Source organism: Pseudovibrio japonicus, assembly GCF_014651595.1.
GTDB classification, from domain to species: Bacteria; Pseudomonadota; Alphaproteobacteria; order Rhizobiales; family Stappiaceae; genus Pseudovibrio; species Pseudovibrio japonicus.
This window is the reverse complement of the sequence record NZ_BMXE01000007.1, coordinates 1-230,686: the sequence shown is the minus strand read 5'-3', so window position 1 is coordinate 230,686 and position 230,686 is coordinate 1. Positions and strand designations below refer to the sequence as shown.

The following is a 230,686-nucleotide window of genomic DNA, read 5'->3' as shown; positions in this document are numbered from 1 at the left end:
CTGCTTTTGCAGGGCAGTTGTACCGGCTTCATGCGCACCGATATGGATCAGAACCTTCTTCATCAGCACAGACCTCAAGGCGTCTCCCCCCAAAACGCATTCGGTGCTTTTAGGGTTGGATGACGCGATAGATATTCAAACGAGCATCCGTGCAGACTAACCACATTGGCCTGTCCCGCCATTCCTCAATATTGGCCCCTGCAAAAAAGAGGCTTTAATGCTCCTTCTGTACCGGGGGGTATTACAAAGCACCCTTTCCTTGATTATTGGATCTGCGCGTCGCTGAGAAACTGATCAAGCTGCAGGCTGCGGATCGCAGTCTGGCTGGCCATGCACGCAGCCATGATTAGACCCGCGTCGGTGCCATCGAAAAGCAATGCATTAGCTGAACAGGTATCATCCCGAAACGCTATCCAGGCGCGTTGCGCACTCCTGAGGCTTGCTTTCACCTCCGTACTCGCGATCTTCATGATCTGCGTATAAGTCGTATTGAGGCGCTGGTCCCACACCATATACTCCTGAATTGAACAGTAGATCATATGGCTGTCTTGGTTTTGGGTGCCGATGCACTGGTCAATCACTTCACCAAAGCAAGCCATTGCAGGATAGACCAATCCCTGTTCCTCAACACAGCGCGCAACGATCGCGGCCTGTTCGTTGGTTGGTTCTTGAGCGGCCTGCAACGGGGTACCAAGCAAAAGGAAAACAGAAAGAGTGCACGAAAGTCTGGGCACGGAACCCATGTGAACCTCATAAGCAAGTTGTCAGCTTGGTTTATGATGCGCCATCTGCAATTAAATATCCCTAACTCGAACCTGTTGATTCACCTTAGGTAATCCATACGAGTATTTTCGTGAGCTTCAGCAAACCGGCCTTATCAACGCCTCACAGAATTGCCCAACTGCCATGCTTTGCAGACACCCCAAAGCCTCTCTCGTTTCTGACGGAGGCGCACCAAAAAAACCGGCTGATAGTCTGATTTGAAACACACACGGATGTTTTCCCAGAAGATGAGGAGCAACAGGCCATGTTTGATAAAGACTATGATGTAACCTTTTCCCTCAAACGGCTATGGATTCTTCTCAGCGTTGGCATGGTCCTCGCTTTTGGTGTTTTGCTCTTCTTCGGTGTCGAGATTTATCGGCTGAAACCACCAATCCCCGCCATCGTTATCACTGATAATGGTGATGTCATGTACACAAGAGAGGAAATTGAGGAAGGCCAGAATGTCTGGCAGTCCTTAGGTGGCATGCAGCAAGGCAGCATCTGGGGCCATGGTAGCTATGTTGCGCCGGACTGGTCCACCGACTGGCTACACAGAGAGGCACTTGCGCTGGAGGATATTTTCCATCGCGCACAAAACGGCATAGACGCTGCACCACCCAGCAACGAGCAGCGCGCGTTTCTTCAGGTTCTTGTTCAGGAAGAGATGCGCCAGAACCGGTACGATCCAGCTACCGACACCATCACGATTTCACCGGACCGCATGTCCGCCGTCGAGCTGGTCGAGGATCATTTCACCACACTGTTTGCCACCTATGAAGACATCGACGACCAGAATCTTAGAAATGAGTATGCCTTCCCCCCAAACATCCTGATTACTCCGGATCAAGCACGCGCGCTCTCGGCTTTCTTCTTCTGGACATCGTGGGGCTCCGTCACCAACAGGCCAGGTGATACAATCTCCTACACCAGCAACTGGCCCCATGAACCTTTGGTGGGCAACCACGCCACTGGCGCCGCTTTCATCTGGTCCATTATCAGCATTCTTCTACTGCTCGGCTGTGCGGGCGCACTGTGTTTTTACTATGTGCGTCAGTACGATTTATGGCGTGAGCGCATTATTCCGGAGGGTGGTGGTGCTGCCAGCAACCCGCTGGCAAATGTAAAGCTGACTCCGTCAATGCGGGCGACCGCGAAGTATTTCTGGGTGGTTGTGGGCCTGATGATCGCGCAGGTCGCTCTGGGAATTCTCACCGCTCACTATGCCATTGAGGGGCAAGACCTCTACGGCATTCCTTTGGCAGAAATCATCCCCTACTCCGTCTCACGTACATGGCACACCCAATTAGCCGTGTTCTGGATCGCAACTGCATGGCTGGCGACAGGCTTGTTCATGGCGCCCCTGCTTTCGGGAAAGGACCCTGCCTATCAGAAGTTCGGCGTCAACTTCCTCTGGGTCTGCCTCATCATCATCGTGGTGGGTTCCTTTGCCGGGGAGTGGCTCGGGATCAATCAGTTCTTCTCGCGCACCATGAACTTCTGGTTCGGGCATCAAGGCTATGAGTATGTTGATCTGGGCCGTTTCTGGCAGATCTTCCTGTTTATCGGTCTCCTGCTCTGGCTGGTACTGGTGCTGCGTGCACTCTTCCCGGCCCTGAGGGGCGGTCACAACCGCAGCCTTATCGCCTTGACGCTTCTGTCTGCCACCGCCATTGGCTTGCTCTACGGTGCCGGGCTATTTTGGGGTCAGAACACGCATATCAGCGTTATGGAATACTGGCGCTGGTGGGTGGTGCATTTGTGGGTTGAGGGCGTCTTCGAAGTCTTCGCTACTGCGATCATCGCCCTCATATTCGTAAACCTGCAACTGCTGCGCGCTTCGACTGCCGCTGTTGCAGTCATCTTCGCCACGATCATCTTCATGTCCGGCGGTGTGCTGGGCACGTTCCACCATCTGTACTGGAGCGGTACACCCATTGGTGTGCTGGCGCTTGGAGCCGTGTTCTCAGCGCTGGAGGTTGTTCCTCTGCTGGTCATCGGTTTTGAAGCCTATCAGACCCACAAGCTGGAACAGAACACCAAGTGGATTAACCACTACAAATGGCCGCTCACCTTTTTCGCTTCGGTTCTTTTCTGGAACCTTGTTGGCGCCGGACTGCTTGGCTTCTTTATCAACCCGCCACTGGCGCTCTATTACATGCAGGGGCTTAACTCTACGCCAGCCCATGGCCACGCCGCCATGTTCGGCGTTTATGGCCTGTTAGGTGTCGGGCTGATGCTGTTCTGCCTGCGCTCGCTCATTCCAGCTAATCGTTGGAGTGATACATGGTTGCAGCAAGCGTTCTGGGGTCTCAACATCGGACTTGCCATGATGCTCGGTCTCTCACTTATCCCGCAAGGCGTCTATCAGGCATACATCAGCTTCACCGAAAGCTACTGGCACGCCCGCGCACCTGAAACAATCCATGGTCCTGTTATGACATTTCTGGTGTGGGCCCGCGTGCCAGGGGATGTGGTTTTCAGTTGGGGCATTTTCTCGATCGTTATGTTCCTTTACCACGCTTACTTCGGCAAACCAGTGAACGAGCAAGAACAACCCGCAAAGGCATAAACCACCTCATCTGGATCTTGCTCAGCACCTTAGAACTAGGATGCCACGTGTATTCACGGGCATCAGGCGGATGAGGTTTTGTTACCCGCATTGCTCGATGAGCGCCTCCACGTAGTCCGCCAGATCTCTTGCATCCACTGTTGCTTCACGCACAAGCGTATCGAAATGGTCGGTGAGCGAACTGACCCTTTCCGCCTCGCGGAATGCGAGATAGAACTGCCCCACATACACAACCGCCAGATTGGGCCCGTAAATGGTGATAGGCGCACTGAAGACCTTGTGCGCATCAAACAGGAACAACCGCAGGCGCGGGAACATCTGCCGGCAGGTATCCGCGACGAATTGAAGTTGTTCTCTGCGGGTTTCTCTGTCCAGATGCGCATAGTAGCCAATGCCTTGCGCGCAGGCCTCGAATTCGTGGAGCGGAACAGCGATTTCATAGTCGGTTTTGAGGGAGCGCAGCCAATCCAGCTGCGCACGGTTGGACTGCACCACCTCATCGGCATCCAGTCCGCGAAACGAGGCATACTCCCACGCAAGCATGCGATCGGTCTTCAAGATGTCCGGCAGGGTTGCAGGCACATGACGCACCTTCAGGCCCGTCGCTTCCTTGTGCCAATTGAGAATTTGCTCATCAACTGCTGACCTTTCTGCCGGGCTCAGCGCCATCGCCCGCGCGATTATATCCCCCGGTCGCTCAGCCCTGTTCGTCAATCCCAGCAGCCAGTCTGTACTTACGTGAAGCGAGGCTGCCAGATCGGCTAGCAACTGACCATTTGGTAGCCGCGGATTCTCATTGTTGAGCAGTTGGCCAATGGTGGACCTGTCAACACCGGCACTCCGAGCCAGCTGGCTGCGGGTCATATCCGCCAGCGTCATTGCCCCCGACAGCCGCGTTCGAAACAAACTGGCCCTGTCACGCTTGTCCATCAAAGTCACCATTGTAGATTAAAATCAACAAAATGAACTTATTGCAGCTAATATTCTGAATGTCCAATCATCATTTTTTCCGGTAGCAACGAGGTTATAAGCAGTCATTTAACTGGGCATCTCAGATGGATTCAGCACAGCGTATTTTTACGAAATCAGTCACCTGGCAGATCATGGGGCTTCTCTCCATGACTTTGATTGGCTTCGTCTTCACAGGCTCAGTTTCTGTTGGCGGCGGTATCGCTATTGTCAGTTCCACCCTCGGCTTCATCTGCTACTTTTTACATGAGTTGGTCTGGTCCAACATCAAATGGGGCCGCAAGATCAGCGGGCCGGATGCACAACAGGATATTCAAAGCTGACCGCAAGAGTTGTCAGGACAGCGCACCATTTTCCTTCAAGGTATCAAACACATTCCGGTATTGCGGAAAGGCAAGGCCCGGAAGGTTGATTGCGTCGCGGTGGTCCACCCAACGCAGTTCAGTGTGCTCATCACCCAGATTCTCTGTCTCACCAACCCACTGATCTACAGTGAACAGATGGAATACGATTGGCTCCTTCCCTATATCAGCCTGTGTGCTGAATTGGGTGAGTTTGGCAAAGGCCATTGGCTCTACACCAACTTCCTCCCCAAGTTCGCGTTTAAGGGCCTCCTCAAGTGTCTCTCCAGTTTCAACATGCCCACCGGGGAAGCTCCACACACTTGGGAAAGTTCTACGTAATGGCGACCGCAACCCCATGAGGACACGTTGGTTTCGCAGTAGCAGGCCATTTACAATATCGGTCATCTAGCTGAACTCCCTCCCAACCTCTTCACAGAAGCGACCGCCACCGAATCTCAGAGATAAAGCGTCATCATAGCGAAGTGCTTTGTAGGAGAAACAAAGAACAACATGATTGTTCCCACCTGTTCTGCGCTTCTATTCCACCAGCTGAGGACATAGGAACGAAGCTGGCGCAACTGTTAGATCAAATTTGTGCTGACCATAAAACTTGAGGGTGTGACTGGACAACCACAGAGACGTAGATAGCCTGGGCAAACAAACGGGGGAGAGCACTATGCGAGTTTTGGTTGTTGGGGGCACGGGGTTTCTTGGCGGTGCGATAACGGATGCGCTTGCCGAAGCTGGACACGAGGTTTCGGTGCTGATGCGCGGGCACACCAATCGGGCGCTGCCACAGGGCGTGGAAGCCATTGCAGCAGACCGATACGGTGATCTCAATATTTTGCAGGACAGGGAGTTCGACTGGGCTTTTGATACCTGCGCATTTGCACCAGATGCCGTCCGCCACCTGCTTGAAGCGCTTGGAGACAAGCTACAGCGCTATGTGTTTATCTCCTCCATTTCTGCATACAGCACCTTTACAAAGCCAAGGCTCAATGAGCGGGATACTGTTCCAGACGCAACGCAGGAAGATCTTTCACTTGCGCGTGCTCTTGCCCCTAAGGAGCGCAGCATTGCCGACTCTTATAGCGCTTCTTATGGCCCGCTAAAACGCGCCTGCGAACAGACTGCAGAGCAGATGCTTGGCGACAAGGCCACCTCGCTGCGGGTTGGCCTGCTGATTGGAGCGGGTGATTACATGGACAGGCTAACATGGTGGGTTCGGCGGATTGATCAGGCAAAAACCGAGCACCCAACCGTGCCTGCGCCAGCTCCTGCTTCCCGTAAAGTGCAGATGATTGATGTGCGGGATGTAGCAGATTTCGCGCTGGCATGTGCTCAGGAAGCACGCGGCGGCATCTGGAATGTAACCAGTCAGCCGCTCTATCTGGGCGACCTGTTGCAGAAAATTATCGCAGTCACCAAATCACCCGCCCACCTCCGATGGATCGAAGAAGAGCAAATACTGGAGGCGGGCATTCAGCCATGGACGGACCTTCCCGTCATGTTGCCATCCATTGCAGCAGACTACGAGCACTTCATGAATATCGACACATCCCGTGCCGAGACTGCAGGATTAACCTGTCGGCCCTTGCCCGAAACTCTGGGCCCGCTGCTGGAGTGGGATCGCACACGACGAGCCGTACCGCTAAAATGCGGGCTGAGCGCAGGTCAGGAAACCGCTTTGCTTAAGGAAGCCACAGAAGCAGAGCTTTGATGCAGCCCCCTGTTACGCGAAACCAGAGAAAGTGTGTTTGTTTAATAGTGTGCCTCGGACCCCGTTGAGGTTTAGAGGCCCGCCAGAAAAGAAAATTTCGACCAATACTTTGACCAGTTGATCAAAAAATCAGGTCCTGAAGATTTATACGCGAGCAGCAAATATTTTTGCCCTTATATTCCAACTAAATTCTAGTAAAATTTCAGAAACACTACTTGCACAACACATATTTTCCAGCTAAATAGCCAACTTTAGCAGAACAATCTCATCAGGCTGTATTCAGCCTCGCAGTTCATGTAGTGGCGCTACCTGAAAACGGTAGAACTGTCACAACATCTTGCCGCGAGTGCTGTTTTTGCACGCGCATACATTCGACCTGCCAGGATTTACTGTCTCATATTATAGATATACATCAGGATCTAGAACATGGCGCAAACCCAAGTTATGGATGAGACTTCGCGCGGCCAATCCCGCCTTATGGAGCCCGCCATCCTTCCCGTCTGGCTCAATCAACGTGCCATCTCCAACCGGGGTTATATTGGACTTTGGATCTCTATGGCGGTGATCATCGCCACGTTCCAGCTGGGTGCTGGTGGTGTCGCAGGTCTGCCTCTGCCAATCGTGATCGCAACCATCTTTTTCGCCAATCTGCTGCTTGGCATCGTTATGGCGATGACCGCTGACATCGGCACCGAACACGGCATTTCCTTCGCAGTTTACCTGCGCGCGCCTTTCGGCACCGTGGGCACACATATTCCTTCCATCACCCGCGGTATCGTGGCTGCCGTCTGGTTTGGCATTCAGACCTATCTTGGTGCGCTGGCACTGAACGGCATCTTCGCCTACCTCACCGGTTTTGATAACTGGGTGGTGTGGTATGTTGGCTTTGCTGTGCTTCAGGTCGCCAACACCGCCATGGGCATCCGTGCTGTTGAGCGTCTTGCAAAGATCGCAGCTCCGGCCATCATCGCGATTTCTGTCTGGATGTATTTCACCCTCGACGGTCTTGCCACAGCAAGCGGAAAAGACATCTGGTCCTTTGCAGGAACTTCGGAAATCTCCATTATCGCTCTGTTTGTCGCCAACATGGCGTTCTGGTCTTCGCTTGCCGTGGACATTCCAAACATCACCCGCTTCCTGAAAGTCGAAGCTGGCACCAAAAGCTTTTTCAAGCGCAACAAAAACGTATTTCTGGCCCAGTTCATCGCTCTGCCCGTGGTCCAGAGCTGGATCGCACTGATCGGAGCAGTCTCCTTCATCGCAGCTGGTGACTGGAACCCGATCACGGTTATTCAAGGTCAGGGCACTGGCATCACGCTCGTGGTTTTGCTGATCATGGTGGTGCTGGCGCAGTGGTCCACCAACACCAGCGCAAACCTCATTCCGGCAGCGCTGACATTCGTGAACGCCGGTGCACCTTGGATCACCTACGCCATGGGGCTGGTGCTGGCGGCCATCGTCGGCACGCTGGCGATGCCATGGCTGATCCTTGATCACCTCTTCACTTATCTCGGCCTTTACGGCGCCATGCTCGCCTCACTGGGCGGTATCATGATTTGCGATTACTTCGTGATCCGCAAACGCCGCCTGAATGTGCCAGAGCTTTATGAGGAAGAAGGTCAGTTTAAGTACTTCGCAGGCTGCAATCCGGCGGGCCTGATTGCATGGGCTGTGGGCGGCGCACTGGCAATCTACGCCATCGACTTGTCCTACTTCGTCGGCTTTTTCTCCGCCTTTGCTCTCTACTTGGTGCTGATGAAAGCGTGGATCCTGCCGAAGTTCAGCCAGGATGAACTGGTCCATACAGACGATGAGAAATATCTGGCAACCAGCGTCAACCGCAACTGGGTGTTTCTGGAGGGGCAAGGCATGGTGAAAATGGATTGCGCAAGCATTCCAGCCCACGCGCTTACCCGCGAGGACCTTTAGATCATTCAAGACGTGAGACAAGAAAGCCCCTTGCACCTGCCTGTGTGAGGGGTTTTCTCTTTTCGCAATACCCGTTAAAGTTTAGTGACAATTTTAAAGAGTGCATGTTTTATGAATACGTCAAATCAGCTTGCCCTGCCGCCTATTGCCCTTCGTGAGATAAGTGAGGAGGATGCTTTCGACGTTCTCCAGTTTGAAAGCAGTAACAGCACGTTCTTTGAACAATGGGTGCCCGCGCGGAGCCCTGAATATTTTGAGGAAACGTCTCTGCGTCAGGTGATTAGAGACCTGATGGCAGATCCCGACCGTTTTTATCTGGTCCGCTCCCACAGCAACGAACTGGTCGGTCGCATAAACCTGCGCAATCTGGGCAAAGCACCCCACGACACAGCAGAACTCGGCTACAGGGTGGGCGAAAAGCATCAGGGCAAAGGCTACGCCAAAGCATCTGTTCTTGCCATTGTAGAGCAGACGCGGGCCGAGCGGACATTAACCTACTTAGAAGCGTTTGCTGCAGACAATAACCCCGCCTCCTCCAACGTGTTGCTGGCCTGCGGCTTTCAGTGGGACAAGGCTGGCACCAAGACAGTGCAGCACAATAGCAATCCATTAACGTTGCACCACTTTGTTCTGACGCTCTAATCAGCGTCTAATCTCCCGGCGCGCACATAGCATCGGGAGGACGATCAGTCATATTCCCTGACTCAAAGGTAAGGTGTGGTTTACCCTCTTTGCGCTCATTCATACCCTAATGCATCTGATGGTGTATGAAAGGATCATTGAGTTGAGGCGGAGCGCGCGCCCAAATGCGTGGGATTGCAATCCGCTGTCTGAATGGAGACCAAAGGGATTTGGCATGTAAACCGGAGCAAGCGGCTTAATAATCAGCCCCGTTATCATCGGAGGCGATGGGCGCTGAGCTTCCCAATACTACGCTACTCACTTTACCGCGTACCGGCAGAAAACCGCAGATGAAAAGGAGGTCCCAGCCCCTTCTGACATTCCATGACACCCATTCTCACCCCACTAAAGCAACCCCAATAAACGCCGGATTTTCAACGTATTGGACTGGGCCTATAACGTTGATGAAGCACTATTAAACAATATATAAATAGGGTTTGGAGAGCTGATGCCCGTTTACCTGACCGGCCTTGCAACAGCGGTGCCGCCATATGAAAAGCCCCAATCACTTGTTCTGGAAAATGCCCGGCATCTTCTCGGGCCCAAATTTCCTGCATTCGAGCGTATGGCGGGTTCCTTCATGTCATCAGGCGTGGAGAAGCGACATTCCTTGGCGCCACTTGAATGGTATCTGGAACCCCAGAACTGGAAGACCAGAAACGAAATGTACCTGCGTGCCGGAAAAGAATTGTTTATTGAAGCCTCCCGCAAAGCGCTACTTGAAGCAGATTTGCGTGCAGATGAAATTGACTGCGTGGTCACAGTTTCCTCCACCGGGATTGTAACGCCAACACTGGAGGCGCAAGCCTTTCTGGAGATGGGTTTCAGTCAAGATATTATGCGCGTGCCTGTCTTTGGACTAGGCTGCGCCGGTGGCGTTTCCGGCATGGCCATCGCGCAACGCCTGGCACAGGCGAAGCCGGGCAGCAACGTCTTACTGGTCGCGTTGGAAGGGTGTTCTTTATCCTTGCGTGTCGATCAGCTCACCAAAGCTGACATAATCGCCACCGTTCTATTCGGAGACGGTGCAGCAGCAGCCGTTCTTTCCGCCACCAAGCCAAAGGATACAAATTTCGTAATTGAACTGGCACCAGGCCATCAGGAGATGTGGCCGGACACGCTCAACATCATGGGCTGGAAGGTAGAAGAAGACGGGCTCGGCGTCGTGTTTGACCGCTCTATCCCCGATTTTGCGGCAGAACATTTCCGCGATGTGGTGGACCGCACGCTTGATGCGCTATCCATGAACATGGGTGATGTTGACCGCTTTGTTTGCCACCCGGGCGGCACCAAAGTGGCTCAGGCCATTGAGGATGCGCTGGACCTTCAACCCGGAGCACTGGATGCGGAGCGTGAGGTTTTGCGAGATTTTGGCAACATGTCTGCGCCTACTGTGCTGTTTGTGTTGGATCGTGTACTGAAGCGGGGGGCGCAGGGAAACATGATCATGTGTGCGCTGGGACCAGGCTTCACTGCGTCTTTTCAACCTATTGCCGTTGTGGCAAATGAAGCAAGCAATAAACGAAACGCGACGGACCTGCGAAAACGTGAGGGAACGGTCAATGCCTGACGTTTCACTTGCTGCCCTATTATTCCTGGCATTTATTGTTGTCCAACGGCTTTCCGAGTTGGTCATCGCCCGCCGCAACACGCAGCATCTTCTTGCAGAAGGTGCGTATGAGGTGGGCGCATCGCACTACCCGATCATCGTTAGCTTGCATGTGCTGTGGATCGCAGCACTCATCCTCCTGGGCTACAACCAGCCGGTCGCTCTCCCATGGCTGGCGGTCTTTATCGTGCTGCAAGTCTTCCGGCTCTGGATTTTGCTCAGCATGGGCGGTCGCTGGACCACACGCATTATCGTGGCGAAGACACCACTGGTGACCAAAGGGCCATTTTCATTTGTACGCCATCCCAATTACTTGCTGGTGGCGTTGGAAATCTTTACTGCGCCCATGGTGCTCGGTCTGCTTCCGGTGGCCCTCCTCTTCACTGTTCTCAATGGTGCTGTCCTGACGTTGCGAATTCGTGTGGAAGATGAAGCTCTTAAGAAGCTCCGCTAGAGAAAACCTTTGCACAATACGAAGTTATCCGCTTGAATATGACGGACTATAGTGATATATCACTGTTACATCATAATTGCGGGGCGCACATCAACGCCACTGCACCTGCCGGAAACCTTCATCTGCCGAGGAAATAATGCTAACAGGCCGCCATCTCATCGCCGGAGAGTGGGTTGATAATGCCCAGAAATTCGTGTCATCCCCGTTCACGGGCCATGCTAAAACCTATTCTTGTGGCACAGCCGACCTGATTGACCGCGCCGTGCAGGCGGCGGAAGACGCCTTCATGAGCTTCGGTTGGACCACTGAGGCTGAACGCGCCAAGTTGTTGCGTACCATTGCAGACGAGATCGACGCACGCGGTGCTGAAATCACTGAGATCGGCTGCGCGGAATCAGGCCTGCCGGAAATGCGCCTCAACGGCGAGCGCGGTCGCACCGTTGGCCAGCTGCGCCTGTTTGCCGACTACATAGAAAAAGGCGAGTATCTTGAACTCACTCACGACGCGGCCATGCCAGACCGGGCGCCCCTGCCCCGCCCCGACCTGCGTTTGAGCCAACGTCCGATTGGACCGGTTGCAGTGTTCGGCGCCTCCAACTTTCCACTTGCATTCTCAACTGCGGGCGGCGACACCGCCTCTGCGTTGGCCGCGGGTTGTCCGGTCGTGGTAAAAGGCCACGAAGCACATCCGGGCACAGCGGAGATCGTAGCTCAAGCCATTGATGCTGCAATCAAGTCCTGCGGCATGCATCAGGGCGTCTTCTCACTGGTGCAAGGTGGTAGCCATGAGGTTGGCACTGCACTTGTTCAACACCCGCTGATTAAAGCTGTTGGCTTCACCGGTTCCCTTGCGGGTGGTCGTGCGCTGTTTGAACTATGCACCTCGCGCCCAGAGCCAATTCCGTTCTTTGGTGAGCTTGGCTCGATCAATCCAAACTTCATCTTCCCGAACGCTCTGGCAAATCGCAGCGAAGCGATTGCGGCAGGTTGGGCAAGCTCGCTGTGCATGGGCGCAGGCCAATTCTGCACCAAACCCGGTATCGTTCTACTGGTTGAAGGGCCGGATGCGGACACCTTCATCGCCACCGCAAAAGATGCATTGGATAAGACCGACGAACAGCCCATGCTGACCGACGGTATCGCATCTGCCTACCGTTCTGGCACGGCGAAGATCGCCGGAGAGCCGGGCGTTGAAGAGCTTGTGGGCACCACGTCTACAACGCGCAGCGCCAAGCCTTACATGTTTGTGACTGATGGCGACAACTGGCTTGCTAACAAAGAGCTTCAGGAAGAAGTGTTCGGCCCGCTCGGCATCGTCGTCAAGCTGAAGAGCGTTGAGCAGATGCAGGAGGTCGCACGCCACATTGAAGGTCAGCTGACGTGCACCATTCACATTGATGCTGCAGACCACGCAGAAGCGCGCAAACTGATGCCATTCCTGGAGCGCAAGGCTGGCCGCGTGCTGGCAAACGGCTTCGCGACAGGCGTGGAGGTGTGCGGCGCTATGGTGCACGGCGGTCCGTACCCAGCCTCCACCAACTTCGGCGCAACGTCTGTCGGCACCATGGCAATCCGCCGTTTCCTGCGGCCGGTCTCCTATCAGGACATTCCGCTGGAGCTAACACCTGGCTTTAAGGCAGAAGAAATGGCGTAGGCCCGTCTCCCAAGACTGAAACAACAAAGCCCTGGGCGGAAACGCTCAGGGCTTTGTTTATGGCCGCTTCAAAACCGTGCAAGCTGCACCCCGCACAGGGTTCATGCGTTCACCAGCCACCATTGATCAAGTCTTACGGTTGGCGATACCACTTGCTGCGCATGGCAAGCATAGAGGGATAAGGTCCGCCTTAAGGATGACAACCACGACGACAAGCCGCTACTTGTCCTCGTTTTTACGCGCCCAACTCAGCCTGAAAGCGGACCTAAACGGCAAACAATATCCGTTTCGCCACAACCAACCGGGAAGCTCCGATCTCCAAAAAAGTCGAAGCCAATCCTAAATCAAGAGCCACGTCACCTGCGTTCAAGCAGGCGATGGAAGGCGCGCTCCCGTTCTACACGGTGCATGGTACCTTGAAGACAGCCTCATCGGCCAAGCTGCCCGGTTGCTGGCTATCACCCTACTGGCAATGAAGAATGAGCCAATCCGCGGATCATGGGTGCTGTTGTTTGAAGGGTAAGGATTGTTAGCAGGTAAATCACCAAAGGCTCATGGCCTCGCCATTTTCACCTCATAATTTTTAGGGGGTGTATTGCCTCCCCCAAATCGCGCTGATTGTGCACTTCGGGTTCTGTGGTCTGATTGGTTTACCCATTCTCGTTTTGGGTTTCAGCAGCTTCAGCGCCCTTTAAAACCCGCAGCTATTGCCTTGGAGTGGAACATGGAACAACCGACTGGTCAAAATGGTGAGAATGAGCACGATAGTCGCTACGGGACCATGCCAGGGTACATGGCCGGATTTGGAAATGACTTTGAGACAGAGGCCTTAAAAGGAGCGTTGCCACAGGGGCGTAATTCGCCGCAACGCGTCGAGTACGGTCTGTATGCCGAGCAACTTTCTGGCTCTCCTTTCACTGCTCCGCACAGAACGCTTGAACGTTCATGGCTCTACCGCATTCGCCCCTCAGTTAAGCATCTGGGCCACCTGCACAAAATCTCGCATCCCTATTGGAAAACAGCCCCCAACAAAATTCCGGATGTGATCTCCCTTGGACAGTACCGCTGGGACCCTACGCCCTTCCCAGAGAGCGAGAAGCTCACATTCATCGAAGGCATCCACACCATGACAACCGCCGGGGATGTTGGGCTGCAAATGGGCATGGCGTCACATGTTTATCTGGCCAACACGGACATGAATGACGAGTACTTTTATAACGCTGATGCAGAGCTACTTATCGTCCCCCAGAGCGGACGGCTAAAGATTGCCACCGAATTTGGGGTCATCGATCTTGAACCACTGGAGATCTGCATTTTACCCCGTGGGATGGTGTTTAAGGTCAGCCTGCCCGACGGCAAAGCCAGAGGTTTTATCTGCGAGAACTATGGAGCTAAATTCACGCTGCCCAATCGCGGCCCAATCGGCGCCAACTGCCTTGCAAACCCACGGGATTTCAAAACACCTGTTGCGCAGTTTGAAGACATTGAGCAACCTTGCCATGTGACTGTAAAATGGTGCGGTGAGTTTCACCGAACAACCATCGACCAGTCGCCGCTGGACGTTGTGGCGTGGCATGGCAACTATGCGCCCTACAAATATGACTTACGCCACTTCTCGCCAGTGGGCGCTATCAGTTTCGACCACCCTGATCCATCAATCTTCACCGTTCTGACCGCCCCCACTGCAGAAGAAGGCACAGCAAACATCGACTTTGTAATCTTCCCACCGCGCTGGCTCCCGCAGGAAGATACGTTCCGCCCGCCATGGTATCATAAGAACATCATGTCCGAGCTCATGGGCAATATCTATGGGCAGTATGATGCCAAGCCCCATGGCTTTGTGCCCGGTGGCATTAGCCTGCACAACTGTATGCTCCCTCATGGCCCGGATCAGGAAGCTTTTGAGAAAGCCTCCCATAACAGCTGGGACCCTGTAAAGCTGGAAGACACAATGAGCTTTATGTTCGAGACCCGTTTTCCGCAACAACTGACTGAATTTGCTGCGAAAGAGGCACCCCTGCAGGATGATTATGTGGACTGTTGGTCGGGTCTGGAGCGTAAGTTTGACGGCACGCCCGGCCTGAAATAACGCAATTTCACAAAGCTTATTAGCTTTTCAGAGATACTGCATAAAAATAACGGGTATTCACAATATCCCCGTGCTACGCTATGTTTCGTAACAGTTTATCATGGAGATAGCGCATGCATAAGCCTTTTTCACAAGCAGTAACTGTTTTTCATGAAAGCTGGCTTCCCGCCCCTGCAACTCCGGCGGGCTATTCTGCCCTGATTGATGCATACGACCTGCGCATACCTATTCCGCATACTTTATGTGCGATCGGGGACCGCCACAAGATCATAGAACAGAACGGGTGGCGCATCTTCACCCCTCGCCATGCACCTGAGCCTACACTGCTCGGCCACCTGACCTTTGCATTGAAAAATGAAGGATTAGATCTGGCGGTGCTGAAGCGGTTATTTCTGGCATGCGGGCCGGAACCTATTGAGGAGCTCGTGCGTTCGCGCCCGACCGGCCGTTATACAAGGCGTATCTGGTTCCTCTATGAATGGCTACTGGGGGAACAGCTGGGTCTGCCAGATGTTGAAACCGGCGCTTACGTGGATGCGCTTGATACCACAAAGCAGTTTGGGGGTAGCTCTGTCCCCTCACCGCGCCAGCGGGTGCGCAACAACCTTCCGGGAACACCCCACTTCTGCCCCCTCATTTTCCGCAGTGCAGCTTTGGAGGAGTTCCAGCAGGCCAAGCTGCAGGAAAAGGCCATGGCTTCGGCAGCGTCTGTTCCAAAAGATCTGCTTGCACGCACGGCAGCATTTCTGCTTTTGAAGGACAGTAAATCCAGTTTTGCGATTGAGGGAGAGCGTCCGGCGCATGACCGCATTCAGCGCTGGGGCCGCGCCATTGCAGAGGCAGGCAAAACGCCGCTGAGCATCGACGAGTTCCTCCGCCTCCAACGGGTCGTGATTGGCGACGACCGCTTTGTGCATCTTGGGCTACGTGAGGAAGGCGGCTTCGTGGGCATGCATGACCGCGAAACCCGTATGCCGGTGCCTGACCATATCAGCGCAAAGCCTGAGGATCTGAGAGATCTCATGAAGGGAATGATCGAGTTTGCGCAGGACTATGCCAAGCATCTAGACCCTGTTCTTGCTGCCGCTGTTCTGGCCTTTGGATTTGTTTATGTGCACCCGTTTGAAGATGGTAACGGTAGATTGCACCGCTACCTGTTCCACCATGTTCTTGCTCAGCGCGGATTCAATCCTCCCGGCGTGGTGTTCCCTGTCTCCTCGGTCATTCTGGAGCGCATCGACACTTACCGGCAAGTTCTAGAAGACTACTCCTCCCGCCTTCTTGGCAAGATCGACTGGCAACCCACATCTCACGGCAACCTGACAGTGACCAACGAAACCGCCGACTTTTACCGGTTCTTCGACGCAACTGCCCACGCAGAGTTCCTCTACGCCTGCGTAAAGCGGACCGTCGAACACGACCTTCCCGAGGAAGCCCGCTTTTTACAGAACCACGATCGCTTCCAGCGCGAGCTGAGCCAGATTGTCGATATGCCTGCCCGTCTGGCCGACCTGTTGTTCCGCTTCCTAAATCAGAACAACGGAAAACTCTCCCACCGAGCGAAAGCAAAGGAGTTTGCTGCACTGACGGAAGAAGAAACCGGCCGCATTGAAGAGATCTACGAACGGTGCTTTGAGTAGCGATGCATCCGATCCGACTATCGGCTCTACCGCGCCTGTTTCTGCTTAGGCTTCAGGTTCCATCACAGCTGCTTTTTCTGCATCGCGGATGCGTTGGCGGGAGAGCGAGAAGAGGCCTGCACCAACCACAACAATTGCACCAAGAATCGTGCTCCATACCGGCAGGTCGGAAAACACGATAAACCCGATTGGGATTGACCAGACGAGTTGCAGATAGTTGAACGGCTGAATATCGCTTGCTTGCGCGAGCGAAAGAGCTTTCATCAACAGGAAGTGTGCGGCTGTTCCTGTCATGCAGATAGCAAGTAGCAACACCCAATCCACATCACTGAGCGCCATCATGTGCTGAGAACCGAGGAACGTGGAAAGCACTGCACCCACAACGCCCACATAGAAAAACGAGGTCAAGGCACTATCATCCCGACTCGCAACGCGAGTGAACAGCTGGTAGAGCGCGAAGGTGACCGAGGCCGCCAATGCAACAACGCCTCCCCAGCCGGCGATATCGCCCTCAGGCTGCAACATGATAAGCAGTCCGGCCATCCCGCAGAACATTGCAAGGACACGGCGCCAGCCGACAGTTTCGCCAAGGAAGAGAGCCGCCAGACCAGTTACAATCAGCGGATGGGCTTGAAAGATAGCAGTGACCTCAGCCAATCCTAACATGCTGAGAGCAAACGTCATCAGGCAAATCTCGCCAAACAGCAGCAGGCCGCGAATGATCTGTAGGCTAGGGCGTTTGGTGCGCACAACGTTATAGAACCCTTGCTTGCTGAGCATGGCCCAGCCAATTGCAATCGCCAGCAACACCCAGAAACGCACCATCAGGATGAACCAGACCGGATGGTCTGTCACAAGCTGCTTGGTAATTGCATCCTGCATCGCGAAGATGAGCGTAGAAAGGATCGTTAGTGCGATACCCATGTTTCGCTTGCCGAGGAACTGAGCCATTGTGTGTCCTTGCTAGCAGCACAAATCCGCCTACCGAGATGAACCAGAAAGCAGATGGTTTAGGAGAAAATGCGCTGAAAAGAATTCCTGGATGCCAGTGGCATCAGCCATGCACGTATACGCGCGTGCATCACAAAGCAATTGCAAAAAGCATGGCGAACAACTTTTCGCATCACAGTTTACTCAAGCAGGTTAATTTTGCGAAAAGATCGCGTTTAACAACCCTCCGCTACTTCACGCAGCTCGATAGGTTCGTCGCGTACATTCACGACTTTTGCAAGCAGTGCTGTCACAAATGGAAAGACAAGCGAGCTGAACACAACAGCCAGTGAAAAAGCGACCGTAAACGACTTCAACCACAGCACCAAAAATTCCTCGGCAAACCCTAAGTTCAATACCAACATGGCAAAAGACATTAGTACGCTCATGAAGAACGAAATGGTGATACGCAGCAGATAGCCGTAGGTTAGTGGGGATACGCTCATAGCACTTATCTCATTTTTTAATTTGATTTCAAAATATATGAAACCAAGTCAAATTGTCAAGATGGCGCACCGCATGGCTGCTATGCGTAGGGCATAGTCCATTCACTCAACAAACCCATCTGGTGGATTTCCTGATCAATGATCGTAAAATGACCTCCGGTGTTAAAAACCAACACATGATCCTGAAAAACTTCCTGCCCTCTGGCCGTGGCCTGCGCATGTGCACAGGAGCAAGCTCGGTCATTCCGCATGGCACTCTTGTTTTGGCGTGCCTCACCAGCAGATTCGGCATTGACGTTCTGAACGCGGATGAGCTGGAGCCCGAAGGCGTTCTGTACTTAGAGCCGAAACGGCCCGTTCTGTGCAGAATCACACCAATCAAGCCTTAAAACCGCAGTCCTGCAACCTGCCACCGCTCATCCCAGTTCATAGATAGCATCAGCCTTGGTTCCGACACCATTTTCACGGAGCATGACGAAGCGACGTGTTGGCACATGGAAGGTCGCGGCTTGGGTGTATTTCTGATGCTCCCCCTGAGATCTGGCAATAAAGTTACAGCGGGTCCAATATCTTCAGTGTTCTGCTGCCCAAGGGCGCGCTAGTATCACACCAACACGAATCAGCAATTCCGCAGTCTTTCTCTTTGCGAGAAAGTCCTTTTCCATCTGGCAGTTTTGACTGGTTCTCAGTCAGAACAATCCACATCTATCGGTATATGCCAATGATCACGACCATTGTCTGGGGCGAAAACGTCCACGAGCAAAAGAACAAAGTTGTTGCAGATATCTATCCCGGTGGCATGCACAATCACATTGCGGCAGCATTAAATAATGATCCGGAAATCTCAGCCTCAGTTGCAGTTCTGCAAGACCCGGAACATGGTCTGAGCAAAGAGCGCCTTGCAGGCACCGATGTTCTGATCTGGTGGGGCCATGCAGCTCATGGTGAGGTTGCCGACGAAGTTGTAGAGCGCGTGTGTGAACGTGTCTGGGGCGGCATGGGCATAATCTTCCTGCACTCGGCGCATTTCTCAAAACCATTCAAGCGCTTGATGGGAGCGCCCTGTAACCTGACATGGCGTGAGGCTGGCGAACGGGAGCGGCTTTGGATCACTTCCCGCAACCATCCGATTACCGCAGGGGTTCCTGACAGTTTTGAGCTGGAAAATGAAGAAATGTACGGTGAACCCTTTGGCGTGCCGGAGCCTTTGGAAACCGTTTTCATCAGCTGGTTTCAGGGCGGTGAGGTTTTCCGCTCTGGCCTGACCTATAAGCGCGGTACAGGTAACATATTTTACTTTCGTCCGGGCCATGAGACCTATCCGACCTACCACAACGAAATCGTACAGCGCGTTATCGCCAACGGCGTGAAGTGGACCTACAATCCGCAGCCAAAGATCACTGATCCGACCGCAGCCCCCAATGTGCCGGTTGATAAAGCGCCAGAGAAGATCGAGGAACGCGGACCGCGTTTGCACCGGGATGGCGAGGAGGGATATCGCTGATGCGCCTTGCACATGTAGGAACTGCGGCATGGCCCACGCCCATGCCAGAAAATTCGGTGAGATTGACGGTACCGAGATTGTTGCCAGTGTTGAGCGCGACAAAGAGCGGTTGAACGCATTTTGCGATGAATACAACATCGCAAACCACTTCACATTGCTGGAAGACGCGCTTGCATGGGGCGCATTTGAAGCCGCGGAAAACGTAACGCCGGATGCCGTACACTACCCAACCACTATACCGCTTCTGGCAGCTGGCAAGCATGTGTTCTGCGAAAAACCGCTCGCCAGCAACTTCCCAGATGCTGATGAGATGGCCAGCGCTGAGGAAAAGGCCGGGCTGATCAATATCGTCAACCTCTCCTACCACGATGTGGCTGCCTTGCAGAAAGCCCATGAACTCATTGCTACGGGGGAGATTGGCGAGATTCGCCATTTCGAAGCGTCTTATCTGCAAAGCTGGCTCACGCAACCAACAGTGGGGACATTGGGATCAGGAAGAGAAGTGGCTCTGGCGCCTATCTAAGGCTCACGGTTCACTGGGTGTTCTCGGCGATGTTGGCATTCACATTCTCGACTTTGCCGGTTTTGCAATCGGAACGCCGTACAAATCAATCTCCTGTCACCTGAAAACATTTGACAAAACGCCGGGCACCAGATTGGTGAATACAAGCTGGACGCCAATGACAGCTTCTCCATGATGGCAGAAATAGAAGGTGGCGCCGTCGGGGTCATCCATGCCAGTCGCTTTGCATCCGGTCACATGAATGATCTGCATTTGCGTATGCATGGCACAAGAGCCGCCCTCAAGGTCACCAATACAGGGGCACTTAATACAGGGGCACTTGGAGAGCTGTTCGTGTGTTCCGGTCCCAATCTGGAAAAAGCAGCTTGGGAGCAAGTTAAACTCCCCCCAACACCAAATAACTATCGCAAGGTTACAGAGGCGCCACAGTCCGGCGTGAACGGCCATCCAGCCTTCCGTCCCGCTGCAAATCTTCAGCGGGTGCTCGATCTGGCCGTTGAAAGCAGCACGACTGGAGAACGCAGAGATGTCAAAGGATACACACAGTTGCAGGGCGTTTGATTAGGATGATGAAGAGCAATTGCTCTCCTATTTTCCTATACAATCTACCCTTGTATTTCCCAGATAATCCACTGATAACAATAGGAAAGCAGTCATTCACAGGAAGTTTTCTAGTAAATATCACTGACGGCATGAGAGGACACTTGAATCTGATGCAGAACAGCAATTCTATTTCAAGGTAGGCCTGTCGGTAAACTCTGCGCAGTACCGTCTTTTTAAGTTTATTACTAATATATCAAAAATTCTCATAAAATTTATGACAAGTAATACTTATATATACTTTCAAGTTTAAATTCAGTTATTCCTGCATTAAAAATTAAAGACAATTAAATATAAATCATTTCCTTGGGTATCTACAGTGAATCATTGCGATTATCTTTTAGTTTAATTATGAAAAGCATAAAAGCCTATTTTGAATCTATCCGAGGATCTTGTGCCTGTCCCACCTGAGCTTCTGTCAGTTGCAGTAGAGCAATGTGCCGAAACCATCATGGTTGCAGATCATGAAGGCACGATTGTCTACGTCAACTCGCAGTTTGAAAAGGTGACCGGATACTCCACCGACTACGCAATTGGTCGCAATCTGGACTTTCTCCAGTCTGGCAAAACCTCACCGGAAACCTTTGACGAGCTTTGGGCTACCCTGGCAAACGGTGAACCGTGGGAAGGTGAATTCATCAACCGGCGAAAAGATGGTTCTGAATACATTGAGCATTCCAGGATCTCGCCAGTTGAATGGGAAAGTGGCAGTGCCAACAAGCAGTATTATCTGGCGATCAAGAAAGACGTCACTGCGAAGAAAGCGTGCGAAGAAAAGCTCTCGAAACTTGCCTACACAGATGCTCTGACAGGCCTGCCAAACCGGGCACACTTTTTGCTGGAACTGGAAAAGGCCATTGAAACAAGCAAGCAGAGCGACCGTCAATTTGCAGTCATCTATATTGATCTGAACCGCTTTAAAGAGATCAATGACACTTTGGGGCATGATGCGGGTGACAAGTTTCTGGTTCAGGCTGCAATGCGCTTTGCAAGCGTTGTCGCGGACAATGCCTTACTTTCCCGTCTAGGCGGCGACGAGTTCGTTATCCTGCTCCGCGACACCTCCGTTGCAGAAGCGGAGATGACGGCACATCGTCTGAGAACGGCAATGGTGGCCCCAATTGATCTGGGCGAGCAGGCACCGATCCTTTCCGCCAGTATTGGGGTTGCATTCAGTCAGACTACAGGCACCTCCACCGGCACCATGTTGAAGCAGGCTGACATTGCCATGTACCATTCCAAGTACAACAATCTCGACTTCAGCTTCTACACCACCGAGATGGAAGATGTGGTTGTCCGCAAAGTTCAGATAGCCGATAAGCTCACCACGGCGATTGAGGAAGGCAGCCTGCGCCTTGAGTACCAGCCCATCGTCGATCTGCAGAGCAACGAGCTTGCCGGTGTGGAAGCGCTGATGCGCTGGGAGGATCAGCAGCTCGGCCCCATATCGCCTGCCGAATTTGTTCCGATCGCAGAGTTTCAAAATATCATCGTTGAAATCTCAAACTGGCTCCTCAAAGAAACAGCCTGTCAGTATCACCAGTGGGTGGCGGAAGGCTTTGCATTGTCCGGTCGTATCGCAATCAATTTATCTGAGCGCGAACTGGCCAAGCCAAACCGCGTTACCGAGATCCTCTCATTATTAGAGAGTCTGGAGGTCTCGCCGGAGATCTACGAGATTGAGCTGACTGAAACTGCCTTCATCAGCGAGGCTGGACACACCCAGGCCAATCTGGATGCGCTGGCTCAGGCGGGCATGGTGATCACCATTGATGATTTTGGTACAGGCCATTCTGCATTGTGGCAGCTGCGTACGCAAAAGCTCGACAAGCTCAAGATTGACCAAAGCTTCGTGCAGAAAATGGAAGCGGATCAGGCTACTCGCGACATTGTTGAGGCGATCACGGCGATGGCCAACCTGCTGGACCTGAAAGTGATTGCCGAGGGTGTCGAAAACCTTTGTCAGGTTGAACTTCTCAACGACATTAAATGCAGCTACGCACAAGGCTATCACTTCGCCAAGCCACTTACAGCAAAAACTTTTGCATCTGACTGGCTTGGAAAGGCCCAGGTCGCCGCCTAAGCCATCACTCCTGCAAGATCAAACTCACGGCCGTCTTCCCCCAGCGAGAATTCAGCGTGGCCTGTGATGGCATCTGCAACGGCCAGTCTGGACGCATCATCAATGTGGTACAACACCCAGCGACTGCCCGCTTTTTTCTGAAGGTCTTTCACATCCGCCCAGGAACCATGACCGTTTGCAGCTGTCATGTACTCACACTCGATAAAGGCCAGATCGGCCTGCGCAGCGAACCTCTCACCTTGCGGGGAAAGCAAACCGTCGCCTGAGTAAAACACCGTCGCATCCTGCCCGGTCAGTTGCAGGCTTCGGTTGGGGACGGAATGACTGCTCGGCGTTGTTTCCGCTCTCCACGGACCGATTTCTGTCAGGTTCTCGGAATCCTTCCAGTACAGCTCAAAGCCAAGTCCCTTTTCTGGCCACGAGGCGAACTCCATGAGACGGTACAATGCCTGATGTTGAGAGGCCTGACGAAATATAGACAGCGGTTTGCTGCGCTTAAACGACTTCATGTAATTGAGCAGGGTTGTCAGGCCCAGACAGTGATCGGGATGACAATGAGAGATGTAGATACAGCTGATATCCTCTGCTGTCATTGCGTTGGCAAACAAGGCTTGGGGCACGGTCGGACCGCAATCGATAAGAAGCTCGAAATCTCCCTCCCGGATCAGCAAAGATGAGTTCGTTCTTTTTGGATCATAGGCATCGCCGCAGCCCAGCATTTTTACATGCATGTTGTTCCCCTCACTGTGAAATCACAGTTTTAGAGCAGACAACTTTAACAAGTAAAGCCTTATCCCACGTCATCAACTCTCCGTCCATGATGGAACGCGCCTGAAAGGATGTGGCCGAGCACTTTCGGACTACTGTTGCAGTATTGGAAGGCCCTCAGCCAACTAAGTTGGCGGAGCCAAAACAGGTCAGGCAGCGTCTTCCCCCACGCCCCATGTTTCACCAGCGCGCAGGGCTGCTGAAAGGCGTGAGAGTTTTTCATCCATGCTCAGCGGTTTTTCTGGCAGGCCGATGCGGCTGGCTTTCCCAAACTCGGTGGCCTGCTCGCGGAACAATATGCCCAGCACAGTTGGCTCTCCCTCGTTCTCGCCCAGCTCTGCCAAGGCAACAGCAAGGGCATGATTGGTCTCATCATGCACCAACAGGTCAGCTTCTGTTAGGCTACTCTCTTCCAAGGAGACGATCTCCAGCCCGAACCCGCCGGGCTTCACGCGAAGGCCTTTGTTCCTGTTCACTCCAAACACCATTGGCTTGCTGTGTTCCACCAAAATGGTGTGGTCGGGTCCCTGCTTCTTGTCCTTCAAATGGTCGAAAACACCGTCATTGAAAATCACGCAGTTTTGCAGCACTTCCACGAAGGCCGTGCCGTCGAAGGCGCGGGCAGCTTCCAGAATAGGACCAAGCACCTTGGCCTGCGTGTCAATACTGCGGGCGATGAACTTGGACCCAGCGCCAATGGCAAAGCGAGCCGGGTTAAGAGGCATTTCCACTGTTCCGCCCGGAGAGCTTGGCGTGCGCATGCCCTTCTGTGAGGTTGGCGAGTACTGGCCCTTGGTCAGGCCGTAGATCTGGTTATTGAGCAGCACAATCTGCATGTCTAGATTTCGGCGCAGAGCATGCAGCAGATGGTTGCCGCCGATAGACAAGCCATCGCCATCGCCGGTAAACACCCAGACATCCAGCTCAGGGTTAGCTAGCTTTGCACCGGACGCTATAGCGGGCGCACGGCCATGAATCGTATGGAAGCCGTAGGTAGCCATATAGTACGGCAGACGCGACGAACAACCGATGCCGGAGACGCATAGTGTATCTTCCAGTCTGGCACCGGACTCTGCGAGAATCTTATGCAGGCTCTTCAAAACAGCATAGTCACCGCAACCGGGGCACCAGCGAACATCAAGGGAGCTGGCAAAATCTTTTGGTTTCAGATCAGTCATGATGTTGCTCCCAGCGCGTCTTCAATGATTTTTGCAATCTCGCGCACGAGGAATGGACGTCCCTTCACGCAGGAAATGCTTTCCACCTCAATACCCATCTGACTGCGAAGAACGGTTGCCAGCTGCCCGTTGTTCATCTCCGGAATGATCACCCGGTCAAAGCCGGAGAGCAGCTTTTGCAGATTGGGCGGTAACGGCCAAAGATGACGCAGGTGAATGTGGGAGACAGACTTACCTTCCAGTTCTGCCCGCCGCGCTGCCACGCGGATTGGGCCCCAACTGGAGCCCCAGCCCAGCACTGCCAGCTTGCCAGTGGTCTGCCCCGATTCCACCTGCTGCGGCGGAATGCTTTTAGCGATTGCCTCCAGCTTTTGCGCACGGATCTGGGTCATGAGTTGGTGGTTCTCACCATCGTAAGAGATGTTGCCACTGCCCGCCTGCTTCTCCAGCCCGCCAATACGGTGCATCAGCTCAGCTGTGCCCGGCACGGCCCAAGGACGCGCCATGGTGTCGGGATCGTGGTCATAGGGCAGGAAGTTGACTGGATCCTTGGCCTTCTTCACCGGAAAAGGCGCATAGGCAGGATCACCGAAGTCCGGCAGCTTCCATGGTGCGCTGGCATTGGCGATATATCCATCCGACAGCACCATAAGCGGGGTCATATGCTTTGTGGCCAGCTTGGCTGCTTCAATGCCGATGTCAAAACACTCCGCCGGATGAGCTGGCGCGATCACGGGTAGCGGTGCATCGCCGTTACGGCCCCATATGGCCTGAAACAGGTCCGACTGTTCGGTCTTGGTCGGCAGGCCGGTGGAAGGGCCACCGCGCTGAACGTTGACAATCACCAGTGGCAGCTCAGTCATGATGGCAAGGCCTATAGCCTCTGTCTTAAGCGCGATGCCGGGACCGGATGAGCCGGTAACACCAAGGTGCCCGGCATAGGAAGCCCCAATTGCGGCGCAGATGGCTGCAATCTCATCTTCTGCCTGAAACGAGATCGCACCCAGTTCTTTCAACTTGGCGATGGTGTGCAATAAAGGAGAGGCTGGGGTAATTGGATAAGAGCCATAAAACAGCTCAAGATCGGCGAGTGTCGCACCTGCATACAGACCATAGGCCATGCCCTCGTTGCCATTGATCGAGCGGTACTCTCCTTCCATCAATGGTGCGGGCTGTATGCGGTAGCGAGACACATCCGGCGGCAGGTCTGCAACCTCGCCATAAAGATGCCCCGCCTGAAGCGCCATGATATTGGCCTTGGCCAGATCCGGCTTCTTGTGAAACTTCTGATCGATCCAAAGCTCGACATCTGCAGTGGAGCGCTCGAACAGCCACAGCACCAGCCCAAGGGTCCACATGTTCTTACACCGACGGGCATCTTTGGAAGACAGGCCTGTTTCCTTCAGCGCCTTTTCCGTATTGCTGGTAATCTCCAGCGGCAGCATGCGGAAGCTGGAGAGTGACGCATCCTCCAGAGGATTGCTGGAAAAGCCTGCTTTGGTGATAGCACGCTCGGTGAAGGCATCCGTGTCAATGATCAGCAAGCCATTTTGCTTCACGCCTTCCAGATATTTACGCAAGGCCGCTGGATTGAGTGCGACCAAAGCATCGGTTTCATCCCCGAACGTGCTGACTTCCGTGTGTCCGATATTGAGGGAATAGGCGGAGACACCATAGATCGTACCGCTAGGCGCCCGGATATCCGCCGGGAAGTCAGGGAATGTTGCAATGTCATTGCCAAACCGGGCGGCACTTTCCGCAAGTCGGGTGCCAGTCATCTGAATGCCGTCGCCCGAGTCTCCGGCAAAGCGGACGCGCACGTAGTCGACTTCCGGCTGCTGGGAGACGGGAAGCTCACGTTTTGCTGTACTGTGTTCCAGTCTACTGTGCATCTTCAGCTCCAAAATACCAGCAGCAGCAGTGGCAGGAATCTTGTTTGTTCTTGTTGTCCTTCAGGACTGCCAATCAGCTGAGCCAGAATACCCACTTCTCTGTGGCTTTTTGTAGCCTGTAAAAACCGGAATGCAGTTGCGACCCGTTAACGCAGCCCACCCGTAAATGGGTGAACGCTTTTTGGTATTTTTCGCAAGCCTGAGCAACTTTTATGCACTCTCTGAACAGGACACATCTCCATTACAGCGCCCTATGGATCGCAAACAAGAGTATCCATGACATGTCATGCCTTTCAAGACCGATAGAGCTTAGATGACTGTTATCAATGCGCAAATTCGTAATCTGACTTGCAGAAAGACGGGTGAGCGCAGCAACATCATGCAAGCTTCCAATACTTCTGGAACGTGCCCACAAAGCACCGAGGGAAGAGTCGACGAGAGACCTTAAAGTGCGTATCCAACTCACAGATCAAACTGCGACATATACTCCAGGACCTCCATATGAGCTTGGTTATCAGTGCACGACTCATAATGGCATGCTACAGTTTTGACGCGAGACCAACGCAGCTACAGCCATCTATGGCAGGTGTGGAATGAAGCAGCGAACTGAGTACCAATCACCCCCTTATCTTTTGAGTATACATGCAGTCCTTGCAAGTCAGAAAGTTGATCCCGAGCATGGGTTACCCCATGAAGTCGTGAAGCAAAGGCAAGCGCAGTTTGGGGCGAACTCGCTCAAGCAAGACGACACCACATCTGTCCTTTCGCTTCTGTTGTCACAGACGAAGAACCCACTTCTCATTATCCTTCTCATCGGGTCAATTATCTCTGCATATACAGGGCATTGGGTGGATGCGATTGCAATCTTCCTAATTGTGGTCATCAACGCATCAATCACGTTCTTTCAGGAATGGCGAGCCGAACAGACCCTGGCTGCTTTAAGCAAAATGGCAGCTCCCAAAGCGGTGGTCCTGCGTGATGGCAAGGCCAGCAATATTCTGGCTGAAGACCTCGTTCCGGGTGATATCGTGAAGCTGAAAGCAGGTGACATCATTCCTGCGGACTTGCGTCTCATAGAGAACTCGCAACTGCAGGTGGATGAATCTGCGCTTACCGGAGAATCTGAAGCGGTCTTCAAAACGACTGATGAAATCCCTCACGAACCAGTTCTAGCCGAGCGCTTTAACATGGGATTTATGAGCACCCATGTTACCAACGGGACCGGTGTTGGAGTTGTTACAGCAACGGGAATGGAGACTGAAGTTGGACAAATTGCCCATCTGATTTCGCAGGCCAAACTCGCCAAAACACCACTCCAACTGAGAATGGAGAGCCTTTCACGTATCCTCATCAGCGTTGCCTTGCTGGTGGTTGCAGCTGTCATCGGTATTGGTCTGCTCAATGGAATGCAGACCTTTGATATTCTGACAATGGGCATCTCCTTGTCTGTTGCAGCTATTCCTGAAGGACTGCCGACGGTGATAACGATAGTTCTCACGCTCGGTTCCAGGAAGATGGCCGAAAACAACGCCCTGACCAAACGATTGGCGAGCGTTGAAACACTTGGCACCGTATCTGTAATTTGCTCAGACAAGACTGGGACACTGACGAAAAACAAGATGAAGGCCATGTCCCTTTGGGCCGCTGGCAACTACTGGAGCTTCGCGGATGCTGAGGGTGACGACGCAGGCGCAATAGTTGACAGCAGCAACACCCCAGCCCGTATCACGGAAGAACCAGACCTTCGCGACATGCTGGAAATGTCAGCTTATTGCAATGACGCGGTGCTGACCGATACGGCGTCGGGAAGCACTGTTATGGGTAGCCCGACGGAAGGGGCGCTATTGATTGCAGCTGCAACTGCCGGAATTTACAAGCAAGACCTCGAAGGGCATTCCTTTAAAACCATTTCTCATCACCCCTTCAACTCCACCCGCAAGTTGATGAGCATACATGCTGCGCTACCCGATGGCCGAGAGTGCCTTGTGGTCAAGGGTGCACCTGATGTCATTCTGGCACGGTCCAAGTTCCTGCGACAGGACGGTAAGGACATCCCTCTGGATGAGGATGCCTCCAAAGAAGTGGAGCAGGTGATTTCCGGTTATGGCGAACAAGCCCTTCGAACGCTTGCGGTTGCCTACCGGAAGCTGGACGCAAGCGGGTTTGATCCAGAGGATCCCGAGCAGGATCTCGTCCTGATTGGGATTCATGGAATTATGGACCCGCCGCGCAGAGAAGTGACCCAGGCACTGGCGGAAGCCCGTGGTGCCGGAATTCGTACGATTATGATCACCGGCGATCATGCTGCGACAGCGACGTCCATTGCGGAACGCATTGGCCTCAAGACATCTCCCACCCAAACCGTACATACCGGCGCAGAGCTGGATCGCCTGAGTGATCAGGAACTGCAACAGGTCGTCAAACACGCTGTCGTCTTTGCGCGTGTTACGCCAAAGCATAAGCTGCGTATTGTCTCCGCACTGCAGGAGAATGACGAAATCGCAGCGATGACGGGAGACGGTGTCAACGACGCGCCAGCTTTGCGTAAATCCGATATTGGTGTTGCCATGGGCATCTCCGGTACCGCGGTAGCAAAAGCAAGTGCCTCGCTGATTTTGCTGGATGACAATTATGCTACGATCGTGAAAGCCGTGCGCGAAGGGCGCCGCATCTACGACAATCAACGCAAATTTATTCGCCAGGAGCTCACAGCCAATGTGGCCGAAGTCTCTGCGATCTTGTTTGCATTTACCCTTATGGGTTCAGATGCAATGCTCCCGCTAACTCCTCTTATGATTTTGTGGGTCAATCTGGTCTCAGATGGTATGCCTGCTCTGTCACTGGGTCTTGAACCTGCAGATTCCAACCTGATGGAGCGGCCTCCAAGAGCTCGTAGCGAGAACATCTTCGGAGACGGCATGCAGCAACGGATTGTTCTTCGCGGTCTGGCGATCGGATTTGTCTCATTTGCTATGTTTGCAATCGCATTGAACAGGGGCTTATCCCTTCCCTATGCCCAGACCCTTGCCTTCTCAACTCTGATATTCGGGCAGCTCTGGCATATCTTTGATTCACGTGCGAACTGGACATTGTTCAGCAAATACCCCTTCAGCAATTCGGTTCTGCTGGTCGCGGTTGTGCTATCTGCAACCCTATCGCTTTTGGCAATTTACTCTCCACCGGGAAACTATGTTTTGGGCACGGTGCCTGTGGCCCTCAACCATCTCTTTGAGACTTTCTTTATCGCGGCCTTACCCACACTCGCACTTTCCGGCATCAAAGAAGTGTTTAAGTTCCGCTTCTTGTAGGGTTCAGCCTGTCTTAAACCCAAAGTGTCAGCGTCGCTCTGGCCGCAATTAGTTCCTTCCGGACCATCGCAGGCCAGATCTGGTCTCAGAGTAGGACAATCAACCTGTCAGCCTCTTATCTCGCTCATGGCCAGTGGGCCGTTACGCAGATTGGTGATGTATTGAGCTACCGCAGTGGACAGGGATGCGATCTGCTGGTTCATTTCCACTGTTGAACCGATGACGCTTTCCGCTGCTGTTTCCGTTTCATTTGCATAGGTCGAAACATCTGCCACATTGCTGGCGACGAGCTGCGTCCCGGTGTAGGCCTCCGCGATGTTCTGCGCGATCTCGGAGGTTGCTTCCGTTTGCTGACGTGCAGAAAGCGAGATCGCATCGGTTACGCTTTCGATTTTGGAAATAGACTCCGCAACTTGCCCGAAGGACGTCACCGTCTCAGCGGTTGCTGTTTGGATGGCTTCGATCTGGCCGGAAATCTGACCAATGGCATTGGAGGTCTGGCCCGCCAGATCCTTTACCTCGCCAGCAACAACTGCAAACCCTTTGCCCATCTCCCCTGCCCGCGCCGCTTCAATCGTGGCGTTGAGTGCCAGAAGATGGGTCTGCTCCGCAATCGTGCTGATGAGCTCGACAACATCGCCGATGGTTTCAGCAGCAGCACTTAAGCTGCTAATCTTCGTTTCCCCGGCGCGAACTTCCTGCACCGCTGCTTTTGTTACCTCAGCAGTGAAGCTGACCTGATTGCCGATCTCATTGGCGGACGCTGAAAGCTCTTCAACAGCAGCTGAGACGGTTTGCACATTGGCGGAGGTTTCTTCAGAGGCCACGGTCACAGCGGATGCGCGCTCAAGTGTCAGATCGGCAGACTGTCCCATCTGCTGCGCATTTCCGCTCATGTTCTCACCAGCACCGGACAGAGTTTGCGTTGCAGTTTTGGTCAGGCGCTCAAAGGCATCGGTTTGACCGGAGAATTCAGAGATACACTCCTGAACCTTCGCCGTCGCGCTGTTCACCTGACTTGCGTAAACCAGAAACGATCCCTGCAACCCGCGCGTTACAATGCGCCGATAGTACTTGTTGGTAGACAGAGCATGCGTAGACGCTACCATCTCACGCATGAAGGAATCCATTTTGTCGGTGGCGTAGTTGACATTTGCCAGAAGGTCCTTCAGCTCCCCCTTGTCCAATCCCACAAGAGTGCGTGCTTCCAGATTTCCCCTTGCCTGCGACACAGCGGTATCTGTCACGTGTTTGAGGACCGCCCTTACCTTGAATAGGAAGAACAGCGCGGACATTGCAAAAAGGACTGCTAATCCTGAGAGGATCTGAATAAGGCTGTTGTCGCCTGCAATACCCAGAACGGCAATGAAGAGGCAAGCTGCTGCAGACAGGCAGTTTAGCCAGATACTCTTAGAGAGTGAGGATAAATTCATCATAGGTCACCCGTTTATCGGCGAGATATGTAGAGAGGAACTCGGAGCTTTCGTGCTGCCCATCTTTGCGGTTCTTTGGCGATTGCTCAATTTCGACGAGCTGCTGGTAAAACGGAATAATCACGCCCTCTAGAATCTGACGATCAGGCACTCTGCGAGTTGAGTGATAACCGATGATGTTCCCAACGCCGTCAAAGGTTGGAGTGACGTGGGCAAACACCCAGTAGAACCCACCGTCTTTGCAAAGGTTTTTGACATACGCAAAGACCTCATTTCCATCTGCGATGCGCTTCCAGAGGAACTCAAAAACACAGCGAGGCATATCCGGGTGTCGGATAACGCTGTGTGGCTGACCGATTAACTCCTGATAGGAGTAGCCTGCGATTTCACAGAAGATCTCGTTGCAATAAGTTATTCTGCCCTTTAAGTCGGTCTTACTGACGATAATGTCCGCCTCGCTGAATGTTTTCTCAGCGCCCGACAGTTGTGTACCCGACGACATAGCTGCCTCAAAATTCTTGCAATGTTGCTTTGGCAATAAGTTTCATAAAAATTGAAATATGTAGTTCCAGAAATTGATGAGTTGCTAATATCTATACCGGATATCTTATTTTCATCAGATCTCTGAAGTATATCTCTCAACTAGAATCCGAAGTCTCCCAATATATCGCAATCACTACGTTTATCTTTGAGGTGCATCAAAGTTGTATACTCAGTCCCTTATCCGTATTGCTTATTTACTTTAGGTATAACCGCAATTTTATACAGATTTCGCAGAAATACCCAGCGCTTAACTGAGCGCAAAATAAAAGGCAGCTTGGATGCCCTAAGCTGCCTTTAAGATCCGGATTGTTCGGCGGTATTAGCCGACCTTTGCAACCGCTGTCAGGAAGTCATCAACCTCTCTGCCAAGTGCACGAGTGCTTTCCGTAACTTCAGTAGACGCCGTCAGAACACGTGTGGAGGCCGCGTTGGTTTCATTCACCGCGTCGGACACCTGTGTCATGTTCTCGTTCACACTGGATGTGCCCATCGCCGCTTCCTGAACATTGCGACTGATCTCGGTGGTTGCCGCACCCTGCTGCTCAACTGCTGTCGCAATTGCGGAGGTGAACGCTGTCACCTCATCCATTGTATGGGAGATTCCCTCAATGGAGGATACAGCATCTGAAGTTGAGTTCTGAATTGCAGAAATCTGGGAACTAATCTCTTCAGTCGCCTTGGAAGTCTGGTTCGCCAGTTCTTTCACTTCAGCTGCAACAACTGCAAAGCCTTTCCCTGCTTCTCCAGCGCGGGCAGCCTCAATGGTCGCATTCAGCGCCAGCAAGTTGGTCTGCTCAGCGATTGCCTGAATGAGGCCAACAACCTCACCAATCTTGACTGTCGCTTCAGCAAGTTGCTTGATGCGGTCGTTGGACATGTGCGCGCTATCGGTCGCCTTGGCGACAACAGAGGTTGTTGCGCTCACTTGGCGGGCAATCTCTTCAATGGAGCTGCTCAGCTCTTCAGCCGCCGCAGACACCATCTGCACGTTGTTTGCAGCATCGGTTGAGGACGCAGCAGCGCGCTCCGTCTGGTCAGAGGTGCCACGGGCAAGGTCCGCCATTGTGCTGGCGGTCTGACCCATCTCGCCCATGCTGTTGTTCACAGAGGAGAGCAGGTTGGTGGCGGTGTTTCTGAAGTCAGTGATCAGCTGCTCGATTTCGCGCTGTTTCTGCGCATCCTTCTCAGCAACCTGCTCCTGCTCTTTGCGCAGACGGGCTCGTTCCAAAGCGTTGTCGCGGAAGACCTGAACTGTCCGGCTCATGTCACCAATTTCATCACCACGCTCAAGGCCTGCGATTTCCACTTCAGTATCGCCTTTTGCCAGACGCTCCATGGTACCGGTCAAGCGCTTCGTCGGACGGGTAATCGCAATGGACAGACCGAGCGCGATCAAAATTCCGAGCACAAGACCCACAGCGACAGTTGTCATGATCAGGTTGGTTGCCAGCTTCCCGGCAGCGCTTGCATTTTCAGCTTCAATCGCCGCGATATTGATGATCTGACCCTGAACGGTTTCAGACTGGCCGGTCAGGAATGAGATAAGGTTTGCCAGTTCCTGCTTGCCGTTGGCCATTGACCCAAAGCCGGCACGAATAGCGCCAATCTGCTTCATCGCCTCTTTTGCAGCCTGCTCGCCGCCGACAATATCCTTCACCGCAGCTTTGAACTCGCGGCCCGCCGCACCGAGCTCATCAATCTCAGTGGAGACTGCATCTGACACCATGCCAGAGCCTGCACGCAGGAAGGCAAGGGAGGATGAACTTACGGCAAACGTACGTCGCATGACATTGGAGACAGATGCCAGCGCAGCATCAACTGTCTGCTTCCGCGCAACCGCTTCCTCCATCTGTCTGTTCGCATCATCAATGGAGCGATAGGTGAAGCCAATCACCAGCTTGGCAGTCTCACCAAGCACATCAATGCTTTGGGTAATATCCTGACGAAGAGAATACATCTCTGAGAAATCAGTGGAGTCGCGCAGGGCCTTCAGTTTATCAACCAGAATATTGGAGACATCTGCCAGAGTCGCAAGCACCTTCGGGTCAAGGTGCGTGAGCTCGATCTTCTGCAGTTTGGTGATTTCGCGACGTGCTTTTGCAGCACTTAGCAATGTTTTGCGCATGGCGCCTTCTTCGGAGCTGGTTGTTGCTTTCACAAAGAAGTAGCGCATGTCCAGGGCCTGCCCCTGAATCATAGCGACCAGGCGGCCTGCCCGGTCAGCATCTTTTAGCTGTGCTTTCGCCAGTTTGTCCTGCTCAGCTGCTGCCTGTGCCAGCTTGGAGATATCTGCCTGCACGCTGGTGCCAATTGACTGAAGATTGACCACGGCGGTCATCATCTTGGCAACCTGTGTCTCCTGAATGTCGGAGGACATGCGGACACGGCTGAACAGACGCTTCAGGGCTGCCACGTCTTCGACGGCTGTTTCAAATGCAGATCCGTCTTTGCCCTCGGCAACAAACTGCGCATGAAGCGCGTCCAGATCTCCGCTTAACAGGTCCAGCTGTTCAGCTGCTGCGCTCGCATCATCCTTACTCAAGCTGCGCAGATATGTTTCGCGCGCTGAGTTCGTATCCTGCAGCCCCTGCATCAAACGCATGGTTGCGTTTGTCATCTCGGTTTGCTGCGTGAGCTGAGAGATCGAATAAACCCCGATCCCGCCGGCTGCAGCCGAAAGCAAGAGAACAACAATGAAGCCACCACCGATCTTCGTCGACAGTTGCAAATTTTTAAACAGCTGGAGGACCCGCCCCATGACCTTATTACTCCCGAACAAAAGCCATTGCCCATGACTTGGCGGCATATTAGTGCTGAAAATCTCAACCAGTGGTTAATTAGTAGGCAAATCCAGCAATACCCAGGGGAATTTTGAGGATTTCAACCGATTATGTATTCAGCACGTACTTAAAGTAAGTTGGCTCAAATCCAGAGTTTTTCAGAGGTCAGCCTCGACAATTCTGGGTAGAAGCATCTCAAGTGCCCTGCGCAACTTAGGCGATAGTGCCTGAGGCCTCCGGCTATCGCGATTGACGTAGACATGGGTGAAGAACCCTTGCGCCGCGGCGACCTCACTGTCTTGTGCAAACAGCGCCAATTCATAGCGCACAGAGCTGTTGCCCAGATGGCCAATTCTCAGCCCAATATCAATCTTCTGCGGATAGGCGATCTCTGAAAAATATTGGCAGCCGGATTCAACAACCAGCCCGATTTCATCTCCCTCATGAATATTAAGGGCACCATGCGCGATGAGATAAGCGTTCACCGCGCTGTCAAAGTAGCTGTAGTACACCGCGTTGTTAATGTGCCCGTAAACATCATTGTCTTCCCATCGGGTTTGCACATCGCTGAAGAAACTATAGTCAGCACGCCGATGTGGGGTCGGCTTTTGGGGTTTGCTCATGGTTTAAACTCTTTGCTCCAGCATGTTCTCAAAGGGCTTGCTGATAAATCTGTATGGCGCTGGACTCATCCACCTCTCGCGGGTTGTTCACCAGCAAGCGTGTTTGCTTCATCGCTTCACTGGCAAGTTTGGCCACGTCCTGTTCTTCGATACCCACTTCGCGCAGGGTGGTTTCAATGCCAAGCACTTTGGCAAGCTCGGCCAAACGGTCTGCGAACATGCCGCCCCGCCGATCTTCTGGCACCTGTGAAAGTTCCGGAAAGACCAGAGGTGCCAGCTCGGCATAGGCGGTTGCACAGGCTGGCAGGTTGAACCGCATCACATGCGGCAGCACCAACGCATTGGAAACGCCGTGCGCCACATGAAAGATCCCGCCCACCGGATAGGCCAGCGCATGCACCGCCGCCACGGGCGAATTGGCAAACGCCTGCCCTGCGAGCATGGACCCGAGCAACATGTTTGAGCGCGCCTCCTTATCGTGCGGCGTATTCACCGCCTTCTCGATGTTCGCCCCAAGCAAGCGCAGGGCTTCCTTCGCCAACATCCGCGAGATGGGATTGTTGTTGGCCGATGTTGACGTGTACGCCTCAATCGCATGCACCATGGCATCAATGCCCGTTGCCGCCGTCACGTGTGGTGGCAGGCCGAGGGTCAGGTCGGCATCCAGCACTGCCACATCTGGCAGCAGCTGCGGCGCGACCACGCCTTTCTTTTCTGCCTCTCCGGTGGTGATGATGGAGATGGGCGTCACCTCAGAGCCTGTTCCGGCAGTGGTTGGGATCAGGATCAGCGGCAACCGCTTTCCTTTTGCCATGCCCACACCATAGATATCCGAGAGACGCTCCCCTCCCCCAACAAGCAAGGCAACGAGTTTGGCAACATCCAGTGAGGAACCGCCCCCCAGCCCGATGACGCCGTCCACCTTTGCAGCTCTTGCGCGCTTCACACCTTGCAGCACAACAGATTCCGGCGGATCAGCGACCACATCGTCAAACACAGTGACATGGACACCGACAGCTTCCAGCTGCTCTACGACAGGTGCTACCAGTCCGGCATTCACCAGCCCCTTATCGCTGACCAGAAACACACGCTCGCCAATAGTCTCGAGTGTAAGCTCATGGAGCCTTTGAACCGCGCCGGGCTCACACACAACACTGGCTGACGTGTTGAAGACAAAACCTGTCATGTTATCCCCCTCATTGCTTCAGCAGGTCTGAGCAATGAGGCAAGCATGCCTCAGTCTTTCAGTAAGGTCGAGCGCAATTAAAGTCGTACAGGCAGGGTTGCAAGCTTAGACAGCTTCTTCTGAAACCGTCCCTGCCACATCCGGACCTTTACCAAGGCTCAAGGCAACGAACAGGCCGACTAAGGCGCCCCCGCACATGACCGCCCCGCCTACGAAGAAGGGCATTGAGACAAACCATTGCTCGGCAAGAAATGCGCCAATGGGAATCGAGATCAGCATCAAACCGGATTGAAGCATCTCGCCGACTGAGGAGATACGGCCAAGCAAATGCTCCGGCGTTTGCTTCACAACGATTGCCCCAAACGGAACCGTGATTAGGCTGATAAATGCACCGCCCGCAAACCAAAGACCCATTTGTGTCTGCAGACCAAAGGGTTCCGGGCTAAACGGCATCCAACCCGCCACGAGAGTAAGGGCTCCGCCGAAAAAGGACCCGATGGCCATCAACATGCTCAAGTTAACACGGTCGCCGATCTTCGCCGTCACGTAGGTTCCAACAAGCCCGCCAACTCCAATCGATCCCAAAATTGGTCCGGCAGATGATTCAGGTTGTCCAGTTTCTTTGATCAGCAATAGCAGTACGGCTTCGTAAAGAAAGACGCTGAAGGTGAAGAGGCATATCAATGACACACCTAAAAGAAGACGCGGTGTCTGCCACAGAAAAGCGAACGCCACCTTCGCATCCTTCAGGACACTGTCTCTTGCTTCAGAGCCTTCCCGCTCTTCGGGCCTGTCATTTTTGAGCAGGCCGAGCACGCTCAAGCAAACCAGAGATGCAAACGCAAATGAGCCTGCACCGAGCAAGAACACATGATAGGGGCTCCAGATGGCAAGCAACGCTCCGCCTAACACCGGCGCGAAGATCTTGGTCGATTGAATCACAAAATGATGCACACTGACTGCCTGTGTCAGCATATTGCTGGGGACTACCTTCTTCAGCGTCAACTGAAGCGCAGGCATAAAGGCCGCTGAAACGGTCGCCTTCAGAAAGACAAAGCCTATGAGAACTGGAAGGCTGGTGGCGAAAAAGAACATACCCAGCATCAGGCCTGCGCGGATAACCAAGCCGCCGATCAGAACCGGTCCAGCGCCGATCCGATCCACCAGCACTCCACCAGGTAGACCGAAGATGACACGCGGCACGGTCGCCGCCATGATCACGCTGGCGACCTCGGTCGGTCCCATCTCCCAAGTGTAGCTGACCAGAACCATAATGGCGATAAAGTCGATCCAGTCTGCAAGTGCAGCGGGAATAAGAACACCAACAAACCGGCGAAACGCGCTCAGCTTGAACAACCCTAAGACTGACGTATTGACTGCCTGTTCCTGCCCCATAATCCCCGCCTCAAATACATTAGCTCAAAATAACAGCGCTCAAGAGTTCGCACCGGAAGTAATATAATTGCGCAAGCTTAAACGAGCCCGCTTCAGTTGCAAGGTTTCTATAGGTGAAGAAAATTGGTGCTTGAGAGGCACCGGATACACGGTGTCTGACCACGACGTAGTATCAGAGAGTCACTAATGACTGGTCACTCACACACACAGGACAAACAGCGTTAGATTCTCGCCCCTTCAGCTGCATTCTCGCCGCTCAGGATACTAAAGTGACGGTCCAGACGCCTCTGGATCCTCCGTTTCCTGAAATACTCGATCTTATTGATCGGTAGGAACTGGTGATCCAGATAGGTCTTCACGTCAAAGCACTTAATGTAGGTCTTGCCGTGAGTGTCGACGACAATTCCCATATTTTCCGGACGATCCGCAAAACAGGAAACATGATGCGCACGTAAGATCTTAAAGTATTCCACCAGAGCGCGGATAAGTTCAGCGTCCTGAATGCGACCATGCTGCTTTATATAATCCCGAACGCTTCGAATCTCTGAGTAAGCGAAGTTATTAATCTTCTCGATCATCAGCGCCGGACCCAGATTGGTCTCCACCATTCCGTGGACACGGGTAAAGGCGTGATGCCCGGCAAGGCCGACCTCCTGAATGTGCTGCCACCCCAACAGTTCATCCTGATTGCCGGTTAGGCGCTGCTTCTTGTAACCAAGCTTGGCCCGCAGTTTGCGAAAGAGGTCTTTCACGGGGCCCCGGCTCTTGATCTTGCGCGTCCCTGCTCCATACCGGTCAAACTTCAGAAGCTTGGTGGGATCGCTTGCGCATTCGTAGGTGTCGCGAAAACCGCCACCACGTAGGAAGTCACCAACCTGATAAATCTGTTCTTGCCCGGACACAGTCAACTTTAAGCCAGTCTTTTAGGAAATTTGAGCTACTTACATATCAAATTTTACTCATTTGAAAAGTATCTTCTTGTCACACGTGCTTAAGGACTTGTTTCAAAAGCGCTTTACTTCGTCGGGCTGTGCTTTAACGGGACTTTTTTGTGTTTGGGCCATAATTCGCGGAACAAGAAAACATATACGAACTCCGGGAACCGGCAGGATGCAGATCTGCAGTGCGCGTGAAATTGCAGCTTTTGTGCAAGATGGCGACACCATCGTCATTGGTGGCTGTGGGTGGGGTCTGGCAACACCCGAGGCATTGCTGGAGGCGATCGAGCAACGTTTCCTTTCCACTGGTCATCCCAAAAACCTTTTCATCGTGAACGCTCTTTCCATCGGCGATGGCGACAAACGCGGCTTGAACCGCTTTGCCCACAAAGGCATGCTGCGCGGGATCGTGACCTCGCACTTCGTTTCGACCCCTTCCCTGCGTAAACTCGTGTTTCAGAACAAGCTGGAGGCCTACTGCCTGCCCGCCGGTGTCATTCAGCAGCTGATCCGCGAGATCGGCGCAGGACGTCCCGGGCTGATCACCCATACCGGTCTGGGCACGTTTGTTGACCCGCGGCAGACCGGCGGCAAATGCAACGAGGCTAGCAAGCATGAGCTGGTTGAGCTGCTTCACCTGCATGGCCGCGAATATCTCCGATACCGCCCGTTCAAGATCGACCTTGCGCTGATCTGCGGCTCGGTTGCCGACACAAAAGGCAATCTCAGCCTTGACCATGAGGCTGTCACGCTGGACTTCCTGAGCTTGGCAATGGCTGCACACAACAGCGGCGGGCATTGCTTTGCGCAGGTTCGCAACATCGTGCAGACCCGCAGCCTGCCTGCCCGCTCCGTGGCCGTGCCCGGTGTGCTGGTGGACGCACTGGTTGAAACGCCCGATCAGACCATCGCCTATGACACGCCCTATAGCCCGGCGCTCAGCGGGGACATCAAACCATCTCATCCACGCGTTCAAAACGAGCCAAGCGAAGTGGCGCGAAAGGTGATTGCGCGGCGGGCGGCCGAGGAGCTGACCGAAAATGCCTCTGCGAATATCGGTTTCGGCATTCCCTCAGGCATTCATTTTACCGAGCAGCGCCAACATCTGGCGCAGCAGATCTGCATGTCGTGCGAACACGGCCACTACAACGGCCAGTTTCTTGGTGATGCTCTTTACGGTGCGGCGCTGGGGTCTGAATCCCTGCTGTCCTCTCTGGATCAGTTTGATTTTTATAACGGCGGCGGGTTGGACATTGCGTTCCTGGGCATGAACGAGGTGGACCGGCACGGGAACGTGAACCTTTCAACCGTCAACGGCAAGATCGTTGGGCCCGGCAGCTTTATCGACATTTCTCAAAACGCCAGAAAACTGGTGTTTTGCGGCTTGCTGACCGGTATGGAGACGCAGGTGGACTTTCGCAATGACAAACTCCGGGTGATCCGCAATGGATCGCACCCAAAGTTTGTGCAGCAAACGGACCACATCACCTTTAACGCCATCAATGCCAGAAAGATCGGTCAGGAAGTGCTTTATGTGACCGAACGCGCCGTCTTTCAGCTTGGCCCCAATGGGCTGGTTCTGACCGAGGTGGCACCGGGGATCAAACCCAAACGCGATGTGCTGGCCCATATAGGTTTTGCGTGCAAAGTGGACGTGCAGCACAAAATGCCCGAGCATATTTTCAACGCGCTCTGACTGGTACAAACACGTTTAGCACCACATGGCTTGCCATGCAGTGTTGAAGCTGAAACCCCGCAGAAAACGGGATGGGCAAGGCACACAGGCAACACCTGCGCTACTTGTTAAATTAGTTTCTTCGGCATTGGCTGTCGCCTTGCCCGGACGTTTTTGTAGGAGGCTATGGCCAAGCTCTAAAAGACGCTGTAAACGACACTTCTCGCAGAGAAGTGTCGGCAGTGCTGACGCCCTTTAGTTTAACCGCGCATCCTCCCGCCCCAACACTCATGGCGTTTGGGCAACCTCCACGGACCCGCTGCAAAATACGTTACCCTTCACAGTAGCCCCGCCCAGCCTACGACCAACTGACGGACGGCCCGCCAGCAGCCCGTTACGTAGGCATGGGATTTAGAGTAGTGGAGGGAATCCAGAGGAGGATAAGTTTTTGTGCAACTTAGCGGGCGGCCTTGCGTTTTTAAAGTGAGATTGATCCACTCCAACAACACCATCCAAACGCATAGTTCTAAATATTACGGGACCGGAAATCACGTCAAATCGACGAGCTCGCGAATGCGACTGATTTCGTGGTCTGCACCTATGGATCTTATATGGTCAAAATCATGAAACAGCCGATTGTGGGAGGGCGCGAACCAACAGGTTTGGCACCCAATGGCTTGTCCAGCTAGAATATCGACGTGCGAGTCTCCAATCACGAGCGTCTCACTCGCGTTTGCGCCGACCCGCTCCAGTGTGGTTGCAAACGGCTGAGGGTCTGGCTTGTGACCATATCCGTCATCTCCAGCGACCGTTGAGGCAAAAAACTCTTCGAGACGGTGAGCACCCATTCCTTTATTTAATAGCTTTCGAGCACTTGAAGTTACCAAACTTAACGTAATATCTTTATTTTTCAACGCGTTAAGAGTATCTTGAACGCCTTCATACAAAGACGCCGTGTGAACCTCTTGATGAACGTGGCCCCGCGTTTCTTCAGCTACCGCTGGAAAGTCCATCCTGGGATATCGCTCCTGCACTTTGTCGTAGTTATAAAAAAACTCACTCACAATCTCATTGGGCTGAAATGTAAGATCACGCTTTTCGAAAGATCGTTGGAAACCTTCGAGCCATAAATCCAGCGTTTTGGCGAGCGTCCCGTCCCAATCGAAAATTATGCTGCGAACATTCATTCTGAAATCCATATTATTGAACAAATCAAGAACGATATAGTCGCTGCGTAATTGCGGATATACAAGGCAATTTCCGAGGTTATCCGACATATTAGGTGACACGTGCATGCATAGGGAATGCGAATGGATAAATTCAGCGCACCAGCCTTTTGATCGCTCAAGTGGCTACTTCTGGATGTTATCCAGCGCGATCAGCAGTAGTATTGAACGGCCCTCTTATAGTCTGCGCTACAGCCCTATTTTGCACCCTGCCTGAACTACCAACAATGCCTCAATACTTCTGCTTATCAGGCAGAAATGTTGCTCGGTTTCATTGAGACTATACCTCTGTTAAAAAGCACTGCCACGCCGGGGCCGTTTTATGCAAAATTGATAGATGCTCTTTCAACGGGCAAGCCAAAAACATTCGCCGCGAGCTTCGTTTCTTTAATATATAAATGGAGTGACTGTTGTTAAATTTCAGAGTAACATTCATGGTATTAGCCTTTTCATTTCAATGGCATAGCTTAAGTTACCTTCACGCCGCGCCCAGTACAAATGAGTTGAGCAATGTTCGTGCTGAACTGCTTAACATGGCGGAGAATGATCAGGATATTCGCAAAGTGTTTGTTAAGGAGGGCTATACCGATTTAACTGCCCAAAAAATGCATGAGATTGATACTCGAAATACTCAAAGACTAAAGGAAATTATTGGCTATTATGGGTGGCTAAAAACCGAAGATATAGAAACGGATGGCTTGAATGCTATTTGGCTGATCATTCAACATTCACCCGACTATGATTTTCAAGAGGAATTCCTTCCTTTTGCTAAAAGGTCTTTTCATGCTGGGGAGTTAAGTGGTCAAAATTATGCGTTGTTAACTGATCGAGTCCTAGTTCATAACGGAAAAGCTCAGCGGTACGGAACTCAGTTTAAAATTGGAACGGACCAAAAGGCCATTCCCTACACCATTGCAGATCCCCAAAATGTAGACAAACGCAGGGCGGACGTTGGACTTCCAAGCCTTTCTCAGTATTCTGATTTACTGAACAACTACTACTCAGACAAACAGCCGTAGCTTTACGAGGCATTGCACACACGTCTTTGCTGGCAGGGAAACGATCAAAATCTTCCCGAAAGTGGAAGCTCTTCTACCTCCCCAACCACACCTCCACATGTTCGCCGCAGCTGTCAGCAGCAGTATTCTTCGACGTAGCTGACGGTGATGGATGGATCTTTCAAACTGGCCAGATGCTCACATAGCCGGACAATCCCAGCCGTTGGTGCGCACATGGTAAGAAACATGCCGCCTGATCAAATGTAATCAAGCGGCAGTTGCTCCAAACACCGGCAGGGCTTACTCATAAGCGGCGGTGATGATGACTTCGACGAGCAGTTCCTGAGAGGCAAGGCGGGCTTCGCCGCAGGCGCGGGCGGGGGCGTGGCCTTCTGGGACCCATGCATCCCAAACTTCGTTCATTTCCGCAAAGTCTCGCATGTCGGAAAGCCAGACGATTGCCTGAAGGATCTGTTCGCGGCTCGAGCCTGCCTCGATGAGCAGCTCGTCCACGCGGCGCAGGCATTCTGCTGTCTGTTCTTTGATGCTCTCACCGCGAACACCCACCTGACCGCACAGATAGACCGTACCGTTGTGCTTGACGATCTTGCTCATACGCTGCTTGGTGTGCATGCGTTCAATCATGTTGTTATCCCTTTTACTTCGAGGCTGAAGCACGCTGAGGGATCCCCCTGCGTCAACGCCCGATACCAGCGGGATAACATGGCTGAGACGTCTTGCAATTTCACTGCGGTATTTGCGGGTATCCAAGTGTTTTCAAGGAAGCTGGATCAAACCGCTTCTTCTTGTGCCCGGTTCTCTAAAAACCACTGATAGGTCTCCTGAATACCGCGATCCAGCGAGATGGAGGGCTGCCATCCCAGTTGCCGCAGGCGGGCCGAACTCATGAGTTTGCGCGGCGTTCCATCTGGCCTTGAGGTGTCCTGATGAATGGCCCCCTGATAGCCAACCAACCCGGCGATACGCTGCGCCAGCTCCAGTATGGAGATGTCTTCACCAAAGCCCACATTGATGTGCTCTTCAGCCGAATAGTTTTTGAGCAAGTGTACCAGTGCATCGGCACAATCATCACAATGCAGGAACTCTCTGCGCGGAGTGCCCGTTCCCCAAATCTCAAAGGACGAGGCGCCGCTCACTTTGGCTTCATGCACCTTGCGCATTAAGGCTGGCAGCACGTGGCTGCTCGCGCGAGAAAAATTATCGCCCGGTCCATAAAGATTGGTGGGCATGGCGGAGATGAAATCACACCCGTACTGGCGCCGGAACGCCTGACAGAGCTTAATTCCTGCAATCTTGGCAATGGCATACCACTCGTTTGTGGGCTCCAACTCCCCTGAAAGCAGCGTTTCCTCTTTGATCGGCTGCGGCGCATGTTTGGGATAGATGCACGAGGACCCCAAAAACAACAGTTTTTGTACCTGCGCTGCAAACGCGCCGCGAATGAGGTTTGTCTCAATAGCAAGGTTTTCATAAAGGAAGTCAGCGGGGTATTCGTTGTTTGCCCAGATCCCGCCCACTTTGGCAGCGGCAACGATCACAACATCGGGCCGCGCCTCCTGCATGAACGCCTGTGTTTTGCTCTGAACAGTCAGGTCCACCTGACTGCGATCGGCGGTCAGCAGCTCGCAATCCTCACGCTCCAGCCGCCGCATGAGCGCCTGCCCGACCATGCCCTTATGTCCGGCAACAAAAACCTTTTTCCCCTCAAGATTAAACAGATCAGGCATCTTCAAACACCCTTTGCTTCTTCGCCTCAATCAGGTCGGCCTGCACCATCTCTTCGATCAGTGTTTCCAGTGATGTTTTGGCCTGCCACCCCAACTTTTCCTTGGCTTTGCTGGCATCCCCGCACAGCTCATTCACCTCGGAGGGCCGGAAGTAGCGGCTATCAATCTCAATCAGCGTGCGTCCGGTTTCTGCGCAGATACCGGTCTCGCTCACCCCACTCCCCCGCCATGTGATCGGCAGGCCGCATTTGGCAAAGGCCAGCTCTGCAAACCGGCGTACCGATGTCATGGTGCCGGTCGCCAGCACATAATCATCCGGCTCATCCTGCTGCAGCATGGCCCACATGCCCTCAACGAAATCACGGGCATGGCCCCAATCGCGGATGGCATCTATGTTGCCCAGATAAAGCTTATCTTGCAGGCCAAGACTGATCGCCGCCGCCGCGCGTGTGATCTTGCGCGTCACGAACGTTTCCCCGCGCAGTGGGCTTTCGTGATTGAACAGGATGCCGTTGCTTGCGTGAATTCCGTAGGCTTCACGATAGTTGACCGTGATCCAGTAGGCATAAAGCTTGGCCGCTGCATATGGCGAGCGCGGATAAAACGGCGTGGTTTCGCGTTGCGGCACTTCCTGCACCACCCCGTACAGCTCAGATGTTGTTGCCTGATAGAACTTCGTTTTCTTCTCAAGCCCGAGAATGCGGATCGCCTCCAACAACCGTAATGTGCCAAGTGCGACGCTGTCAGCGGTGTATTCCGGTGTCTCAAAGCTCACTTTCACATGAGATTGCGCCCCAAGGTTATAGACTTCATCGGGCTGAACCTCCTGCATGATGCGGATGAGATTGGTTGCATCGGTCAGGTCACCATAATGCAGGATGAAGCGGGCATCCTGCTCGTGCGGGTCCTGATAGATCCCCTCAATCCGGCCTGTATTGAAACTGGAGGACCGCCGTTTGACCCCGTGCACCCGGTAGCCCTTTTCCAGCAGAAAGCGGCTGAGGTAGGCGCCATCCTGCCCAGTCACACCTGTAATCAAAGCTGTTTTCTGCGAGGTCATGGCACACTCAGGATTTGAGGGAAACAGAGCATGAACCTAGGGCCATACTAGCTATTGTTGCAATTCTGAAAACACACCCCCGTATTCTTTGGGTGCTTGCTCAGGACTCTGTTTCTTAAGGGAATTCGCTCTTCCCCCACAAAGATATCCAAGCCCCCTCAAAATTAACTGGCAATCCCACCGAGCAGCGTGTATCAAGCCCGACCTCCCAAATGCCTTTGGGGGGCATCCCGAACCTGAAAATCCACTGAAGCGGCCATTTGTCTGGCGCAAGTACACTTTTGCCTGACGTGAGGCATACTGAGAGGTCTAAAATGAACAGCGCATTCGCAGGCATCGATTTTGGAACCTCGAACTCAACCGTGGGCATTTTTTCCGGCACGAGCCCAGAGCTGGTGATGCTGGAAAAGGACCACACGGAAATGCCGTCTGCGATCTTCTTCAACTTTGAAGACGAGCAAATCGTTTATGGCCGCAAAGCCAAGGAAGAGTACATCCGGGGGGATGAGGGCCGCCTTATGCAGGCGCTGAAAAGCGTGTTGGGCACCTCCCTCATTCAGGAAAAAACCGCTGTTATGGGCGGCCGCATGGCTTTTCGCGATATCATCGCGCTTTACTTGCGCCAGCTGAAGAAAAAGCTTGATGCGCACATGCAGGAAGATGTGACCAAGGTGGTTCTGGGGCGTCCTGTGCACTTCATAGACGGCAATGAAGTGGCTGACCGTGCAGCACAAAACACGCTGGAAGGAATCGCGCGTCAAGAGGGTTTCCAACACATCGCCTTCCAATATGAGCCGATTGCTGCAGCGCTCGCCTATGAGCAAACCGTGACGCGCGAGGAGCTTATTCTGGTGCTGGATATTGGCGGTGGTACTGCAGACTTTTCCGTGATCCGCGTATCACCGGAGCGCAAGAACGCGGCGGACCGGTCCAGCGATATTCTCGCGAACACCGGTATCCATATCGGCGGAACAGACTTTGATCGCCTGCTGTCGCTTTCGCAGGTGATGCCGCAGCTGGGCTACAAAACCATGACCAAGGATGGCAAGCGTGCACTGCCTTCCAAATACTATTTTGATCTGGCCACCTGGCAGTTCATCAACCAGCTCTACTCCCCCAACATCCTGCGAGAACTGAGTGAAGTCCGCCGCGAAGCCGCACAGCCGCATCTGGTGGAGCGTCTGCGCGAAGTGATCCGCGCCAAGGACGGCCACTTGCTCGCCACCCGTGTGGAACAGACCAAGATTGACCTGTCCTCCGCCGAAGTTGCGAGCCTTAAGATTGAGCTGGAAGAAGAGGACGTACTGGTTGAAGCAACCAACGCCGATTTCCACGCTGCCATTGCCGCTTCTGTGAGCAAAATTGAAACCACCATTCAGGAAGCGCTGAACAAAGCTGGCGTGACTGCAGACCAGATCAACAGCATGTTCCTCACCGGCGGCACGACCCGCATCCCCATGCTGCGCGAACACTTCAAGTCCCTGATGCCAAACGCGTCTGTGGTTGAAGGCAATGTCTTCGGCGCCGTAGGCCTTGGCCTCGCCGCCGACGCCCGCCGCAAGTTCGCTTAAACAGCCGGATCACAAACAATCCAAAGCCTGAGCACCGCCTGTGCTCAGGCTTTTTTGCTGTATCTGTCCCAGAGTTGAGAGAAAGCGCCCACGCTGAGTGCGCTGGTATCGATTTTTACAGGGCAGCTAAGGGCCTAGTTCATCTTAGGAATGACGCTATCATAGCATTTCGAGACTAGCTCGAAACTCACCTACATCTGCGTCCACTAAACGGGATGCCGTTTGAGCAGGATGCTGAGCGAAGAACCGCTCAATGATGCGGGACCCCATCGAATACCCGAGCCATCTGGGCAAATCGCCTGAACCAAAAAACCACTCACCATGATTGTAGTTTGTCTGGGTCCACCTCTGCTTTGCCCTTCCCACATGTCGACGAATTTCGTCTTCCGGCAATTGCTCCCACGGCTCCGGAACGTCGCCACAAACCTCTCGTGCGAAATGTCCTGCAAGGCCTTCCGATACCAAGGCCTCTCCCAGGGACGCCCCATAACCGGGCCCATCCCATCGTGCTGCATGGTGAAGCTCGTGTGCAAACATGCGTTCCAGGGAGGAAACTGCATTAGCTCTTAGAGCCGGACTGTCGGGATCAACGGTAACAAATATGGTGCCTGGCCCAGGGGCATATCCGAGATGTCCCTTTTCCTTTATAACCCGCTTACCCGTTGAGATAACGACATCAAGCGATCGAAGCGGCATCAGTTGAACAGCCAGTTGGTGTGTCTCTGTCAGGCAATCATGTATCCAATCGCGAAGATCCGCAAATGTGCCGCGCGCATTCAAAAAGTGTAGTTGAAGAGAAGACATGCTCTAGTATCTCCGTTTGTTGAAATGAACACTCCCAAAACACCCTGCCCGCTGCGACACACACGGCGCGCCTTCCAATTAGCACCTCCACATCTTCCAAAAACTACCCCCTCTTTTTCATCTACACCATCTCGGCACCCTGATTTCAGAATTGTCACTTTCAGCCAATTCAGGTTCCCTAGGTGCAATTGTTAATAAAATCTTAATGGTGTTGGCCTGCCGGATTTCGGCAGACAAGTGTTTGGAGCTGCGGGATGTTGGAGTGGCACAATCTGCGTTTAAAACAAAATTGGGCCCTCCCTCTGGCCTGCGCAGTTGTCCTTTCAGCCGCGGCCCCATCAAGCAGCGCCAGCACGTTTCGCGATGCGGTTGAAGACCATTTCCTCTTCACCAACGCACAAACCACCGAAAGTTGGGAGTACGCCAAGCTAGAAGAGCAAAACCAGCACTGTCTTGAGGTTTTGGAGGCCTATCTGGATCTCTACCAGAAGACGCGGGTGTTCTACCTGTACGGCACATATACCACTCAGCTGGAAACCCTGCTCGCCCACCTTAAAAGCAACAGTCAGGAGATAGCACCGGAAATCGTTTCACAAGCAGAAGACCTGCAGGATCAAACACTTGTATCCATGAAGGAACTCCGCGTCTTGATCCAGAACGAGCTTTTTGTCGCTCATGCAAGATACGCCGCACTCACCGGAAAGCGCGCCTCACACTTACAGCCCGTGCTCACCCCATCTGTGTTGAACGGATCCAGACCCGCAAGAGAAGATGCCAGCCCGAGCAATCTGTTCCAGCTGGCACTTGCAGGACACAAGAAGCTGCAGTTTCAGGCCGCCCGCCGCGCACGTGCCTATGAGGCCGCACGCAGAGAAACGCTGGCGGCGCCTGCACAGTTCGCGCAGGTTTTAACCGCACTCGACGAGCTGCGGAAGGCGGAGCTTGCGCTGTTTACCTCAGAGACAACGCTCGTGCAGCTCTACTATCAGGAGAAGTTTCAGCACACCAACGCCCTGCGACATCTGGGGCTCTCAGTGCGGTTGCTTGAAAAGAAGAAACAATCACAGCTGGACCTTCTGGCGCAGCAACACACGCAATGAGCGTGATGATCAACTCAAAACGAGAGGAGACGCAGTTATGACCACGACCCGTTCAGTGCCCGCACATGCGTCTTCGCAAAACGCGCTGCCGCCGATCTTGCTTCACGAACCGCCGGCCCCATCGAAAACCCCTATCCTTTTCATCCGGCAGGAAGGCCAGCTCGTTGATCTTTCCAAGATCGTCGGGCAAGCACGCCTCATTCGCGATGGAGATGAGCTGCATATCCTCCAGAGCGACGGGCAGATCATCGTCATAGAAGGTTTCTTTGGCGGACCTGCCAACGAATTCTTCATCCTCATGCCGTCCGGCCCCATGGCCACGCAAGGCAAATTTCTTGATGCAGTACCGGTTGAAATCGCCCCGCGACTTGGCAGCTTTCAGGATCCCCTCCCCTCCCCTGCCCAGAACGAAACGGAGGACGATGCTAGGAACGCAGAGGCGTTTACTCCGCCAAAACCAGCACAAACAAATGTTCACAACGCACAAAGAGAGCCTGCTCTTGATAATCTGAACACCCGCATTCAGCCCAAGCAGCTTTTTGAGAGCAAACAGGAGAGCGATTACAGCACGCTCGTTCCGCCTGCACTCACACCGCAACCGGAGAGCATTAGGTTTCCGGAGCTGACCCCATCAGACCTTTACGTCAAACCAAATACTATCGTTACTCAGGCCGAGGATGTTCCCGTGCCTGTCATTGAGGAGGCCGACCTCCGCACATCCACCAGCATCTCGCTCAGCGGCACACTCGCCATTGATTTCGGTGTGGATGGAACTAACTCCCGCGCACTGCTTTTTACACTTGATGCAGCCGGACGCCCACTCGGCCGCTCAGGTGATCCGCTCGATATTACCTCAGGCGGTGCGCGGGTTCTTTTTCAATCCGAATTTGGACCGCAAGGCCAACACGTATTGAAAGGGTTCACACAAGACGGAAAGCTCATCCTCAAGGTTACGCTTGACCCAACCCAGCTTAACGGTGCCTACAGCTATCAGCAATTCGCCCCGCTTGATCATGAAACAGACACTTCAGAACTTCTGCTGAGCTTCCGTTTCGTTGCAAAAGATGCAGATACGGACACGCTGGTTTCCTATCTGGATCTGCGCATCCATGATGACCTGATGCCGCTGGAATGGAACCTGTCCACAACACATTCAGAGGCAGCTCTTCCCGAAGGAAGCGAGGCGGACTCATCAGGCACCACAACAACCGGAACCTTGCCGGTCAGCGCAGGTCAGGGTCCAGTCACTCTTACGTGGAACGACCCTTCGCCCATGGCGGGCTTCAACTTCGTTCGGGAAGGGCAGACATTCGTTATCTTGCAGGCAGGACAGGTTGTCCTGACCGTGACGCTGGATTCTGCATCAGGCCGTTACAGCGCCACCCAGCACAACCCAATCAGCCATACATCCGGCGGTGAAGCGATTTTTAACCTAAGCTTTACAGCCACCAACAGCCACGGCCAGCAGGTAGATGCAAAACTAATCGTCACTTCAATGGATGACGCACCCAAAGCGTTTCCCCTTGATCAGATCGAGTTCGACGAAAGCGTGTTCGGGACCAATGCCGCTCAACCCTCTGCCTCCGGCACCCTGCCTCACGACACAGGCGCGGATGGCGCACAGATCACGTGGCAGCTTCCTGATCCTATCGAGGGTCTGAGCTATATGGTCGACGGCCCGCTGCTCAGCATCTTGCAAGGCGGTACCCTCATTCTCACTGCGCAACTGACAGGCAGCGGCGGCGAATACACCGTCACTCAGCACAACGCGCTGAAGCACCAAAACGGGCTAGATCTGCAGACACTCAAGCTGCCCTATCGGATCACGGATGGGGATGGTGACACTGCAGCAGGCCATATCGAGGTCGCCATCAAGGACGACGCGCCCCGCGCCTTTCCTGTAGACCCAATCGAGTTCGATGAAAGCCAGTTGGGTACCGAGCCCAGCCTGCCCTCCTCCTCAGCCACGCTGCCTCACAGCGCTGGGGCCGATGGCGCACAGATCACATGGCAGCTTCCTGAGCCCGTCGAGGGCCTGACCTACATGATCGACGGCCAGCAACTCAGCATTCTGCAAGGCGGCACCCTCATCCTCACGGCGCAGCTTACCGATAACAACGGTGGCTACACCATCCAACAGCACAACGCCCTGCAGCACCAAAGCGGGATGGATCTGCACACACTCAAGCTGCCTTACCAAATTACCGACGGCGATGGCGACACTGCAGCAGGTCATATCGAAGTCGCCATCAAAGATGATGTGCCACGCGCCTTGCCAATAGACCCGATCGAGTTTGATGAAAGTCATCTTGGAACGGAGGCCGGACCGCCCTCCTCCTCAGGCACGCTGCCTTACACCACAGGCGCCGATGGCGGACAGGTCACGTGGCAGCTCCCTGAGCCCGTCGAGGGCCTCACCTATATGGTCGAGGGCCAATTGCTCAGCGTACTGCAGGGCGGGAGCCTCATCCTCACTGCGCAACTGACAGGGAGCACCGGCGCCTACACCGTCACCCAGCACAACGCGTTGCAGCACGAAAGCGGCGTAGATCTGCAGACACTCAAGCTGCCTTACCAGATCACCGATGGGGACGGTGACAGCGCGGAAGGGCAAATCGAGGTCGCCATCAAAGACGACGTGCCACGCGCCTTGCCCCACGATCCGATCGAGTTTGATGAAAGTCACCTGGGGACCGATGCCGGGCACCCCTCCTGCTCAGGCAATATTCCTCACACTACTGGCGCAGACGGTGGGCACATCTCGTGGCAACTCCCTGACCCGGTCGAGGGCCTGACCTACATGGTCGACGGTCCCCGGCTCAGCATTCTGCAAAGCGGTACTCTCATCCTCACAGCGCAGTTTACCGATAACAGCGGCGCCTACACCGTGACACAGCACAACGCCCTGCAGCACAAAAACGGCATCGACCTGCAGACACTCAAGCTGCCTTACCGGATTACAGATGGCGATGGTGACACTGCAGCAGGTCATATCGAGGTCGCCATCAAGGACGGTGTCCCCCGTGCCTTTCCACTCGACCCAATCGAGTTTGATGAGAGCCAACTGGGTATTGATGCCGGACAGCCCTCGTCCTCAGGCAATATTGCGCACACAACCGGAGCAGATGGCGCGCACATTACTTGGCAGCTTCCAGATCCCGTCGACGGCCTCACCTATATGGTCGAGGGAGCCCTGCTTAGCATCCTGCAAGGTCGGACCCTCATCCTCACTGCACAACTGACTGGGAACAGCGGCACGTACACCGTCACGCAGCACAATCCCCTGCAGCACCAAAACGGGATGGACTTGCAGACCATCAAGCTGCCGTACCGGATTACCGATGGAGATGGTGATACCGCAAACGGCAATATCAACGTGTCGATCAAAGACGATGTGCCTGTGATTAAAAGGGAAATCGATCTGGCGCTTGATGACGAGATACTCGCTCCAAACGGATCTGATCCGGAGCAAGCTGAGGACAGTCAGTCATTGACCGGTGTACTCCCTGTCTCAACTGGTGTAGATGAAGGGAGCATATCGTGGGCTCAATCCCCCCTCCCCTCCGGCTTTAGTTGGAGCCTTGACGGCGCCACTCTGACGCTTTTTCAGGGGACGACGGCGATTTTTGGTGCGACGCTCAATTCGAGCAGTGGCGCCTATTCCATTACTCAGCACAGCGCTTTGAACCATGCGGGCGGACACGACCAGTTCCAACTGCACTATAGAGTGACAGATACGGATGGGGATAGCGCCAAGGGCCAGCTTCAGGTCACAATAGCCGACACCGTGCCTGTGCTTGGCTCAGCGCCTGAAGCCATTACACTATCTGAAAACGATCTATTTGCAGCGCGCTTGAACGGGGAGCCATCATACGCGCAATCCGGTGCCTTGAACATTCAATGGGGCGCAGACACGGGGGTTGGGACTTCGCTCACTTTTGCTTCCAACATGAGCGGACTTCCGGCCCCCTTCTCCGTGAATGGCGCACGGGTCTTCTATTCCCTTGATGGCACTGGAAACCAACTTGCTGCCAAGACACAGGATGGAACACTGGTCTTCACGGTAACATTGGACAGAAGCGGGAACGGGCAGTACCACGTCGAATTTTTTACCCCCATTGATCATGGGGCAGGACGCGAAGCTCCCCTTTCCTTCTCTGCACTGGCATCTGATGGAGACGGCGATACTATTCCGTTTAACTTCTCCTTCACACTTGGAGATGGCAGGTCTGTCGCAACGCCTGATCAGTTTTCCGGCACCGAGGACAAACCTCTTGTTCTGGATCTGCTGGCCAATGACATGATCGATAGCGGAGGCTTTACGATCCACCTCGTCTTGGTACCTGCCAAGGGCACCCTCACGCAGAATCCAGACGGGTCGTTTAACTATCTCGGCCACCAACACGCAAACGGAACCGACAGCTTCAGCTATTACATCAAGGACGCCGATGGCGAACGCAGTGAAACTGTGACTGTTTCCATTGAGCTTGCGCCAGACAATGACATCCCAATCTTTACCGGCGTTACTCAGGGCACGCCCACTCACCTTACAGTGGAAGACACGGGCCCGAGCGAGGTATTCCAAGCCAGTGCCGCGGATGCAGACGGAGACAGTTTGCGTTTTTTTCTCCAAGGGCCTGACAAGGCCCGTTTCAACATAGATGAACAAACCGGCGACGTAAGCTGGAAGGATGTGATCTCCTTCAACACCCCCACGGATGCCAACGGAGACAACTTCTACGAAATCACCGTGGTTGTGCAAGATCCTGCTGGGGCGGAAGCTGAGCACCACTACCGCATTGAGGTCACTGCGGGCGAAGTGCCCCCACCCACGCTTTACCTGCACACACGCGAAGCTGGCAGCTACCAAGTCAGCTGGGACTTTACAGACGCCACTTACGCCGTCCGTCCCACAGACATTATCCAGTCCAACGCTTGGGCGGAAGTCGGCGACGACGGTCTCGCGTGGGCACGTGATGATACGTCCTCCGATATCTTCATCGACACAGCCTCCGGCGAACTCGTCCTGTCTAATCGCGCTGAGAATTCCGACGGTGGAGACGATGAGCCCGTCAGCATTTCCAAAACCTTCGACCTTTCTGGCGCGCAATCCGCGGAGGTAACGCTCACGCTCTCTGCAGAATTCGCGCAGGTTGATCCTGGAAAACTGTTTTACATCGAGGTTGAGATACCTGATGGGTCGATCCACCGGATCTCTGAGATCACCAGCATGGAAGATCTCACTCAGTCGAAGTCCATAAGCCTTGATCTCAGCCCCTACATTTCACCAGCAACAACGCTTCGGGTGGTCGCCCCAGCGGAGCTCACTGGCTCGGATGTTTTACGAATCGCGGATCTTTTGATGGCGATTGAGCAATCGGAGGTGTTGCAACAGCAGAACTTCGAAAGCTCGTATCAGCTTGGCGGAGAAACCTTGGCAGTTGCCAAGTCCGCAGAAATTGATGGGGCTCAGAGTGAAGTCACCGGAATGACGCTCACGCTGAGCAACGCAAAGGATGGCGATGAACTGGTCTTTGATCCAGCTTCGGGTGTTACCAACAGCCTTGATGAAGATGGGAATGGCGTTCTGACACTAACATTTTCTGGCGCTGCGAGCGCAGAGACTTATCAGGCGCTTCTTAATTCCGTTGGCTTTTCGAGCACTTCAGAGAGCCTGGAGGATCGCAACCTCACTGTAATCCTGCATACGGTTGACGGGGATTCTAGTCCTTCTACAACAACAATTCATGTAACCCCAATCCTGACTGACGATCAGAGCCCGCGCAAGAATCCGGTGAATGGAACCCCTGGTGATGACATTCTCAAGAGCACAGAGGACAACGACGTGATCAACGGGTTTGAAGGAGATGACGAGCTAACGGCCGGAGCAGGAGCGGATGAACTTACCGGCGGTGAAGGGAATGATATCTTCTTCTTTGAACAGCTGGATGGAGCCGCCGATCACATCACAGATTTCCAATTGAAGACACCGGGCGGAGGCGAGCACGACATCCTCAATCTCTCCAAACTGCTTGATGACTACTGCGTTGATGATTGGGGCCAATATCTCCACTTTTCAGCACAATATATTCGCGTCCTGCAATCTGAGGAGGGTCATTATCTGGTTCAGGTCGATCTGGATGGGGTCAATGATAACGATTACGATTGGGAGACCGTCACGACTATGGAGGTACAGAATACCGAAGCGGTCGGCGCGACCATCAGTATCGATGTGAGAACAATCATGCCCGAGATAGAGATCCCCATCACCAGCGCGTTTCCGGTGACTTGAAATCAGTCCGACAGCGACTTGGCAGCTGCCAAGTCGGGTCGTGACCAATAAAAATTCGTATTCTGCTTAGGTAGAGCTTGTTCTCCCTTACGTAATGGGTACACTTCTTCTGGTAGAACATCAGAGGATATTTTATGCGCTCAGATACCCCCATTCAAACATACGTCGACGCGGGAGATCATAAGATCTGCCTTCATGAATGGGCGGGCGAAGGGCCGACATTCTTTCTGCTTCACGCGACCGGATTTCATGGTCGCATCTGGGACTACATGATAAAGCGGTTTCCAAACCGCCACGTGATCGCCTGGGATATGCGCAGCCACGGGCTAAGCGAAAACGCATCGCTGCCCCAGCTCTGGCCAGACCTTGCTGAAGACCTTTACGCTGTGATTGAGCAGCTCGGGCTCAAGCAAATCTATGGTGTTGGCCATTCCTGCGGTGGGCATCTGGCACTCATGGCAGCTGCCAAGTATCCAGACCTGTTTAAGGGTCTTCTGCTCTTAGATCCGGTGGTATTTCCCAAACCGCTCCTACAATTCTTCAAGCAGATTGCATCCCAAGAGCATCCAGTCGCCCGGCGCCGCAACCAGTGGACCGATGCAGATGAAATGCTTGAGCGCTTCAAGGATCGCAAACCCTATGTCACCTGGCGTCCAGAAATCCTCCAGGACTATTGCGAATATGGCTTGGTTCCCTCAGAGCAGGGCGAGGGGTTTCAGCTAGCCTGCCCACCGATAGCAGAGGCTGCAGTCTACCGCAGTTGCTACGGCGACCACATCTATCCGCTTCTGGAGGCAGTGACGACACCAACCAATGTGGTTCGCGCACGTCGGCGCAGACCAGATGAGCCTTTGAATGACTTCTCACCATCGCCCACCTGGGAGCTGTTGGCAGAGAACTTGCCCAACGCAAGAGACATTTACGTTCCAAATCACACACACTTCATGCCAATGGAAAATCCCGCTGCTATCCTGAATATGATGGTTCAGATGGAGAGGGGAGAGGAGGTCCAGTGGCAAGGTGACGGAGCTATTCTGGAAGACATGTAGAAAAGAACATATGGCAGGGCGCTATCACAAAAAATGAACCTGCCAACAGGGGAGGGGACTATGGAAAATTTCGAAATTCATGGCGCATTGGGTTCGCCATACTCAATGAAGGTCCGTGCTGCATTCCGCGCAAAACGTATTCCGCACACATGGACACTATGCGCACCACTGGGCCCGAACAGCCCAACTAAGCACGTGAAGGTTCCGGTGATCCCGGTCGTTAAGTTTCCAGACGAGACATGGATGAATGACTCCACTCCGGTCTTGCTGGAACTTGAAACCAGAGGGGAGGGGAGGTCCCTTCTGCCCGAGGACCCGCTGCTCAAGTTCGCAAACTACCTCATCGAGGACATGGCCGATGAGTGGCTCGTCAAGGCCATGTTCCATTACCGCTGGCATAACGAAGACGACCGCGAGACTATCGGTAACAGACTGCTTTATGATGCCTGTCTGGGGCTGGACAAGGGCACAATCAAAGCCATGGGCCAGCAATTTGCAGCTCGTCAGATCGGCCGAATGCCAAAGGTTGGCTGCACACCGGAGAATGCTCCAGTTCTGGAAGCCTCAACCAAGCGAATACTGAGCGTTCTGGAGAAGGCCGTGCTGTCCAAACAGCACTTTGTGTTCGGTGATATGGCGTCTCTGGCCGATGTATCTCTCTTTGGTCAGCTCTACCAGCTTAAGGACGACCCAACATCTTCCGCATTAATGCAGAAGGAGTTTCCGTTTGTTCATCGCTGGCTGGATCATATCGATGATGCCAGCGGGTTTGACGGCAAATGGAGCTCTGAAGTCACTCCGGTCATTGCAGATCTCTTGAAGGTGGCGGGCGATACCTATCTTCCGTATCTGGCAGCAAACTCCAGAGCCATTGAAAAAGATGAGGCCACCTTTACAGTTGATCTTCCGGAGGGTCCCTTCACACAAGACACCTTCAAGTACCACAAAAGATGTCTCGACCGGCTGCACGACGAGTGGGCGAAGCTCACACCAGAACACCGCGAAACGCTGAGTGAATTCCTGATCGGCGGCACGGAGATCCTGCACAGCTCACTCGCCCAACCAGCGACCTGACAAATCGACTTGGCAGCAAATGTTGGCAGCTGCCAAGTCACCTCCATCCTCGGTAACAGGAATCAGAATTCCGTCTTTGCGGCCCGCCCCGCCCAAACTTGGTCGGAGTACTGCCATCTTTGCATGAAACTGTGCTGCGGTCCTTGCAAAGAAGGTTGTTGCCTGTTGCGGCAACAACTACCACTCCAAGCTGCCAAGTCTTTAAGAAAACCTAAAGTAATTGCGCGCGGATTTCTCCTAGCAATTTTAAGAGCTTAATGAAAGTGTAACGAGCTGTCGCACGGCGCGATACGGTGACGTTCTCTTACATTTATTGGTTTGCAGATGACGTAACGTCGCTTCAGTATCCAGGTGCTCGACAATAACAAGAAAAAATAGGAGCCCCCATGTATAAGGCACTAGCTCTCACCGCAACACTTCTTTTTGCGTCCCCACTCGTTGCTTTTGCAGCGCCAGGCGACTCACCTCCACATATGGATATGATTTCCGAGCGCCTGCAATTGACCGATGAGCAAAAGACGCAGGTTCAACCAATACTGGAGCAACATAGGGAAGACCGCCGTGCGATCCTAACCAATGCAGGAATTGAACGCGGCACTCCCCCAACACAAGAACAGCTGGACGCAATTCGCATGCCACTCCAAGAAGCCAGAGACCGACGGGATCAGGCACTGGCAGCGGTTCTGAGCCCTGAACAGATGACTACGTTCAACGAAATGCAACAGCAGATGCGCGACCGCATGCAAAACAAGATGGGATCTGGTTCCGGTGCGACAGACTCTGACGCTTCAGATTCCATGGACACCGATTCCTCAACAACCAACTAAGCCAAACGGCTTTGAGGAAAAGGGAAGGGGGGCTGCATGCCCCCCGACCTGTTAAAGAACACGCTTTGCTTTTTCCTTCAGGTCCGTCATCGCCTCACGGTAAGGCCGCGGACCGAAGCTCACTCTTGAAACTCCCAGTCTTCCCAGCTCTGCAATTTCTGGCATGCCTTTCATCATGTAGGCATTCACCGGCAGCGGAACATGCTGGCAGACTCTTGCAATCTGAGCAGGATCTGTAAGCGCCGGAATGAAGAACCCACTCGCTCCAGCTGCCGCATAGCGCCGTCCACGCAAGATTGCTTCATCCACCAGTGCGCCATGTTTGGCCGCATCAGGCTCTTGCAGGAACAAATCGGTTCTTGCGTTAATGAAAAACGGAAATCCTGCCCCATCCGAGGCTTCCCGGAAGGCTGAAATGCGTGCGCACTGTTCGTCAATGCTATAAAGGCCGGTTCCCTGAACTTTCTGGTCCTCGAAATTGACACCAACAGCACCGGTTTTGATGATCCGGGCAGCATTTACCTTCACATCAGCCGGGCTTTGCGCGTATCCACCTTCAAAATCCAGCGAGAAGGGGAGGTCTACACTCGCTGCAATCCGGCTTGCGATGATTTCCACCAGAGAAAGCGGTATCTGCTCACCATCGCTGTAACCATGCGCCGCCGCAACGCTCGCGCTTCCTGTTGCCACTGCCCTGGCACCTGCCTTGGCGACGGCCTGCGCTGTGCCAGCATCCCAAATATTATAAATAATAACGGGCTCACCCTTTTTATGGAGAGCCGCAAATTCCTTCGCTTTTTCAGCCTGAGACATGAAATAGGCCTTTCGATCTTGCTATTTTCAATTCCAAATCAATCAATTTCTGTTTTCGCCACAGCCCGCCACCATAACCGGTCAGGCTACCATCCATACCAACAACCCGGTGGCACGGAATGACGATGGCAATCTGGTTTGCACCATTGGCACGGGCAACAGCGCGGGCCGCACTCGGCTTTCCTATTTGCTTCGCCAATTCACCGTAACTTTTGGTGGCACCGATTGGGATAGCCCGCAGTTCGCGCCAGACATCCTTGGTAAAGCTGGTGCCATGCAACGCGAGCGGCACATCAAAATCGAGACGAGTGCCAGCAAAGAATTCACTAAGTTCACGTTCAATCTGGTCAATCGGTGCCGTGCGGCCAAGACCCAGATCTCCCTTCACCTGCTTGCGCAGCCGTGAGAGTTCTGCAGGCAATGCTTTGCGATCGGCAAACTCAAGCAAGTGCAAGGCACGCTCATCAGCAACGGCAAGCATTGCGCCGAGTGGCGTATCAAACCAATCAGCCTTGAGAAGGCCATCACCTTTCAGTTCGGCAGGTTTACAGCCCAACAGTTTGGCGAAAGCCTGCCGAAACGCATCTGGCGAGGAGAAACCGGAGGCCAACTGGGCATCAATTACCTTGCCTCCCTCGGACAACGTCTCAAACCCATCTCGCAACCGGGAGAGCCGCGCCATTTCCAGAAACGTAATCCCGAATTGGCGCTTGAAACTTCTGCGAACCGTTGAGGGGTCCAACCCAAGCCGCACGATATCTGCTTCGGACCATTTATGGTGAGGCTTTGCTTCAAACTCGCACAGCAGCTTGGTCACCACCTCATCATTGTCGGCGGATGTGCCTACCGGATGGCAACGTTTGCACGGGCGAAATCCGGCTTCGAAACATTCTGCAATTGTCTCGAAGAAGCAGCAGTTCTCATACTTCGGTTTGCGGGCAGGGCAGGTGAGGCGGCAAAACACCCCGGTCGAGCGCACCCCCACATAGGCACGCCCATCAAAACTCGGGTCTCTTGAAATCAGCGCCTGAAAGAGCACCTTATCCTCTGGCAATTCAAAAAGCATGGTTTCCTATTGGAATGTGTATTGGTTGGAAGAGCTGAATGATACCCAAACGATATCCTCAATCCGCAAGCTTCGCCTAAGTTTTTCAAGGACTTGCGAAAAGTAACCTTGCGCTACGACGCAAACAGGACCAGCTTATTCAAGCACCACTTGTTCAAAGTGATCACTGAGGTGAATATCCGTCGTTTCCAGGGGGCCGGGGCCTACATTTTCAAATTTATGCGGAATGTTGGCTGGGCCAAAAATAACGGCGCCCTTTTCAGCAATGAACTTATCGTCCCCAACGGTGAACTCAGCCCTGCCGGTTCTGACGATGAAGACCTCATCGTACTTATGAACATGAAGCGGCGGGCCAGCTCCAATGCGGTCGGAGGAAAAAAACAGGACAGTCACTTGCGTTCCGATGTCTTTGCCTTCAACCCGCCCCCGCCAAAAGCCATCTCCGGTGGCCCAGTCCTCACGCCGCAAATGCTTTGGCACACCCAAAGCAGTCTTGCCCTCAGACTCGCTTTCATTTCCCATGAGATACCTCCTCTACAAACCACAAATTCTGCTCGACATTCCGGGCACGAACAAGGCCGTTCTGCTATAAATATTTTGTATATCAAGGTGCCCAAGCGTACACACGGTTTTCGGGCACTTATTAAGGATAGGTAATTTAAGGGTGCCAAGATTGTAGGTGAAGGTAAGCGGAAGCGGTGTGTTCGGTCGAGGACAGAACAAGCAAATATGTAGGGCCGGTTTGGCAGATGCTCAGTCCAGCTTCAGGTTTCGAATACGCGCTTGCATTATGCGGGCAGGGGTGGATTTGCCGGACACCACCTCGAACTTAGTGGCTTCACAATCGATGAAGCCCAGTTTCTTATAAAATTGCCGCGCATCCTGACTGCCTTCCAGAACGTGAACGCAAGCAACCAGATCTGTTGCATAGGCAAAGAGCGCATGCTTGAGGACCCGCCGTCCCAATCCCTTGCTTTGATAGTCATTCGCCAAATAACACGCCCAGATGTAGACCACTTCGCCGCGCAGAGCACAGGCCAGAGATCCAATGATATTCTCTCCAATCTTCGCAAGGTAAAGCTGCCCATCGCTGGCCGGAATAACACCCCCAAGATCATCTGAATCAAGTCTGGCAACCAATTGCTTAGTCAGCTCTTCGCCAAAGTCGGCCTCATGCGCTTCCGTCCAGGCTGCGACTAGAAATTCACGCAATGCTAGCTTATCAAGCTCCTCAAAGAGGGAGATTTTCAGTGTTTCCATTGAGACTGCCCCTTCAGACATTGCGATCACATCCAATTCTGTTTTGCTGTCGCTCGGCATAAATGAGCCCCAACCTACGTTAGTTTTCCGGCGCCGCGGACCCTGAGGCGGCCAGACCAAACAGGGTGCGATGCAACGCCAGCTTGCCATCAACGGCCCGATCGATACAAGCACGGAAGTATCCAGCAGGACGCGCAATGCTTTGCGGATCGCGCAGGGCTTTCTCAACAGTGGTGATCAAAACCGCCGAAGCCGTATAGTCGCCAACCCTGTTTTTCGCATCAAACCAGCCTTTTTCAGAGAGGCCGATCAGCAAGCGCATGTCATCGCAGGTTTCAATCAAACTGTTCCAGCTGGAAAGGTCCAACCCAAGTGTACTTTGAGTTTCAGCAGTTGCTGAACTGAGCAAACCAAGGGAAACCTCTGACAGGAGAGGGGAGAATTGATCGCTGTCATGAGGATCAACATGTTCTGACCAATTCAACGGTTCAGGTTTGCCAAGCGTTCGATCTGTGGCACGAATTTCGCTTTTTGGTTCCTTTTCAGGAGCCATTTCAAATTCGGTGTAACCGGATTTGTTGGTGTTTAAGAATGCGTCGGTAGACGCATTCCGCCTAGGTTTACTTTTTAAACATGAGTCTTGAGAGGTTGTATTATTATAAGGGGTGACATTTGTGTCCGGTGCGCATGACATTTCTGTATTTTCATCAAAAAAATCAGAGTGCTTAGCACCTTCAGAAGATCCCCGCTCTGCCCGTGTTCGCTCGCTATCAAACTGTGCAACCAAAAGCTCATGAAGCATGGTCAACGCCTCAGCACGCTCAACAACACCCATGGGTTGTTCCATCAGCTGCTCAAAAGCACGGGCAATCTCGCAGGTATCGAGATCTTCAATGCTGGCAAGACGAAACAGATCAGTCATTGCTCTTGAAAGTCGGCTGACTGTGCGTTTGGCTTCTTTTTCCTGGGCGAGGCGGGCGGCAAATTCTGCGCCGATCTGCTTCAGCTCGCCCAAACGCTGACGTGCAGGCGAAAAATCGAGCCCGTAACCACGCTCAATCTGACGATCTTCCCCCGCACGGTAGATATAGCGACGACCGGTCGGGCTGTCCTTGTAGGCAAGAACACCAGCTTCAACCAATCTGCGCAGCGACCGAACCACGGTGCGCGACGAACGGCTGACATATTCAGCCAGTTTTTCATTGGAGATTGCCACCAGCGGACGGCGGTCCTGCGACCAGTCCTCAGCGGCCGTCAGGCCAATCAGAATATCGAGAATGTGATAGGTGGTCCCATCAATTCCCAAAGCAGGCGCGGCCTTTTTCAAAGCCATGGCCACCTCTGATTTAGTGGTCTTTACGATATCATTGGCCATTGCCAGCTTTTGACTGGCAACCATTGCCGGCGTCAGTTTCCTAAAGGACGCCACTGAACCAACAGATTGCATAGCTGCACCGTTCACCTACCAAGTGTAGTAGGTGTTCTCATGGGTCAGGACGCAAAAGGTCCTCCCCGAACTGAGGATAAACAGGCCAAACCAGCGATTAGCATGCAGAAAGACGCTTCAACACCTTACGGAAGGGTTGATTCGTACCGCGTCTCGAAGTAATTTAGGAATGCAAAATATGGTTACATCGAGCGCTATCGTTTGTTTGTACCCAAGGAATTTCGGTCTTGCTGATTGCCGTCAGCAGGGCCGTTTTTCTTAGGAAGAGGCGTAACTAAACCGTCATGCATCCTCCTTCAGAAAGTCTTGTTCAAATTCGTCCATCAGATCCGGCAGGCGGCGTTTCAGAAACGCGGCAAGCTCAGGCTGCTTTTTGGCATCCACCTGAAAGCTGAGCGCGTTCGGGCCATCCTTCATCAAGATCCGTTTGTTGCCGATCCAGCTTTTGGCAGCAGTGGCAACAGAACCGTTTGTTGTTGCCGTATTCGCCTCGGCTGACTTGCAGGCAGAAAAGATTGCACTGAAGCGATCATCACTGCCAGAAAGCTCAAAGTCCGCACTGATCATCACAGCATCCACCCGGGCCTTGAAAGGCGCAGGCAACTCGCCATTGACAAAATGACTGGCCAACTCCTCCCAGCGAGGGCGGCCGATCTTTGGCGCAGGACCAATCTCGCGCACAAACTCTTCCGGCAGCGCGTTCATCAGCTTCAGCAGCTTGGACACGGTTGTTGCGTCCTTACCGATTGCCTTGGAAATCACCGTTTGCGGGAAGGTTTTTGCCAGACGGGAGGCAAACAGAGCGGTCTCGATAAACGACAGGTTCTTACGCTCATGGTTTTCCTGACCTTGAGCAATCAGAAGCGCTTCATCGGAAAGCTCCTTGATGATGCCGCGAACGGAAATACCCAGATCTTTACAAGCGCGCCAACGACGGTGACCAAACGCGATCTGATAACGGCCGGACTCGTCCGGATGTGGGCGCACCAGAATAGGCACCTGTTGACCGCTTGCGGAAATGGAAGCCTTAAGCTTCTCAAAGTCTTCGTCATTGGCCACAACCATGCGGTCAGAGACAAACGAGGGATCCAGATCCTCTGGGTCCAGCTCATGGGCAACGCTGCCTTCTTCGATCAACTGGCGCAGCTTTTCGTTTTCCTTCTCCACGTTGGAAAAGGTGTTGCGCATGGATTTGATCGCGCCTGACGACACACGCTGCTTTGTGGTTGCCGTCATGGACGGGGTAGGGCCCGTGGATTTTGCCAGTTCTGCTGGATCGACCCCACCGAACATAGCGCGCATTTTCTTTGAGCGATCACTTGCCTTGTTCATGGACGTCCCCAAACCTGTTTGAGCAACTGGAAGATTTCCGCATTGGCCGCATCAACGGACTCCAGAGCACGATTGAGGGTATCGCGGGTCATATTTCCGCGCTCAACCTCGTAAAGGCTCTTCTTCTCAAGTCCTGCATTAGCAATAGCAGTGGTCTCGACAATAGAGGCTGCCAGCACATCTTCTCCAAACAATCCTCGTAGCAGCGCTGCAACGTTCACCTGCGGCACATCGTGCGGCGTATGGCGGGTGAGCAGGTAGCGCACGAAATCGTGGCTCAAACTGCCGCCAGCCTCTTCAATCACCGCCAGCAACTCGGAGGTCATGGAGAGGAACTGGTTCATGGATGACACGTCCAGCATGGCCGGATGAACGGTAATGACAATGCCGGTCGCCGCATAAAGCGCCCCAAGGGTGAGGTAACCCAGCTGCGGCGGGGCATCGATAAGCACAACATCATAATCATCTTCCACCTCCTCAAGGACGGTCGCCATGCGGCGGAAGAACATGCCATCGCCGCGCGAAAGCCCCTGAGCAATTGCCTGCGGGGTTTCGTGCTCATATTCCATCAGTTCCAGGTTACCGGGGACAAGATCGAGTCCATCAAAGTAAGTTTTGCGGATAACATGGCTGAGAGGAACGCGTTCATCGTCGTCATAACGGATCGCGGCATAAAGCGTCTGGTTCTCGTCAACATCGAACTCTGGCTGATAGCCGAACATGGCAGACAAGGACGCCTGCGGATCAAGGTCAATCGCCAGCACGCGCAGGCCCTGAAGCCCCAGATAGTGCGCCAAATGGACGGTTGTGGTGGTCTTCGCAGAGCCGCCTTTGAAGTTGGCCACGGCCAGCACCTGCATCTTATCGCCATGACGGCGGCGCGGGTCCAGACGCAGCGCATCTGCAGGGCGTTTTTCAGCCAGATAGCGGCGTAATTCGTTGATCTGAGGAAGGGTATAAATGCGTCTGCCGTTCTCCAGCCTTTCGGGGATAACTGCTTCACCATTGAGCGAAAGCTGGCGCAAACTGGATTCGGCAACGCCGAGCAGGCCTGCGACCTCGCGCGAAGAGAACGTCTTTAGCTTCTTTTGAGCCTCAGGCGGATACATCTTCTCCCTTAGGGATTGCAGTTGCCGGGACAACAAGTCAGAATGGCGTGCAATCTTCTCAGAAGACGTTTCATCATGTTCAGCAGCGAGCAGCATATTGCCTCTTACCTCTTATGACGGTTTTGAAGTGCAGGGCGAAAATAATCCGTCACAGCGCATCCTTCTCCGATTCAAAGAAGGCGTCAATATCTTTATAGTTAACAGAGATTAACCAATATTAAGAGACTATTAACAAAATTTCACTTGAGCTAGGCCCGCTCCACCGCGAAATTACCAGATCTTGCGTAACCCCCAGTTTTTTCAGCAATATTTTCATAGCCCCGCAAAACATTGCTAATAAAGACCGCTGCTTTTGACGCGCAAATAAAAGAATTTGGCCATGACGGTTTTTGTGCAAAAATCGACAAATTACCGATTTGACAGTTCAATAACAGGTGTGCCGCACCCAACCCAATGTGAATCACTCATAGATTCGCACTGAGTCGTTTTTCCAAGATCCACGCAAATTCTTAAACTATTAGAGCTTTCTCAAGTTCCTCAAGCCTTTGGCGAGAACCTCTGCTTTACATTCCCCGCCAACCGGTTTCGTCAGAATTGGGGTGCCCGTGGTTTCAGCTGTCAAACTTCATCTTTACCGTGTGTCGAGTTCAAGCAGCGACGTGGTCTTCTCACAAGGTGCACTTGAACGCATTGGTGCCAGCGAGGGTGAACACCTCACCTTCCAGATTGGCGCCTGTCACCGCTTTTCCGGCAAAACTGCCGTAACACCGGAGCGCAGCGCATCGCTTGGCCTGCCTGCAGATGTGTTTGACGAGTACGGCCTGGCACTGGTGGATGGTCTTCATGTGAGAAGGGAAGGGGACACCATTCACATCGGGCCGACCATCGGCATCATGTGCTCGGGCAAGTTTGATCCCGAACGGCGCCACCAGCAGGGTATGCTCGCATACGCTCATGACTGCGGCTATATCGCTTACCTGTTTGCGCCGGAAGACTACAACTGGGCGTCCAATACCATCACCGGCGAGACCATGGCTGGCCATCGCCAGCCGGGCCTGCCCCTGCCAAGCGCCATTTACAACCGAATCCACACCCGCAGTGAGGAACAAAAGCTGCGTGTGGGAGCCGTGAAAAACCGCATGCGAGCTTTGGGCGCGCACATCTACAATCCCGGTTTCTTTGACAAGTGGGAGGTGCATGAGCATCTGATACAGGGGCAAAAGCTGCGCAAGTATCTGCCCGAGACCCATCGGGCACCCACGCCCGAGCTGTTGAAGAGGATACTCGCGCGTCATGACTCGGCCTATCTCAAGCCTGTCGACGGCCGGGGCGGCAAGTTTCTCATGCGGCTGTCAAAACTGGAAAGAGGCTACCGGTTGCAATGGTTGACCGGCCTTTCATGTCTGCACGCAGATTTCGTTCAGCTGCAAGATGCGTTTGAGTTTGCCTTTTCTCACGCCTCGGTGGATCAGTATCTGGTGCAGCAAAGTCTGGATTTTTCGGCGTTTGATGGCCGCGCCGTTGATTGCCGGGTGCAAATGCATAAAGACATCAGCGGCACATGGCGCTGCCTGATGATCGCCCCCCGCGCCCGCGCGCATGGTGGCATTTCCTCCCAACTCGAACAGGGTGCGGATCTGGTGGACCCTGAGGCCTACTTCCGCAATGCTTATGGCAAGCAGGCAGCTGACGTCCAAGCTGCCGTGGAAGAATGTGCCTTTGCCATCGCCAACTGCATGGATGATTATCATACCTCACCGATCGGCGAGCTGGGCCTTGATATTGGTGTCGACAAAGGCGGATGCCCAAAGCTGCTAGAAATCAACGCCAAACCGGGCCGCATGATCTTCCTCGACCCACGCCACGACGAAGCCCGCACCGCAACCCTCCAGGCCAGCATAGACTACGGTGCGTATCTCTCCGGTTTCGGCAGGAAGGCGGGGTGAGGTGAAGAACAAACCTCACCGTTATGCTTCGCTATATCGCAGCGCTAACAGCAGCCGACACTCAGATCACCTAGATATAGTCGGGCACATCGAAGATTTTGCCGGTCTCTTTGCATTCCACGGCATGTCTATAAGCTTTTGCTGTGTCTGCGGCGGAGATCCCCGTACTGCTGTCCATGCCCATGATTTCCATTGTCTCTGTGACAAAACGTGGGCTGACGGCATTCACGCGAAGGGAGGGACCGGTGTCCAGCGCAGCCGCTACTGCAAATGCGTTCAGAGCTCCGTTCACCAGACTCACCGCAGCCCCGCCCGGCATTGGATTGGTGGCCAACTCGCCAGTTGTTAGCGTAAAGCTCCCACCTTCGATGATGTAATCGGCACCGATGCGAAACAGGTTCAGGTGGTTGAAAATCTTACCATCCATCGCTTCTTTGAATTGCTCTTCGGTAAGGTCGCGCACTGGAGCAAAGACGATATGACCAGCGGTTGAGACGATGGCATCAACCTTGCCAATCTGGTTAAACAAGGCCTTGATGGAGGCATTGTCATTCAAATCGACCCGGACGTCACCGCTCGACCTGTTCACGGCAATCACATCGTGATCTTTGAGTTCTTCCTTGACTGCCTTGCCGATGGTTCCACTTGCACCAATGAGGAGGATTTTCATTTCCCGTATCCCTTGCTGGGTTTTTCCTGACCCAACAATAAGAACAGCCGAATAAAAGCAAAACAGCCGGTTTTGAAATGACTTAATACTTGATCTGCTAAATGAGTAGAATGCCAAGTGAGGCGGATCACGGACCAGATCAATTTCTGAGGCAGCGAAGGCCGTCTTACTCAGACGTCTTGTCTTAAGCTCGAGAGTTCAAGATTACGGTGCCCTTGACAGCATCTCTGCCAACGCGCGAGAACATGGCATTTCAGCACGTGTTTGTTCCAGTTTATGGAGTTTTTATTGAAGTACCCGAAACCATTGCGGCAAGGAAGCAAGATTGCGATTACGGCTTTTTCTTCAGGTGTCATACCGCACTATCACGGCAGGTTAGATCAGGCCATTCAAAACCTTAACAATCTTGGCTATGAGGTGATTGAAGGCAAGTGCTTACGGCAAGACGAGAAGCATGTCAGTGCTCCGAGGTCTGAACGGGCTGCTGAACTGATGCGCTTTTTGCTTGACGATTCCATTGACGCGATTGCGCCGCCATGGGGAGGCGAGTTCGCGATCGAGCTCCTGCCACTACTGGACTTCGAGGCCATAAAACGAGCCAAGCCAAAGTGGGTCTTCGGCTTTTCTGATGTGAGCACGATCACGGTGGCGATTACGACCAAATGTGGTTGGGCCACAACGCACTGTGCCAATCTCATGGACATGATCCCATCAGAAACCGACAGCCTGACCAGGAACTCACTCAACTGCATGCAAACTCATGCGGGGGAGAGTGTGATCCAACACTCCTCAAAGAAGTATCAGGAAGCTTATATTGGGTTTGATACTCAGATCGACTGCACGCTGAATAAAACCGAGGTCACACAGTGGAAGCCCCTTAAGAACACGGGCACACCCATTTCACTTGAAGGACGTTTGGTGGGAGGTTGCCTGGATACAGTCTCTCACTTGGCGGGGACAGAGTATTTCAATCTTCATGATCTTTCAGGATATCACCCTGACGACGGCATCATCTTTTATTTTGAGAATGCAGAACTTTCTCCAGCCGGCCTTGTGCGCACACTTAACAGCTTAAAGCTTCGAGGCTGGTTTGAGGCAGTGAATGGTATTCTGATAGGCCGAAACTCCGGAGTTGACTGCGACAAGGCTGGCTTGACGTATCTGGAGGCCCTCTCTTCTGTCCTTCAAGACTACTCATTCCCGATCATACTTGATGCCGATATCGGTCATAAACAACCCAACATGGCCCTTATTAACGGCAGCTATGCGAAGATCACTGTTGCAAATGGGAATGGAACTGTTGAGCAGCTTTTCGTTTAAAGTTTCAAACGTGAGAGCGGCGGAAAGGAACAGACCACCTCGCAGAGGTACACTATCACTGGACAGCTCGATTGAAGCTCAGGGGTTTACCCAGTTACCAGAGACAAGCGATCCAGAGCTGTCGTATTCGAAAAGTATGCGTTGATTGTTTTGGCGTTGGAGTTGGAAGCGGTCCAGTGATGTGGCGTGGAATATGAGGGCGCCGAAGTAGACTTCGCCCCTTGAGCTATCTGTGCTTTCGGGACTGGTTGCTGTCACTGGGGCAGGCTCGAAGGCCAGTTCATCACCGGGTGGACCGCCTGCATAGGTTTGCTTTGTCCAGTGGGATAGCTTTGACCATGCGGATTGCGCCTGTAGTGTTCCCGGTGCGTGGAGTGTGATTGTTCCCTGAAGACGCAATTGAAGGCGGGTATTCGGGCAATATCCCAGAACGGTTGCACGCTTGTTCTTCTGGAATTCCTCCCATTTCGGGCTCCGTATGTCAGTATGGAATTCTAGTTCGCGGGATCTTACTGTGACCGCCCGCAAGACCATTGTCCGTGCCTGTGGCTGGAGGTTTTGATCAACCGAACAGACCGTCAGATATCGGAAAGGCGCCTCTGGATCACGTGACGCCTTTTCAAGCTGTTCCCAGCACGATTTATCGTAGTCAGATAATTCCATCTTGGCTTTTCACTCCAACCTCAGAGACCTGCGGGAACAGAAGACAGGCGGAGTATACCCCAGTTTTAGTCAGCACACGCGCTTTGTAACAATCTTATCAACCAGTTGAGCAGCGGATCATTGTCAGCACGGATATGCCAGGCGGCCACGATTTCGAACTCGATGGGGCAATCATCAAGCGCGATATGTTCAATGCCGGGATTGAGCGGGATACGGGAGGGCAGGAACGCAATTGTTTGGGTAGTGACAAGGTATTTGGGGACTGCGGAGAAACAGGGCGCCGACACCACAATATTAGGCGCAAAGCCTGCCTCTTTGAACCACGAGGTCACCAGGTTATCTGGCGCAACAGTGATCTGAGGAAGATCGGCAACGGTTTCCAACGTCAGGGATTTGTTCGTGAGGTCTAAGTCTTTGGCGGCAACGCAGCTATAGCTTTCCCGCAGCAGGGGGACAGAGGGAAAGTTCTCTGGGAAACTATCTGGAAACCCAATGCAAATATCGATCTGCCCGGCGGCCATCTGGTCGCGACTTTTCGCGGCATCAAAATCCTGCACTTCGATCTTCAAGCGAGGCGCTTGCAACAGCATCTCCTGCAATAGCTCGGGCAGGATGGCTTGCTGCGCATAATCAGTTGCGGCAATGACTATTTTGCCCTCTACGCGCGCTGGGTCAAACTCATCGGGCTGCAACAGGCCATCGATCTCCTTCAGGATACGATCAACTTTCAGCTGCAGTTTTTCTGCCAGCGGCGTGGCCGTTAAACCGTTGCTTCGACGCACGAAGAGCGGATCATCAAACACATCGCGCAGTTTTCGCAGCTGATCGCTGACAGCCTGTTGCGTCAGCCCCACCGCGTCCCCTGCACGGGATGCGCTGCGTTCTCTGAGCAAGGCTTGCAAGATACGGAGCTGCTTCAGGTCCACTCTGTTGATCTTACTCAAAAGCTTTGCTCCTTCCGCAACCCACGTCCCAAGCTGCTCCGACATTGCGTTTCGCGTGTCGGAACAGTCGCAAATTTCTGATCTGCTGCAACGCTTTCCGTTCCCTGTAAACAAAACAATCGCAGCTCATATGGCGGCCTTGCCCAGGCAGACTAAAGTGATTTCACGACTTTAGCAGCGATATCATAGGACTTTATCCTGCTTTCTGAGTTATGGATTGCGCTATTAATGATCAACTCATCGGGTTTGTGCTTGTCCACCATCTTTGAAAGCTCCTGATGAACACTCTCAGCATCACCCGCCGCTGTAAACCGCAGCGCATGATTGACGGAGTTCAGAAGACTTGGCTCAAGGACACTGGAAATGTCTTCAACCGGTTTGGGCAGGAAATTTGGTTTGCCCGTGATCACATTGGCAAAACCTTGCTGGTGCGAGGTCTTGATAAATGTGGCTTCCTCATTGGTATCGGCCGCGAACACATTGACGGAGAGGGCAAAATACGGCTCTTCAAGCTGACTTGAGCGCTTGAATGTTCGACGGTAAATGTCCACCGCCTGCTCAAGGCTGTCTGGCGCAAAGTGGGATGCAAACGCAAAGGGCAGACCCAGATAGGCAGCAAGCTGCGCCCCGTAAAGGCTTGAACCCAGAATCCAAACAGGAACCTTCGTCCCTTCGCCCGGAACGGCGTGGACAGAGCCACCAGCGTTATCTCCCAGATACTCCATCAGCTCGACCACATCATCAGGGAAGTCATCACCTTGCTGGTTCATATTCCGCCGCAAGGCCCGTGCAGTGCGCTGATCGGTTCCCGGCGCACGCCCCAGACCCAGATCGATGCGATCGGGGTACATTGTTGCAAGCGTTCCAAACTGCTCGGCAACAACGAGTGGTGCATGGTTTGGCAGCATGACGCCGCCAGACCCAACCCGGATATTCGTTGTGGCGCCCGCAATGAGGCCAATCAAAACCGCTGTTGCAGAACTTGCCACACCGGGCATATTGTGGTGCTCAGCCAGCCAGTATCTGGTGTATCCGGCTTGATCAGCGTGCTGAGCAAGCTTGACTGAATTTTGAATGGCGGCGCGAGCGTTCGACCCCTCAGCAATTGGAATAAGGTCCAGGATTGAATAGTTTATCATGTCTTTTCTTTCTGCCGAAGGGTCGTCAGTTTGGTGTGACGTTTCTTATGCGTCTACATACAGAACCTGTCCAGAGATGAATCCATCGACAGATCTTTCAAACGCCTTGCCAACGAGTGCACCAGGAACAGGCTGGAAGCCAGGCATCATTTCGCCGTAGACATCCCAAGCTTCTTCCAGAACGGTTGGGTTGACGGAGTTGATGCGGATGCCACGTGGCAGCTCATGTGCAACAACCTGTACAAACGTGTCAATTGCACCGCTGGTGGTTGCATCAGCAACAGCATACGGGATTGGCTTGAGGTTCAAGATACCGGTGATCAGAGTGAAAGACCCTTTGTCAGCGATATATTCCTGACCGATGCGCACCAGATTGATCTGACCCATCATCTTGCTCATGACAGTGGTCATCCACTGCTCTTGCGTCATTTCTTCGAAGGTAGCGTATTCACACAGACCAACCGTGTTGACGACTGCATCAAACTCACCGACCGACTCGTACAGATTGCGAAGCGAATCTTCGCTGGTGATGTCTACCTGATAGTCATAGGTATCAGCAGACCGTCCCGCAGTGATCACTTTATGATTGCCGAGGCCGGTGAGGGCTGCCTGACCCATTTTTCCGTTAGCGCCGATTAAGATTACAGTTTTCATTGGAGTTTCCTCTTTGGATCAAACCACGAGACGAGGGCGATTACCGGCTACATGGGGTTCCCGGTCTTCAGTCAATCGTGCTGCTGGTTCAGTTTGGAGCTTCAAAAGACCATCTCCTGGATGGCTCTTTGTTTGGGGTACGGTGCGCGAGCGGATTAATCCAAACCCAGCTGCTTGTAGAAGTTCAGCGCGTCGTAGTAATCGGACTGAGCGATAACTTTGTCGCCTTCAACGGTGAAGTTGGACATGCCGTAGATACGGAAACTCTTACCTGTTGCAGGGGTGCCGTCGGCCCAGTCGCCAGTATTCGTGCCGCCCAAAACCCATTCAAAAGCAACCTGCTGGCCTGAGATGACCGGAGACCCAACAAGGTTCCAATAGATATCCGGCGCGGCATTCATGAATGCATCGATCACCTGTGCTTTCGCTTCTTCACGACCTTCAACGGTGGCACCAAGTGCAGAGTCATAATAGCGTGCGTCTTCAGCCAGAATGCTGGCGGCTACTGTTGAATTCTGCGCATTCCATGCAACAAGATATTTGTTGACCACACCCATCGCATCCTGCGCAAAGGCTGAAGTGCTGCTAGCTGCGATGACCGCTGCTGCTGCAATGAAGCGGGCTTTTTTTATTGTTGTTGCAAACATCGTTTGACTTCCTTCGTCGGTTCACATTCTCGTTTCGTGTGATGTGACTTAGGTAGATTGGGCGCGGCAACTATTCAAACTTGTAGTTTCGATCTCTGATATCAGCATTACTGGTAACACTATAATCAGACCGTCCCAGCCAAACTGATTTGCACCCTCTCTCGGCAATGCCGCTCCATTGAAGAAATAGGCTCTGGATTTCGTCATTAATTCATTAGTCAGCGAATGATGGCGATCTATTGACCCTAACAATTGTAGGCATACCCACCCATACTCTGCATCGCACGAGCGGAAGAGTTAAGTGAGACATTGCAGTGTGATAGGGGGCATCTGTTCGGGTTAACCAATACCGTCAGCAAGGCAGTTCATATTGGTGGGAAGACCGCGGTGTACTGCAACGAAACGTAAGATCGTACAGTCTAAGCAGAAGCTCGATTGCTTGGCTGGAAACAGGACCCATCCGGGTTCTGATAGAATAATCAAATGCATTCCGTAACCGCTCTTCTCATGCCTTATGCATGAGGAGACCCGCGCTCCCTTTTCGTAGACATCACGACAAGAAAGGGAGCTGCCCGTGTGTTGTATTAGTAAGGACGCCGACCGTACGGCTTAGTCACAGTGTCCATAAGCAAGCGGAGCTGAGCCTAAGACAGGTACAGGCACAGCAATTCACTCTGCGGCTTGCTGCGTGCAAAGGACGTTAGCTGGCTTGTCTTGGTACTGGCAAAAACCTCAAGGGCGTGTGCACACAACTGTCGCAGGCTTTGCGCCAGTACCCAAGTGAGAACTGGCAGCACAGCTCTACTTCAAACCTTCATTCCTCTGATTTCTGGTAGTACCTCTTTGCACCAATCCTAGGCTGTGTTTCCTGCCTCGAAGATGTGGATCTTGTCTGGGTCAACATGCACGGCGACGTTCTGGCCCAGCTCAACCTCCGTCAGGTTGTTATCGACAACGGTTGTTGACTGCCCGCCCAGTTTGATCCGGAGATGGTTTTGGGCTCCCGTCGGCTCTATCAGGTCAATGCGCCCGGTTAAAGCATTGCTCGTACCTGTACCTTCTCCCAGCATAATGTGCTCTGGACGCAAACCAAGCAGTACCTTGCCATCGCGTGGATGATTGGGTTTGCGAGGGGCTGTCAAAACACTTCCGTCTTCCAGCTCGATGCGGGCCGTATCACTGTCCGATTGCAGCATGCCGGGCAGGAAGTTCATGGCCGGAGAGCCAATGAACCCTGCGACAAATGCATTAGCAGGGTTGCGATAAAGCTCGGTTGGCGTGCCCACCTGCTGAATGATGCCCCGATCAAGAATAACCACCCGGTCAGCAAGGGTCATGGCCTCGATCTGGTCATGGGTCACATAGATCTTTGTGGTCCGCACCTTATGGTGAAGCCGTTTGATCTCCTCACGCATCTGCACACGCAGTTTTGCATCAAGGTTGGAAAGCGGTTCATCAAACAGGAAGACATCAGGGTTGCGCACAAGAGCACGCCCCATGGCAACGCGCTGGCGCTGCCCCCCCGAAAGTTGGGAGGGCTTGCGGTCGAGCAAATGAACAAGATCCAGAATCTCCGCAGTTTCCTGCACCCGCGCCTTGATTTCCGCTTTGGGTTTCGAGGAGATCTTGAGGTTGAAACCCATGTTCTCCGCCACCGTCATATGCGGGTAAAGCGCATAGGACTGGAACACCATAGCGATGTTGCGCTCACGGGGAGACAGGTCATTGACCACTTCCCCACCAATCAGCACATCCCCCGCAGTTTCCTCTTCAAGGCCTGCCAGAATACGCAGCAAAGTGGATTTACCGCAGCCAGACGGGCCAACAAGAGCCACGAATTCTCCATCCTCCACTTTTAGGTCAAGGCCTTTGAGGACTTCTACCTTGCCGAAGGATTTTCGCAGATTACGAAGTTCAACGCCTGCCATGTCAGCCTCCAACTTCTTCGGTCGCTGTTGCCTTTGCATGGTGGGTCGCAACCAGATCGCGGTACCAGTACGCGCTGTTCTTTAGTGTGCGAACCTGCGTATCGTAGTCAACGTGGACAATACCAAAGCGCATCTTGTAGCCTTCAGCCCACTCGAAGTTGTCCATCAGGCTCCAGAGGAAATAGCCTTTGAGTGGAATCCCTGCATCGACAATATCAGCGCTGGCATTCAGGTGACGATCCAGATAGTCAATGCGTTGCTGGTCATCAACCACCCCGTCCACCACTTCGGTGTTGTAGCAAGCGCCGTTCTCGGTGATGTAAACTTCCGGCAGGTCATAGCGTTCGTAGACCTGCTTCATGACATCGCTCAGTCCCTTTTCGGAAATCTCCCAGCCAATGTCAGTGCGCTCGCCCGTATCAGTCACCTCAACCGGCAGCGTATGCGGGAACTCGCTTTCCTTGGATGGGTCATCCTTAACACCAGCCGGTGCATAGTAGTTCAGTCCCCACCAGTCCAGTTTCTGGCTGATGATCTCCAGATCACCTTCCTGCATACGCAACTTGTCGCCGAGGGCATCCATGAACTGGTCGTCATACTTGCCGTCGAAAATCGGGCTCATGAAGGCACCGTTGTGGAACTGGAACGCGCGCTCCGCAGCTGCTTTATCTGCTTCGCTCTCACTGTCCGGATAGATTGCATGCAGGTTCAGCACAGTTCCCATAGGGATGTCAGCGCGCACAGACCGCGCTGCCTGTACGCCCATACCGTGCGCAAGGTTCATCACATGCACGGCAGCAACAGCTGCGTCCATGTTCTTTTCACCCGGCGCATGCACCCCCATCAGGTGGCTCAGGTAACAGGCACACCACGGTTCGTTGAAGGTGGCCAGCGCATCAATCCGGTCCCCAAGACGCTTCACAACCACCTCGGTGTATTCGGCAAAGGCCTCAGCGGTATTGCGGGACGTCCAACCGCCGTAGCCAGCGAGTTGAATCGGCAGGTCCCAGTGGTAGAGCGTTGGAAAGACCTTGATGTCTCGGGCGATCAGACCGTCAATCAGGCGGTCATAAAAATCGAGGCCCTTTTCGTTCACCGCGCCGCGCCCGTCAGGAATAATGCGCGGCCATGCGATGGAGAAGCGGTAGGCATCAACACCAAGCGACTTGATCAGGTCAAGGTCGCTCTCCCAGCGATGGTAATGGTCACAGGCGACATCGCCGTTGTGCTGCTTGTAAACGCGGCCCGGCATGTTGCAGAAAGCATCCCAAATGCTCGGCTTGCGGCCATCTTCATGGGCAGCACCTTCAATCTGGAAGGCAGCGGTCGCAACACCAAACTTGAATTGGGATGGAAACCTTTGCGCTAAAAGATCAGTCTTTTTCATAGCATATTATCCTTTCACGGCGCCGGCGGTGAGACCTGCCATCATTTGTTTTGAGAAGAAGAGGAAGGCGAGCAGCAGTGGAATCATGGACATGAATGTGCCCAGCATCACCGCGCCCCAAGGGGTATTAGCCACCGACTGCAAAGACCGCAGAGCAAGCGTCAAAACATACTTCTCTGGGCTGGAGATCACGATGAGCGGTGTGAGGAAGTTATTCCAAAGTGCGATAAACACGATAATTGCAAGTGTTGCCAAGACAGGTTTGATCAGCGGTAGCACAACCGACCAATAGATCCGCAGGTCAGAGGCCCCATCCACTTTGGCTGCATCCAGCAGGTCCCTGGATACGGAGGTGACCATGTATTGGCGTATCAGGAAGATGCCCATTGCGTTCGCCGAAGTCGGGAACCAGAGCGCAAAGTGAGTGTCCAGAATTCCTAGAAACTTAACCGTCAGGAAGAACGGAATGAGGGTCAGCACGGGCGGCACCATCATGGATGCAACCATCACACCAAACACTATGTTCTTGCCGCGGAACTCGTAGGCAAAGAAACCAAAGGCACACATGGAGCAAAACAGCACCGTGACGATGGTTCCAAGAACGGAAACGAGCAGGGAGTTCCCCAACACAGTCCAGAACGGCATAACCTCAAGTAGCTTTTCATAGTTCTCAAGAAGCCGTGTGCCGAAGTAAAACGGTGGCGGAGAGGAGTAGATCTCGCTGCGAGAATGGGTGCCCATCATCGCCACCCAAACAAACGGGAAGATGGTGATGCACACACTCACCATCAAAAAGGCCTGCATGCTGATCCTGGGAAGTAAGCGAACCAGTTTGGTCATTATCTGTCCTCCCCAAGGCCCTTGCGGCCATTAAAGTAGAAGTGCACGGAAGTTGCGATGGCGATGAACAGGAACAGGATCCAGGAAATCGCGGCAGCTGAGCCCATTTCCAACCACTGCCAGCCAACCAGATACAGGTAGTAGGAAGCTGTGAGACCAGCTTGGGCAACACCTCCGCTCTGGGCCTGTGTCAGAACAAACGGCTCTTCGAACAACTGCAGGTTACCGATGATGGTCAAGGTCACTGCGAAGAAGACGAAGGGGCGGATCATCGGCAGGGCAACATGCCAGAACTGCTGCCAACGGTTGCAGCCATCAACACGGGCTGCATCATAAAGATCGCGGGAAACCGTCAGGAAACCTGCAGAATAAACAACAATGTTGAAGCCGGTGTATTTCCAGATCACCACCATGGCGATGGAGGGCTTCAGGAGATCTGAAGAAGTCAACCAACGGATTGGCATCACATCAGGCACCCAGGAGAAAAACCAGGAGAAAACGGGCATGTCGGAAAGCCCCAGCAGCATCTGGTTCAAGATGCCGGAGTTGGCCGAATAGATGCTGAAGAAGATCAGAGAGACTGCCACCGTTGAGGTGATGTAAGGAATGAACATGAACGCGGTGTAGAAATGGCGCAAGCCGCCGCGCAGTCCCGTTACAAGAAGATAGGCCACGGGGATGGCAAGCAAATGCTGCGGCACGCCGCTGACCACCGCCAGCCACACCGTATTGTAAAGCGATTGCCACAACCATGGGTCGGTGAGTGTCAGCTGATAGTTTGCAAGACCCACATACTCCATGCTGGAAAGCCCGGCTACGGGGTTCCATTCGTGAACCGACAAATAGACGGAGAACAGCATGGGAAATAAGGTAAAGGTCAGAAAGAGAATGATGAATGGGCTAATGAAGAGCCACGGTATCAGCCTCTTTTTCAACGATTTGGATAACCTGCGTTTGCGCGCGGCAGGGGCTGTCGCCACTGCAACACCATCGATCTGACTTCCGGTAATACTCATGGGTGGTCGCCGGTGCTCTGGAGAGGGAAGGGAAGTAAACCCCGAAAGACAATTCATTCGGGGTTTACAAAAGGAACGCCTATTTCACGCGGCGCTTGATCAGTCGCTCTGCGTCACGAAGCGCTGCCTCGACGTCTTTGCCGTCGTTCAGGACTTCGTAAAGAGCTCCGCGGATCACCAGATCATCGGCAATCAGATCACCCTTGCGTGGGGCAACTGCCGGAACTTTGTTTGCAACTTCAGCAAACAACAAGCGAGCTTTCTGACCATCCAGGAAGTCAATTGACTCTTCAAATGCAGCATCCCCATAGGTGCCTGTCAGCGCAGGGAAGGAGCCGATATTCTTCATTCCAGCAAGCTGGGCTTCAGATGTGTTGGTCAGGTACTTAATGAATTCCCAAGCTTCTTTCTTGTTCTTCGCCTGCTTTGGAATAGCGAGGAACGAGCCGCCCCAGGATCCGTAGATACCGTCTGGCAGGTTGGACGCACCCCACAGGCCGGCGGTGTCCGGAGCCATCCAGTTTTGGAGGTGACCTAGCAACCATGCGCCGGAGAGCTGGGTCGCAACAGTTCCGTTCTTGAAGCCTTCGTACCATTCGTTGGTCCAGGCCTGAATCTGGCCATCAAGACCTTCATCACGAATTTGCTTTGCAACTGAGAAGGCTTTTACAAAGCGTTCAGAAGTGACGAGCGGTTTGCCATTTTCGTCGAAGTAGTAGCCCTCACCATCTTTAATGGTGGTGTAGATGATGATCTGCGCAACATCAGCAGCATCGGCAATCAGGTATACGTTCTTCTCTTTTAGCTTGCGGCCATATTCAATATAACTGTCCCAGTCGGTGATGGCTTTTTCCATGTCAGCGCCAACAGATTCAGCAAGATCGCGGCGGTAGTACATAACGCCCGGTCCGATATCGACAGGGATTGCGTACTGGTTGCCATCGGCGCCTTTGCCCTGGCTCCATGCGTAGCCAACAAAGTCCTCGGACATGGCATCCGCGCCATATTCAGGGGAGGAGAGGTTCTCAAAACCACCAGCATTAATAAAGGAGCCAACAAAGGAAACGTCAACGACAACCACGTCGCCAGCACCGGAGCCGGTCGCAAGGTTGGTTGTCAGCTTCTTGTGGTGATCGCCATGCTGGTTCATGCGATAGGAAATTGAAACGCCCGGGTGGGTTTCTTCATAGTCGGGGATCAGAATATCCAGGTGACTATTGAAGTCAGGGAACCCATCAAAAACAATTTCATCAGCAGACGCGGACGCGCCAAGCATGACGAGGGAGGCCAGACCGGCCATCAATTGGAACTTCATTGTACTCCTCCACACAATACGTAGAGCGAATTTCAAGACCCGTCGTTCAGGTCCCGCACGGAAGATCGCTCAACAACTTCCGCCGCAAAAATCCTTTTAATGTCAGAGTGATCCGTAGACTTGGTCGCCACTGCATAGGCCAGCAGTCCCGCTGCTTCGCCTATCTCCCTTAGTGGCTGACGGACCGTCGTCAGTTTCGGTGTCAGGTGATATGCAAGATCCAACCCATCGAAGCCAAGCACAGAAATATCCTCTGGCACGCGCACGCCCCGCTGCCTACAGGCATCCAACGCACCGGCCGCCATCTCATCAGACTGGCAGAACACTGCAGACAATGTCTTGCCGCTATCAATGAGACGGTTCATGCATGTGAAACCCATGTCATCGCGGAAGTTCCCTTCCTCCACGAGTGCCGGGTCTAGCTCAATACCAGCATTCGCGAGACTTTGCCGCAATCCGGTCAATCGATCACGAGCTTCGTAGTAGCTTGATGGGCCGGTAATGGTCGCAATGGAACGATGTCCCTTGCTCAGAAGGTACTCCCCAGCCAGTTGCCCACCTTTGATGTTGTCCAGGTACACACAGCGATCAGCAAAATCTGGATGATACCGGTTCATAAGAACCGTATTTCGCCGTGCTTTGTACAGCTCCCGGAGTTCATCATCGGAAAGTGCATCAGCGTGCAGAATGATCGCTTCACACTGACGATCCAGCAGCGAGTTCCATGCAGCCCTTTCCCCATCAGCGTGCTCACAGGTTGATTCAGCAATGGTTTTGTACCCGACGCTACGCAGGCCCTTTTCGGCCCCTTGCATCATCTGACCATAGTAGGCAGAATCGAAGCGGTTGATAACAACACCAACGGTCCGGGAAGAGCGAGAGGCTAGCCCCCGAGCCACCTGATTGGGCCGATATCCAAGTGCATCAACTGCTTCACGCACTTTTGCCTTGGTTTTCTCATCAACAACATCGGGCTTGTTCAAAGCACGCGACACTGTTGCAGTCGAAACGCCAGCAAAAAGAGCAACTTGTGCGATCGTCGCCATCAGGCTTGTATTCCCCCAAAACTGAAGCTCTTACGATCATCCTGCTGTCGCAGATGATTCCTCCCGTAAGCGCTTACATGAATCAGAATAGGCATATGTAAACGCTTACATCAACCCTTAATGTAAATTTCTACGTGCCTGACAGATAGTGCCCTTGCGGCAGGCAGTTGGCCTCTGGATAATCTGGGGATAGCGTCAGCTTGGCTTTGAAATGGCCGCTGGTCCCGCATGGGTAGCAGCCCTTAGTTTTGATTGCATGCAGCTTCGCACATTCAAGCAAGCCAGGGCGTCAACACTGCACCGACAGTATTGGGAAGAGAGCTCTAAGTGCGTTAGACGCTCGCGCACGAAGTACCTGTGGCTGAGCGAGCGTCTCCGTGCGCACAATTTTGGAAAGGAACCGATGATAAGACTCTCTGTCCATCGGCCCTTGGTTAGTTTGGCTACACCTCTGACCGTTTCCAGACAGAGCGGCCCGCAACAAATGTTTCCAGCGGCTCTACGTCTTTGGTGATCAGAGCAAAGTCCGCTGTATATCCCGGCGCAATTCTACCAAAGCGGTTGTCCAATCCCAGATGACCTGCCGGATACAGAGAGGCCATTCTGAGGGCCTCCGACAGCGGCAGGTCCAGAAGGGTGGTACAGTTGCGCACGGCGTTCGCCATATCAATATCAGCGCCAGCCAAAACACCTTGCGATGAAACCAGCCGACCGCCGGAACGATGGATGGTTTGTCCGTAGAGCTCAAAAGACTGCATGTCCGTGCCGACAGGTGGCATTGCGTCTGTAACCAGAAACACCTTGCCCTCAGGCTTGGCTGCAAGCATCACCTTCATCAAACCCGGATGAATATGGTGCCCGTCAACAATGAGGCCACACCATGTATCGCGAGAGGCAAGAGCGGCTGCAACAGGGCCGGGCTCACGGTTTTGAATGGCTGGCATTGCATTGCCCAGATGCGTAAAGCCGGTCACCCCATTGGCAATGGCTTCATGGATGCGCTCATAACTAGCAGCCGTATGCCCGGCGGAAACCACAACTCCGCTTTGCGCAAAACGGGCGATAGCATCATCGGGAACATTTTCAGGTGCAATGGTCAGCAAGAGCCTTGCGCCATTCTGCCTTAGCGCTAAGGAGAGTTCCGCCAGCCTGACCAAATCCTCTTCTTCTGGCACGCGAATATAAGAGGGCTTATGGATGCCTTTGCGTTCTACGCTGATAAACGGCCCTTCAACATGAATACCAAGGACCCCGCTCATTTCATCTTCTGCGGCCTCACCAATCGTTTGACAAGCGCTTGCAAGCGTTTCTTTGCAATCGGTGATAAGCGTCGGCAGAATGCGAGTTACGCCATGGCAGCGCACAGACTTTGCGATATGGATGGCAGTATCAGCGGTTGGCTCCGCGTTAAAGAGAACCCCGCCCGCACCATTTATCTGAAGATCAAGAAAACCCGGTGCAAGCACTGCTGAAGGATCAAGCCGAACAACATGCGCACCTTCCGGTATCTCATCAGCAGAACGCAGAGCCAGAACAACTCCATCGTCAACAGCGACGCCGATATCTTCACGAATGCATTCGCCATCAAACACAGGTGCTCCTGTGAAAAACTGAAGCATTACCGCGTCTCCGTCACTTTGCGAAGGTTCGGTGGATTGTCCGGGTCAATTCCCCGGCTGATGGCAAGGTGCTGAACAGCCAGATAAAAACTCTGCAGCTGGCACAGCGGCTCGATGACTGGATGAACATCAGAAACAACCGGAAGCTTCTGCGTACCTGGCACATCAAGAGCGGAAAGGACTTTGCCTTCCAAAGATGCAAACCGTTCAATCGTCTGGCGCAATGAGTCAGCTGCTGCATCGTTCTGGCCAAACGCAAGAACAGGCAGACCCGACCCGGCAAGGCCGAGAGGTCCATGAATCACCTCAGCTGCACTAAAGGCTTCAGCATGGATACGGCTGGTTTCCTTCAGTTTGAGGGCAGCTTCCAGCGCAACACCGAAGCTCAGCCCACGGCCCAGAACGAACATGTTTCTTGTGTCATGCAACTGATCAAGTGCCGGAGACCAGTCCAACTTGGAGGCTGCGCGCAGCGCTTCTGGCAATTGCTCCATAGCTTTCAGAAGATCCGGATTGTCCGTCCACTTAGCAACGAGGCTGAGGAAGGCGGAACAGGCCAAAATATAAGACTTGGTTGCCGCCACACTGCGCTCAGGTCCCGCACACAATGGGATGGCCACATCTGCCAGATCGTTGAGCGGGGCTGTTTCCTCATTCACCAGTGCAAGCACTAGTGCGCCTTGCGCCTTGGCCATTTCTGTTAAATGCAAGAGATCAGGGCTTTGGCCGGATTGTGAAACCGCGATAAACAAGGCGTCCTGCAGGTCAAGACTGCGTTCATAGACAGAAGCGATGCTCATACCGACGGAAGCGACGGCCCGGCCCGCATAGTTTTCAATAAGCGTCTTACCATACATCGCAGCATGATCAGAACTGCCACGGGCGCACGTTACAACAAAGCGTGGCGGGTTCTTTTTTAGGCGCTCACCAAGATCTGCAAGGACAGCGGCGTTGCGCTCAAACTGAAGCACGGTCCGGTCCGCAGTTTCCAGTGCTTCCTTGCCCAGGAGCGTTCGGTCGGGTTGCTTTAAGTCCATTGTTATTGCCTTTTTTCGGAGTTACGCCAGCGCAAGCTCTACGACGAAATCGTAAGCGTCGCCTCTATAGTGGGAAGACACAAATTCAAGAGGCGCACCATCTTTAAGAAAGGTACGCCGTTCGATGTAAAGAGCAGGGGCTCCTTCCGGCAGATCAAGCTTCCCTGCCAGATCCGCGATCAAGCTCACCGCACTCAGTCGTTGCAAAGCCCGGAAAGGGGCGGCTCCCAGTTCTCGTAAGTGGCCGTAGAGGGAGCCCTGAACGGCAAACGGATCGGGAAGGTACTTAACCGGAAGCACGCTCAGCTCAATGCACAAGGGTTTATCGCCAGCAAGCCGCAGCCGGTTCAAACGGCTCACGCGCTCTCCTGGCCTCAGATTCAGCAAAAGGGTCTCTTCAGGGGTTGCAGCGGACACTGTTCGATCCAACCAGCTGACGCCAGCGTTGAGCCCTCGAGATTGCATGTCCTCTGTAAAACTGGTGAGCGTCGACAGCCGCTGCTCAACATAGGGACTGGAATTGGTGAACCAACCGGACCCTTGACGGTTGCTCAGTAACCCTTCCTTCGCCAGCACCCCCAGCGCTTTGCGGACCGTCACGCGGGACACATTCAGGAACTCAGCCAACTCCCGCTCAGCGGGCAGGGATTCGTTGGCCCCCAGCTTGCCGCTTGTTATCTGCGCGCGCAGATGCTTCGCCAATTGCAGATACAACGGGAGTGGCAAATCAGCGGACAAATCCGTTGGCTGAAGCGCACCGAGTTTCTTCCCAATCAGAGACATAGGATTTCCAATTTCACGACGATAATTCAAAATACCAATAACATACCATTTTGCAAGTATCGCTTATGATAGTTTTTCCGAAAGATTTTGTATGCATTCGTAATACTTCTTATTTATCGCTATTATTTCCATATATTTCAATGATATATCTATAAAACGGGCCTGTTTATATCCAAAGCATCTCCGCTTTGGTATCCTTTTGGCATTAATTTTATGTTGCATAAGGAAATAATTGGTACTAGGTTAAAGAAATGCCAATGTAATGCCATTTAGACGCTACGTCGGGTGGGGGAAATGTCAAAAAACACAGAAGCAATCTCAAGCAAGTATCGCGGACTGGACACCTGGGAGACCAGTGAAATTCTGTCTGCGCTGTGGGATGGTCAAATGCGCGCCACCGCTTCTGTGCTACCAGCCCTGCCGTCTCTCTCACGCTCCATCCAAGCAGCTGCCCATCACCTCCGCACCACCGACGGTCGGCTCATTTATGTGGGGGCAGGCTCCTCCGGCGTCATTTCCCTACTTGATAGCCTTGAACTGGGCTCGACATTTGACTGGCCAGAGGAACGCATGGTTGTTGTGTTGCCAGGCGGCACTGACTTGACCAATGGCTTGTCTGATGCTCTTGAAGATTCTGGAGATGTTGCCATCGACAGGATCAATGCACTCAGAGTTTGTGAGGCAGATGTTGTGATTGGCGTTTCTGCCAGCGGTGCTGTTGAATTTACCCTGCAAGCACTGAAAAGAGCACGCGACCTTGGCGCACTGACAGTGGGCTTTGCCAATAACAGCCAGTCAGACATGGAAGCTGTCGCCCAATATATGGTCGTGGCCGAAACAGGAGCGGAAGTGATCGCTGGGTCCACCCGGATGGGCGCTGGAACCGCTCAAAAAATCCTCTTCAATCTGTTTTCGACAGGGCTCATGACACAGCTGGGCGCCGTGCACGACAACCTTATGGTCAACGTGCGGCCATCTAACAAAAAACTACAGAACCGCTGTGTCACCATGACTGCGCAAATTGCTGAAGTCTCCGAAGAGCTGGCAAGAAATGCGTTTACAGAATTGGGTTCAGTCAAGCGCGCGGTGTTGGGATTGGCCGGAGTGCCTGCAGACCAAATTGACGATCAGCTCCACCTCGCCAACGGTGTATTGCGCCACGCCCTTCCGAGCAAGGCCAGCAGCTCATGATGCTAAAAGAGCAACAAACTCCTGTTCATGCCTATGCAACCGCACTAAGTAAAGGCGCCGATGAAATGCCTGCGTCTGAGTGCGGAATATTTAAGAACGAGGCGCTTTTAAGCGCATTGCTGCGGGCGAGCTTGCACTTCGAGGCTTATGGCCTTAAAAGGCGCTTGGTTCCAATGGCAGCCGATGTCAACAAACTGCGCGTCCGCATGATAAATAAAGACCAAGGGCAGAGCAGGTTGGGTCCAGAAGACCCCATTGATATTGGCGCCCTATTTATAGTTCCGACTGCTGCGTTAAGCACAGCACAGCTTGCGGAAGAAGCAGTGTTCTTCTCCCTCAGCACCCGCGATTTAAACCAGTTCGATTTGGTAATGGACTGCGGAAATCCAGCGCACACGTCCACAAAGGACGCATTGCCATCGAACGATCATATTACCAGCAGCGCCTGCTCCAAAAAACGGAGGGTCGCAGTATGTGGCACAGCTGCCTACGATCAGGCCGCTGCTCGCTTTCCTATTGGGTTGGGTGTGACTGAACTTGCAGGAACACCAGCGATGAGCGCTCCAGTCAAAACGCTTATTCGCACTTTACGTCTGGCAGATTCCAGAGTTTGGGCTGGGTCTGCTTTGAACACCGAAACATCAACTGATGTGAGGTATTTGCTCTCCGAACCTGAAGAGAAAATGCCGACCATAATAAATGGGTTAGTCTCAGTCTCACGAGAGCACTGAGAGGGAGGACATAAAATGTCAAACAACGCATTCGCGGGTGTCCAGAAACTTGGCCGCTCTTTGATGCTTCCAATCGCTGTGTTGCCCGTGGCAGCAATTTTGCTGCGCATCGGTCAACCAGACCTTCTCAACATTCCCTTCATCGCCTCCGCAGGTGGCGCGATCTTTGCCAATCTGGGTATGTTGTTTGCAGTAGGTATTGCGGTTGGCTTTGCTAAGGAAAATCACGGGGCAGCAGGTCTTGCTGGCCTTGTTGGGTTCTTGATTGCCCAACAGGGAGCCGTCGTCCTGGCCAACCTTGATCCAGATATGGCGACTAACATGGAAGGCCGTATCTCCATTCCAATCGGCATTATCATGGGGATTGTCGCTGGTACGCTTTACAACAAGTACAAGGACATCAAACTTCCGGATTACCTTGCCTTCTTCGGTGGCCGCCGTTTTGTGCCAATCGTCACCGGTTTCGCAGGATTGGTCGTTGCCGCTTTCTTCGGCTATGGTTGGTCAACATTTGACAGTGCTTTGACTGCCCTGACCGACGGCCTAACCCACATGGGTGAGTTTGGTCTGTTCCTCTATGGCATGCTGAACCGCCTGCTGATCATCACGGGTCTGCACCACATCCTGAACAACATCGTTTGGTTTATTCTTGGCGACTTCACCAATGCAGCTGGTGACGTGATCACGGGTGACCTGAACCGCTTCTTTGCTCTGGACCCAACCGCTGGCTCTTATATGGCGGGTTACTTCCCGGTCATGATGTTTGGTCTGCCAGCCGCATGTCTGGCCATGTACCGCTGTGCTAAGCCTGAAAACCGCGCTGCGGTGGGTGGTGTCCTGCTTTCAATGGGCCTGACGTCTTTCCTGACCGGCATTACAGAGCCGATCGAATTTACGTTCATGTTCCTTGCACCTGCACTGTTCGTGATCCACGCTATCCTGACTGGTGTATCTATGGCTGTCATGGATGTGCTGGGCGTGAAGTTGGGCTTCGGGTTCTCTGCCGGTCTGTTTGACTATGTTATCAACTTTGGCATTTCCACCAAGCCGCTTCTGCTAATCCCAGTTGGCGCTGTGTTCTTCGCCATCTACTACTTCCTGTTTGTTGGTGCGATCAAGTTGTTCAACCTTCACACAATTGGCCGTGAAGAGGACGCAGAAGCTCAAGATGACGCTACAGCAACTCCGGTAGAGGAAGTCAATAAAGCAGTTGGCTTTGTGAAAGCACTGGGAGGTGCTCAAAACATCGTAGAGGTGGATGCATGTGCAACTCGCCTGCGCCTGAAGGTTAAGGACAACGCCATCATCACAGAGGCTCCGCTCAAAGCACTCGGCGCGTTTGGACTGATCAAGCCAGCTGTGGGTTCCGTGCAGGTGGTTGTTGGTCCAATCGCAGACCAGCTCTCCGCTGAAGTGAAGGCGGTCCTGAGTGCCAGCTCAGCACCAGCTCCTGCCGATAATCGCGCTGCATCGTATCTGCGTGCACTTGGCGGGCAAGCCAACATCAAGAGTGTGGATGCCTGTGCGACCCGGTTGCGTCTGGAAGTTGTCAGCAACACCCAGATTGATGAGGGCGCCTTGAAACGCCTTGGCGCCCACGGCGTGATCAAACCAGCTGCCGGTTCTGTACAGGTGGTTGTCGGCCCAATCGCAGACCAGCTTGCAAGTGAAATTAAAGAGCAAATGGTCGGCGCCTGAGCCATCAAGTTCCCCCACTGGGAAGACTAAGAGTTGACCCAGAACAATATGGGCCAGAGCATACTTTGAAATGCTCTGGCCCATTTTTTATTACGTATGCCCCAATACCAAGGCAGGTCACGGAGCGCCTGTTGTTGCCAGAAGCACGGAATAAACGCTGGATGAGGCAGTGATAAATAACCGATTACGTTTCAGCCCGCCAAAACAAAGATTTGAAACCTCCTCAGGAACAAACACTTTGCCAAGCAGTGTACCGTCAGGATGGTAACAATGAACACCATCACCCGCACTGGTCCAGATGCGGCCCTGAGTATCCAGCCTGAAACCATCAAAGAAGCCACTCTCACACTCAGCGAAAACTTCCCCGCCTGACAGGCTGCCATCCGCGTTTACAGCAAACTTGCGAATGTGGTGTTCGCCGCTTTGGTAACGCGTCCCGCCCGAATCGACTATATAAAGTGTCTGTTGATCGAGAGAGAACGCCAAGCCATTCGGACAGGCAAAATCGTCTGCCACGCGCTTGCATTCCCCAGAGACCGGATCAAAACGATAGACGTGTTCACCGTCTTGTTCCTGCTCTGCCTGAAAGCCTTCATAATCCGTTTCGATTCCATATGCCGGATCGGTGAACCATATAGATCCATCGCTGTGAACAACGACGTCGTTGGGACTGTTAAGCTTTTTTCCCTGAAAACGATCGACAAGGGTTTTGACGGAACCATCGTGCTCTATGCGAGTCAAACTGCGAGTTCCATGCTCGCAACTCACGATCCGTCCTTCGCGATCCAAAGTACTGCCGTTTGTGTATCTGCCTTGACCACTCTTAAAATCTCCCACGGCCCCAGTTAACTCATCCCACCTGAGTTTCCTGTCGTTTGGAATATCGCTCCATAAGAACGACCGATAAGCTGGTGAATAAACGGGCCCCTCGGTCCATTTCCCGCCCGTCCAGATTTGCTCAACTGGTTCCGCCAGTTTCACACTCCTACGAAACCGTGGATCTCTAACTTCATAGTTTTCGGTTTTCAGTTGCATGGGTTTACCCTGGATCTGCAAGTTGCTATTGATTTGATAGCGACAGCATTAATGGAGATCCGCTATGAAATCAATAGCAATATCATGAGTAATATTCCAAAGCCCGGAGAGCCCGTTCGCGGATCACGCAGTGGTGCCCCAATTATGGCGCTCTTTGACCTGTTTGGCCGGAGATGGGCAATGGGCGTTTTGTGGGTTACCTGCGAGAATGGCCCGCTCACATTTCGCGACCTGCAAGCAAAGTGCGAGGGCATTTCACCAGCGGTTTTAAACAGCCGACTGAAGGACCTTCGCGATGCCCAGTTTATCCATCGCGTCGACGAAGGATACGCAGCCACGCCTTTGGGCGAGAAAACCTACCGGCAACTGGTGCCATTGGGTGCTTTAGCGAAAGAATGGGCGAAGGTGATTGAGGTATCGGAGTAGCGTTACTTTAATTAGATCGCGCTCTTTTGGGGAAAGAACCAAGGACCTGACCCATGCCAGCAAAAGCAATTAGCCCCATTGGGTCAGATACACTTTCCTCTCACTAATGATCCTGCATGAGTTTTTGAAGCCGCAGTGTGTTTCAGTGAACGCCGCATTGCATCTCAACTATGCAAGGCGATAGGACCGGCAGCTCCAGAGCTTACCTACACTCGGCGGGTCTGACCAATGCTTATGAGTTGGCTGGGGGTCACGTCGAGGCGTTTGCGCAGGGTTGTGCTCATGTGGGCATGGGAGGAAAACCCGCAGGCAAGGGCAATGTCGCTAAGGCTTTTCCGCGACGTGCTAAGATGCAGGCGGGCACGCGCCACGCGGCGTTCCACCACATATTCATGCGGTGTTTTGCCGGTTGCTGCCTTGAACGATCGGTTGAAGAAGCCTGCAGACAGGTCAACGCACTTTGCCAGATCATCAATCGAAATTGTCTTATCCAGCTGCGCTTCAACATAATCCTCGATGCGCCTCAAGCGTGCAGGTGTCATGGACGCACCGGATTGAGGTACTTCGTAGGCGCCTGCGTGTACCTGTTCCACCACATTCAGCAAGGCAAACAATTGCGTTTCCAGAAACAGACCATCTGCAAGCTCACCTGAGATAAGAGATTTGCGCAGTTGGTAAGCAGCGGCAATAGCTGTAGGAGAGACTGCATGATTGAAGCGCAGAGCGTTTTCATCGGTGCGCACATGCTCTGCTGGAACAGTGAAGGTCAGATACTCTCCGCCGCGGTCACTTTCCGACCTAACGTTGCACCCTTCAGGCACAAAAGCGAGGCTATTGGGGTGGGTCCAGAAGTCCACCCGCCGGTCACTGTCAAATGAATGGACCCCGCGCTGGCTTTCGAAGGCAAACCCCACTGAAGCCTGAGGTGCGGTATAGGCGACACAGTAGGCGCTGCTTGGGAGCAGTTGCAGCTTCCACTTGCCGATGATTTCCGATGCTGAACTCATAATCTTATTTATTTCAATGGGTTCTCTCTCGACACCCGCATACTTCCAAGACCCACCTATAGGCCAACTTGTCTGACATGAACAAGAGGCCATAAGTAAATGGCGAATAGGTCAGTATTTTGAAAGCCGGGAAGAGACGAGCTGGGTAAAGTGTTGGCAAAATGTTTCACGATAATAGAAGGAAAATGAATGCCGCTGTTTTCTCTGCAAGATCTGGAAGCTGCCCATGCCACCGTCCGGCAGTTTGTGCCCGAAACCCCAACTTACGCCTGGCCGCTGCTCAAGAAGCGTACAGGCGTTGATATCTTTGTGAAACACGAGAACCATACACCGACCGGCTCCTTCAAGGCGCGCGGTGGGGTTACGTATGTGGACGCGCTGATGAAGTCGGGGGAAAAACCGACAGGGCTTGTCACAGCGACACGTGGCAATCACGGCCAGTCCGTAGCACTTGGCGCGACCCGTAATGGCATCCCCTCCTACATCGTCGTGCCCGAGGGCAACTCGCAGGAAAAGATCGCAGCCATGCGGGCCTTTGGGGCCAACGTGATCATTTCTGGCAAAGACTTTGATGAAAGCCGCAAGGTTGCACAAAAGCTGCAAGAGGAACACGGCTACCACATGGTGCCGCCGTTCCACGAGAATCTGGTTAAGGGCGTTTCCACTTACGCGTTGGAGCTGTACCGCGCGGTTGCTGATCTGGATGTGGTCTACGTCCCAATCGGCATGGGTTCCGGCATTTGCAGCCTGATCACCGTGCGCGACCTGCTTGGCCTGAAGACAAAAATCATTGGTGTCACTGCCGAAAATGCTGCAGCATTTGCACTGTCATTTACGGCGGGTAAGCCGGTGCAGACAGAGACTGCCAACACATTTGCCGATGGCATGGCCTGCCGGGACCCGCAGCCAGAGCCACTCGAGATCATCCTTAAGGGTGCGGAAGATGTGGTGACTGTGAGTGAAGACCAAATTGCAGAGGCCTTGGCAGTCTACTACACGGATACCCACAACCTGGCGGAAGGGGCAGGGGCTGCTCCACTGGCTGCGTTAATGGCAAACCGCCATAATCTGCAAGGCAAGCGCGTTGCGACGATCCTAACCGGCGGCAATATCGGCCTGGCAACTTTTATGAGTGTCATGAACAGCCACCGCGCAGCGTCAGAGATAACTTCAGCTCCAGCGTAAACAAGATAAGAACGCCCTCTTACAACAAAAGAGAGCCTGTGGTCCCCGCAGGCTCTCAACACACCCTGCTATCTCTTTGTCAAACCATCCACCATCACTTCCCAGGAAGTTAGGAAGCGGCGCTCCACTATCCAGTGTTGGGCGCACGCTCTTGTATGGTCGCCTCAGTCTGGTTTGTAGCCATACTTCTGGGCATCATTCGTCGTCTACCAATAAGCAGCAATATCTTGCGCTCCCGCACACGCAAAGCGTGCAAACTGACTTAACCACGGTTCAAAATAGAGCTGATCGTCAAACAGTTTTCTCAGTGCGCCATGCCATCGTTGCCACAGATCATTTTCGAAAGGCGTGCCTATGAAGCGCAAGATACTCCTGATTACCGGTGACTTTGGCGAGGATTATGAAGTCATAGTTCCCTTTATGCTGCTCAAAGCCCTTGGCTATGAGGTGCATATTGCTTGCCCGCAAAAGCGGGAAGGGGAGACAGTTGCCTCCTGCATTCACGACATCAACAAAGACTATCAAACGGTCACAGAATGGGAGGGGCACCGCATCAACATCAACGTTTCGCTAGAGCATATCAATCCAGCGGACTACCTCGCACTTGTGCTTCCCGGTGGCCGATCCTGCGAATACTTGCGCACCTATGCGATTGTGAGAGATGTAACTGCCCATTTCATCACGGAAAACAAACCCATCGCCTCCATCTGCCGCGGGGTTCAGATCCTGCTTGCCACGGGTCTGTTGAAGGGCAAAACCATGACCGGCAACTTTGTATGTCAGACTGAAGTAGAGATGGCCGGAAACACCTACGAAAAGCTCGGCTACGAGGGGGTCGTCGTTGATGGAAACATCGTCTATGGCGTGGAGTGGCATGGCCTATGGGCCTGGATGCAGGCATTTATCGAAAAACTCGGCGTGACAATTGACTTGCCGCCAAAGGTGGGCGGGTAAAGCCTATTCCGGGAGAAGGGTATACCTACAAAAGCCTCGGTTAGAGCACCAATCAATCAGATGCTCCAACCGAGGATACACGTTAACTGGTTTCGTCAGGCAACCGGATTGTAAGCGCCGGGTTGCGTGGGAAGAAGTTCATCGGCTGGATGTGGATTGTCTTCCATTCGGTCGACATCACCGGCCAGTCTTCCAAACGCGGTACATGATGGAAGCCAGCGGAGAACCATGTAACCACATCTTTGTTGATGAGCTCTCGGTCCTGCTTCACCCATTCAGCCAGCCCGTCGGACCCATCAGACCCCATGGCCAATGCACCACCGGCGTAGCGCTCTTCCGGATCATAAGCTGTGTTCCAGACGCTGTACTCAATATAGCGGTTGCGCACGAATGGGGCGTCGTTTTCAAAGTCAAACGGGGCATAGGACACGCTGCCATGAAGAATCATGTAGGCCGGTTTATGGCCCAGATGCCCGTCCACATTATTGTTCATCACCATAAAAGCTTTTGGCTTTGCGGAACTGAGGCGGAAGCGGCCTTCCAGCTCGCTTTTGACTGGTGTGTTCCTGACCGTCCAGAGCGAGCGGCGCGGAACGTTGACCGGAGGCGAACCGCCAACGATTTCCTGAACCATCATGGTGTTGTCAGGTCCATCCACGTCAAAGTCCAAGCGGAAGTTGAAGTAGTGGTCGTGGAAGGGTGCCACAAGATTCGGTGCAATCAGTGAGCCATATTTTGTATCTTCGGCAGCGGTCGGATCGCTCAAGCTTTTGGAAGCAACGCCTTTAACCGCATCAAGACCAGATGCACCGACCTTCAGGTAAATCGTCCCATCCTGCTTGAAGCGGTAGTCGATCAGGTAGTCATAGTTGCCAACCTCGGAGGCCGTGCGGATCACGAGTTCCGTTTCGGGGCGACCTTCGGCGGGAACGAATTCGGTCTCGGACTGGGCAAATACTTCAAAATGGCGCCATGCCGGATCTCCGATATCACGCTCGAAGATACAGATCGCGTCCGGGATCTCCAGTGGCTGGCCCATATCATCGTGTATGAGAGCAGGCAAGAAAGTTGCGTAGTCCGGGCAATCCACGTTCTTGCGCAGCGGTGTTAAGAACAGCCCGAAACCATATTCGCCACTGTCCATATAGGTGCGCCAGTACCACCCCTCGGATGGGTCCATATATGGCACGAACACTTCGGAAAGAGAGGCCTGATAGAGCACGGAGCGCCAGTTCTCACCATCATTGGCTTTGACTTGTGAAAGCACAAGGCCCGGACGTTTGTCGACGCGATAGCGCATCTTCCAGATGTCCCATGTGATTTCACTGCCCTCAATCGTGAAGTTCGGGCCGCCATCCTGTTGCAGACGTGCCGGATTGGTTTTGGCTCGCAGCGCAACGCGCTTGGCAACCTCCTCCTCATAATAGCCCCACGCATCTTCGGGCAGTGGAACGACGCCTTCATCCAGAACCTCAAGCACCTTGCGCTCGGAAAGCTCTACGACAGCCACCAATCCCTCAATCGGTTTGGCGTAGAAGTTGGAGCCTGTCGGGTTCACGTAGCACGGCACCTTCATCAGGCGTTTGCCCTGTTCCGCATCGCTAAAGAAGTTTCCTGCAGTGAGCGGCAGACAATAAACGTCATCCGGTGTCAGACCGCGTTTAGCAAGACCCGCGACCATGCGTTCATCCCCCAGCGCAATCTCCATGGCTGACATAAAGTCTGCCAGCATGATCATAGGCTGGCCTTCAAGCTCCGAATTACTTTCAACTGTTCCCTTGGTGATGTTCACGACGGCCTGTTGGAACTTACCGTCTGCCTGAAAGTGCACTGTGGCGCGACGATCGAGACGCCCATCCATCGCGTTGCTTAGTACCGCTTGTTTATGCGGCTCCAGAAGCTCAATCAGCGGATAAAGGGTTTGATCGCTTGCAACTTCGGCTTTGATCAGTGCTGCGCGAACCGCATTGAGTTCCTCTCCTGTCAGGCCATCAAGCGGATGAATGTCTGCAGCATACGCCGCAGACGTGAGCATCGAGGCAGCAACAAGCCCCCCCAGCATTTTAAGAGTCATTGGTTCCCTCCCTAAAAAGGGGAGATGAACCCACCTGCGTTGTCTCCCCTCAAAATTCCGTCCTGTGAAAGCTTAGGCGAGCCCTCAACAGTGTGTCTGCGCATCCTGTACAATTTACTGGGCATATCGTTGCAGCGCTGGTTCCCGCTGCCGGATCTGCTCTGCGAACGTGCGCGGGGACATGCCAACCTGAGCGCGAAACGCACGGTTGAAGGTCGAAAGGTCACGAAACCCAAATTCGAACGCCATCTGCGAGATCCTGAAGTCCTGTCTGGAATACAAGCGGCGCGACAGCTCCCGCTTGAACCGGCCAACACGCACCTTGGCAATCTGCTCATTGCAGCTCAGGCCATGTTCTTTGAACAGCCGGTAAATGCTACTACGGGACATGTTGGAGAGCTTGCAGAGCTCATCCATATTGAAGCTCTCTTCCAGCGCATTGTCATGAATAAGCGAGAGCAGCAACTGCAGCTTGTCGTAGCCCTCTTGCAGCGGATTGGTATCTTCTTCCAGAAACGTTGCACTCACCACATTATTGAAGGCGCCGGAGAGCAAGTGTTGCTTCTGACTTCCGGGCTGAGCAGTCATCAGCATATTCAGATGCCCGTTGATCAACTGTCCTGCACCGGACGACCCCGAGACTTTGCGTCCGCAGGCATAGGAGGAGTTGAACTGCTTGTGCAGCAAATGGCGCGGGATGTGGATGGAGATCTGGTCCGATCCCAGTGTCCGGTTGGCGCGGAAAACCGAAGATTTGACGGAATCGATCAGCGTCATATCGCCAGCCTTGGAGAGAAGGGCAGTCTGCCCGTTCTGTTCCAGCTCCGCTTCACCGCGCAGCTGGAGGATCAGGAAGTAAAAAGCATCGCCATCCTTACTTATATCGGAAGCACTGCGGGCGATTTGGTTTGCATTGTGCGTGACCCGGGCACAATCAACCTCCCCAAGCTGGAGCAAGCTGGCGTTGCCCGTCACGCTGGCGCTGTCTGATGTGGTGACAAAGTGACCGCAGATTTCGGTCAGGCGTGTGTTCCATTCATCCAGCTCAAACCGACAGGGTTGATTTGAAGGAATTTCAATACACACTGGCGCCTCCCTTTACCAAAGGGAATGCTAGAGAGAATCTAAGGGGCAATCAAGTTAGATATATGCACTTACCTATATTTCGCGAAATTCACACAATGAGAAAACAGGAAGACCCTCTAACACATGCGCGCCCAACTTCCCGTAACTATATTCTAGACTAACGGATATTTTCGAAGTGCGCATGCGCCGTCAACAAATCAGGGCGGCTCCAATAAATTCAAACACTATTTACTTGCAAACCCATACAAAGCATTATTCGCGACCCAAGGCCCATTTATGTGCGTATTCGCGGAAGGATTTGAAGACGGGGCTCTGGTACTTTTCTTTATTGTAGACGAGTGAGAACTGCCGGATCATTGTATGCTTTAACGGGACGACCGCTAATCGACCGTCCTCAATGGCCGTGCTGACCGAGCGCCGCGAGAGCATGGTATATCCAAGCCCCGCAATCACGGAATTGATGATTGCCGTTGTGCTGCTCAGTTCAAAGGCAACCGTCCACTCCTCAAGCTTTGCTGCAACTTCCATGACAAAGAACTCCCGCGTGCCGGATCCTGGTTCCCGCAGCACCCAGTTTCTCCCTTCCAGCACCTCCAGATCGAACGGACTGTCAGCCTGAGGCGCCTGTGATGGCGCGCAAACAACGACCATTTCATCTGTCATCCACGGTTCGATTACCAGGTGTTTGTCACTAATTTTTGCCTCGATGAACCCCAGATCCAGCTCGAAATCCAATAGCATCCTGCAGGTCGTAGTGGAGTTTGACAGACTGAGTGACTGATGCAAGTAGCCGGTATGCTTGCGAAAATCTCCCAACAGAGTCGGGAGCAAATGGTTACCGATTGTGTAGCTGGACCCGACACGCAGATTACCGTTGGTTGCATCTTCCCCTTCAAAAAGCTGGGTTATCGCGTCGACTCTGTCCAGAAGCTCGTCCGCCAGGGGCAATAGACGGCGCCCTTGTTCATTCAGGATAAGCTGCTTGTTGGTGCGGTCAAACATCTTACGCCCCAACTGCCGCTCAAGCTCAGCAAGAGCCATGGAAACGGCTGACTTTGTCAGAAACAGTTTTTCTGCCGCCGCCGTGATGGAGCCTTCCTGAGTAATGCAGACAAACACTTTCAGCTGGCGGAACGTCACATTCATTTCGATAGATATCCATTAATTGGGACAGTATTACCCTTAGTTCATTTTAATTGAACCTACCATTCAATATATTCAGATTTTCAGGACACTTCAAATGCTCTAGGACCTCAGTTGTAAGCTTTTCCCTCTCACCCTCAGGTTACGGGCATTTTCAATGAACACTCTGCGAACCAAACTCGGACAGGTTCCAGCGCCGCTTGGCGGACTGGCACTTGGCATCGCCAGTCTCGGCTGGTCATTGGAAAATGCCGGAAATTTTGGTGGCACGCTGCAACTCACAGGTGCGCTGATCTCCGGCATCTTATTGGTGCTTCTTCTCGGTAAAGTCATCTTTGCGAGCAATGCGATTTCCGAGGACCTGAAACACCCGGTCGTTGGCAGCGTGATGCCGACAACAGCCATGGCACTGGTGATCGTGTCCAATGCCGTTTCGCAATATAACTTTGGCGTAGGGGAAGCGCTCTGGTTGATCGGCGTCGGCCTGCATCTGGTGTTTCTGGCTTCCTTTGCTTATCACCGGGCAAGGAACTTCAACCTGCACCACATGGTTCCAAGTTGGTTTGTACCACCCATCGGGATCGTCGCTGCAGCGGTTGCCTTTCCCGGCGGTGCGTTCGAGGGACTTGCCCATGCATTGCTCTGGGTTGGACTTATCGCCTACGCCGTCATGCTGCCCATGATGCTGTACCGCCTGATTTTCCATCCAGAAGTCCCGGATGCCGCAAAGCCAACGATCGCAATCCTGGCAGCTCCTGCAAGTCTTTCCCTTGCCGGTTATCTGACACTCATGGTCAATCCATCACCCGTGGTTGTTGCTGTTCTGGGGGGTATTGCCGTGGCCATGACTGCACTGATCTACCTGTCATTCCTGCACTTGCTGCGCATGCCGTTCTCTCTGGGCTTTTCCGCCTTCACCTTTCCCCTTGTCATCGGCGCAACGGCACTTTTCAAGACTGTGACATGGATGGAAAGTCTGGGGGCGAGTGCCAACCTTGTGGAGCAGGTAAGGGTATTGGCGAACCTTGAGCTCTATGTAGCAACAGCAGTCGTGCTATATGTGAGCTGCCGCTACCTCCTCCACTTCGCACCAGCCCTGCTACCAGTACGCGCTGCTGAACAGCAGATCAACTAATTCGCTTTACTCAGCATTTTGACTTTGTCGAACAGCAGCGTTGGGACAGTTATGCAGTCTCTGATCTTCTCTCAAATGGAGCTGATCAGGGATCGCAGTCGTGATTGCCCGTCCTGAGCAAGAGGGGCAATCAGCTCAACATCCGTCTTTTTCCATTTCGCTGAAAATCCAATTGCGAAACAGCTTTATCGTCCGATGATTTCGCTGTGCTTCACGATAAACCAACCAGATTGGTTTTTCTTCCACGCACTCTAACTCAAATGGCTGGACCAACCGCCCGTCCCGCAATTCCGAATCATAATATATTGGAGACAAAATCGCCACGCCGTGCCCTGCAAGTGCGATGTTACCATCAACTGTCTGCGGGCCCATTTGCGAAGAATGCTGATTTAAGAAGTCCGTGGCCTCAACCCCAGCGGCTTCAAACCAACTCAACCACCACGGATCCCCTATATCTACAAGAGGAAGTTTGAGAAGATCCTCGGGCTTGTGGATGCCACCCACACTTTCAGCAAGTTTAGGGCTAAGCATGGGAGAGTATGTAATATTACAAAGCTTATGCTTACATAGCCCGGGCCAGTCACCGGACCCATTCCGAATTCCAACATCAACACCTGCAGATGCAAAATCTATTAGGTCAGTGCTCGTATTCAACTGCACAGCCATCTTGGGATTCTGTATCTGGAAAGCACCGATACGCAAAGACAGCCAATTCATTGCAAAGGTGGGAAGCACACTAACTTTCAGTGTTACTTCATTGGTTTCTTGCAGGGCAGCAAACCCATTGCGAATAGACTGAAACGCTTCACTTGCAATAGCAGCGAACTGCATGCCTGCTTCTGTCAGTACAACCTGCCGTCCCACTCTCTTGAACAGCGGCTTACCCGAGCGGTCCTCCAGCACTTTGATTTGGTAGCTAACCGCGGCCTGCGTCATCCCTAGTTCCTCCGCAGCACGGGTGAAATTGGAATGTCTGGCGGCGGCTTCAAATGCACGAAGAGCGTTGAGGGGAGGCAGACTGTTAGTCATATACGATTAAATTTCCTTATGTATTCATCCTTATATTCAATTGGACCGAGAATACAACTTCCGGCATTAGTTGTTCCAACGAAGTCAGGAGAAAAGCAATGACAGATTGTGTATGTGAAGTTCAGAGCGCAGAAGTAAGACCTATAGGTTTCAGCGGCTTAGCGAGAGTATTTAGCGGAATATTCGCAATTCTCAGCACACCAAAAACAAAAGTAATCTACGGTCGCGATCTACCGCCACACCTAAAAAGAGACATTGGGTTTGGAATCGATTCAGGGCCATCTATCAGATAAGACAGCATAAACTTTTTATATGAATTCCGTTGTCCCTACAGTTTCCATTACTCCTCCCAAAACCACCATGGTTCACGCCTTGAAACCATGGGATGTGATTACCCCGGGCTCAAATTTCTGAACAAACCCCCAAACACCTGTTCAGGTCTTCACCGCACCTCAAATGAGCCCGGGGTAAATTTCCGATCCGCCGTTTCCGATTGTCCAGCGGTCTGAGTATCCCGCTCCCAATCACGCCGATCCGGCATCAGAGACCTAACTCGATTTACTGAACATCTTGGTTTTATCGAACAGCTTCTCCAGCGTGTTCATGCGCTCTCTGGTCACGTCCCACGTGGAGGTGGTCATTGCCTCAATCATCGCTTCCAGAATGAACATAATCACCACGCTGCTGTCCCATGCCGATGGTGCTTCGATACGGGCGTTGAAAACATACTCTGCATTTACCGCCGCTGGGGATGTCCATTGATCCGTAAAGACAATCACAACCGCACCACGCTCGCGTGCAAGATCGACAAAGCGCAGAATGTCGTGTTCGTATCGACGGATATCAAAGACCACCACCACATCTCCCGGCTTCATATTGAGCAGATAATGAGGCCATGTGTTGGAGTTGGAGGCAATTGCAATCACGTCGTCGCGGATCACCTGCAGATGGGTGAAGAAATAATCCGACAATGCACGGGTAATACGGCCCCCAACGATGTGCACAGCGCGCTCCCGGTCGGTCAGCAACCGCACTGCGTGATCAAAATCCTGCGTATTGAGCTGCTGTAAGGTTTGTTTCAGGTTGTCGATGACAGCATCAGCGAATCTGTTGAGAATATGCGTATCGGGCGCATTACTCGTCCAGCGTTCCTGTTTGGAAATCGGGTTGGAAATGGTTTCTTCCACTTCCGATCTCAGCGCCGCCTGCAATTCAGAAAACCCCGCAAAACCAATCTTTTGCGCCATCCTGACGACAGTCGGACCCGAGACGTTTGCAAGTTTGGCCAGTTCAGAAACGCTTCCCAGTCCGCTAACGGGATAATTTGCCAACAAAGAGACAGCCAACTGGCGCTCAGCACGAGTTAACCCATTAAAATGTCCGCGTAATTTCTCTGCAACGGTCTGTTCGTTCGGGTCGCGCACGTCACTCACCTGCTTCACGTATGTATACCTGCCTATTTTTTAGGCTTTGTGAAACGATTCATTCAGACTAGTCTTTTTAGAAACGTTTCGTTCATTTCTTCTTTTACGAATAAAAAGACTGAAAGTACACGGAAAAACAAGATGAATCGGGGGGATCATTCTTGTCTGAAGGCAGAACTGACCAGATAGAATCTGCTGGCAACGGCACTGTTGAAACGATCAATACAGAGGGCGTTGCGCCGGTTGTTTTGGTTTGTGAACATGCATCCAAATTTATCCCCGAAGACCTAAATGGACTTGGCTTGAGCGTAGAGGCAGCTAACAGCCACGCGGCGTGGGATCCGGGAGCTTTAGCCGTTGCAACGCTCCTGTCCACCAGACTAAACGCTCCGCTCGTCGCTCAACGGGTGTCCCGTCTGGTTTATGATTGCAATCGGCCACCGGAAGCCCCAAGCGCGATGCCGGTCAAGAGTGAGATCTACGAGATCCCGGGCAACGTTTCCCTAAGTGACGAACAAAAACAGGACCGGGTCACCAGATTCTACCGACCGTTCCAGTCCGCCGTAAGGCAGGTGATCGACGCAAAGCAGGCATCCGGTCAACAGCCAGTTCTCATCACCATCCATTCGTTCACACCGGTTTACAACGGCCAAAGGAGGGCGGTTGAGGTTGGCGTCTTGCATGACAGCGATACCCGCTTTGCAGATGCTCTGCTGGAGGCTCTGTGCCCGTCAGAGCGCTACGACATCCAGAGAAACGAGCCATATGGGCCAGAAGACGGGGTTACCCATACCCTCGTTGATCAGGCACAATCCCGCGGCCTGTTAAACGTTATGATTGAAATTCGCAATGATTTAATCGCGCAAGATGCAGACCAGAAGCAAATCGCAAAATTGTTAGGAGAGGCAATATTGCAGGCCTTACCGCAGTTTAGCAAGGAAACATCTGCGAGTGAGGCGCAAGTAACAAGAAAAGCAAGGGCAAAAAAATAATGCCGAGGGGAATAGTTGTTTTCGTCAGGTGCGTGGACTGGATCAGCAAATATGTTGGCCGTTTTGCCATGTACCTTATCTTCGTGATGCTGGGGGTCTTGTTGTACTCCTCCATCGCGAAAACCTTTTTCGCACCACCGCTTTGGACGCTGGAAACCGCTCAGTTCACCATGGCAGCTTACTATCTTCTGGGTGGTGCTTATTCCATGCAAACCAACTCGCATGTACGCATGGATCTGTTTTACGGAAGCTGGTCTCCGCGGCGCAAAGCCACCATGGATGTGATGACCATCCTGCTCCTCATCTTCTACCTCATCTTCCTCTTTTACGGCGGTCTTTCCTCTCTGGAATACGCCATCAAATACGGTGAGGAAAGCTACTCGGCTTGGGCGCCTCCAATGGCGCCGATCAAAGCCATTATGTGTTTTGGAATATTTTTGATGCTGCTTCAGGCAATCGCGACGTTCTTTAAGGATCTGGCCGCAGCCCTCGGGAGGCCTACGCCATGAGTTATGAGCTGATCGCAATTTTGATGTTCTCCAGCATGATGTTGATGCTCCTGACCGGGCAACGCGTTTTTGCTGCTATTGGTTCCGTTGCTGTGATTGCTGCCCTACTGCTGTGGGGCGAGGGTGGCTCGGAAATTGCCTTCTCCGCCAGCATGAAGTTGATGAAGTGGTACCCACTCCTCACGCTGCCACTGTTCATTTTCATGGGCTATATGCTCTCTGAATCAGGCATTGCAGAAGATCTTTATAAGATGTTCCATGTCTGGACAGGTGGCCTTCATGGTGGATTGGCCATCGGCACAGTGGGCCTCATGGTGATGATTTCTGGCATGAACGGCCTGTCTGTGGCCGGTATGGCCATCGGCGCAACCATTGCTCTGCCTGAGCTGCTTCGCCGTGGCTATGATAAGGTCATGGTGACCGGCGTTATTCAGGCAGGTTCCTCACTGGGCATTCTTGTTCCGCCAAGTGTGGTTCTGGTGCTTTACGGCATGATCGCCCGTCAGCCGGTTGGTAAGCTCTGGCTTGCTGGCGCTATTCCGGGTCTTCTGCTCGCCGGTCTGTTTATCCTTTACATCGTTATCCGCTGCCGCCTTCAGCCGCAACTGGGGCCAACACTTTCTGAAGAAGAGCGCAAAGCGATAACATGGGCTGAAAAGATCAGCCTTCTGAAAGCCGGTGTGATCCCGCTGTTCATCTTCTTTGCAATGACTGGCCTATTCTTGATGGGTGTGACCAGTCTCGTGGAAAGTTCCGCAGTTGGTGCGACAGCAGCAACGCTTGCGGCTGCCTTCAAGCGCCGACTTACCTTCCGCCTCTTACACATTACCACTGAGAAGACGCTTCAGATTAGCTGTATGTTCATGTGGATCATCCTCGCGGCACTTGCCTTTGGTGCTGTGTTTGATGGACTGGGTGCCGTGCGTGCCATTGAAGGTTTCTTTGTGGGCGATCTGGGTCTTGGCCCTTGGGAGATCCTCCTTCTGATGCAGCTCTCCTACATCATCATGGGCATGTTCCTGGATGACACCGCCATGCTTGTGATTGTGGCACCGCTTTACGTGCCGCTGGTCAAGCTACTTGGCTTCGATTTGGTCTGGTACGGCGTGCTTTACACCATCACCTGTCAGATCGCCTATATGACACCGCCGTTCGGCTACAACCTGTTTTTAATGCGCGCCATGGCCCCGCCGGAAATTTCGCTGACAGACATCTATAAGTCCATCATTCCATTTGTGGCAATCATGGTCTTTGGCTTGGGTCTGGTAACGGTCTTCCCGCAAATCGCATTATGGCTACCAAACCTATATTACGCACGCTGACGCGGGTTGATCTCACCAGCGTACCTATTGAAGTAATTTATAAATTCCGGATGGAGTCAGATAAAAATCACAGCCCTCACTACAAGAAATCCACCGGTCAGAGGGCTCCAAAATTCATATTCCAAGGGGAAATTGAGTATGACGAATAGACGTGATTTTCTTAAGAAAGCCGGTTTAACAACCGTTGCAGCTGCTGGGGCGTCCACTCTTGCTGCTCCGGCTGTGCATGCTGCGGGCCGTCCAATCAAATGGCGCTTGCAAACCTATGCCGGTGCCTCACTTGCGCAGCATGTGATCAAGCCATCCATCGACGCCTTCAACAAGGCGGCAAACGGTGAGATGGAGATCGAGCTTTATTATGCGGACCAGCTGGTTCCAACCGGTGAGCTTTTCCGTGCCATGCAGCGCGGTACAATTGATGCCGTGCAATCCGATGATGACTCCATTGCGGCGCCGGTAGATGTTTCCGTTTTCGGTGGCTACTTCCCATTTGCCTCACGCTACAGCCTCGACGTTCCGGCCCTGTTCAACCACTGGGGTCTGAAAGAGATCTGGGAAGAAGCTTATGACGAAGTGGAAGGCGTGAAATGGCTTTCTGCCGGTGCATGGGACCCTTGTCACTTTGCGACAAAAGACCCGATCCGCAGCCTTGCAGACCTGAAAGGCAAGCGCGTCTTTACCTTCCCGACCGCAGGTAAGTTCCTGACGCGCTTCGGCGTTGTTCCGGTCACCCTGCCATGGGAAGACATTGAAGTTGCAATGCAGACCGGCGAGCTGGACGGTATTGCGTGGTCCGGTATCACCGAAGATTACACCGTAGGCTGGGCAGATGTGACCAACTACTTCCTGACCAACAACATCTCAGGTGCATGGGCCGGCTCTTACTTCGCTAACTCCGAGCGTTGGAATGAACTGCCAGAGCATCTGAAGACACTCTTCAACCTGTGCATGGACAGCTCTCACTACTATCGCCAGCACTGGTACTGGGCGGGTGAAGCAAAGCTGCGCACGCAAGGCGAAAAGATGGAGTTGACCACCATTCCTGATGAAGAGTGGGCAACTGTGGAAGCAGAAGCGCACAAGTTCTGGGATGAAATTGCAGCAAAATCCGAGCGAAATGCCCGCGTTGTAAAGATCCTTAAGGAATACAATGCAGCAATGACAAAGGCTGGACGTCCTTACCGGTACGGTTAAACTGGTTTTCAAGAAGGGCCGGTCCGGGTTCCGGGCTGGCCGTATAGTCACTAGGCAATATCGGTGATGCCGCGCAGGAGAGGCAGGGCATTCGCCGCTTTAACAAGGTCCTCGGGGAACAGGTATGTTGCGAGAAGAAACCAAAAAGACACGTAAAACCGGAAAACTGACCCTCGACGAGCTTCGCGAGCTGGTCGATGCAGGTGAGATTGACACGGTAGTTGTCGCGCAGGTGGACATGCAGGGCCGTCTGATGGGCAAGCGTTTTCAGGCTGAGTTCTTCGTGAACAGCGCCTGGGAAGAGACCCACAGCTGCAACTACCTGCTTGCAACCGATATGGAGATGGCCACTCCGGATGGCTACAAGGCAACAAGCTGGGAGGCAGGTTACGGCGATTACGTTATGAAGCCGGACCTTAATACCTTGCGCGTTATTCCATGGTTGGAAGGCACTGCACTGGTTCTGTGCGATGTTCTGGACCACCACACTCACAAAGAGATTCCTCACTCCCCGCGCGCAGTTTTGAAACGCCAGATCGACCGGCTGGAAGGCATGGGCTTGACCGCAAACATGGCGACCGAGCTGGAGTTCTTCCTCTTTAAAGAAAGCTACGACGAAGCCCACAGCAAGGGCTACCGCGGTGTCTCGCCAATTTCCTCCTATAACGAGGACTATCACATCTTCCAGACCACTAAGGAAGAGAACGTGATGCGCGCGATCCGAAACGGTCTGAACGGCGCTGACATTCCCGTTGAATGTTCCAAGGGTGAGGCTGACGCCGGGCAAGAGGAAATTAACGTGCGTTATTCAGACGCACTGACCATGGCCGACCGTCATTCCATCATAAAAAACGGGTGTAAAGAGATTGCATGGCAAAATGACCAGAGCGTGAGCTTTATGGCCAAGTGGAATGACAAAGCGTCCGGCAGTTCCTCACATGTGCACCAGTCACTGTGGGGCAAGGATGGCGAGTCGCTGTTTTACGACCCATCCGCCGAATACGGCATGTCCAAGATGATGCGTCATTACCTTGCAGGTCTGTTGAAGCACGCCAGTGAGATCACCTATTTCCTTGCGCCAAACATCAATTCCTATAAACGCTTCGCAGCCGGAACATTTGCGCCAACCAAAGCCATCTGGAGCCTCGACAACCGTACCGCCGGATATCGCGTGTGTGGGGACGGCACCAAGGCTGTTCGTGTTGAGTGCCGTGTTGGCGGCGCGGATCTGAACCCATATCTGGCCATGTCCGCCCTTCTGGCAGCTGGTATCGACGGGATCGAAAACGAGCTGGAGCTGGAGCCTGAGTTCCGAGGCGATGCCTATGGCGGTGAGGGGGTTCGCGAAATTCCCAAGACTCTGCGCGAAGCCGCAGCCCAGATGAAGTCCTCTGAAATGCTTCGGACTGCCTTTGGAGAGGATGTGATTGATCACTACGCACACTCCGCCAAAATCGAGCAGGATGAATACGACCGCCGTGTAACTGATTGGGAAGTTGCCCGCGGGTTTGAACGAGCCTGATGTGAACAGCCTCGCTGTGAATGATGAGTTGACCATGACAAAAACACTAAAATGTATTTCGCCGGTTGATGGTTCTGTATTTGCAGAACGTCCGGTCGCGACCCAGAAAGAAGCAGAAGCCGTCATCGCTAGAGCCAGGGCTGCACAGAAAGAATGGGCGGCACGCCCGGTGCAGGAGCGCATTAGTCTGGTGATGGCTGGGGTTGCAAAGATTGGTGAACAGAACGACCAGATCGTTCCTGAACTTGCAAAAATGATGGGCCGTCCGGTGCGTTATGGCGGTGAGTTTGGTGGCTTTAACGAGCGCGCGTCGTACATGGCTAAGATCGCGGAAGAAAGCCTGAAGCCGATCGTTGTCGAGGAAAGTGGCGACTTCGAACGCCGCATCGAGAAAGAGCCACATGGCGTTATTCTCATGATTGCGCCATGGAACTATCCGTACATGACCGCAATCAACACCGTTGCACCGGCCCTGATTGCAGGCAACGCAGTGATCTTGAAACATGCAACCCAGACCCTTGTGGTGGGTGAGCGCATGGCCGGTGCCTTTGCTGAAGCAGGTGTTCCGGCAGAAGTGTTCCAGAACCTGTTCCTTGATCACGATACCACCTCGCACCTGATCGCGGGCCGCAACTTCGGCTTCGTCAACTTCACCGGCTCTGTCGGTGGTGGACGCGCCATGGAGATTGCGGCGGCTGGCACCTTCACAGGCCTTGGCCTTGAGCTTGGCGGCAAAGATCCCGGCTACGTGATGGATGATGCAGATGTTGAGGCAGCTGCCGAGACCCTCATTGACGGTGCTATGTTCAACTCCGGCCAGTGCTGCTGCGGTATTGAGCGTATTTATGTGCATTCTTCCAAGTACGATGCGTTTGTGAAGAAGGCCGTAGAGATTGTTTCTGCCTACAAACTCGGCAATCCGCTGGACGAGGCAACAACCCTTGGCCCAATGGCCAGCGTCCGCTTTGCAGTTTTGGTGCGCGAGCAGGTTGCTGATGCTATCGAAAAAGGCGCCAAGCCTTTGATCGATCCGGAGCTTTTCCCGGAAGATGACGGCGGCGCTTATCTGGCTCCGCAGATCCTCGTGGACGTCAACCACGATATGGACATGATGCGCGAAGAAAGTTTTGGACCCGTGGTCGGGATCATGAAAGTGGAAAGCGACGAAGAAGCGATCCGCCTGATGAACGACAGCCACTATGGTCTGACAGCTTCTCTTTGGACACAAGATGCTGCACGGGCGGCGAAAATCGGCGCGCAGATTGAAACCGGTACTGTCTTCATGAACCGGGCTGATTATCTGGATCCGGCTCTGTGCTGGACGGGTTGCAAAGACACTGGTCGCGGTGGCGCTCTTTCTGTCATCGGCTATCAGAACCTGACCCGTCCGAAGTCCTACCACCTTAAAAAGGCATAAGAAAATGACCTTGACAGCAAACTGGAGCTACCCAACCTCAATCCGCTTTGGTGCCGGACGTATCAAGGAACTTGCCGATGCCTGCTCCGCTGCAGGTATCACCAAGCCTCTGCTTGTCACCGACCGAGGACTCTCGCACCTCCCAATCACAAACGATACAATAGACATCATGGAGAAAGCCGGTCTTGGGTGCGCTATTTTCGCCGAAGTCGACCCAAACCCGACTGAACTCAATCTGGAGGCGGGTGTTGCCGCGTTTAACGCCGGTAATCATGATGGTGTGATCGCATTCGGAGGTGGTTCCGGCCTTGACCTTGGTAAGCTGATCGCTTTCATGGCACGACAAACCCGTGCGGTTTGGGACTTTGAAGATGTCGACGATTGGTGGACCCGCGCTGATGAAGACGAGATCTTTCCAAACATCGCCATTCCAACCACAGCCGGAACCGGTTCTGAAGTCGGCCGTGCAAGCGTTATTACCAATTCCGAAACCCATGTGAAGAAGATCATCTTCCACCCGAAGATCCTTCCAAGCGTGGTGATTTGTGATCCGGAATTGACTGTTGGTTTGCCAGAAAAGATCACCGTCGGTACTGGTATTGACGCCTTTGCCCATTGCCTTGAGGCCTACAGTTCTCCATTTTATCACCCAATGTCCCAGGGCATTGCGGTGGAAGGCATGCGCCTTGTGAAAGAGAACCTGCCAAAAGTCTTTGAAAATCCAAATGATATCGAAGCGCGTGGCAACATGATGAGTGCAGCAGCCATGGGGGCGGTCGCTTTCCAGAAGGGACTTGGTGCCATTCATGCGCTGTCTCACCCAATTGGCGCGCTGTACAACACGCACCACGGGATGACCAATGCTGTGATCATGCCAACGGTGCTCAAATTCAACCGCAGTGCCATTGAAGAACGCATTGACCGTCTTGCAGCGTATCTGGGTATAGAGGGTGGTTTCGACGGCTTTTACAACTTTGTTATGCAGATGCGTTCGGATATGGGTGTTCCGGAGAACCTGAGCAAGATGGGCGTTGGTACTGATAAGATCGATGTATTGGCCGCAGAGGCAATCAAAGATCCAAGCGCCGGAGGCAATCCGGTTGAGCTGACGCTTGATTCTGCAAAAGCACTGCTCAAAGAGGCAATCGAGGAATAGGCTTACGCCTGATCCATTATGTCTTACAAATACTTAGCCCCGCAGAGCGTGCGCTGTGCGGGGCTTGTTATATCTGGCGGGCAGAGTTATTCCGCCAGCTCGGTACAGCTTAACAGATAGTCATAGGCATCCGGGCTCAGCTCCGGGCCAAGCACCCGTTTCAGATCCGTATTGTAGTCGCCAAGCCATTTGAGTTCGGTCCGTGTCAGGTCAACCATGTTGAGCATCTGCGGTTCGATCGGAATGTAGGAGAGGTTCCTGAAGGCAAGGAAGCCATCGTCTTCCTCGACAATCTCGAACAGGTTCTCAATCCGGATACCGTATTGATCTGCAAGGTAAAATCCCGGCTCGATGGACATCACCATACCAGCAACCAAATCCACCGGATTATGAGGTTTGCCGATGCGTTGCGGTTGTTCGTGGACCGAGAGGAAGTGGCCGATACCATGTCCGGTCCCGTGGTCGTAGTCGAGTCCCAGATCCCAGAGCGGTCTACGAGCAAAACCATCGATATGATGGCCTTGGGTCCCTTTTGGAAACCGCAGTGATGCAAGGGCGACAAATCCTTTAAAAACAGCGGTGTAGGCGCGTTTGAACTCCGGTGATACCTGCGAAAATGCAAAGGTGCGCGTGGCGTCCGTGGTGCCATCCTGATACTGACCGCCGGAATCCAGCAGGTAGGTGTTCTCGGGTAGGATGGCCGCGTTGCTGGCATCAGTTGCCGCGTAGTGGCACATGGCTGCATTGCCAGCGGCGGCAGAGATGCTTCTAAAGCTCGGATATACAAAGTCTTTCTGGCGTTGGCGCTCCATCAGGATTCGCTCTTCCGCGTCCAGTTCGCGCACCGGATCACCAGCCTTTGCCCGTTCCGGCACTTCCCGCTTTAGCCAGGCTGCAAACTCGGTCCACGCAATTCCGTCACGCACATGACAATCACGCAAGCCTTTGAGTTCTCGATCATTTTTCTTCGCCTTGGTTAGCGTAACCGCGCCTTGCTCCATCATCGGAACACCGCCAGCTGCCTGAACAGCGCTGCGGGTTGCGACCGGGGAGCATAAAGGATCGATCAGAACCTGCGTGCCTGATTCCGTCAGTTTTTCCAGTGACCCGATGAAACTGGCAGGGTCGGCTGTCTCAACATTCTCCAGCTCATACTCACTCAAGTCATTGGAAAGCTTGCGGGAATCCACGAACCAGTTGCAAGAACCATCATCCTTCAAGAGCAGGAAGGAGTGTGGGATCGGGTTGAACTCAACGTCGCCACCGCGAACATTTAGGAGCCATGCGATATTGTCCGGCTGGGTTTCAACCAGCATCTTTACGCCAACTGTTTTGAGAAGCGCGGCGATCTCCGTACGCTTCTCCATGCTGGTTTTTCCTGCTTTTTCAATGGAGTAGGGCATAACCGGAGCAAGTGGTTTGTCCGGCTGATCGGACCAGACCGCATCAATGAGATTGCCGACTGTTGCCACTAGCGCAGCACCTGCTTCTTCTGCACCACCTGCAAAGCGATCCCACCAGAGGGAGGGGATAAGCATGGGATCGACGCCGATCTGCTGACCCGCCTTCATATTGGCAGATATCCAATTTTCCAGTGGTTCATCAAAGATATGCTGGTAGGAAAACACCTCACTGCTGCATTGGTTGCGCACCTGAACGGTGTAGCGGCCATCAACGAACATAACCGCTTGATCATGCGTGATAATTGCCAGACCAGCAGAGCCGGTGAAGCCGGTTGCCCATGCCAGACGCTCATCATGCGGGGCGCAGTACTCCCCCTGATGCTCGTCAAAGCGCGGGAGAATAACCGCATCCAGTCCGGTCCGTTTAAGTTCGCCCCGAATAAGATTCAGACGATCTGTAATTGTCTCAAACTTCTGATTTTCCAACATATATCGCTCGCCTACTTGATGAGGACTGGCGCTGATAAAAGCGCTTCGGCATGGTGACAAGCCACCTGACCCAACTCATCCACCGCCCTCAACTCTGGGATCTCTGTCCTGCAAAGGTCCGATGCATGGGGACATCTTGCATGGAACGCGCAGCCCTTGGGCACGTTGAGCGGGCTTGGCAGTTCGCCCGAAATTGAAGGCCGTGTATGGCGTTTATCGGGATCAAGAGAAGGTGCTGCTGCCAGCAAAGCTTTGGAGTAGGGGTGTTTTGGGGCGTTGAAGAGCTCTTCTGAATCTCCGATCTCAACAATGGAGCCCAGATAAATCACCGCGACCCTGTGGGATACATGGCGCACAAGTCTAAGGTCATGAGCCACGAAGAGGATGGTCAGATGCAGCTTTTCCTGCAGCTCCAACAGCAGGTTTACCACCTGCGCCTGCACGGAGACATCCAGCGCGGAGACCAGCTCGTCGGCAACCAGCACTTCAGGCTCCACCGACAAAGCCCGTGCAATTGCAATGCGTTGACGCTGGCCGCCGGAAAACTCATGGGGCAGCTTGTCCGCCGCATCCTGAGGCAGGCGCACCAAATCGAGCAGCTCGGCGATACGGTCGTTGATCTGCTCAGGAGGCCGCATGTTGTGAACGCGCAGCGCCTCGGTCAAAACCTGCCGCACTGTCATGCGCGGATTGAGGGAGGAATAGGGGTCCTGAAACATCATCTGGACCTTGCGGTTATACTCCCTCAAATCCGCCGCGTTTTTGGCAGCAACCTCGTGCCCATCGTAGCGAATGGTGCCTTTGTCAGCCTCGTAAAGCCGGGCCAGACAGCGCGCCAAAGTGGACTTCCCACAGCCAGATTCGCCAACGATGCCAAGGGTTTCACCCCGTTTCACCTCTAGGCTTACCCCATTGAGCGCTTTGACTTTGCGTAAAGGTTTGCGTTGAATTGCGTCGAAAAGGGATCTTTTGAGCTGAAAGTGCAAATGCAGGTCTTCAACTTGCAAAACCGGAGCCTGATTGGTCATGCGGGCACCTCCTCGCGAGCAACCTCAAGAAAATGGCAGGCAGATGAAATTCCCTCATCAATAACTAACAGGGGAGGCTTGCTCTTCATGCACACGTCCTCTGCCTTCAGACACCTTGGTGCGAAGGCACAGCCTTGTGGCAGGGCATCCAGCGCAGGTGGTGTGCCGGGAACAGAGTAGAGCGGTGTGCGGGGAGGAATGTTTTCCGGTACCGATTTCAAAAGACCGAGCGTATACGGGTGCTGCGGTCGTTTCAAAACATCACGCACCGATCCGGTTTCCACCAGACGTCCTGCATACATCACCGCAACGCGGTCACAGGTTTGGGCGACCACGCCCAGATCGTGGGTCACGAGCACAATCGCCATGTTGAGGTCCTTGGCCAGAGACAGCAGCAGTTGCAGGATCTGGTCCTGAATAGTGACGTCGAGCGCGGTGGTCGGCTCGTCCGCAAGCAGCAGTTTCGGATTTGAGGCCAGCGCAATGGCGATCATGACGCGCTGGCGCATGCCGCCAGAGAACTGGTGCGGGAAGTCCTTGAGCCGTGAGGCGGCGCTCGGAATGCCCACCATGTCCAGAAGCTCAATGGCGCGGGCCTTGCGGGCGGCACGTTCCAGCTCGGTGTGGGCCTTCAGGTTCTCCTCAATCTGCAAGCCCACGGTGAGCAGCGGGTTGAGGGATGTCATTGGTTCCTGAAAGATCATGGAGATCTGGCTGCCACGAATGGAACGCAACTGCGTTTCGCTCCGGGCAAGCAAGTCTTCGCCCTTCCAATAGACTTTTCCTTCCACCGTGCCGTAATCACGGGCAAGGCCGATGATGGAGCGCAGGGTGATGGACTTGCCGGAGCCGCTTTCCCCCACCAGCCCGAGGACCTCGCCAGCGCGCACATCAAAGGAGATGCCATCGACGGCTCGCAGGACACGGCCTTTGCTGTGAAAGGTGGTCGTCAGATCGCGAACCTGTAACAGGCTTTTTTGCTGGTTGCTCATCAGGAGGCCCCCCGTGGTCTGAGCACATCGGCAAGGCTGTCTCCGACAAGAGAGAACCCGAGCCCCGTCAAAACAATGGCAATTCCCGGCATCAGGCTCATCCACCACGCGGTGGTGATGAAGTTGCGGCCTTCTGCAATCAACACACCCCATTCTGCCTGCGGAGGCTGCGCACCAAGGCCCAGATAACCAAGGGAGGAGCCCAGCAGAATTGCCAGCGCCATATCAGTCATCCAGAAGGTGATGAGCGGCGTCATGGCATTGGGCAGCAGATGACGGAAGATGATGCGCGGTGAGGAGTAACCCATAACGCGGCCAGCAGAGGCATAGTCGCTTGTCATCTGGGTCATGATTTCAGCACGGGTGAGTCGGGCATAATAGACCCACTGCACCAGCGTAACCGCCACATACATGTTGGTCAGTCCCGGTCCCAAAACCGCAACAACGGCAATGACCAGCACGAGAAACGGGAAGGTGATGGTCACATCCACCACGCGGCCAAAAAGCACGTCGGCAATGCCGCCGTGATAGGCTACCAGCGAGCCAACAATAACGCCAATCACCATGGCAAAGAAGGTGGCGAAAAACGCAATCTGCATATCAACCTGATATGCCCAGATGACACGGGACAGCGTATCACGGCCCAGATTGTCTGTGCCGAACGGGTGCGCCCAGCTTGGTGGCTGCTTGATCGCCATAAAGTCAAAGGCATTGGGATCATACGGCGCGAACGCCCCTGGAAACACAGCCAGAATGATGGAGGAGGATAAGATGAAGAAGCCCAGCAGAAACCCCGGTCGCAGCAGCGCTTTGACCCGTGGGTGCAGCTTCGGTTTTTGTGGTGTGGTGGCTTGAAGTGTATCGAGCTGGGTCATGACAGGCGCAACCTCGGATCAAGCCATGCCTGCACCATGTCGGTGAACAGAAACACGAGAGAAACCATAACAGCGAAGGTAAGAGTAAGGCCCTGAATCAGCGGATAGTCGCGGGCAAAGATAGCTTCCAGCATCAAGCGGCCAAGGCCGGGCACGGCGAAAACGGTCTCCGTTACCAGCGTACCGCTCATTAGTGCGCCGATGGAAAGGCCAAGCAGGGTGACGGTGGAGATCAGCGCATTGCGCAGAACATGGCGGCCCAGAACAACACTGCGCGACAGGCCCTTGGAGCGGGCGAACTGCACATATTCTGCATCCAGCACCTCAATCACCGCAGAGCGCAGATTACGCATGATGATGGCGGAGGTGTAAAGCGCGACGGTGAGCGCCGGCAACATGAGGTGGTGCAGGTGTTCCAAGAACGTGGTGCCATACCCGCCCACCGGAAACAGCCGCAGGGAGGCGGCGAGGAAGGTGAGCAACAACAGGCCAATGTAAAACACCGGTGTGGAGAGCCCCACCTGAAAGCTGCTGCGAATGGCAATGTCGAGCATGCCGTTTTTGTTCAGCGCAGCAACAAAGGCAAGGGGACCAGCAATGAGAATGGAAAGGCCAACCGCATAAAGGGTGAGGAACGCAGTTACCGGAATACGTTCGATAATAACGTCAAGAACAGGGGCTTTGAGCAGAATGGATGTGCCCATGTCACCGCTCAGGGTGTTCTTTACGAAGTAGAAGAATTGCATGAAGAAGGGTTCATTGAGCCCTAGTTTTTGCCGGATCAGTTCCAGCTGTGCTTCAGTGGCTTTGGCATCGGCCATAGCAATGGCCGGATCCCCTGGCAGCATACGCACGAGCAGAAAGATAACGACCATCACAAGAAGGAAGGTCGGTATGATCTGCAACAGGCGTGACACCAGATAAGAAAGTGACGACATTCCTGAGTCCTATTAGGGGGCATAGGGATAAAAAGCCGAAGCGACAGGTTTCCGGGCGTGACGCTTCGGCTTTTTGGATTGCGTTAGGCAAATGGTCTGCGCCTACCAATATGAACAGACCAACCTACCCTGGCTGACATGTGCCCGGTGGTGGGGTCGCAGCCACCGGGCACACTCATTGGAGGAATTATTTTGCAATCCACGCCGAGGAGAACTCATTGTTCCCCAACGGTGTCTGGAGATAGCCATTCACGTTGGCAGAAAGGGCCACAGCAAACGGCGTTTCATAGAGGAACAACAGCGGAGCAGCATCGCGGTAGATTTCCTGCATGCGCAGGTACTGCTCACTGCGTTTTTCCGGGTCGATCTCTGTGTTAGAGGCTTCATACAGAGCGTTGAACTCTGCATTGTTCCAACCGGTGCCCACAGCCTTGCGGGTTGGGTAATAGCCCAGCCAGCCAGCAACCTGCGCCGGATCATTCACATCATTCACCCAGCCGTAGGTGTGAACATCAAACTCACCGGAGCGGTTTTTCGCACCGCGGGTTGCGTTATCAACCTGCTCCACCTTCACACTCACACCGATGGCACCCCACATCTGCTGGATCGCTGCAAACAGGGTTGCATCATCGGAAGAGCCAGCCAGCGTGGTCAAAGTGATTTCCGCGCCTTCAAGACCGGAGGCCGCCGCCAGCTCTTTCGCCTTGGCAGGGTCATATGGGAAGAGCGGGCCACCATCATGCGCCAGCTGGGTTGTCGATGCCATCAAAGGTGAAGTCATCGGTTGACCGGTGCCATGGGTGATCAGCTGGATCAGGGCATCCTTGTTGATCGCGTAGTTGAGTGCCTGACGCGCCTCATTTGTCGCCATCGGGTTCGCAGAACCGTCCGCACGGGTTTCGCGGGAGTTGATTGGCGCGTAAATGATGCGGGTGGACGGGTACAGCTCCATGTTGATCGCAGGGTCTGCTTCCAGTTCCGCAACGCGGGAGAATGGAACAAACTCGGCGCCGTTCACTTCACCGGCCTGTAGTTTCAGAATACGGGTTGCATCATCCGGAATTACGATGAAGCTGACTTCATCCAGATATGGCAATGCCTTACCGTCTTCCCCCTGACGCCAGTAATGCGGATTTGCAGAGAACGTCATGGTGCTGCCGCGAGTACGCTCTTTAAGCGTAAATGGTCCTGAAACCGGTGTGCCCGCCGCAAACAGGGCCGTTGCTTTTTCCTGATCCGTAGCACCCGGCGCGGCTTCAAACGCTGCCTTGGAAACAATCGCGGTGTTGAAGGTTGCCAGAATGGAAATGATTGTTGGATCAGGGTTCTTCATGGCAAGCGTCACCCCACTCTCGGTGGCAGTGATGCTTTCAACCGAGCCCAGCAGACCAGACCATGGGCCGAAATCCGGATTTGTGGCGCGCTCTAGAGAGAACTTCACATCTTCTGGCGTAATCGGAGAGCCATCGGAAAACTTGATGCCCTCGCGCAGAGTCAGAGTGACGGTTTTACCGTCCAGAGAAACCTGATAGCCGGAGGCCAGACCCGGAACGATGGTTCTACCGTCTGCCTTCGTGCGCAGCAGGGTGTCGTAGAGGTTTGTGACCATCCAGATATCAGGGTTACGGTCCGCATAGACCGGATCAACCAGATTGGAATCATCATAGCGCGCAAAGGTAAGAGCGCCGCCTCGTTCCACTGCCTGAGCCGAATTTATGGCGAGCATCGACACGCCTGCGAGCGCGGCAATCAAAAAAGTCTTCATGATAGTCCCCTCAAATGGTACACACCGGGCATGCTCTGTTGTTTTTAGGTGCATGGTGGTGTGCGGGTGATGGCTTCTCCCAGTACTTCCATCAGCCATCGGTGATATATCAGTATTATCTCTGATATATCTCTGTTTGCAAGGGGCAAATCTCAGGAAAGTAAAATTTTCGTCCCGATCAGCGAGATTCGTAAGGTCGTTTGATCTCGAAGTATTGCATAAATCACAGTTCCGCTGAGAGGGAGTAAACGCCGCTGATCGGCAGAAACTCTGAGGTTTTGTAAAAGCCTCGAAGCCAAATAATTGACTTGTTCTAGACTGAGTGCATAACTACGCAAAAACACGGTGCCGGGAGAAATTTCCAACCCCGCGCCAAAAACCACAATCATTTTTTGAGGGTGGGTTTGGTCTCCCTCAGCCCAGTTGCCGTGGTTCAGCCATGCGGAAGGCGTCTAGTTTGTCGGCCTCAGCTACGATGGCATTGATGCGACTGAGGTGAGAGCGGTCGACGCCCCAGCGGTCGGCGTTGTAAACCTGCGGCACAAGGCAGACATCGGCCAGACCCACCTGATCCCCGTGGCAGAACCTGCCGCTTTGCCCGTCACCCAGCAGTTGTTCAAAAGCGCTCAGGCCTTTGGAAATGAACTCGCGCATCCAGTTGACCTTAATCTGCTCATCGCCGCCGGCCAGCTCCACGATGCGCTGAACGACGCCGAGATTGCAGACGGGATGAATATCCATGGCGATTGCATGGGAAAGGGTGCGTACGCGGGCCCGTTCGCGGGCTGTGACAGGCATAAGGGCAGGGGATGGGTGCAGCTCATCCAGATACTCAATGATGGCAAGCGACTGGGTCATCATATCGCCTTCGAGATCCAGCGAGGGCACCAGACCTTGCGGGTTGCGTTGAAGGTTCTCAGCGGCTTTCTGCTCACCCTTGAGCAGGTCAACAGTCACCGTCTTAAAGTCAAGACCTTTCAGGTTCAATGCGATGCGAACGCGGTAGCTCGCAGAAGAGCGCCAGTAATCGTATAGGGTGATGTTGCTCATAGTATTGATGCCCCTCCCAGAGCTCAATTCTCTGTTCTTTTGGTCTTGCTCTGCGCAGTTCCTACCTCGCGACGCGGCGCCTCAGGTTTCGTTGCCTGCCTCCGCGCTCATATCCCCAATGAGCGCTTCTGCGTTCTTCTGCACCTTCTCCATAAGAGACAGAAGAACCGTCTCCTCATCTGCGGTCAGATTCTCGGTCAATGCGGCTTCCACATTGCGTACCAACGGAATCACATCATTGAAGACCGCCAGCCCTTTTTCAGTAAGGCGCAAAACAGATTTGCGGCGGTCCTCGCCGTCAATATCGCGGCGTAAAAGCTCTTTCTTGCGCAGGGACTGAACGGCGCGACTCACATTCACTTTGTCCATGCTGGAGCGCTCGACGATCTCTGAAGCGGACAGCGCTTGCGTGTGACCCAGGATGGACATGGTGCGCCATTCGGAAACACTCAGGCCGTACCGTTCGCGATAAACACTTGAAACAGCAGTGCTAACGGCGGTGCCAAAAACACGGACCTTATAGGGGAAGAACGAGCCAAGCTGGAATTCTTCTTGATCCTTTGCGTTACTCGCAGTCACCATTATCACATCTCGTTGGTTTAAAATGAAACTATTGCGCTTGCATAACAGCACATAACTCCTATTAGTATCATTTGCAACTACCTGTCAAGAGTGGGTATCATACGCGTAATGTATATCCAAAAGTTGAATTAATAGCTATTTTCAGCCATTTTTCAGCAATTTGCGTCGTTCCCTTACGCCTAGGCATTTGGTTTTGGCGGAAAATGCTATTGACAAAGTTACACCTGAAACTATTCTGAGCTTAGATGAATTTCAGATGACCTCGGGTCCGGGAGGACGGCAGGTGATCTTCAATTGCCAAGGATGAGTTATGACGAGTTGGATCGAGAGTGCGAATGCACCGCACTGCCATTTCCCAATCCAGAATCTTCCCTATGGTGTGTTTGCCAAAAACGGTGAGGAGCCACGCTGCGGTGTTGCGATTGGTGACATGGTTGTCGACATGGCTGTGCTGGAAGCTGCCGGTCTTCTCGATGCAGGTGGCACCACCACCGTTTTCGACAAGCCCGCCCTTAACGACTTCATGGGTCTTGGCAAAGCCTCTTGGGACAGCGTACGCGATCAGCTGACAGCTCTGCTCGCCAAAGACGGCGATCCTGCGCTTTCCGGCAATGGCACTTTGCAGAGAAAAGCGCTGGTGCCCATGAGCGCGGCGCAGATGTTCATGCCGTTTGCGGTTTCTGAATATACGGATTTTTATGCGGGTAAGCAGCACGCATTTAACGTGGGCACAATGTTTCGTGGCCCGGAAAATGCACTTCCCCCGAACTGGCTGCATATCCCGATAGGATACAATGGCCGCGCGTCAACGGTCATTGTATCCGGCACTCACATCAAGCGTCCGGTTGGGCAGGTCAAGGCACCGACTGATGAAGCGCCAAGCTTCAAGCCGTGTGCCCGTCTGGACATCGAGCTGGAAATGGGCGCAGTTGTTGGCCTGCCGAGCGAGATGGGTCAGCCCATCTCCGTGCAGGAAGCTGACGACATGATCTTCGGCTACGTGATCCTGAATGACTGGTCCGCCCGTGACATTCAGGCGTGGGAATACCAGCCGCTTGGCCCGTTTCAGGCAAAAGCGTTTGCGACCTCCATCAGCCCATGGGTGGTGACGAAGGCCGCTCTTGAGCCATTCCGCGCCTCTACACCCGCGCGTGAAAAGGAGCTGCTGCCGTATCTCAATGAGCCGGGCCCAATGCTCTACGACATTGATCTGGAAGTTTATATGCAGCCGGAAGGGGCGGCGAAAGCCTCCAGACTGGCCAAAACCAATTACAAGCAGATGTACTACTCCGCCGCGCAGCAGCTGGCCCACCACGCGGTGAGTGGCTGTAAGATGAACATCGGCGACCTGCTTGGCTCTGGCACCATTTCCGGCCCGGACAAGTCCGAGTACGGCTCTCTGCTGGAAATGTCGTGGGGCGGCAAGGAACCAATCACGCTGGAGACGGGCGAGACGCGCACCTTCATCGAGGATGGAGACACGCTGACACTCACCGGTTGGGCACAGGGCGATGGCTACCGCATTGGCTTTGGCGAATGTACAGGCACAATTCTGCCAGCTCCAGATTTCAAAGCTTAAGTTAGGATAGTGACGATGGCCAAAGCATTTGCATCCAGTGGCGATATGGAAGCCAAGAAGATCTCCTTCACTGAAGTGGGCCGCGATCTTTACGCATTCACTGCTGAAGGCGATCCAAACACCGGCGTCATAATTGGTGATGAAAGTGTCATGGTGGTTGATGCGCAGGCAACGCCTGTCATGGCTCAGCTCGTGGTTGATAAAATCCGCGAAGTCACCGACAAGCCGATCAAATACGTGACCCTGACCCACTACCACGCCGTGCGTGTTCTTGGTGCTTCCGGTTACGGCGCCTCGGAAATCATTGCCTCTGAAAAGTGTGAGGGTATGATCTACGAGCGTGGTCAGGAAGACTGGGACTCCGAGTATGGCCGCTTCCCACGCCTGTTTGATGCAGCAGACTCCATTCCGGGCCTCACATGGCCAACCATGACCTTCAAAGACCGCATGACCATCAACATGGGCAAGCGCAAGGTAGAGCTGATGCATCTGGGCCGCGCCCACACCGCTGGCGATATCGTTGCATGGGTTCCGGATGAAGGCGTCATGTTTACCGGTGATATCGTGGAGTACCACTCCGCCTGTTACTGTGGTGATGGCCATTTCAAAGACTGGGGCAACACCCTCGACGCGATCAAGGCCTACAACCCGGACGCCATTGCACCGGGCCGTGGTGATGCGCTTGTGGGTCAGGAAATGGTCAACAAAGCCATCAAGAACACCCGCGACTTTGTTGAGAGCACCTATAAACCAGCCGCCCGCGTGGCAGTACGAGGCGGCACGCTGAAAGAAGCATGGGACGCAGTGCGCGCACAATGCGATCCGAAATTCGCTAACTACGCCATCTACGAACATTGTCTACCGTTCAATGTCGCGCGCGCTTTTGACGAAGCCCGCGGCATCGACACCCCTCGCATCTGGACCGCCGAACGCGACCGCGAAATGTGGGCAGCATTGCAGGGCTAAAATGAAGTGAGCTTGAAGCTCAAACTAAATCGAGGTGGAAGCTAAGAAGAGAGAAGTCGGGCAACTACAAAACTTGGGTTTTCCTCACGGGCAAGAGGCTCCCAAGAATTAGAACATGCAAGCTCAAGGCCGTTGTCTGGGTTCTTGTCTCTTTAACCGCTGTGCTGGCGATCTTTGCTCTGAACGCCAGCAGTGCCGGACCCCTTCACCTCTAAAAACGCAGGCGAAAGCCGCCCCATATGCGTCCGGGCGCCGGATGGACCCAAGCATCCATCCGGCCGTCCAAAGTTGATTGATGTTTTGCCGGATGCTGGCTGAAGCATCACACATGCTGGGAGGCAGCGTATGACAAAAAAGATTTTCGAAGTTCCGCTTTATCCTTATGTCCGCTCGCCGGATCAGGATGCGGACAAGGCAGTGCGCCATAAGGTTGTTGTGGTGGGAGCAGGCCCGATTGGCCTTGCCGCAGCAATTGAACTGGCCATGCAGGATATTGAGGTTGTCGTCGTTGATGACAACGACAAGGTAAGCTGGGGCTCCAGAGCGGTGTGCTACGCCAAGCGCCCGCTGGAAATCCTCGACCGCATTGGCTGCGGTGACCAGTTTGTCGACAAAGGCGTTCAATGGCACGTGGGCAAGGTTTTCTTCGACGAGCGTCAGGTCTATCAGTTTGACCTGTTGCCGGAAGATGGGCACAAGCGCCCCGCCTTTATCAACCTGCAACAGTATTACTTTGAAGAGTATCTGGTTGATCGTGTCAAAGAGCTTCAAGCGCAAGGCAAGCCAATCGAGATCCGCGGCAACACCAAGGTTGTTAGCGTAGATCAGGCTGATGACTATGCAACCGTCGAGCTGGAAACGCCGGAAGGCAACTATTTCATTGAAGCTGACTGGGTGATCGCCTGTGACGGCGCAGCCTCTCCAATCCGCGCCATGATGGGTCTGGACTTCGTGGGCCGCATCTTTGAAGACAACTTCCTGATTGCAGATGTGATCATGGAAGCGGACTTCCCGACCGAGCGCTGGTTCTGGTTTGATCCGCCCTTCAACCGTGGCCAGTCTGCTCTTCTGCACAAGCAGCCGGATAATGTCTGGCGTATTGACCTTCAGCTTGGCTGGGACGTCGATAAGGAAGAAGAGAAGAAGCCTGAAAACGTCATCCCACGCCTGAAAGCCATGCTGGGCGAGGACGTCAACTTCGAGCTCGAGTGGGTTTCCATCTACACCTTCCAGTGCCGCCGTATGGAGCAGTTCCGCAAGGGCCGCGTGATCTTTGCAGGCGATAGCGCCCATCAGGTCTCTCCATTTGGTGCCCGTGGTGCGAACTCTGGCCTTCAGGACACGGACAATCTGATCTGGAAACTGAAGCTGGTGATGGATGGAAAGGCACCAATGCGCCTGCTGGATACCTATGACGAAGAGCGCATCTATGCAGCGGATGAGAACATCCTGAACTCATCCCGCTCCACCGACTTCATCACGCCAAAGTCCGCCATCAGCCGGGTGTTCCGCGACGCTGTTCTGGATCTTTCTGAGGTAGCTGAATTTGCACGCCCACTGGTGAACTCAGGCCGCCTGTCTGTTCCGGCCACCTATGATGGGTCTTCGCTGAACAGTGATGACTGCGACGGCATGCCAGCGCGCTCCCGTCCGGGCTCTCCGGCAGCTGACGCACCAACCACGAACGGCTGGTTGCTGGATCAACTGGGCAACGAATTCCAGTTACTCGCCATCAACGCAGAGGTGCCGGACACCGTTGAACTTGGCGGCATCACCATCTCTGCTCTGCGCGTTTTGGAAAACGAGGAGATGAAGGACCGCTATCTGGGAGACAAATCTTCCGCTGTTTATCTGATGCGGCCGGACCAGCATGTGGCTGCTCGCTGGGAGAGCTATGACGAGGCACGCGTTGCGCACGCTCTGAATTGCGCGATCGGGACTTATGCGCAGGAGGCCGCACAATGAGGCATTTGAACACCAAAGCAAACATCAGTAAACCGGACGAATTTTATCACGATCTTCTGCTGCTGCATGAGGGACGGACGGAGAAGGAAAGCGAAGCGCTGAACGCCAAGCTGGTTCTCATTCTTGCCAACCACATCGGTGACGCAAACGTTCTGCGGGAAGCAATGGATCTTGCTGCGAAAACACAAGGAGGAGGTGACGGCTGATCACCTCGGGGGAGATTCTTATGAAAATTGAGCAAATTCACCACGTTGCGTACCGCTGCAAGGACGCAAAAGAAACGGTGGAGTGGTACACCAAGAACCTGAACATGGACTTTGTTCTGGCAATTGCGGAGGACAAAGTTCCGTCCACGCACGAGCCTGATCCGTACATGCACCTGTTCCTTGATGCTGGCAACGGCAACGTGCTGGCGTTTTTCGAGTTGCCAACCAAGCCGGAAATGGGCCGTGATGAAAACACGCCGATCTGGGTACAGCACATCGCCTTCAAGGTGAAGGATCGCGAAACCCTCATCAGTTTCAAAGAGCAGCTGGAAGCCAATGGCATCGACGTGCTGGGTGTGACCGACCATTCCATTTTCCACTCCATTTACTTCTTCGATCCAAACGGACACCGCATCGAGCTGGCCTGTCCGGACCCAGCAGAAGAAGAGAAGCTGAAGCGTCTCGATTCTGTGAAGTGGGAGATGCTGGAAGAGTGGAGCCGCACCAAAAAGGCACCAAAACACGCTGACTGGCTGCACGCAAAAGAACTCGGCAAAGTTTAATTTCAAGACTGCCTGCCGGAAGAACGGGGACTGGGAGGTTCCCGCTCTTCACTCCAAGACATTTGATTTTACTGGCATCTTAAGGGAGGGAGCCATGAATTTCTTAAAGACGAAAATTGCTCGTCGCACGTTGCTGGGTATGGCAACAGCTGCCATGCTGGCACCAACTGCTTTTGCAAGTGCTGCTTACGCTGAAACCAAGCTGGTTCTCTCCAGCTGGCTGCCACCACGCCACCCGATTGTAGTCAACGCCATCAAGCCATGGGCCCGCGATGTCAAGAAGGTCACCGATGGCCGCGTGTCCGTGCGCGTTCTAGCCAAGCCTGCCGGTGCTCCGCCTGCCCACTATGACATGGCTGCCGACGGTGTTGTCGACATCACCTACGGTCTACACTCCTTCACCAAAGACAACCGTTTTGAGCGCTCCCGTATCGGCCAGTTCTCCTTCCTCGGAGATGATGCGGTGTCAGGTTCCAAAGCGTTCTGGGATGTCTATGCCAACGACCTGGATGCACAGGCCGAACACAAGGGCACCAAGCTGCTTGGTCTCTTTGTTCATGGTCCGGGCGTTTTCCATAACAACGTACGCAAACTGAACACCCCTGCCGACATTAACGGCCTGAAGATCCGCGTTCCGGGTGGATACATTGCAGACCTTGCCAGTGACCTTGGCGCATCCCCGCTGTTCATGCCATCGGGTGAAGTTTACGAGACCTTGTCGCGTGGCATCATTGATGGTGTGACCTTCACCTATGAGGCGCTGACCGCATTCAACCTACTGGATCACGTCAAGTACTCCATGCGCGTTCCGGGTGGCATCTACAACACCACATGGTTCCTCGTCATGAACGAAGGAAAGTGGGATGAGATCTCCGCTGAAGATCAGGCTGCGATCATGGCGATCTCCGGCGATGCGTTTGCAGAGCGCGTAGGAAAGGCCTGGAATGCTGCGGACGACAAAGCAATCGAGCGCATCAACAAAGCTGGCATTGAAATCTATGATGCTTCTCCGGAAATGGTTGCGGCCATCAAGGAAAAAGCTGCTGTCTATGAAACCACATGGGCAGAAGCGATTGCAGAAGACGGCTTTGACGGTGCCGCTGTACTCGACAAGTTCCGCACCTCTACAGGCGTTGGAAATTGATCGGGTCTAACAACAAATCCGGGGGCGCATCGCGGGTGCGCTCCCTCGTCAGGCTCATGGAGCTTGGCCTTGGAATATGTTGCGCGTTACTCCTCGCGGGTCTGACTGGCCTTACAGTCGTTGATGTGGTTGGCCGTTACTGGTTCAACGCGCCGGTGCGCGGTGCGTTTGAGGTCACCCAGCTTATGCTTGGCGCGCTGGTATTTGCCGCGCTACCACTCACAACCTCACGCCGGGAACATGTTGAAGTGGACATGATCTACGGTCTCGTTCCTCCGGTCATGCAGTCCCTCATGACGGCCATCTCCGGCTTCATTTCCACACTTGTGCTGCTGGTCCTGTCGTGGCGGCTGGCCGCTCATGCCGAGCGGATGATGGAAGACGGCTCTGTCACCAACGCTCTGGACATTCCGCTTTATCCGCTTGGTTGGATCGCCGCCGTTTCCGCGCTCATGAGCGCTGGCTACACACTTGTTCTGTTTAAAAACGCATTCCGCCGAGGTTTTTAAGTTATGTTTGAGTCCCTTCTCGGCTTTGCAGCTCTGCTCTTCCTCATCTTTCTGCGCGTACCCATTGCGTTTGCTATGATCCTTGTGGGGGCCTTTGGCTTTGCGATGATGCGTGGTTGGAACGCCACATGGTCCGTTGTCAGCACAGTCGGTTTTGATACCAGCCTGTCCTATTCACTCTCCGTGATCCCGCTGTTTATCCTCATGGGCAACCTGCTCACCATCTCCGGCGTCAGCCGTGGCCTTTACGCAGCTGCGAACCGCCTGCTGGGCGGCGCGCGTGGGGGCCTTGCCATGGCCTCGGTCGTGGCTTGCGGTGGCTTTTCTGCGGTCTGCGGGTCTTCGCTCGCAACAGCAGCGACCATGTCCAAGGTCGCCATGCCATCCATGCGCAAATACGGTTATTCGGACAGCCTCGCGTCCGGCTCCATTGCAGCTGGCGGAACACTGGGCATCCTGATCCCGCCTTCCGTTGTGATGATCATCTACGGATTGTTGACTGAATCCGACATTGGCAAGCTGTTCATCGCGGGCGTTCTTCCGGGCATTTTGGGACTCTTGCTTTACATCGGCGCAATTTACGTCGCCACCTTGATCAACCCGTCTCTTGCTCCCAAGGCTGAAGGCACCGAACCCTTCACGCAGAAGGAAAAGATCGGCGTTATCGCTGTGCTCGGCCTGTTTGCGGTGATCATGGTAGGAATCTATGGCGGGTTCTTCACCCCGACAGAAGCTGCGGGAATTGGCGCGGGTACCTCCTTTCTGATTGCGCTGGTACTGGGCGGTATGACCGTGAAAAACCTCTTTCACGCCATGCTGGAAAGCGCGCGTACCACAGCGATGATTTTCATGATCATCATTGGTGCAGAGATCTTCTCCAACTTCGTCAACTTCGCCGGTCTGCCGGACACGCTGGCCGAATGGGTGCTGGAGCTGGAGCTGAACGCCTATCTGGTGATCCTGGGCATCGTGCTCATTTACATCGTGCTGGGCTGTGTTCTGGAAAGCCTCTCCATGATCCTGCTGACCGTGCCAGTGTTCTACCCGCTCATTCTGGAGCTGGACTTTGGTACGCAGGCCCTAAGCGACCCGGAAGCGGTTCTCATCTGGTTTGCTGTGATTGTGGTGGTTGTGACCGAGATCAGCCTCATATCTCCACCCGTAGGACTCAACGTCTTCGTGCTGCGTAATGTGCTACAGGACGTGAAACTCTCCACCATCTTCAGGGGCGTGTTCCCGTTCTGGGTGTCCGACCTTGTACGCCTCGCACTGCTGATTGCATTCCCGTGGTTCTCACTGTGGCTTGTTGGCGCCATGTAGCCCGCGCGCCTACAAGCAGCTGAAAAGGGAGGGCATCTGCTCTCCCTTTTTTGCATTTAACGCAAATCAGTCATGTTGCATCCTAATGAACCGTCCAACCAGCAGTTAACCCGCACCCGCCATAGTACCGAGAACTTGAACTATGGCAGTAGGTTACATGGCTCCAAACATCGCAATCATCGGGGCGGGCCCCACCGGCCTGACAGCGGCAATTGATCTGAAACGCAGCGGTCTTTCTCCCACGGTATTTGAAGCACGCGATTGTCTGGGTGGGCAATGGGCGTATGAGGCGCTCCCTGACAGACCGGTGGACGTACGCGATCCGCAAAGCCTACATGTTTACTCCGCCATGTACCCCAAACTGCGCGCCAATCTGCCCAAACGTGCCATGCAGATCAGCGATTATAAGCTGCCAGAGCAGTTGCAACTGTTTCCCGACCGCGCCGATATTCTCAATTACATTGGCGATACCGCCAGACGAGCCGAGATCCTCCCGCTCATACACTTTAGTACGCCCGTAAAGCACGTGGAGAAGGCAGATGGTGGGTGGCGTATTTCCACCAATCATGGAGAACAGATCTTCAGCCACGTTCTTGTGGCGTCGGGTAAAGACAGTTACCCCTACATACCCGAGATTGATGGACTGGAGAGTTTTGAAGGTCCCGTAACACACTCCCAATCCTATCGCAGGCCGAACCGATTTGAAGGCAAGCGGGTAGCGCTGATTGGGGCCTGTGTGTCCTCCGAGGATATCTCGCTAGACCTGAGCCCCCATGCCAGCGAAGTTTACATCTGCGGTACGTTCCCCCCCAATGGACACAAATGTTATGTGCGTGAGGGGCTTTACGGAGAAGGTCACAACATCAGCCAACACGCCCGCCCAGCACGCATTGAGGGGCACACAATCCACTTGCAGGATGGCCAGGTGCTTGAGGATGTAGATGCCATCATCCTGTGCACCGGATACATCTATAACTTCCCGTTTTTGAATGGCGCGATCAATGACGTCCAGCTGAACGGAAAAGCGATCGGTCCGCTTTATCTGAACATGTTCTACCCATCAGACCCGACCCTGATCTTCCTTGGCTTGCCGAGGTTTACCGTGCACTTTGCCAGCATCCATCTGCAAAGCATTTTTTGCGCGAAAGTCCTGAGCGGAGAGCTGAAGCTACCTTCAATCGAGCAGATTAAACAGGACGTTGCCACCGGAACCTGTGTTTTGCAAAAGAACCCCGCCGATTTGGAAGAGTACCACAACCGCGTCTTCGAATATTTCGGTCAGCTCGCCGATATGACCGGCGCTCCGCATTTGGATTGGAAAGGGTTCCTGGATACGGTGAACGACCACAAGCGCGAGTACCAGCAGGATTATCGGCAGCACACCGTCATTTATGATTTGAAGGAATAACCGGGCTTAAGTACCCACAGCGCCTCTCCCCTGTGAGAATTGCGCGCTTGCCTTTATGCGATTCGTATACGATATGTATATTAATCGTATAAGGAACCTCTCCATGGGTATTGTCAAAATCTCTGATGACCTGCACGAGGAAATCAGAAAGGCGAGCACCGTTATGTCTCGCTCCATCAACGCGCAGGCCGAGTTCTGGATGAAGATCGGCATGCTGGCCGAGCTGAACCCGACACTGACTTACGCGCAGCTGATCCAACAACAACTGGAAGCGTGCAACGTCACGCCGCCTGAGGTGATCAGGACATGAGCGCGATTATCATCAAGAACGCCGATGAAATCGCACTGATGCGCCAATCCGGCAAACTTCTGGCGCAGGTTTTTCAGATGCTGGAAGATGTGGTGAAACCGGGTGTCTCTACGCTGGAAATCAACGACCGCGTTGAGGATTACATCGTCAACGAGCTGAAGGCGCGCCCGGCGAGTAAAGGCCAGTATGGCTATAAGTTTGCGCTCAATACATCCATCAACGAGGTGGTTTGCCACGGCATTCCCGACAAGAACCGTAAGCTGACCGCCTCCGATATCATCAACGTGGACATTACACTGGAAAAGGATGGCTTCATCGCAGATTCCAGCACGACATTTGTGATGCCCGGCGCCTCCCGCAAAACACAAAAACTGGTCAAGACCACCTACAAGGCCATGTGGGCCGGTATCAAGCAAGTGCGTCCGGGCGCCAGACTGGGCGATGTGGGCTCGGCGATCCAGCAGCTTGCCGAAAAGGCGGGCTACTCGGTTGTGCGCGACTTTTGCGGCCATGGCATCGGACGAGATATGCACGAAGGCCCTTCTGTCCTGCACTTCGGTAAACGCGGCACGGGCACGCTGCTGAAGGAAGGCATGACCTTCACCATCGAGCCCATGCTCAATGCAGGTACCGAGTATACTGTGACCAAGGAAGACGGCTGGACCGTTGTGACACTGGACAAAAAATTCTCCGCCCAATGGGAGCATACGGTTCTGGTGACGGCGGACGGATTTGAAGTGCTCACATTGCGGGAAGGGGAAAAGGTACCAGCCTAGGCTGAGGTAAACCGTATCTTCGCCTCTTGCCCCACCAATAAGGACCGGAAGGAAAACAGAGAGTAGCGGCAAGCACGGTCGTGCTGCTGCTCCCCTCAAGTTCATCACAGTCTAAGTGCCCAGACATTCGCGTACCTGTCTTGCGTTGCTTCACCAGAGCGAAGTTTTAAGAACCGCCATCAATGCTTGTTAACCACGTAAGCAGGTATCCAGTATCGGTGGGGATAGAACTTGACCTTAAGTCATAAACAAAATTACTAGCTGGAGAATAACAAGAACAAAAAAGAGTTAGCGATTTAATGACTGCACTTAAGCACGTTAAACTAGGAATTATTGGAGTTCTTCTGGCAGGTTGCGCAGCCATTGCTGCTGATGCTGTTTCCCAAGTTACCGGACAAACAGAAGACGGGTCGGAAACCTTTAACGGCCAGATCACTGCCTACAATATCACCTTAACAAGTAACCGTGGACGGACCTGCGAGGGCAGGCCTGCGCCAAACCCAGTTGTACTGACCTGTAGCGATGGGACTGGTGGATCGTTGGAGCTCCACGCAAGAGATGTCTTCATTGGCGGAACCGGTGCAGGGACAATAGACAATCAGAACGTAATCGTAAATTTCGGTCCATTCGATTGTAACGGCATTTGCCGATGGCCAAAAATTCGGGGGCTATAAGTCCGGCGACCATCCACCCCGAGCACAAAGCACGCATCTATCTGACCACCTTATCGCGCGTCTTGCTCATCAATTGAGCACTCGATACAAGGTGGCTTCTGTGAGGGAGGGGCCTCAATGCCTGTAGCGCTCCTCGGCCTCATAGTAGGTATCAAACCCGACAGCCTTTTGCAGGTCCTCAAAGCTCATGGCGGGTGTGGGGACAAGGCCTTCTTTCATCTGGGCCAAAGCTTCTTGCTGGGCTTTAATCATACCCATAAGGCCAGTGAACGGGTAGGTGGAAATGGCGTAGCCAAGTGCCTGGAGTTCTGATGGTGGAAGGTATGGCGTCAGACCACCTTCCAGCATATTTGCCATCTTGGGACCGTCCACTTCATCACAGTAGTGCTTCATCTCCTCCACGGAGCGCGGGGCTTCCACGAAGGTCATGTCGGCACCTATTTCGCGGAAGGTTTTGGCACGGTCGATGGCTTCATCCAACCCGTGCTCATGCCGGGCATCAGTGCGGGCAAGAATGAGGATATCGGCACCTTCATTTCTGGCATCCACAGCCGCGCGGATACGCATGAACGCTTCCTCACGTTCCACCACGTGTTTGCCGCGTGTGTGTCCGCAACGTTTGGGAGCCACCTGATCTTCAATCATAACGCACGCCATACCAGCATCGGCATAGCCCTTCACCGTACGCTTGACGTTGAGCGCATTGCCGTAACCAGTATCACCGTCACCGATGACTGGAATTGTCGTGGCACTGGCGATGTTTCGCGCCTGATCCACCATCTCGGCATAGGAGATCAGGCCAGCATCCGGTTGACCGAGGCGCGTTGCAGACACACCAAAGCCGCTCATGAAGGCAAGCGGAAAGCCCGCCTGCTCGATAAGGCGTGCGGAAAGTGCATCCCAGCAGCACGGGGTGACATTCAGTTTACCGCTTTCAAAGAGAGCTTTAAGAACCTGGGCCTTTGACATGTCTTCGCGCCTCATTACTAGGTGTTATAGGGGATATACAGCGCAAGCCCTTGCCAAAAGTAAAGGAGGACAGCTGTGGCTAGCATCATGAGCGCAAACGGCCATGCACCTCTGGCAACCTCTGACAGTTTTGCCTTGCCAACAGCCTGAATAATAAAAAGGTTCATCCCCACAGGTGGTGTGATCAGGGCGGTTTCAATGAGCACCACAAAGAAGATGCCAAACCAGATGGGATCAATGAACATTCCCCCCAGCGCCGGAAACAGAACCGGCACCATAATCAGCAACATACTTAGCGATTCCAGGAAGAACCCAACGATCAGCAGAACCAGTCCCACCGCCAGAATGAACAGGCCCGGCTCGGAGATATTGGTCGTGAGTAGTGTGGAGATATCCTGCGGCAAGCGGTACAGCGTGATTGCGTAGGAAAACACCTTTGCCCCTGCGATGATGAGGAACACCATACTGGTGGTCTTCATGGACTTGTAGGTGGCCTCCTTCATCTTCTCCCAATTCATGCGTCCCATAGCAAATGTGATCACCAGCGCCAGTACAAAGCCGATGCCCGCGCTTTCAGAAGGGGTTGCAATGCCCATGTAGATGGAACCGATGATACAGGCAGCCAGCAAGAGGGTTGGCAGTGCCATGAAGGTCGCCCGTCGGCGTTCTGCCCAGCTCGCTTTCTCGATACGTTGGTAATTGCTGTTAAAGCGGGAATAGATCATGCCGTAGATGATGAAGATGCTGGCAAGAAACAGGCCCGGCCCGATGCCTGCCATGAACAGTTTCGGGATCGACGTTTCCGTGACAATGCCATAAAGGATCAGCGGGATCGAAGGGGGGATGAGAATACCCAGCGTGCCACCCGCCGCCAACATACCCAGTACAAACGGTCGGTCGTAACCGCGCGCTGTCATTTCAGGGATCGCGACCGTTGCAATGGTCGCCGCCGTCGCCACAGACGAACCGGACACGGCGGAAAACAGCCCGCAGGACAGGATAGTTGCCACGCCAAGCCCGCCGGGCCAGTGACCAACCCAACTTTGCACGGCGGCAAACAGATCCTTGCCCACACCGCCTTTGAGCAGCACGTTGGACATGAGCAGGAACATGGGCACCGCCAGCAGCTCAAAACTATCCATGGTGCCATAAAGGCGCTGCGGTACCGCATTCAACGGCAGCGGGAAGTACCAAAGCAGAAACACCCCCAGCGAGCCGAGGGCGAACGCTACCGGAACCCGCAGAACTAAAAGCAGCAGCAGCGCTGCGAGAATGAAAAACGCAGTCATATCCGCCCCTAGATCTCGTGTTCAAGTGTGTCATCTGCTGGCACCCCATTGCGCCAGATCTTGACCGCCTCGGCCACCGCCTGCAGGCCGAGCAAGGCAAAACCAACCCAGACCGAGGCATGTGTGAACCACTTGGGCAGGGCAAGGTAGGTATCGGTTGTATGGCCGCGCAGCAGGGACTTGAGCCAGAGCCCGTAGCCATACCAGAGCGCCGTGATGCAGAAGAGCAGAATCATCGTAAGGGCAAACGTCTCCACCACCTTGCGCAGCAGGGTATCGGGGCGGCGGAAGGCTACATCAATCACAATCATCTCACGGTGCTTAAGCGCAAAGGCTGCAGCAAGATAGGCGGCCCAGATCTGGCCGATGCGCGAGACTTCATCCACCCACACGGTGGGGCTGTTGAAGAGGTACCGCGCGATGACCTCGTAACAAATAAAGAAGCCAATCGCGAAGAAGAGCCAGGCAGCCAGTTTGCCGGAGAATTCGGAGATATGGTCAATAAGCTTAATCACAGCTGAGCACCAAATGAATTTGTAAAAGAGCGTATAGGAAAGGAGCCGCCAGGTTCCCTTCCCAAATCAAGATCGCAGAACAGGGCAGGCGGGCCTACCCCAGACCTTACATGCCCTTGGCTGCATCAATGGCTTGCTGTGCAACCGGGCCAGCTGCTTCAACGAAACGCTCCTGCACAGATTCAGTTGCTTTTGCCCACTGGGCCCGTTCTGCATCGCTCAGGCGAACCACGTTGATCTTGTCCTTGACGCTCTCCACCAGAGCATCTTCACCGGAATAGACCTCATCACGTAGCTGTTTTTCGACAATTGCAGCTGCATCCAGAATGATTTGCTGGTTTTCTTCCGAAAGGCTTTCGAAGAAGTCGTTGTTGATCACCGCAACAAACTCAATCGCGAAGTCGTAGGACAGTGTCATGTTGTCCATCACTTCATATAGTTTGCGGCTGGTCACACCGGATGTGCCTGTCATACCCACATCAACTGCGCCCTGCTGATAGGCGAGGAACTGCTTGGATCCGGACATCAGGGTCGGTGCGCCGCCCAGAGCTTCCACGGTCCAGCCCAGCACTTTGCCATAGGTGCGCACTTTCTTGCCCTCAATGTCCTCGGGGGTTCTGATGGGGTCGCCGTTGTTCAGGTAAATGTTGCGGCCATAGGCCTGCCACCACAAAACACGGGCACCGGTTTCTTCCAGCATTGCTTTGTCGAGGATCTCACGCATTGGGGAGCCATTGGCCGTCGCGGCACGCAGGTGGTCTTCATCACGGAAGAAGAAAGGCAGGTTGACGATTTCAACCGCCGGCACCGACCCGGCAAAGCGACCAAGGAATGCTGAACCTGCTTCAACCGCGCCAGAGCCCACCGCTTCCGGTACTTCGCTATCCTTAAACAGCTGCGCGGACGGGAACAGCTGAAGATTGAGCTCTCCGCCTGACTTCTCTTCAATGATTTCTTTAAAGGCATTCCAGTTCTGCCCCAGGCTATGGCTCTCAGGCAGTTGTAATGTCACACGAATTGTTTCTGCAGCCATCGCAGACGCACATGATAGAGAAAGCGCAGCAGCGCCCAGCAGCGAAATCAGTTTGACTTTCATTGGTGTCCCTCTCCCAATCAGAACCACTGAAATATCTGATATATTAGTAGGTGTTTTTTCAGGAAGTACAGTCCGCGATTGCTGAGAAAACCCAAGTATATCCCATAGATTGCTCAATTCCAGCGGACCAACCTAAGCGGGTCGGAATCCCGCCGCCCCATAAAAACCCAGTGTGACCCTGCGTCCCACAAAGGCGGCTTGTAAGAATTTGTTAGGAAGCTGCCGTTACTTAGCCGCTTAACGATATCGTCTCCGGCGCAAGTAAACTGCCGGGCGAATTGAAGCAACGAAGCCAAAGCTATGGAGATGCGGCACTAATATTACGCGCGCGAGGTTGCGCTTCACATATTCAACGGCCTTTGCCCTTGATTTTATGGAGATGAAGCCTGTTCGCGCACGTGCTTATCTACATGTGTTTGGACTGCGCATTGTGACCACCTGAAAAGGTTTGGGTTCTTAATGCAGAATCTGATCACTTCTTTTGCACCTTTTACGTGCAGGCAACGATAGGTTCATCAGTCTGTACCAATTGGGTGCTACTCACTCGAAAAAATGTGAGGCGGCGGGAAAGGCGATTTCGTGGGTAAAGTTATGGTGCTGGGCGGCGACGGTTTTTGTGGTTGGCCCACAAGTCTTTTGTTATCAAGCCTTGGGCATGATGTCATTATTGTCGACAATCTGTCTCGCCGCAAAATCGACGTCGAACTTGAGGTATCCTCTCTTACGCCTATCAAGCCCGTCAGCGAGCGATTGGCGACCTGGAAGGAACTGACCGGAAATACCATCCGGTTCGCAGATCTGACACTTGGCGTGGATTACGACCGTTTTTTGCAGCTGCTGATAGAGGAAAAGCCGGATGCGATCGTCCACTTTGCCGAGCAGCGCGCCGCCCCGTATTCCATGAAGTCCTCGCGGCATCGGCGCTACACAGTCTCTAACAACCTGAACGCCACCAACGACGTGCTTTCCGCGATTGTGGAATCGGAACAGGACATCCATCTGGTGCATTTGGGAACCATGGGTGTGTATGGATACGGCACCGTAGGCTGCGAAATCCCAGAGGGCTACCTTCGGGTATTCACGGATGTGAATGGGGAGATGCGCGAGCAGGAAATCCTATATCCAACCAGCCCCGGCTCGATCTATCACATGACCAAGTCGCAGGATCAGTTGTTCTTCCAGTTCTACGCCAAGAACTATGGATTACGGATCACAGACCTGCATCAAGGCATTGTCTGGGGCACACAAACCGAGCAGACCTCCATGGACGAGCGTCTCATCAACCGGTTCGACTATGACGGCGACTACGGCACCGTACTTAACCGCTTTCTCATGCAAAGCGCGATTGGGTATCCGCTGACAGTTCATGGAACAGGCGGGCAGATGCGCGCCTTCATCCATATTCAGGATACGGTCCGCTGCATCAAGCTTGCGGTGGACAATCCGCCCGAGCGTGGGGTACGTGTAAAGATCCTCAACCAGATGACGGAGGTGCACAGGGTTAGGGATCTGGCAGCCATGGTTTCCAAAATGACTGGCGTTGATATCGCTTATCTGGAAAACCCCCGAAAAGAGGCTGCGGAAAATGAGCTAATGGTTGCCAATTACCAGTTTCTCGAAATGGGGCTTAAGCCCATCACACTAAGTGACCGATTGCTTGAGGAAGTGACTGATATTGCGCGCAAATATTCTGATCGTTGCGATACGAGCAAAATCCCTTGTCTGTCTTTCTGGTAAATCCGGCGGGGCGGGCAGATGAAAATCGTTATTGTCTCTGATGCGTGGCACCCGCAGATTAACGGTGTGGTCCGCGTTCTGGAAATCACTCGCCGCGAGTTATCCGCGTTGGGCCATGAGGTTTGCCTCATCACCCCGGACCAGTTCAAACAGGTTCCGCTGCCCACCTATCCGGATATCAAACTGGCGCTGTTTCCCTATCGCAAACTCTCCAAACTGCTGACTGAGCTGAACCCAGACGCTCTGCATGTCATGACAGAAGGACCGCTGGGGTGGGCGGCACGCAAATACTGCCGCCTCAACAACCGGCGCTTTACCAGCTCATGGCTTTCCAAGTTCCCCGAGTATGCCGCCATGCGGACCGGGTTGCCAGTGGGCTGGCTGAACAATTACCTGATTACCTTCCATGATCAAGCAGCCCACACCATGGTGACCACCGACACCATGATGGAGACCGCACGCAGCATCGGCATCAGACCGGTCGTGCGCTGGCAGCGCGGGGTTGAACTCAGCCGGTTCCGCCCCATTCCCTCCACCGTGTTTGACCATCTGCCGAAGCCGGTCATGCTGTATGTTGGGCGCATTGCTCCTGAGAAAAATCTGCCTGCCTTCCTGAAGCTGGACCTGCCGGGAACCAAGGTTCTGGTGGGCGACGGGCCGGAACTTGCCTCGCTTTCAAAGCGTTTTCCTGACGCGGTGTTTGCCGGACCCAAGACCGGGGATGATCTGATTGAGGCCTATTGCGGGGCAAATGTGATGGTCTTTCCCTCCAAAACCGACACCTTCGGCCTTGTCAATCTGGAGGCCATGGCCTGTGGTGTTCCGGTTGCAGCTTATCCGGTGACTGGCCCCAAAGACATTATTGGCGATGCGCCGGTTGGGGCCACGCATGAGAATTTGGCAGTTGCGATCCAGCGGGCCTTAACAATGAAATCAAAGGATTGTATTGCCCACGCCAAAACCTTTTCGTGGGAGCGGGCAACTGACGACTTCATAAATAACCTCGTCAGCTTCTCCGCCGAGCGGCCTCGGCGCGTCAAAGAGGTCGTCACATCATCCGTTCATACAGATCGAACATGATCCAGAGGGTTCCGCCCACCATCAGGAAGATCAGGATACCGGCAAAGCAAATGGCAAGAACCTTCTCGGTTGGTGCTTTGCTGTTGATGCCGAGGAAGTAATAAAGGTGCACACCCACCTGCACGACCGCACATAGGGCGATGATGCCGAAGATAACGCCAACAGGAAACGCCATGGTCCAGACGGCGGCAAAGGGAATGAGGGTGAGGATCAGTGCCAGGATAAACCCGGTGATCAGCTTCTTTGCACTGTGTGTTTGAGCGTCCATCGGTTCCTCCTAGATAAGCCAGCCGGGCATGTAGACAATTGAGAAGATGCCGATCCACACGATGTCCAGAAAGTGCCAAAACATGCCAAGGCGATGGAGGCGTGACTTCACAGGCGACGTCAGGCCCTTGATGAGGATCTGGAAGATCATCACAGTAATCCCGACCATGCCCAGACTAACGTGCGCGCCGTGGGTTCCCACCAGCGTGAAGAACGCGGAGAGGAAGCCGCTGGTCTGTGGTCCGGCTCCTGACTGGATCATGCCAATAAATTCAGCTACTTCCAGATAGATAAAGCCCAGACCAAAAACGATGGTCACGAGCAACCAGCAAATGGCATGCCCCTTCTGCTCTCTGATAGAGGCTAAAGACGCAAAGCCGAACGTTACGCTTGAAAGGAGCAGGAACATCGTTTCAGCAAATACGTGTTCCAGATCGAAAACGTCACTGGGCACAGGTCCTGTGGCCGTGTTTTGAAACATGACCACGTATGTCGCAAACAGAAGCGAGAAGATGATCGCGTCTGTCATCAAGTAGATCCAGAAGCCCAGATCTCTGATATCTAACGTTTCTTCTGTTGGGCCGGGCGAACCTGCAGATTTTGGAGTGTAGGTGTTCATGTCCAAAAGTCCCCCGGTGCTGGTTTGTGTTCTTCCAGTGCCTTCGAGCGCGCCTTCTCGTGCGCTTCAATCTCGGCTGCGGGGATAATCTCGAAGGTGTTATCCTGCGAGGCACGGGTTATCAGGCAGGCAGCCACACCAAGCACGCAAAGGACGACAAGCCACCAGATGTACCAGGTGACCGCAAAGCCAATGAGGAAGCCAAGGCCACCAAGGATGACACCGACGCCGGTATTGCGCGGCAGGTGGATGTCTTCGTAGTCACTGGCCGGAGCATACGCCACACCGCGCTGTTTCATATCCCAGAACGCATCGATCTCCTGAACATCGGGGATCTTGGCGAAGTTGTACTCGGCGGGTGGAGAAGAGGTCTGCCATTCCAGCGTACGCCCGTTGTAAGGGTCGCCGGTCACATCAATGTTCTTATTCCGGTCACGAATGCTCACATATAGCTGCATGCCCTGACAGAAAATACCAATCAACACGCTCAGTGCGCCCACAGCGGCAACGATCAGATAAGGCTGCCATTCAGCTACATCATACCGCTCCATACGGCGCGACATGCCTAAGAAGCCGAGGGCGTAAAGCGGCATGAAGGCGAGGTAGAACCCGATGATCCAGAACCAGAAAGAGCGGACGCCCCATGCTTTGTTGAGGGTAAAGCCGGTCGCCTTGGGGAACCAGTACTGGAAGCCCGCAAAGTAGCCAAACAGCGCGCCGGGGATCAGCACATTATGGAAGTGGGCGACAAGGAACGTGGAGTTGTGCATCAGGTAATCAGCGGGCGGCAACGCCAGCAACACGCCGGACACACCACCAAGCACGAAGGTCACGAGGAACCCGATGGTGAACAACATGGCTGGGTGGAAGATGATGCGGCCCTTGTACATGGTGAAGACCCAGTCAAAAATCTTCACGCCCGTGGGCACGGCGATGATCATGGTCGCGATCCCGAACACCGCATTCACGTTGGGGCTTGAACCCATTGTGAAGAAGTGGTGCAGCCAGACCGAGAAGGACAGAATGGTGATCGCTGCCGTGGCGTAGACCAGTGAGGCGTAGCCAAACAGCCTTTTTTGCGAAAAGGTTGCCGTGACTTCGGAGTAAATGCCAAACGCCGGCAGAATGAGGATGTAAACCTCCGGGTGTCCCCAGATCCACAGCAGGTTGGCATAGTTCATCATGTTGCCGCCTGCATCGTTGGTGAAGAAGTGGAACCCGAGAATACGGTCCAGACCCAACATGGCGGCAACAACTGTCAGTGCCGGAAACGCAAACGCCATCAAGATGCTGGTGCACAGGGTCGTCCAGGTGAACAGCGGCATCTGCATCAGACGCATTTTAGGGGCGCGGCACTTGAGGATCGTGACGATGAAGTTGATCCCCGTCATGGTACTACCCACGCCGCTGACCAACAAAGCCCAGATCCAGTAATCAACACCAACACCGGGGCTGTATTCAGCGCCCGAGTAGGGCGGATAGCCGGTCCATCCGGCAGTCGAGAACTTGCCAATAACGAGCGAGACCATCACCAACGCCGCACCCGCTGCGGTCAGCCACAAACTGATGGAGTTCATGAACGGAAAGGCCACATCACGCGCGCCAATTTGCTGCGGTACAACTATGTTTATCAGCCCGGTCAGGAACGGCATGGCCATGAAGAAGATCATGATGGTGCCGTGGGAGCTGAACACCTGGTCAAAGTGCTCGGGCGCAAGGTATCCGTTACTATTGAGAGCAATAGCCTGCTGCGAACGCATCATGAGCGCATCCACAAAGCCGCGCACCAACATCACCAGTGCAAGGGCGATGTACATGATGCCGATGCGTTTGTGGTCCAGACTGGTGAGCCATTCCTCCCAGAAATATCGCCACTTGCCGAAGTAGGTGACCAGCAGCAAGACAACCAGACCGCCCAGCACGGTGATGGATGCCCCGCCAAATGCGATGGCACTGTAGAAGGGGAGGGCGTCAAATCCTAATCTACCTAGCATAATGTATCCCCCTCGCACGCTGTCTGGGTGATTGCGGACGGGTGTCCTCCGCGCAAGCTGCTTTCGGGCCGTCGGGCGTACTTTCGCAAAATCTGTTCAAACAAGCCGGGTTGCACCGTGGAGAAGTACTCCACCCCATGGTCAATACTGGGCGCTGCCAGTCGCTCATAAGCGGCGTTGGAAAGGGGATTGGGCTGCGCACGGGCGTTCGTGACCCATTGATCAAACTCTTCCTCGGTCATAGCCACAGCCTCGAAGAACTGCATGGCAAACCCGTCACCACTGTACTGCGTGTTGCGGCCACGGAAGCGCCCGGTCTCGTTGGCCCGCAGGTTAAGCTCGCTGGTCATCCCCGCCATAGCGTAGATCTGGCCGCCGAGTGCGGGGACCAGGAACGAGTTCATCACCGTATCCGAGGTCAGTTGCAGACTGACGGCCTTGTCAACGGGGAAGGCAAGCTCGTTGACTGACGCAACGCCAAGGTCAGGATAGATAAAGAGCCACTTCCAATCCTGCGCCACCACCTGCACATTTATGGTGTCTTCCGGTGCTGCAATCTTCTTGAAAGGATCAAGCTTATAAGAATACGTCCAGACCAGATATCCCAGCGTGATGATGATGACAGCCGGAACTGACCAGACAAAGAATTCGATAGTGTTCGACTTGTGCCATTCCGGCTTATATTCACCGCGCCCCCCTTTTGCGCGGTAGCGCCAAATGAACCAGAACACCATCACGTACACGGGAATAACCACAATCAGCATGATGAAGAAGGCGGCATAGAGCAGATCACGCTCCAGCATGGCAATGGGGCCCTTGGGGTCGGCAACAGGGGAGGTCGCAAGGCTACATCCCGCCAGTAGCAGTAAAAGGCCCAGAAGAGCTGTTGCCCTTACATATGGTATTGCAATGAGATGTTTCATCGTATTCCCGCGCAGGAGTAGGTGACCTAACGGGAACATTACAGGGACCGGGGGATTACAGAATATTTAAGGTAACGCTGAGACTGCGTCGCATCCCTGAGATTTCAGGAACTAATTCTTGGAGGGGAGCATGGAATTGGTTATCAATTGCTCCCCCGCCTCTGTCAATTTATCCAGATGCCTTTGCAGGTGCTTTAAGGGCTTCCAGCATCTCAGCCATTTTGGCATGCACCATGCTCACCGCTTTCAAGGGCCGCAGCATCACCTTAAAATCGTCGATCAGGCCCTCTTCATTCCAGTGGATCATGTCAACACCATTGATGTGAATACCATCAATCTCTGTCTCGAACTCCAGCACAGCATTGTCACCGCAATCCAGAATACGAACGTATTTGAAACTGTTGTTGACGCCCAACACCTGCGCAGCACCGTAAAGGTACATGGTGGTGATCTGCTGACCACGCTGCGGTGTATGCACCACAGGGCTGTAAAACACGCAGTCTTTTGCAATCAGGGCGGACAGTTTGGCCAGATCCTTGCCTCCCTCCAGCATGTCCAGCCAGCTCTGCAAATTCTTTGAATATGTCGTCGACATCTCTTTATCCTCCCCCGGTATCCGTTGCTTTGCCCCGCGCAATTACACGGGGAACAAAGCCGCCACAGTCAACCCCATATTGACGTAATGGTCAACCTAGCCAGTGGGTGCGGAGCGGAGTGATCTCTTGCTTGATGAATTATGAAGATCAGGCACGGTTTTCGCAACGCTTCATTAGCCGCGCATTAGGGACCAAGATGGTAGGGAAATGATGGCAAAGATGTCTACGTGGATTTCGAAAGGTTTAAACGTCTTTTGCGTTTTCTGCGCAGTTTTTGACGTTTCATTGTTTCCACGGTCCAAAGCAAAAATGAAACGATTAAAACTGCCACGTGAAGGGATGTTCCGCGGAGATGCAGCAGCGTACGCTAGACCCAATCCTCTATCGGCCTCCGGCTCCTATTCCATGCAAGCCCCTTCGCGGTCTCCGCCTGCTCCGTATCTTCTGGTCGCGCAACGTTCTGGACCTGATCCCCGAGGAACTTTTTAACACACCGATCCAGCGCATTCCTGCCATCCGACGCCCATGCTATCTCGTGAACTCACCGGATCTGGCTAATCAGGTCCTGATAGAAATGCGCATGTCGTTTCCCAAGTCCTATGTGATGGTCGATACGTTGATGCCGGTGGTTGGCGAAAGCACCATGACCACCAGCGGTTCCACGTGGGATGAACAACGGGAAATGATCGCCCCCGCCTCGTCCCATGTGAGTGTTCGCGCGGCTTACGCGCATGTGGAGGCTGCTTGTAATGAGTTCCTTTCCTATCTGGACGGCGTGGCCGAGTCCGGCAAATCCATCTGCCTGCGTGATGAGATGGACCAGCTGACGGCGGATATCATCTTCCGCAGCATTTTCTCCCATCCCATGGACAATTTACGGGGCCGCAGGGTGTTTGAACTGGCAAGACAGTATCAGACTGTCACCAGCTCATGGGTGCGCAAAACAGTCTTGCGCGGCACCTCGGATAAACCGAAGTGGCCCATGCCCAAAGAAGCGCAGTTGCTGCGCGACGAGATCCGACGTTTGCTCAGCGAGCTGGTGGATGAATACACCGCCGACCGGTTTGGCCAGCATGATGACTTGTGCCAGCGCCTTTTGGATGCACGCCACCCGCAATCAGGGCTGCCATTCAACCGCGGACAGCTGGTGGATCATATCGCCACGTTCTGCCTGGCGGGACACCAGACCACCTCTTCAGCGCTGACTTGGGCGTTCTTTATTCTCTCCCAACGGCCCGATTATACCGAGCACATCCGCCGCGAGACCGACGAAGTCACCAGCGGCGAAAACCTTGACTATACGCACGTGAGCCGACTTGTGTTCACCCGCAACATTTTCCGCGAGGCCTTAAGGCTTTATCCGCCTATCGCGTTTATCTCGCGTATGGCGACGGAGGAAACCATGCTCGGCGGTCAAAAGATCCCACGCGGGGCATTAATCATCATTTCGCCGTGGGTCGTGCACCGGCACCGCGCCTATTGGAACCATCCGGATTATTTTGATCCGGACCGTTTCGAGCGTGATGATGACCCCATGCCCGGAGCCTATATGCCGTTTGGCGTTGGCCCACGCGTATGTACTGGTGCCAGCCTTGCCATGGTTGAAGGCACCGCCATGCTGGCCGGGCTGAGCCGCCACTTCACCTTCAAAGCCGAGGCCCCGGAAAAAGTCTTTCCAGAAGTCGCCATCACGCTCCGGCCTCAGTCAGAAATCATGTGCACGCTAACCAAGCGCGATCACATGGCACGATAAACACCCACCAGATCTGCGCATTGCCCGAATCTCTCGGGTAGCGCGCCTTAAAACAGCATGCTTTACGAAAGAGTTTTAGGCTTTCTTTGCGGGTTCGCCCCTAAAGTTTCGCTGTGAGGTGGGCTTTTAGCCAAGCAGCCTCAATGACCGTATCAAGACAGGGCATCTGGCTGTTGGTGAGGCACTGTTACAGAGCAAAGACTGCATTGAAGCGATTATAAGGGTAGAAGATAAAGGCCAACACCACCCCCATTCCCCAAGAATCAAAGTCTCATCCAGCCAGAAAGGGGCGCCGATGAGTAGCATTGACGAAGACAAATATGACAGCGGTGCCTATGAAAATAAGTGGTTCGAGACCTCTGATGGCATCAAGCTCAACTATCGGGTCTACGGTAGCGAGACCTCCCGCAGCCCCGCAATTATTGCCATGCCCGGACTAACCCGCTGTGTCCGCGATCTGGATCCAATGGCCGCTGAGGTCAGCAAGACCTACAAGATTTATGCACTCAACCTGCGCGGGCGCGATCTGTCAGAGTATGATCCAGATTACAGCAACTACAACACCAACGTTTACATCGAGGATATCTACGAATTCTGGACCTTCACTGGCGAAGAGCCTGTGGTTCTGCTTGGCTCATCCCTAGGGGCGCTATTGGCCATGCTGATGGTGGAAGACCATCCCGATATGCTAGCGGGGATCGTACTCAACGACTTTGGAGCCACGCTCGAGTATGCGGGTGTCTCCCGCATTTTCAGCTATGCCGGACGTTTGCCGGATAGCGACGAACTGAGCGCCGTCATACAGACGCTGAAAGCACATTTGGGTAGTCAGTTTGTTGGCCTGCCAGAAGACAAATGGGAGCGTATGGCGCTTTCCATGTATGGTGTGAAGGACGGGAAATGGCATCACCGCTACGATGATAATCTGAGAGCCGCGCTCCTAGAGAACAGAGAAGCCATTCGCGACCTGTGGGCAATCCACCAAGTTGCAGCAGAGCGCGAACTGCCCATTCTCGCCATTCGCGGCGAGCACTCCGATGTAACATCCCCGCTGACCATCCGCCAGATGAAGACCATGGCGCCCACCATGCAGTCAGTGGAAGTTCCAAATCGCGGCCACTGCCCGCTTATGGATGAACCCGAATGCATTGACGCACTCATGCGCTTTATGGAGCAGGTTGAAAACCGTGTCTGAAGCCGGAAAGGAAGGGCCTTCACTCGAGCGAGTGGCTTGCTTTCCATGCTGAAAAGCGACCAAAAGCCGAGCAGCAGGTTTGTCTCAAATTTCCGGTCAGCATCCAAACTCTCTTTTATCTTCTTGCCGGTATGGTATCAAAGTCGCGAAGGTTCCCTAATGGAAAACCTTTTGGCACCCTAGTGAACCCTGATCTTTAAAGGGATTCTTGATGCAACTATGGACACCAGTGGTTTTGGCGGGGTTTCTGGCTCTGGGCGGTTGTGAGCCAACATCGCCTTTGCAGAAGGAAACGCCTCAACACCAGATCATTGCAAGGCTGGACACTCACGCCAAGCGAATCCAGCGGGCCAATCCAGATGCCAGCCTGAGCGTTGCTCTGGTGCGCGATGGCAAAGTGGAGTTCATCCGCCTTTACGACAAATCCAGCAGGGGCAAGAGGGTAATTGGTGCGCAGGAGCCCATCTTCGAGGTTGCCTCTCTAGGGCGTCCCGTCTTTGCCTATCTGACCCTGAAGCTGGTGGATCTGCGCATCATCTCACTGGAACGTCCGCTTTATGAGTATGCTCCGGATCTCCTAGATGGCGCAGACCCGCGCCTCAAACGTATCACCGCCCGCATGCTGCTCTCTCACACCTCCGGTCTTGTCGATATGGACGAGAATGAGCCGCTGAAATTGCGTCAGGATCCGGGTACCGAGTTCATCTTATCAGGCTACGGCTATGCCTTGCTGCAGCAGGTATTGGAACGGCGTACGGGGATGGAGCTTGAAACACTGGCGCGCATTCATGTGTTTGAACCGCTAGGCATGTCGTCCACCAGTTTCCGGTGGCGCCCAGCCTATGACTATCGCATCCGCTATGGTTTTGACAAAAGCGGCAGGCGGATTATGGAAAAGAAAAAGCCGGCTATTGGCAACGCCGCCCACAGCCTGCACACCACTGCCGGTGATTATGCCCGCTTCCTCATCGCCATGATGGATGAGACAAACGAACCGGAGGTAAAGGAACGCATGTTGCAGCCTCATAAACCCATCACAGCGAAGATCAGCTGGTCTATGGGGTGGGGGCTTCAAGCCACCAAGCCAAGCAGTTCCATCTGGCACCGGGCCAGCACACCCGGTTACCGTTCCTATACGGTGGGATACCCGCAAGAAGATTTGGGGATCGTGGTGCTATCCAACAACGAAAAGTTGTTTGAAGAGATTGAACCCCTTATCCGTGGCACAATAGGAGGGACGCTGCCCTCCTATCACTGGTTTTAGCAGATACGATCGAAGGCTTAGCCTCCCGGGCTGCTGCGAATGTTATCGGGCAACCATGTGGCAATCTCCGGAAACGCGATCAGTACGAAGACCATCAGCACCATGATCAGGAACATGGGGAAGGCAGCACGTGCGATAAAGCCCATCTGGTATTTGGTCATACCTTGCAGCACGAACAGGTTAAAGCCAATCGGCGGTGTGATCTGCGCCATTTCAACCACCACCACAATGAAGATTCCAAACCAGACCAGATCAATCCCCGCCTGACGGATCATTGGTTCCACCACCGCCATGGTCAGCACCACGGAGGAAATCCCGTCAAGGAACATGCCGAGGACAATGTAAAACACCAGCAGTACCATGAGCAACTCGAAACGCGACAGCTCCAACTGCGCAATCATATCCGCCAGACCGCGCGGCAGGCCGGTAAAGCCCATTGAAAGTGAGAGGAATGCAGCTCCTGCAAGGATCAGCGCAATCATGGCCGAAGTGTAGGTTGCCCCCATCAGGCTTTGCGTAAAGCTCTGCCAGTTCAGCGAGCCTTGCGAAGCAGCCAGAATGAGACTCCCGATCACACCAAACGCCGCCGCTTCCGTTGCCGTGGCAAAGCCCAAATACATGGAGCCGATCACCACTAGAATAAGCAGGATCACCGGCAGCAGAAAACGAGTGTTCGCCAGCTTCTCGGTAAAGCTCATCGCTGGCTCTTCACTCGGGTTCCAGCCAGAGGATACACGAGAGGTTATTGCCACATAGGCCATGAACATGCCAGCCAGCACGATGCCCGGTACGATGCCAGCAAAGAACAGCTTGGAGATGCTTTCGTTGATGGTAACACCATAGACGATGAGCGTGAGGGAAGGCGGGATCATCAGACCCAACGTTGCAGCTCCAGCCAGTGTGCCGATGATCATCTTTTCCGGATAATCGCGCTTACGTAGCTCCGGAATAGACATTTTGCCAACGGTGGTCAGCGTTGCTGCAGACGAACCGGAAACGGCTGCAAACACCGTACAGCCAACAATGTTGGTATGCACCAGACCGCCGGGCAGACGGGCCATCCAGGGTGCAAGACCGCGGAACATGTCCTCTGACAAACGGGTCCTGTACAGGATCTCCCCCATCCAAATGAAGAGCGGCAGTGCCGTTAATGTCCATGAGGAAGACGAGGACCAGATGGTGGTCAACATCACATCCCCCACAGGGCGGGTGGTGAACAGTTCCATCCCAACCCATGCCACGCCCATCAACGCCAGCCCCACCCAGACACCGGTGCCGAGCAGCGTGAACATGACAAACAGGAACAGGATGATAATACTGATATTTTCCATTGCCGTTATTCTCCTGCCATAGCTTCTTCAAGCTCACGGGCAACGCGATGCTTGCCGGTGAAAACAAGTTGGAGAAGGTGATCTGTCAGGGCAATGGCAAGGATGATGGATCCGGCAAGCATGAAGCTTTGCGGTATCCAAAGGGGTGTTTTGTCCTGTCCCTGCGAGATGTCGTTGAACTTCCACGACCAATACACAAACCGCTGTGCGTAGTAGACGAAGTACCACATGGTGGCAGTGCCAATGGCAAAACACCAGATTTCCAGCAGCCGCAGTGCGGTCGTGCCCAGCATCTGGTGCAGAATAGAAACGCGAATATGGATGCCTTTGTTCAAGGCGTTTGCGAAGGCCAGAAAGCTTGCCGCAGCCATGGCATACCCGGCATATTCAGCAGCACCGGGAAACACCTCTCCCGTCCAGCGCGCCAGCATTTGCAGGACAATAAGCCCGAGAATGGCAATCAGGCAGAGCGCGGCAAGTGCTCCGGCCAGCTTATAGATCCCGTCAAGGCCCAAACGCAGGGCGCGTGTCAGCTTCATTGTTTCCCCCTCATGGAAAAGAAAGGCCGGGGCCACATAAGCGGCTCCGGCCAAATCACGCCTTACTGCATTGCTTTAAAGGCATCGACGACAGCTTTGCCTTCATCGCCAGCCGCTTCCAGCCACTCAGCGGTCATGGTTACGCCGATCTCCCGCAAGTCCGCGTTCATCTGATCGCTGCCTTTTTCAACACTCATGCCGCCTTCGCGCAGGCCATCCAGAGTGAAGTTGGTGTAGTCCATGGACCGCTGAAGACCAGCTGCTTCCGCCGTTGCAGCACAGGCTGTGATCACCGCTCTGTTCTTGTCAGACACACCAGACCAGACATCGGAGTTCACCAACATGTAGTTGCGAGGCAGCCATGCATCCACCGCGTAAAAATAGCCGAGGCTTTCCCAGACTTTACGGTCGTAGCCGGTGGCGGCTGACGAAATCATGGAGTCCGCAACGCCCGTTGCAAATGCCTGCGAGATCTCAGCCGCTTCAATGGAAACAGGAAGCATGCCGGTCAGCTCCGCCAGACGCGCTGTTGCGTTGTTGTAGGAGCGGAACTTGATGCCTTCCATCTCTGCAACCGAGTTGACTTCATCCTTGAAATACAGCCCCTGGGGCGGCCACGGAACGGAATAAAGCATGGTCAGGTTCTGTTCGCTCAAGACCTTTTCAAGAGCAGGCTTTGCCGCTGTCCAGAGCTTGCCAGCATCATCAAACGAGGTTGCAAGGAAGGGCACGGAATCCACGCCAAACAGCGCATTTTCGTTCTGGTGACCAGACAACAGACGCTCACCAATTGGAACCTGACCGGTCTGGATCGCACGCTTGATATCACTGCCCTTGAACAAGGAACCGCCCGGATGAGTGGTGACTTCAATCTCGCCGCCCGTGCCAGAGGTGATACAAGCTGCAAACTCAGCTCCGGTGACGGAGTGGAAGTTGGACCCGGAATATGCCATTGGCAGGTCCCACTTTTCCGCAGCAGCCGCCGTTGCCCCCAGCGCCATAGCGCACGTACTCAATGTGACCAATAAACTCGATTTTTTCATCTCTACTCTCCTCCATTAAATAATATTGTGCCCGCGCTTAAATCACTCGTGACTCAAAGGGCTTACAAAGTTGTTGGGATGTTCCGAGCAGGGAAGAACCAAGAGCGAACGGTACAGTTGACCACCTTGCCGGAACCCACGCGGTTCCAGCGCCGATGACACAGACACACTTAATCATTCTATAGCCCCCACCAACGCCCAAGGGACATCGCGCTGCCCCGTTTCTTCAGATCCCGCTCACCTCCCAAGCTTGCGGTCTGCGCGACGATCATCTCGCCGCTTCAATTTGCAACTGCACGTCCACTATGACTTTTACTGGTACGTATTTTGCCCGATAAAACACACAAGCTAAAGCGATTCCTAGCAAAGTCGCTTTTTATTGCAGTCCTATCAGGTGATACGAGCGCTGTTTCATTAGAAACAGCCACGCTAGATTTGCATGAATTTGCCTCAGCAAAGGAGCCATGCCGTAATTGTGCTGGAATGCTCGCATAAGCTGTCCTGACCAGACGAGATCCGCGCGTTGAACGGATTGCCAGCAAATTCCATTCACAGCTTCATGAACTGGTTCCAATCCGGCTTTGTTCCGCGTAAGTTCCCATGGGAACTGGATGATCCTCGTTTGAAGTTAGCGACCTACGGAAATTGATCGATGTCGAAACCTAATCATATTGAAGAGATAAATGCGCGCGGCCTTGTTTTGCTCGGCTGCGGAAAGATGGGTTCGGCCATGCTGAAGGGCTGGCTGGAAGCCGGGGTTTTGCCAACCAGCACTGCGGTCATTGATCCTTATCCATCTGAGTGGCTGAGAACACTGCAAGACCACGGACTGAATCTGGACAAAGAGCTGCCAGAAAACCCGGCAGTATGCATTCTGGCGGTCAAACCACAGATGATGGGCGATGCAACGCCTCAGGTTGTGGCACTGGGCGGCGGCAAGACGGTCTTCATTTCCGTTGCTGCAGGAACCAATCTGTCCACGCTGAACGCACTGGTAGGCGAGGGCAGCCCGATTGTGCGCGCCATGCCAAACACACCGGCTGCCATCGGCCGCGGCATCACCGCGCTGGTAGCAAACAAACATTGCTCAAAAGACAATCTGGCCATGGCGCAGGAACTGCTTTCCGCAGTTGGTCAGACGGTCGTACTTAGAAGCGAAAAACAGATGGATGCAGTCACCGCCGTGTCCGGCTCCGGTCCAGCCTATGTGTTCCACCTGATCGAGTGTCTTGCTCAAGCGGGTGTTGAGCAGGGTCTTCCGGAAAATCTGGCCATGCAGCTTGCCAAGGCCACCGTCGGCGGTGCCGGGCAACTGGCAGAAGATGCCGAGGAGACCCCAACGCAGCTACGCATCAACGTAACCTCACCCAATGGCACCACAGCTGCGGCACTGGATGTGCTCATGAACAAAAGAAATGGCATGCCGCCGCTTCTTTCTCGTGCTGTTGCAGCTGCAAAAAAGCGCGGTGAAGAACTGGCCTAACACTGCTGGCCATTGCAAAACAAGTACCCCGCTCTCCATTGGGAAGCGGGGTTTTCTTTGACCTCGATACCCCACTGATATCTGGGGGTTTGACCGCTTTTGCCTTTTATATAACCATATGGTTATGCAACAAATCAATCCATCCTCCCAACCGGAAAACCTTGATGCGGTGTTCGCCGCACTGGCAGACCCAACCCGCCGTGCGATCTTGACACGGCTGGCCAATGGGGATGCTTCGGTCAGCGAGTTGGCCGAGCCCTTTCACATTAGCCAGCCTGCGGTTTCCAAACATCTGAAGGTGTTGGAGCGGGCAGGACTGGTGGAACGCGCCATCGACAAACAGCGCCGTCCGGCGCAGCTTAAAGCCGAGCCAATGCATGAGGCGGTCAAATGGCTGGAGGAGTTTAGCAAATTCTGGTCATCAAGCTTCGATCAGCTGGATGACCTTCTGGAGGAATTGAAAAAATCCGAGAGTTGAGGAGGGAATGGGAATGAGCGAGCTACCAACTTATGTGCTGGAACGCACCTTTAACGCCCCACGCGAACTGGTGTGGCGCACCTGGACCGAGCCGGAACTGGTTTCCCGTTGGTATGGCCCCAACGTGGAAAGCATTCCGCACAAGATGGATGTCGAGCAAGGCGGTCTCTGGCTCCACGAGATGAAGTGGGGCGACAACTCCAACTATCAGCGGGCCCAGTACGTTGAGATTTCCAAACCCGAAAAACTCGTCTGGCTTCATTCCAACGCCAATGAACGCTGGGAAGTGACAACCAACCCTCAAATGCCGGATTGGCCCCGTATCCTGCTGACCACCGTCACCTTTGAAACCGATGGCGAGCAGACCAAGCTTCGCCTGACATGGGTCCCTTTTGAAGCAACACCAGCCGAAATCGCCTGCTTCGAGGCAGCCATCAGCGGCATGAACAAAGGCTGGAACGCTGGCATGGCATTGTTGGAAGAGCTGCTTGCCGAGCTTCAGGCAAGTTTGGAGACGTAAGTTACTATAGAGATCACCGTCCTCCCCGCACCAATGTAACGGGGAGGACGGCATGTTAATATCATGTATCCCGCACGCATACCATGATCCAAAGCGCAGAAATGCACCGCTCAAATGCCTCATAATGACTATTATCGATAAAAAACATGCATGTAACCCAACGGAATCTCTCGTGAGTTAACAGCTTGTTAGCTACTCCGACATACCCCTAACACCAATAGGGGTATTTCCACCAAATACACGTGGTGGGAGATAAGTATTTAAACGGGGACCCATGCACTTTTCCAGTATCAAACTCACCACCAAAATTGCTTTGGCCGTTTCATTTGCCATACTTGTAACAATCGGTATTCTGGTTCTGATCGCTGACTTGTTGCTCTGGGGCACCCTGAGTGATCAGGTGGACAAACGGCACGACATTAATCTGCGTATCGCGGCAGAGCAGCTCCATCAGGAGTTTCCCTCAGCAACCATCAAACTGGATCACAACTCCAATGTTGGCAGGATCACCAGCAACGAACCCTTGAGCTTTTCAGATCATGAGCTTGTTGACCAAATTGGATATCTGACCGGCGATACCGCGACTGTGTTTGTGTGGGATGAGGCTACTCAGGACTTCTGGCGTAAGACCACCAATATCAAAAACAAACAAGGTCAACGCGCCGTCGATACCCCACTGGGTAAGGGCGGCCGAGTTTATCCTGTCATCACATCAGGCAAAACCTACCGCGGTGAAGCGAACATTCTGGGTCTGGCTTATTACACATTGTATCAGCCGATCTTTGACAGCAGTGGCCATGTGAAGGGCATCCTCTATGTGGGTGTTCAAAAATCCCACATTGAAGAACAGGTCAACACCGTTGCTGTGAACCTGGTTTACGCTGCAATCGGGTTAAGCATCCTGTTCGTAGCGCTGGCATATTTTAGCTTCAAGCTGCTACTTAAGCCTATTCCGGTTATGACCAACGCGCTGCGTGATCTTGCTAAAAACAAGCTGGACATCCAGATCGCCTATTCCACACGCAAAGACGAAATTGGCGAAATGGCACAGGCAATCGAGGTGCTCCGGCAAAACAATCTGGAGCGCGTGCGACTGCAAGAACAAAGCGATGCGGCACACGCCTCCCGTGAGCAGCGTCAGGAGCATATTGAACAGCTTCTCAGCCAGTTTGCATCCGAGGTTCAGGAGGCTTTGCAAAGTGTTGACCAGCGCACTCAGGAGATGGAAAACACCGCAACCCAACTGACCGGCATTGCGGAAGATTCTGCCCTGCGCTCCAACTCCGCGCGCGACGCCTCCGAAGAAGCCTCCGCCAACGTGCAGACAGTTGCAACGGCAGCAGAAGAGCTGGGCGCCTCCATTGAAGAAATCAGCCGCCAACTGGGCGACACCAATCGAGTGGTGGGCAATGCAACCAGTGGCGCAGAAGAAAGCAGCCGAAAGGTGCAGGCTCTTGACAGCGCAGCGTTGAAGATCGGTGAGGTCGTCAACCTCATTCGGGATATCGCCGAGCAAACTAACCTTCTGGCACTCAACGCCACCATTGAGGCGGCACGCGCCGGTGAAATGGGCAAAGGCTTTGCGGTTGTGGCATCTGAGGTGAAGGAACTGGCAACGCAGACCTCCAAGGCAACCGAGGAAATCTCCACGCAGGTCTCCGGCATCCAGAATTCCTCTAAGGAAACCGTGGAAGCCATTGTGGCCATCAGCGACACCATGAGCGAGGTGAACCAACACGCCACCTCCATCGCCAACGCTGTTGAGCAACAGGGCTCAGCAACCATGGAGATCAGCGAAAACGTGCAGATGGCCGCAGAAGGCACCCGCAGCGCTGCACACAATGTGAGTGAGGTCTCCGTAAAAGTAGGCGAGACACAACAAGCAGCCTCTCAGGTACTTGATGCCTCACAGGCTGTAGCCTCCAATGCAGCGCGGCTACGCCAGACCATCAACTCCTTCATGGATGACATCCGCGCGGCATAAACAACGCACATGACGACTTAAGAAGCCCCAGCATCCAATCAGATGCGGGGCTTTTTGTATTGGCGTCAATCACCAATTATTGTGACATGAATGAGCAGGCACTGTGTTTCTTTATGATCTATATGGACAGACATTTTCGCCATAACTTACATCACATGACGGCCACACAGTATGGCCACCTAGATATAAGAGGCTAAAATGGAAAAGATTGAACAATACGGACTTGTCGCGGGTAGAGTACTGATTGCACTGATGTTTGTGTCCTCCGGGATCTCAAAGATTTTTGCTTATGGAATGACACAGGGCTACATGGATTCAATGGGTGTTCCGGGCGGTTTGTTGCCACTGGTTATCGTGACAGAAGCACTCGGCGGCCTATTCCTGATTGTCGGTTTCCAAACCCGTATCACCGCATTCCTGCTCGCAGGCTTTACAATTCTGTCTGCTTTGCTGTTCCACAATAACTTTGCGGATCAGAATGAAATGATCAACTTCATGAAGAACCTGTCAATTTCAGGCGGTCTGTTCTTTGTCATGATCCACGGTGCCGGTGCCATATCTCTGGATGCAAAGCTTAGACGCACACTGGCACATGCCTGATGAAACCCGACGTTGAGCTAGTTTCTGGCGCCTTCAAGGTCCTTGAAGTGCGCCAGAATGGCGTCCACCAGAGCACGGACTTTAGGCTCGATAAACTCACGGTCCACATAAACAACACTGATAGAAACATCTGTGCCCACCTGATCTTCCAGGAGGGGAACCAGAGTACCCTCCTCAATATCGCCATCGGTGAAATGCAAGGGCAACAGGGCAAGCCCCACACCTTGAAGGACTGCTGTTCTCGACAGAGCCAGACTGTTGCTTTTAAAGCGTCCGGACACAGCAACAGAACCGCCACGACGCAACGGCCAGCTTTTTCCTGCAGTCCATCCTCCCGCAAATCCCACGATGCAGTTGTGGGCTGAAAGGTCTTTGATACTCTTTGGGGTCCCGTGCGTTGCAAGGTAAGCAGGGGAGGCGACAACGCAAAGCCTATCCTGCATCATTTGGCGGGCAATCAGGTTAGGGTCGGAAATAGTACCGGCGCGCACGGCAACATCAATGCCTTCGCTCAGCATATCCTCATGCTGCGTGGTCGCGCGCACTTCCAGATCAACCTCCGGATACTGCTTGGCAAAACTGGCGAATATCTCGGAGAGTGCTGTATCTGCAATCGAGACACGTAAGAGACCGCGAGGCACGTCATCACTGCGGCGTACCATGCTCCATGTTTCTTCAATATCTCGTTGAATGGCAACCGCCTTCTGGTGCAGCGTTCGTCCGGCCTCGGTCAGGGTCAGGCGATTGGTACGACGATGCAGCAGGCGCACAGAAAGGTCCGCTTCCAATGCACTTAAACGGCGGCTGAGCGTAGCGCGAGGAATGCCCAGACGTTCTGCCGCAGAAGAAATGCTGCCAGCATTGACGATCTCAACAAACTCCCTCATGCGATCTGCGCTGATCATCCGCCACTCCCAAGCTTCGCGAAAACTACCCTAAGGCCCTGCCTAAAATAAGAAAACCCCGCCTCACAGGGAAGCGGGGTTTTCTCATAGAAACTTAGTCAGCTTAGCCCAGGATCTTACCAAGGTTCATAGCGACCATCTTATCACCGCCAATCTTGATCTTTCCCATCATCACAGCTGTCATCGGGTTGACGGAGCCATCCACCAAGCCTTTGAAGGTTTTTGCAGAACAGGAGATTGTGCAATCAGCCTCAGCTTCTTCCGCACGTGCGCCGTTCTGGTCAACAATGATGGAGCCCTCATCCTTGATGTTGAGCGCGATCGACTTTGACATATCAACGCTACCGAGCTTGTCGTTGATTCCGGATACGATCTTCTGGATGAAATCGGACATCTGATCCTCTGGCTTTTTCCGTAGAAGCAGGGCAGAGCCCTGTTAAATTATTGCAGCTACCTAACCCTATTGCCCACAAACTACAAGCGCCTCAATGGTCTAGTTTAGGTAAATGCTTAAACGAGCTCATCATAGTGCCAGGCAATATGGTCCGGCATGAAGGACGCAATGCAGTAATAGCTGTGATCATAACCGCCATGCATCCGCAAGGTCAGATCAACCCCTTCCTCGCGGCAGGCTTTCTCAAAGACCCAAGGTTTGAGCTGCTCTTCAAGAAAATCATCAGCCGAGCCCTGATCGATCAGGATACGGCCTTTCCAGCCCCGTGCCCTGATCAGCTCACAGGCGTCATACTGCGCCCAACTGGAGCGATCCGCACCCAGATATCCTGAGAACGCCTTTTCACCCCATGGGCAATTCATCGGGTTCACGATTGGCGCAAAGGCCGAGACGCTTTTAAACAGGCCCGGATTTTTGATCGCAAGAGTCAGCGCTCCATGACCGCCCATGGAGTGACCGGTCAGGCCCAAAACGCTTAGATCAACGGGGAAGTATTCCTCCAAAATCTCCGGCAGTTCCTGTGTGATGTACTCTTCCATGCGGTAGTGCTTTGCCCACGGCTCCTGTGTGGCATTCAGGTAGAACCCAGCGCTCTTGCCCATGTCCCAGCCATCATCATCGGCCACCTCCTCTCCGCGCGGAGAAGTATCGGGTGCAACAATAATCATACCAAGCTCAGCTGCGGCCCTCTGGCTGCCAGCTTTGCTGACCATGTTCTCCCAGGTGCAGGTAAGACCAGACAGGAACATCAGGGTCGGGCATTCTTCGCCGTTGAGGGCACGACGCGGCAAAAATACGGCAAACTCCATCGGCGTGCCGGTTGCCTTGCTGTCGTAACGATAAACCCGCTGCTCACCATCAAAACAGCGCCAGCTTTTGATCAGCTCAATCATGTTCGCTCTTTCAAAACGAAGGCCTAAGCAGAGCCTATGTCCGCTTAGACCTTAACAATCCAAAATCTCAGTTACCACTTAGAACGTCACAACCGAACGGATAGACTTGCCTTCGTGCATCAGATCAAACGCCTTGTTGATCTCATCCAGCGGCATGGTGTGGGTGATCATGTGATCAATGTCGATCTTGCCATCCATGTACCAGTCCACAATCTTCGGTACGTCAGTACGACCACGCGCGCCGCCAAAGGCCGTGCCACGCCAGGAGCGGCCTGTGACCAGCTGGAACGGACGGGTGGAAATTTCCTGACCCGCACCGGCAACACCAATGATGATGCTCTCGCCCCACCCCTTGTGACAGCATTCGAGCGCCTGACGCATGGTAGATGGATGGCCGATACACTCGAAAGAGTAGTCCGCGCCGCCACCTGTCAGGTCAACAAGGTAAGGCACAAGATCGCCTTCCACTTCCTTCGGGTTGACGAAGTCTGTCATGCCGTACTGTTCAGCAAGCGCTCTCTTGGAAGGGTTGATATCAACGCCAACAATCTGATCAGCACCGATCAAGCGCAGACCCTGCACAACATTAAGCCCAATACCGCCAAGGCCGAATACAACGGCCTTACAGCCCGGCTCTGCCTTTGCCGTGTTGATCACAGCGCCCACGCCGGTGGTCACGCCGCAACCGATGTAGCAGACCTTATCAAACGGCGCGTCCTTGCGGATCTTCGCAAGAGAGATCTCTGGCAGAACGGTGAAGTTGGAGAAGGTGCTTGTGCCCATGTAGTGGTGAATCTTCTCACCATTGATGGAAAAACGGCTTGTTCCGTCCGGCATTACGCCAGCCCCCTGTGTCGTACGGATGGACTGACACAGGTTGGTCTTCGGGTTGAGGCAGTATTCGCACTCACGGCATTCCGGGGTGTAAAGCGGGATCACGTGATCCCCCGGCTTCAGCGAGGTCACGCCCTTGCCCACTTCGCGCACAATGCCAGCGCCTTCATGGCCAAGGATGGCAGGGAACAGCCCTTCCGGGTCATCACCGGAAAGCGTAAAGGCATCCGTATGGCAAATGCCGGTGGCCATGATCTCAACCAGCACCTCAAAGGGCTGGGGGCCGTCCAGCTGAACTGTCTCGATGGAAAGAGGGGCTCCGGCTTTATAAGCAACAGCGGCGCGTGTATCCATAATGTGAACCTATACGTCTTGTTACAGGCCCGCCGACATTGGCGGGTCCTCCCCAGAAAATAACTAGAGCAGTGCCCACGCCTCCCGCATGTCACTGCCAAACTCGCATCCCCGACTTATAACCCGCAGCGCCCTGAATTGCATCAGACAATTCAGGAGTTTTGCGTAGGGGCGAAAGTTCCCAACAACCATCATGTTTAGGTGTGCAGGGAGACCTTCCTAAAGCGCCTGCATACGCAACACGCCCCGCTACACCAGATACTTGAGCGCCAGAATAATTCCGCCAGCCAGCACCAATGTTTCGGCAACGACCACAAACAGGTGCTGATGGCCGAGGCTGACGAGGGTCTTTAGGGTAGTCATGACGCCCAATGCGGAGATTGCGATGACGAGACACCAGGTGGAGGCATCAACGAGCACTTGGCGCGGGGTCTCTGGTATCCATCCCAATGAGTTGACCACAACGAGTGCGGCAAACCCGAAAGCGAAGTAGGGAACGGGTGCATCTCCCTCCAGTGCGGCTGTCGTACCTTTGCTTTTTGCGTGCAACCACCGGGTCGACCAGAACGAGATGATGAAGATGACCGGCAGCAACATCATCACCCGCATGAGTTTGACAACAGTAGCGGTTTCGCCCGCGCTATCTGAGACTGCAAACCCGGCGCCCACCACTTGTGCCACATCGTGGATGGTCGCTCCGAAAAAGATGCCGAGCTGCACATCGGTAAGGCCAAACATCTGACCAATGCTTGGATAAAGGATCATGGCCAGCGTGGAGAGTGCCGTAACAGCAATCACCGTAAACAGCGTATTTTGCTCGTTTTCTCTGGTGTTTGGCAGCACAGATGAAATAGCCAGTGCAGCCGATGCGCCGCAGATACCGACGGCACCACCTGTCAATAATCCGAAACTGGCAGAACGCCCCAGTAAGCGCGCTACCAACACGCCAACGAGCAACATTCCCAGAACGGAGAGAATGACCAACCCAAGCGTATGCCAGCCCAGATCAAGGATCTGCGAAAAAGATACCCGCAGGCCCAGCAGGATAACGCCCAAGCGCAGCACTTTCTTCGCCGCAAAGCTGAGGCCCGCCTGACAGCTGCCATCCTCATAAATGGAGTGCACCGCCATGCCAATCAGTAGGGCGTAGAGCATCACGGGCCCACCCTGATGCTCTGAAACATAGCGCGCGGCGATCGCGATCACCGTAGCGATAATCAGGCCGGGAAGGATCTCGCGGCCCTCTCTCATCCATCTGGAAAAGAATGGACCGGAGCTTTCCGGTTGGTCTGGCAAGCTGGAGTCGGCGGGCATTAGAGTTCATCCTTGCAAGGGTCATCGTCCCAATGGTTCCGCAAATTGTAGGACAAAAACCGAAGAGCTGATCAGTCGTAAGCTTGTGACAGTTGCTAAAGAAAACGCAACACCCAATCGCAATTAAGCCGAGCGGCACAGTATTATCTCATCCCGTAGGTCTTATCCTTCAACGGAGGGCATGATGAGAGAATTTTGCCTCACCCTGCAATCGCATTGAAACCCAGTGGGAAATGTAGTGTTGTTAGCGCATTAAACATCATTCTTTTATTTTCAAGAGAGTTCGCTCATGTCCTTCATCCAATTCGCTTCATTCCGTACGCTTTGTACGCTGTTGGCACTTGTCTTCTCATTATCCACTACACAGGCTTCTCAACTTTCACCGCTCTGGCTGGAGGCAAAAGGAGAGGGGACCTTGAGCGTCATCTTCATTAGTGGCAATGGGAACGATTCCACTGTCTGGAAAGACGTCGAGCCAGTCATTCGCGACTTGGGCGTACGGACAGTGGTTTATGACCGCGCTGGTTTAGGCAAAAGCCCGCTCTGGGAGGGGGACTACACGGTCCAGGGCGAGGCAGATGACCTGAGAGCTGCCCTCTCAGCACATGCTATCGACGGCCCAATTATCATTGTTGCCCACTCGTATGGGGGCTACATCACCGCCCTGTTGAGCGAAGACATGCAACAGTTGCAAGGTATTGTGCTGGTTGATGCTGGTCTTTCCACCGATCTGACGCTGGACGTTTTGCAATACATCCACGATGAATACACGCCGCAATTTGAAGCCGTCGAGAAAGCCGCGCCAAAGCTGGCAAAAGCAGTCATTCCAGTGGTCAAGGCCTTTCCAGCCACGGCAAAGCGGATGCAGTCGGTCACCATTCCTAAACACCTGCCGGTCATCGACATTCTTGCCGAGACCTCATGGCTGAAGGACCCTCAATTGGTCAAAGAACAACGCAAGATCCATGCAGACTTCGTCGCCGCTTCTCCAACCCGCAGCAGCCTAATCGCCAAAGGCAGTGGACATAACGTGATGAAGGATAAGCCGGAGTATGTAGTCGACGCGGTGACCCAAATGCTTGAGCAGGTCCGCTAGGCAAAACCCAAGCTAGACGGTAGCGGCTTTCCAGCCGCACCGATTTACTCAACTTGCATCTAAATGCAGAATTTGGGGCGCGTCTAGATAGAGCCGGGCTTTGCCAGAATCATGCGCGCGCGGTAGTCCAGATCGTCGTGCATCTGGTCTTCGCTCAAACCGGCACGGGCGCGAAACACATGGCCCTGGCGCAAGTCGAACATGAGTCTTGCGCGTTCCAATGACGGGAAATTGGCCGGTAGGGTGCCCTTTTCTTTTTCAGCCTCAAATCTGTTCGCAAGTCGCTGGTCAGTGTCCTCTACGGCATTACTGAGCAGCTCCTGAACGCCCATCACCTCACCGCAACTTGTCGAAACGCTGGAGGCAAGGAAGCAGCCTTTCGCGCCGCTGTCGTGATGGGTGGCGTATTCAATGACCGCGTCCATGAATGCGCGAACCGCCAATTCGATGTTCGGCTCCGTCTCAAATGCGACAAGAGGCGCGCATCCTCCATTTGCTGCATAGCTATCAATGGCTTGCAGGTAGAGTTCCCGTTTATCGCCAAATGTTGAGTACAGGCTCGGACCGTTGATACCCATGGCCTCGGTCAGGTCCTTCATGGACGCGCCATCATAGCCCTTTGCCCAGAAGACATTTACCGCTGCCGCAAGTGCTTCATTTTTATCAAATTTTCTGGGTCGTCCAGTCTTTTTTGTAGTGCTCATTACAAAACTCTTGCTTTCGCCATACCTGACTTTTATATCAAACAATACAAAACAACAAGGAGACATCACATGGCAGCCACAAAGATTGAAGCAGGGCAACAATTTCCCGCTCTCTTCGTGCCTCGGCTGGGTGGGGGTAAGATCAATCTTTCAAAACCGGAAAATGCAAATGATTGGCACATGGTTGTCGTCTACCGCGGCAAACATTGCCCGCTCTGCACCAAATATCTGGCGGACTTAGATCGGCTCTTACCCGAGTTTCGCAAGATCGGCGTTGATGTGGTCGCGGTCTCGGCGGATCCAGAAGACAGGGCGCAATCGCAGATTTCCGAAATCAAGCCAGACTTTCCGGTCGGCTATGGTCTGACAGTAAACCAGATGCGTGAGTTGGGTCTCTATATCTCCCATCCACGGTCACCTGCTGAGACGGATCGTTCCTTCTCAGAGCCCGGTCTCTTTGTCGTCAACGCTGAAGGAAATGTCCAGATTACCGACATTTCAAACGCGCCTTTCGCTCGGCCCGATCTGGCCTCCATGCTGATGGGCCTGAGATTCATCCGCAATCCAGAACACAACTATCCAATAAGAGGAACCCACCAATAACCACCGAAACCTCCCAAGAAAACAGACCTCACACTTAAGCTGAATAGGATACAAAATGACAGATGAAACGAGCTGGGAAGGCAAAGTTGCAATCGTGACAGGCGGTAGCTCCGGGATTGGAGCAGCCACTGCCAAAGCCTTGGCAGACAAAGGCGCGATCGTCGCAATTACAGGTCGAAATCGTGAGCGCTTGGATGCGGTTGCTGCAACACATGATAACATCCTGGCAGTTCAAGCCGACAGTGCAGACGCTTCAAGCGCAGCAGATGTAATAGAGACAGTCGTGGATGGTTCAGGAAGGCTCGACCTGCTCGTGAACAACGCTGGCGCGGGTGGTATTTTACCCATCAGCGATTATGATGAGGCGAAAATTAGCCAGATGTGTGCGCTCAACATCATAGCGCCCTCACTCATGGTGAAAGAGGCAACACCAGCACTGCAGAAATCAAAGGGTGCGATTGTTAATGTCAGTACAGCCGTTTCACGCAACGCAGCGCCAGCGCTCGCTCACTATGCCGCTACCAAGATCGCTCTTGAGCATCTGACAGCTTCATGGGCGATGGAACTCGCGGGGGACGGCATCAGGGTGAACACAGTTTCGCCTGGTCCTGTGAAGAGCGGCGCATTGACCGGCATGATGGGGTTGCCAGAAGAAATGGCTCGGGCCGTTGAAGAGCAGGAAGCGTCACAGGTTCCGCTTGGGCGGCGCGGCGTCACCTCTGATATTGTTCCGTGGATCCTGCGACTTGGGAACTCCGAAAACGACTGGCTCACCGGACAGATCATCACTGTCGACGGTGGTTGGTCACTACGATCCTAAACGGATCAGACCTTCGCGGAGCCGACCACTCAACATCAGGACAAGCATATACCTCAATTAATCCAACCAGATTATGCAGAGTGGTCCTGATGGAACCCCGACTGAGCAGTGCCGCGAATGACTTTAGTCTGCTGAGTTTGGCGACTGCTAGCTATCATCTAAATGAAAAGACGTTAGCTGGATGCTTTTGTGGTATCCGGATAGGCGACCTGTGTCGTCTATCCGCTCGCCTCTCTCGACAAAATTGTCGTGGGGTCATCGCCACTCGTCATTTCCTTATTAGTGATGACTGGACAATTCCGAAGTCGGCATTGGATGCATTTCAATTGCCATACTCATGAATTTCTATAGTTAAAACAAAAATTTAGGAGCACCAAAATGTCAGTTGAGCAGAACACGGCTGCTGAGGTTAAACGCACAATTGAGCGGCTAATTCAAGCCGCAACCACATTCGATCTCGATGCGCTCGAGCAGATCTACCATGATGATCTCAAAGTGTTCATGATAGATAATCAGGGACAAACCTTGGTAGCAGACAAAACGGTCATCAATGCCATGTTTCAAAGCAAGCGCGACAACAAAGAGCCCGCTTTGAACACCTGGGCTGACATCCATAATATTGATGCCTCTCAGGATAAGGCCCATGTCCTGATCAGTCGCAAGGCCAAGTTTTTGGCGCTAGAGCAACTGTACATTCTCAGCATTGATCTGATTAAAACCGGCGAGAATTGGCAGGTGCTGCGCGAGGTAATTTCCCCGCGCCCGCATTTGGAACAAGCAGCGTAAAAGCCACCTCCACACCAAAAAACTCTGAGGCATCAGTGCGCCTCAGAGCAAACCCTTAGGCTGCGGACACCAGTGCTAGCGCCCGGATTGGGCTGCCGGTTCCGTTGGCGATCTTCAGCGGCGCGGCAATCAGGATCGCACCTTTGGGCGGCAACTTATCCAGATTGGCAAGGCTGGCGAGACCGTAGCGGTTGGCGGCGTGCAGCAGGTTGTGGGCCGGATAGGGCGGTTGCATCCCCCCAGCGCATCCTGCATCCGTGCCAATACATTCATTACCCCAACCGAGCACACCCTTGGACAAGATGTACTCTATGCAGTCCACCGAAGGCCCAGGTGAGTGCGGACCCTTTTCATCCACGTTGAGAAACTTCGCAGTATCCGTGTTGCGGTGATACCAGTCGGTGCGCATGACGACCCATTCACCGGCATTAATCGGTCCGTGATCCGCTTCCCACGCTTTCACACGGTCTGCGGTGAGAAGAAAGTCAGGGTTCTCGGCAGCCTCGGCCGAACAGTCAATCACATTCACCGGCGCCACAAAATTTTGTGGTGAGATGCTGTCAGTATATCCATCTGCATAGTCTTTGCCGGTAATCCAGTGGTGCGGCGCATCGAAGTGGGTTCCCGAGTGCTCGCCCAATTTCAACCAGTTCCATGCAAAGAATGGTCCGTCCTCATCATACTCGGAGATCTTGTGTATCTCCACTTGTGGTGTGTTCTTAGCAAAGTCTGGTGGCAGCTGCAAAATGGGCGTTTCCGGCCCCAGTCGGCCAGAAAGGTCAATCACCTCCACATCCCCTGTGATCAGTTTAGCGCCAAGGTCTTCCAATATGCTTTTGGTCAGCATCCCTCTTTCTCCCTCCCAGAAAGTGGTGGTTTCTCAGGCAAGAGACCAACCGTCCCGAACGGTCCCTTAAGGACCACGCTAAACACATTTATATGGTTTCGCAAATATTTTCCGTAGAGTAAGAAACGCCGACACAAGTAAGCATCACCTCACGCTTGACTGGGTCTGGACCACCCCGAGCAGGGCGATAGATACTCTTGGGTCAGACACCTTCGCATTCCCAACTGGAGTACTTATCTCTAGGCATATTCATTCTATTTTTCGCCGGAGTATTCATGCCTAAAGCCTTTGCCCAGATTGCCTTTACACCCGCTGCGCGCACCTTTCAGGAACAATATGGCACCAAAGAAGCCTACGCCAAGTATCTGGAGGGGGAGGAGGTCACCGGCCATGTGATCGAAGACGATCATGTGACTTTCATCGAAAGTATGGATGGCTTTTACCTTTCGACCGTCTCGGAAACCGGCTGGCCCTATGTGCAGTTTAAGGGCGGTCCCACAGGGTTCCTGAAGGTTCTGGATAACAGGCACTTCGCCTACGCAGATTATCGCGGCAACCGGCAATATCTTAGCGCGGGCAACATCTCTCAAAACAACCGCGTGTCGCTCATCCTGACAAATTATGAGAAGCAGCAGCGGCTCAAGATCTGGGGAGAGGCACGCATTGTGTCATTAGAAGAAGGCAGCGACTTCGTGCTCTCCCTGATGCCAGCAGATTATAAAGCAGAGCCAGAACGGGCAATCCTTATCAGAACAATGGCTCTTGAGTGGGACTGTCCGCGACATATTCCAAAACGACGGACCGTCGATGAGTGACGGTGCTCGCGGCTTTCACGCGGAAATATGAACTAACCTAAGCGCCTACGGGGCGGGAACGCCCCTTCTTAGGGCCTGAACCAGCATCAAATTCAGTTTTATTAGCCTTTTACTCAGACCCACGAACAATCTCTGATTTAATGTTCAGACCTACCAATTCATTTACTAGCTTTCGTAGCTTCGTTTTCCTTCTCTCCTCTGTATAGCTATTTCTATGCTTGTTGTTTTCCTTTTCAAGAACAGGGTTCAACTAACAGGGTAGTGACCACATGTTTTCATTAAAGGGCAAGAAGGCCCTTATTGTTGGGGTGGCAAACAACCAGTCCATTGCATGGGGATGCGCCAAAGCCATGAAGGCACAGGGCGCAGAACTTGCACTTACATACCTGAATGACAAAGCGAAAAAGCATGTTGCACCTCTGGCAGAAGAAGCTGATGCAGCCATTTTTGCACCGCTCGATGTGACAGATCCGGACCAGATCGATGTCCTTTATGAGAAAATCAATCAGGTCTGGGGATCCCTAGATATTCTGCTGCATTCCATTGCCTATTGCCCACTGGCAGATCTTCATGGCCGTGTGGTCGATTGCTCGGCAGAAGGCTTTTCCATCGCCATGGACATCTCTGTTCACTCCTTCTTACGGCTGATCCGCAAGTCAGAGCTGCTGATGCCTCCCGGCAGCAGCGTTATGACCGTGACATTCCACGGCTCGGAAAAGGTTGTCAGCCATTACAATATTATGGGACCCGTCAAAGCCGCACTGGAAAGCACCACGCGCTATGTAGCGGCAGAACTGGGCCAGAAGGGCATCTCTGTCAATGCGCTCTCGCCTGGTCCATTGGCCACGCGGGCCGCAAGCGGGATTGCCAGTTTCGATGAAATGCTGGCGGATGCAACAGAACGTTCTCCTACTCGCAAACTTGCCAGTATCGAAGATATTGGCGCATATGCGGCCTTTCTGGCCAGCGACGAAGCACGAAACATTACTGGTGTGGTTCACCCCATCGACGGCGGTTACCGCATCATCGGATAGGCAGGCACTGAGGTAGATTATGCAAGTAGAACGCTTTACCAATCAAACTGCCCAGTACTTTGACGCAGTTGAGGAACAGGCCAAGTTTCTGCAGGTCGCCAACGCACGGCGCACAACGCGTCTGATGAATGACTTCCAGAAAAAACAGGAAAAGTCCAGAACCAAGGGTGAAGCACTGGCTGCCTCTTGGGTCCCCTATGACACGCCTAAAAAGCTTATGGATGCCTGGGCGCATTACATAAAAGAATCCAGTGAACGCGCCATCCTGACCATGGATGCCCTGCGCGAAAGCAGTGACAACTACTACGATCATCTGGCCAAGGGTTGTCCGCCGGTTCTGATTTATGATTATGAGGTTATTGTTGAAGGCCGCAATCTTCCGCGCCCTTGTAACTACATGCTCTTAAAGATTATTCCGCCTGAAGGCACTGAGACCTTTGACGATAAGCGCCCCTATGTGATTATTGACCCCCGCGCTGGCCATGGTGCTGGCATTGGCGGATTTAAAAATGACAGTCAGGTAGGTGTTGCCCTGCGCGGTGGACACCCGGTTTATTTCGTCGCCTTCCACCCCATGCCAGAGCCCCATCAGGAAGTTGCTCACGTCACCCATGCGGAGGCAGCTTTCCTGCGTGAAGTCATCGCACGGCACCCAAAAAGCTCAAAACCAGTGGTGGTTGGTAACTGTCAGGGAGGTTGGGCAGCCGCCATTCTCGCAGCCGTCTACCCGGATTTGGTTGGCCCGATTGTGCTCAACGGCGCACCCATGTCCTACTGGAGTGGTACGATGGGGCAAGATCCCATGCGTTACTCCGCCGGACTGACAGGCGGCATCGTGCCAGCGCTCCTTTCTGCTGATCTGGCCAATGGGGTATTTGATGGTGCCAATCTGGTGCAGAATTTCGAGATGCTGAATCCGGGTCGCAACTGGTTCCGCAAGTACTATGACCTTTACACCAATATTGATGGCGACGATGAGCGCTTTCTGGAGTTCCAGAAGTGGTGGAGCGGTTTTTATTACATGACCGAAGAGGAGTTCCGCTGGATTCTGGATAATCTTTTCATTGGCAACAAACTGTCGAAGAACGAGGCATTTCTGGAACCGGGACGTCCCATTGACCTGAAAACCATCAAGTCACCCATCATTGTCTTCTCCTCTTTTGGCGATAACATTACCCCGCCGGATCAGGCGCTCAACTGGATTGCGGACACATATAGCGATGAGTCAGAGATCGAGATCCTGGGCCAGCGCATTTTGTATATGCTGCATGATGCAGTCGGACATCTGGGTATCTTTGTATCCTCTAGTGTTGCAAGGCGTGAACATACGCAGATGGCCTCGACGCTAAAAACCATCGAGTCCCTGCCTCCCGGCCTCTACAAGCTTCAGATTGAGCGGCAGAAGGGCAAAGGCAACGATGCAAAATTTGAGGTGAGTTTTGCCCGCAAAACCATCGATCAGATGCTGGAAGAGACCAGCGAACGCAATGAAGAAAAAGCCTTTGCTGGCGTTGCACGCATGTCCGAGAGTCTGGAAGACATGTATGACAGCACCGTTGGTCCCATGCTGAAAACCATGAACAGTTCGCAAAGCGGTGAAGTGACACGCGGGCTGCACCCCTTGCGGTTGACAAATGGCGCCTTCGCTTCCGCCAATCCTTTCATGTTCTGGCCCACCATGGCGGCGACTGCGGTAAAGCAGAGCCGCAAACCCAACCTTGCCAAAACACCATTCCATTATTGGGAGGAGCTGATGGCAGACCAAATCGAATATGGCTGGGATGCTCTGAAAGATTGGCGTGAAGCATTGATTGAAAACAGCTTCCTCACCTTCTGGGCATCCCCACAGGCCGTAGAATACGGCAAATCGCTGTCCTTCCGTCGACCTAAGGTGCCAATGCAGGATCTGCATAGCCTGACCAGCATCCAGAATGCACTTAAGAAGATCGACAAAGGCGGTGTCGCCGCTGCAATCGTGCGTATCGTGTTCATGATCGCCGATTCCCGGGATGAGGTGCGCAGCGAAAAGCTGGAGCGGTTTAACGAAGTGGTGACCACATGGACTCCCTTCAAATCTATGGACCCGAAAGAGCGCAGTTTCCTCATCCATGATCAAACCTTGATCGTCCGGTTTGAGATGGAAGCTGGCTACAATGCCTTACCCACTTTGCTAAAAACCGAGAAAGAAAAAACTCTTGCCTACAAAGCTCTGATGCATATCATCGGTAAAGAAGAGGACATGCCGCCGAACTCGCTGGAGCTCTGGCGCAGTCTGAAAAAGACGTTCAAATGGGGTTAGGGCAGCGTGATGACGATCACCTACAAGAATACTCCGTACGACAAGATCGAAGTGGGCATGGAAGCGGTCTATGAGCGCACTTGCTCAGCGGATGACTTGTATGTTTCGGCCCATGCCTCAGGCGACCTCAATCCTCTACACCTACCGAAAGAAGATATCGACGGCGACGGAGATTTTGAGGGCGTTGCCCCCTCCCTTTGGGTTGCAAGTCTAATCTCTGCCGTTCTGGGCAATCAACTACCTGGTCCCGGAACGCTCTATAAAAGTCAGAACCTGCGCTTCCTGGGTCGTGCTTACGAAGGCGACCACCTGATTGCTCGGGTCAAGGTGACAGAGAAGCTGTCAGATTACGTGGTGGCATTGCAAACCACTGTGGAGCGTGCCGATGGGCAGATGCTGGTAGAGGGCGAAGCAGAGGTAATTGCGCCGCGCTCCAGCCAAATTGCCAAGGCGGTCAGCTTACCCGGTCTGACCGTACGCAGCCACGAACATTTTGACAGGCTGCTGGAGCGGGCCCGCCCATTACCACCGTTGGTAACCGCAGTTGTCGCACCGGAAGATCGCAAATCACTGGGTGGGGCTTTGTTGGCAGCAGAAAATACATTGATTGAGCCCATCCTGATCGGATCTCAGAGCAAGATTAAAGCTGCTGCTGACCGGATCGGCAAGGATCTGGCGCATCTGCAGATCATCGATATAGAGAGCCATACGCAGGCCGCAGCAACGGCTGTTGCCATGGTTCGCGAGGGCAAGGCGCAATCAATCATGAAAGGACAGTTGCACACTGACGTGCTGCTGGCTCAGATCGTCAAGCGGGATTCTGGTCTGCGCACCGACAACCGGCTCAGCCATGTGTTTGTCATGGACGTGCCGAGCCTTGATCATCTGCTCTTCATAACTGATGCGGCCATCAACATAGCGCCGGATCTGGAAGCCAAGGTAGACATTGTACAAAATGCCATCAATCTGGCGCTGGCCCTTGGCGAGCACCAGCCCAAGGTAGGCATTTTGTCTGCCGTGGAAACGGTGAACACCAAAATTCCATCTAGCATGGACGCGGCCATCCTTTCTAAAATGGCAGAACGCGGCCAGATCAAAGGGGGCATTGTGGATGGCCCGCTGGCCATGGACAATGCCATTGATGTTGATGCGGCCGTGACAAAGGGCATCACCTCTCTGGTTGCAGGCCGGGCCGATGTTTTGGTTGTACCCAATCTGGAATCTGGCAATATGCTGGCCAAGGAGCTGGCCTATGTCGCCCACGCGCAGGTTTGCGGTGTAGTGATGGGTGCACGGTGTCCGGTGATCCTCACGAGCCGCGCTGATGACGATCAGGCACGTCTGATGTCCTGCGCTGTTGCGCTTCTTTACGCTGCGAGCCAGAAAGCATGACATTCTATTTTACGCTCAACACCGGATCGTCTTCCGTCAAGTTCGCTCTGTATAAAGCTATGGAAGAGCCCGAGCTGTTCATCTCCGGCTGTATTGAGCGTCTGGGCCCTTCTGCGCGCTTGAAAATGCAGGCACCTGACGGGGACATCCAGCAAGAGCTGGGGCAGGTTGACCACGCCAGCGCAGTGGTCACTATCTTCGCAAAAGTGGAACCCTACCTGAAAGGCCGCTCTGTAGTGGGCATCGGCCACCGCATCGTCCATGGCGGCAATGCGTTTTACAAACCAACGGAACTGACGACCAATGTGGTGGAGGAGCTGGAACAGTTGGTTCCGCTGGCGCCGCTACACCAACCCTATTCTCTGTCAACCATCCGTGCAGCCAAGCAGGTGTTTCCCGGTGTCTTACAAATCGGCTGTTTTGATACAGCTTTTCATGCCGGCCACACCTTCTCCAATGACGCCTTTGCCATTCCGCGTCGGTTTTATGAGGAAGGCGTACGCCGCTACGGCTTCCACGGCCTTTCCTTTGATTACATCAGCAGCGAGATGCGCCGGGAGTACCCGCATGTGGCGGACGGTCGCCTTGTGATCGCCCATCTGGGCAACGGCGCCTCCATGTGTGCGGTGGAGAATGGTCGCTCCGTCAACGCCAGCACCAGTTTTTCTGCCGTCGATGGCCTGCCCATGGGCACCAGATGCGGGCGGCTCGACCCGGGAGTCATGCTTTACCTGATGCAGGAGAAAAAGCTGCCGGCTGACGAGATCGAGGCCATCATCTATCGCCAAAGCGGGCTCTTGGGGCTGTCGGAGGAATCCTCCGATATGCGTGTGCTGGAGCAGTCCGACGCATTGTTTGCCAAACAGGCCATCAATTATTACTGCTACCAGATCCGCCGGGAAGTGGGGGCCATGGCCGCCAGCCTTAAAGGCATTGATGCATTGGTCTTCAGCGCAGGTATTGGCGAGAACTCAGCACACGTCCGCGCCAAAGTGTGCGAACCACTGGAGTTCCTCGGCATCTCCATCGACCCGGAAAAGAACAAAGCCAACGCACCGGAAATCGGCACAGGCCCAGTGCCCGTCTTCATCATACCCACCAACGAAGAGCAAGTGATTGCCCGCGCCGTTGCACAGGCCTGCACAAAAGCACGACAGTGCTAGGACAGGGCCCGTCGCGAGACCAGATGAATTTTGCGTATCTTCTCCAGAAAACGTTTCGTTCTACTGGAACTCAGGCGGCTGGCGAAGAACGGCGGCTGAGCAAGAGCAGGATGCCGAACACAATCATGCCGCCTCCGGAAACCCGCTGAAACCAATGCTGTTTGTTCGCAGCGAACGCAGCTGCAAAACGCCCGGCAGAGGCGTAGATGATGATGGCGAGAGCCTCCAACGCGATGAACACCGCACCAAGGTAGGCATAGCTTGCCGAATAATTCGCTGTGTCCACGAACTGGGGGAAGAAGGCAGCGAAGATCAGGATTGCTTTGGGGTTGCTCATTGCTACAAGCGCTTCGTTTCGAAAGGCCCTCCAAAGCGTGGGCGCGCGGGAATCGGCGTCTAAGTCCGTCTTCTCCTGCGCAGTTCTGATGAGTTTGATGCCCGTCCAGATGAGATAGGCCGCTCCAATAATCTTGACCACATTGAAAACAAAAGCAGAGGTAGACAACAAGACGCCCAAACCAAGCGCACTAGCTGCAATCATGGGCACAAAAACAACAAGCCTTGCGGTACTCGCAATAAACGAAAAGCCGACGCCCTGTTGCGCTCCATGGGTCATCGCAAGCAGGTTATTGGGGCCAAAAGCAAGATTGAGCGCAAAACACGCCGGAATAAAAACGAGCAAATCAAACATTTGGGAGGCCTTGTGCAATACAGAGTACAAGAATAAGTAAATTCGCGTATTAGTAACAAATACCTATTTCATTGTAGGAAGCAAGAGCAAACGGCTTTGGTCCAGGATGGGGCATCCGCAGGTCCAAGGCTCATTGAACGCCGCATTATCCCATCCTTACTTTGGTAATTCTGGCCATTTGGTCGAATTCAATGGGATCGATCACGCTCAGGGCTGGGACTCGGGGGAACTTCGCGCTAAACTCACGACATTCTTCAGCTGCACGTATGAGTGGGTCCCAATATGTCCGTTCTTTCACCAAATCTGGTTGTCCGCCGCCTGACCATTGATGATTATAAGGATGTGGTCACACTGCTGAATGAGCTGACGGAGGGTATTCCCGTCGCTGCAGGTGAAGAAGGCCGCAAACACTTTGCCGAGTTGTTGGCACATGACGGCACCACGGTTTTCGGCGTGGAACTGTACGACCGCATCGTTTCCTGCGCCACGCTCCATATTCTGCCCAACATGACCTATGGGGGCCGCCCGTATTGCCTCGCAGAGAACGTGGTAACACTGAGAGCCTATCAGGGCAGGGGCTTTGGCCGCATGGTCATGGATACGCTGCGCGATGCGGCATGGGCGGCCAACGCCTACAAGATCATGCTGCTGACTGGACAGGATCGGGGCACCAAAGGTTTTTACGAGAGCCTCGGTTATAAAGCCGATCACAAATACGGCATGGTCCTGCGGCAGGTGCCGCCATATAAACCACCACACGAGACAAACGGCTATACCAACTGAGCCCAATATGAGCCCACAAGTTGTGACACTACCACTTTACGCGGTAAATTCCTTATAGATCACAGCGTGTTGTCTGAATTAAGCTAATCAAATTGCAGCGAATGGGACAGTGCGCGCCGGATTGGTCTCATTGACAAGACGCACGCCTGCACTGAAATGTTGCGGTGAGTTATTCTCAGGCAGGGTAAGAGCGGCACTATGATTGTACTAGGGAATTCTGAAAGCTGGCCCGGCATTGGCACCGCGGCAGAGCACTTGCAAAACGGAGCCCATGGACTGGATGCGCTAGTGCCCGGCCTGTCTCTTGTAGAAGCGGAGACCAAAGTACGCAGTGTCGGTTATGGCGGCTGGCCGAACCTACTGGGAGATATGGAGTTTGACGCCAGCGTGATGGATGGCACCACCCGCGATTACGGGGCGGTGGCCGGGGTGCCGATGACGCTGGAAGTCACCCGTCTGGCAAAAGCTGTTTTAGACAACCTGCCTCACACCATGCTGGTGGGCGAGGGTGCCCGGCGCTATGCTGATGAGCTGGGACTCGCCAAAGATCCTTTTCTGTTGGAGCACAGCAAAAAGGTGTGGTGGCGCAAGCTGGAAGCAGTGATGACACTTGAGCAGAAGGCCGCCTTTCCCAACACAGATCTGGCACCGCTCACCAAAGCTATCACCGATCCTGAAAAAGTGCGGGACACAACCGTCTTCCTTTGCAAGGACAGCCACAACAACATTTGCACCGCCACCTCCACCTCCGGGTGGGCGTGGAAGTATCCGGGTCGTGTGGGCGATTCTCCAATCCCCGGCGCAGGGTTTTATGCCGACAGCCGTTATGGCGCCGCCGCCTGCACCCATACGGGCGAAATGACCATGCGCTGCGGAACCGCACGCACTGTGGTGCTCGCCCTGAGACTGGGCATCTCGCTGGATGATGCACTGCGACTGGCGATCACGGAACTGCAAGAGCTGGAAAGTGGTTATATCGGCGGAGTTGTGATCCACGCCCTTGATGCAATGGGCAAACACCGTGTCGTCAATGTGGGATGCGATGAAGAGATTGTTTACTGGGTGTGGACCGCAGAGCAGGGCACGCCGGAAAAACGCAGGGCAGTCCTTGCAGAAGATTTGCTGAGTGGAAAGGTGGAAGCACTATCATGAAACTGGAAGTATGTGTTGACACCATCGCGGGGCTGAACGCTGCTGTTGCAGGCGGAGCCGACCGGATCGAACTGTGTTCCTGTCTCGCTATGGGCGGGCTGACGCCGTCGGTCGGCCTGATGAAGCTGGCGACTAAAGCGCCAATTCCGGTTTACGCCATGATCCGCCCGCGCGTGGGTGACTTCATCTTTTCCTCGCAGGAAGTCGACCTCATGAAACATGAGATCGATGCTGTCCATAACGCCAAACTGGCGGGTGTGGTTCTAGGCGCAAATCTGCAGACTGGCGGGCTGGACACAAACCTATTGAAGACCCTCATAGAGCACGCAGAAGGCCTTGGCATGACGCTCCACCGTGCGATTGACCTTGCGCCCGATCTTATAGAAGCCACCCACGCTGCGGTGGAGCTGGGCTTTGAACGCATCCTCAGTTCCGGCGGCGCTTTCAAAGCCATCGATGGAATTGAAAACTTGGTTGCAATGCATAAGGCCGCCGCTGGCAGGCTCTCGGTCATGCCGGGTTCAGGTGTGAACGTTCAAACCGCACCCCAAATCCTGCAGGCTGCAGAGTTTACCGAGCTTCATGCGGGCTGCTCAGCACCATATACGCAGGACCAGCGGTTACTGGACTTTGGTTTTGAAAATGCTGGGGCAAAGCAGACCGACGAGCAGCTGGTCAGATCGCTGAAGGCGCTTTTGCAAAATCATTCAGCACGAAAGTAAAACAGCAGCTCCGATCACCGCTATCGTCAACCCAAATGAATCACGAGACAAGCTTAGGGCAAACCAGCCAGTGCAGCACCGGAGCTCATCGTTCCGGTCAGTGGGGACACAAGGATATTGATTACCTTGTTGACTTCAGAGACAGAGGAGTTGGCCACATAGATCACGTCTTTGTCTTTCACTTCAAAGGCTTGCGTCAGAAACATCCCGCTCGCCTCTTTCAGGTTCAGGCGATAGACAACGGGAACGGTAGGAAAGTTAACCGCCTGTTCGTGTGCAGGAAGGAGCGCCATCACCTTGTCCCTGTTCTCAAAGCGGAACAGGAAAACACCCGTTGCATCTGCTGTTCCATCATGTAAGCCCCCCGACATTCCAATGGCCTCAGAGAGGTTTACGCGCGAGGCTGCGAAGTCGAACTTGCGCCGTGCAGCAACTGCGCCAAACACGGTGAAGGATTTCGGCTTGTGAGAGATGGAGACAATATCCTTTGGGCGCAGCCAGATGTTCTTGACGGGTTGATCCGAGATTTCGTCCAGACTGAAGCGGAATTTGCGGTCATTGCGGACAACCGTGACAAACGATTCATAATCAGGGTGACGCGTTCCGCCGGCTTCAGAGATCGCCTCTACGAGGCTTAACCCGTCTTCATGCACGCGATACTGCCCCGGCTTCATTACCTCACCAATGACAATGACCTTGTGCGAACCGTTTGCCTCCAGGTTCACAACCACTTGCGGATCAACGGCCTTGCCCTCCAAGCTCGTCAGGATCTGCTCGCGAACCTCCGAGATACTGCGATTGAGCACATTGATTTCACCGGCGTATGGCACATAAATCTTGCCCTTGTCATCAACCACCAGCGCAAGTTCAGTTTGTTTCTGAGTGGCCGTTGAAAACAACCCATTGGGTATGGATTCCCATATCCCCACCCGAAGCTGATCGCCTAAGCCAACGCGGATTGCACCGGGCGTTCCTTTGCCAACGCGGAATTCTTTAGGAGGTAAGCCCTCTTCATAATTGGAGATGTGCTGAACTGTCGGTACATCCACATCCAACATGACATAGTTAAGCGCATCCACATCACCTTGAGATGTGGCGTTCTCAACCTGATAGGCACTTGGGCCATGTCCCGGAATTTCAGAGCACCCCGCCACCACAAGCAAGAGGGTAGACACAATGATAACTTCCAACCAGCCAGTTATGTTTAAACCTGTTCGCACAGTCAGAGACTGCCGCATTCCAGAGCTCACGAGTAGCCGCTATATTCGCGATTGCTTGTTTTGCGCAGTCTATTTTGAGGTAGGATTCTAAGGGGTAAACTGCGTTTTCTGAGCGCGGTCTGAGGCCACACCGTCACAATACCAGAGGGCAATGCTCGCGTTGGACTGCGAGCATTGCAGGGGAGTTGCAAACCGTTACGGGCAGGCGATCATTTCGATCTCAACCAGCGCATCTTTTGGAAGACGGGCAACTTCCACGCAGGAGCGCGCCGGGAACGGAGCGTTGTTGTCTTCAAAGAACTTGCCGTAAACCTCGTTTACGCGGCCAAAATCGTTGAGGTCTTTCACGAAGACGGTTGTTTTCACGATGTTCTTCGCAGCAAGGCCAGCTTCTTCAACAATCGCCAAACCATTCTTCAGAGACTGAAGGGTCTGGTCGGCAACATCTGCGGGCATCTCACCAGTTTCCGGGTTGATTGGAAGCTGACCGGAGGTGATGATCATCTGGCCAAGGTTTACACCCTGAACATACGGGCCAATCGCTGCAGGGGCTTTGGAGGTATCGATAGCAGTCATTTTTTCTCCTGTTGTTATAGGCTTGTTAGTTCAAACTTTTCAGTTGGTGAGACGAATTCGTCTTGTGCTGCAATTGTTTGCAGCTCCCATTCGCCTTTTTCCTGCGTGGCTTTGAGCACGCCGTAGACCGCGTTGTTACAGTGCTCGAATGCTTCTACTTCAGAAAGTCCATTCAGATAACCAGCGGCAAATACAGATGTGATCAGGTCGCCTACGCCGACTGGCTGGCGCTCAAACGGCAGGTGTGGGCGCTGTGCCAGATGGCTTCCCTGGCCATTGGCAAACATCATGGTGAAGGCATCCTGCGAAACGCTGTGCAAGTGCTTGGCAAGAACCATCTTCGGCCCTTTTGCCATTGCCTTGTCGCAAGCTTCCTGAGCTTGTTCCAGCGTTTCGATTGGTTCTCCGATAAATTGCGAGAGTTCAAATTGGTTGGGCACAATCACATCCGCAATCGGCATCACCTTGCTCACCAAAAGCTCGGCAACCCCTTCACTAACGATGCAGCCTTTGTCAGGCGCGCCCATCACAGGATCACAGAAGTAGAGACAATCGGGATTGTGGCGGCGCACTTCCTGCACAATGTCGACAATCACATCGCAGTGCGAGGGACCGCCTAGGTAGCCGGTTACGATACCATTGATGTGAGAGAGCACATCCAGTTTCGCCAGCCCCTCAAAGATCTCGCTCAGATGGTCCGCAGCATGGGCTTGCCCCGTCCAACCTTGTGGGTGCTGGGTATGGTTGGAAAATTGCACCGTGTTGATGTCCCATACCTCATGCCCCATGCGCTGCATCGGAAAGACCGCGCAACCATTGCCGGCATGCCCGTATGTGACGTGGGATTGGATGGAGAGTATGCCCTTCATTTCAATTTCCTTTGTTGGAAACTGAGGCTCGCCCCCGCGAGCCTCAGCGCAGCACTATGCCTTGCTCGGCGCTTATGGATAGACTGGAAGTGCGTCGAACATTCCAAGGAGGTGGCTTCCGGCAACTAAGATACCGAATCCAAAGATCACCCAGACAAGAGCTTCACCACCCCAGACACGGAACCGGGGATTGCCGAATTTCTTGCGGCTGACCCGAACCATCAAGGCAGGAACAATCGCAGTCCAGATTGTTGCAGCAAGGCCCGCGTACCCGATCGCAATGATGAAGCCATCCGGGTAGAAGACGCCACCAATCAGCGGAGGAACGAAGGTCGCTGCAGCGGTTTTCGCACGACCTGATGTGCTGTCATCAAACTTCAGGAAGTCGGCAAGAAAGTCGAACAGTCCCAGTGAAACGCCCAGGAAGGAGCTGGCCACCGCCATGTTGCCAAACGCGGACAACATGTTGGAGGCGGAGTCGTTTTGCACGGCCCGGCCAAGAGCTTCCACCAGCACGCCGATGTTGCCGCCCTGCTCGATGATCGGACCAAAATCAGCTCGTGAGATGTTGCCCAATGTGGCGAACAGCCAGACAATGTAAAGTACCAGTGCAAGGAAAGTGCCTGTACCAAGGCACAGCAATATCTTCCTTGGCTCCTTGCCATAGTACTTCATCAGGCTTGGCACGTTGTGGTGATAACCGAAGGAGGCCAGACAGAACGGGAGTGCAGCAAACAGATACGGGAAGTAGCTGGCCAGCCCCATACCGCTGCCAGCATCAAAGAAAATCGCGGCCTTCATGTTGAAGGTGTAACCAGTCACGGACATGAAGAACGTGACGATCATACCGCCCAGAAGGATCGTTGTGATGCGGTCAACAGCCTTGGTAGACCACCACACGAAGAATGCCAGACCCAACGCAAAGATCAGCCCGGCCAGCATTTGCGGAAGCTCGACCCCAAGTGTTGCATCCAGTGTGTGAACCACGATAGAGCCGCCGCCGGAAATGTAGGCATAACACAGAATATAGCCGACAAACCCGACCGAGATATTGTTGACGGTATTCCACCCTGTCCCAAGGGTGTCTTTGACCATGGTGTCAAAACTGGAGCCGACCGGATAATTCAGGTTCGTTTCCAAAATCATCAAACCGGAATGCAGCATACAGAACCAGGTAAAGGCCAGCGCGAAAATGGCCCAGATGCTCCACATGCCAGCGCTGACTGTTGGAACGGAAAACATGCCAGCACCGACAGCGGTTCCTGCGATAATCATCGCACCACCCAGAAACGAGGGGCTGGATGTTGCGGTGGCCTTTACTAAACCATCCACTTGTAAACCCTCAGACATTTACTTCTCTCCCGTGAAGTTTTGTTATATCCGTGAGGAAATTGGGGGAGGCACAGAGCCGTGCCTCCCGTGTTGCCAACCTATTTGATTGGCTTCAGACGCGCGGTGAAGTGGCGCAGAACGGGAGGCTCGTACTCAAACTCGAAGCCTTTGATGTCCTTTGCGTTGTTCGCCACATTAATGAGCGCATCGGCGATGTAGTCCATGTGATCGTTGGTGTAGACACGGCGCGGAATCGTCAGACGCATCAGTTCAAGCGGAGACTCTTTCTGCTTTCCGGTTGCAGGATCACGGCCCAATAGGAAGGAACCAATTTCAACTGGTCGCACACCAGATTCCAGATAGAGCGCGTTACACAAGGCTTGCGCAGGAAACTGATCACCTGGGATATGCGGCATGATCTTCTTGGCATCTACAAACACCGCATGACCGCCGGTTGGGTACTGTATCGGCACGCCGCCTTCCACAAGGCGATCACCAAGATACTTCACCTGACCGATGCGGTAATGCAGGAAGTCCTCGTCTGCGCCTTCATGCAGACCACGGGCCAGCGCTTCCATATCACGGCCTGCAAGACCGCCATAGGTGACAAAACCTTCCATCGGCACGCAAAGGGTCTGAACCGCCTGGAACAGCTCTTTTTTCTCACGGATCGCACACATGCCGCCAATGTTGACCAGCGGGTCTTTCTTTGCGGACATGGTGAGCATGTCGCCGTAGGAGTACATTTCACGGATGATCTCAGTGATGGACTTATCCGCGTAGCCTTCCTCACGCTGCTTTATGAAGTAAGCGTTCTCACAGTAACGGGCAGAGTCGATCACAACCGGAATGTCGTATTTCTGGCCGATCTCGTAAACTGCACGCATGTTTGCCATGGAGACAGGCTGACCGCCGGAGCTGTTACAAGTCACAGTCGTGATGATCGCAGTGACGTTCTTGGCGCCATGTTCTGCAATCACAGCTTCCAACTTCTCCAGATCGAAATCACCCTTCCAGTCGTAGTAGGTGGTTGTGTCGTAGGCACGTTCATCCACCACGTTGATCGCCTGGCCACCATTCAGCTCCACGTGAGCGGCTGTGGTGTCGAAGTGATAGTTAGAAATGAAGATGTGCTTGTCAGCGCCGCGGACTTCCCTGGCGCGGCGGATCAAAGCAGGAAACAGGATCTGTTCTGCGCCACGCCCTTGGTGCGTTGGGACCATGTATTCATACCGAAAGAAATGATAGACGGCGTCTTTTAGGTTGTAGAAGTTGCGGGACCCGGCATAGGCTTCATCGCCCAACATCATACCGGCCCACTGCTTGTCAGACATGGCGCCCGTGCCAGAGTCTGTCAGAAGGTCGATGTAAACGTCATCACTCTTGAGCAGGAATGGGTTGTAGCCCGCCTCAGCCAATGCCTTCTCGCGGTCCGCGAAGTTCGTCATCTTAAGTGGCTCAACCATTTTGATGCGGAACGGCTCAGGGATACGTTTCATTGTGTTAGTCCTTGCATACTATATTTACTGCGCATTCTTCTTCCAACAACCGGTTCCCACCTTTGGGAATACGCAGCTGCACACAGGCTGGGTCGCTCTCCAGCCATTGGCGCGAAAGTTTCAAGTGCCTGAAATTGCAGGCGTTTGAATGTGGAATTGACTTGTTGCGGCAGCAGTCACCGAAACTGAATGAATGACGCAGTCGACCTGATTTCTGTCCACGACAGGCCAAGTAAAACTGCCCAATAAAACACAAGGCTGGATGCACTTACCCTATGGCTTCAAGTAGACTGAGCGTCGTTCATTTAATTTTCAAAGGGACTGATGGGCCTGTAGGCTTATACGCACATGCGAGGAAAGTCATAAGCAAGACGAACATCTTGCGTATACCATGCCAAGCTTTCTTTATTGTGATACTGAAGAACCAGCAGTGACCGGCTCATGGCCTAATCCTCATCTTTACTGCATATCATCTGATAGCACAGTCATATGAAACCACATTCAGTTGTGTGTCAAGCGGCTATTCTTCCCCGTTGCTACGTGATATTCCATAGAAAAAGTATCTATAAAAGTATAGGATTAAGCAGGAAGCTTCATAAAGTATATTTATTGACTATATTAAGTATAAAAGTACATCGTTTCTTCTGTACTGCTGATTGAGCATGCTTATTTCCGCTGTTGCGGGCGGAAATCACATGAAATTAGAGAATGAAAATGGCTCGGCATGACGTACTCACGCAGTTTTCCTCCATATATCTCGCAAATCCGAAGGAAAATTGCACGCACATACACCTACCTCCCTTTTCAAACGTACAGCAGCCCTCCGTCGACGGTTGATAACTTTTTCGCAGTGAGTAGATAAACTTGCAGCAACTTCACCAGCAGGCCCAGTGACCATGTATACACTCGATCAAAACTGCGCTGAGAAGGCTGTTTATCGGCACATTCTAATGCTCAGGCGTCAGGTTCTATGATCGATTGATGCTTGCAACCCAAATGAATCCAAGGCCGCTTTGAGGAGAGTGGTACTTTCTGAGAAGATCATACGGCTGCCCAAAAAGGAAGCGAACCGATTGCCGGAACCATCTTTGGTAACTGGCAATCGGTCGGGACTAATTACAGTATTGGTCGAAAATATAGGTAGCTCATCAAACCCCTATGAGTGAGAGCAAAATTCCATTCGATTTTTGAATTCTCAAAGACTGCATCATAAACATCTGAGCCATTCTGGGAAACGCCTTTGAATGAAAGCTGCTTTAGTTTACCTGCCTCCTCCAACTGTACCTGAATGGAGCCTTTCTGCTCTTCCAAGAGTTCCGCCACTGCTGGCGCCATCTTACTGAGGTCAGGTTCCCGTTTCGAAAGCTCTTCGATCACTCGGCACAACAGAGTTGCTCCGCCGGGAATGGGCTTCTGCTCATTAATTCGATGTTGATCCTCTTTTTCAATCTGCAATGCCTGCTTCAAGTCAGCTCGAAGTGCTTGATCCACGAAGCCACTTTGATGGTGCTTTAAGTACTTCACCTTTTGGCTTTCATCGCGCTCGAATGTTATCTGTACAGGCAGTACCTTCATAAAGAATTTGGCCTCGGTCTCCGGAAAGATCTCATTATCCGCCCCTCCAACAATCCGGTAGAAGATCCGCCCATCACGATGGGACACGATAGAGAACGTTCCATCATCTGTTTCGTAAGCTCCGGCATAATCATCATATAATGCAGGATCTACTGCAATTTCGGTTCGCGGGCGCATCTGCTCGTAGCGACGCCAGGCCACGTTATCTCTCGACGGCTCAGCCATATTTGTTTCCCTCATGAGTGTCATCAGATCATCAATCGTTGCAGGAGTTCCCAGACGCATTTTGTCCTGCAAAGCTTCCACCACAGTCAGCCCTCGCTCCGCCCGATGTTTTGTGTCCATCAAAGCATCTCGCTGCAGAATAAGAGTTTGAGCAAGATCGGTGGGTTGATCACACAAAAGCCCCGAAATACTTCGAAGACTGAGCCCAATAGATTTAAGGGCCAGAATCTCATTCAGTCGGGCGATGTCATCGTTTCCGTAGAGACGCCAACGTTTGGACGTGCGACGAGGAGAGATTAAGCCATGTTTCTCGTAGAGCCGAAGCGCACGGATACTTAGGCCAGTTCGGTCGGCGCATTCCTTTGCGGTTAGTAAAGCTTCATCCGGGCAATGTCTGTTCATTGAAAACTCCTTCGGGAATCTTCATTACGCTATGACCTATGGTCCGGCTCAAGAGAAAAATGACGCCGCGAAAATCTCAATCAACACTGGATCCAGAATTGCCGCCACAGCGCCCATCACTGCGGCTCAACTCAAGTGATTTATTATCTGCATTCCTTGGGTGCGTGTGTTACCTGCTGTGGTAATTCCGAGCTCTCTTGCAATATCCTTGAGGGCATCTTTCGTGACAGCAAAGGGCTTGCCATACTCATCCAGAACTTTAACGGTGCCATTCTCATAGCGCCGAATTTTTTTATTCTTGAATGAAACCGAGGTTTAATACTTCAGCGCTACCGCCTTACCTCCCTGCCACCGTTACATCAGGCAGCCTCCACCTCATGGATAAAAACGTTGAAACCCTCGTCCTTCGAAGGCGCCTGAAAGTGCTTTGTAAACTGGTCAAATTGCTCTTCAGTCACCGTAAACTGGTGCTTGCCAGACTTGTTGCGCGCCCAAAGGCGCTCCTTGCAGACCTCATCCGGAATATCGAGAAAATGCAGTTCGTGAGTTGCATTCGCCGCCTTATAAAGGTTTTGTAACCACAGGCGGTCACGTGCCGTATTGGCCGGAAAATCCAGAGCAACAGACACACCTTGCTGAAGCAATGTCACAATATGCGGACCCAGCGCTTGTTTTAGGCGGGATGAATACTTCACAAAGTCTTCCAGTGTCTTCAATTCTCCCGGAAAGAGCGTCGCAAGCCATTCATCCTGGTCGATCAGAACCGCGTCATGTTCTTTGACTTGATGCGCCAGCAAGGTGGACTTACCAGAGGCAATCTTGCCACACACCAGTAGCAGCTTTGTTTCTTTAGCAGTCATGATCGCTCCGTTATTGGACAAGCTGAGGTAGCATTCCATTGCCCCAATCAATGTAAGGCAGCACCAACTGAACGACCCCACCTTTCAATTCTGCCCTAATCTCGTTGTCTTGAGCAAGTGCCTTCGCAGTTTGCAAAGGCAGGGCCCCGATCAACCCCTGATTTCTCGATGGCCTGATCCTTACTCGGGGCCAATTAATAAAACCAGACAGCGACGAATGGGAGGTGTATGGAGTTAGGTTCGGCACTCAGCTGTCCAGATAAGCAAGTCCACGTCACCGCACGAACACCCCATCTTGAACTCGACGCACCAAGGCTAAACCGTGCGGAGAGCAAGGATTGCTCGCCTGCCGGTTCTCTAAATTAAAGCGGCCAAGGCCCCGGATATTGGGACCCTGGCCGGAAAGCGAGTTATTTGATTTCGAGTTTCTTCGCCTGTTTCACTGCTTCTGTTTTCTTGGGAATTTCAATTCGAAGCAGGCCTTTGTCAAAGCTGGCATTCGCTTTGTCTGCATTGACAGTTTCGGGTAAGGCGATAGTCCTCTGGTAAGCCCCCGAATACCTTTCGCGGTGAACGAAGTTCTCACTCTTAGTTTCCTTGGTATCTTCTTTATGGCCTTTGATCGTGAGGTAACTGTCCGTAATCGTTACATCAACGTCATCCTGAGTGAGACCGGGTAATTCGGCTTCAATCTTAAAGCCTTTATCATCTTCGATGATATCCACCGCAGGCGCCAGCATATGTTCTTTTGCCAGCGCTGAGGGGAAGTTCGGCATGTCGGGGAATCCGTTATTGAAGAAGTCATCAAACACCCGATTTATCTCACCTTGAAGAGAAGAAAACGGTGTTCTTTCCTTACGGATATTCAGGTTATTGGAACGTTGCCAGGGAAGAATATTAACCATCTCAATACTCCTTCTCATCACTATGACCTGACTAGCATGCAGGCTATTCCTAGCACCCGGATATTACCGCAAAACCCGATTTTTCTTCAAGCTATACGTGGCCATTTGTCCTGTTTTCAGCTCAGAAATTTCCGTTAGGTCACGACCTGTTCTGAGCCATGCAAAATCGTGCAATACACGCACAAGCTTAAGACAGTCGAAGCTGACCGGCCTCTCGTTTGGCGAGTAGTATTTGGCGAAGCTATCTGTGATATTTGTGGGGTCTAACCCGCATGCCTATGGACTTTCACGGATAAGAAATCTATATCCGCGAACCACTTCTGACGGGAATGGTCGCGAGATGCTGTCCCATGGCATCTGGATCTGGTCCTCCTCAGAGCTCCCCCGCAAACCAACAGTTAAAAGAAGAAACTCAACCGCAGATCACGACGGCTGTCCGAAAGAACCGAATAACGCGTAAGGGCCACCAACGTTGCAGCTGATGACCGGGCTTAAACACCCGCCAAAGCGGTTGCATTTTTGATCTGCGTCAATCTGTCCCAAACCGATTTCCATTGCGCCCGACCGACAAGGAGGGGGTGCGCTTGGCGTGGGAGTTCGTGCTCTGAAAGTGCCGGAAAACTGCGCATCCAAAACAAGTAGTCGACCTATATTGAAAGATCATTCTGTCACACCTTGTGCGGATTGCACTTGGGAAAACTTCGAGAAAACAGAGTCCAACGCTGGTTATTAGAATTATTTTTATTCAACGATTTGATTAAAAGATCGATCTCAGATATATGATTTAGCGTATTAAAGAGGTTGCAAAAACAATGGGTCAGCTGCAAATCATTGATGGAAAACCGGTGAAGGTTGTAGACGCGCGCACCTCACCCGAAGCACTTGAGCGCAGGCTTAAGCACCAGTCTGCGGTTCTGGAAATCGGCATCACTCCGGAGGTGCTTGATGAGATTGTCGAAGAGTTTTACACGCGCGTGAAGGCACACCCAATTCTTGCGCCGCTCTTCGATGAACCGATTGGCGACCGGTGGCCAGAGCACCTTGCAAAAATGAAGTCGTTTTGGACCTCGGTTGCGCTGAATTCCGGCACCTACTCCGGAAAGCCAGTCCCTGTGCATCAGGAGCTGATATCCGTCGAACCATGGCATTTCGAGCTCTGGCTTGACCTGTTCAAACAGACTGTTCGCGACACGACCAAATCCGACGAGGCAACAGACTTTCTGATGTTCCGCGCAGAGCGCATCGCCGGAAGGTTGCAAATGGCAATGTTCGGAGGCGTGGGCCTATGAAGAAGTATTCCTTTCTTCTTGCCTCGCTCTGGGCTGGCGTCGTTCTCGGCGGTTCTCTGATCGTCGCCCCGGCGAAATTTCAGGTTCCCTCACTGACCATCCCTCAGTTATTGGAGGTGGGACAGGTTCAGTTTTACTGGATTGGAAACGCTGAGATACTCTTCGCAGCTCTCCTGACCCTACCTCTTCTATACCCGCCTATCCGAGCGCAGTTCTCCATTTTGGTGAAAGGCTTTTTGCTGCTCGCCCTGACTGCGCTGATTGTTCAGCAAGGCTATCTCATGCCTTTGCTCAATGTACGCACAGAAGCAACCATTGCAGGTGAACCCGTCGGGCCCAGCCACTTGCATCTAGTCTTCGTCGGCATCGAGATCTTAAAGATCCTCGCGCTGATCGCTTCGTGCATTTTTCTCAAACTCGAGGAGGAGTCCCATGCCACTCCTAGATCTAAAACTTCCTGACGGTGTTGTGAAATACAGCACCACCAAGGAGTTTTCCGAGGGAAGCTTTCCCAAAGCCCTTGAACGGGATCATTCGACCAAGCCTGGCGTCTGGGGTGTCCTTTGTGTGACCTCTGGCTCTGTTGTTTTTCATGACGTGAAGCTCAACGAGACCCGTGAGATCCAAACTGGTGAGAAGCAGGTCATCCTGCCAGAGACCTTGCACAGCGCACGCGCTAGCAAGGATGCAAGGTTCTTTGTTGAATTTTATTCAGCAAATCAAGAGCAGCCGAAAGGTGCTGCCGAGGAGGGGGCATGACCGAGAGGTTCTTTTCGTTCCTTGTGGTAATCCCAATTCTGGCTCTAGGAATTGCAATCACCAGCTTTGGTAAGGATACCGGTTATGTGGCACATGGCTGGATCATTGTTGCATTCAGCATTTTTGCGGTTAAGCGGCTGATCAATGACTGGGGCACCGCCAAGTCTGAGAAGACTCTGACCTACAATGATGATGTCGTTAAGATTGGCATCATTGCTGCCGTGACCTGGGCCATCATTGGTTTCGTTGCTGGCGATATTCTGGCATGGCAGCTGGCAATTCCGTCCCTCAACGCTGATACGAGCTGGTCCAACTTTGGCCGCTTGCGCCCCATCCACACGACCTGTGTTCTCTTCGGGTTTGCTGGCAACGCTCTGATCGCGACCTCTTTCTATGTTGTGCAGCGAACATCAAAAGCAAGGCTGGCTGGCAAAACCATGCCTTGGATGGTGATGCTCTATTACAACCTGTTCGTCACGCTTGCGGTGACCGGCTACCCACTTGGCATTACCCAGTCTCGCGAATATGCCGAGCCTGAGTGGTATGCCGACCTGATCCTGCTTGTGATCTGGATCGCTTACCTCGTCACTTACCTGCGCACGTTGGCACGCCGTGCAGAGCCGCACATCTACGTGGCGAACTGGTATTACCTCGCGTTTATCGTGGTGATCGCCGTGTTGCATCTGGTGAACAACCTTGCAGTTCCTGTCTCCATCTCTTCACCGCAGAGCTACTCCCTGTTCTCCGGTGTTCAAGATGCGATGACCCAATGGTGGTACGGGCACAACTCAGCCGGGTTCCTGCTCACCGCCGGCTTCCTCGGAATGCTCTACTACTTCCTGCCTAAAGCGGCGGATCGGCCAATCTATTCCTACCGCATGTCGATCATTGGTTTCTGGGGCATTACTTTCCTTTATCTGTGGGTCGGGTCACACCACCTCCACTACACCGCACTGCCGGAATGGGTACAGGTTCTTGGTATGACCATGTCGGTTGTTCTTCTGGTGCCAAGTTGGGCGAGTGTGTTTAACGGTCTGTTCACGCTCAACGGCGCTTGGGATAAGGTCCGCACAGATCCTGCAATTCGCTTCATGATGGTTGCGGTCCTGTTTTACGGACTGGCTACCTTTGAAGGGTCATTCATGGCGCTGAAGCCTGTGAATGCGCTGAGCCACTACACAGACTGGACCGTAGGACACGTACACGCCGGGGCTCTCGGGTGGGTTGCCTTCCTGACTTTCGGAGCAATGTACAAGCTCGTCCCGTGGGTGTGGCAGCGCGAAGAGATCTATTCGGTCAAGCTGGCATCGATTCACTTCTGGGTCGCACTTCTGGGCACGTTTATCTACGTCGGCTCTATGTGGAACAGCGGCATCACCCAATCTTTGATGTGGCAGACCTATGATGGCGACGGCAACTTTGTCTATGCGTTCATCGACACCGTGATCGCGATGAAGCCTTACTACTGGGCTCGTGCCATCGGCGGACTGCTCTTCCTCATCGGTGGCTGCCTGCTTGCCTTCAACATTTACATGACCGTTCAGGGGCCGCGCGCGCGGGCCGGGAACGCGGTTGCAGTGCCTGCGGAGTAATACGTCATGTCTTTTTCTCACCAAAAGCTAGAACGGACGGCCATTGGCTTTACCCTGATGATCCTGCTTGTGGCATCAATCGGCGGGATAGTGGAAATTGCGCCGTTGTTCACAATCGACAACACAGTTGAAGAGGTGGAGGGCGTACGGCCCTACACCCCGCTGGAGCAAGCCGGGCGCGACATCTACATCCGCGAAGGATGTTATGCGTGCCACAGCCAGATGATCCGGACAATGCGAACAGATGTGGAGCGTTATGGCTATTTCAGCCTCGCTGCTGAGAGCAAGTTCGACCATCCCTTCCAGTGGGGCTCAAAACGAACAGGGCCTGACCTTGCCCGTATTGGTGGCAAGTACTCCGATGATTGGCATGTCGCACACATGAATGAACCGCGCAAAGTGGTGAAAGGTTCTGTCATGCCGGGCTATCCATTCCTCGCAAAAACACCACTTGATACCGACGGTTTGCCTGACAAGTTGACGGCTCTAGCACGTGTAGGTGTCCCGTATTCGGCCGACCAGATCAAAGACGCTGCGCTGGATGCAACCAGACAAGCAGATCCGGATGCAGAATATGAAACCGAGCTTCAGGAGCGTTACGGCGAGAACGTTCAGGTCCGGAACTTCGATGGCAATCCCGAGATGGTGAGTGAGCTTGATGCTCTGGTCGCTTACCTGCAGATGCTGGGAACGCTGGTCGATACTGACGAACTCTCAAAAGAGGAGGTACTGCGATGAGCCAGGATGCAGGGCTTGTGTTTTTAAAAACCTGGGGCGCGCTCTATCTCCTCGCGTTTTTCATCGGGATGACTGTTTGGACCTATTGGCCGAGCCGCAAAAAAGGGCTGGAAGGAGCCTCAAGAATACCGCTAGATAATGGGGATAAGCCATGCAGATAGAGCATGACGAGGTGTCAGGCCAAAAAACAACCGGCCATGAATGGGACGGAATCAAAGAGCTTGATACGCCGGTGCCCAAGTGGGCCAAATGGGCCTACATCATCACTTCACTCGTCGCCCTCGGTGGATGGATTCTTTACCCCGCTATTCCTTTGGGATCAGACTTCACCCGCGGGCTATTCGGCACAACCTCCAGAGCCAACGTTCTGGAGGCGGTGAAGGAAGCTGAAGTCGTCCGCGAAAAAGATGAGGCTGACCTTATTGACGGTGATCTTTACGATCTGGTGGATGATCCGACCATTCGTGCAAAGTATGAGAGCGCCGCTCGGGTTCTGTTTACCGACAACTGTGCGGCCTGCCATGGACGCGATTTAAAGGGCCAAACCGGCTTCCCGAACCTGGTGGATGACAGCTGGCTCTTTGGTGACGATCTGGACGAAATAGAGTGGACCATTCGTTATGGCATCAACGCCAACAACGATGATACCCGCTACAGCGAAATGCCAGCCTTTGGACGCGATGAAATGCTTGAACAGGCTGACATCAAGAACGTTGCTGAGTATGTGCTGTCTCTCTCCGGCGCTGAACATGACGCCACACTCGCCAAGGCTGGCTCTGAAGTGTTCGAGAATGAATGCTCCGCATGCCACGGCGAAACAGGCGAAGGCGTTGGAATTGGTGCTCCTAACCTGACTGATTCATTCTGGATCTACGGCGGCACGCGCAAAGACATTCTCGAAACTCTTGAGAATGGCCGGGCAGGGCATATGCCAAGCTGGGACAAGCGCCTGAAGGACGCCGACATCAAGAAGCTGGTTCTTTATCTGAACTGGAGCAAGGACAATGGAGAAGACTGAGACTGACCGGCGGTTTCGAAACATCATTTATGGGTTGCTCGTCTTACTGGTCGCCGCCTACGGCATCTACAAGTATCAGATGGTCGCCATGGCCTTTGAGCACTGGGACGTCGAGCAAATCAGCGGTCCAAAGGGACTGGCCGCAAAATAAGCCGGTCACAGCGGCAATGGGAGCTTCTTACAGCTACCAGACGCCCTGACCACCAATGAACGCGTTGAGACACTCAACTCCTTCACTCTTAATCGGGCTGCCACCAAGGCAGCCCGCATTCTCTGGAAAAGTTTGCTGTCAGCGTTAGGCCAGACTTTTACGTCAGCTGCCCTGCCTCAAGACGCAAACCAGAATTACGGACTGAGCCAAATGATAGCTATTGTATACCTGATACCAATCTCATTGATTCTTGGTGTGTTGTCCCTCACAGCGTTCTGGTGGTGCCTGCGCGATGATCAGTTTGACGATCTGGAAGGCGACAGCTATCGGGTCCTGGACGACAGTGATGATGTACCGCTGAGGTAACACATAGGCGGAGCGCGATTGCTCCATAAGAAAGGCCAGTGCAGGCGACCCTTCAGGATCTCTTGCACTGGCCTTTCTTTTTTTGGGGCAAGGTGTGGGAGAGTAACGACCTAAAACCGGATCGTGACGACCTAAAACGGGTTTTAGGTCGCCCGTAGCCGCTGTTTGTTTCATCAAGCGATCAGGAAGACAGGCAACGGAGACATTTTATGAACCTGATCACAACCACACTCATGATGCTGACAATCGCTACAGCCTCGCAAGCTGTCGCGGCCCCTGCTGGCCTGAGACTGACCAGTATAGACATGCCGCATCATGATAAGGAGGCAAGCGCAACCATCTGGTATCCCAACGGCGGCGGAGGCGACATGACAATATTTGCCGAGAACCCCGTTTTTCAGGGGGTAGATGCCGCTATGAATGCAGAGGTTCGGGACGGGGTTTATCCCGTTGTCCTATTCAGTCATGGCATGGGCGGAACCGCTCGGGCGCAGGCATGGCTGGCCGCTGGTTTAGCTGAGCGGGGTGCCATCGTCGTTTCGGTGAACCACGCCTATTCCACCTGGGGCGACTTTAACATGACCAAAGGTGTCCGGCACTGGACCCGCGCCCTGGATATGTCAGAGGCGCTGGATGCTCTGCTGGACGATCCCGACTTTGGCGGGCGGATTGATCCGTCTCGTGTCATGGCTGCGGGTTTTTCCTACGGAGGCTGGACCGCGCTGTCCCTGGGCGGGCTGCGCGGCAACCATACTGGGATCGTCGGCGCGTGCACCAATTTCATCGAGACAATGGAAGCCTGCGATCTTCTGTTGTCCGACGCGGTAAACATGCAAGGCCTCGAAGCGGTGGACTGGAATGCCAGCTATGCGGACGCCCGCATCACCCATGTCGCCGCAATCGACCCAGGGTTTGTCTGGGGGCTGACGGCCGAGAATGCAGCGACGCTGATCCCCAATGTGCTTCTTATCGGATTCGGCGGAGCGGAGGACCGGATGCAGGCGACAGACTTTGATCAAAGCGGGATGGCAAGCCTCTTGTCGGATGCGCAGATCTTGCGGTTCGACCCCAGCTTTCATTTTACAGCGATGCCCCTCTGCAAACCAGAGGGAGAAGCCATCCTGATTGAGGAAAACGATGACCCAGTCTGCACCGACCCCGCAGGGACGGATCGGTCTAGCGTCCATGACGATATCATAGACGCTATGGCCGAACAGCTCGGCCTCTAAATCGAAGTTGCCATGCGCCTAACACATTCGAGTGACGGGTGTTTCCGCACTCAGGCTTGGTCAAGCACACCAACCTGACAATCAGATTGGTGTCAAACAGTGTCTTTTTAGTATGACACTTTAGTATTTCGCGACAAAAGGGGCACAGAACAGCTTCGCTGTCTATGCCCCAGCGATCAAAGACAGGGTCTTATCTACGGATACACCTGCTCAGTTTGCGCTGGCCCCGAAGAGATCATCGTAAGCGTGCCAAGTTGCGAAGCCTACTAGGGGGAAGAGGATGATTGTGGCGATGAAACCTGTTGCTAGGCCAGCGATCATGATGCCGGTTGTGAGGACGCCCCAGGCAGTCGCGAGTTTGAAGTTGTGAGCACAGGCTGAAAAGCTCCTACCCATGGCGGTGAAGGCATCAACCTTGCGGTCCACAAGCATTGGAATAGAGAAGGCGGCAACTGCGAGCGTGAAGGAAGCGAACAAACCACCGACCGAAATACCGACAAGTGACAGAATTAATCCAGTAGGGGTCTGCGCAAGAATGTGCAGTGTTTCACCCAGAGCAGGCACTGGCTTCAGGCCGAAGAAGACTGCGTAGAGGATTGCGGCCGCGCGAACCCAGGTGATTAGAAGCAGCAGAAGAACGGCACCGGCAACCACGAGCTGACCGGGCGAAGCAATAGGGCGGCTGCGACCCTCTTTTACCTGAAGTGCCGCGCGATACAGACCAATGGCCAAAAGTGGAGCGACCAGCGTGACGCCGGAAAACACCGGGACGAGCATCCATGACATATCCAGAAGGTACAGACCCGCTACTGTCAGATAACTGATTGAAAAGAACCCGATGCCGGAGAGCAATCCGACAAGGGGACGTTTTTTAAAGTCGGTGATGCCAGCCTGTAACCAGGTTTTGCAACGTTCAAAAGCATATTTCCAGGAACTGGGCTTCGCCGCGTGCGTGATCGTGACCATATCGGACTCCGAATGAAAAAGAAGATACTAAAAGATACATTTAATATACATCTTTTTCAATCACTATTACCCGTAATGGCAGGAAAACAAGAGGACTAAACAGGTAAAACCAGAGATGGAGCTGAGAGACCTGTCAGACGCCCCTATTTAGCACCATGCTCACGTTTGCGGTTTTTGCGAGCTCAGATGCCACGCTGGTGCCCAACCCCATACAAAACGCAGGGTCATCCTTGGAGATAGTGCGGCCTCAGAAAATAACATATATACTAGATATCTCTAATATTACTTTCGATAGTTTCAATAAGCATAGACCTACACTTTTTCAACGGCCTAGTTTTAAAAGGAAGCTCACATGCGTTTGACCAGCTTCTCAGACCTGTCATTCCGCGTGCTCATGTACGCCGCAGCAAATCAGGATCATCTCTTCACAATCGACGAGATGAACTCGTATTACCGTGTCTCGCGCGGGCACATGATGAAGGTTGTCAATGCGCTGACAAAAGCAGGTTATCTTGAATCTGTGCGCGGACGCTCTGGCGGATTGCGACTTGGGCGCAAACCGGAAGAGATTAATCTTGCAGACGTTCTGATAACCACCGAGACTGATTTCAAACTCGTGGAGTGCATGACCTCCCACAATACGTGCCCGCTATCGCCAGCATGCAAATTAATAGGGCCTTTGAACGAAGCAATGGCATCTTTTCTTGAAACGCTCGGCAAATACACACTAGCGGATCTTTGTCTGCGCAAGAGCACATTTTCGCTTTGAAGTATCCGACCAGACAACTCATCAACCCTACTTGCACGGGGACTCACTTGGGAGAATCCATTACGTGAGACCCCTAATAGAACTAACTACATATATGTATTAGTAAGAAGAACGTACCCCATTGGCGGTCGCCTGTCGTAACAGGCGTCCTCCCTAGTTTTTCGGCTTACCCTCTTCCCTGGCGGATCATGAAATTATCGTATGTTGGTGGAGTTCCCCCTGGTCGGGCGGGAAGCTTTCCACGCATTCCTCATAGCTTTTGGGCGTTTAAAGATATATCGCATTTACATCTTTTAATGAAAGATATATATGATGTGTATGTTTAATTGACCAAATAACCGGGGGGTATACATAATGCCAACAGATACGAAAAATGGATTAGACCGACGCAGTTTTCTAAAGGCTTCGACAGTTGCTTCATCCACCGCAGCGTTTGGTGCCTTTGCTGTGGCAGCAAATCAGGCCGTTGCGGCAACAAAAGAGGTTGCTGCCGGTGCGGCGGAAGCGGAAGTCTCACTCACCGAGGCAGAAATTGCTGCATTGCCTCGCGTGAAACAGGAGCTGGTCGCTCCACCGTTTGCGCCGAAGCATGATCAGGTTGCGAAGGGCGGTCCGAAAGTTGTCGAAGTCACGATGACCATTAAAGAACTGCGCTGGGAAGTGGACGACCATGGCGCGGAAACATGGGCGCTGACTTTTGAAGGATCCGTTCCGGGCCCACTGATCGTCTGCCACGAAGGCGATTACGTAGAACTGACGCTGATCAACCCAGAATACAACCGAATGGAACACAACATTGACTTCCATTCATCTACCGGTGCGCTTGGTGGTGCGGGCCTGACACATGTGCTACCGGGCGAGCAGGTGAAGCTGCGCTGGAAGGCCGTTAAGTCAGGCGTCTTCGTCTACCATTGTGCGCCTGAGGGACAGATGATCCCGTACCATGTTGTTCACGGCATGAACGGTGCTGTCATGGTGCTGCCGCGTGAAGGCCTGAAAGACAAAGACGGTAACCTGCTGTCTTACGACGATGTTTTTTACGTTGGCGAGCAGGATTTCTACATTCCGAAAGACGAGAACGGCGACTGGAAGGTCTATGACGGACCGGGCGACAACTTCGCTGACGTTATGCCGGTCATGCGTACCCTGACACCAACACATGTGGTCTTCAACGGCAAGGTCGGTGCGTTGACAGGTGATCACGCACTCAAATCTGCAGTTGGCCGCACAGCACTCTTCATTCACGCCCAGTCAAACCGCGATTCACGACCTCACCTGATTGGTGGTCATGGCGACTACGTCTGGGAAACCGGCTCCTTTGCTGACGATCCTGCGACTGGTCTTGAGACCTGGTTCATCCGCGGCGGCTCTGCCGGGGCAGCTCTTTATACGTTCCGCCAGCCGGGCGTCTACGTATACCTCAATCACAATCTCATTGAAGCGGTTGAACTTGGTGCCGCCTCACACGTCATCGTCGATGGCGAATGGGACGATGACTTAATGAAGCAGGTTTCCAAGCCTGGTCCTATTCCTTCCTAAGTCGGTCGGTTCGAGACGTGGAGAGATAACATGAAGCTGTCAGTTTACGTTACCCTTTCTATAGGAGTGGCAGTTGCCTCCATCTGGGCTGGTAGTAAGGCGAGAGTCTACCTTCCAGATATCTCGCCACGTCTTGCGTCTCTCGAGGAGCCTTCCTCGGGGGACGCACCCCAACCTCAGATGGTTGAGGTCAGGATTGATACCCCGGAAAGGGGCGCAAAGCGGATCGCGGTGGCTAAGTATGAGGTGACCTTTGGGGATTGGCAGGCCTGCGTCGATGCAGGGGGCTGCACGCACCAGCCAAAGCGACGCAAATACGTTCGGGATGACCATCCTGTTACAGGCGTCAGCTGGCTTGATACGCAACAATATCTGGCGTGGCTGTCTCACGAGACAGGCCAGACCTACCGGTTGCCCACTGAAACCGAGTGGCGTGTGCTTGCAGACGATGTGATCGAAGAAAAAGTCGATAAGTTGTTTGACGATCCGCGCATGGCCTGGGCCGCAGATTACGCCAACTTCGGCAAACGCGCCGGGCGACGCACCCAATCCATCGGTCTACACGGCACCGAGGATAATGGCGTTGCTGACATTGCCGGAAATGTCTGGGAATGGACGCAGAGTTGCTGGCGCAGGTCCGCAGAGGGACCAAAGCAGGAAATCAATAAGAATTGCCGCGGTGTTCGGGTTCTGGCGGGTGTGCACATGACCTACCAGTCCGAGTTAATCCGGGTGGTACCAACAGGAGGGTGCTCCATCGGTTTCCCTCCGGCGAATATCGGGTTCCGTGTCGTTCGCGACCTGGCATCCGAACCGCTCCTTTCCAACCTCCTTCCTACCGAAGATCTCAAAATAAGAGGAAAAACATGAGAAAACTAGTCTTGTCACTGCTCTCCGTAATGTTGCTGAGCGGCCCGGTTTACGCAGCAGGCGATGCTGTCAAAGGTGCAAAAGTCTTCAAAAAGTGTGCAGCTTGCCACTCACCTGAAGAAGGTAAGAACAAAATGGGCCCATCCCTGTTTGGTGTTGTTGGGCGCCATGCTGCAGCTATCGAGGGTTACAAGTACTCCAAGGCAATGAAAAAATCCGACATTGTCTGGGATGACGAGAACCTTGCACACTTCCTGAAGTCTCCAAGAAAATTCGTTAAGGGAACCAAGATGTCCTTTGCTGGCATCAAGAAGGATGACGATATGAACAACCTTCTCGCCTACCTGGACACACTGAAGTAAGCGTTTAAGACGGAGAAAAGTCATGAAAGTAGCAGGTAGGCAAATCAGCGTCCTGGTGGCGGCTTCCAGTTTCGCCATTATCGCTTTGCTGGGTGCCTCCGTTGGCTACTTTTCACAGGGACCTCTGCAGAAAAGCACAGGCACAAAGCCTACGCTGTCCACCACCATCAATGTTGATGGCCCGGATGCCCAGAGGATCACTTTGACTTCACACGAGGGCACCTCCACCAAGTGGGGGAGCCTTTCCGGGCGACACCGACTGGTCTTCTTTGGCTACACGTTTTGCCCGGAAATATGCCCGGTCAGCCTCCTGAATATTGGCGAAGCGCTCGACATCCTCCAGGAAAAGGGGATTGAGCCAGACCCAATTTTTGTGACCGTAGACCCGCAGCGCGACACGCCAGAGCTTCTTAAAGAATACCTCAGCGCATTCCGCGAAGGCTTCCTTGGGCTGAGCGGAGATGACGATCAGATCAAAGAACTCTCCGAAGTCTTCAAAGCTTATTATGAGCGATCAGATCAATCAGACACTTCCGAGTACTACCTCATGGATCACACCAGCTACATCTATCTGGTGGCCCCCGACGGCACGCTGCTCGAATACTATCCAGAATCAACCGAGCCGCCAGAACTCGCCCAAAAAATCCTCGCCAAACTATGAGCGAAGAAGCTCACGCAGTTTTTGACAGGTTGAGACCTCGTCGCAACGAGCCTGCTAGCAGACGGCCTTCAGGCGCTTCACCGTGCTCAGGTTGACTTCCAGTATCTTTTCAAGAGCAATGATTGCGAGGCCAATGAGCTTTTCTTTGCCTCCGGCATTTTCATCGAGGCAGGCCTCAATCCATAGGCCGTCCAGAACGCCGTGAACGATAATGCTGGTTTCTTCCAATTCCTGTGGCGGAAGTGGCCGGCCTTCCGCTTCAAATAACTCTGCCAGAAGCGGTTCGGTGGCGCGGCGCAGTTGCAAGTAGCTCTCGTCCCTCACAGCAGCAATGAGCGGGTCTACTCTGCTCTGGCTCACAAATGTCGCCCAAAGTGATAGTATTTGGTAGTCAGATGCTGGACTGCTCAACGTAGCCCCTACAAACCTTCGCATGCGTTCATGGGCAGAACCGTCCTTTGAGAGAAGGACTTCCATTGTATTCGCGGTGATCAGCTCAATCGTTTTTCGATATGCCGCAGTAATGAGGCGCGCTTTGCAGCCAAAGTGATGTCTGATCAGGCCATTGCTCACGCCAGCCCGTGCAGCAACCTCGCGTAATGTGGTCGCCTGTATCCCTTTCTCGGATATGCAATGTAACGTTGCCTCAACCAAGTCTTGTTTCCGATCACCTTCGGCAGAGTTTTTTCTTTGGGCGGGCATTAACTTAGAGACCTCCTGACGCTTCCGTTTACTGAACGAAACCTATGATTAAAAAATTTTCGCAATACCCTTGCGTAATATTATCAACTGCATAGCCTAGTCGCTTACGGCTGAAAAATGAATCGCAAGAGACAAGAATCCGACGCGGATTACAAATCAGCCCTACAGTCGCACCTGGGGGAGTGTTGTGTCAAAAAATGAGCTGCAATCGCAGTTACCGGCCTTCTGATCGTTCTGGATCTCACGAGGTGCTCAATGGGGTTACTGATCTTGCCCGGGAAAAGAGAAGCATAACCTTCGCTACGCGTGAGATGAAATTTGGGCGAAAGGCGGCCACAAAAATAGTCTTTCGTGATCAGGGACGTAGCCCACCCAGCTAACCCCAGAAAAAAACGATAGTCCGTTGAGTGCGACCGGGCTGGCATCAAGGATAAAGATAATTGAGAGACCCTCGTTACGATATACTGTTCGAGCCTGTACAGATTGGTCCGTTAACGACCCGCAATCGTTTCTTTCAGGTCCCGCACTGTAGCGGCATGGGGCACAGGTATCCTGAAGCTGACTTGGCCATGCGTTCCATGAAAGCGGAGGGCGGCTGGGGCGTGATCTCTACGCAGGAAACAGAGATACATCCCTCCTCAGACCTCTCGCCCTCTAATCAAGGGCGGATATGGGATGACCGCGACTTGCCACGGCTACGCAAAATGACCGAGACGCTTCACAAAAAAGGCAGTCTTGCGGCTATTCAGCTCGTCCATAACGGCATCCATACTGCCAATCGTTTAAGCCGCATCGCCCCTTATGGGCCTTCCGATGTGGTTGTTGATGTAACTGATCCCGTGCAGGCCCGCGCTATGGACAAGGCCGATATCGCTGCCTTCAGAAAGTGGCACCGCGATGCGGCGCTCAGGGCCAAGAAGGCAGGCTTTGATATCATCTATGTCTACGCGGGGCATGACATGACGTTGCTCCAGCATTTCCTGCTGAAGCGCTACAATTCCCGCAGTGATGAATATGGCGGTAGTTTTGAAAACCGCCTGCGCCTGTTTCGCGAAGTGCTGGCGGATACGCGTGATGCGGTTGGAGATAGCTGTGCCGTAGCAGTTCGGTTCGCCGTTGAGGAGCTGCTTGGTCCTGCCGGACTTGAGCATACCGGAGAAGGGCGGGATGTTGTTGCGGCGCTGGCGGATGAACCTGACCTTTGGGACGTCAATCTGTCAAACTGGTCAAACGACAGCCAAACCGCGCGGTTCTCGCAGGAAGGCTATCAGGAAGACTACGTCTCCTTCGTGAAATCATTGACGACAAAACCGGTTGTCGGTGTTGGTCGCTATACCTCGCCCGATAGCATGGTGCGGGCGATCAGGAAGGGAATTCTGGACCTTATCGGCGCAGCGCGCCCTTCCATAGCAGATCCCTTTTTGCCGAAGAAGATTGAGGAAGGCCGGATTGACGACATCCGCGAATGTATTGGCTGCAACATTTGCGTTGCAAGTGACAATACCTGCGTTCCATTGCGGTGTACCCAGAATCCATCAATTGGCGAAGAATGGCGCAAAGGCTGGCACCCGGAAGTCATCCCGAGCCTTGGCAAACCTCAATCCGTCCTCGTCGTAGGCGGCGGTCCGGCAGGCTTGGAAGCTGCACGAGCGCTTGCGCAGCGCGGCGCAGAAGTGGTTGTTGCCGAGGCAAGCCAGCAGTGGGGTGGACGCGTCTCACACGAATCCAAACTGCCCGGTCTTGCGACATGGGCGCGCGTCAGTGACTGGAGGATGTCACAGCTCCGGCAAGCCACCAACGCGGAGCTGTATCTCGATAGCCCCCTGACTGCAGACGACATCATTGCCTATCAATTTCAAAAGGTTGTGCTTGCCACGGGAGCAACGTGGCGAACCGACGGTGTCGGGCGCGTGCACCGCTTACCACTCCCATTCTTGCCGAGCGACGCCGTTGTTGGGGTAGATGATCTGCTTCAGAAGGGTGCAGGTGCTATCTCCAAGTCTGGTAGGGTCGTGATCTTCGACGATGATCACTACTACATGGCCAGCGCTTTCGCGGAGATGTTGGTTTCCGCAGGTTACAAAGTGGCCTTCGTCACGCCTTCTCCCATCGTCGCTCCGTGGACGGAACATACCCTCGAACAAGCCCGTATCCAACAGCGTTTGATGGAGCTCGATGTCGAAATCATCCCGCTGTATCAGTTGGCTGGTTTTGAGGGGGGTGAGTTAACACTCGAATGCGTTTACTCCGGCGCAACAAAAAGGCTGGAGTGCGCCACCCTTGTGCCGGTCACATCACGCCTTCCTTCCGACCATCTTTGGCAGGAGCTTCAGAGCAGGGAAGCGCAATGGGCCGATAATGGGATCGAAGCTGTCACAAGAGTTGGCGACTGCAAGGCACCCGGAACAATTGCAGCGGCTGTTTATGACGGTCATTCCTACGCCCAAAACCTGCTGGCTGCGCCAAGCGACAATTACGATAGGTATCGATAGGAGGCCCAAAGCAAGTCGGAAACCGACTGAACGCAAGACCACTAATCAGCAAACAGGAAGTGGTCGTCCCACTCGCTGTGCGGGATGAGTTCACCAGCAAGAAACTCCAGAGCGGTGACAAGGTTTGTGCTGGGGTCCCAGGTGCATTTGTAGGAAAGGTGGTACCACTCGCCCTTGCTGCGGAAAGCAGCACCCTCGGCAGTTACAGTATCGGCGAAGGCCACCGGGTCCTTGTAGGCAAAGGCAACCACGCGCTCGGGGTTGAAGCTTCCGTTCCACAGCTGGATCTGCTCCATCACCTCAAGATTGCACAGTTGCTCTCGCTGTTCCGAAGGGTCAAACAGAACCAGAGACTCCTTCAGCTCCCGATTTTCAGGCGCATCCAGCAGGCGGCCCAGTTGCAAGCTCTGCGCGATGACCGGTTGCGGTGCTTTTGCCTCGGGCTTTCTCACCACCGGTGGCGGAAGCTCTTGCGGGGTCTCCGGCGCCACCACAGTTGGGGAAACGGAGGTGGTGGGTGGTTCTTCTACGGGCGGTGGTGAGAACAGCTTCTCAAACTCCGCAGCGCCAATCAGGTCCACACCAATATTCTTGACCGGCCGCGCCCTGAAGCCACGCGGCGGGGTGGTCATCGCAAGCAGCGAAAAGGCCAGCAGGTGCGCCAGCAACGAGACTGTTATCAGCGCGGCATAGGGCTTATCAGAGTCTGCCACCACAGCGCTGTTTCTTTCGGCTTGCAAGATCTGCACAGAATCACACCTGCCCACTTTTTAATTTGTGGCAAACCTTGAGGCAGAAGAAGGCGAAAGTCTGGCAGAAGCACCGCAAATCGCGTTATCCGCAAGTGTTTTCAGTGGGCGTGCAGGCCCCTGCGACATTGGGGATTTTAGAATTAATTGACATTGCGCAAATATGAGTATTAGTTTCAGGTTTATAAGGGCAGCTAACGGAAATCCGACCATCGCTCCATCTACATCTGGTCGGGGCGTTTCCTCAGCTTAAGTGAGAAATGAGCGAAGGCTTACCTTCGCCGACCGGGACTGAATATATGCAGCAAACTCAAACCTTCCCAAATCCTCCCAGAGTAAACGCGGGGTTTTCCTGGGAGGCTTTCCTGTCCCTTGGTTTTCGCCCGTTTTATATTGCAGGCGCTGCATATGCGGCCATCAGCGTTCCGTTGTGGGTGGCTTCCATTATCGGTTTTGTTGAAATCAACGGCCCGCTGCAAGGCGTGCTCTGGCATTCCCATGAGCTGATCTTCGGCTTTGCCGTGGCCATTCTTGTTGGCTTCCTTTACACCGCAGTACCCAACTGGACCGGACGCCCCACACCCAATGGCCTGGCCCTTGGTGGCCTGCTGGCCTTATGGCTTGCAGCGAGGGTGCTTTTGTTCGTGGGCGGCGGGCCTGTTGCGCAGATTGTAGATCTGCTGTTCCTGCCACTGGCAGCGCTTGGCGTCGCGATCCCGCTCTATCAGGCACAGAACAAGCGCAATTACTTTGTTGTTGGGCTCTTGCTGGTACTCGCAGCGGCCAATGCACTCTTCCACGCTATCGCACTGGGTCTCATCAGCTATCTTCCAGCAGACGTATTCATGTGGGCGGTGGATGTCTTTGCCATCTTCGTGACCGTGATCGGGGGCCGCATCATTCCTCTGTTCACCAACAATGCGCTTGGTGTCAAACGAGCAGTACGAAACCAGCGCCTTGAAGATGTCATCGGCATTGGCATGGTACTGCTGCTGGTCAGCGATATCTACTTCGGCATGAGCTATGAAGCAGCAACCCTGCGGGCGGTTGGACTGCTTGTTCTTGCCGCACTGCACATCGTCAAGATTGGCCTATGGCGTCCGCAAATGACATGGCGTCACCCAATTCTCTGGATTCTGCCGGTCTCTTATGCGTGGCTGCCAATTGCGCTGCTGCTCAGGGCAGGGGCTCTGCTGGATGCGCCATGGGATCAGGTGCTGGCCATTCACGCAATCACCGTCGGCTCCATTGCGGGCATGATGCTGGCCATGATGACACGCAGTGCGCTGGGACACTCCGGCAAGCCGCTCATCGCCACTTGGGTAGAAGTCGCCATCTACTATCTCATTGTCATGAGCGCAGCGGTGCGGGTGTTTGGCATCCTCCTCTATCCGCAGGGCTACTTCATGATACTGGGCCTGTCAGCCTTGTGCTGGGTTGGCGCTTTTGGCCTCTTTACTGCCAAGTATTGGGGCATTGTTACCCGGCCAAAATCCCTCTTTTAACGACAGGAAAGCCCGGTTCTCCGGGCTTTTTTATGTCCGCATTCCCCCGCCCATGTTGGTCCATCCAGAACGACCCCCAGTATACAATTAGGTACTGTTGCCGATATATCGCAACGTTACCTTCTTTTCCGACCAAACGGTCAACTTACTTGATTTAAACAGACAGACTGCTCAATACTCACATGGTTTACTAAATTAGAAATCCATAAAGACCGATCTGGACCCCTTAAATCGAGATATTGCAGACCCATAATTATGACCCCGCTCCTTGATCAGAGTATCAGCGATATCTTCCGGACCTTCGTTAACGAAGAGCCGCTGGAAAATGCGCTGAAACAACTGCAAACGAAATATTCTGAGTTTCCGTTTGCGATCAACGTGCAGAGCCTGAACGACCAGAATTATAACTATCGGACGGTCCTGAACGTCGGGCAGGAGTTCCACGACACCTTTGCGCCGGTTGCCAACCTGAACCCACTGCCTGCTATCTTACAGGAAGCCGATATAGATGAGCCGTGCCGTGTTCACCGCCTCTTTCCGAAAGAAAAGATCCACCCGGAGTATGTTGGCTCGTTTCTGGACGTCAACAATAAGATCGACCGCGCCATTTCACTGATCATTGATCGGCACGACAGCCTGTGCTGTTACGTCAACATTTCCCTACCAGGCGCTGCATCCGAGCACGACGAAGAGCAGCTCTTTGAGGAAGTGAAGTTCCTGCAACCATTCTTCCGCAATGCATTTCAGTTGGCCTTGCAGCGGCGCATGCGTGATGCGATCGCACCCACACGAGATCTGGGCAAGTTCTGGCTGGAGCAAATGCCCTTTAGTGCGCTGGTGGTGGATGAAAACTGCTGCGTTCAGGTCATGAACAAGCGCGCCGAGCGCCTATTGAGCACCCATGCCAACTTGCAGGTTGGCAGGTATAAGCGGGTCACCGCCAAAGCCGGTGATGAAGCAGCTACACTGGAAAGCAGCGTCAGACAATCCATCTTCACCAACACGCCTGCCGCGCCCGTGATTATCCGCAATGAGTTCGGGCCAAACACCCTAATCTTTGTACAGCCCATTGAGGGCGAGCAGGACGCCCCTGAATATCTCTCTCATTTTCTAGAGCCACCATCCAACTGTCTTTTGATGGTGTTTGATCCAACAGATTTTTCCGATGTGCCTGACAAGATGATCAGCCATCTGCTGAATCTGACGCCGAAAGAGACCGAAGTGGTCAAGGCGCTGACCAACGGAGCATCGGCACGGGATGCGGCTGAGCAGCTCGGCATCTCTTACAACACCGCCCGCAATCACATTGCAAATGTGTCGCGCCGGTTAGAGGTTGGCTCACAAACGGAGATCGTGCGGCTGGTGATGACAACGCTCTCACGCTTTCCGTGGCAAGGCTGAGGCAACCTACTGAGGGATTTCCCGCAGTCGCCCCTCACAGATTTCAAAATTTCATGCATCAGACATGTATATGGAATAAAAAACTAGAACCATTTTTCTAGACAAAACATAATGTTATCATCAAATTTTAGAAATTCGTGTTTTTTTGCAGTCAACTAGTGCAATTGCATCAAGTCATTTGATGAAAATCTATGTACATTTAAAACAGCAAACAAGAGGCGTCGGGAGCAAAGTTTTCGAAGGTAGTCTTGGCACAGAAGGCTAACCTTCAATCGCAATTCGGTCCTTGAGTTTGCTATTTGGTGGTTTGTTTGCTTGGGAAACGAGCCACCTGCATATATTACAAATTATTTTTTAGCCGGCTTAGCCTTCCATATTTCAAGAGGCGATGCCGGTCTTTTCTTGCCAAATTGAAGCAGCCGGATTGATCGCATATTCTGCACATGGCAGAGTGAGATTCCTCGCGTTCACTACGGTACTCACATGACAACCTCTGAAGCCTCATTAACTCTCACCTATGATGAATTCTCCGCTCTTCTATCCTCGGGCAAACCCATCAGGAATGTGGAGCTGGATGCAACCTGGCTGGACGGTAAAGACCTGCGCGATGCGGAGTTTTGCAATTGCAGTTTTGAGCCGGAAAGTGAGTTCAACAGCATCGACTTTCGCGAAAGCGTCTGGAAAGACACCGAATTTCCGGCAGGTATGTTCAAAAGCTGCGATCTGCGCGAGGCGAAATTTGAGAATTGCAGCTTTTACTACGCAGACACGCGGGGAGGGGCCTGCTTTCGTCATGCAGACTTAAGCGACGTGGAGTTTCACAACTGTGACCTGCGTCTCACGATCTTTCCCTATTCGCAGATGTTTTGCATTGCGTTCCAGAACTGCCGTTTAACCGGCGCCTCACTGGAAGGGTGTGACTTTGGCAAGGTAGCGGGCCGGCGCGCCTTGAAACCGCGCGCAACGTTCACCGATTGCCAGCTCAACTACGCCACTCTTTCTGATCTGGATTTGGAAGAGGGCATCCTGACTGAATGCGACCTGACCAGCAGCAATCTGAGCAACACGAACCTGACCAACGCCGACCTAAAGCGCTCCACCCTGTCTGATGCAGAAACGGATGATCTGGATCTGACCTATGCGGACCTGAGAGGCGCAAATCTGGGTGCATTGTTCCTGACCAGCCTGCGCGGTTATCGCGGAATGGTGGTGTCCGCCAGCCAGCAGCACATCCTGCTTCAGGGCCTCGGAATCAAGATCGAACCAGACTGACACCAACGCACATCGCTTTCCTGAGAATTGTTACAGTCACAATATAAGCGTGCGTAGAATTACTTTTTGCTCGCATCCCTGCGCCAAATCAGAAATATTTCAGAGCTACGCAGAATTCATTTGTGAGGCTCATCATGACACAGCACTTCGATTTTCTGATCATCGGCGGCGGAATTGCGGGCATCAGTGGAGCCTCTCAATTGGCAGAACATGGCAAGACAGCCGTGCTGGAGATGGAGGACGTGATTGGTCACCACTCCACGGGGCGATCTGCTGCCGTCTTCATCGGCAACTATGGCAACGCGGTTATTCGCGCATTGAACGCGGTCTCAGAACCAACCCTCATGAACCCCGAGGGCATCTGCGACAGCTCCGTTCTTTCCCACCGTGGTGTTTTGATGTTGCTGGATGAGGCAGGGCATGAAAATCTGCTTGAGACTTATGAAGAAGGCGCCGTTGGTCTGGAAAAACGCAGCGTAGAAGAAGCGTTGAAGATGGTCCCGATCCTTGACCCGAGCAAAATTGCCTCAGCTCTTTATGAACCCAATGCCTTCGATATTGACGTGGACCGGTTGTTTCAGGGCTACGCCCGTTTGCTCAAGTCGCGCGGCGGCGAGATTATCCTATCGGCACCCGCCATGGAAATTGAACACACTGACGACCAATGGACTGTCACAACACCCAAGGGCAAGTTTAGCGCGCCTATTTTGATCAATGCAGCAGGCGCATGGGCGGATAAGATCGCCGAACTGGCGGGTATCAGACCCGTTGGCTTGGTCCCGAAACGCCGCACCTTGGCCATTGTGCCACTACCAGAGGGTGTTGATTGCAGCAGTTGGCCGGTCTTTGAAAGCTCCGGTGAGTCGTATTACGCCAAGCCCGAAGCGGGCAAGCTGCTTGTTTCACCCGCAGATGAGGTCCCCGTTGAGCCCCATGACGCCTTTGTGGATGACATGGTGCTCGCAGAGGGGCTCCACCATTTTGAACATGCGGTAAACTTCTCTATCACTCGCGTGGAACACAGCTGGGCTGGCCTTCGCAGTTTTGTGGAGGACCGCAGTCCGGTGGTCGGCTTTGCGCCGGACGCAGAAGGTTTCTTCTGGCTGGCAGGGCAGGGAGGCTACGGCATTCAGACCAGCCCCGCGCTCTCCCGCCTCACAGCGGATCTTTGCCTGGGTCGCCCCACCGAACTACCGGAGGAGACTTTGGCAGCTCTTTCACCGAACCGTTTCACTTAAAAACATAGGAATTCCCATGTCTGACATTCTTCGCTTGGGCAAAGGCCCACGCATGAGCCAGGTCGTCGTTTACAACGGCATCGTACACCTTTCCGGTCAGGTTGACCTTGAAGGCGAAACCGTAACCGAGCAGACCCGCGCCATTCTTGCAAACATCGAAACACTGCTGGGAGAAGCCGGTTCCAACAAATCCCGCATTCTGCAAGCCACCATCTGGCTGAATGATGTTGCCGACTTTGACGAGATGAACGCCGTTTGGGACGCTTGGGTTGACCCGGAAAACACACCAGCGCGCGCCTGCGGCGAATGCAAACTGGCGCTGGACAGTCTGAAAGTCGAAATCCTCATCACAGCCGCCGTTGCTGCCTGATCAGACTGGGTGCAAATACCCAAGAGACGACAAGCCAAAAAACGCAGGGCCAAAACCCTGCGTTTTTGTTTGCAACCACTCAGGCGTCTTGCTGGCGATACTGCATGACGGGCAACCCGCCGATACCCCAGTCTTCAAGGGCAACTTCATTAATCACCACAAAGGTCGTGCTTGGTTTTTTGTTGAGCACGCGCGATAGAAGCTCCGTCACGCCCTCAATCAGCTCGGCTTTTTCGCCAGCCGTCGGACCGTTCCCCTCTGGCCCGCCTTCCTTGGTGATCTTGATGTTTACATAAGGCATCAGCTTGTCTCCGGCGTTGCGATGTATGTGAAGATTTTGGTCATGATCCGCCAGCCGTGCTGGTCTTTCGTCAGGGTGAGAAAGTCCAGATACTCACGTTTCATCATCGTCATTGAGGCTTTTACAAAAGCCATCTGAGTGCCACCAAATTCGATGAAGTGGATGCAATCGTTGCGCGGCTCCCCTTTGCTCGCGGGCGGAACCCGCCGGTCCACCATCTCGAAGTACGCGCTCAGGGACTTGTTCATGTAGTCCCCTTCAATCATGTTGACGTACCGGGCGTCGGGATGGAAAACCTTGGTGAGAGCTTTCGTGTCGGCATGGTAGAGGCCGTCAAAGTAGCCTTTCATCACTTTCTGGATCTCTCCAAAGGTTTGCGAGTCGCTCATCAGATCAAGCCCTCCGCTTTCATTGCAGCCTGTGCAGATGGACGCTGGCTTGTGCGCTCTACGAAGGCGGCGAGCGAAGGCCAGCCCTTTAGATCAATGCCAACAAAGTTCGACCAGTTGCAGACGACGAAGAGATAGGCATCTGCAACTGAGAAGTCTGCGCCCAGCAGGTAAGCTCTGCCATCAGCGAACAAGGTCTCAAGATAGTTGAACTTGCCAGCCACGTTCTTCGCGGCCTTTTCTTTGTCCTCTTCGGTTGCAGATGCGGTGAAGAACGGAGTGAACGCCTTATGCACTTCTGAGCTGGTGTAATTCAGGTACTCCTGCAAACGGGCGCGCGCAACGCTGCCAGGTTTGGGGGCAAGACCGTATTCCGAATGAGTATCCGCAAGGTTTTGCAGGATCGCAGCACCTTCCGTCAGCACATCTCCGGAGGCCAGCTGAAGGGCAGGCACGTAGCCCTTCGGGTTGATTGTTTTGAAATCGAGGCCGGTGCTGGTTTTGCCTGCATCGGTGTCTACGCTCTCAATCTCGTAGGTGGCGGCAATCTCATTGAGCGTGATGTGTGTTGCCAGTGAACATGCGCCGGGTTTGTAAAACAGTTTCATTGGAAGCGTTCCTCAAGTTTGTTGTTCCTATGCATTGAGGAAGTAACGCCTTTCATGATTGATTGATAATATTGATTATTCAGGATAATGATTAGAAATAGTAATCATGTTTAGGCGGCGTATTCTATGAATTATGAGCAACTGGTTGTTTTACATGCGATTGTGACGGAAGGGACTTTTCGCGGAGCGGCGGAGCGACTGCACAAGTCTCAGTCTGCCATCAGTCACACGCTGAAGAAGCTTGAGGCCGAAATTGATATGGTCTTGCTGTCCAGAGAGGCGTATCGCCCTAAACTGACGCCTGTCGGAGAAGTTTTCTTCCGGCAAGCCATCCGCGTCATGCAGCAGATGAACCAACTGGGTAGCCTGACCAAAACGCTCAACGCCGCACAGGAAGCCGAAGTCTCCCTCGCAATTGCAGCTACCCTGCCGTTGGAACGAATCCTGGAGGTCATCGGCCAAGTGCGGGCAAAATTCCCGGCAACACACATCCATCTGGCCCGCGAGAGCATGAGCGGCCCCATCGAACGACTGCTCAATGACCGCGCTAATATTATTGTCGCCAGCATGGACGGCGTTCCCGTTGAACAGGTGGAAGCCGTGGGCTTTGCTGATGTCACCATTTTGCCCGTTGCACACCCCGAGTTCGAGCCTGCGCAGAGCAAGCACATGAAAACCATCACAGAAATGCAAACCTACACGCAGATTGTCGTGGCCGACAGTGGCAGCGGTGCCCTCACACAAAGCCGCGACCTGCTACCCGGCGGGCTGCGCTGGACAGTGACAGACTTTGCCGCCAAGAAGGAAATCCTGCAGGCCAAACTCGGTTGGGGTGGCATTCCCGAACACATGATCAAGGACGAACTCAAACGCGGTGAACTGGTTCAGTTGAACGTTGAGGGCTTCCAGCCGCGCCAATCCCGCCTGTTCCAAATCCGCAAACGCGACAGAGACGTCGGCGTTGTCGCGCAATCCATCTGGGACAATCTGATGAGTGCGGACCGCTGAGCAACCGGCACCGGATCACCTTATGCGGTTAAGAACACTCCCGCTCACCGCCGGAGCGCACCTAGTTAGAAGCCGCATTGGTCGCTGCAATGAAGCCGGTTATTGAGGCAAGGCCGATACCATGCTGGCCGCTGCCGCCGCATGCTTCACCTGCTGCATAAAGTCCCTCAATGACATTGCCAGCGGTGTCCTCCACCTGGGCTTTTTCATTGATGCGCAGACCGCCATAGGAGTCAGTTACTGCCAGCGGAATAATCGCGGCGTAATAGGGGGGCTGGTCTATGCGGTGCAGGGCGGGCTTGTCAAAATCCGGGTCATGTCCCTTCTCGCAGAATTTGTTGTAGTTTGCGATTGTCTGCGCAAGATGTGCCGGAACCTCCTTTTGGAAGGGGTTCTGCGCCATCAACCGGGCCAGCTCATCTATGGTATCTGCTTTAATGAAGAAGCCATCCGGTGGGTCCGCAATAAAGGGATAGCGTATCTGCCACCCCGTTCGTTCCACGGCAGCCTGATCGAAGATCGCCCACACGGGCCCAGTCAGAAAATCCGGCGCAACCGAGCCCTTATTCAGGCCAAGCGCTGCATCAGAAGCGGCACCGTGGTTATAGACTTGCTTGATATGGCTGACGGAAGAATTTCTCCAATCCCGCTGCCGAAACGGATTGCGTGTCGCGGTGGATACGGGAAGCACAAAATGGTTGAGTGGTGTGCCACCACCTGGAGGATACGTTGCGTGCGCTTCAACATTGGCGCTGATCGACATTTCGTCATAAAACCGCTCGCCCACCTGATTGACTGCAATCAGATGTTCCCAGCCGTCAGCCCCGATTTTAATGCCGTAGGCGCGGCAGAAATGGAAAGCAGGATGACCCGGAAAGACAGCGTCGTTCGCATCGGAAGACCCGATAATATCGCTGAGACGGGGCGACCCAAGATCATGTCCGTATTGTTGCATCATGCCCGCCAGGTTCGCGCCGATTTTCATCGCGGCGATTATGCCGCTGGCATCACCATGGCGCGGCCCCATCAGTGAGGAGCCAAATTGAATCGAGGGCTCTCTCATTCTTGGATCAAACATACTGCGAAAATGGACATTTCCCTGATAGCCACCACTGCCTATAATGATGGCCCGCCGTGCACGAATGCAGAGTGTTTCCCTGCGGTCATCGATGTTGTTCTGCGTCCAGAAACTTTCCAACCGCTCACCCGTTTCTGGATGAAAGCGCGGTGAGTAGCTTGCTTTGATGCCAATGGCACGGCCCGCAAACGGCTGCTCGCGAATGAGCTCATCCATGTGGCGATTGAGCAAAATGCGGACGCCCTTTTTTCGGGCGCTGTATTCCAATGGCCGTGCAATCGCAAACCCGCCCACGACCCAGCCCGGAGCCCCAAAATCACTAGCAGATGGCGCTGGACCATACACTTGCGGGTTAAAAGGGGAGCTGCGCTCCTCTTCTATGCTGCCGGCATCTTCAAGAGTGACTTCACCCGCCTCGATATCTGTTTTGTCAGAGAGCTTCATGATTGCCCACGGCGCGCGCGCCCGCGTCATGCCGCCGCCAAGGTGCGTTCCGGTGATCCGTGAAAAGCGCACATAGTTGTCCAGCATCAACTGCCGGACAGCGCTTGCGTTGTCGGCAAGAGCACGATGCAGCTTAGGGTCGTTGTAGCGATATTCGGCAAATGCCCCTTCGTTCACCACGGACCAATCCGTGTAGTCAGTGAACAGGCGGTCAGGATCGTCCTCAAGATCTTCCGGCGGTATGAGAGGCTCAGTCAGCCCCATATCTTCAGGGTCCAGCCCAAGACGGTCCCGTTCCTGTATGGGGTCTCCGCCGCCCAGTGACGCACGCCCCAAACTGTGAGACAATTTTCCGCCGAGGTCGAAGTTCTGTTCGATCAAAATAACCGAGGCACCAAGATCACGCGCCCGTATCGCAGCAACCAGCCCAACACAGCCGCCGCCGACAATAACCACATCCGCCTCACACTGCCAATCCACAGTGTCAGAGACTGGCTCATCTGCCGGATGAGCGGATGATGAGGAAGAGGCACCTGTTCCTCCATCCGTATCGCTGGGAGTCAAGGGCTTAGCTTTATTCTGGGAAGATAAGCGTTCTTGGTTGGGCATTGTGAAGTGCTCCCAAAAAACCATAGGGTCAGGCCGCAGAATTAACCTGGCGAGCTTACATGACAACAACCGACGAAATTTTGACCAAGCAAGACGCGGCTATGACCTGTTCATGTGAAGTCGCAGCCCGACAATAATGGGTTTGGTCCTTACAATGTCTTTAAGAGAAATCTGAAACCTCGCATGAAACAGGAGCGCACGTGGACAGTTCATATTCTTGGCAGGCGGTCCAGAAAGATACTTTGAGAGCAGTTGAATATTTCGAGAAGCAACCTCTTGTTCTTGCTGAGCCCGAAGTGAAGTCACTCCACTGGGGAGCTATGATCAAAGCTAAGCACGCGGGAGAGCTGCCATTCACCATCAATTAACCGCCATAGATGGGTAAAGCGCGCTGTTGACGTGAGTTCATTGCGCCCATCTTCATAAATGGCGTAAAAGCTGTGTTCGCCTGTTTGAATGGCGCCGTACAGACTGTCATTATTGTAAAGGGGAAAGACTTGGAGACTGTCTTCTTTAAGCTCTCTTCTGGCGGTGTAGTCTAACTTGCACAGACCGTTTTCGATCCCACCAATAAAGGCCGCTTTAGAAACTGTGATGCCGCTTTGATCGTGGTAAAACTCCAGGTCTTCGGCAACCAGCTCGCCGAAGACCTCCGTTTCACACCTATTGAAACCAACCGCAAACAGGCGCTGGTCGAGCACTCGAAGCCTATCAAAAAGGCTATCTTCAGTTTGCGCGTGGGCACCGCCACTCACAGGCCCTACAAACAAAATAAGCAATATCAAGAAACGAATAGCATGCATCAACACTGGGCTCCCCCCGGATCTTGGCCAGTTGCACAAAGTTCAAGTTTTTAAATGTGGCTGTGCTTTTATCTCGTTAAGGTAGGTGTAGGTCTTACTTATTCAACCAGCATTTTACAGTAATTTAGGAGCTCCGATCATGGAGTCAGATTAGACGGTGCGTTTCAACCGAAGATTAGCGGTTGAAGATTCCCGAGTGTGATGAAAGCGCCTACATTTTTGTAAGAGGCCAACTAAGGAGGAGGACCGTCATCAAGAAATATGAACATACTCAAAGATACGAAAAGGTTATCTATATGTATGATAGATTTGCCAACCAGATTGTTGGCGCAGCGGTATGCTTTCTGTACTTCTTCTTCATGTATTTTCAAACGGGGTCACCCACTGGGGATCTGGTTCTTATGTGCGTATTGTTCGTGGGATCCTTACTTACAAGTTGCGGTTCTCTCTACCTGTTGGAGAGGAAGATAAAAGTCGCGAGATTTCAGGATGTTGATGATATTAACTACATCTTTCCTTTGATGATGATCTTAGGAATTTTGCTGATTTATGCATCCTTATGGCTATCATCTCAATGAGATCTAACAATCACTCATACTATGATTTATTTACTGCCTGTAGATATGTCGTTACCCGCAGTATCTTTCTAGGACTGATGCATGAATAGTCCAACAAGGAGAAGTATTAAAGTTATGCAAGTGCTTTTCGAGGATGAAAATCTGATAATCACAGAACGCGGAGAAACAGACGCAAAAAGCAATACTGTACTCATTTCCTTCACCGGAGTCGGTCATAAATTGGGGGGCATAGATGTCCAGAAGCCGGAATTTTTCGGCGCTGGAAAGAATTTTGATAACTTCATTTTCGTAACAGACCGTCGTAGGTCTTGGGGTAACAATATTAATTTCGATCTATTAAAGAAAATCATTTTAAGAGTATCTAAGGACAAAAAGTTATTTTGCCTTGGGAATAGCATGGGCGGTTTCCTATCAATAGTCGCAACGAAATTTTTGACGATTGAAGTTTCAGTCTCATTTGTTCCTCAGTACAGCGTTAAGCCGGAGATAGTACCATTTGAGACTAGATGGGTTAACTATACCCAAGATATTGAACACTACAAAATACATAGCCTTGATGAATACTTTAATAATTCAACTAAATATTATATTTTTACAAGCAGGGATCGATTAGACTATATGCAGGCCAAATTATTTCCGAAGAGAAATAATATTTATCATTTTAACTATCGGAAAATAAAGCACGATTTAGCTAGACAGTTAAAAATGAATCAAGAACTAACTCCACTCCTACTTCATTGCTTTTCTGGTCAAGATATCAAGAGTCTCAGAGGGGCAGTAAAGCTGAGCCCAAGACAAATTGCCCCTTGGAAAACTATTTTCGACGCACTTCGGCTGCGCCACCCCGGAATATTTCCGCCCATCTTCTGAATTATATAGTTTCGTAAAGACTAAATGTTTTGATAATAGTCCACTCAAGCAGGCTTTTTAAGAGAGACATCTTTCCTGCCAGCTAATAGGTAGCACTGAAATACACTCAACCTGAGACCCGCATATTGCTGGTAAGGCTCTTAAAGTTCCAAAGACCTCCGAAATCGGCAAACCGAGAACATACCTCATGGAGAAATCACTGACCCATCGATGATCGCGGGGGTATCCATCCAAGCCAGTTCGGTCTTATCCCCGCGGTGCAGCGTTTCTGTTTTTGTTCTGGTCTTGCTGGTCTGCTGAGGCGAGTGGGGAGGGCAGTCCTCTGTCCCAAACACCAATTTCACGCGTCATTTTCACGTAGCAACGCATAAAAACGCTGAATTGCTCAAAGTAACGCACAGGGTAACGCAAGTGTTTTGGGGCTGGTTTGTGAACACCCACAGGCTTGCTGCTATGTCAGGTTGTCGCATCCAGCGAAACGATCGAGTGGTACATCCAACTGCCAGCTCAGATCTCATTATAAATATATTTTAGTTAATTCGTCGCTTTGGGTATGGTTTTCCTCTCCACACCCAAGAGAAAGCGTAAGTAATTCCAGCAAAAACCTGTGAAAAATCAGCATTATACTCACCGGAAATCATTTTTACGTGAGTCTTGTTGAGATTCCTTCAATTTCACTTTTCCACCTCATTCTTTAGTTTGATCCGACGCCGTGCAGGAAAGGTCAATCTCTGCCATTCAGATAGTGCTTTACCCTACTGTGATTTGAACGGGGTCCATTTTAAAGATGAAGGGATTTCCGAAGTTTTCAGGAGAGACTTGCGGTTTACGCAAAGGAGCTTACCCTGCCTTTCGGGCAAGATTGGTCAAAGAGATTCCTTTGAACACTTGCATCAAGTTTAGGGCCTTTGGTGCATTGCACAAAAACCGACCCAGCTACTACGCTGGGAAAGAGAATAAAGAACGATTGGAACAGTTGGTAACGAGCGATTTCTGCTGGAAACCCATTTAACAGGCAAGAGGTTAGAACATGATCATAGGGGCTGCCAAGGAAGTCCTTGACGGGGAACGTCGGGTCGCGTTGACTCCGGACAGCGCCCGACAGCTGCAAAAGCTGGGTTACGAGTGCGCTATCGAAGCCGGCGCAGGTGAAGCGGCAAACTTCTCTGACAAAGACTATACAGACGCTGACGTGAAGGTTGTAGCAGACGCAAAAACGCTCTGGGATACTTCTGATATTGTTATCAAAGTTCGTCCACCCGAAGCTTCTGAACTGCAATTGACACACGAGGGACAAACCCTCATCAGCTTCTTCTGGCCAGCGCAAAATGGCGAGCTTCTTCAGCAGTTTGCAGACAAGAAGGTCAACGTGCTGGCGATGGATATGGTGCCGCGTATCTCGCGTGCGCAAAAGATGGATGCGCTGTCATCCATGGCAAATATCGCCGGGTACCGCGCTGTTATCGAAGCAGGCAACAATTTTGGCCGCTTCTTTACCGGTCAGATCACCGCTGCTGGTAAAGTACCACCTGCCAAAGTGCTGGTCATCGGCGCTGGCGTTGCCGGTCTTGCCGCAATTGGTGCCTCCACGTCTCTGGGCGCTATCACCCTGGCCTTCGACGTTCGCCCGGAAGTGGCTGAGCAGGTCGAGTCCATGGGCGCTGAGTTCGTCTATCTGGACTTTGAGGAAGAGCAGCAGGACGGCGCAGCAACAGGCGGCTATGCTTCTGTTTCTTCTCCAGAATTCCGCGAAGCGCAGTTGGCGAAATTCCGCGAGCTGGCACCGGATGTGGACATCGTCATCACCACAGCTCTGATCCCGGGCCGCGATGCGCCTGAGCTCTGGACCGAGGACATGGTTCAGTCCATGAAACCGGGTTCTGTGATTGTTGACCTTGCTGCTGAGAAGGGCGGCAACTGTAAACTGACCGTGATGGACGAGAAGATTGTTACCGAAAACGGCGTCACCGTAATCGGCTACACAGACTTCCCATCCCGCATGGCAAACCAGTCTTCAACGCTGTATGCAACCAACATCCGCCACATGATGACGGACTTGACCCCTGAGAAGGACGGTCAGGCCAACATCAATATGGAAGATGACGTTATCCGCGGTGCGACGGCAACCAAGGACGGCGAAATCACCTTCCCGCCGCCAAAGCCAAAAGTTGCTGCAATTGCTGCCCAAAAGCCAAAAGCTCCTGAGAAAACCCCTGAGGAACTGGCGGCTGAAGAGGAAGCAGCAACCAAGGCTGCTGGTCGCAAGCAGATTGGTTTGCTGGTCGGTGGTGCCGCTATTATGGCGTTGATTGGCGCCTATGCACCGGCAGACTTTATGCAACACTTCATCGTATTCGTCCTTGCAGTATTTGTCGGCTTCCAGGTCATCTGGGGTGTGGCTCACTCACTGCATACGCCACTTATGGCGGTTACCAACGCGATCTCCGGCATCATTATTCTCGGTGCCCTGCTGCAGCTCGGCTCTGGCAGCTGGATCGTTTATTTCCTCGCAGGCATCTCGGTGCTCATTGCATCGATCAATATCGTCGGCGGGTTTATGGTTACGCGCCGTATGCTCCAGATGTTCAACAAGTCTTAAGCGGGGGAGGGAAGCATTATGTCTATCGGACTTCAAACCGCCGCTTATATTGCGGCAACCGTACTGTTCATCCTGTCTCTGGGTGGTCTGTCCAATCAGGAAAGCGCAAAACGCGCTGTTTGGTTTGGTATCGTCGGCATGGCACTGGCTGTGCTTGCAACGATCTTTGGCGCAGGTGTTGATCTAACAAGCCCTGCCGTTGCGATCATGCTGATCATCACTGTTGCAGCAGGTGCTGCTGCTGGTGTAGTCGTCGCGCAACGCGTTGAAATGACTGGCATGCCGCAGCTGGTGGCTGCTCTGCACTCCTTCGTGGGTCTGGCAGCTGTCTTCATCGGCATCAACTCAGATATCGCTCCACCAGAAGGTTTGGCAGGCGCTGAGCTGGTCATCCACGAGGTGGAGATCTTCATTGGCGTCTTCATCGGCGCGATCACTTTCACCGGCTCTATCGTCGCTTACGGTAAGCTGGCTGGAAAGATCGGCGGTAAGGCTTTGCTTCTGCCGGGCCGTCATGCCCTGAACGCGGGCCTGTTGGTACTCTCTATCATCCTGCTGATCATGTACATGAACCACGCCGGTTCCTGGACACTCTACCTGATGACCCTGATCGCCTTCTTCATTGGTTGGCACATGGTTATGGCCATTGGTGGGGCGGACATGCCCGTTGTTGTTTCCATGCTGAACTCCTACTCCGGTTGGGCAGCTGCAGCGACAGGTTTCTTGCTCGGCAACGATCTGCTGATCGTGACAGGTGCTCTGGTTGGTTCCTCCGGTGCGATCCTCTCTTACATCATGTGTAAGGCGATGAACCGGCACTTTGTTTCCGTTATTCTTGGCGGCTTTGGCACAACAACAGGTCCGGCACAGGAAATCGAAGGCGAGATGGTTCCAACGGATGCGGACTTTGTGGCTGAGACCCTCAACGATGCAGATAGCGTTGTGATTGTACCGGGTTACGGCATGGCTGTTGCTCAGGCACAGCAGTCCGTTTCTGAACTGACCAAGCGTCTGCGTGCCAAAGGCAAGAACGTTCGGTTCGCAATCCACCCGGTCGCAGGCCGTCTTCCAGGCCACATGAACGTGCTGCTTGCTGAAGCAAAAGTGCCTTATGACATCGTTCTGGAAATGGATGAGATCAACGATGATTTCCCGGATACAGATGTTGTCATCATCATTGGCGCAAACGACATTGTGAACCCGGCAGCTCAGGAAGATCCAAACTCACCAATCGCCGGCATGCCGGTTCTGGAAGTGTGGAAAGCCAAGCACGTGTTCATCTCCAAGCGTGGTCAGGGTACTGGTTACTCCGGCATCGAGAACCCGCTGTTCTACAAGGAAAACTCCCGCATGTACTACGGTGATGCAAAGTCTTCCATGGACAACCTGCTTGGTAAGATCAGCTAGTTCCAACTATCGATTAATATGGGAAGCCCCGGAGTGTGAAACCACTTCGGGGCTTTTTCGTGCCTGTGGCCCCTCTGCACATGGAAACAGCAGGTACTCTCAGGACTGTCCCGATATACTAGTATTTAGGTCTAATCCATTATTTTTCAGTAGACAAAAGGTATCGGACTGAGAGAAAAGCAACTCTGGATTGAAATAAATTAATTCGAAGTTGGGGTAACATTTTGATTTTGCGGAAAGTTATTAATGTAGCCGTATCAGCGTGTCTGATGGCTGCTGTCGCTGGTTGTGCATCGTCACCAAGCAGCATCAAGGCAAACTATGTCTCTTCGAGTAAGTATAACTCTTTTAAGTGTCGGGAAATCAATGAGGAACTCGTTGCAGTTGGTGCAAGAGTTCAAGAGGTGACCGGCGATCAAGAGGACGCCGCAACTGCCGATGCATTGATCATGGGCGTCGGCCTGCTGGTGTTCTGGCCAAGCCTCTTCCTGCTTGCTGCGACAGACGACAACAAAGAAGAACTGGCGAGTCTGAAGGGCGAATACGACGCCTTGCAGGCTGCGGCGACTAAGAAGAGATGTAAGCCAGTAGCACCTTCAAAAACCATGGCGACATCCTAGATCTGTCTCATGACGCAAAAGCCCGAGGCATGCATTGCACCTCGGGCTTTTGTTATATCTGATACTGGTAGAACTTACTTCACATTGACCTCGTAGGTGTCGTGAAGGTATCTCATCGTGCTTCGGTTGGTGTATTGCGGCATAGAGTACTTTGTCGCAAACTCGTCAGGTCCGCGGTACCCTTTCTTGGGCGTATAAATAATATCGACACCCTTGAATTTCTTGCCCTTACACTTCCCCTTTTCTGGAACCCAAGCACTTCTGACAATCTTAACAGTGCCATGCTTTGGCTCTTTTTTCAGCTTTACCTGAGCAATCGGCCCCGAGCTACACAACTGCGCATCATAGTAAAAATGCCGGTTTACAATCGACGAGCGATTGGCTCGCACATCACCGGAACGTGTTTCGGCAAATGCTGCGCCTGCCCCCGCCATAACGATGGCAGCACTCAAAAAATACTTAATCATAAATAATCCCTATCAAGCTCAAGATGCCTTCTTCATGCGCCGTTGATCGAAGACAGCACAACTAGAGTGAGCTCTGTTCGTATGTATAAAAGTGTAGCGAAACACAACCCTCAGGAGAAATCTTAAGGCAGATACTCGACGAAAAGACAGGGCCGAACCGTTTGAAACCAACGAGCCCAGAATGACTGCGGGAAGCCACATTGCCGCGTTCATCCAGTGTCTACCGTTGAGGCTACTAAGATGACGCGCAGGCACAAACTCCTCCTAAGCCAAATCCCAAAATCCAGCTGCGTTACAAATCATTACAAATCAATACAGTTTTTAAATTGCACGCACCTAATTTTAGAACAATAGAATATAACAGTTTACAAGTCACAGCAGAGGGGATCCTGTGACCCATCACCATGCTCCAAACAACGATTTGCCTTTGGAAGACACAGGCATATCCTCCATTTCTGGGAGGGTCCGCAAGGGCTTGCCATTCAAGCGGGTCATTCTGCTTGTCCCTGTTGTCATCGCTATAATGTTTACCGGCGGTGTTATGGGAATGTACTTTCAGCCTTCTGGCCTGCGCCTATTCTATGAGATGACAGGTCTGGAACCTGGTGGTGGAAGTGATTTGAAAATCGCTGTTCCAATCAATACAACAGTCACCAAAGAAGACATCTCAGCACTGCAGGCGGGTGCTGTCGTTGCACTTGGAAAGTTGATCCCACGGGATGGTGTCTCAACCATCGCGCTGCCATTTGGGGCAGGGGATGCACGTATTGCGGATCTACCGGTTTCCGTTGGCGACTGGGTCGAGAAAGGCACCGTTCTGGCGACGCTTGACAACCGTCCTTCACTTGAAGCGAGCGTTGAAGCAGCACAAGCAGAGATCGCGGTATCCGAAGCCTCGCTACGACAGGTACAGCTGTCTACCACGGCCAGTCAGGTGGAGAATGAGGCTGACCTGAACCGGGCCAGAACCAATGCGGATCTGGCACAGGCTGAGCTGGAACGCACCAAGTCTCTGTTTGCCCGCAAGGTGGTGACGCAGGCCCAGCTGGATCGTGCGGAAGCAGAAGCGGAGAGTGCTTTGTTGGATGTGGCGCGTAAGGCGGCGACGCTCAAACGATACAGCAGCTCCACGGAAATTTCTCAGGCTGATGTGGAACTGGCTAAACGCAAATTGCACGCAGCGCAGGTCGCGTTGCGCACCGCTGAAGTGAACCTTGAAAAATCTGTCGTCCGCGCACCATTTGATGGCACGGTTCTGGACCTTTTGGTGCAGCCCGGAGAACGTCCAGCCTCCGCAGGACTGATCGAGTTCGGCAACACCCGCCTGATGACAGCGGAGATGGAGATCTACCAGAACCAGATCGGTCGTTTGAACATAGGTAACGCTGTCACACTGCGGGCAGAGGCTCTGGCTCAGGAGCTTCGTGGCACCCTTACGGAGATCGGGCTCATTGTGGGCCGCCAGAACATCATCAGCGTTGATCCTGCAGCAAACACCGACGCGCGTGTGGTGACAGTCGTAGTCACGCTGGACGAAACCTCCTCGGAACTAGCTGCAAACCTCACCAATCTGGAGATCCTTGGCTATTTCCAGCCAGCTAATAACGAGGCCATCAAGTGACCCGGTTTCTCACATGGGTTTTGGGACGGCTCCCGATTGGCTGGCTGCAGCTGACACACAACAAAGGCCGTTTTGCTGCTGCACTGGCGGGCGTTGCTTTTGCCAATGTACTAGTGTTTGTGCAGCTTGGAATGATGGGAGCGCTCACAGGCTCCACGCTTCAGCCTTATCAGCTTTTCGAAGCAGATATCTTGATCTCTTCATCTGATTCTAAGTCGCTGACAGAAGGCGGTAACGTTGCCCGTGTCCACATGTTGAACGCCCTGGCTGTGCCGGAAGTTGCGTCGGCCGCACCCGTTTACATCTCCATGGTTGACTGGCGGGTGCAGGAAGACCAGACCTCCGCTTTACAACTGGTCGGCCTGCCTATTGAAGCCATTGATTTCATGGCACCGGTGCTGCGCCCTCAGTTTTTGCAACTGGCATTGCCTGACACGGCGCTGATAGACCGCAAAACACGCGGTGGCACAGAAGTATTCTTCAATTCCCTCTCGCCGGAGACGCCTGCTGTCTTTGAGATGAAAAACCGCCAGATCAAGCTGATCGGCACCTTGCAGAATGGGGCCGGGTTCAGTGCGGATGGCAATCTTGTAATGTCTGACCAAAGCGTCTTGCGCCTGTCACCCTCCCGCAGTTCCGGAGCGCCGGACCACATTTTGCTGCAGGTGCAGCCGGGTGCCTCCATTGATAGGACGGTCGAACTTCTTAAGCAGGTTTTGCCGACGGAGACCCTGAAAATCCGCAGCTTTGCCAAAGCAGCGGCAGATGAGCAGGCCTATCAGACCTCTGAGAAGCCGGTGGGCATCATTTTCGGTTTTGGTACCGTTATTGGTGTTCTGGTGGGCATCGTCATTGTCTATCAGGTTCTCAGTACAGATGTGGCTGACCACCTCAAAGAATATGCCACCTTCAAGGCCATGGGGTTTGGTGAAGGCTTTTTCCTCAGCATCATCTTTGAAGAGGCCATAATCCTCGCAGTCTTCGGGTTCTTTCCCAGCGTGTTAGCAGCCGCCGGCATTTACCATTTGCTCGTCCTGAAATCCGGTTTGCCTGTGGAGCTGACACTTGCCAGTGGCCTAATGGTTTTTATCGGAACGCTGGCCGCCTGCGCACTTTCCGGCACCATCGCAACACGGCGATTGGCACATGCTGATCCGGCAGATCTGTTCTAGGGGGAGCGCATGACATACACACCACATAGCCCGATCAGCGTTTCTGGCCTTAGTCATTGGTTTGGTGAAGGAGAAACGCGCAAGCAAGCAATTTTTGACATCGACTTCGCGATCAAAAAAGGCAGCTTGACCGTGCTGATGGGGCCGTCGGGCTCCGGCAAAACTACAATGCTCACGCTCATGGGCTGCCTGAGAGACGTGCAGAAGGGCCAACTCTCTCTGCTGGGGCACGAACTCCATGGTGCAGACGAGACCATGAAGATCATGTTGCGGCGACGCCTCGGCTTTATCTTTCAGGCCCACAACCTGCATGAAAGCCTGACAGCAACACAGAATGTGTTGATGGGCCTGCAGGTGCACCAGAGCGGGGTAAGGGCAACAGTCGATGTAGAACAGCAGAACAAAGCTGCACGCCACATCCTGTCCCTCCTCGGGTTGGAAGATCGACTTGACTATATGCCCGCCCATCTTTCCGGCGGTCAAAAGCAGCGTGTTGCCATTGCACGTGCGCTTGTCGCCTCGCCCGATATTGTCTTTGCGGATGAACCAACAGCCGCACTTGATAAGGACACCGGCTTGACTGTTGTCAAACTGCTCAAGGAGCTTGGTGAAAAACGTGGGATAACCACGGTCATGGTCACCCACGACAACCGGATTTTGCAGTTGGCAGACCGAATTTTGACCATGGACGAGGGTCATTTGGTCGACGAAGTTGTACCAGCATGACCCAACCAATCCAACACAACAAACTCTCGTTATATTCTGCCACAAACTATTACACTATTAGTATTGAACCTTGAATTAGCTTACCTGATCCTCTTAATAACGAACACAAATAACGATATATAAGGACATACACTTAAGTACAACTAAAATAAGTAAAGCAACATATTTGCTATTGACCAATATTATCTTTATTCACCTACATAAGGGCGGAAAACTACAATATAATACTTTCAGTATTACATTTGCGGAGAGATCCATGCGTAAGTTACTTATTTCGGCAGTCATCGCAATGACGGCAACTTCAGCTCTCGCTGCCGGGATCACCAAGGAAGACGCGGTAGAGTCACGCCGCGCTTATTACAGAGTGCTCGGTCATGACATGGCGACATTGTCTGCCTTGGCAAAGGGCGAGATTGAATACAACGCCGACACTGCAAAAACCGCTGTTGCCAACATGATGCTTCTTGGCAAGTACGACACTGAACGTCTTTACCCAGCTGGCACATCCAACGCAGACATGCCGGGCAAAACACGCGCGCTGCCTGTAATCTGGGAAGATATGGACGGCCTTCACGCAAAAGCCGATGCGACCAATGAAGCGCTCGTTGCCATGAATGAAGCAGCAGGCGAAGGTCGTGCCGCATTGGGCAAGGCACTGGGCAAACTGGGTGGTTCTTGCAAGGGCTGTCACTCCGACTACCGCTCCAAGGACTTTTAAGCGATGACAACTGCGAGCACTGACTATTCTATGGAAACGCAGAGGAGCAAAGCCACCCGTAAATGGGATTTGCCCCTGCGCCTGTTCCACTGGCTGTTTGCAAGCAGTGTTGTTGCCGCATGGGGTTTGGGTGAATTCGGACCTGACGTTATGACGCTGCATTTCTGGTTTGGCTATGCAGTGCTCGCGCTCATTGCGTTTCGTCTGATCTGGGGTTTTGTTGGTTCCGAGACCTCCCGGTTCTCAAGCTTCATCTTTGGCCCAAAAGCAATCCTGTCCTACATGCTCAAACTGCCAAGCCGACAGCCGTGCAACTGGAAGGGCCACAATCCTCTTGGTGGGTTGTTCGTCTTACTGCTGCTTGGGCTGATCGGAGCGCAGGCGGCACTCGGCCTATTCGTCGACCCGGAAGACTACATCAATGTGGGCCCTCTGGCGTCATGGGTGGGTATCGACGGTGCCCGCACAGCCTTGGCATGGCACGGCATTTTGGCCCGCGCCACGCTCATTTTGATGGGACTGCATGTGGCAGCGATCTTCTTCTACCGCATATGGAAACGTGAGGATCTGGTGACACCGATGATCACAGGTCACCGAAAGTCATAGCTTTTCCTGCAAGAATTCTGGCCGGAGCAGCATCAGTTGCCCCGGCTTTTTTGTTTCACGAGGTTTCCGTCTCTTCTACAGGAGCCGTGCGCCGGATTGCTGGTTCCTCAATCGGGTTATGATCCACTATCCATGGCTTGTAGTTCATCTCCGGGTTGTTCACCCGCTCGAACACGCTGGCATGGACATGAGGCTGACCACGTGCCCGCTCGTTTTCATCCTGCTGCGGCCAGTCTCGCTGTTTGACCTTGTAGATATACTCAAAGATGCCTTCACGCGGGTTATGGATGGTCCCCGCCTCATCCGGGGTCAGCTTGGCACTCAGTACTTTGCGGCTGCCTCCATGAATACGCAGGCCACTGCGTTCCGCATGCTTGAGCATCCATTTGAAGGTGATGTCAGACAAACGCGCGTCCGCATACCCGCCACCCACATCCGTATGCACACCTGCAAACCATGTCTGTTGCATGATCTGGTTGGGAGCGGTGGCCTCGTTCCACAATACGGGATGAAACACCTCGCGCTCATCGTCAATGGATAGAGCATGGTAGGCATTTTTCACCGAAGGCGGCAAAGTCAGGTCATGAAACTCGTGTTTGAAGCCGGGGATCTTGTTGACGGCAGCTGAAAGCGGCTTCCATGGAAGCCCAAGCGCGGCAACCGTATCCCATACGCCGAGGAATTCGATTTCTACCCACATATTGTGGTGCTTTTCTCGAAATTCCCTGGCCTTGATCTTGCGGCGCTCAGGGTCACTGATCTGGTAGATCCTATAGGCTTTGGCAATCAGCTCGGGGCGTGACTTTGGCAGGATGCCGAACATTTCGATGAAGCCTGCCAGACTACGCACTGTGGTGGCTCCGCGGCTGAAACCGAACAAGAAAATCTTGTCCTTGGCCTGATAATTATCGAAGATGAACTGATAGCATTCCTTCAGGTTCTTGCTGATGCCGAATCCAGTGATGTTGGCAAGAAACCGCACAAAACGGGAGCAATGGGCTGTTGTACCCAGACCCCGGTCATAAAACAACACCTGCCGCTTGGTTCTGTTTTCGCAAATCTTGAAGAGCTTGTAGATGTTCGTGTCCGGGCCCTCACCGCCCTCCTGACCGGTCCCATCTGAAAACACCACGATATTCTTCGTCATCGTCCACCTTCCAAAGCCGCTGCGTTAAGCAAGCTGACCCATCAAGAGCAATCAGCACACCTTGCGCGAGTATCATGGACTAATACATCCGGAAATTATCATAGGCCAGAGGCAAAGAACAGTTGACCGAAACTCTACTCGGTCAGATCAGGCGGTTTGAAGGGGCCCGCTGAAGAAGCACGACCATCGTCTCAGCGCTTCTCGACGGACCAGATATCGTCGACGAACTGGTGTTGATCAGTGCCTGACTGAAAAGCAAGGCCTGAGAGGATGCAGCACCGGGCGTCGTGACAAGATTCCCTGTCATTCATATTGCAGGTGTCTCCTGTCACAGGGCAGGACTGCGGGACATCTGTAGCCAGGTCTTCCGAGCACTTGCGCTTCTTTGACACTAAAAATCTAGAGAGAGAAAACATCGTCAATTGCCTTTATTCTACAGCGTTTTCACGAAGGAACACCGGGAGGAAGTGGATCAGGTACAAGGTGAAGGCCAAAGCAAACAGAGACCAGGCGAGTGGCATGATATTCAGATCAGGCACAAACAGCGGTCCCAGCGAGCGCACGAGGCACGCACCGATGAGAGCCAGAATTCCGACTCCCGGCAGCTTGGGAAGTTTCAGGGAGTATCCGGCATGACGCAGGCCGGCGATAATCAGAACCATGAAGGTCGCCAGTGACAGGCCGCCGATGAAGAGCATATGCTGGCCGGATACGTAAGCCCCTGCAGGCAGTAGCTCCAACAAGCCACCAGCTTGCATGGCAAAACCAATTCCAAAAAACCAATAGGTCAGGTAAAGCGCCTTGGCGAACGGGGTTCTTAAGGCGCCGGGCAGATGCCAGTCCTGCAGCATGTTGAGCACCGCACATGCAGACGCCAGTGCAAGCCATCCCTGAAGGGCATCCGATGCACCCAGCACTTTGGCAAGGGTAAATGCAGTGATGCAGAACAGGGCAGCCCGTCTCATTGGCGGGCGCGGAATAAAGACCGCTCCATCTTTGCGCGTAGACAAGGCGTCATTCACAATCACCATAGTGATCGGTGCCAGCGAGGTGAGCACCATCAGGACAAGCGCCCCTTCGGCAACCGCAAGCCCCCGCTCGAAGACGCCAAACACCGACAACTCCCAAAAGCTCATAAGCTGCGCCGCGAAGAGCAACAGCACCGGCCATAGGAGATGACGCATCTTGGTCTGCCAGAGTCTTGGCAGTACAATGAACAAAACCGCGGCGGGAAACAGAGCCTGAACCACGAAGACAGCTGGGGCAGGGAGAACCCCGAGCAGCCAGAAGGCAACACGGCCTGCCAGCCAGAGAGCACCCAGACCGGCCAGTTGTGCACCCGCTATTTTTGGTGTGTTGGACCACGATGGCAGCGCTGTGGTCAAAAAACCTGCCATTGCCCCGGCAAAGACGCCAAAGAACATCTCGTACTGATGGAAGAGCAATGGATCTGCATCGAACGGCATCGGCAGCACATCCGCAAGCACCAGCCCCCAAATCACGATGGAAAACAGAGCGTAAAGCGCTGTCAGTGGGAAGAAGACCCTGAACCCTTCAGAAAATACAGGCGCTTCAAACAAAGAGCGTTTCTGGTCAGGGATACGTACAAAGTCCGTCATACCAGCCGTTCCCAATTTCTCATGTTGAACAGGTGCGCGATCCGGTCATCGGCAAGCAAGCTCGCCTCAAGGTCCATGAGGTTTCGCCGTGTGCGCTCGGAGCGCATCAATGGCACTTCATATTCCTTGGAAAAGTGTCCGGGATCTGGGGCCATAATCAAGACACGGTCGCTAAGCGCCAAGGCTTCGGTTACATCGTGCGTGACCATCAAAACGGAGCACTGCTTCTGATCAACTTCATGCAGCACGAGCCGATAAAGATCGCGGCGGCGTCCAATGTCCAGAGCGCTGAAGGGTTCATCCAGAAACAGCAGGTCTGGCTCAATCGCCATTGCACGGGCCAAAGCCCCACGCTGGCGCATGCCGCCGGAAAGCTCGGAGGGGTATTTGATCAGGTCCTCCTCGGCAAAACCCATCGCAGTGGCGACGGTTCGCGCTTTCGTCATGCGCTCGAGCTTGGAAAGCTTTTGTCCCTGAAGGCCAAAGCTGATGTTGTTTAACAGGCTCTTCCACGACAGCAACCGGTGCTCCTGAAACAGGATTGCCGTGCGGTCGGCGATGCTTGTGACTGTTCCCGCACTCGCCTCAATCAATCCGGCAGCGATCCGCAGGAAAGTGGACTTGCCGCAGCCGGATGGGCCTATGATGCTAACGACCTCGCCCTTTTTCAGCTCCAGCGCACATGGCGCCAGTGTTTGCTGAAGGGGATGATAGCGGTGGTCTGTGACCGAGACGGACAAGACGGAAGGCTGTGTTTCTGATGAGACACTGGGCATAACAGAAAGCAAGGGGGCAGTCTCAGTCGGCATGCTTCCAGCCCTCCACATAGTCTTTAACAGGGTTGAGCAATATGCCCTCGATCACCAGCAGCAGCCCGACAATCACGACAATCCATGCCATGGTAGCGGCGGTATCGATATTAACCCGCGCCTCCGCAAGACCCGCGCCAATGCCGCGCGTGCTTGAAAGCAACTCCGCCATCACGACCACTTTCCAGCTGAGCCCCAACGCGGTGGCCCACGCTGGAAACAGGTATGAGACAATCTGCGGCGCCTGCACCTGCCAGAAACGTTGGAGCAGCGGCACATGAAAACTCTGTGCCATCTCATCAAGCTCCTTCTCCCGCATCCGCACGCCTTGCAGAGCGCCTGCGAAGATCAACGGGATCGTGGAGATGAACACCGTAAAGACCGGCGTGCCGTCCCCACCGCCAAACCACAGCAATGCAAGCACGATCCATGCAATCGGCGGCACACCAAGTGCCACGGTGATGAACGGCTTGCAAAGCAGGGACAGTGTGTTCGACCAGCCTGCAATCAGGCCAAAGAAGATGCCGACGGTGCTGGCAAGCAAGAAGCCTGCAAAAGCACGTCTGGCGGTGATCAAAATGTAGTCCAGCCCCGATGGCACGGCGACTATGTGGGCCAAACGCTCCAACGCGTCCAGTGGTGCGGGTAGCACCAATGGGCCGAAGGTTTCAAAGCCGATCTGCCACAGCGCGAAAATGAGACATACCCCGGCCATAGTGCCCCACCCACTCCAAAGTCTGCTCATCAACGTCGATAGCATGTGACGGTTCATCAGGTACGTTCTCGTTGTTTGGGGCTCAGCAGGCCAGGTGACCGTAACCTTGGGACGGCCCGCCGAGCCTGCTTCGCTACAGGTAGAAATCCGCGTTGGGGAGTTTCCCACCAATGATTGATGGGTTCTTCTGTGCCAAAATGGAGTAAAACTGTTCCAGCTCGCCGCGAATGTCTTTGGCACGCTCTGCTGTCAGGTGCGTATGGGGTATGGACTGTGCGATCATATCGGCAGGCATTGGGATGCTATCGGAGGAAACAGCTGCTGCTTCCTCCGGATTTGCCTTGACCCATTCTGTGCCGGTCACACACGCTTTTTGAAAACCTTCCACCAACTCGGGCTGTTCATTGAGCAGATCTTCGTGCACCATCATGCCCGCCATCGGAAAGCGGCCATTGCCGCCGGTTACAGACGCCCATTCTTTCGTCAGATCGATGGAGCGATAGACCGATTTGCCAACCGTCTTGCCTTTGACCATGCCTGCCGTTGCAGCTGGTTCGGGCAAAACACAGTGTTTGATGCGACCGGAGAGAAGCAATTGCAGCGCCTCAAACGGGGTGCTCACATAGTGGAGCGTATAGTCCTTGCCCGCCGTCAGGCCGTTTTGCTCCATGACGGTTCCAAACACCAAATCAGGCATGTCATTACGAAAGAACATACCAACCTGTTCGCCAGCCAGATCCGCCGGTGACGTAACCGAGCCATCATAACTGAGCACATAAAGCATGCCCCAGCTCATGATGTTCAGCATCTTTACGGGAAGTCCTTTGTTGGCAAGGTTTGCAGCAACATAAGAGGGGGTGCCAGCCAGCTGCCAGTCACCGGAAATAAAGCCAGCGCGCAGGACATCGGGGGATTTGTAGACGGTAAAGTCCACGTTCTGCGTGTAGTCCGAAAGCAAGCCTTTGTTGGCGATGTAAGACAGTACAACAGAGGGGCCCACTGGCGGACCATAAAGCTTCAGCACCGGACTGCCCGCCGCAGCCATAACCGGCACTGAGGTGCCTATCGAAGCGGCAGCAGTGAAGCCTGCGGTTTGTGAAAGAAAAGAACGGCGCGTGATCATATTAGGGTTTCCATCGGAAGGGGATAGAAAACGAGCGAGTCGCAAATGCGAATGAGTTGCAATTCTTGTAGATCACGTTCATTCCCTCAGTTAATTGACAAAAGTCAATAACCTGAGTGATATACTCATATTAAATTTGCCGAAAGTGCGTAACTTTGCGTAGAGGTACGCGAGCACCGCATGTTTTGCCCGCCACCACGCGACCTACCTTTTAAAAAGCAGGCCTCCCGCGCACCTCTATTTTTGCAGTCACGCAGAAACTAAGCAAACTGCTCCTTCATCTTCTTAAGTTTCAGTTTCTGAGAGAAATTTTTGTTTCCCGAGGGCAGGCGTTTGGTTACAAACTCACCTTCGTAGGCATCAAAATGATGATACCAGGGTGCTGGTTTCAAAGGGCCGCGACCAAGCAGAAGCTTGACCGCTTGCGCGCCAGCGACTCCGGCCGCCAGTTGACATCCGGCGGCAGTGGAAGGGCCGCGCTCTTCTTTCAGGTTGAGTTGAGAGCTGTCCATCAGAGAAGAGCGGTGCAGTTCACTTGGGGCGAGGCCCAAGTAAAACTGACAGTACTGGCCGAGCTCATCCTCTCCCTCAAACTGGAAGTAGTCTTCAAAGCTCATGCCATCGGGTGTAAAGCACAGATAGGCCGTACCCATGCCGAGGGGAGCAGCCGTGACGGCGGGAATTTCCAGTTCACGGCATTTGGCAAAGACCTTTCTGCGTATGTCCAGTGCAAAGAAATCGAAGCCGTCGACATACAGATCGACGCCATTCAAAAACGCATCAATGTTCTCATTGGTAACGCCCTCTGAGAAAACCCGCAGATCAACTTCTGGGTTGATGTTGCGTACCTGCTCAGCCATCACTGAGACCTTGGGTTCCTGCAGCGTACTAACGGTGGCGCCAATCTGGCGGTTGAAGTTGACAACGTCGAAATGATCAAAGTCAGCGATGCTGAACGCACCAATCCCTAATCGTGCCAGTGTTATGGCGTGAATTCCTCCGACGCCGCCCATACCAGCAATGGCAACTCGCTTGCCTCGTAGTTTCTGTTGCTCTTCACGCGTAACCCATCCAATATTGCGAGAAAAGGCAGCGTCATAGGAAAAGCCTGCACAACCATCCGTTGAAGACTCCTGTACCTGAGATGCAGCTAGAACAGTCAATATCTTCCTCCACTAATAAAAACAAAAGTAAGACAAGTACAAATAAACAAGAACTCAATATTTATCATGAGAACCTAGTTCATCATGCAACTTTCAAATGCAAAGTTTGCATCTGACAAACACAAGTCAACTATAATAATAATATTAACGTTAATATTAAATATAATCTATTTAATTTTTACATTATTTGCATGATCATTACCCTGGGACAATACATATTTATTATTAGTCCCGCTAAGTCTTTTAAGTATAGGTTTTGATCATGAGTGATACGATAAGGACAGGGACAGCCTGTGAAACCACGAAGGCACGTCGGGTTTCCGTGCAAAGAAGGCGGGTAAGATTACAAAACAAGCCGCCTGAGAACGTTATCTTCAAACAAGTTGAAACGCCTGATGAACTGAGCCAGGTCAGCAAGTTGCTCTACGATTCCTACACGAGCGCTGGGTTAATGACGGAAAATGGGACTGGCTACAGGTTCATCCCATACTACGTCCTGCCATCGTGCTACACATTCATCGCCAAGACAGGCGATACCGTGATTGCTACGACAACGCTCATAGTGAAATCGCGCGAAGACCTCCCTTTGGAAAAGATTTTCTCACTCTCCCCTATTCAACAATGGAATCGCCGCATCGCAGAGGGCGGCACACTGGCCATTCATCCCGATCACCGATCACGCAATGGCGAACTTGTTCACGCCCTCCTGAAATACACGTTTCAGCTCGCACGGGAAGATCTGGGGCTCCATGACATCGTGATGGCATCTAACCCCACACATAGAGCGTTTTATGAGGGATTGCTCCTGTTCCGCAGGCTGAGCGAAGAGGTGATCGATACCTTCGATTATGTGAACGGTGCCCCAGCGGTGGGTGGGCATCTCAACCTCACAGAGATGCGTAAGGATTACGCTGCGACTTATCAGGGCGTCCCGGAGCAACGCAACCTTTTCAAATATTACATGGAATATGAGTTTGACAGTTTCCAGCGCCCGGACAAGGTGGTTTCGACTTATAACGGCAATCGCTGGAGTCCCACGAACCTTGACCTGTTCCTCCACGGACCAATGCAAGGTGCCAGCGCTCTGACCCGCAGTGAACTTGAACTGCTCCGGCGTCGCTATCCGTCGCGCGATTATGATTGGATTTTCAACCGCTACAGCCTGCCGGAACCCTCCGCTCTGGTAGACGCAAACGCTGCCGGATTCGTTCGCCTCAAGTCGCAAAATACAACACCGGTTGTTGTGCGCCGCATTGAGGAAGACCGGATCCATGTGACATGTGAGCGGCCCTACGAACTACTTGAGGGGAGGGAACTTGAGCTCTTGCACAACAGTAAGTTCCAGCCACCGACAACACTTCAGTCAGTCACGCTGACCGGAGGTTCAGAGGCCACACTGCGGTATGATGCAGCCTCATCACCTGCAATCACGGCGCTACTCACGAACGCAGGTAAAGCTTTGCAACCTCGACAAGCTGCCCTATCTGAAGTACGAAATTATCACGATAACGAGCTGGCTTTTGTAGGGTAGGGGCCTACACCCGCAGTGAGAAAACCGGGTTCTGCGTCATGATGTGAATGCGCAAATGCTCTTCAAAACAGGAGGATTGTGCGCATTCGCCGCAGGAGGAACCTTGCGCAGATCAAGCCAGAAATTGTGCAATTTGATATGAGAGCTTTCACATAGGCGAAAACCAGAAGCGCGAGGAAGACCCCAGATGAGAATTGCTTACACCCTGCCAAAAGGAAAACTGGTGCTGACAGAACTTTCCGAAACGCTTCGGGAAGCGGGCATCCGGACCTGCGGTATCGTGCAGGCAGAATCAGTGACCACAGACCGGCACCGCTGCGACATGGAAGTGCGCGTCCTACCAGATGGCCCTGAAATCTCCATCACTCAATCTCTTGGCAAAGAGGCCTCAGGCTGCCGGTTGAACACCGCAGCACTCGCGCAAGCCGCCGGAGAGGTGGCGCAGCGTATTGACGAGCCCTTTGATGTTTTCATTCTGAACAAGTTTGGCGAACAAGAAGCCAATGGCAGTGGTTTTCGTGACCTGATTGTAAAGGCTCTGGAAACCGGCGCAGATGTTCTGGTGGGCACCAATGACATCAACATTGATGCATTCAAGGAATTCTCCGGCGGTATTGCCGAGTTTATCGAACCAGACGTAGCAGCCCTGAAAGCCTGGATCGAAAACCGTCCATAAGCAAGACACCAGCGGCCTTCGTGCACGTTTCTGCGAAGGCTCCTGCGTTTGATTGCAAGGACGGGGAGGCCAACAAGATACTCCTCCTCGTTGCAGGGATTGCCGTTCCACGAGCGCCAATCAACGCTCCGGATTAAACTCTCTGTGTGCTTTCGCGCACGGAGATATTGTAGCTCAAGTCTACAATCGGACTTGAAGACTCTTCCTCCTCACCAATCACCATCGCAGCAGCGAGACGACCTATCTCACGTAGGGGGGTGGTCACTGATGTGATGCTTGGGACCGTCTCTGAGGATATTCCTAAATCGTTGAAGCCGCAGATACCGAACTCTTCCGGCACCTTGATCCCACGGCGCTGACATTCAAACAGCACACCAACCGCCAAATCATCGTTGTTACACAAAACAGCATCGCACTCAGGAAACTGGGAAGTCAGCTTGCTCAGCAAGACAGCGCCCATATGCGCACTGGAAGGCTTGTTGGTCACCGCAATGCTTTGCTCAAGCAATGTTCCATTAGCCTTGATTGCCTTCTTGAACCCAGCCAAGCGCTTTTGCGAACGCGGATCCATCTGCGCGCCGATGAAACCTATGTTCCTATACCCCGCATCCACCAGATGCTGTGTTGCTGTTTCTGCCGCCTGATCATGAGAAAAGCCCACAATCATGTCGATTGGGTCCGGACTGATGTCCATAATCTGCACAACCGGAACGCCCGCATTTGCAAGGATCTGTCTGGTTTCCTCAGTCTGCTCAAGACCAGAGATGATGACACCGGAGGGGGTTGGGTTCAGGAACGATCGCAGGATTCGTTCTTCCTCCAGCGAATCATAGTTGGTGTAACCGATTTGCATGTTGAAACGGGAACCATGCAGTGCATCGCTGATTCCCCCCAGCACATCTGTGAAGACGTTGTTGGAGATAGAAGGCACCATCACAACGATGGAGTTGGACTTGTTTGATGCAAGAGTAGACGCTGATTGATTGGGCACGTAACCCAGTTTTTTCACAGCCCTATCCACTTTTCTGCGCAGCGCTTCAGACACCTTTTCAGGTGAGCGAAGTGCGCGAGAAACCGTGATTGCGCTAACTCCCGCTTCGCGTCCAACATCTACAAGCGTTGGTTTTGGCATCGACAATTGCTCCCTGTTCCTAGGCGCCTTTTTAGATATTTCAGATAGCGCTTGCAAAATGATTGCGCAATCATTTACTATCAAATTCTCTTGGGAGGAAAACTTGGGCGTGGAAGACTACAAAAAACCGATATTTGTCGTCATGGGAGTGTGTGGCGTCGGAAAAACGTCAGTTGCGCGTGCTCTGGCGACCTGTTTACCGGCGACCTATGTCGAGGCCGATGATTTTCATCCTGCAGACAATATTGAAGCAATGGGTCGCGGACATCCGCTGACAGATGAAATGCGCCGGCCCTGGCTGAACGATCTCTCTCAAGCCATTGTTGATCTAAGCAAACAAGAGGCGACACCTGCTGTTGTTGTGGCATGCTCCGCGCTCAAGCGGTCCTACCGCGACATCATCCGCAGTCATGTGCCGCAAGCCTGTTTCATTTTCCTTTCAGGCCCAAAGGCTCTCATTCGCGAAAGAATGCTGAGCCGCCAGGATCACTTCATGCCGCTTGAACTGCTCGACAGCCAACTGGAAACATTACAGCCCCCGTCCTCGGACGAGCTGCACATTAACGTCGACGTGAGCGGTGCGAAAACTGAAATCATTGATCAAATTCTGCATCAGATCATTTCGAAAAACGCGGCCTGACGCCGCCAAAAAACTGAATACTCTTCAGGGAGGTACTGTGAGTATGAAACTTTTGAAATTTGTAGCTGCAACCGTCATTGCAGCGTCCACTGCCACCACGGCACTTGCAGCAGATTATTCGCTGCGCTTCCAGTCTTCCGACCCGGCTGGTAACCCAAATTTTGAACTCCAACAGGCATGGGCAGAGCGCGTTGGCGTGATTACTGGTGATCGCGTGAACATTGAAATGCTACCGGTTGGCACCATTGTTCAGCACACCGAGACACAGGATGCCGTTGCT

At 53.4% G+C, this 230,686-nt stretch carries 208 protein-coding genes and 2 pseudogenes (1 of these 210 cut by a window edge); 108 read left to right on the top strand and 102 right to left on the bottom strand.

Annotated features, from left to right (window positions below; translation table 11 throughout):
* On the bottom strand, positions 1 to 63 hold the beginning of the coding sequence (locus tag IE076_RS18095; RefSeq protein WP_189438189.1) for a hypothetical protein. Its footprint begins 837 nt before the window's first position; the window shows 63 of its 900 coding nt (coding positions 1-63); its start codon is at positions 61 to 63; its stop codon lies beyond the left edge, outside the window.
* Positions 64 to 263: 200 nt separating this feature from the next.
* Positions 264 to 743 (bottom strand): lysozyme inhibitor LprI family protein, encoded by a 480-nt coding sequence (locus tag IE076_RS18090; RefSeq protein ID WP_189438188.1) that lies wholly within the window; start codon positions 741 to 743, stop codon positions 264 to 266.
* Positions 744 to 1,027: 284 nt separating this feature from the next.
* Here IE076_RS18090 and IE076_RS18085 point away from each other — a divergent pair, with 284 nt between their 5' ends.
* Complete coding sequence (locus IE076_RS18085; RefSeq protein ID WP_189438187.1) at positions 1,028 to 3,334, top strand: nitric-oxide reductase large subunit; 2,307 nt, start codon at positions 1,028 to 1,030, stop codon at positions 3,332 to 3,334.
* An 81-nt stretch (positions 3,335 to 3,415) separates the two neighbouring features.
* Here the strand turns inward: IE076_RS18085 and IE076_RS18080 are convergent, their stop codons facing one another.
* The gene (locus IE076_RS18080; RefSeq protein WP_189438186.1) at positions 3,416 to 4,264 is read right to left on the bottom strand and encodes a helix-turn-helix domain-containing protein; all 849 of its coding nucleotides are present in this window, start codon (positions 4,262 to 4,264) and stop codon (positions 3,416 to 3,418) included.
* 125 nt (positions 4,265 to 4,389) lie between these two features.
* Here IE076_RS18080 and IE076_RS18075 point away from each other — a divergent pair, with 125 nt between their 5' ends.
* Complete coding sequence (locus IE076_RS18075; RefSeq protein ID WP_189438185.1) at positions 4,390 to 4,626, top strand: DUF2061 domain-containing protein; 237 nt, start codon at positions 4,390 to 4,392, stop codon at positions 4,624 to 4,626.
* Between the two features lie 12 nt (positions 4,627 to 4,638).
* Here the strand turns inward: IE076_RS18075 and IE076_RS18070 are convergent, their stop codons facing one another.
* Positions 4,639 to 5,052, bottom strand: a complete 414-nt coding sequence (locus IE076_RS18070) for an NUDIX hydrolase (RefSeq protein ID WP_189438184.1) — start codon at positions 5,050 to 5,052, stop codon at positions 4,639 to 4,641.
* 271 nt (positions 5,053 to 5,323) lie between these two features.
* Between IE076_RS18070 and IE076_RS18065 the strand changes: the two genes are divergently transcribed.
* The 8 genes from IE076_RS18065 to IE076_RS18030 all read left to right on the top strand — a co-directional run bounded on the left by IE076_RS18065 (position 5,324) and on the right by IE076_RS18030 (position 16,423).
* Positions 5,324 to 6,367 carry an NAD-dependent epimerase/dehydratase family protein gene (locus IE076_RS18065; RefSeq protein ID WP_189438183.1) on the top strand — a complete coding sequence of 348 codons (1,044 nt, stop codon included), beginning with the start codon at positions 5,324 to 5,326 and terminating at the stop codon, positions 6,365 to 6,367.
* Positions 6,368 to 6,793: 426 nt separating this feature from the next.
* Positions 6,794 to 8,296: an NCS1 family transporter gene (locus tag IE076_RS18060; protein ID WP_209009227.1), complete on the top strand. Its 1,503-nt coding sequence runs from the start codon at positions 6,794 to 6,796 to the stop codon at positions 8,294 to 8,296.
* 111 nt (positions 8,297 to 8,407) lie between these two features.
* Positions 8,408 to 8,938, top strand: coding sequence for a GNAT family N-acetyltransferase (locus tag IE076_RS18055; protein ID WP_189438182.1), 531 nt, complete (start codon positions 8,408 to 8,410; stop codon positions 8,936 to 8,938).
* Between the two features lie 487 nt (positions 8,939 to 9,425).
* A complete protein-coding gene (locus IE076_RS18050) occupies positions 9,426 to 10,547 on the top strand; it encodes a type III polyketide synthase (protein WP_189438181.1) in 1,122 nt (373 codons plus the stop codon).
* Positions 10,540 to 11,040, top strand: coding sequence for an isoprenylcysteine carboxyl methyltransferase family protein (locus IE076_RS18045; protein WP_189438180.1), 501 nt, complete (start codon positions 10,540 to 10,542; stop codon positions 11,038 to 11,040). The genes IE076_RS18050 and IE076_RS18045 overlap by 8 nt, the downstream gene beginning before the upstream one ends.
* Before the next feature lie 136 nt (positions 11,041 to 11,176).
* Complete coding sequence (locus tag IE076_RS18040) at positions 11,177 to 12,694, top strand: aldehyde dehydrogenase (NADP(+)) (protein WP_189438179.1); 1,518 nt, start codon at positions 11,177 to 11,179, stop codon at positions 12,692 to 12,694.
* A 781-nt stretch (positions 12,695 to 13,475) separates the two neighbouring features.
* Positions 13,476 to 14,783 (top strand): homogentisate 1,2-dioxygenase, encoded by a 1,308-nt coding sequence (gene hmgA, locus IE076_RS18035; RefSeq protein WP_244649723.1) that lies wholly within the window; start codon positions 13,476 to 13,478, stop codon positions 14,781 to 14,783.
* A 113-nt stretch (positions 14,784 to 14,896) separates the two neighbouring features.
* The gene (locus IE076_RS18030) at positions 14,897 to 16,423 is read left to right on the top strand and encodes a Fic family protein (RefSeq protein WP_189438177.1); all 1,527 of its coding nucleotides are present in this window, start codon (positions 14,897 to 14,899) and stop codon (positions 16,421 to 16,423) included.
* 45 nt (positions 16,424 to 16,468) lie between these two features.
* On the opposite strand, the gene IE076_RS18025 is transcribed toward IE076_RS18030, so the two are convergent.
* Both IE076_RS18025 and IE076_RS18020 read right to left on the bottom strand, forming a co-directional pair.
* A complete protein-coding gene (locus tag IE076_RS18025) occupies positions 16,469 to 17,374 on the bottom strand; it encodes a DMT family transporter (protein WP_189438176.1) in 906 nt (301 codons plus the stop codon).
* 215 nt (positions 17,375 to 17,589) lie between these two features.
* Entirely contained in the window at positions 17,590 to 17,859 is a 270-nt protein-coding gene (locus tag IE076_RS18020) for a DUF2798 domain-containing protein (protein ID WP_189438175.1), read from the bottom strand.
* Positions 17,860 to 18,008: 149 nt separating this feature from the next.
* Here IE076_RS18020 and IE076_RS18015 point away from each other — a divergent pair, with 149 nt between their 5' ends.
* From IE076_RS18015 to IE076_RS18000, 4 genes and pseudogenes are all read left to right on the top strand, one after another.
* On the top strand, positions 18,009 to 18,248 hold the full coding sequence (locus tag IE076_RS18015; RefSeq protein ID WP_189438174.1) for a hypothetical protein: 240 nt from the start codon (positions 18,009 to 18,011) through the stop codon (positions 18,246 to 18,248).
* 332 nt (positions 18,249 to 18,580) lie between these two features.
* Positions 18,581 to 19,363 carry a ThuA domain-containing protein gene (locus IE076_RS18010; RefSeq protein WP_371871517.1) on the top strand — a complete coding sequence of 261 codons (783 nt, stop codon included), beginning with the start codon at positions 18,581 to 18,583 and terminating at the stop codon, positions 19,361 to 19,363.
* Positions 19,363 to 20,447 (top strand): annotated as a pseudogene (locus IE076_RS18005) (Gfo/Idh/MocA family protein). The gene IE076_RS18010 and the pseudogene IE076_RS18005 overlap by 1 nt, the downstream one beginning before the upstream one ends.
* A gap of 412 nt (positions 20,448 to 20,859) precedes the next feature.
* Entirely contained in the window at positions 20,860 to 22,569 is a 1,710-nt protein-coding gene (locus tag IE076_RS18000; RefSeq protein ID WP_209009226.1) for a putative bifunctional diguanylate cyclase/phosphodiesterase, read from the top strand.
* Here the strand turns inward: IE076_RS18000 and IE076_RS17995 are convergent.
* The 3 genes from IE076_RS17995 to IE076_RS17985 form a co-directional block, all read right to left on the bottom strand.
* Positions 22,566 to 23,300: an MBL fold metallo-hydrolase gene (locus IE076_RS17995; protein ID WP_189438173.1), complete on the bottom strand. Its 735-nt coding sequence runs from the start codon at positions 23,298 to 23,300 to the stop codon at positions 22,566 to 22,568. The genes IE076_RS18000 and IE076_RS17995 overlap by 4 nt on opposite strands.
* 186 nt (positions 23,301 to 23,486) lie before the next feature.
* Positions 23,487 to 24,515: a 2-oxoacid:ferredoxin oxidoreductase subunit beta gene (locus tag IE076_RS17990; protein WP_189438172.1), complete on the bottom strand. Its 1,029-nt coding sequence runs from the start codon at positions 24,513 to 24,515 to the stop codon at positions 23,487 to 23,489.
* Positions 24,512 to 26,407, bottom strand: coding sequence for a 2-oxoacid:acceptor oxidoreductase subunit alpha (locus IE076_RS17985; RefSeq protein WP_189438171.1), 1,896 nt, complete (start codon positions 26,405 to 26,407; stop codon positions 24,512 to 24,514). Before IE076_RS17985 ends, IE076_RS17990 begins: the two co-directional genes overlap by 4 nt.
* A gap of 593 nt (positions 26,408 to 27,000) precedes the next feature.
* Here IE076_RS17985 and IE076_RS17980 point away from each other — a divergent pair.
* On the top strand, positions 27,001 to 29,715 hold the full coding sequence (locus tag IE076_RS17980; protein WP_189438170.1) for a cation-translocating P-type ATPase: 2,715 nt from the start codon (positions 27,001 to 27,003) through the stop codon (positions 29,713 to 29,715).
* A gap of 107 nt (positions 29,716 to 29,822) precedes the next feature.
* On the opposite strand, the gene IE076_RS17975 is transcribed toward IE076_RS17980, so the two are convergent.
* The 7 genes from IE076_RS17975 to IE076_RS17945 all read right to left on the bottom strand — a co-directional run bounded on the left by IE076_RS17975 (position 29,823) and on the right by IE076_RS17945 (position 38,577).
* Complete coding sequence (locus IE076_RS17975) at positions 29,823 to 31,148, bottom strand: methyl-accepting chemotaxis protein (RefSeq protein WP_189438169.1); 1,326 nt, start codon at positions 31,146 to 31,148, stop codon at positions 29,823 to 29,825.
* The gene (locus IE076_RS17970) at positions 31,126 to 31,650 is read right to left on the bottom strand and encodes a PAS domain-containing protein (protein WP_189438168.1); all 525 of its coding nucleotides are present in this window, start codon (positions 31,648 to 31,650) and stop codon (positions 31,126 to 31,128) included. The genes IE076_RS17975 and IE076_RS17970 overlap by 23 nt, the downstream gene beginning before the upstream one ends.
* A 360-nt stretch (positions 31,651 to 32,010) precedes the next feature.
* Complete coding sequence (locus tag IE076_RS17965; RefSeq protein WP_209009225.1) at positions 32,011 to 34,449, bottom strand: methyl-accepting chemotaxis protein; 2,439 nt, start codon at positions 34,447 to 34,449, stop codon at positions 32,011 to 32,013.
* Between the two features lie 180 nt (positions 34,450 to 34,629).
* Positions 34,630 to 35,094, bottom strand: coding sequence for an acyl-CoA thioesterase (locus IE076_RS17960; RefSeq protein WP_189438167.1), 465 nt, complete (start codon positions 35,092 to 35,094; stop codon positions 34,630 to 34,632).
* Positions 35,095 to 35,122: 28 nt separating this feature from the next.
* A complete protein-coding gene (locus tag IE076_RS17955; RefSeq protein WP_189438166.1) occupies positions 35,123 to 36,280 on the bottom strand; it encodes an iron-containing alcohol dehydrogenase in 1,158 nt (385 codons plus the stop codon).
* 105 nt (positions 36,281 to 36,385) lie between these two features.
* Entirely contained in the window at positions 36,386 to 37,675 is a 1,290-nt protein-coding gene (locus IE076_RS17950; protein ID WP_189438165.1) for an MFS transporter, read from the bottom strand.
* 221 nt (positions 37,676 to 37,896) lie between these two features.
* Positions 37,897 to 38,577: a YrbL family protein gene (locus tag IE076_RS17945; protein WP_189438164.1), complete on the bottom strand. Its 681-nt coding sequence runs from the start codon at positions 38,575 to 38,577 to the stop codon at positions 37,897 to 37,899.
* Between the two features lie 208 nt (positions 38,578 to 38,785).
* Between IE076_RS17945 and IE076_RS17940 the strand changes: the two genes are divergently transcribed.
* Positions 38,786 to 40,309 carry an acyl CoA:acetate/3-ketoacid CoA transferase gene (locus IE076_RS17940; protein WP_189438163.1) on the top strand — a complete coding sequence of 508 codons (1,524 nt, stop codon included), beginning with the start codon at positions 38,786 to 38,788 and terminating at the stop codon, positions 40,307 to 40,309.
* A gap of 527 nt (positions 40,310 to 40,836) precedes the next feature.
* On the opposite strand, the gene IE076_RS17935 is transcribed toward IE076_RS17940, so the two are convergent.
* Positions 40,837 to 41,565, bottom strand: a complete 729-nt coding sequence (locus IE076_RS17935) for an HAD family hydrolase (RefSeq protein WP_209009224.1) — start codon at positions 41,563 to 41,565, stop codon at positions 40,837 to 40,839.
* Between the two features lie 383 nt (positions 41,566 to 41,948).
* Here IE076_RS17935 and IE076_RS17930 point away from each other — a divergent pair, with 383 nt between their 5' ends.
* A complete protein-coding gene (locus tag IE076_RS17930; protein ID WP_189438162.1) occupies positions 41,949 to 42,533 on the top strand; it encodes a DUF6624 domain-containing protein in 585 nt (194 codons plus the stop codon).
* 279 nt (positions 42,534 to 42,812) lie between these two features.
* Here IE076_RS17930 and IE076_RS17925 read toward each other — a convergent pair whose 3' ends face one another.
* The 3 genes from IE076_RS17925 to gmd form a co-directional block, all read right to left on the bottom strand.
* Complete coding sequence (locus tag IE076_RS17925; protein ID WP_189438161.1) at positions 42,813 to 43,157, bottom strand: RidA family protein; 345 nt, start codon at positions 43,155 to 43,157, stop codon at positions 42,813 to 42,815.
* Positions 43,158 to 43,303: 146 nt separating this feature from the next.
* Positions 43,304 to 44,260, bottom strand: coding sequence for a GDP-L-fucose synthase (fcl, locus tag IE076_RS17920; protein ID WP_189438160.1), 957 nt, complete (start codon positions 44,258 to 44,260; stop codon positions 43,304 to 43,306).
* Positions 44,253 to 45,320 carry a GDP-mannose 4,6-dehydratase gene (gene gmd / locus IE076_RS17915; protein ID WP_189438159.1) on the bottom strand — a complete coding sequence of 356 codons (1,068 nt, stop codon included), beginning with the start codon at positions 45,318 to 45,320 and terminating at the stop codon, positions 44,253 to 44,255. The genes fcl and gmd overlap by 8 nt, the downstream gene beginning before the upstream one ends.
* A gap of 314 nt (positions 45,321 to 45,634) precedes the next feature.
* Between gmd and IE076_RS17910 the strand changes: the two genes are divergently transcribed.
* Positions 45,635 to 46,891, top strand: a complete 1,257-nt coding sequence (locus IE076_RS17910; protein ID WP_189438158.1) for an Hsp70 family protein — start codon at positions 45,635 to 45,637, stop codon at positions 46,889 to 46,891.
* Positions 46,892 to 47,050: 159 nt separating this feature from the next.
* Here IE076_RS17910 and IE076_RS17905 read toward each other — a convergent pair whose 3' ends face one another.
* Positions 47,051 to 47,695, bottom strand: coding sequence for a DUF2268 domain-containing putative Zn-dependent protease (locus tag IE076_RS17905; protein WP_189438157.1), 645 nt, complete (start codon positions 47,693 to 47,695; stop codon positions 47,051 to 47,053).
* Positions 47,696 to 47,949: 254 nt separating this feature from the next.
* Between IE076_RS17905 and IE076_RS17900 the strand changes: the two genes are divergently transcribed.
* From IE076_RS17900 to IE076_RS17880, 5 genes are all read left to right on the top strand, one after another.
* Positions 47,950 to 48,795 (top strand): hypothetical protein, encoded by an 846-nt coding sequence (locus IE076_RS17900; protein ID WP_189438156.1) that lies wholly within the window; start codon positions 47,950 to 47,952, stop codon positions 48,793 to 48,795.
* 37 nt (positions 48,796 to 48,832) lie between these two features.
* Positions 48,833 to 55,087 (top strand): Ig-like domain-containing protein, encoded by a 6,255-nt coding sequence (locus IE076_RS17895; RefSeq protein WP_189438155.1) that lies wholly within the window; start codon positions 48,833 to 48,835, stop codon positions 55,085 to 55,087.
* A 134-nt stretch (positions 55,088 to 55,221) separates the two neighbouring features.
* Positions 55,222 to 56,136, top strand: a complete 915-nt coding sequence (locus IE076_RS17890; protein WP_189438154.1) for an alpha/beta fold hydrolase — start codon at positions 55,222 to 55,224, stop codon at positions 56,134 to 56,136.
* Between the two features lie 60 nt (positions 56,137 to 56,196).
* Positions 56,197 to 57,210: a glutathione S-transferase N-terminal domain-containing protein gene (locus IE076_RS17885; RefSeq protein ID WP_189438153.1), complete on the top strand. Its 1,014-nt coding sequence runs from the start codon at positions 56,197 to 56,199 to the stop codon at positions 57,208 to 57,210.
* 386 nt (positions 57,211 to 57,596) lie between these two features.
* Complete coding sequence (locus IE076_RS17880) at positions 57,597 to 58,037, top strand: Spy/CpxP family protein refolding chaperone (RefSeq protein WP_189438152.1); 441 nt, start codon at positions 57,597 to 57,599, stop codon at positions 58,035 to 58,037.
* Between the two features lie 51 nt (positions 58,038 to 58,088).
* Here the strand turns inward: IE076_RS17880 and IE076_RS17875 are convergent, their stop codons facing one another.
* From IE076_RS17875 to repA, 7 genes are all read right to left on the bottom strand, one after another.
* Complete coding sequence (locus IE076_RS17875) at positions 58,089 to 58,850, bottom strand: isocitrate lyase/PEP mutase family protein (protein ID WP_189438151.1); 762 nt, start codon at positions 58,848 to 58,850, stop codon at positions 58,089 to 58,091.
* Positions 58,837 to 59,916 (bottom strand): bifunctional transcriptional activator/DNA repair enzyme AdaA, encoded by a 1,080-nt coding sequence (locus IE076_RS17870; RefSeq protein WP_189438150.1) that lies wholly within the window; start codon positions 59,914 to 59,916, stop codon positions 58,837 to 58,839. Before IE076_RS17870 ends, IE076_RS17875 begins: the two co-directional genes overlap by 14 nt.
* Positions 59,917 to 60,051: 135 nt before the next feature.
* Entirely contained in the window at positions 60,052 to 60,438 is a 387-nt protein-coding gene (locus tag IE076_RS17865) for a cupin domain-containing protein (RefSeq protein ID WP_189438149.1), read from the bottom strand.
* 231 nt (positions 60,439 to 60,669) lie between these two features.
* The gene (locus IE076_RS17860) at positions 60,670 to 61,236 is read right to left on the bottom strand and encodes a GNAT family N-acetyltransferase (protein WP_209009223.1); all 567 of its coding nucleotides are present in this window, start codon (positions 61,234 to 61,236) and stop codon (positions 60,670 to 60,672) included.
* Positions 61,237 to 61,255: 19 nt separating this feature from the next.
* Positions 61,256 to 62,623 carry a plasmid replication protein RepC gene (repC, locus tag IE076_RS17855; protein WP_189438148.1) on the bottom strand — a complete coding sequence of 456 codons (1,368 nt, stop codon included), beginning with the start codon at positions 62,621 to 62,623 and terminating at the stop codon, positions 61,256 to 61,258.
* 282 nt (positions 62,624 to 62,905) lie between these two features.
* Positions 62,906 to 63,955, bottom strand: coding sequence for a plasmid partitioning protein RepB (gene repB / locus IE076_RS17850; RefSeq protein WP_189438147.1), 1,050 nt, complete (start codon positions 63,953 to 63,955; stop codon positions 62,906 to 62,908).
* Entirely contained in the window at positions 63,952 to 65,160 is a 1,209-nt protein-coding gene (repA, locus tag IE076_RS17845) for a plasmid partitioning protein RepA (protein ID WP_189438146.1), read from the bottom strand. The genes repB and repA overlap by 4 nt, the downstream gene beginning before the upstream one ends.
* 509 nt (positions 65,161 to 65,669) lie before the next feature.
* Here repA and IE076_RS17840 point away from each other — a divergent pair.
* Positions 65,670 to 67,010, top strand: a complete 1,341-nt coding sequence (locus tag IE076_RS17840; protein WP_189438145.1) for a YheC/YheD family endospore coat-associated protein — start codon at positions 65,670 to 65,672, stop codon at positions 67,008 to 67,010.
* A 70-nt stretch (positions 67,011 to 67,080) separates the two neighbouring features.
* Here the strand turns inward: IE076_RS17840 and IE076_RS17835 are convergent, their stop codons facing one another.
* Entirely contained in the window at positions 67,081 to 67,680 is a 600-nt protein-coding gene (locus tag IE076_RS17835; protein WP_189438144.1) for a short chain dehydrogenase, read from the bottom strand.
* Between the two features lie 288 nt (positions 67,681 to 67,968).
* Here IE076_RS17835 and IE076_RS17830 point away from each other — a divergent pair, with 288 nt between their 5' ends.
* Positions 67,969 to 69,000: a S66 family peptidase gene (locus IE076_RS17830; RefSeq protein WP_189438143.1), complete on the top strand. Its 1,032-nt coding sequence runs from the start codon at positions 67,969 to 67,971 to the stop codon at positions 68,998 to 69,000.
* A 78-nt stretch (positions 69,001 to 69,078) separates the two neighbouring features.
* Here the strand turns inward: IE076_RS17830 and IE076_RS17825 are convergent, their stop codons facing one another.
* The 14 genes from IE076_RS17825 to IE076_RS17760 all read right to left on the bottom strand — a co-directional run bounded on the left by IE076_RS17825 (position 69,079) and on the right by IE076_RS17760 (position 84,018).
* Positions 69,079 to 69,663 carry a pyridoxamine 5'-phosphate oxidase family protein gene (locus tag IE076_RS17825; protein ID WP_189438142.1) on the bottom strand — a complete coding sequence of 195 codons (585 nt, stop codon included), beginning with the start codon at positions 69,661 to 69,663 and terminating at the stop codon, positions 69,079 to 69,081.
* A gap of 65 nt (positions 69,664 to 69,728) precedes the next feature.
* The gene (locus IE076_RS17820) at positions 69,729 to 70,652 is read right to left on the bottom strand and encodes a LysR family transcriptional regulator (protein ID WP_280514305.1); all 924 of its coding nucleotides are present in this window, start codon (positions 70,650 to 70,652) and stop codon (positions 69,729 to 69,731) included.
* 107 nt (positions 70,653 to 70,759) lie between these two features.
* Entirely contained in the window at positions 70,760 to 71,746 is a 987-nt protein-coding gene (locus IE076_RS17815; protein ID WP_189438140.1) for an LLM class flavin-dependent oxidoreductase, read from the bottom strand.
* 45 nt (positions 71,747 to 71,791) lie between these two features.
* Positions 71,792 to 72,400 (bottom strand): short chain dehydrogenase, encoded by a 609-nt coding sequence (locus IE076_RS17810; protein ID WP_189438139.1) that lies wholly within the window; start codon positions 72,398 to 72,400, stop codon positions 71,792 to 71,794.
* Between the two features lie 155 nt (positions 72,401 to 72,555).
* Complete coding sequence (locus tag IE076_RS17805) at positions 72,556 to 73,047, bottom strand: ester cyclase (RefSeq protein WP_189438138.1); 492 nt, start codon at positions 73,045 to 73,047, stop codon at positions 72,556 to 72,558.
* A gap of 854 nt (positions 73,048 to 73,901) precedes the next feature.
* Positions 73,902 to 74,975, bottom strand: a complete 1,074-nt coding sequence (locus tag IE076_RS17800; protein ID WP_189438137.1) for an ABC transporter ATP-binding protein — start codon at positions 74,973 to 74,975, stop codon at positions 73,902 to 73,904.
* 1 nt (position 74,976) lies between these two features.
* Positions 74,977 to 76,362, bottom strand: coding sequence for a GH1 family beta-glucosidase (locus IE076_RS17795; protein ID WP_189438136.1), 1,386 nt, complete (start codon positions 76,360 to 76,362; stop codon positions 74,977 to 74,979).
* Between the two features lie 6 nt (positions 76,363 to 76,368).
* Positions 76,369 to 77,202 carry a carbohydrate ABC transporter permease gene (locus IE076_RS17790; protein WP_189438135.1) on the bottom strand — a complete coding sequence of 278 codons (834 nt, stop codon included), beginning with the start codon at positions 77,200 to 77,202 and terminating at the stop codon, positions 76,369 to 76,371.
* Positions 77,202 to 78,218 carry a carbohydrate ABC transporter permease gene (locus tag IE076_RS17785; RefSeq protein ID WP_189438134.1) on the bottom strand — a complete coding sequence of 339 codons (1,017 nt, stop codon included), beginning with the start codon at positions 78,216 to 78,218 and terminating at the stop codon, positions 77,202 to 77,204. The genes IE076_RS17790 and IE076_RS17785 overlap by 1 nt, the downstream gene beginning before the upstream one ends.
* A gap of 79 nt (positions 78,219 to 78,297) precedes the next feature.
* On the bottom strand, positions 78,298 to 79,533 hold the full coding sequence (locus IE076_RS17780) for an extracellular solute-binding protein (protein ID WP_189438133.1): 1,236 nt from the start codon (positions 79,531 to 79,533) through the stop codon (positions 78,298 to 78,300).
* A gap of 32 nt (positions 79,534 to 79,565) precedes the next feature.
* Positions 79,566 to 80,579 carry a LacI family DNA-binding transcriptional regulator gene (locus IE076_RS17775; RefSeq protein ID WP_189438132.1) on the bottom strand — a complete coding sequence of 338 codons (1,014 nt, stop codon included), beginning with the start codon at positions 80,577 to 80,579 and terminating at the stop codon, positions 79,566 to 79,568.
* A gap of 443 nt (positions 80,580 to 81,022) precedes the next feature.
* Entirely contained in the window at positions 81,023 to 82,198 is a 1,176-nt protein-coding gene (gene nagA, locus IE076_RS17770; RefSeq protein WP_189438131.1) for an N-acetylglucosamine-6-phosphate deacetylase, read from the bottom strand.
* Complete coding sequence (locus IE076_RS17765) at positions 82,198 to 83,235, bottom strand: SIS domain-containing protein (RefSeq protein ID WP_189438130.1); 1,038 nt, start codon at positions 83,233 to 83,235, stop codon at positions 82,198 to 82,200. The genes nagA and IE076_RS17765 overlap by 1 nt, the downstream gene beginning before the upstream one ends.
* 21 nt (positions 83,236 to 83,256) lie before the next feature.
* Complete coding sequence (locus IE076_RS17760) at positions 83,257 to 84,018, bottom strand: GntR family transcriptional regulator (RefSeq protein ID WP_189438129.1); 762 nt, start codon at positions 84,016 to 84,018, stop codon at positions 83,257 to 83,259.
* A 294-nt stretch (positions 84,019 to 84,312) separates the two neighbouring features.
* Here IE076_RS17760 and IE076_RS17755 point away from each other — a divergent pair, with 294 nt between their 5' ends.
* The 3 genes from IE076_RS17755 to nagE are packed head-to-tail and all read left to right on the top strand — an operon-like array spanning position 84,313 to position 87,638.
* Positions 84,313 to 85,209: an N-acetylmuramic acid 6-phosphate etherase gene (locus IE076_RS17755; protein ID WP_189438128.1), complete on the top strand. Its 897-nt coding sequence runs from the start codon at positions 84,313 to 84,315 to the stop codon at positions 85,207 to 85,209.
* Positions 85,209 to 85,940 (top strand): putative PEP-binding protein, encoded by a 732-nt coding sequence (locus tag IE076_RS17750; protein ID WP_194539867.1) that lies wholly within the window; start codon positions 85,209 to 85,211, stop codon positions 85,938 to 85,940. The genes IE076_RS17755 and IE076_RS17750 overlap by 1 nt, the downstream gene beginning before the upstream one ends.
* Before the next feature lie 15 nt (positions 85,941 to 85,955).
* Entirely contained in the window at positions 85,956 to 87,638 is a 1,683-nt protein-coding gene (gene nagE / locus IE076_RS17745) for an N-acetylglucosamine-specific PTS transporter subunit IIBC (RefSeq protein ID WP_189438126.1), read from the top strand.
* Between the two features lie 117 nt (positions 87,639 to 87,755).
* Here the strand turns inward: nagE and IE076_RS17740 are convergent, their stop codons facing one another.
* Positions 87,756 to 88,673, bottom strand: a complete 918-nt coding sequence (locus IE076_RS17740) for an SMP-30/gluconolactonase/LRE family protein (protein ID WP_189438125.1) — start codon at positions 88,671 to 88,673, stop codon at positions 87,756 to 87,758.
* Positions 88,674 to 88,757: 84 nt separating this feature from the next.
* On the opposite strand from IE076_RS17740, the gene IE076_RS17735 reads away from it, so the two are divergent.
* Entirely contained in the window at positions 88,758 to 89,099 is a 342-nt protein-coding gene (locus tag IE076_RS17735) for a winged helix-turn-helix transcriptional regulator (protein ID WP_189438124.1), read from the top strand.
* 206 nt (positions 89,100 to 89,305) lie between these two features.
* Here the strand turns inward: IE076_RS17735 and IE076_RS17730 are convergent, their stop codons facing one another.
* On the bottom strand, positions 89,306 to 90,106 hold the full coding sequence (locus tag IE076_RS17730) for an AraC family transcriptional regulator (protein ID WP_189438123.1): 801 nt from the start codon (positions 90,104 to 90,106) through the stop codon (positions 89,306 to 89,308).
* 189 nt (positions 90,107 to 90,295) lie between these two features.
* Here IE076_RS17730 and IE076_RS17725 point away from each other — a divergent pair, with 189 nt between their 5' ends.
* Positions 90,296 to 91,291 carry a threonine dehydratase gene (locus IE076_RS17725; RefSeq protein ID WP_189438122.1) on the top strand — a complete coding sequence of 332 codons (996 nt, stop codon included), beginning with the start codon at positions 90,296 to 90,298 and terminating at the stop codon, positions 91,289 to 91,291.
* Between the two features lie 354 nt (positions 91,292 to 91,645).
* Positions 91,646 to 92,245, top strand: a complete 600-nt coding sequence (locus IE076_RS17720) for a DJ-1/PfpI family protein (RefSeq protein ID WP_209009221.1) — start codon at positions 91,646 to 91,648, stop codon at positions 92,243 to 92,245.
* 82 nt (positions 92,246 to 92,327) lie between these two features.
* Here the strand turns inward: IE076_RS17720 and IE076_RS17715 are convergent, their stop codons facing one another.
* The 3 genes from IE076_RS17715 to IE076_RS17705 all read right to left on the bottom strand — a co-directional run bounded on the left by IE076_RS17715 (position 92,328) and on the right by IE076_RS17705 (position 96,551).
* Positions 92,328 to 94,319, bottom strand: coding sequence for a copper amine oxidase (locus IE076_RS17715; protein ID WP_189438121.1), 1,992 nt, complete (start codon positions 94,317 to 94,319; stop codon positions 92,328 to 92,330).
* A 114-nt stretch (positions 94,320 to 94,433) separates the two neighbouring features.
* The gene (locus IE076_RS17710; protein WP_189438120.1) at positions 94,434 to 95,405 is read right to left on the bottom strand and encodes an AraC-like ligand-binding domain-containing protein; all 972 of its coding nucleotides are present in this window, start codon (positions 95,403 to 95,405) and stop codon (positions 94,434 to 94,436) included.
* 252 nt (positions 95,406 to 95,657) lie between these two features.
* Positions 95,658 to 96,551 carry a LysR substrate-binding domain-containing protein gene (locus IE076_RS17705; protein WP_189438119.1) on the bottom strand — a complete coding sequence of 298 codons (894 nt, stop codon included), beginning with the start codon at positions 96,549 to 96,551 and terminating at the stop codon, positions 95,658 to 95,660.
* 154 nt (positions 96,552 to 96,705) lie between these two features.
* Between IE076_RS17705 and IE076_RS17700 the strand changes: the two genes are divergently transcribed.
* Positions 96,706 to 97,683 (top strand): TDT family transporter, encoded by a 978-nt coding sequence (locus IE076_RS17700; RefSeq protein ID WP_189438118.1) that lies wholly within the window; start codon positions 96,706 to 96,708, stop codon positions 97,681 to 97,683.
* Positions 97,684 to 97,818: 135 nt separating this feature from the next.
* Here the strand turns inward: IE076_RS17700 and IE076_RS17695 are convergent, their stop codons facing one another.
* Complete coding sequence (locus IE076_RS17695) at positions 97,819 to 98,712, bottom strand: LysR substrate-binding domain-containing protein (RefSeq protein ID WP_189438117.1); 894 nt, start codon at positions 98,710 to 98,712, stop codon at positions 97,819 to 97,821.
* Between the two features lie 548 nt (positions 98,713 to 99,260).
* Positions 99,261 to 100,154 carry a MurR/RpiR family transcriptional regulator gene (locus tag IE076_RS17690; RefSeq protein WP_244649718.1) on the bottom strand — a complete coding sequence of 298 codons (894 nt, stop codon included), beginning with the start codon at positions 100,152 to 100,154 and terminating at the stop codon, positions 99,261 to 99,263.
* 143 nt (positions 100,155 to 100,297) lie between these two features.
* Between IE076_RS17690 and IE076_RS17685 the strand changes: the two genes are divergently transcribed.
* The 7 genes from IE076_RS17685 (at position 100,298) to IE076_RS17655 (ending at position 108,248) form a co-directional block, all read left to right on the top strand.
* The gene (locus IE076_RS17685) at positions 100,298 to 101,128 is read left to right on the top strand and encodes an N-formylglutamate amidohydrolase (protein WP_189438116.1); all 831 of its coding nucleotides are present in this window, start codon (positions 100,298 to 100,300) and stop codon (positions 101,126 to 101,128) included.
* Entirely contained in the window at positions 101,128 to 101,637 is a 510-nt protein-coding gene (locus tag IE076_RS17680; RefSeq protein ID WP_189438115.1) for a TRAP transporter small permease subunit, read from the top strand. The genes IE076_RS17685 and IE076_RS17680 overlap by 1 nt, the downstream gene beginning before the upstream one ends.
* On the top strand, positions 101,634 to 102,959 hold the full coding sequence (locus IE076_RS17675; RefSeq protein WP_189438114.1) for a TRAP transporter large permease: 1,326 nt from the start codon (positions 101,634 to 101,636) through the stop codon (positions 102,957 to 102,959). Before IE076_RS17680 ends, IE076_RS17675 begins: the two co-directional genes overlap by 4 nt.
* Before the next feature lie 138 nt (positions 102,960 to 103,097).
* Complete coding sequence (locus tag IE076_RS17670; protein WP_189438113.1) at positions 103,098 to 104,153, top strand: TRAP transporter substrate-binding protein; 1,056 nt, start codon at positions 103,098 to 103,100, stop codon at positions 104,151 to 104,153.
* A 124-nt stretch (positions 104,154 to 104,277) separates the two neighbouring features.
* Positions 104,278 to 105,675 (top strand): glutamine synthetase family protein, encoded by a 1,398-nt coding sequence (locus IE076_RS17665; protein ID WP_189438112.1) that lies wholly within the window; start codon positions 104,278 to 104,280, stop codon positions 105,673 to 105,675.
* A gap of 34 nt (positions 105,676 to 105,709) precedes the next feature.
* Complete coding sequence (locus tag IE076_RS17660) at positions 105,710 to 107,092, top strand: aldehyde dehydrogenase family protein (protein WP_189438111.1); 1,383 nt, start codon at positions 105,710 to 105,712, stop codon at positions 107,090 to 107,092.
* Between the two features lie 4 nt (positions 107,093 to 107,096).
* Positions 107,097 to 108,248 carry an iron-containing alcohol dehydrogenase gene (locus IE076_RS17655; RefSeq protein WP_189438110.1) on the top strand — a complete coding sequence of 384 codons (1,152 nt, stop codon included), beginning with the start codon at positions 107,097 to 107,099 and terminating at the stop codon, positions 108,246 to 108,248.
* An 86-nt stretch (positions 108,249 to 108,334) separates the two neighbouring features.
* Here the strand turns inward: IE076_RS17655 and IE076_RS17650 are convergent, their stop codons facing one another.
* From IE076_RS17650 to IE076_RS17615, 8 genes are all read right to left on the bottom strand, one after another.
* Positions 108,335 to 110,140: a M24B family metallopeptidase gene (locus IE076_RS17650; protein ID WP_189438109.1), complete on the bottom strand. Its 1,806-nt coding sequence runs from the start codon at positions 110,138 to 110,140 to the stop codon at positions 108,335 to 108,337.
* An 11-nt stretch (positions 110,141 to 110,151) separates the two neighbouring features.
* Complete coding sequence (locus IE076_RS17645) at positions 110,152 to 111,168, bottom strand: ABC transporter ATP-binding protein (protein WP_189438108.1); 1,017 nt, start codon at positions 111,166 to 111,168, stop codon at positions 110,152 to 110,154.
* Positions 111,165 to 112,160 carry an ABC transporter ATP-binding protein gene (locus IE076_RS17640; protein WP_189438107.1) on the bottom strand — a complete coding sequence of 332 codons (996 nt, stop codon included), beginning with the start codon at positions 112,158 to 112,160 and terminating at the stop codon, positions 111,165 to 111,167. The genes IE076_RS17645 and IE076_RS17640 overlap by 4 nt, the downstream gene beginning before the upstream one ends.
* Positions 112,160 to 113,035 carry an ABC transporter permease gene (locus IE076_RS17635; protein ID WP_189438106.1) on the bottom strand — a complete coding sequence of 292 codons (876 nt, stop codon included), beginning with the start codon at positions 113,033 to 113,035 and terminating at the stop codon, positions 112,160 to 112,162. The genes IE076_RS17640 and IE076_RS17635 overlap by 1 nt, the downstream gene beginning before the upstream one ends.
* The gene (locus IE076_RS17630; protein ID WP_189438105.1) at positions 113,032 to 113,973 is read right to left on the bottom strand and encodes an ABC transporter permease; all 942 of its coding nucleotides are present in this window, start codon (positions 113,971 to 113,973) and stop codon (positions 113,032 to 113,034) included. Before IE076_RS17630 ends, IE076_RS17635 begins: the two co-directional genes overlap by 4 nt.
* A gap of 187 nt (positions 113,974 to 114,160) precedes the next feature.
* Entirely contained in the window at positions 114,161 to 115,738 is a 1,578-nt protein-coding gene (locus IE076_RS17625) for an ABC transporter substrate-binding protein (protein WP_189438104.1), read from the bottom strand.
* 414 nt (positions 115,739 to 116,152) lie between these two features.
* Positions 116,153 to 116,788 carry a maleylacetoacetate isomerase gene (gene maiA / locus IE076_RS17620; protein ID WP_189438103.1) on the bottom strand — a complete coding sequence of 212 codons (636 nt, stop codon included), beginning with the start codon at positions 116,786 to 116,788 and terminating at the stop codon, positions 116,153 to 116,155.
* Between the two features lie 81 nt (positions 116,789 to 116,869).
* Complete coding sequence (locus IE076_RS17615; protein WP_209009220.1) at positions 116,870 to 117,370, bottom strand: MarR family winged helix-turn-helix transcriptional regulator; 501 nt, start codon at positions 117,368 to 117,370, stop codon at positions 116,870 to 116,872.
* A 310-nt stretch (positions 117,371 to 117,680) separates the two neighbouring features.
* On the opposite strand from IE076_RS17615, the gene fahA reads away from it, so the two are divergent.
* The 12 genes from fahA to IE076_RS17555 all read left to right on the top strand — a co-directional run bounded on the left by fahA (position 117,681) and on the right by IE076_RS17555 (position 128,790).
* Entirely contained in the window at positions 117,681 to 118,949 is a 1,269-nt protein-coding gene (fahA, locus tag IE076_RS17610) for a fumarylacetoacetase (RefSeq protein ID WP_189438102.1), read from the top strand.
* A gap of 15 nt (positions 118,950 to 118,964) precedes the next feature.
* Entirely contained in the window at positions 118,965 to 119,915 is a 951-nt protein-coding gene (locus IE076_RS17605; RefSeq protein ID WP_189438101.1) for an MBL fold metallo-hydrolase, read from the top strand.
* A gap of 345 nt (positions 119,916 to 120,260) precedes the next feature.
* On the top strand, positions 120,261 to 121,880 hold the full coding sequence (locus IE076_RS17600) for an FAD-dependent oxidoreductase (protein WP_189438100.1): 1,620 nt from the start codon (positions 120,261 to 120,263) through the stop codon (positions 121,878 to 121,880).
* Entirely contained in the window at positions 121,877 to 122,086 is a 210-nt protein-coding gene (locus IE076_RS17595; RefSeq protein ID WP_189438099.1) for a DUF2783 domain-containing protein, read from the top strand. Before IE076_RS17600 ends, IE076_RS17595 begins: the two co-directional genes overlap by 4 nt.
* Positions 122,087 to 122,106: 20 nt before the next feature.
* Entirely contained in the window at positions 122,107 to 122,649 is a 543-nt protein-coding gene (locus tag IE076_RS17590; protein WP_189438098.1) for a VOC family protein, read from the top strand.
* A gap of 94 nt (positions 122,650 to 122,743) precedes the next feature.
* Positions 122,744 to 123,793 (top strand): TRAP transporter substrate-binding protein, encoded by a 1,050-nt coding sequence (locus tag IE076_RS17585; protein WP_189438097.1) that lies wholly within the window; start codon positions 122,744 to 122,746, stop codon positions 123,791 to 123,793.
* Entirely contained in the window at positions 123,790 to 124,302 is a 513-nt protein-coding gene (locus tag IE076_RS17580) for a TRAP transporter small permease (protein ID WP_209009219.1), read from the top strand. The genes IE076_RS17585 and IE076_RS17580 overlap by 4 nt, the downstream gene beginning before the upstream one ends.
* A gap of 3 nt (positions 124,303 to 124,305) precedes the next feature.
* Positions 124,306 to 125,622 carry a TRAP transporter large permease gene (locus IE076_RS17575; RefSeq protein ID WP_189438096.1) on the top strand — a complete coding sequence of 439 codons (1,317 nt, stop codon included), beginning with the start codon at positions 124,306 to 124,308 and terminating at the stop codon, positions 125,620 to 125,622.
* A 142-nt stretch (positions 125,623 to 125,764) separates the two neighbouring features.
* The gene (locus IE076_RS17570) at positions 125,765 to 127,030 is read left to right on the top strand and encodes an NAD(P)-binding domain-containing protein (protein ID WP_209009218.1); all 1,266 of its coding nucleotides are present in this window, start codon (positions 125,765 to 125,767) and stop codon (positions 127,028 to 127,030) included.
* Positions 127,031 to 127,133: 103 nt separating this feature from the next.
* A complete protein-coding gene (locus tag IE076_RS17565; protein ID WP_054667136.1) occupies positions 127,134 to 127,340 on the top strand; it encodes a ParD-like family protein in 207 nt (68 codons plus the stop codon).
* Positions 127,337 to 128,116 carry a type I methionyl aminopeptidase gene (map, locus tag IE076_RS17560; protein WP_189438095.1) on the top strand — a complete coding sequence of 260 codons (780 nt, stop codon included), beginning with the start codon at positions 127,337 to 127,339 and terminating at the stop codon, positions 128,114 to 128,116. The genes IE076_RS17565 and map overlap by 4 nt, the downstream gene beginning before the upstream one ends.
* A 299-nt stretch (positions 128,117 to 128,415) precedes the next feature.
* Complete coding sequence (locus IE076_RS17555) at positions 128,416 to 128,790, top strand: hypothetical protein (RefSeq protein WP_189438094.1); 375 nt, start codon at positions 128,416 to 128,418, stop codon at positions 128,788 to 128,790.
* Between the two features lie 114 nt (positions 128,791 to 128,904).
* Here the strand turns inward: IE076_RS17555 and IE076_RS17550 are convergent, their stop codons facing one another.
* The 4 genes from IE076_RS17550 to IE076_RS17535 form a co-directional block, all read right to left on the bottom strand.
* Positions 128,905 to 129,759 (bottom strand): isocitrate lyase/PEP mutase family protein, encoded by an 855-nt coding sequence (locus IE076_RS17550; RefSeq protein ID WP_189438093.1) that lies wholly within the window; start codon positions 129,757 to 129,759, stop codon positions 128,905 to 128,907.
* Between the two features lie 17 nt (positions 129,760 to 129,776).
* Positions 129,777 to 131,048, bottom strand: a complete 1,272-nt coding sequence (locus IE076_RS17545) for a TRAP transporter large permease (RefSeq protein WP_189438092.1) — start codon at positions 131,046 to 131,048, stop codon at positions 129,777 to 129,779.
* A gap of 8 nt (positions 131,049 to 131,056) precedes the next feature.
* Positions 131,057 to 131,563 (bottom strand): TRAP transporter small permease, encoded by a 507-nt coding sequence (locus IE076_RS17540; RefSeq protein WP_189438091.1) that lies wholly within the window; start codon positions 131,561 to 131,563, stop codon positions 131,057 to 131,059.
* A 106-nt stretch (positions 131,564 to 131,669) separates the two neighbouring features.
* Positions 131,670 to 132,659, bottom strand: a complete 990-nt coding sequence (locus IE076_RS17535; RefSeq protein ID WP_189438090.1) for a TRAP transporter substrate-binding protein — start codon at positions 132,657 to 132,659, stop codon at positions 131,670 to 131,672.
* Between the two features lie 591 nt (positions 132,660 to 133,250).
* Here IE076_RS17535 and IE076_RS17530 point away from each other — a divergent pair.
* A complete protein-coding gene (locus IE076_RS17530; protein WP_189438245.1) occupies positions 133,251 to 134,396 on the top strand; it encodes an NAD-dependent epimerase/dehydratase family protein in 1,146 nt (381 codons plus the stop codon).
* 18 nt (positions 134,397 to 134,414) lie between these two features.
* A complete protein-coding gene (locus tag IE076_RS17525) occupies positions 134,415 to 135,476 on the top strand; it encodes a glycosyltransferase family 4 protein (RefSeq protein ID WP_189438089.1) in 1,062 nt (353 codons plus the stop codon).
* Here IE076_RS17525 and cyoD read toward each other — a convergent pair.
* The 5 genes from cyoD to IE076_RS17500 all read right to left on the bottom strand — a co-directional run bounded on the left by cyoD (position 135,445) and on the right by IE076_RS17500 (position 139,874).
* Positions 135,445 to 135,744, bottom strand: coding sequence for a cytochrome o ubiquinol oxidase subunit IV (cyoD, locus tag IE076_RS17520; protein ID WP_189438088.1), 300 nt, complete (start codon positions 135,742 to 135,744; stop codon positions 135,445 to 135,447). The genes IE076_RS17525 and cyoD overlap by 32 nt on opposite strands.
* Before the next feature lie 9 nt (positions 135,745 to 135,753).
* A complete protein-coding gene (cyoC, locus tag IE076_RS17515; RefSeq protein ID WP_189438087.1) occupies positions 135,754 to 136,362 on the bottom strand; it encodes a cytochrome o ubiquinol oxidase subunit III in 609 nt (202 codons plus the stop codon).
* Positions 136,359 to 138,356 carry a cytochrome o ubiquinol oxidase subunit I gene (cyoB, locus tag IE076_RS17510; RefSeq protein WP_189438086.1) on the bottom strand — a complete coding sequence of 666 codons (1,998 nt, stop codon included), beginning with the start codon at positions 138,354 to 138,356 and terminating at the stop codon, positions 136,359 to 136,361. Before cyoB ends, cyoC begins: the two co-directional genes overlap by 4 nt.
* Positions 138,350 to 139,279: a ubiquinol oxidase subunit II gene (gene cyoA, locus IE076_RS17505; RefSeq protein WP_189438085.1), complete on the bottom strand. Its 930-nt coding sequence runs from the start codon at positions 139,277 to 139,279 to the stop codon at positions 138,350 to 138,352. Before cyoA ends, cyoB begins: the two co-directional genes overlap by 7 nt.
* A gap of 169 nt (positions 139,280 to 139,448) precedes the next feature.
* Positions 139,449 to 139,874, bottom strand: coding sequence for a nuclear transport factor 2 family protein (locus IE076_RS17500; RefSeq protein WP_189438084.1), 426 nt, complete (start codon positions 139,872 to 139,874; stop codon positions 139,449 to 139,451).
* 353 nt (positions 139,875 to 140,227) lie between these two features.
* On the opposite strand from IE076_RS17500, the gene IE076_RS17495 reads away from it, so the two are divergent.
* The 3 genes from IE076_RS17495 (at position 140,228) to IE076_RS17485 (ending at position 144,087) form a co-directional block, all read left to right on the top strand.
* Positions 140,228 to 141,628 (top strand): cytochrome P450, encoded by a 1,401-nt coding sequence (locus IE076_RS17495; protein ID WP_189438083.1) that lies wholly within the window; start codon positions 140,228 to 140,230, stop codon positions 141,626 to 141,628.
* 295 nt (positions 141,629 to 141,923) lie between these two features.
* Positions 141,924 to 142,823, top strand: a complete 900-nt coding sequence (locus tag IE076_RS17490) for an alpha/beta fold hydrolase (RefSeq protein ID WP_189438082.1) — start codon at positions 141,924 to 141,926, stop codon at positions 142,821 to 142,823.
* Positions 142,824 to 143,034: 211 nt separating this feature from the next.
* Positions 143,035 to 144,087: a serine hydrolase domain-containing protein gene (locus IE076_RS17485; protein WP_189438081.1), complete on the top strand. Its 1,053-nt coding sequence runs from the start codon at positions 143,035 to 143,037 to the stop codon at positions 144,085 to 144,087.
* A gap of 17 nt (positions 144,088 to 144,104) precedes the next feature.
* On the opposite strand, the gene IE076_RS17480 is transcribed toward IE076_RS17485, so the two are convergent.
* The 3 genes from IE076_RS17480 to IE076_RS17470 form a co-directional block, all read right to left on the bottom strand.
* A complete protein-coding gene (locus tag IE076_RS17480; RefSeq protein WP_189438080.1) occupies positions 144,105 to 145,418 on the bottom strand; it encodes a TRAP transporter large permease in 1,314 nt (437 codons plus the stop codon).
* Positions 145,419 to 145,423: 5 nt separating this feature from the next.
* Positions 145,424 to 145,957: a TRAP transporter small permease gene (locus IE076_RS17475; protein ID WP_189438079.1), complete on the bottom strand. Its 534-nt coding sequence runs from the start codon at positions 145,955 to 145,957 to the stop codon at positions 145,424 to 145,426.
* Positions 145,958 to 146,019: 62 nt separating this feature from the next.
* Positions 146,020 to 147,000 carry a TRAP transporter substrate-binding protein gene (locus IE076_RS17470; RefSeq protein ID WP_189438078.1) on the bottom strand — a complete coding sequence of 327 codons (981 nt, stop codon included), beginning with the start codon at positions 146,998 to 147,000 and terminating at the stop codon, positions 146,020 to 146,022.
* A 652-nt stretch (positions 147,001 to 147,652) separates the two neighbouring features.
* On the opposite strand from IE076_RS17470, the gene proC reads away from it, so the two are divergent.
* The 5 genes from proC (at position 147,653) to IE076_RS17445 (ending at position 152,065) form a co-directional block, all read left to right on the top strand.
* Positions 147,653 to 148,483, top strand: a complete 831-nt coding sequence (gene proC, locus IE076_RS17465; protein ID WP_189438077.1) for a pyrroline-5-carboxylate reductase — start codon at positions 147,653 to 147,655, stop codon at positions 148,481 to 148,483.
* Between the two features lie 124 nt (positions 148,484 to 148,607).
* Complete coding sequence (locus tag IE076_RS17460; protein ID WP_189438076.1) at positions 148,608 to 148,961, top strand: ArsR/SmtB family transcription factor; 354 nt, start codon at positions 148,608 to 148,610, stop codon at positions 148,959 to 148,961.
* A gap of 13 nt (positions 148,962 to 148,974) precedes the next feature.
* Positions 148,975 to 149,481, top strand: a complete 507-nt coding sequence (locus IE076_RS17455; RefSeq protein ID WP_189438075.1) for an SRPBCC family protein — start codon at positions 148,975 to 148,977, stop codon at positions 149,479 to 149,481.
* 274 nt (positions 149,482 to 149,755) lie between these two features.
* Positions 149,756 to 151,465 (top strand): methyl-accepting chemotaxis protein, encoded by a 1,710-nt coding sequence (locus IE076_RS17450; protein WP_189438074.1) that lies wholly within the window; start codon positions 149,756 to 149,758, stop codon positions 151,463 to 151,465.
* Positions 151,466 to 151,663: 198 nt separating this feature from the next.
* Entirely contained in the window at positions 151,664 to 152,065 is a 402-nt protein-coding gene (locus IE076_RS17445) for a DoxX family protein (protein WP_189438073.1), read from the top strand.
* A 17-nt stretch (positions 152,066 to 152,082) separates the two neighbouring features.
* Here IE076_RS17445 and IE076_RS17440 read toward each other — a convergent pair whose 3' ends face one another.
* The 5 genes from IE076_RS17440 to IE076_RS17420 all read right to left on the bottom strand — a co-directional run bounded on the left by IE076_RS17440 (position 152,083) and on the right by IE076_RS17420 (position 156,819).
* Positions 152,083 to 152,970, bottom strand: a complete 888-nt coding sequence (locus IE076_RS17440; protein ID WP_189438072.1) for a LysR family transcriptional regulator — start codon at positions 152,968 to 152,970, stop codon at positions 152,083 to 152,085.
* A gap of 103 nt (positions 152,971 to 153,073) precedes the next feature.
* The gene (locus IE076_RS17435; RefSeq protein WP_189438071.1) at positions 153,074 to 153,364 is read right to left on the bottom strand and encodes an SCP2 sterol-binding domain-containing protein; all 291 of its coding nucleotides are present in this window, start codon (positions 153,362 to 153,364) and stop codon (positions 153,074 to 153,076) included.
* A gap of 116 nt (positions 153,365 to 153,480) precedes the next feature.
* Positions 153,481 to 154,317: an S-formylglutathione hydrolase gene (gene fghA / locus IE076_RS17430; RefSeq protein WP_280514304.1), complete on the bottom strand. Its 837-nt coding sequence runs from the start codon at positions 154,315 to 154,317 to the stop codon at positions 153,481 to 153,483.
* Between the two features lie 78 nt (positions 154,318 to 154,395).
* Positions 154,396 to 155,505 carry an S-(hydroxymethyl)glutathione dehydrogenase/class III alcohol dehydrogenase gene (locus IE076_RS17425; protein WP_189438070.1) on the bottom strand — a complete coding sequence of 370 codons (1,110 nt, stop codon included), beginning with the start codon at positions 155,503 to 155,505 and terminating at the stop codon, positions 154,396 to 154,398.
* 249 nt (positions 155,506 to 155,754) lie between these two features.
* Entirely contained in the window at positions 155,755 to 156,819 is a 1,065-nt protein-coding gene (locus tag IE076_RS17420) for a YeiH family protein (protein WP_189438069.1), read from the bottom strand.
* Between the two features lie 289 nt (positions 156,820 to 157,108).
* On the opposite strand from IE076_RS17420, the gene IE076_RS17415 reads away from it, so the two are divergent.
* Positions 157,109 to 157,915 (top strand): alpha/beta fold hydrolase, encoded by an 807-nt coding sequence (locus IE076_RS17415; protein WP_189438068.1) that lies wholly within the window; start codon positions 157,109 to 157,111, stop codon positions 157,913 to 157,915.
* 83 nt (positions 157,916 to 157,998) lie between these two features.
* On the opposite strand, the gene IE076_RS17410 is transcribed toward IE076_RS17415, so the two are convergent.
* Entirely contained in the window at positions 157,999 to 158,619 is a 621-nt protein-coding gene (locus IE076_RS17410) for a TetR/AcrR family transcriptional regulator (protein WP_189438067.1), read from the bottom strand.
* A gap of 69 nt (positions 158,620 to 158,688) precedes the next feature.
* On the opposite strand from IE076_RS17410, the gene IE076_RS17405 reads away from it, so the two are divergent.
* The 3 genes from IE076_RS17405 (at position 158,689) to IE076_RS17395 (ending at position 160,828) form a co-directional block, all read left to right on the top strand.
* Positions 158,689 to 159,222 (top strand): peroxiredoxin family protein, encoded by a 534-nt coding sequence (locus IE076_RS17405; protein ID WP_189438066.1) that lies wholly within the window; start codon positions 158,689 to 158,691, stop codon positions 159,220 to 159,222.
* A gap of 55 nt (positions 159,223 to 159,277) precedes the next feature.
* On the top strand, positions 159,278 to 160,042 hold the full coding sequence (locus tag IE076_RS17400; protein WP_189438065.1) for an SDR family NAD(P)-dependent oxidoreductase: 765 nt from the start codon (positions 159,278 to 159,280) through the stop codon (positions 160,040 to 160,042).
* Positions 160,043 to 160,420: 378 nt separating this feature from the next.
* The gene (locus IE076_RS17395) at positions 160,421 to 160,828 is read left to right on the top strand and encodes a nuclear transport factor 2 family protein (RefSeq protein ID WP_189438064.1); all 408 of its coding nucleotides are present in this window, start codon (positions 160,421 to 160,423) and stop codon (positions 160,826 to 160,828) included.
* A gap of 55 nt (positions 160,829 to 160,883) precedes the next feature.
* On the opposite strand, the gene IE076_RS17390 is transcribed toward IE076_RS17395, so the two are convergent.
* A complete protein-coding gene (locus tag IE076_RS17390) occupies positions 160,884 to 161,675 on the bottom strand; it encodes a cyclase family protein (protein ID WP_189438063.1) in 792 nt (263 codons plus the stop codon).
* Positions 161,676 to 161,950: 275 nt separating this feature from the next.
* On the opposite strand from IE076_RS17390, the gene IE076_RS17385 reads away from it, so the two are divergent.
* From IE076_RS17385 to IE076_RS17365, 5 genes are all read left to right on the top strand, one after another.
* Positions 161,951 to 162,490, top strand: a complete 540-nt coding sequence (locus tag IE076_RS17385) for a pyridoxamine 5'-phosphate oxidase family protein (RefSeq protein WP_189438062.1) — start codon at positions 161,951 to 161,953, stop codon at positions 162,488 to 162,490.
* Between the two features lie 269 nt (positions 162,491 to 162,759).
* On the top strand, positions 162,760 to 163,524 hold the full coding sequence (gene fabI, locus IE076_RS17380) for an enoyl-ACP reductase FabI (protein WP_189438061.1): 765 nt from the start codon (positions 162,760 to 162,762) through the stop codon (positions 163,522 to 163,524).
* Between the two features lie 19 nt (positions 163,525 to 163,543).
* A complete protein-coding gene (locus tag IE076_RS17375) occupies positions 163,544 to 165,823 on the top strand; it encodes a DUF3141 domain-containing protein (RefSeq protein WP_189438060.1) in 2,280 nt (759 codons plus the stop codon).
* Between the two features lie 9 nt (positions 165,824 to 165,832).
* Positions 165,833 to 167,215, top strand: a complete 1,383-nt coding sequence (locus tag IE076_RS17370) for a bifunctional enoyl-CoA hydratase/phosphate acetyltransferase (RefSeq protein ID WP_189438059.1) — start codon at positions 165,833 to 165,835, stop codon at positions 167,213 to 167,215.
* A complete protein-coding gene (locus IE076_RS17365) occupies positions 167,212 to 168,378 on the top strand; it encodes an acetate/propionate family kinase (RefSeq protein WP_189438058.1) in 1,167 nt (388 codons plus the stop codon). The genes IE076_RS17370 and IE076_RS17365 overlap by 4 nt, the downstream gene beginning before the upstream one ends.
* 70 nt (positions 168,379 to 168,448) lie before the next feature.
* Here IE076_RS17365 and IE076_RS17360 read toward each other — a convergent pair whose 3' ends face one another.
* Positions 168,449 to 169,069, bottom strand: a complete 621-nt coding sequence (locus IE076_RS17360) for a LysE family translocator (protein WP_189438057.1) — start codon at positions 169,067 to 169,069, stop codon at positions 168,449 to 168,451.
* A gap of 282 nt (positions 169,070 to 169,351) precedes the next feature.
* Here IE076_RS17360 and IE076_RS17355 point away from each other — a divergent pair, with 282 nt between their 5' ends.
* The 3 genes from IE076_RS17355 (at position 169,352) to IE076_RS17345 (ending at position 171,726) form a co-directional block, all read left to right on the top strand.
* Complete coding sequence (locus IE076_RS17355) at positions 169,352 to 169,852, top strand: GNAT family N-acetyltransferase (protein ID WP_189438056.1); 501 nt, start codon at positions 169,352 to 169,354, stop codon at positions 169,850 to 169,852.
* Positions 169,853 to 170,050: 198 nt separating this feature from the next.
* The gene (locus IE076_RS17350; RefSeq protein WP_189438055.1) at positions 170,051 to 171,004 is read left to right on the top strand and encodes a glycosylasparaginase; all 954 of its coding nucleotides are present in this window, start codon (positions 170,051 to 170,053) and stop codon (positions 171,002 to 171,004) included.
* Positions 171,001 to 171,726, top strand: a complete 726-nt coding sequence (locus tag IE076_RS17345; RefSeq protein WP_189438054.1) for a copper homeostasis protein CutC — start codon at positions 171,001 to 171,003, stop codon at positions 171,724 to 171,726. Before IE076_RS17350 ends, IE076_RS17345 begins: the two co-directional genes overlap by 4 nt.
* A 53-nt stretch (positions 171,727 to 171,779) precedes the next feature.
* Here IE076_RS17345 and IE076_RS17340 read toward each other — a convergent pair whose 3' ends face one another.
* The 8 genes from IE076_RS17340 to IE076_RS17305 form a co-directional block, all read right to left on the bottom strand.
* A complete protein-coding gene (locus IE076_RS17340) occupies positions 171,780 to 172,964 on the bottom strand; it encodes a polysaccharide biosynthesis/export family protein (protein ID WP_209009217.1) in 1,185 nt (394 codons plus the stop codon).
* A 177-nt stretch (positions 172,965 to 173,141) separates the two neighbouring features.
* Complete coding sequence (locus IE076_RS17335) at positions 173,142 to 173,522, bottom strand: RidA family protein (RefSeq protein ID WP_054666733.1); 381 nt, start codon at positions 173,520 to 173,522, stop codon at positions 173,142 to 173,144.
* 14 nt (positions 173,523 to 173,536) lie between these two features.
* Entirely contained in the window at positions 173,537 to 174,391 is an 855-nt protein-coding gene (gene pdxY / locus IE076_RS17330) for a pyridoxal kinase PdxY (RefSeq protein WP_189438053.1), read from the bottom strand.
* A 72-nt stretch (positions 174,392 to 174,463) separates the two neighbouring features.
* Complete coding sequence (mtr, locus tag IE076_RS17325; RefSeq protein WP_189438052.1) at positions 174,464 to 175,741, bottom strand: tryptophan permease; 1,278 nt, start codon at positions 175,739 to 175,741, stop codon at positions 174,464 to 174,466.
* Between the two features lie 80 nt (positions 175,742 to 175,821).
* Positions 175,822 to 177,222: a tryptophanase gene (locus tag IE076_RS17320; RefSeq protein ID WP_189438051.1), complete on the bottom strand. Its 1,401-nt coding sequence runs from the start codon at positions 177,220 to 177,222 to the stop codon at positions 175,822 to 175,824.
* Positions 177,223 to 178,338: 1,116 nt separating this feature from the next.
* Complete coding sequence (locus IE076_RS17315) at positions 178,339 to 179,424, bottom strand: MerR family transcriptional regulator (RefSeq protein WP_189438050.1); 1,086 nt, start codon at positions 179,422 to 179,424, stop codon at positions 178,339 to 178,341.
* 359 nt (positions 179,425 to 179,783) lie between these two features.
* Positions 179,784 to 180,284 carry a P-loop nucleotide/nucleoside kinase family protein gene (locus tag IE076_RS17310; protein ID WP_189438049.1) on the bottom strand — a complete coding sequence of 167 codons (501 nt, stop codon included), beginning with the start codon at positions 180,282 to 180,284 and terminating at the stop codon, positions 179,784 to 179,786.
* A 410-nt stretch (positions 180,285 to 180,694) separates the two neighbouring features.
* Positions 180,695 to 181,189 carry an Hsp20/alpha crystallin family protein gene (locus tag IE076_RS17305; protein ID WP_189438048.1) on the bottom strand — a complete coding sequence of 165 codons (495 nt, stop codon included), beginning with the start codon at positions 181,187 to 181,189 and terminating at the stop codon, positions 180,695 to 180,697.
* An 812-nt stretch (positions 181,190 to 182,001) separates the two neighbouring features.
* Here IE076_RS17305 and IE076_RS17300 point away from each other — a divergent pair.
* The 10 genes from IE076_RS17300 (at position 182,002) to IE076_RS17255 (ending at position 188,331) form a co-directional block, all read left to right on the top strand.
* Positions 182,002 to 182,478, top strand: a complete 477-nt coding sequence (locus IE076_RS17300) for a group III truncated hemoglobin (RefSeq protein WP_209009216.1) — start codon at positions 182,002 to 182,004, stop codon at positions 182,476 to 182,478.
* Positions 182,475 to 182,939 carry a hypothetical protein gene (locus IE076_RS17295; protein WP_189438047.1) on the top strand — a complete coding sequence of 155 codons (465 nt, stop codon included), beginning with the start codon at positions 182,475 to 182,477 and terminating at the stop codon, positions 182,937 to 182,939. Before IE076_RS17300 ends, IE076_RS17295 begins: the two co-directional genes overlap by 4 nt.
* Positions 182,911 to 183,237 (top strand): TehB-like domain-containing protein, encoded by a 327-nt coding sequence (locus IE076_RS17290; RefSeq protein WP_189438046.1) that lies wholly within the window; start codon positions 182,911 to 182,913, stop codon positions 183,235 to 183,237. Before IE076_RS17295 ends, IE076_RS17290 begins: the two co-directional genes overlap by 29 nt.
* Positions 183,234 to 184,829 (top strand): cytochrome-c oxidase, cbb3-type subunit I, encoded by a 1,596-nt coding sequence (ccoN, locus tag IE076_RS17285; protein ID WP_189438045.1) that lies wholly within the window; start codon positions 183,234 to 183,236, stop codon positions 184,827 to 184,829. Before IE076_RS17290 ends, ccoN begins: the two co-directional genes overlap by 4 nt.
* A gap of 6 nt (positions 184,830 to 184,835) precedes the next feature.
* A complete protein-coding gene (gene ccoO / locus IE076_RS17280; RefSeq protein ID WP_189438044.1) occupies positions 184,836 to 185,567 on the top strand; it encodes a cytochrome-c oxidase, cbb3-type subunit II in 732 nt (243 codons plus the stop codon).
* Positions 185,564 to 185,728, top strand: a complete 165-nt coding sequence (locus IE076_RS17275; RefSeq protein WP_189438043.1) for a cbb3-type cytochrome oxidase subunit 3 — start codon at positions 185,564 to 185,566, stop codon at positions 185,726 to 185,728. The genes ccoO and IE076_RS17275 overlap by 4 nt, the downstream gene beginning before the upstream one ends.
* A complete protein-coding gene (gene ccoP, locus IE076_RS17270; RefSeq protein ID WP_189438042.1) occupies positions 185,719 to 186,585 on the top strand; it encodes a cytochrome-c oxidase, cbb3-type subunit III in 867 nt (288 codons plus the stop codon). Before IE076_RS17275 ends, ccoP begins: the two co-directional genes overlap by 10 nt.
* Positions 186,572 to 186,736 (top strand): hypothetical protein, encoded by a 165-nt coding sequence (locus IE076_RS17265; RefSeq protein WP_189438041.1) that lies wholly within the window; start codon positions 186,572 to 186,574, stop codon positions 186,734 to 186,736. The genes ccoP and IE076_RS17265 overlap by 14 nt, the downstream gene beginning before the upstream one ends.
* A 210-nt stretch (positions 186,737 to 186,946) precedes the next feature.
* Entirely contained in the window at positions 186,947 to 187,102 is a 156-nt protein-coding gene (ccoS, locus tag IE076_RS17260; RefSeq protein ID WP_189438040.1) for a cbb3-type cytochrome oxidase assembly protein CcoS, read from the top strand.
* A gap of 209 nt (positions 187,103 to 187,311) precedes the next feature.
* A complete protein-coding gene (locus tag IE076_RS17255; protein WP_189438039.1) occupies positions 187,312 to 188,331 on the top strand; it encodes an alpha/beta hydrolase family protein in 1,020 nt (339 codons plus the stop codon).
* Between the two features lie 210 nt (positions 188,332 to 188,541).
* Here IE076_RS17255 and IE076_RS17250 read toward each other — a convergent pair whose 3' ends face one another.
* Entirely contained in the window at positions 188,542 to 189,297 is a 756-nt protein-coding gene (locus IE076_RS17250) for a DUF2189 domain-containing protein (protein ID WP_189438038.1), read from the bottom strand.
* Positions 189,298 to 189,649: 352 nt separating this feature from the next.
* Between IE076_RS17250 and IE076_RS17245 the strand changes: the two genes are divergently transcribed.
* The 5 genes from IE076_RS17245 (at position 189,650) to IE076_RS17225 (ending at position 193,498) form a co-directional block, all read left to right on the top strand.
* Positions 189,650 to 190,066: an RrF2 family transcriptional regulator gene (locus tag IE076_RS17245; protein WP_189438037.1), complete on the top strand. Its 417-nt coding sequence runs from the start codon at positions 189,650 to 189,652 to the stop codon at positions 190,064 to 190,066.
* A 354-nt stretch (positions 190,067 to 190,420) separates the two neighbouring features.
* Entirely contained in the window at positions 190,421 to 191,605 is a 1,185-nt protein-coding gene (gene nirK, locus IE076_RS17240) for a copper-containing nitrite reductase (RefSeq protein WP_189438036.1), read from the top strand.
* 30 nt (positions 191,606 to 191,635) lie between these two features.
* On the top strand, positions 191,636 to 192,475 hold the full coding sequence (locus IE076_RS17235; RefSeq protein ID WP_189438035.1) for a formylglycine-generating enzyme family protein: 840 nt from the start codon (positions 191,636 to 191,638) through the stop codon (positions 192,473 to 192,475).
* Positions 192,472 to 192,837: a c-type cytochrome gene (locus IE076_RS17230; protein ID WP_189438034.1), complete on the top strand. Its 366-nt coding sequence runs from the start codon at positions 192,472 to 192,474 to the stop codon at positions 192,835 to 192,837. Before IE076_RS17235 ends, IE076_RS17230 begins: the two co-directional genes overlap by 4 nt.
* 22 nt (positions 192,838 to 192,859) lie before the next feature.
* A complete protein-coding gene (locus IE076_RS17225; RefSeq protein WP_189438033.1) occupies positions 192,860 to 193,498 on the top strand; it encodes an SCO family protein in 639 nt (212 codons plus the stop codon).
* A gap of 54 nt (positions 193,499 to 193,552) precedes the next feature.
* Here IE076_RS17225 and IE076_RS17220 read toward each other — a convergent pair whose 3' ends face one another.
* Positions 193,553 to 194,200: a TetR/AcrR family transcriptional regulator gene (locus IE076_RS17220; RefSeq protein WP_189438032.1), complete on the bottom strand. Its 648-nt coding sequence runs from the start codon at positions 194,198 to 194,200 to the stop codon at positions 193,553 to 193,555.
* Positions 194,201 to 194,640: 440 nt separating this feature from the next.
* Here IE076_RS17220 and IE076_RS17215 point away from each other — a divergent pair, with 440 nt between their 5' ends.
* Positions 194,641 to 196,692, top strand: coding sequence for an oxidoreductase (locus IE076_RS17215; protein WP_189438031.1), 2,052 nt, complete (start codon positions 194,641 to 194,643; stop codon positions 196,690 to 196,692).
* 41 nt (positions 196,693 to 196,733) lie between these two features.
* On the opposite strand, the gene IE076_RS17210 is transcribed toward IE076_RS17215, so the two are convergent.
* Positions 196,734 to 197,441 (bottom strand): DUF930 domain-containing protein, encoded by a 708-nt coding sequence (locus IE076_RS17210; RefSeq protein WP_189438030.1) that lies wholly within the window; start codon positions 197,439 to 197,441, stop codon positions 196,734 to 196,736.
* Between the two features lie 299 nt (positions 197,442 to 197,740).
* Here IE076_RS17210 and IE076_RS17205 point away from each other — a divergent pair, with 299 nt between their 5' ends.
* The 5 genes from IE076_RS17205 to IE076_RS17185 all read left to right on the top strand — a co-directional run bounded on the left by IE076_RS17205 (position 197,741) and on the right by IE076_RS17185 (position 203,227).
* Positions 197,741 to 198,946, top strand: coding sequence for an NnrS family protein (locus IE076_RS17205; RefSeq protein WP_209009215.1), 1,206 nt, complete (start codon positions 197,741 to 197,743; stop codon positions 198,944 to 198,946).
* A gap of 255 nt (positions 198,947 to 199,201) precedes the next feature.
* Positions 199,202 to 200,347 carry a helix-turn-helix transcriptional regulator gene (locus IE076_RS17200; protein WP_189438028.1) on the top strand — a complete coding sequence of 382 codons (1,146 nt, stop codon included), beginning with the start codon at positions 199,202 to 199,204 and terminating at the stop codon, positions 200,345 to 200,347.
* A 483-nt stretch (positions 200,348 to 200,830) separates the two neighbouring features.
* On the top strand, positions 200,831 to 201,619 hold the full coding sequence (locus tag IE076_RS17195) for a pentapeptide repeat-containing protein (protein ID WP_189438027.1): 789 nt from the start codon (positions 200,831 to 200,833) through the stop codon (positions 201,617 to 201,619).
* 134 nt (positions 201,620 to 201,753) lie between these two features.
* Positions 201,754 to 202,857, top strand: coding sequence for an NAD(P)/FAD-dependent oxidoreductase (locus tag IE076_RS17190; RefSeq protein WP_189438026.1), 1,104 nt, complete (start codon positions 201,754 to 201,756; stop codon positions 202,855 to 202,857).
* A gap of 16 nt (positions 202,858 to 202,873) precedes the next feature.
* Complete coding sequence (locus tag IE076_RS17185) at positions 202,874 to 203,227, top strand: RidA family protein (protein WP_189438025.1); 354 nt, start codon at positions 202,874 to 202,876, stop codon at positions 203,225 to 203,227.
* 79 nt (positions 203,228 to 203,306) lie between these two features.
* Here the strand turns inward: IE076_RS17185 and IE076_RS17180 are convergent, their stop codons facing one another.
* Genes IE076_RS17180 through gstA form a run of 3 tightly spaced genes read right to left on the bottom strand, consistent with a single transcriptional unit; the run spans position 203,307 to position 204,525 of the window.
* Entirely contained in the window at positions 203,307 to 203,528 is a 222-nt protein-coding gene (locus IE076_RS17180; RefSeq protein ID WP_189438024.1) for a tautomerase family protein, read from the bottom strand.
* A complete protein-coding gene (locus IE076_RS17175) occupies positions 203,528 to 203,917 on the bottom strand; it encodes a nuclear transport factor 2 family protein (RefSeq protein ID WP_189438023.1) in 390 nt (129 codons plus the stop codon). The genes IE076_RS17180 and IE076_RS17175 overlap by 1 nt, the downstream gene beginning before the upstream one ends.
* Positions 203,917 to 204,525 (bottom strand): glutathione transferase GstA, encoded by a 609-nt coding sequence (gene gstA, locus IE076_RS17170; protein WP_189438022.1) that lies wholly within the window; start codon positions 204,523 to 204,525, stop codon positions 203,917 to 203,919. The genes IE076_RS17175 and gstA overlap by 1 nt, the downstream gene beginning before the upstream one ends.
* A 126-nt stretch (positions 204,526 to 204,651) precedes the next feature.
* On the opposite strand from gstA, the gene IE076_RS17165 reads away from it, so the two are divergent.
* Positions 204,652 to 205,533 carry a LysR family transcriptional regulator gene (locus tag IE076_RS17165; protein ID WP_189438021.1) on the top strand — a complete coding sequence of 294 codons (882 nt, stop codon included), beginning with the start codon at positions 204,652 to 204,654 and terminating at the stop codon, positions 205,531 to 205,533.
* A gap of 61 nt (positions 205,534 to 205,594) precedes the next feature.
* Here IE076_RS17165 and IE076_RS17160 read toward each other — a convergent pair whose 3' ends face one another.
* Both IE076_RS17160 and IE076_RS17155 read right to left on the bottom strand, forming a co-directional pair.
* The gene (locus IE076_RS17160) at positions 205,595 to 207,664 is read right to left on the bottom strand and encodes an FAD-dependent oxidoreductase (RefSeq protein ID WP_189438020.1); all 2,070 of its coding nucleotides are present in this window, start codon (positions 207,662 to 207,664) and stop codon (positions 205,595 to 205,597) included.
* Between the two features lie 302 nt (positions 207,665 to 207,966).
* Positions 207,967 to 208,467, bottom strand: coding sequence for a nuclear transport factor 2 family protein (locus tag IE076_RS17155; protein WP_189438019.1), 501 nt, complete (start codon positions 208,465 to 208,467; stop codon positions 207,967 to 207,969).
* 659 nt (positions 208,468 to 209,126) lie between these two features.
* Between IE076_RS17155 and IE076_RS17150 the strand changes: the two genes are divergently transcribed.
* From IE076_RS17150 to IE076_RS17135, 4 genes are all read left to right on the top strand, one after another.
* Positions 209,127 to 209,915: a hypothetical protein gene (locus tag IE076_RS17150; protein ID WP_189438018.1), complete on the top strand. Its 789-nt coding sequence runs from the start codon at positions 209,127 to 209,129 to the stop codon at positions 209,913 to 209,915.
* Between the two features lie 1,030 nt (positions 209,916 to 210,945).
* On the top strand, positions 210,946 to 212,514 hold the full coding sequence (locus IE076_RS17145) for a Re/Si-specific NAD(P)(+) transhydrogenase subunit alpha (RefSeq protein ID WP_189438017.1): 1,569 nt from the start codon (positions 210,946 to 210,948) through the stop codon (positions 212,512 to 212,514).
* An 18-nt stretch (positions 212,515 to 212,532) separates the two neighbouring features.
* Positions 212,533 to 213,921, top strand: coding sequence for a Re/Si-specific NAD(P)(+) transhydrogenase subunit beta (gene pntB, locus IE076_RS17140; RefSeq protein ID WP_189438016.1), 1,389 nt, complete (start codon positions 212,533 to 212,535; stop codon positions 213,919 to 213,921).
* Positions 213,922 to 214,325: 404 nt separating this feature from the next.
* Positions 214,326 to 214,541 carry a hypothetical protein gene (locus IE076_RS17135; RefSeq protein ID WP_189438015.1) on the top strand — a complete coding sequence of 72 codons (216 nt, stop codon included), beginning with the start codon at positions 214,326 to 214,328 and terminating at the stop codon, positions 214,539 to 214,541.
* Between the two features lie 74 nt (positions 214,542 to 214,615).
* On the opposite strand, the gene IE076_RS17130 is transcribed toward IE076_RS17135, so the two are convergent.
* Positions 214,616 to 215,008: a hypothetical protein gene (locus IE076_RS17130; protein ID WP_189438014.1), complete on the bottom strand. Its 393-nt coding sequence runs from the start codon at positions 215,006 to 215,008 to the stop codon at positions 214,616 to 214,618.
* A 391-nt stretch (positions 215,009 to 215,399) separates the two neighbouring features.
* On the opposite strand from IE076_RS17130, the gene IE076_RS17125 reads away from it, so the two are divergent.
* The 5 genes from IE076_RS17125 to IE076_RS17105 all read left to right on the top strand — a co-directional run bounded on the left by IE076_RS17125 (position 215,400) and on the right by IE076_RS17105 (position 219,851).
* Positions 215,400 to 216,629, top strand: coding sequence for an HlyD family efflux transporter periplasmic adaptor subunit (locus tag IE076_RS17125; RefSeq protein ID WP_189438013.1), 1,230 nt, complete (start codon positions 215,400 to 215,402; stop codon positions 216,627 to 216,629).
* Positions 216,626 to 217,801, top strand: coding sequence for an FtsX-like permease family protein (locus tag IE076_RS17120; RefSeq protein WP_189438012.1), 1,176 nt, complete (start codon positions 216,626 to 216,628; stop codon positions 217,799 to 217,801). Before IE076_RS17125 ends, IE076_RS17120 begins: the two co-directional genes overlap by 4 nt.
* A 9-nt stretch (positions 217,802 to 217,810) precedes the next feature.
* On the top strand, positions 217,811 to 218,527 hold the full coding sequence (locus tag IE076_RS17115; protein WP_189438011.1) for an ATP-binding cassette domain-containing protein: 717 nt from the start codon (positions 217,811 to 217,813) through the stop codon (positions 218,525 to 218,527).
* 256 nt (positions 218,528 to 218,783) lie between these two features.
* Positions 218,784 to 219,245 carry a c-type cytochrome gene (locus IE076_RS17110; protein ID WP_189438010.1) on the top strand — a complete coding sequence of 154 codons (462 nt, stop codon included), beginning with the start codon at positions 218,784 to 218,786 and terminating at the stop codon, positions 219,243 to 219,245.
* Positions 219,246 to 219,248: 3 nt separating this feature from the next.
* The gene (locus IE076_RS17105) at positions 219,249 to 219,851 is read left to right on the top strand and encodes a cytochrome b/b6 domain-containing protein (RefSeq protein ID WP_189438009.1); all 603 of its coding nucleotides are present in this window, start codon (positions 219,249 to 219,251) and stop codon (positions 219,849 to 219,851) included.
* A gap of 55 nt (positions 219,852 to 219,906) precedes the next feature.
* On the opposite strand, the gene IE076_RS17100 is transcribed toward IE076_RS17105, so the two are convergent.
* From IE076_RS17100 to IE076_RS17070, 6 genes are all read right to left on the bottom strand, one after another.
* On the bottom strand, positions 219,907 to 220,998 hold the full coding sequence (locus IE076_RS17100; RefSeq protein WP_189438008.1) for a T6SS phospholipase effector Tle1-like catalytic domain-containing protein: 1,092 nt from the start codon (positions 220,996 to 220,998) through the stop codon (positions 219,907 to 219,909).
* A 428-nt stretch (positions 220,999 to 221,426) separates the two neighbouring features.
* Complete coding sequence (locus IE076_RS17090; RefSeq protein WP_189438006.1) at positions 221,427 to 222,617, bottom strand: NnrS family protein; 1,191 nt, start codon at positions 222,615 to 222,617, stop codon at positions 221,427 to 221,429.
* Positions 222,614 to 223,426 carry an ABC transporter ATP-binding protein gene (locus IE076_RS17085; RefSeq protein ID WP_189438005.1) on the bottom strand — a complete coding sequence of 271 codons (813 nt, stop codon included), beginning with the start codon at positions 223,424 to 223,426 and terminating at the stop codon, positions 222,614 to 222,616. Before IE076_RS17085 ends, IE076_RS17090 begins: the two co-directional genes overlap by 4 nt.
* Positions 223,416 to 224,141 (bottom strand): ABC transporter permease, encoded by a 726-nt coding sequence (locus IE076_RS17080; protein ID WP_209009214.1) that lies wholly within the window; start codon positions 224,139 to 224,141, stop codon positions 223,416 to 223,418. Before IE076_RS17080 ends, IE076_RS17085 begins: the two co-directional genes overlap by 11 nt.
* A 133-nt stretch (positions 224,142 to 224,274) precedes the next feature.
* Positions 224,275 to 225,264 (bottom strand): ABC transporter substrate-binding protein, encoded by a 990-nt coding sequence (locus IE076_RS17075; RefSeq protein WP_189438004.1) that lies wholly within the window; start codon positions 225,262 to 225,264, stop codon positions 224,275 to 224,277.
* Between the two features lie 260 nt (positions 225,265 to 225,524).
* Entirely contained in the window at positions 225,525 to 226,427 is a 903-nt protein-coding gene (locus IE076_RS17070) for a ThiF family adenylyltransferase (RefSeq protein ID WP_189438003.1), read from the bottom strand.
* A gap of 262 nt (positions 226,428 to 226,689) precedes the next feature.
* On the opposite strand from IE076_RS17070, the gene IE076_RS17065 reads away from it, so the two are divergent.
* Positions 226,690 to 227,958, top strand: coding sequence for an N-acyl amino acid synthase FeeM domain-containing protein (locus tag IE076_RS17065; protein ID WP_189438002.1), 1,269 nt, complete (start codon positions 226,690 to 226,692; stop codon positions 227,956 to 227,958).
* Positions 227,959 to 228,145: 187 nt separating this feature from the next.
* Positions 228,146 to 228,634: a DUF2478 domain-containing protein gene (locus IE076_RS17060; RefSeq protein WP_189438001.1), complete on the top strand. Its 489-nt coding sequence runs from the start codon at positions 228,146 to 228,148 to the stop codon at positions 228,632 to 228,634.
* Between the two features lie 133 nt (positions 228,635 to 228,767).
* On the opposite strand, the gene gntR is transcribed toward IE076_RS17060, so the two are convergent.
* On the bottom strand, positions 228,768 to 229,766 hold the full coding sequence (gntR, locus tag IE076_RS17055) for an HTH-type transcriptional regulator GntR (protein ID WP_189438000.1): 999 nt from the start codon (positions 229,764 to 229,766) through the stop codon (positions 228,768 to 228,770).
* A gap of 109 nt (positions 229,767 to 229,875) precedes the next feature.
* On the opposite strand from gntR, the gene IE076_RS17050 reads away from it, so the two are divergent.
* Together IE076_RS17050 and IE076_RS17045 are read left to right on the top strand one after the other, a co-directional pair.
* Entirely contained in the window at positions 229,876 to 230,406 is a 531-nt protein-coding gene (locus tag IE076_RS17050) for a gluconokinase (RefSeq protein WP_189438240.1), read from the top strand.
* A 43-nt stretch (positions 230,407 to 230,449) separates the two neighbouring features.
* A pseudogene (locus IE076_RS17045) lies at positions 230,450 to 230,686 on the top strand (C4-dicarboxylate ABC transporter substrate-binding protein); the annotation flags it as partial.

Coding starts and splice junctions, on each gene's coding strand:
- nagE (WP_189438126.1), top strand. CDS start 85,956: ATGTCAAACAACGCATTCGCGGGTGTCCAGAAACTTGGCCGCTCTTTG.
- cyoA (WP_189438085.1), bottom strand. CDS start 139,279: ATGAAACATCTCATTGCAATACCATATGTAAGGGCAACAGCTCTTCTG.
- IE076_RS17500 (WP_189438084.1), bottom strand. CDS start 139,874: ATGTCGACGACATATTCAAAGAATTTGCAGAGCTGGCTGGACATGCTG.
- IE076_RS18085 (WP_189438187.1), top strand. CDS start 1,028: ATGTTTGATAAAGACTATGATGTAACCTTTTCCCTCAAACGGCTATGG.
- IE076_RS17625 (WP_189438104.1), bottom strand. CDS start 115,738: ATGAAGACTTTTTTGATTGCCGCGCTCGCAGGCGTGTCGATGCTCGCC.
- IE076_RS17130 (WP_189438014.1), bottom strand. CDS start 215,008: ATGATTAAGTATTTTTTGAGTGCTGCCATCGTTATGGCGGGGGCAGGC.
- IE076_RS17470 (WP_189438078.1), bottom strand. CDS start 147,000: ATGAAAAAATCGAGTTTATTGGTCACATTGAGTACGTGCGCTATGGCG.
- IE076_RS17680 (WP_189438115.1), top strand. CDS start 101,128: ATGCCGAGGGGAATAGTTGTTTTCGTCAGGTGCGTGGACTGGATCAGC.
- IE076_RS17355 (WP_189438056.1), top strand. CDS start 169,352: ATGTCCGTTCTTTCACCAAATCTGGTTGTCCGCCGCCTGACCATTGAT.
- ccoP (WP_189438042.1), top strand. CDS start 185,719: ATGCAGATAGAGCATGACGAGGTGTCAGGCCAAAAAACAACCGGCCAT.
- IE076_RS17730 (WP_189438123.1), bottom strand. CDS start 90,106: ATGAGTTCAGCATCGGAAATCATCGGCAAGTGGAAGCTGCAACTGCTC.
- IE076_RS18080 (WP_189438186.1), bottom strand. CDS start 4,264: ATGGACAAGCGTGACAGGGCCAGTTTGTTTCGAACGCGGCTGTCGGGG.
- IE076_RS17195 (WP_189438027.1), top strand. CDS start 200,831: ATGACAACCTCTGAAGCCTCATTAACTCTCACCTATGATGAATTCTCC.
- IE076_RS17415 (WP_189438068.1), top strand. CDS start 157,109: ATGTCCTTCATCCAATTCGCTTCATTCCGTACGCTTTGTACGCTGTTG.
- IE076_RS17615 (WP_209009220.1), bottom strand. CDS start 117,370: ATGGTGACTGCGAGTAACGCAAAGGATCAAGAAGAATTCCAGCTTGGC.
- IE076_RS18020 (WP_189438175.1), bottom strand. CDS start 17,859: ATGAGCGTATCCCCACTAACCTACGGCTATCTGCTGCGTATCACCATT.
- IE076_RS17940 (WP_189438163.1), top strand. CDS start 38,786: ATGCAGATCTGCAGTGCGCGTGAAATTGCAGCTTTTGTGCAAGATGGC.
- IE076_RS18070 (WP_189438184.1), bottom strand. CDS start 5,052: ATGACCGATATTGTAAATGGCCTGCTACTGCGAAACCAACGTGTCCTC.
- proC (WP_189438077.1), top strand. CDS start 147,653: ATGTCGAAACCTAATCATATTGAAGAGATAAATGCGCGCGGCCTTGTT.
- IE076_RS17305 (WP_189438048.1), bottom strand. CDS start 181,189: ATGGTTAATATTCTTCCCTGGCAACGTTCCAATAACCTGAATATCCGT.
- IE076_RS17315 (WP_189438050.1), bottom strand. CDS start 179,424: ATGAACAGACATTGCCCGGATGAAGCTTTACTAACCGCAAAGGAATGC.
- IE076_RS17810 (WP_189438139.1), bottom strand. CDS start 72,400: ATGAAAACTGTAATCTTAATCGGCGCTAACGGAAAAATGGGTCAGGCA.
- IE076_RS17865 (WP_189438149.1), bottom strand. CDS start 60,438: ATGGGAAATGAAAGCGAGTCTGAGGGCAAGACTGCTTTGGGTGTGCCA.
- IE076_RS17815 (WP_189438140.1), bottom strand. CDS start 71,746: ATGATAAACTATTCAATCCTGGACCTTATTCCAATTGCTGAGGGGTCG.
- repC (WP_189438148.1), bottom strand. CDS start 62,623: ATGCAATCTGTTGGTTCAGTGGCGTCCTTTAGGAAACTGACGCCGGCA.
- IE076_RS17190 (WP_189438026.1), top strand. CDS start 201,754: ATGACACAGCACTTCGATTTTCTGATCATCGGCGGCGGAATTGCGGGC.
- ccoS (WP_189438040.1), top strand. CDS start 186,947: ATGATAGCTATTGTATACCTGATACCAATCTCATTGATTCTTGGTGTG.
- IE076_RS17230 (WP_189438034.1), top strand. CDS start 192,472: ATGAGAAAACTAGTCTTGTCACTGCTCTCCGTAATGTTGCTGAGCGGC.
- IE076_RS17910 (WP_189438158.1), top strand. CDS start 45,635: ATGAACAGCGCATTCGCAGGCATCGATTTTGGAACCTCGAACTCAACC.
- IE076_RS17395 (WP_189438064.1), top strand. CDS start 160,421: ATGTCAGTTGAGCAGAACACGGCTGCTGAGGTTAAACGCACAATTGAG.
- IE076_RS17365 (WP_189438058.1), top strand. CDS start 167,212: ATGACATTCTATTTTACGCTCAACACCGGATCGTCTTCCGTCAAGTTC.
- cyoB (WP_189438086.1), bottom strand. CDS start 138,356: ATGCTAGGTAGATTAGGATTTGACGCCCTCCCCTTCTACAGTGCCATC.
- IE076_RS17090 (WP_189438006.1), bottom strand. CDS start 222,617: ATGACGGACTTTGTACGTATCCCTGACCAGAAACGCTCTTTGTTTGAA.
- IE076_RS17870 (WP_189438150.1), bottom strand. CDS start 59,916: ATGCTTTTTGAATTGCCAGAGGATAAGGTGCTCTTTCAGGCGCTGATT.
- fcl (WP_189438160.1), bottom strand. CDS start 44,260: ATGCCTGATCTGTTTAATCTTGAGGGGAAAAAGGTTTTTGTTGCCGGA.
- IE076_RS17590 (WP_189438098.1), top strand. CDS start 122,107: ATGAAAATTGAGCAAATTCACCACGTTGCGTACCGCTGCAAGGACGCA.
- IE076_RS17575 (WP_189438096.1), top strand. CDS start 124,306: ATGTTTGAGTCCCTTCTCGGCTTTGCAGCTCTGCTCTTCCTCATCTTT.
- IE076_RS17925 (WP_189438161.1), bottom strand. CDS start 43,157: ATGATTGAACGCATGCACACCAAGCAGCGTATGAGCAAGATCGTCAAG.
- IE076_RS17655 (WP_189438110.1), top strand. CDS start 107,097: ATGACCTTGACAGCAAACTGGAGCTACCCAACCTCAATCCGCTTTGGT.
- mtr (WP_189438052.1), bottom strand. CDS start 175,741: ATGTCTGAGGGTTTACAAGTGGATGGTTTAGTAAAGGCCACCGCAACA.
- IE076_RS17350 (WP_189438055.1), top strand. CDS start 170,051: ATGATTGTACTAGGGAATTCTGAAAGCTGGCCCGGCATTGGCACCGCG.
- IE076_RS17555 (WP_189438094.1), top strand. CDS start 128,416: ATGACTGCACTTAAGCACGTTAAACTAGGAATTATTGGAGTTCTTCTG.
- IE076_RS17650 (WP_189438109.1), bottom strand. CDS start 110,140: ATGTTGGAAAATCAGAAGTTTGAGACAATTACAGATCGTCTGAATCTT.
- IE076_RS17600 (WP_189438100.1), top strand. CDS start 120,261: ATGACAAAAAAGATTTTCGAAGTTCCGCTTTATCCTTATGTCCGCTCG.
- IE076_RS17205 (WP_209009215.1), top strand. CDS start 197,741: ATGCAGCAAACTCAAACCTTCCCAAATCCTCCCAGAGTAAACGCGGGG.
- IE076_RS17420 (WP_189438069.1), bottom strand. CDS start 156,819: ATGCCCGCCGACTCCAGCTTGCCAGACCAACCGGAAAGCTCCGGTCCA.
- gstA (WP_189438022.1), bottom strand. CDS start 204,525: ATGAAACTGTTTTACAAACCCGGCGCATGTTCACTGGCAACACACATC.
- IE076_RS18045 (WP_189438180.1), top strand. CDS start 10,540: ATGCCTGACGTTTCACTTGCTGCCCTATTATTCCTGGCATTTATTGTT.
- IE076_RS17525 (WP_189438089.1), top strand. CDS start 134,415: ATGAAAATCGTTATTGTCTCTGATGCGTGGCACCCGCAGATTAACGGT.
- IE076_RS17670 (WP_189438113.1), top strand. CDS start 103,098: ATGACGAATAGACGTGATTTTCTTAAGAAAGCCGGTTTAACAACCGTT.
- IE076_RS17790 (WP_189438135.1), bottom strand. CDS start 77,202: ATGACCAAACTGGTTCGCTTACTTCCCAGGATCAGCATGCAGGCCTTT.
- IE076_RS17975 (WP_189438169.1), bottom strand. CDS start 31,148: ATGAATTTATCCTCACTCTCTAAGAGTATCTGGCTAAACTGCCTGTCT.
- IE076_RS17530 (WP_189438245.1), top strand. CDS start 133,251: ATGGTGCTGGGCGGCGACGGTTTTTGTGGTTGGCCCACAAGTCTTTTG.
- IE076_RS17080 (WP_209009214.1), bottom strand. CDS start 224,141: ATGGCCGGGGTATGTCTCATTTTCGCGCTGTGGCAGATCGGCTTTGAA.
- IE076_RS17715 (WP_189438121.1), bottom strand. CDS start 94,319: ATGACTCTTAAAATGCTGGGGGGGCTTGTTGCTGCCTCGATGCTCACG.
- IE076_RS17320 (WP_189438051.1), bottom strand. CDS start 177,222: ATGAAACGTATCCCTGAGCCGTTCCGCATCAAAATGGTTGAGCCACTT.
- fahA (WP_189438102.1), top strand. CDS start 117,681: ATGACGAGTTGGATCGAGAGTGCGAATGCACCGCACTGCCATTTCCCA.
- map (WP_189438095.1), top strand. CDS start 127,337: ATGAGCGCGATTATCATCAAGAACGCCGATGAAATCGCACTGATGCGC.
- IE076_RS17740 (WP_189438125.1), bottom strand. CDS start 88,673: ATGCAACTGAAAACCGAAAACTATGAAGTTAGAGATCCACGGTTTCGT.
- IE076_RS17825 (WP_189438142.1), bottom strand. CDS start 69,663: ATGGAATTATCTGACTACGATAAATCGTGCTGGGAACAGCTTGAAAAG.
- IE076_RS17860 (WP_209009223.1), bottom strand. CDS start 61,236: ATGCCGAGCGACAGCAAAACAGAATTGGATGTGATCGCAATGTCTGAA.
- IE076_RS17235 (WP_189438035.1), top strand. CDS start 191,636: ATGAAGCTGTCAGTTTACGTTACCCTTTCTATAGGAGTGGCAGTTGCC.
- IE076_RS17780 (WP_189438133.1), bottom strand. CDS start 79,533: ATGAAGTTCCAATTGATGGCCGGTCTGGCCTCCCTCGTCATGCTTGGC.
- IE076_RS18065 (WP_189438183.1), top strand. CDS start 5,324: ATGCGAGTTTTGGTTGTTGGGGGCACGGGGTTTCTTGGCGGTGCGATA.
- cyoD (WP_189438088.1), bottom strand. CDS start 135,744: ATGGACGCTCAAACACACAGTGCAAAGAAGCTGATCACCGGGTTTATC.
- IE076_RS17400 (WP_189438065.1), top strand. CDS start 159,278: ATGACAGATGAAACGAGCTGGGAAGGCAAAGTTGCAATCGTGACAGGC.
- IE076_RS17960 (WP_189438167.1), bottom strand. CDS start 35,094: ATGAGCAAACCCCAAAAGCCGACCCCACATCGGCGTGCTGACTATAGT.
- IE076_RS17405 (WP_189438066.1), top strand. CDS start 158,689: ATGGCAGCCACAAAGATTGAAGCAGGGCAACAATTTCCCGCTCTCTTC.
- fghA (WP_280514304.1), bottom strand. CDS start 154,317: ATGATTGAGCTGATCAAAAGCTGGCGCTGTTTTGATGGTGAGCAGCGG.
- IE076_RS17695 (WP_189438117.1), bottom strand. CDS start 98,712: ATGACTAACAGTCTGCCTCCCCTCAACGCTCTTCGTGCATTTGAAGCC.
- IE076_RS17185 (WP_189438025.1), top strand. CDS start 202,874: ATGTCTGACATTCTTCGCTTGGGCAAAGGCCCACGCATGAGCCAGGTC.
- IE076_RS17180 (WP_189438024.1), bottom strand. CDS start 203,528: ATGCCTTATGTAAACATCAAGATCACCAAGGAAGGCGGGCCAGAGGGG.
- IE076_RS17450 (WP_189438074.1), top strand. CDS start 149,756: ATGCACTTTTCCAGTATCAAACTCACCACCAAAATTGCTTTGGCCGTT.
- IE076_RS17200 (WP_189438028.1), top strand. CDS start 199,202: ATGACCCCGCTCCTTGATCAGAGTATCAGCGATATCTTCCGGACCTTC.
- IE076_RS18040 (WP_189438179.1), top strand. CDS start 11,177: ATGCTAACAGGCCGCCATCTCATCGCCGGAGAGTGGGTTGATAATGCC.
- IE076_RS17345 (WP_189438054.1), top strand. CDS start 171,001: ATGAAACTGGAAGTATGTGTTGACACCATCGCGGGGCTGAACGCTGCT.
- IE076_RS17950 (WP_189438165.1), bottom strand. CDS start 37,675: ATGGGGCAGGAACAGGCAGTCAATACGTCAGTCTTAGGGTTGTTCAAG.
- IE076_RS17085 (WP_189438005.1), bottom strand. CDS start 223,426: ATGCCGACTGAGACTGCCCCCTTGCTTTCTGTTATGCCCAGTGTCTCA.
- repB (WP_189438147.1), bottom strand. CDS start 63,955: ATGAACAAGGCAAGTGATCGCTCAAAGAAAATGCGCGCTATGTTCGGT.
- IE076_RS17375 (WP_189438060.1), top strand. CDS start 163,544: ATGCAAGTAGAACGCTTTACCAATCAAACTGCCCAGTACTTTGACGCA.
- IE076_RS17660 (WP_189438111.1), top strand. CDS start 105,710: ATGACAAAAACACTAAAATGTATTTCGCCGGTTGATGGTTCTGTATTT.
- IE076_RS17255 (WP_189438039.1), top strand. CDS start 187,312: ATGAACCTGATCACAACCACACTCATGATGCTGACAATCGCTACAGCC.
- IE076_RS17485 (WP_189438081.1), top strand. CDS start 143,035: ATGCAACTATGGACACCAGTGGTTTTGGCGGGGTTTCTGGCTCTGGGC.
- IE076_RS17630 (WP_189438105.1), bottom strand. CDS start 113,973: ATGTCGTCACTTTCTTATCTGGTGTCACGCCTGTTGCAGATCATACCG.
- IE076_RS17905 (WP_189438157.1), bottom strand. CDS start 47,695: ATGTCTTCTCTTCAACTACACTTTTTGAATGCGCGCGGCACATTTGCG.
- IE076_RS17595 (WP_189438099.1), top strand. CDS start 121,877: ATGAGGCATTTGAACACCAAAGCAAACATCAGTAAACCGGACGAATTT.
- IE076_RS17300 (WP_209009216.1), top strand. CDS start 182,002: ATGGGTCAGCTGCAAATCATTGATGGAAAACCGGTGAAGGTTGTAGAC.
- IE076_RS17440 (WP_189438072.1), bottom strand. CDS start 152,970: ATGATCAGCGCAGATCGCATGAGGGAGTTTGTTGAGATCGTCAATGCT.
- IE076_RS17335 (WP_054666733.1), bottom strand. CDS start 173,522: ATGACTGCTATCGATACCTCCAAAGCCCCTGCAGCGATTGGCCCGTAT.
- IE076_RS17965 (WP_209009225.1), bottom strand. CDS start 34,449: ATGGGGCGGGTCCTCCAGCTGTTTAAAAATTTGCAACTGTCGACGAAG.
- IE076_RS17805 (WP_189438138.1), bottom strand. CDS start 73,047: ATGTTTGCAACAACAATAAAAAAAGCCCGCTTCATTGCAGCAGCAGCG.
- IE076_RS17245 (WP_189438037.1), top strand. CDS start 189,650: ATGCGTTTGACCAGCTTCTCAGACCTGTCATTCCGCGTGCTCATGTAC.
- IE076_RS17585 (WP_189438097.1), top strand. CDS start 122,744: ATGAATTTCTTAAAGACGAAAATTGCTCGTCGCACGTTGCTGGGTATG.
- IE076_RS17890 (WP_189438154.1), top strand. CDS start 55,222: ATGCGCTCAGATACCCCCATTCAAACATACGTCGACGCGGGAGATCAT.
- ccoO (WP_189438044.1), top strand. CDS start 184,836: ATGTCTTTTTCTCACCAAAAGCTAGAACGGACGGCCATTGGCTTTACC.
- IE076_RS17265 (WP_189438041.1), top strand. CDS start 186,572: ATGGAGAAGACTGAGACTGACCGGCGGTTTCGAAACATCATTTATGGG.
- IE076_RS17775 (WP_189438132.1), bottom strand. CDS start 80,579: ATGGCGACGATCGCACAAGTTGCTCTTTTTGCTGGCGTTTCGACTGCA.
- IE076_RS17640 (WP_189438107.1), bottom strand. CDS start 112,160: ATGAGCAACCAGCAAAAAAGCCTGTTACAGGTTCGCGATCTGACGACC.
- IE076_RS17750 (WP_194539867.1), top strand. CDS start 85,209: ATGCTAAAAGAGCAACAAACTCCTGTTCATGCCTATGCAACCGCACTA.
- IE076_RS17100 (WP_189438008.1), bottom strand. CDS start 220,998: ATGACGAAGAATATCGTGGTGTTTTCAGATGGGACCGGTCAGGAGGGC.
- IE076_RS17565 (WP_054667136.1), top strand. CDS start 127,134: ATGGGTATTGTCAAAATCTCTGATGACCTGCACGAGGAAATCAGAAAG.
- IE076_RS17550 (WP_189438093.1), bottom strand. CDS start 129,759: ATGTCAAAGGCCCAGGTTCTTAAAGCTCTCTTTGAAAGCGGTAAACTG.
- IE076_RS17785 (WP_189438134.1), bottom strand. CDS start 78,218: ATGAGTATTACCGGAAGTCAGATCGATGGTGTTGCAGTGGCGACAGCC.
- IE076_RS17110 (WP_189438010.1), top strand. CDS start 218,784: ATGCGTAAGTTACTTATTTCGGCAGTCATCGCAATGACGGCAACTTCA.
- IE076_RS17535 (WP_189438090.1), bottom strand. CDS start 132,659: ATGAAAGTCAAACTGATTTCGCTGCTGGGCGCTGCTGCGCTTTCTCTA.
- IE076_RS17645 (WP_189438108.1), bottom strand. CDS start 111,168: ATGACCAATCAGGCTCCGGTTTTGCAAGTTGAAGACCTGCATTTGCAC.
- IE076_RS18010 (WP_371871517.1), top strand. CDS start 18,581: ATGATCACGACCATTGTCTGGGGCGAAAACGTCCACGAGCAAAAGAAC.
- IE076_RS17410 (WP_189438067.1), bottom strand. CDS start 158,619: ATGAGCACTACAAAAAAGACTGGACGACCCAGAAAATTTGATAAAAAT.
- IE076_RS17225 (WP_189438033.1), top strand. CDS start 192,860: ATGAAAGTAGCAGGTAGGCAAATCAGCGTCCTGGTGGCGGCTTCCAGT.
- IE076_RS17390 (WP_189438063.1), bottom strand. CDS start 161,675: ATGCTGACCAAAAGCATATTGGAAGACCTTGGCGCTAAACTGATCACA.
- pntB (WP_189438016.1), top strand. CDS start 212,533: ATGTCTATCGGACTTCAAACCGCCGCTTATATTGCGGCAACCGTACTG.
- IE076_RS17060 (WP_189438001.1), top strand. CDS start 228,146: ATGAGAATTGCTTACACCCTGCCAAAAGGAAAACTGGTGCTGACAGAA.
- IE076_RS17165 (WP_189438021.1), top strand. CDS start 204,652: ATGAATTATGAGCAACTGGTTGTTTTACATGCGATTGTGACGGAAGGG.
- IE076_RS17800 (WP_189438137.1), bottom strand. CDS start 74,975: ATGGCAGGCGTTGAACTTCGTAATCTGCGAAAATCCTTCGGCAAGGTA.
- IE076_RS17765 (WP_189438130.1), bottom strand. CDS start 83,235: ATGGACTTAAAGCAACCCGACCGAACGCTCCTGGGCAAGGAAGCACTG.
- IE076_RS17475 (WP_189438079.1), bottom strand. CDS start 145,957: ATGAAGCTGACACGCGCCCTGCGTTTGGGCCTTGACGGGATCTATAAG.
- IE076_RS17820 (WP_280514305.1), bottom strand. CDS start 70,652: ATGTCGGAGCAGCTTGGGACGTGGGTTGCGGAAGGAGCAAAGCTTTTG.
- IE076_RS17895 (WP_189438155.1), top strand. CDS start 48,833: ATGACCACGACCCGTTCAGTGCCCGCACATGCGTCTTCGCAAAACGCG.
- IE076_RS17155 (WP_189438019.1), bottom strand. CDS start 208,467: ATGCATGCTATTCGTTTCTTGATATTGCTTATTTTGTTTGTAGGGCCT.
- IE076_RS17570 (WP_209009218.1), top strand. CDS start 125,765: ATGGCAGTAGGTTACATGGCTCCAAACATCGCAATCATCGGGGCGGGC.
- hmgA (WP_244649723.1), top strand. CDS start 13,476: ATGCCAGGGTACATGGCCGGATTTGGAAATGACTTTGAGACAGAGGCC.
- IE076_RS17755 (WP_189438128.1), top strand. CDS start 84,313: ATGTCAAAAAACACAGAAGCAATCTCAAGCAAGTATCGCGGACTGGAC.
- IE076_RS17880 (WP_189438152.1), top strand. CDS start 57,597: ATGTATAAGGCACTAGCTCTCACCGCAACACTTCTTTTTGCGTCCCCA.
- IE076_RS17145 (WP_189438017.1), top strand. CDS start 210,946: ATGATCATAGGGGCTGCCAAGGAAGTCCTTGACGGGGAACGTCGGGTC.
- IE076_RS17445 (WP_189438073.1), top strand. CDS start 151,664: ATGGAAAAGATTGAACAATACGGACTTGTCGCGGGTAGAGTACTGATT.
- maiA (WP_189438103.1), bottom strand. CDS start 116,788: ATGAGCAACATCACCCTATACGATTACTGGCGCTCTTCTGCGAGCTAC.
- IE076_RS18030 (WP_189438177.1), top strand. CDS start 14,897: ATGCATAAGCCTTTTTCACAAGCAGTAACTGTTTTTCATGAAAGCTGG.
- IE076_RS17545 (WP_189438092.1), bottom strand. CDS start 131,048: ATGACTGCGTTTTTCATTCTCGCAGCGCTGCTGCTGCTTTTAGTTCTG.
- IE076_RS17720 (WP_209009221.1), top strand. CDS start 91,646: ATGAAGCGCAAGATACTCCTGATTACCGGTGACTTTGGCGAGGATTAT.
- IE076_RS17935 (WP_209009224.1), bottom strand. CDS start 41,565: ATGTCGGATAACCTCGGAAATTGCCTTGTATATCCGCAATTACGCAGC.
- IE076_RS18025 (WP_189438176.1), bottom strand. CDS start 17,374: ATGGCTCAGTTCCTCGGCAAGCGAAACATGGGTATCGCACTAACGATC.
- IE076_RS18060 (WP_209009227.1), top strand. CDS start 6,794: ATGGCGCAAACCCAAGTTATGGATGAGACTTCGCGCGGCCAATCCCGC.
- IE076_RS17370 (WP_189438059.1), top strand. CDS start 165,833: ATGACGATCACCTACAAGAATACTCCGTACGACAAGATCGAAGTGGGC.
- IE076_RS17360 (WP_189438057.1), bottom strand. CDS start 169,069: ATGTTTGATTTGCTCGTTTTTATTCCGGCGTGTTTTGCGCTCAATCTT.
- IE076_RS17295 (WP_189438047.1), top strand. CDS start 182,475: ATGAAGAAGTATTCCTTTCTTCTTGCCTCGCTCTGGGCTGGCGTCGTT.
- IE076_RS17605 (WP_189438101.1), top strand. CDS start 118,965: ATGGCCAAAGCATTTGCATCCAGTGGCGATATGGAAGCCAAGAAGATC.
- IE076_RS17075 (WP_189438004.1), bottom strand. CDS start 225,264: ATGATCACGCGCCGTTCTTTTCTTTCACAAACCGCAGGCTTCACTGCT.
- IE076_RS18075 (WP_189438185.1), top strand. CDS start 4,390: ATGGATTCAGCACAGCGTATTTTTACGAAATCAGTCACCTGGCAGATC.
- IE076_RS17835 (WP_189438144.1), bottom strand. CDS start 67,680: ATGAAAATCCTCCTCATTGGTGCAAGTGGAACCATCGGCAAGGCAGTC.
- IE076_RS17275 (WP_189438043.1), top strand. CDS start 185,564: ATGAGCCAGGATGCAGGGCTTGTGTTTTTAAAAACCTGGGGCGCGCTC.
- nirK (WP_189438036.1), top strand. CDS start 190,421: ATGCCAACAGATACGAAAAATGGATTAGACCGACGCAGTTTTCTAAAG.
- IE076_RS17425 (WP_189438070.1), bottom strand. CDS start 155,505: ATGGATACACGCGCCGCTGTTGCTTATAAAGCCGGAGCCCCTCTTTCC.
- IE076_RS17980 (WP_189438170.1), top strand. CDS start 27,001: ATGAAGCAGCGAACTGAGTACCAATCACCCCCTTATCTTTTGAGTATA.
- IE076_RS17795 (WP_189438136.1), bottom strand. CDS start 76,362: ATGAAAAAGACTGATCTTTTAGCGCAAAGGTTTCCATCCCAATTCAAG.
- IE076_RS18050 (WP_189438181.1), top strand. CDS start 9,426: ATGCCCGTTTACCTGACCGGCCTTGCAACAGCGGTGCCGCCATATGAA.
- IE076_RS17495 (WP_189438083.1), top strand. CDS start 140,228: ATGCAGCAGCGTACGCTAGACCCAATCCTCTATCGGCCTCCGGCTCCT.
- IE076_RS17455 (WP_189438075.1), top strand. CDS start 148,975: ATGAGCGAGCTACCAACTTATGTGCTGGAACGCACCTTTAACGCCCCA.
- IE076_RS17480 (WP_189438080.1), bottom strand. CDS start 145,418: ATGGAAAATATCAGTATTATCATCCTGTTCCTGTTTGTCATGTTCACG.
- IE076_RS17105 (WP_189438009.1), top strand. CDS start 219,249: ATGACAACTGCGAGCACTGACTATTCTATGGAAACGCAGAGGAGCAAA.
- IE076_RS17460 (WP_189438076.1), top strand. CDS start 148,608: ATGCAACAAATCAATCCATCCTCCCAACCGGAAAACCTTGATGCGGTG.
- IE076_RS17735 (WP_189438124.1), top strand. CDS start 88,758: ATGAGTAATATTCCAAAGCCCGGAGAGCCCGTTCGCGGATCACGCAGT.
- IE076_RS17490 (WP_189438082.1), top strand. CDS start 141,924: ATGAGTAGCATTGACGAAGACAAATATGACAGCGGTGCCTATGAAAAT.
- IE076_RS17885 (WP_189438153.1), top strand. CDS start 56,197: ATGGAAAATTTCGAAATTCATGGCGCATTGGGTTCGCCATACTCAATG.
- gntR (WP_189438000.1), bottom strand. CDS start 229,766: ATGCCAAAACCAACGCTTGTAGATGTTGGACGCGAAGCGGGAGTTAGC.
- IE076_RS17900 (WP_189438156.1), top strand. CDS start 47,950: ATGTTGGAGTGGCACAATCTGCGTTTAAAACAAAATTGGGCCCTCCCT.
- IE076_RS17955 (WP_189438166.1), bottom strand. CDS start 36,280: ATGACAGGTTTTGTCTTCAACACGTCAGCCAGTGTTGTGTGTGAGCCC.
- IE076_RS17995 (WP_189438173.1), bottom strand. CDS start 23,300: ATGCATGTAAAAATGCTGGGCTGCGGCGATGCCTATGATCCAAAAAGA.
- IE076_RS17250 (WP_189438038.1), bottom strand. CDS start 189,297: ATGGTCACGATCACGCACGCGGCGAAGCCCAGTTCCTGGAAATATGCT.
- IE076_RS17160 (WP_189438020.1), bottom strand. CDS start 207,664: ATGCCCAACCAAGAACGCTTATCTTCCCAGAATAAAGCTAAGCCCTTG.
- IE076_RS17220 (WP_189438032.1), bottom strand. CDS start 194,200: ATGCCCGCCCAAAGAAAAAACTCTGCCGAAGGTGATCGGAAACAAGAC.
- IE076_RS17705 (WP_189438119.1), bottom strand. CDS start 96,551: ATGAATGTGACGTTCCGCCAGCTGAAAGTGTTTGTCTGCATTACTCAG.
- IE076_RS18090 (WP_189438188.1), bottom strand. CDS start 743: ATGGGTTCCGTGCCCAGACTTTCGTGCACTCTTTCTGTTTTCCTTTTG.
- IE076_RS17340 (WP_209009217.1), bottom strand. CDS start 172,964: ATGCGGCAGTCTCTGACTGTGCGAACAGGTTTAAACATAACTGGCTGG.
- IE076_RS17635 (WP_189438106.1), bottom strand. CDS start 113,035: ATGACCCAGCTCGATACACTTCAAGCCACCACACCACAAAAACCGAAG.
- IE076_RS17665 (WP_189438112.1), top strand. CDS start 104,278: ATGTTGCGAGAAGAAACCAAAAAGACACGTAAAACCGGAAAACTGACC.
- IE076_RS17435 (WP_189438071.1), bottom strand. CDS start 153,364: ATGTCCGATTTCATCCAGAAGATCGTATCCGGAATCAACGACAAGCTC.
- IE076_RS17875 (WP_189438151.1), bottom strand. CDS start 58,850: ATGTCTCAGGCTGAAAAAGCGAAGGAATTTGCGGCTCTCCATAAAAAG.
- IE076_RS17065 (WP_189438002.1), top strand. CDS start 226,690: ATGAGTGATACGATAAGGACAGGGACAGCCTGTGAAACCACGAAGGCA.
- IE076_RS17985 (WP_189438171.1), bottom strand. CDS start 26,407: ATGCACAGTAGACTGGAACACAGTACAGCAAAACGTGAGCTTCCCGTC.
- IE076_RS17760 (WP_189438129.1), bottom strand. CDS start 84,018: ATGTCTCTGATTGGGAAGAAACTCGGTGCGCTTCAGCCAACGGATTTG.
- IE076_RS17970 (WP_189438168.1), bottom strand. CDS start 31,650: ATGTCGTCGGGTACACAACTGTCGGGCGCTGAGAAAACATTCAGCGAG.
- IE076_RS17675 (WP_189438114.1), top strand. CDS start 101,634: ATGAGTTATGAGCTGATCGCAATTTTGATGTTCTCCAGCATGATGTTG.
- ccoN (WP_189438045.1), top strand. CDS start 183,234: ATGACCGAGAGGTTCTTTTCGTTCCTTGTGGTAATCCCAATTCTGGCT.
- IE076_RS17115 (WP_189438011.1), top strand. CDS start 217,811: ATGACATACACACCACATAGCCCGATCAGCGTTTCTGGCCTTAGTCAT.
- IE076_RS17930 (WP_189438162.1), top strand. CDS start 41,949: ATGGTATTAGCCTTTTCATTTCAATGGCATAGCTTAAGTTACCTTCAC.
- IE076_RS17990 (WP_189438172.1), bottom strand. CDS start 24,515: ATGACTGATCTGAAACCAAAAGATTTTGCCAGCTCCCTTGATGTTCGC.
- IE076_RS17725 (WP_189438122.1), top strand. CDS start 90,296: ATGCCGCTGTTTTCTCTGCAAGATCTGGAAGCTGCCCATGCCACCGTC.
- IE076_RS17385 (WP_189438062.1), top strand. CDS start 161,951: ATGCCTAAAGCCTTTGCCCAGATTGCCTTTACACCCGCTGCGCGCACC.
- gmd (WP_189438159.1), bottom strand. CDS start 45,320: ATGACCTCGCAGAAAACAGCTTTGATTACAGGTGTGACTGGGCAGGAT.
- IE076_RS17150 (WP_189438018.1), top strand. CDS start 209,127: ATGAATAGTCCAACAAGGAGAAGTATTAAAGTTATGCAAGTGCTTTTC.
- IE076_RS18015 (WP_189438174.1), top strand. CDS start 18,009: ATGACCTCCGGTGTTAAAAACCAACACATGATCCTGAAAAACTTCCTG.
- IE076_RS17290 (WP_189438046.1), top strand. CDS start 182,911: ATGCCACTCCTAGATCTAAAACTTCCTGACGGTGTTGTGAAATACAGC.
- repA (WP_189438146.1), bottom strand. CDS start 65,160: ATGCTGCTCGCTGCTGAACATGATGAAACGTCTTCTGAGAAGATTGCA.
- IE076_RS17310 (WP_189438049.1), bottom strand. CDS start 180,284: ATGACTGCTAAAGAAACAAAGCTGCTACTGGTGTGTGGCAAGATTGCC.
- IE076_RS17700 (WP_189438118.1), top strand. CDS start 96,706: ATGAACACTCTGCGAACCAAACTCGGACAGGTTCCAGCGCCGCTTGGC.
- IE076_RS18055 (WP_189438182.1), top strand. CDS start 8,408: ATGAATACGTCAAATCAGCTTGCCCTGCCGCCTATTGCCCTTCGTGAG.
- nagA (WP_189438131.1), bottom strand. CDS start 82,198: ATGCTTCAGTTTTTCACAGGAGCACCTGTGTTTGATGGCGAATGCATT.
- fabI (WP_189438061.1), top strand. CDS start 162,760: ATGTTTTCATTAAAGGGCAAGAAGGCCCTTATTGTTGGGGTGGCAAAC.
- pdxY (WP_189438053.1), bottom strand. CDS start 174,391: ATGAAGGGCATACTCTCCATCCAATCCCACGTCACATACGGGCATGCC.
- cyoC (WP_189438087.1), bottom strand. CDS start 136,362: ATGAACACCTACACTCCAAAATCTGCAGGTTCGCCCGGCCCAACAGAA.
- IE076_RS17175 (WP_189438023.1), bottom strand. CDS start 203,917: ATGAGCGACTCGCAAACCTTTGGAGAGATCCAGAAAGTGATGAAAGGC.